Source organism: Lutimonas halocynthiae (genome assembly GCF_030409835.1).
In the GTDB taxonomy this organism is placed as follows: Bacteria; Bacteroidota; Bacteroidia; order Flavobacteriales; family Flavobacteriaceae; genus Lutimonas; species Lutimonas halocynthiae.
The window spans coordinates 833,605-1,045,253 of record NZ_JAUFQO010000016.1; the positions used below are offsets into that span (position 1 = coordinate 833,605).

At 36.0% G+C, this 211,649-nt stretch carries 197 protein-coding genes and 2 tRNA genes (1 of these 199 running past the window's edge); 109 read left to right on the forward strand and 90 right to left on the reverse strand.

The window, feature by feature from the left end:
* The 4 genes from QWY87_RS16810 to QWY87_RS16825 form a co-directional block, all read left to right on the forward strand.
* A protein-coding gene (locus QWY87_RS16810) for a SulP family inorganic anion transporter (RefSeq protein ID WP_290293405.1) crosses the window boundary here: on the forward strand, positions 1 to 1,443 show its 3' portion. Its footprint begins 390 nt before the window's first position; only the last 1,443 of its 1,833 coding nucleotides appear in the window; its start codon lies beyond the left edge, outside the window; its stop codon occupies positions 1,441 to 1,443.
* Positions 1,444 to 1,587: 144 nt separating this feature from the next.
* Positions 1,588 to 2,196, forward strand: a complete 609-nt coding sequence (locus QWY87_RS16815; protein WP_290293408.1) for a WG repeat-containing protein — start codon at positions 1,588 to 1,590, stop codon at positions 2,194 to 2,196.
* 43 nt (positions 2,197 to 2,239) lie between these two features.
* A complete protein-coding gene (locus tag QWY87_RS16820) occupies positions 2,240 to 2,839 on the forward strand; it encodes a CDP-alcohol phosphatidyltransferase family protein (protein ID WP_290293411.1) in 600 nt (199 codons plus the stop codon).
* Between the two features lie 2 nt (positions 2,840 to 2,841).
* Positions 2,842 to 4,056 (forward strand): metallophosphoesterase, encoded by a 1,215-nt coding sequence (locus QWY87_RS16825; RefSeq protein WP_290293414.1) that lies wholly within the window; start codon positions 2,842 to 2,844, stop codon positions 4,054 to 4,056.
* Here the strand turns inward: QWY87_RS16825 and QWY87_RS16830 are convergent.
* The 13 genes from QWY87_RS16830 to QWY87_RS16890 form a co-directional block, all read right to left on the reverse strand.
* Entirely contained in the window at positions 4,046 to 4,846 is an 801-nt protein-coding gene (locus QWY87_RS16830; protein ID WP_290293416.1) for a patatin-like phospholipase family protein, read from the reverse strand. The two genes, QWY87_RS16825 and QWY87_RS16830, sit on opposite strands and share 11 nt — an antisense overlap.
* Positions 4,847 to 4,856: 10 nt before the next feature.
* Positions 4,857 to 5,855 carry an MlaD family protein gene (locus tag QWY87_RS16835; RefSeq protein ID WP_290293418.1) on the reverse strand — a complete coding sequence of 333 codons (999 nt, stop codon included), beginning with the start codon at positions 5,853 to 5,855 and terminating at the stop codon, positions 4,857 to 4,859.
* A gap of 7 nt (positions 5,856 to 5,862) precedes the next feature.
* Positions 5,863 to 6,603, reverse strand: a complete 741-nt coding sequence (locus tag QWY87_RS16840) for an ABC transporter ATP-binding protein (protein ID WP_290293421.1) — start codon at positions 6,601 to 6,603, stop codon at positions 5,863 to 5,865.
* Positions 6,604 to 6,608: 5 nt separating this feature from the next.
* Positions 6,609 to 7,388, reverse strand: a complete 780-nt coding sequence (locus tag QWY87_RS16845; protein ID WP_290293423.1) for an MlaE family ABC transporter permease — start codon at positions 7,386 to 7,388, stop codon at positions 6,609 to 6,611.
* 130 nt (positions 7,389 to 7,518) lie between these two features.
* The gene (locus QWY87_RS16850; protein WP_290293425.1) at positions 7,519 to 7,977 is read right to left on the reverse strand and encodes a hypothetical protein; all 459 of its coding nucleotides are present in this window, start codon (positions 7,975 to 7,977) and stop codon (positions 7,519 to 7,521) included.
* A complete protein-coding gene (locus QWY87_RS16855; RefSeq protein ID WP_290293427.1) occupies positions 7,952 to 8,524 on the reverse strand; it encodes a 4'-phosphopantetheinyl transferase family protein in 573 nt (190 codons plus the stop codon). The genes QWY87_RS16850 and QWY87_RS16855 overlap by 26 nt, the downstream gene beginning before the upstream one ends.
* Positions 8,525 to 8,535: 11 nt before the next feature.
* Complete coding sequence (locus tag QWY87_RS16860; protein WP_290293429.1) at positions 8,536 to 8,784, reverse strand: phosphopantetheine-binding protein; 249 nt, start codon at positions 8,782 to 8,784, stop codon at positions 8,536 to 8,538.
* 3 nt (positions 8,785 to 8,787) lie between these two features.
* Positions 8,788 to 10,062: a beta-ketoacyl-[acyl-carrier-protein] synthase family protein gene (locus QWY87_RS16865; protein WP_290293431.1), complete on the reverse strand. Its 1,275-nt coding sequence runs from the start codon at positions 10,060 to 10,062 to the stop codon at positions 8,788 to 8,790.
* Positions 10,055 to 10,498: a 3-hydroxyacyl-ACP dehydratase FabZ family protein gene (locus tag QWY87_RS16870; RefSeq protein ID WP_290293432.1), complete on the reverse strand. Its 444-nt coding sequence runs from the start codon at positions 10,496 to 10,498 to the stop codon at positions 10,055 to 10,057. The genes QWY87_RS16865 and QWY87_RS16870 overlap by 8 nt, the downstream gene beginning before the upstream one ends.
* 4 nt (positions 10,499 to 10,502) lie before the next feature.
* Positions 10,503 to 11,297 (reverse strand): SDR family oxidoreductase, encoded by a 795-nt coding sequence (locus QWY87_RS16875; RefSeq protein ID WP_290293434.1) that lies wholly within the window; start codon positions 11,295 to 11,297, stop codon positions 10,503 to 10,505.
* A complete protein-coding gene (locus QWY87_RS16880; protein WP_290293436.1) occupies positions 11,291 to 12,343 on the reverse strand; it encodes a type III polyketide synthase in 1,053 nt (350 codons plus the stop codon). The genes QWY87_RS16875 and QWY87_RS16880 overlap by 7 nt, the downstream gene beginning before the upstream one ends.
* Entirely contained in the window at positions 12,340 to 13,047 is a 708-nt protein-coding gene (locus QWY87_RS16885) for a methyltransferase domain-containing protein (protein WP_290293438.1), read from the reverse strand. Before QWY87_RS16885 ends, QWY87_RS16880 begins: the two co-directional genes overlap by 4 nt.
* Complete coding sequence (locus tag QWY87_RS16890; protein ID WP_290293440.1) at positions 13,044 to 14,168, reverse strand: NAD(P)/FAD-dependent oxidoreductase; 1,125 nt, start codon at positions 14,166 to 14,168, stop codon at positions 13,044 to 13,046. The genes QWY87_RS16885 and QWY87_RS16890 overlap by 4 nt, the downstream gene beginning before the upstream one ends.
* A 223-nt stretch (positions 14,169 to 14,391) precedes the next feature.
* On the opposite strand from QWY87_RS16890, the gene QWY87_RS16895 reads away from it, so the two are divergent.
* The 4 genes from QWY87_RS16895 to QWY87_RS16910 all read left to right on the forward strand — a co-directional run bounded on the left by QWY87_RS16895 (position 14,392) and on the right by QWY87_RS16910 (position 20,486).
* Positions 14,392 to 15,651: an NAD(P)/FAD-dependent oxidoreductase gene (locus QWY87_RS16895; RefSeq protein WP_290293442.1), complete on the forward strand. Its 1,260-nt coding sequence runs from the start codon at positions 14,392 to 14,394 to the stop codon at positions 15,649 to 15,651.
* A gap of 396 nt (positions 15,652 to 16,047) precedes the next feature.
* On the forward strand, positions 16,048 to 17,724 hold the full coding sequence (locus QWY87_RS16900; protein ID WP_290293443.1) for a peptidase domain-containing ABC transporter: 1,677 nt from the start codon (positions 16,048 to 16,050) through the stop codon (positions 17,722 to 17,724).
* A complete protein-coding gene (locus tag QWY87_RS16905) occupies positions 17,717 to 19,072 on the forward strand; it encodes an HlyD family secretion protein (protein ID WP_290293444.1) in 1,356 nt (451 codons plus the stop codon). The genes QWY87_RS16900 and QWY87_RS16905 overlap by 8 nt, the downstream gene beginning before the upstream one ends.
* A 4-nt stretch (positions 19,073 to 19,076) precedes the next feature.
* On the forward strand, positions 19,077 to 20,486 hold the full coding sequence (locus QWY87_RS16910) for a TolC family protein (protein WP_290293446.1): 1,410 nt from the start codon (positions 19,077 to 19,079) through the stop codon (positions 20,484 to 20,486).
* Between the two features lie 436 nt (positions 20,487 to 20,922).
* Here the strand turns inward: QWY87_RS16910 and QWY87_RS16915 are convergent.
* Positions 20,923 to 20,997 (reverse strand) — tRNA-Pro (locus QWY87_RS16915).
* Between the two features lie 413 nt (positions 20,998 to 21,410).
* Between QWY87_RS16915 and QWY87_RS16920 the strand changes: the two genes are divergently transcribed.
* From QWY87_RS16920 to QWY87_RS16960, 9 genes are all read left to right on the forward strand, one after another.
* Positions 21,411 to 21,902: an RNA polymerase sigma factor gene (locus tag QWY87_RS16920; protein ID WP_290293447.1), complete on the forward strand. Its 492-nt coding sequence runs from the start codon at positions 21,411 to 21,413 to the stop codon at positions 21,900 to 21,902.
* A complete protein-coding gene (locus QWY87_RS16925) occupies positions 21,886 to 22,542 on the forward strand; it encodes a hypothetical protein (protein ID WP_290293448.1) in 657 nt (218 codons plus the stop codon). Before QWY87_RS16920 ends, QWY87_RS16925 begins: the two co-directional genes overlap by 17 nt.
* A 113-nt stretch (positions 22,543 to 22,655) precedes the next feature.
* On the forward strand, positions 22,656 to 23,108 hold the full coding sequence (locus QWY87_RS16930) for a hypothetical protein (protein WP_290293449.1): 453 nt from the start codon (positions 22,656 to 22,658) through the stop codon (positions 23,106 to 23,108).
* Positions 23,109 to 23,246: 138 nt separating this feature from the next.
* A complete protein-coding gene (locus QWY87_RS16935) occupies positions 23,247 to 23,699 on the forward strand; it encodes a hypothetical protein (RefSeq protein ID WP_290293451.1) in 453 nt (150 codons plus the stop codon).
* A 200-nt stretch (positions 23,700 to 23,899) separates the two neighbouring features.
* Positions 23,900 to 24,502, forward strand: coding sequence for a YkgJ family cysteine cluster protein (locus tag QWY87_RS16940; protein ID WP_290293452.1), 603 nt, complete (start codon positions 23,900 to 23,902; stop codon positions 24,500 to 24,502).
* A gap of 267 nt (positions 24,503 to 24,769) precedes the next feature.
* Entirely contained in the window at positions 24,770 to 26,266 is a 1,497-nt protein-coding gene (locus QWY87_RS16945) for a pyridoxal phosphate-dependent decarboxylase family protein (RefSeq protein ID WP_290293454.1), read from the forward strand.
* Positions 26,267 to 26,454: 188 nt separating this feature from the next.
* Positions 26,455 to 27,447 (forward strand): helix-turn-helix domain-containing protein, encoded by a 993-nt coding sequence (locus QWY87_RS16950; RefSeq protein ID WP_290293456.1) that lies wholly within the window; start codon positions 26,455 to 26,457, stop codon positions 27,445 to 27,447.
* 64 nt (positions 27,448 to 27,511) lie between these two features.
* Positions 27,512 to 28,261: a CPBP family intramembrane glutamic endopeptidase gene (locus QWY87_RS16955; RefSeq protein ID WP_290293457.1), complete on the forward strand. Its 750-nt coding sequence runs from the start codon at positions 27,512 to 27,514 to the stop codon at positions 28,259 to 28,261.
* Positions 28,262 to 28,505: 244 nt separating this feature from the next.
* Positions 28,506 to 30,131, forward strand: a complete 1,626-nt coding sequence (locus QWY87_RS16960; RefSeq protein ID WP_290293459.1) for a DUF748 domain-containing protein — start codon at positions 28,506 to 28,508, stop codon at positions 30,129 to 30,131.
* A gap of 23 nt (positions 30,132 to 30,154) precedes the next feature.
* Here the strand turns inward: QWY87_RS16960 and QWY87_RS16965 are convergent, their stop codons facing one another.
* From QWY87_RS16965 to QWY87_RS16980, 4 genes are read right to left on the reverse strand one after another with little or no spacing between them, the layout of a single operon-like run.
* Complete coding sequence (locus tag QWY87_RS16965; protein ID WP_290293461.1) at positions 30,155 to 31,924, reverse strand: nitric oxide reductase activation protein NorD; 1,770 nt, start codon at positions 31,922 to 31,924, stop codon at positions 30,155 to 30,157.
* Positions 31,925 to 31,957: 33 nt separating this feature from the next.
* The gene (locus QWY87_RS16970) at positions 31,958 to 32,785 is read right to left on the reverse strand and encodes a CbbQ/NirQ/NorQ/GpvN family protein (protein ID WP_290293462.1); all 828 of its coding nucleotides are present in this window, start codon (positions 32,783 to 32,785) and stop codon (positions 31,958 to 31,960) included.
* A gap of 29 nt (positions 32,786 to 32,814) precedes the next feature.
* Complete coding sequence (locus QWY87_RS16975; protein ID WP_290293463.1) at positions 32,815 to 34,155, reverse strand: cbb3-type cytochrome c oxidase subunit I; 1,341 nt, start codon at positions 34,153 to 34,155, stop codon at positions 32,815 to 32,817.
* A gap of 11 nt (positions 34,156 to 34,166) precedes the next feature.
* A complete protein-coding gene (locus tag QWY87_RS16980; RefSeq protein ID WP_290293464.1) occupies positions 34,167 to 34,607 on the reverse strand; it encodes a c-type cytochrome in 441 nt (146 codons plus the stop codon).
* Between the two features lie 251 nt (positions 34,608 to 34,858).
* Between QWY87_RS16980 and QWY87_RS16985 the strand changes: the two genes are divergently transcribed.
* Positions 34,859 to 36,046, forward strand: coding sequence for a hypothetical protein (locus QWY87_RS16985; RefSeq protein ID WP_290293466.1), 1,188 nt, complete (start codon positions 34,859 to 34,861; stop codon positions 36,044 to 36,046).
* A gap of 268 nt (positions 36,047 to 36,314) precedes the next feature.
* Positions 36,315 to 38,387: a hypothetical protein gene (locus QWY87_RS16990; RefSeq protein WP_290293470.1), complete on the forward strand. Its 2,073-nt coding sequence runs from the start codon at positions 36,315 to 36,317 to the stop codon at positions 38,385 to 38,387.
* Between the two features lie 138 nt (positions 38,388 to 38,525).
* Here the strand turns inward: QWY87_RS16990 and QWY87_RS16995 are convergent, their stop codons facing one another.
* The 5 genes from QWY87_RS16995 to QWY87_RS17015 all read right to left on the reverse strand — a co-directional run bounded on the left by QWY87_RS16995 (position 38,526) and on the right by QWY87_RS17015 (position 41,971).
* Positions 38,526 to 39,095 (reverse strand): 2-oxoacid:ferredoxin oxidoreductase subunit gamma family protein, encoded by a 570-nt coding sequence (locus QWY87_RS16995; protein ID WP_290293473.1) that lies wholly within the window; start codon positions 39,093 to 39,095, stop codon positions 38,526 to 38,528.
* A 5-nt stretch (positions 39,096 to 39,100) separates the two neighbouring features.
* Positions 39,101 to 39,817 (reverse strand): thiamine pyrophosphate-dependent enzyme, encoded by a 717-nt coding sequence (locus QWY87_RS17000; protein WP_290293475.1) that lies wholly within the window; start codon positions 39,815 to 39,817, stop codon positions 39,101 to 39,103.
* Between the two features lie 43 nt (positions 39,818 to 39,860).
* The gene (locus QWY87_RS17005; protein ID WP_290293478.1) at positions 39,861 to 40,952 is read right to left on the reverse strand and encodes a 3-methyl-2-oxobutanoate dehydrogenase subunit VorB; all 1,092 of its coding nucleotides are present in this window, start codon (positions 40,950 to 40,952) and stop codon (positions 39,861 to 39,863) included.
* Positions 40,953 to 40,979: 27 nt separating this feature from the next.
* Positions 40,980 to 41,204, reverse strand: coding sequence for a 4Fe-4S dicluster domain-containing protein (locus QWY87_RS17010; RefSeq protein ID WP_290293481.1), 225 nt, complete (start codon positions 41,202 to 41,204; stop codon positions 40,980 to 40,982).
* Positions 41,205 to 41,572: 368 nt separating this feature from the next.
* On the reverse strand, positions 41,573 to 41,971 hold the full coding sequence (locus tag QWY87_RS17015; RefSeq protein ID WP_290293484.1) for a CBS domain-containing protein: 399 nt from the start codon (positions 41,969 to 41,971) through the stop codon (positions 41,573 to 41,575).
* 127 nt (positions 41,972 to 42,098) lie between these two features.
* Between QWY87_RS17015 and QWY87_RS17020 the strand changes: the two genes are divergently transcribed.
* On the forward strand, positions 42,099 to 42,434 hold the full coding sequence (locus QWY87_RS17020; RefSeq protein ID WP_290293486.1) for a hypothetical protein: 336 nt from the start codon (positions 42,099 to 42,101) through the stop codon (positions 42,432 to 42,434).
* Between the two features lie 150 nt (positions 42,435 to 42,584).
* Here QWY87_RS17020 and QWY87_RS17025 read toward each other — a convergent pair.
* Together QWY87_RS17025 and QWY87_RS17030 are read right to left on the reverse strand one after the other, a co-directional pair.
* Positions 42,585 to 42,659 (reverse strand) — tRNA-Pro (locus tag QWY87_RS17025).
* A 64-nt stretch (positions 42,660 to 42,723) separates the two neighbouring features.
* Complete coding sequence (locus tag QWY87_RS17030) at positions 42,724 to 43,050, reverse strand: thioredoxin family protein (RefSeq protein ID WP_290293488.1); 327 nt, start codon at positions 43,048 to 43,050, stop codon at positions 42,724 to 42,726.
* Between the two features lie 179 nt (positions 43,051 to 43,229).
* On the opposite strand from QWY87_RS17030, the gene trxB reads away from it, so the two are divergent.
* Both trxB and QWY87_RS17040 read left to right on the forward strand, forming a co-directional pair.
* The gene (gene trxB / locus QWY87_RS17035; RefSeq protein WP_290293490.1) at positions 43,230 to 44,177 is read left to right on the forward strand and encodes a thioredoxin-disulfide reductase; all 948 of its coding nucleotides are present in this window, start codon (positions 43,230 to 43,232) and stop codon (positions 44,175 to 44,177) included.
* 140 nt (positions 44,178 to 44,317) lie between these two features.
* A complete protein-coding gene (locus QWY87_RS17040) occupies positions 44,318 to 45,760 on the forward strand; it encodes an SLC13 family permease (RefSeq protein WP_290293493.1) in 1,443 nt (480 codons plus the stop codon).
* A 27-nt stretch (positions 45,761 to 45,787) separates the two neighbouring features.
* On the opposite strand, the gene QWY87_RS17045 is transcribed toward QWY87_RS17040, so the two are convergent.
* From QWY87_RS17045 to QWY87_RS17055, 3 genes are all read right to left on the reverse strand, one after another.
* A complete protein-coding gene (locus tag QWY87_RS17045; protein ID WP_290293494.1) occupies positions 45,788 to 46,807 on the reverse strand; it encodes a DUF368 domain-containing protein in 1,020 nt (339 codons plus the stop codon).
* Positions 46,808 to 47,731 carry a polyprenyl-phosphate transporter gene (locus QWY87_RS17050; protein WP_290293497.1) on the reverse strand — a complete coding sequence of 308 codons (924 nt, stop codon included), beginning with the start codon at positions 47,729 to 47,731 and terminating at the stop codon, positions 46,808 to 46,810.
* Between the two features lie 95 nt (positions 47,732 to 47,826).
* Entirely contained in the window at positions 47,827 to 49,224 is a 1,398-nt protein-coding gene (locus QWY87_RS17055) for a tetratricopeptide repeat protein (RefSeq protein WP_290293499.1), read from the reverse strand.
* A 158-nt stretch (positions 49,225 to 49,382) separates the two neighbouring features.
* Here QWY87_RS17055 and pyrR point away from each other — a divergent pair, with 158 nt between their 5' ends.
* The 5 genes from pyrR to QWY87_RS17080 are packed head-to-tail and all read left to right on the forward strand — an operon-like array spanning position 49,383 to position 52,579.
* Positions 49,383 to 49,928 (forward strand): bifunctional pyr operon transcriptional regulator/uracil phosphoribosyltransferase PyrR, encoded by a 546-nt coding sequence (gene pyrR, locus QWY87_RS17060; protein WP_290293501.1) that lies wholly within the window; start codon positions 49,383 to 49,385, stop codon positions 49,926 to 49,928.
* 60 nt (positions 49,929 to 49,988) lie between these two features.
* Positions 49,989 to 50,921: an aspartate carbamoyltransferase catalytic subunit gene (locus QWY87_RS17065; protein ID WP_290293502.1), complete on the forward strand. Its 933-nt coding sequence runs from the start codon at positions 49,989 to 49,991 to the stop codon at positions 50,919 to 50,921.
* Between the two features lie 15 nt (positions 50,922 to 50,936).
* Complete coding sequence (locus QWY87_RS17070) at positions 50,937 to 51,290, forward strand: ribonuclease Z (protein WP_290293503.1); 354 nt, start codon at positions 50,937 to 50,939, stop codon at positions 51,288 to 51,290.
* Between the two features lie 9 nt (positions 51,291 to 51,299).
* Entirely contained in the window at positions 51,300 to 51,662 is a 363-nt protein-coding gene (locus QWY87_RS17075; protein WP_290293505.1) for a T9SS type A sorting domain-containing protein, read from the forward strand.
* Positions 51,659 to 52,579, forward strand: coding sequence for a ribonuclease Z (locus QWY87_RS17080; protein WP_290293506.1), 921 nt, complete (start codon positions 51,659 to 51,661; stop codon positions 52,577 to 52,579). The genes QWY87_RS17075 and QWY87_RS17080 overlap by 4 nt, the downstream gene beginning before the upstream one ends.
* Here the strand turns inward: QWY87_RS17080 and QWY87_RS17085 are convergent.
* Positions 52,576 to 52,935 (reverse strand): CoA-binding protein, encoded by a 360-nt coding sequence (locus QWY87_RS17085; protein ID WP_290293507.1) that lies wholly within the window; start codon positions 52,933 to 52,935, stop codon positions 52,576 to 52,578. The two genes, QWY87_RS17080 and QWY87_RS17085, sit on opposite strands and share 4 nt — an antisense overlap.
* 269 nt (positions 52,936 to 53,204) lie before the next feature.
* Here QWY87_RS17085 and QWY87_RS17090 point away from each other — a divergent pair, with 269 nt between their 5' ends.
* From QWY87_RS17090 to QWY87_RS17100, 3 genes are read left to right on the forward strand one after another with little or no spacing between them, the layout of a single operon-like run.
* The gene (locus tag QWY87_RS17090) at positions 53,205 to 54,791 is read left to right on the forward strand and encodes an alanine/glycine:cation symporter family protein (RefSeq protein ID WP_290293509.1); all 1,587 of its coding nucleotides are present in this window, start codon (positions 53,205 to 53,207) and stop codon (positions 54,789 to 54,791) included.
* Positions 54,792 to 54,803: 12 nt separating this feature from the next.
* A complete protein-coding gene (locus QWY87_RS17095; RefSeq protein WP_290293512.1) occupies positions 54,804 to 55,658 on the forward strand; it encodes a ComEA family DNA-binding protein in 855 nt (284 codons plus the stop codon).
* Positions 55,659 to 55,668: 10 nt separating this feature from the next.
* The gene (locus tag QWY87_RS17100; protein WP_290293515.1) at positions 55,669 to 56,808 is read left to right on the forward strand and encodes an acyl-CoA dehydrogenase family protein; all 1,140 of its coding nucleotides are present in this window, start codon (positions 55,669 to 55,671) and stop codon (positions 56,806 to 56,808) included.
* Positions 56,809 to 56,812: 4 nt separating this feature from the next.
* On the opposite strand, the gene QWY87_RS17105 is transcribed toward QWY87_RS17100, so the two are convergent.
* From QWY87_RS17105 to QWY87_RS17120, 4 genes are all read right to left on the reverse strand, one after another.
* Entirely contained in the window at positions 56,813 to 58,237 is a 1,425-nt protein-coding gene (locus QWY87_RS17105) for a CCA tRNA nucleotidyltransferase (protein ID WP_290293517.1), read from the reverse strand.
* 1 nt (position 58,238) lies between these two features.
* On the reverse strand, positions 58,239 to 58,799 hold the full coding sequence (locus QWY87_RS17110; RefSeq protein WP_290293518.1) for an L-threonylcarbamoyladenylate synthase: 561 nt from the start codon (positions 58,797 to 58,799) through the stop codon (positions 58,239 to 58,241).
* 70 nt (positions 58,800 to 58,869) lie between these two features.
* Complete coding sequence (locus tag QWY87_RS17115) at positions 58,870 to 59,601, reverse strand: glycosyltransferase family 2 protein (RefSeq protein ID WP_290293519.1); 732 nt, start codon at positions 59,599 to 59,601, stop codon at positions 58,870 to 58,872.
* Positions 59,602 to 59,763: 162 nt separating this feature from the next.
* Entirely contained in the window at positions 59,764 to 60,579 is an 816-nt protein-coding gene (locus tag QWY87_RS17120) for a 2,3,4,5-tetrahydropyridine-2,6-dicarboxylate N-succinyltransferase (RefSeq protein WP_290293520.1), read from the reverse strand.
* 104 nt (positions 60,580 to 60,683) lie between these two features.
* Between QWY87_RS17120 and ruvX the strand changes: the two genes are divergently transcribed.
* The 7 genes from ruvX to QWY87_RS17155 all read left to right on the forward strand — a co-directional run bounded on the left by ruvX (position 60,684) and on the right by QWY87_RS17155 (position 65,804).
* Positions 60,684 to 61,094: a Holliday junction resolvase RuvX gene (gene ruvX / locus QWY87_RS17125; RefSeq protein WP_290293521.1), complete on the forward strand. Its 411-nt coding sequence runs from the start codon at positions 60,684 to 60,686 to the stop codon at positions 61,092 to 61,094.
* A 10-nt stretch (positions 61,095 to 61,104) separates the two neighbouring features.
* Positions 61,105 to 61,689, forward strand: coding sequence for a peptide deformylase (def, locus tag QWY87_RS17130; RefSeq protein ID WP_290293523.1), 585 nt, complete (start codon positions 61,105 to 61,107; stop codon positions 61,687 to 61,689).
* 99 nt (positions 61,690 to 61,788) lie between these two features.
* On the forward strand, positions 61,789 to 62,211 hold the full coding sequence (locus tag QWY87_RS17135; RefSeq protein ID WP_290293525.1) for a DUF5606 family protein: 423 nt from the start codon (positions 61,789 to 61,791) through the stop codon (positions 62,209 to 62,211).
* A 21-nt stretch (positions 62,212 to 62,232) separates the two neighbouring features.
* On the forward strand, positions 62,233 to 63,012 hold the full coding sequence (gene mazG, locus QWY87_RS17140; RefSeq protein ID WP_290293528.1) for a nucleoside triphosphate pyrophosphohydrolase: 780 nt from the start codon (positions 62,233 to 62,235) through the stop codon (positions 63,010 to 63,012).
* 97 nt (positions 63,013 to 63,109) lie between these two features.
* Positions 63,110 to 63,862 carry a dienelactone hydrolase family protein gene (locus QWY87_RS17145; protein ID WP_290293530.1) on the forward strand — a complete coding sequence of 251 codons (753 nt, stop codon included), beginning with the start codon at positions 63,110 to 63,112 and terminating at the stop codon, positions 63,860 to 63,862.
* 47 nt (positions 63,863 to 63,909) lie between these two features.
* On the forward strand, positions 63,910 to 65,028 hold the full coding sequence (locus QWY87_RS17150; protein ID WP_290293532.1) for a Nif3-like dinuclear metal center hexameric protein: 1,119 nt from the start codon (positions 63,910 to 63,912) through the stop codon (positions 65,026 to 65,028).
* Positions 65,029 to 65,030: 2 nt separating this feature from the next.
* Entirely contained in the window at positions 65,031 to 65,804 is a 774-nt protein-coding gene (locus QWY87_RS17155) for a zinc ribbon domain-containing protein (RefSeq protein WP_290293533.1), read from the forward strand.
* Positions 65,805 to 66,007: 203 nt separating this feature from the next.
* Here QWY87_RS17155 and QWY87_RS17160 read toward each other — a convergent pair whose 3' ends face one another.
* A complete protein-coding gene (locus tag QWY87_RS17160) occupies positions 66,008 to 66,829 on the reverse strand; it encodes a UbiA prenyltransferase family protein (RefSeq protein WP_290293534.1) in 822 nt (273 codons plus the stop codon).
* 116 nt (positions 66,830 to 66,945) lie between these two features.
* On the opposite strand from QWY87_RS17160, the gene gcvP reads away from it, so the two are divergent.
* The 5 genes from gcvP (at position 66,946) to QWY87_RS17185 (ending at position 75,734) form a co-directional block, all read left to right on the forward strand.
* The gene (gene gcvP, locus QWY87_RS17165; protein ID WP_290293536.1) at positions 66,946 to 69,792 is read left to right on the forward strand and encodes an aminomethyl-transferring glycine dehydrogenase; all 2,847 of its coding nucleotides are present in this window, start codon (positions 66,946 to 66,948) and stop codon (positions 69,790 to 69,792) included.
* A gap of 157 nt (positions 69,793 to 69,949) precedes the next feature.
* Positions 69,950 to 70,948 carry a pyruvate dehydrogenase (acetyl-transferring) E1 component subunit alpha gene (gene pdhA, locus QWY87_RS17170; protein WP_290293538.1) on the forward strand — a complete coding sequence of 333 codons (999 nt, stop codon included), beginning with the start codon at positions 69,950 to 69,952 and terminating at the stop codon, positions 70,946 to 70,948.
* A 44-nt stretch (positions 70,949 to 70,992) separates the two neighbouring features.
* Positions 70,993 to 72,597 carry a pyruvate dehydrogenase complex dihydrolipoamide acetyltransferase gene (locus QWY87_RS17175; RefSeq protein WP_290293542.1) on the forward strand — a complete coding sequence of 535 codons (1,605 nt, stop codon included), beginning with the start codon at positions 70,993 to 70,995 and terminating at the stop codon, positions 72,595 to 72,597.
* A 182-nt stretch (positions 72,598 to 72,779) separates the two neighbouring features.
* The gene (nhaA, locus tag QWY87_RS17180) at positions 72,780 to 74,099 is read left to right on the forward strand and encodes a Na+/H+ antiporter NhaA (protein ID WP_290293543.1); all 1,320 of its coding nucleotides are present in this window, start codon (positions 72,780 to 72,782) and stop codon (positions 74,097 to 74,099) included.
* Positions 74,100 to 74,132: 33 nt separating this feature from the next.
* Positions 74,133 to 75,734 (forward strand): cation:proton antiporter family protein, encoded by a 1,602-nt coding sequence (locus tag QWY87_RS17185; RefSeq protein ID WP_290293544.1) that lies wholly within the window; start codon positions 74,133 to 74,135, stop codon positions 75,732 to 75,734.
* Here the strand turns inward: QWY87_RS17185 and QWY87_RS17190 are convergent.
* Positions 75,707 to 77,632, reverse strand: coding sequence for a LysM peptidoglycan-binding domain-containing protein (locus QWY87_RS17190; RefSeq protein WP_290293546.1), 1,926 nt, complete (start codon positions 77,630 to 77,632; stop codon positions 75,707 to 75,709). The two genes, QWY87_RS17185 and QWY87_RS17190, sit on opposite strands and share 28 nt — an antisense overlap.
* A gap of 146 nt (positions 77,633 to 77,778) precedes the next feature.
* The gene (gene guaA / locus QWY87_RS17195) at positions 77,779 to 79,311 is read right to left on the reverse strand and encodes a glutamine-hydrolyzing GMP synthase (protein WP_290293549.1); all 1,533 of its coding nucleotides are present in this window, start codon (positions 79,309 to 79,311) and stop codon (positions 77,779 to 77,781) included.
* Between the two features lie 104 nt (positions 79,312 to 79,415).
* Here guaA and QWY87_RS17200 point away from each other — a divergent pair, with 104 nt between their 5' ends.
* Positions 79,416 to 80,027, forward strand: a complete 612-nt coding sequence (locus QWY87_RS17200) for a hypothetical protein (protein WP_290293552.1) — start codon at positions 79,416 to 79,418, stop codon at positions 80,025 to 80,027.
* Positions 80,028 to 80,053: 26 nt separating this feature from the next.
* Here the strand turns inward: QWY87_RS17200 and QWY87_RS17205 are convergent, their stop codons facing one another.
* A complete protein-coding gene (locus tag QWY87_RS17205; RefSeq protein ID WP_290293554.1) occupies positions 80,054 to 80,428 on the reverse strand; it encodes a hypothetical protein in 375 nt (124 codons plus the stop codon).
* A 142-nt stretch (positions 80,429 to 80,570) separates the two neighbouring features.
* Positions 80,571 to 80,945, reverse strand: coding sequence for a hypothetical protein (locus QWY87_RS17210; RefSeq protein ID WP_290293556.1), 375 nt, complete (start codon positions 80,943 to 80,945; stop codon positions 80,571 to 80,573).
* Positions 80,946 to 81,134: 189 nt separating this feature from the next.
* Between QWY87_RS17210 and QWY87_RS17215 the strand changes: the two genes are divergently transcribed.
* On the forward strand, positions 81,135 to 81,587 hold the full coding sequence (locus QWY87_RS17215) for a hypothetical protein (RefSeq protein ID WP_290293558.1): 453 nt from the start codon (positions 81,135 to 81,137) through the stop codon (positions 81,585 to 81,587).
* Between the two features lie 79 nt (positions 81,588 to 81,666).
* Here the strand turns inward: QWY87_RS17215 and dnaK are convergent, their stop codons facing one another.
* Positions 81,667 to 83,589, reverse strand: a complete 1,923-nt coding sequence (dnaK, locus tag QWY87_RS17220; RefSeq protein WP_290293559.1) for a molecular chaperone DnaK — start codon at positions 83,587 to 83,589, stop codon at positions 81,667 to 81,669.
* A 243-nt stretch (positions 83,590 to 83,832) separates the two neighbouring features.
* On the opposite strand from dnaK, the gene QWY87_RS17225 reads away from it, so the two are divergent.
* Complete coding sequence (locus QWY87_RS17225) at positions 83,833 to 85,350, forward strand: glycoside hydrolase family 10-like protein (protein ID WP_290293561.1); 1,518 nt, start codon at positions 83,833 to 83,835, stop codon at positions 85,348 to 85,350.
* 2 nt (positions 85,351 to 85,352) lie between these two features.
* Here QWY87_RS17225 and yaaA read toward each other — a convergent pair whose 3' ends face one another.
* From yaaA to QWY87_RS17240, 3 genes are read right to left on the reverse strand one after another with little or no spacing between them, the layout of a single operon-like run.
* Positions 85,353 to 86,111 carry a peroxide stress protein YaaA gene (yaaA, locus tag QWY87_RS17230; RefSeq protein WP_290293564.1) on the reverse strand — a complete coding sequence of 253 codons (759 nt, stop codon included), beginning with the start codon at positions 86,109 to 86,111 and terminating at the stop codon, positions 85,353 to 85,355.
* Positions 86,112 to 86,134: 23 nt separating this feature from the next.
* Complete coding sequence (locus QWY87_RS17235) at positions 86,135 to 87,166, reverse strand: RluA family pseudouridine synthase (RefSeq protein WP_290293566.1); 1,032 nt, start codon at positions 87,164 to 87,166, stop codon at positions 86,135 to 86,137.
* Positions 87,167 to 87,197: 31 nt separating this feature from the next.
* A complete protein-coding gene (locus tag QWY87_RS17240; protein WP_290293569.1) occupies positions 87,198 to 87,767 on the reverse strand; it encodes a PASTA domain-containing protein in 570 nt (189 codons plus the stop codon).
* A 123-nt stretch (positions 87,768 to 87,890) separates the two neighbouring features.
* On the opposite strand from QWY87_RS17240, the gene QWY87_RS17245 reads away from it, so the two are divergent.
* Both QWY87_RS17245 and coaD read left to right on the forward strand, forming a co-directional pair.
* Positions 87,891 to 88,859, forward strand: coding sequence for a D-alanine--D-alanine ligase (locus tag QWY87_RS17245; RefSeq protein WP_290293571.1), 969 nt, complete (start codon positions 87,891 to 87,893; stop codon positions 88,857 to 88,859).
* A gap of 25 nt (positions 88,860 to 88,884) precedes the next feature.
* Entirely contained in the window at positions 88,885 to 89,337 is a 453-nt protein-coding gene (gene coaD, locus QWY87_RS17250; RefSeq protein ID WP_290293743.1) for a pantetheine-phosphate adenylyltransferase, read from the forward strand.
* 19 nt (positions 89,338 to 89,356) lie between these two features.
* Here coaD and QWY87_RS17255 read toward each other — a convergent pair whose 3' ends face one another.
* Together QWY87_RS17255 and QWY87_RS17260 are read right to left on the reverse strand one after the other, a co-directional pair.
* Entirely contained in the window at positions 89,357 to 90,985 is a 1,629-nt protein-coding gene (locus QWY87_RS17255; protein WP_290293572.1) for a SulP family inorganic anion transporter, read from the reverse strand.
* A 62-nt stretch (positions 90,986 to 91,047) separates the two neighbouring features.
* Complete coding sequence (locus tag QWY87_RS17260) at positions 91,048 to 91,653, reverse strand: NUDIX hydrolase (protein ID WP_290293573.1); 606 nt, start codon at positions 91,651 to 91,653, stop codon at positions 91,048 to 91,050.
* 7 nt (positions 91,654 to 91,660) lie between these two features.
* On the opposite strand from QWY87_RS17260, the gene pyrE reads away from it, so the two are divergent.
* Together pyrE and QWY87_RS17270 are read left to right on the forward strand one after the other, a co-directional pair.
* Positions 91,661 to 92,305, forward strand: a complete 645-nt coding sequence (pyrE, locus tag QWY87_RS17265) for an orotate phosphoribosyltransferase (RefSeq protein ID WP_290293574.1) — start codon at positions 91,661 to 91,663, stop codon at positions 92,303 to 92,305.
* Positions 92,306 to 92,308: 3 nt separating this feature from the next.
* Positions 92,309 to 92,698: an SRPBCC family protein gene (locus QWY87_RS17270; RefSeq protein ID WP_290293576.1), complete on the forward strand. Its 390-nt coding sequence runs from the start codon at positions 92,309 to 92,311 to the stop codon at positions 92,696 to 92,698.
* 9 nt (positions 92,699 to 92,707) lie between these two features.
* Here the strand turns inward: QWY87_RS17270 and QWY87_RS17275 are convergent, their stop codons facing one another.
* The gene (locus QWY87_RS17275) at positions 92,708 to 93,439 is read right to left on the reverse strand and encodes a biotin--[acetyl-CoA-carboxylase] ligase (protein WP_290293577.1); all 732 of its coding nucleotides are present in this window, start codon (positions 93,437 to 93,439) and stop codon (positions 92,708 to 92,710) included.
* Positions 93,440 to 93,514: 75 nt separating this feature from the next.
* On the opposite strand from QWY87_RS17275, the gene rsfS reads away from it, so the two are divergent.
* Genes rsfS through QWY87_RS17315 form a run of 8 tightly spaced genes read left to right on the forward strand, consistent with a single transcriptional unit; the run spans position 93,515 to position 99,493 of the window.
* A complete protein-coding gene (rsfS, locus tag QWY87_RS17280) occupies positions 93,515 to 93,886 on the forward strand; it encodes a ribosome silencing factor (RefSeq protein WP_290293578.1) in 372 nt (123 codons plus the stop codon).
* 27 nt (positions 93,887 to 93,913) lie between these two features.
* Entirely contained in the window at positions 93,914 to 96,034 is a 2,121-nt protein-coding gene (gene ftsH, locus QWY87_RS17285) for an ATP-dependent zinc metalloprotease FtsH (RefSeq protein WP_290293579.1), read from the forward strand.
* Between the two features lie 40 nt (positions 96,035 to 96,074).
* On the forward strand, positions 96,075 to 96,674 hold the full coding sequence (locus QWY87_RS17290) for an LUD domain-containing protein (protein ID WP_290293580.1): 600 nt from the start codon (positions 96,075 to 96,077) through the stop codon (positions 96,672 to 96,674).
* A gap of 4 nt (positions 96,675 to 96,678) precedes the next feature.
* Positions 96,679 to 97,503 carry a phosphatidate cytidylyltransferase gene (locus QWY87_RS17295; RefSeq protein ID WP_290293581.1) on the forward strand — a complete coding sequence of 275 codons (825 nt, stop codon included), beginning with the start codon at positions 96,679 to 96,681 and terminating at the stop codon, positions 97,501 to 97,503.
* The gene (locus QWY87_RS17300; RefSeq protein ID WP_290293583.1) at positions 97,503 to 98,153 is read left to right on the forward strand and encodes a phosphatidylserine decarboxylase family protein; all 651 of its coding nucleotides are present in this window, start codon (positions 97,503 to 97,505) and stop codon (positions 98,151 to 98,153) included. Before QWY87_RS17295 ends, QWY87_RS17300 begins: the two co-directional genes overlap by 1 nt.
* Entirely contained in the window at positions 98,153 to 98,422 is a 270-nt protein-coding gene (locus QWY87_RS17305) for an acyl-CoA-binding protein (protein WP_290293584.1), read from the forward strand. Before QWY87_RS17300 ends, QWY87_RS17305 begins: the two co-directional genes overlap by 1 nt.
* A 33-nt stretch (positions 98,423 to 98,455) precedes the next feature.
* On the forward strand, positions 98,456 to 99,073 hold the full coding sequence (locus QWY87_RS17310) for a YceI family protein (RefSeq protein ID WP_290293585.1): 618 nt from the start codon (positions 98,456 to 98,458) through the stop codon (positions 99,071 to 99,073).
* Positions 99,074 to 99,076: 3 nt separating this feature from the next.
* Positions 99,077 to 99,493 (forward strand): VOC family protein, encoded by a 417-nt coding sequence (locus QWY87_RS17315; protein ID WP_290293586.1) that lies wholly within the window; start codon positions 99,077 to 99,079, stop codon positions 99,491 to 99,493.
* 12 nt (positions 99,494 to 99,505) lie between these two features.
* On the opposite strand, the gene QWY87_RS17320 is transcribed toward QWY87_RS17315, so the two are convergent.
* Entirely contained in the window at positions 99,506 to 102,136 is a 2,631-nt protein-coding gene (locus QWY87_RS17320; RefSeq protein WP_290293587.1) for a valine--tRNA ligase, read from the reverse strand.
* Between the two features lie 112 nt (positions 102,137 to 102,248).
* Here QWY87_RS17320 and QWY87_RS17325 point away from each other — a divergent pair, with 112 nt between their 5' ends.
* Positions 102,249 to 102,698: a DUF1573 domain-containing protein gene (locus QWY87_RS17325; protein WP_290293588.1), complete on the forward strand. Its 450-nt coding sequence runs from the start codon at positions 102,249 to 102,251 to the stop codon at positions 102,696 to 102,698.
* A gap of 24 nt (positions 102,699 to 102,722) precedes the next feature.
* Here QWY87_RS17325 and QWY87_RS17330 read toward each other — a convergent pair whose 3' ends face one another.
* The 4 genes from QWY87_RS17330 to QWY87_RS17345 form a co-directional block, all read right to left on the reverse strand.
* Positions 102,723 to 104,048 carry an aspartyl protease family protein gene (locus QWY87_RS17330; RefSeq protein ID WP_290293589.1) on the reverse strand — a complete coding sequence of 442 codons (1,326 nt, stop codon included), beginning with the start codon at positions 104,046 to 104,048 and terminating at the stop codon, positions 102,723 to 102,725.
* Positions 104,049 to 104,145: 97 nt separating this feature from the next.
* Positions 104,146 to 104,484 carry a hypothetical protein gene (locus QWY87_RS17335; protein ID WP_290293590.1) on the reverse strand — a complete coding sequence of 113 codons (339 nt, stop codon included), beginning with the start codon at positions 104,482 to 104,484 and terminating at the stop codon, positions 104,146 to 104,148.
* Positions 104,474 to 104,824: a hypothetical protein gene (locus QWY87_RS17340; protein ID WP_290293591.1), complete on the reverse strand. Its 351-nt coding sequence runs from the start codon at positions 104,822 to 104,824 to the stop codon at positions 104,474 to 104,476. Before QWY87_RS17340 ends, QWY87_RS17335 begins: the two co-directional genes overlap by 11 nt.
* A 20-nt stretch (positions 104,825 to 104,844) precedes the next feature.
* A complete protein-coding gene (locus QWY87_RS17345) occupies positions 104,845 to 105,207 on the reverse strand; it encodes a YtxH domain-containing protein (RefSeq protein ID WP_290293592.1) in 363 nt (120 codons plus the stop codon).
* 127 nt (positions 105,208 to 105,334) lie between these two features.
* Here QWY87_RS17345 and QWY87_RS17350 point away from each other — a divergent pair, with 127 nt between their 5' ends.
* The 10 genes from QWY87_RS17350 to QWY87_RS17395 all read left to right on the forward strand — a co-directional run bounded on the left by QWY87_RS17350 (position 105,335) and on the right by QWY87_RS17395 (position 116,268).
* Positions 105,335 to 106,525, forward strand: a complete 1,191-nt coding sequence (locus QWY87_RS17350) for a pyridoxal phosphate-dependent aminotransferase (RefSeq protein ID WP_290293594.1) — start codon at positions 105,335 to 105,337, stop codon at positions 106,523 to 106,525.
* Positions 106,525 to 107,529, forward strand: coding sequence for a UDP-N-acetylmuramate dehydrogenase (gene murB, locus QWY87_RS17355; RefSeq protein WP_290293596.1), 1,005 nt, complete (start codon positions 106,525 to 106,527; stop codon positions 107,527 to 107,529). The genes QWY87_RS17350 and murB overlap by 1 nt, the downstream gene beginning before the upstream one ends.
* 266 nt (positions 107,530 to 107,795) lie before the next feature.
* Positions 107,796 to 109,901, forward strand: coding sequence for an elongation factor G (locus QWY87_RS17360; RefSeq protein WP_290293597.1), 2,106 nt, complete (start codon positions 107,796 to 107,798; stop codon positions 109,899 to 109,901).
* A gap of 69 nt (positions 109,902 to 109,970) precedes the next feature.
* Positions 109,971 to 110,747: a GNAT family N-acetyltransferase gene (locus tag QWY87_RS17365; RefSeq protein ID WP_290293598.1), complete on the forward strand. Its 777-nt coding sequence runs from the start codon at positions 109,971 to 109,973 to the stop codon at positions 110,745 to 110,747.
* A gap of 83 nt (positions 110,748 to 110,830) precedes the next feature.
* Positions 110,831 to 111,052: a membrane or secreted protein gene (locus QWY87_RS17370; RefSeq protein WP_290293600.1), complete on the forward strand. Its 222-nt coding sequence runs from the start codon at positions 110,831 to 110,833 to the stop codon at positions 111,050 to 111,052.
* A gap of 6 nt (positions 111,053 to 111,058) precedes the next feature.
* A complete protein-coding gene (locus QWY87_RS17375; RefSeq protein ID WP_290293601.1) occupies positions 111,059 to 112,162 on the forward strand; it encodes a glycosyltransferase in 1,104 nt (367 codons plus the stop codon).
* A 7-nt stretch (positions 112,163 to 112,169) separates the two neighbouring features.
* Positions 112,170 to 112,724 (forward strand): RNA polymerase sigma factor, encoded by a 555-nt coding sequence (locus QWY87_RS17380; RefSeq protein WP_290293602.1) that lies wholly within the window; start codon positions 112,170 to 112,172, stop codon positions 112,722 to 112,724.
* Between the two features lie 12 nt (positions 112,725 to 112,736).
* Entirely contained in the window at positions 112,737 to 113,966 is a 1,230-nt protein-coding gene (locus QWY87_RS17385) for an Nramp family divalent metal transporter (RefSeq protein WP_290293603.1), read from the forward strand.
* A 74-nt stretch (positions 113,967 to 114,040) separates the two neighbouring features.
* Complete coding sequence (locus tag QWY87_RS17390) at positions 114,041 to 114,232, forward strand: cold-shock protein (protein ID WP_290293604.1); 192 nt, start codon at positions 114,041 to 114,043, stop codon at positions 114,230 to 114,232.
* Positions 114,233 to 114,450: 218 nt separating this feature from the next.
* Positions 114,451 to 116,268 carry a hypothetical protein gene (locus tag QWY87_RS17395; RefSeq protein ID WP_290293605.1) on the forward strand — a complete coding sequence of 606 codons (1,818 nt, stop codon included), beginning with the start codon at positions 114,451 to 114,453 and terminating at the stop codon, positions 116,266 to 116,268.
* A gap of 14 nt (positions 116,269 to 116,282) precedes the next feature.
* Here QWY87_RS17395 and nudK read toward each other — a convergent pair whose 3' ends face one another.
* Both nudK and ettA read right to left on the reverse strand, forming a co-directional pair.
* Positions 116,283 to 116,867: a GDP-mannose pyrophosphatase NudK gene (gene nudK, locus QWY87_RS17400; RefSeq protein WP_290293606.1), complete on the reverse strand. Its 585-nt coding sequence runs from the start codon at positions 116,865 to 116,867 to the stop codon at positions 116,283 to 116,285.
* A 6-nt stretch (positions 116,868 to 116,873) separates the two neighbouring features.
* On the reverse strand, positions 116,874 to 118,565 hold the full coding sequence (ettA, locus tag QWY87_RS17405; RefSeq protein WP_290293607.1) for an energy-dependent translational throttle protein EttA: 1,692 nt from the start codon (positions 118,563 to 118,565) through the stop codon (positions 116,874 to 116,876).
* 240 nt (positions 118,566 to 118,805) lie between these two features.
* On the opposite strand from ettA, the gene QWY87_RS17410 reads away from it, so the two are divergent.
* Positions 118,806 to 120,242: a serine hydrolase gene (locus QWY87_RS17410; protein WP_290293608.1), complete on the forward strand. Its 1,437-nt coding sequence runs from the start codon at positions 118,806 to 118,808 to the stop codon at positions 120,240 to 120,242.
* A 131-nt stretch (positions 120,243 to 120,373) separates the two neighbouring features.
* On the opposite strand, the gene QWY87_RS17415 is transcribed toward QWY87_RS17410, so the two are convergent.
* Complete coding sequence (locus QWY87_RS17415; RefSeq protein ID WP_290293610.1) at positions 120,374 to 121,069, reverse strand: SDR family NAD(P)-dependent oxidoreductase; 696 nt, start codon at positions 121,067 to 121,069, stop codon at positions 120,374 to 120,376.
* A gap of 246 nt (positions 121,070 to 121,315) precedes the next feature.
* Here QWY87_RS17415 and QWY87_RS17420 point away from each other — a divergent pair, with 246 nt between their 5' ends.
* Positions 121,316 to 122,848: an alpha/beta hydrolase-fold protein gene (locus tag QWY87_RS17420; RefSeq protein WP_290293611.1), complete on the forward strand. Its 1,533-nt coding sequence runs from the start codon at positions 121,316 to 121,318 to the stop codon at positions 122,846 to 122,848.
* A gap of 82 nt (positions 122,849 to 122,930) precedes the next feature.
* On the opposite strand, the gene QWY87_RS17425 is transcribed toward QWY87_RS17420, so the two are convergent.
* From QWY87_RS17425 to QWY87_RS17450, 6 genes are all read right to left on the reverse strand, one after another.
* Complete coding sequence (locus QWY87_RS17425) at positions 122,931 to 125,108, reverse strand: DUF349 domain-containing protein (RefSeq protein WP_290293612.1); 2,178 nt, start codon at positions 125,106 to 125,108, stop codon at positions 122,931 to 122,933.
* Positions 125,109 to 125,238: 130 nt separating this feature from the next.
* On the reverse strand, positions 125,239 to 125,997 hold the full coding sequence (locus QWY87_RS17430; protein WP_290293613.1) for a shikimate dehydrogenase family protein: 759 nt from the start codon (positions 125,995 to 125,997) through the stop codon (positions 125,239 to 125,241).
* A 61-nt stretch (positions 125,998 to 126,058) separates the two neighbouring features.
* A complete protein-coding gene (gene murQ, locus QWY87_RS17435; RefSeq protein WP_290293614.1) occupies positions 126,059 to 126,880 on the reverse strand; it encodes an N-acetylmuramic acid 6-phosphate etherase in 822 nt (273 codons plus the stop codon).
* Positions 126,877 to 128,337, reverse strand: coding sequence for a sodium:solute symporter (locus QWY87_RS17440; protein WP_290293615.1), 1,461 nt, complete (start codon positions 128,335 to 128,337; stop codon positions 126,877 to 126,879). The genes murQ and QWY87_RS17440 overlap by 4 nt, the downstream gene beginning before the upstream one ends.
* Before the next feature lie 189 nt (positions 128,338 to 128,526).
* Entirely contained in the window at positions 128,527 to 129,828 is a 1,302-nt protein-coding gene (locus tag QWY87_RS17445; protein WP_290293616.1) for a sugar MFS transporter, read from the reverse strand.
* Positions 129,829 to 129,994: 166 nt separating this feature from the next.
* Entirely contained in the window at positions 129,995 to 134,407 is a 4,413-nt protein-coding gene (locus QWY87_RS17450) for a translocation/assembly module TamB domain-containing protein (RefSeq protein WP_290293617.1), read from the reverse strand.
* A 120-nt stretch (positions 134,408 to 134,527) separates the two neighbouring features.
* On the opposite strand from QWY87_RS17450, the gene tsaD reads away from it, so the two are divergent.
* Positions 134,528 to 135,562 carry a tRNA (adenosine(37)-N6)-threonylcarbamoyltransferase complex transferase subunit TsaD gene (gene tsaD, locus QWY87_RS17455; RefSeq protein ID WP_290293618.1) on the forward strand — a complete coding sequence of 345 codons (1,035 nt, stop codon included), beginning with the start codon at positions 134,528 to 134,530 and terminating at the stop codon, positions 135,560 to 135,562.
* A 92-nt stretch (positions 135,563 to 135,654) separates the two neighbouring features.
* Here the strand turns inward: tsaD and capB are convergent, their stop codons facing one another.
* The 3 genes from capB to QWY87_RS17470 all read right to left on the reverse strand — a co-directional run bounded on the left by capB (position 135,655) and on the right by QWY87_RS17470 (position 140,296).
* Positions 135,655 to 136,899: a cysteate-C-fatty acyltransferase gene (gene capB, locus QWY87_RS17460; protein ID WP_290293619.1), complete on the reverse strand. Its 1,245-nt coding sequence runs from the start codon at positions 136,897 to 136,899 to the stop codon at positions 135,655 to 135,657.
* Between the two features lie 171 nt (positions 136,900 to 137,070).
* Positions 137,071 to 138,108: a cysteate synthase gene (capA, locus tag QWY87_RS17465; RefSeq protein WP_290293620.1), complete on the reverse strand. Its 1,038-nt coding sequence runs from the start codon at positions 138,106 to 138,108 to the stop codon at positions 137,071 to 137,073.
* A 124-nt stretch (positions 138,109 to 138,232) separates the two neighbouring features.
* A complete protein-coding gene (locus tag QWY87_RS17470; RefSeq protein ID WP_290293621.1) occupies positions 138,233 to 140,296 on the reverse strand; it encodes a S9 family peptidase in 2,064 nt (687 codons plus the stop codon).
* 181 nt (positions 140,297 to 140,477) lie between these two features.
* Here QWY87_RS17470 and QWY87_RS17475 point away from each other — a divergent pair, with 181 nt between their 5' ends.
* A complete protein-coding gene (locus QWY87_RS17475; protein ID WP_290293622.1) occupies positions 140,478 to 140,801 on the forward strand; it encodes a YbaB/EbfC family nucleoid-associated protein in 324 nt (107 codons plus the stop codon).
* A gap of 5 nt (positions 140,802 to 140,806) precedes the next feature.
* On the opposite strand, the gene QWY87_RS17480 is transcribed toward QWY87_RS17475, so the two are convergent.
* Entirely contained in the window at positions 140,807 to 141,493 is a 687-nt protein-coding gene (locus tag QWY87_RS17480; RefSeq protein ID WP_290293624.1) for a lysoplasmalogenase, read from the reverse strand.
* Between the two features lie 3 nt (positions 141,494 to 141,496).
* Complete coding sequence (locus QWY87_RS17485) at positions 141,497 to 143,383, reverse strand: hypothetical protein (RefSeq protein ID WP_290293625.1); 1,887 nt, start codon at positions 143,381 to 143,383, stop codon at positions 141,497 to 141,499.
* Positions 143,384 to 143,581: 198 nt separating this feature from the next.
* Here QWY87_RS17485 and QWY87_RS17490 point away from each other — a divergent pair, with 198 nt between their 5' ends.
* From QWY87_RS17490 to QWY87_RS17540, 11 genes are all read left to right on the forward strand, one after another.
* Positions 143,582 to 145,822: a molybdopterin-containing oxidoreductase family protein gene (locus QWY87_RS17490; RefSeq protein ID WP_290293626.1), complete on the forward strand. Its 2,241-nt coding sequence runs from the start codon at positions 143,582 to 143,584 to the stop codon at positions 145,820 to 145,822.
* Positions 145,819 to 146,352, forward strand: coding sequence for a 4Fe-4S dicluster domain-containing protein (locus QWY87_RS17495; protein WP_290293627.1), 534 nt, complete (start codon positions 145,819 to 145,821; stop codon positions 146,350 to 146,352). Before QWY87_RS17490 ends, QWY87_RS17495 begins: the two co-directional genes overlap by 4 nt.
* Positions 146,353 to 146,363: 11 nt before the next feature.
* Positions 146,364 to 147,305, forward strand: coding sequence for an NrfD/PsrC family molybdoenzyme membrane anchor subunit (gene nrfD, locus QWY87_RS17500; RefSeq protein WP_290293628.1), 942 nt, complete (start codon positions 146,364 to 146,366; stop codon positions 147,303 to 147,305).
* Positions 147,306 to 147,309: 4 nt separating this feature from the next.
* Entirely contained in the window at positions 147,310 to 147,840 is a 531-nt protein-coding gene (locus tag QWY87_RS17505) for a YeeE/YedE thiosulfate transporter family protein (protein WP_290293629.1), read from the forward strand.
* Between the two features lie 18 nt (positions 147,841 to 147,858).
* On the forward strand, positions 147,859 to 148,449 hold the full coding sequence (locus QWY87_RS17510; protein ID WP_290293631.1) for a YeeE/YedE thiosulfate transporter family protein: 591 nt from the start codon (positions 147,859 to 147,861) through the stop codon (positions 148,447 to 148,449).
* A 13-nt stretch (positions 148,450 to 148,462) separates the two neighbouring features.
* Positions 148,463 to 149,128: a rhodanese-like domain-containing protein gene (locus QWY87_RS17515; protein WP_290293632.1), complete on the forward strand. Its 666-nt coding sequence runs from the start codon at positions 148,463 to 148,465 to the stop codon at positions 149,126 to 149,128.
* A gap of 39 nt (positions 149,129 to 149,167) precedes the next feature.
* The gene (locus QWY87_RS17520; protein ID WP_290293633.1) at positions 149,168 to 149,791 is read left to right on the forward strand and encodes a rhodanese-like domain-containing protein; all 624 of its coding nucleotides are present in this window, start codon (positions 149,168 to 149,170) and stop codon (positions 149,789 to 149,791) included.
* Positions 149,792 to 150,245: 454 nt separating this feature from the next.
* Positions 150,246 to 151,247 carry a rhodanese-like domain-containing protein gene (locus QWY87_RS17525; protein WP_290293634.1) on the forward strand — a complete coding sequence of 334 codons (1,002 nt, stop codon included), beginning with the start codon at positions 150,246 to 150,248 and terminating at the stop codon, positions 151,245 to 151,247.
* A 36-nt stretch (positions 151,248 to 151,283) separates the two neighbouring features.
* Positions 151,284 to 152,300: a rhodanese-like domain-containing protein gene (locus QWY87_RS17530; protein WP_290293635.1), complete on the forward strand. Its 1,017-nt coding sequence runs from the start codon at positions 151,284 to 151,286 to the stop codon at positions 152,298 to 152,300.
* Between the two features lie 17 nt (positions 152,301 to 152,317).
* Positions 152,318 to 153,364 carry a porin gene (locus tag QWY87_RS17535; RefSeq protein WP_290293636.1) on the forward strand — a complete coding sequence of 349 codons (1,047 nt, stop codon included), beginning with the start codon at positions 152,318 to 152,320 and terminating at the stop codon, positions 153,362 to 153,364.
* Between the two features lie 171 nt (positions 153,365 to 153,535).
* Positions 153,536 to 154,189, forward strand: a complete 654-nt coding sequence (locus QWY87_RS17540) for a Crp/Fnr family transcriptional regulator (protein WP_290293637.1) — start codon at positions 153,536 to 153,538, stop codon at positions 154,187 to 154,189.
* A 6-nt stretch (positions 154,190 to 154,195) separates the two neighbouring features.
* Here QWY87_RS17540 and ligA read toward each other — a convergent pair whose 3' ends face one another.
* The gene (gene ligA, locus QWY87_RS17545; protein WP_290293638.1) at positions 154,196 to 156,196 is read right to left on the reverse strand and encodes an NAD-dependent DNA ligase LigA; all 2,001 of its coding nucleotides are present in this window, start codon (positions 156,194 to 156,196) and stop codon (positions 154,196 to 154,198) included.
* A gap of 203 nt (positions 156,197 to 156,399) precedes the next feature.
* Between ligA and sqr the strand changes: the two genes are divergently transcribed.
* Genes sqr through QWY87_RS17565 form a run of 4 tightly spaced genes read left to right on the forward strand, consistent with a single transcriptional unit; the run spans position 156,400 to position 159,208 of the window.
* Positions 156,400 to 157,632, forward strand: a complete 1,233-nt coding sequence (sqr, locus tag QWY87_RS17550; protein WP_290293639.1) for a type III sulfide quinone reductase, selenoprotein subtype — start codon at positions 156,400 to 156,402, stop codon at positions 157,630 to 157,632.
* Positions 157,633 to 157,650: 18 nt separating this feature from the next.
* Positions 157,651 to 158,328 carry a helical membrane plugin domain-containing protein gene (locus QWY87_RS17555; protein WP_290293641.1) on the forward strand — a complete coding sequence of 226 codons (678 nt, stop codon included), beginning with the start codon at positions 157,651 to 157,653 and terminating at the stop codon, positions 158,326 to 158,328.
* A gap of 30 nt (positions 158,329 to 158,358) precedes the next feature.
* Entirely contained in the window at positions 158,359 to 158,670 is a 312-nt protein-coding gene (locus QWY87_RS17560; RefSeq protein WP_290293643.1) for a TusE/DsrC/DsvC family sulfur relay protein, read from the forward strand.
* A 34-nt stretch (positions 158,671 to 158,704) separates the two neighbouring features.
* On the forward strand, positions 158,705 to 159,208 hold the full coding sequence (locus QWY87_RS17565) for a DsrE/DsrF/DrsH-like family protein (RefSeq protein WP_290293645.1): 504 nt from the start codon (positions 158,705 to 158,707) through the stop codon (positions 159,206 to 159,208).
* 96 nt (positions 159,209 to 159,304) lie between these two features.
* Here the strand turns inward: QWY87_RS17565 and QWY87_RS17570 are convergent, their stop codons facing one another.
* From QWY87_RS17570 to QWY87_RS17590, 5 genes are all read right to left on the reverse strand, one after another.
* The gene (locus QWY87_RS17570) at positions 159,305 to 160,894 is read right to left on the reverse strand and encodes an efflux transporter outer membrane subunit (RefSeq protein WP_290293646.1); all 1,590 of its coding nucleotides are present in this window, start codon (positions 160,892 to 160,894) and stop codon (positions 159,305 to 159,307) included.
* Positions 160,887 to 164,060 carry an efflux RND transporter permease subunit gene (locus QWY87_RS17575; RefSeq protein ID WP_290293647.1) on the reverse strand — a complete coding sequence of 1,058 codons (3,174 nt, stop codon included), beginning with the start codon at positions 164,058 to 164,060 and terminating at the stop codon, positions 160,887 to 160,889. Before QWY87_RS17575 ends, QWY87_RS17570 begins: the two co-directional genes overlap by 8 nt.
* A 5-nt stretch (positions 164,061 to 164,065) precedes the next feature.
* Positions 164,066 to 165,220, reverse strand: coding sequence for an efflux RND transporter periplasmic adaptor subunit (locus QWY87_RS17580; protein ID WP_290293648.1), 1,155 nt, complete (start codon positions 165,218 to 165,220; stop codon positions 164,066 to 164,068).
* 90 nt (positions 165,221 to 165,310) lie between these two features.
* Positions 165,311 to 166,756: a glyceraldehyde-3-phosphate dehydrogenase gene (locus QWY87_RS17585; RefSeq protein WP_290293649.1), complete on the reverse strand. Its 1,446-nt coding sequence runs from the start codon at positions 166,754 to 166,756 to the stop codon at positions 165,311 to 165,313.
* Between the two features lie 134 nt (positions 166,757 to 166,890).
* Positions 166,891 to 168,336: a S1C family serine protease gene (locus QWY87_RS17590; RefSeq protein ID WP_290293650.1), complete on the reverse strand. Its 1,446-nt coding sequence runs from the start codon at positions 168,334 to 168,336 to the stop codon at positions 166,891 to 166,893.
* Positions 168,337 to 168,452: 116 nt separating this feature from the next.
* Between QWY87_RS17590 and dapF the strand changes: the two genes are divergently transcribed.
* The 5 genes from dapF to QWY87_RS17615 all read left to right on the forward strand — a co-directional run bounded on the left by dapF (position 168,453) and on the right by QWY87_RS17615 (position 172,455).
* On the forward strand, positions 168,453 to 169,238 hold the full coding sequence (gene dapF / locus QWY87_RS17595; protein WP_290293651.1) for a diaminopimelate epimerase: 786 nt from the start codon (positions 168,453 to 168,455) through the stop codon (positions 169,236 to 169,238).
* Positions 169,235 to 169,768 carry a GNAT family N-acetyltransferase gene (locus tag QWY87_RS17600; protein WP_290293652.1) on the forward strand — a complete coding sequence of 178 codons (534 nt, stop codon included), beginning with the start codon at positions 169,235 to 169,237 and terminating at the stop codon, positions 169,766 to 169,768. Before dapF ends, QWY87_RS17600 begins: the two co-directional genes overlap by 4 nt.
* On the forward strand, positions 169,765 to 170,793 hold the full coding sequence (gene mltG / locus QWY87_RS17605; RefSeq protein WP_290293653.1) for an endolytic transglycosylase MltG: 1,029 nt from the start codon (positions 169,765 to 169,767) through the stop codon (positions 170,791 to 170,793). Before QWY87_RS17600 ends, mltG begins: the two co-directional genes overlap by 4 nt.
* Positions 170,763 to 171,719 carry a DUF2279 domain-containing protein gene (locus tag QWY87_RS17610; protein WP_290293655.1) on the forward strand — a complete coding sequence of 319 codons (957 nt, stop codon included), beginning with the start codon at positions 170,763 to 170,765 and terminating at the stop codon, positions 171,717 to 171,719. The genes mltG and QWY87_RS17610 overlap by 31 nt, the downstream gene beginning before the upstream one ends.
* A 106-nt stretch (positions 171,720 to 171,825) precedes the next feature.
* Positions 171,826 to 172,455, forward strand: coding sequence for a peptidoglycan-binding protein LysM (locus QWY87_RS17615; protein WP_290293656.1), 630 nt, complete (start codon positions 171,826 to 171,828; stop codon positions 172,453 to 172,455).
* On the opposite strand, the gene QWY87_RS17620 is transcribed toward QWY87_RS17615, so the two are convergent.
* The 3 genes from QWY87_RS17620 to dnaA are packed head-to-tail and all read right to left on the reverse strand — an operon-like array spanning position 172,452 to position 175,061.
* Positions 172,452 to 173,168 (reverse strand): SAM-dependent methyltransferase, encoded by a 717-nt coding sequence (locus QWY87_RS17620; RefSeq protein ID WP_290293657.1) that lies wholly within the window; start codon positions 173,166 to 173,168, stop codon positions 172,452 to 172,454. The two genes, QWY87_RS17615 and QWY87_RS17620, sit on opposite strands and share 4 nt — an antisense overlap.
* Positions 173,161 to 173,619 carry a low molecular weight protein-tyrosine-phosphatase gene (locus QWY87_RS17625; protein WP_290293658.1) on the reverse strand — a complete coding sequence of 153 codons (459 nt, stop codon included), beginning with the start codon at positions 173,617 to 173,619 and terminating at the stop codon, positions 173,161 to 173,163. The genes QWY87_RS17620 and QWY87_RS17625 overlap by 8 nt, the downstream gene beginning before the upstream one ends.
* A 14-nt stretch (positions 173,620 to 173,633) precedes the next feature.
* Entirely contained in the window at positions 173,634 to 175,061 is a 1,428-nt protein-coding gene (dnaA, locus tag QWY87_RS17630) for a chromosomal replication initiator protein DnaA (RefSeq protein ID WP_290293659.1), read from the reverse strand.
* 165 nt (positions 175,062 to 175,226) lie between these two features.
* Here dnaA and QWY87_RS17635 point away from each other — a divergent pair, with 165 nt between their 5' ends.
* Positions 175,227 to 175,634 carry an acyl-CoA thioesterase gene (locus QWY87_RS17635; protein WP_290293660.1) on the forward strand — a complete coding sequence of 136 codons (408 nt, stop codon included), beginning with the start codon at positions 175,227 to 175,229 and terminating at the stop codon, positions 175,632 to 175,634.
* Here QWY87_RS17635 and QWY87_RS17640 read toward each other — a convergent pair.
* Both QWY87_RS17640 and ribD read right to left on the reverse strand, forming a co-directional pair.
* Entirely contained in the window at positions 175,631 to 176,245 is a 615-nt protein-coding gene (locus QWY87_RS17640; protein ID WP_290293661.1) for an IMPACT family protein, read from the reverse strand. The genes QWY87_RS17635 and QWY87_RS17640 overlap by 4 nt on opposite strands.
* Positions 176,245 to 177,291, reverse strand: coding sequence for a bifunctional diaminohydroxyphosphoribosylaminopyrimidine deaminase/5-amino-6-(5-phosphoribosylamino)uracil reductase RibD (ribD, locus tag QWY87_RS17645; RefSeq protein ID WP_290293662.1), 1,047 nt, complete (start codon positions 177,289 to 177,291; stop codon positions 176,245 to 176,247). The genes QWY87_RS17640 and ribD overlap by 1 nt, the downstream gene beginning before the upstream one ends.
* 153 nt (positions 177,292 to 177,444) lie before the next feature.
* Between ribD and prmC the strand changes: the two genes are divergently transcribed.
* From prmC to QWY87_RS17675, 6 genes are all read left to right on the forward strand, one after another.
* Positions 177,445 to 178,287: a peptide chain release factor N(5)-glutamine methyltransferase gene (prmC, locus tag QWY87_RS17650; RefSeq protein ID WP_290293663.1), complete on the forward strand. Its 843-nt coding sequence runs from the start codon at positions 177,445 to 177,447 to the stop codon at positions 178,285 to 178,287.
* A gap of 13 nt (positions 178,288 to 178,300) precedes the next feature.
* Positions 178,301 to 178,981 carry a tRNA (guanosine(37)-N1)-methyltransferase TrmD gene (gene trmD / locus QWY87_RS17655; protein ID WP_290293664.1) on the forward strand — a complete coding sequence of 227 codons (681 nt, stop codon included), beginning with the start codon at positions 178,301 to 178,303 and terminating at the stop codon, positions 178,979 to 178,981.
* A gap of 249 nt (positions 178,982 to 179,230) precedes the next feature.
* Positions 179,231 to 179,581 (forward strand): 50S ribosomal protein L19, encoded by a 351-nt coding sequence (gene rplS, locus QWY87_RS17660; RefSeq protein ID WP_290293665.1) that lies wholly within the window; start codon positions 179,231 to 179,233, stop codon positions 179,579 to 179,581.
* Positions 179,582 to 180,740: 1,159 nt separating this feature from the next.
* Positions 180,741 to 181,967, forward strand: coding sequence for an NADP-dependent isocitrate dehydrogenase (locus QWY87_RS17665; RefSeq protein WP_290293666.1), 1,227 nt, complete (start codon positions 180,741 to 180,743; stop codon positions 181,965 to 181,967).
* Positions 181,968 to 182,075: 108 nt separating this feature from the next.
* Complete coding sequence (locus QWY87_RS17670; protein WP_290293668.1) at positions 182,076 to 182,342, forward strand: DUF6095 family protein; 267 nt, start codon at positions 182,076 to 182,078, stop codon at positions 182,340 to 182,342.
* Positions 182,339 to 183,406: an ATP-grasp domain-containing protein gene (locus tag QWY87_RS17675; RefSeq protein ID WP_290293669.1), complete on the forward strand. Its 1,068-nt coding sequence runs from the start codon at positions 182,339 to 182,341 to the stop codon at positions 183,404 to 183,406. The genes QWY87_RS17670 and QWY87_RS17675 overlap by 4 nt, the downstream gene beginning before the upstream one ends.
* Here QWY87_RS17675 and QWY87_RS17680 read toward each other — a convergent pair whose 3' ends face one another.
* The 4 genes from QWY87_RS17680 to QWY87_RS17695 all read right to left on the reverse strand — a co-directional run bounded on the left by QWY87_RS17680 (position 183,407) and on the right by QWY87_RS17695 (position 187,433).
* Positions 183,407 to 183,904 carry a DinB family protein gene (locus QWY87_RS17680; RefSeq protein ID WP_290293670.1) on the reverse strand — a complete coding sequence of 166 codons (498 nt, stop codon included), beginning with the start codon at positions 183,902 to 183,904 and terminating at the stop codon, positions 183,407 to 183,409. It lies immediately after the preceding gene.
* A 41-nt stretch (positions 183,905 to 183,945) separates the two neighbouring features.
* The gene (locus QWY87_RS17685; RefSeq protein WP_290293671.1) at positions 183,946 to 184,560 is read right to left on the reverse strand and encodes a LysE family translocator; all 615 of its coding nucleotides are present in this window, start codon (positions 184,558 to 184,560) and stop codon (positions 183,946 to 183,948) included.
* Positions 184,561 to 184,627: 67 nt separating this feature from the next.
* A complete protein-coding gene (locus tag QWY87_RS17690; protein WP_290293673.1) occupies positions 184,628 to 186,085 on the reverse strand; it encodes a lipopolysaccharide biosynthesis protein in 1,458 nt (485 codons plus the stop codon).
* Between the two features lies 1 nt (position 186,086).
* Positions 186,087 to 187,433, reverse strand: a complete 1,347-nt coding sequence (locus QWY87_RS17695) for an MATE family efflux transporter (RefSeq protein WP_290293744.1) — start codon at positions 187,431 to 187,433, stop codon at positions 186,087 to 186,089.
* Positions 187,434 to 187,593: 160 nt separating this feature from the next.
* On the opposite strand from QWY87_RS17695, the gene QWY87_RS17700 reads away from it, so the two are divergent.
* Together QWY87_RS17700 and QWY87_RS17705 are read left to right on the forward strand one after the other, a co-directional pair.
* Positions 187,594 to 188,721: a hypothetical protein gene (locus QWY87_RS17700; protein ID WP_290293675.1), complete on the forward strand. Its 1,128-nt coding sequence runs from the start codon at positions 187,594 to 187,596 to the stop codon at positions 188,719 to 188,721.
* 28 nt (positions 188,722 to 188,749) lie between these two features.
* Complete coding sequence (locus QWY87_RS17705; protein WP_353959187.1) at positions 188,750 to 189,553, forward strand: mechanosensitive ion channel family protein; 804 nt, start codon at positions 188,750 to 188,752, stop codon at positions 189,551 to 189,553.
* Between the two features lie 33 nt (positions 189,554 to 189,586).
* Here the strand turns inward: QWY87_RS17705 and lhgO are convergent, their stop codons facing one another.
* Positions 189,587 to 190,792 (reverse strand): L-2-hydroxyglutarate oxidase, encoded by a 1,206-nt coding sequence (lhgO, locus tag QWY87_RS17710; RefSeq protein WP_290293679.1) that lies wholly within the window; start codon positions 190,790 to 190,792, stop codon positions 189,587 to 189,589.
* A complete protein-coding gene (locus QWY87_RS17715) occupies positions 190,789 to 192,093 on the reverse strand; it encodes an MFS transporter (RefSeq protein ID WP_290293680.1) in 1,305 nt (434 codons plus the stop codon). The genes lhgO and QWY87_RS17715 overlap by 4 nt, the downstream gene beginning before the upstream one ends.
* Positions 192,094 to 192,296: 203 nt before the next feature.
* Between QWY87_RS17715 and QWY87_RS17720 the strand changes: the two genes are divergently transcribed.
* From QWY87_RS17720 to QWY87_RS17735, 4 genes are all read left to right on the forward strand, one after another.
* Positions 192,297 to 193,163, forward strand: coding sequence for an alpha/beta hydrolase (locus QWY87_RS17720; RefSeq protein ID WP_290293682.1), 867 nt, complete (start codon positions 192,297 to 192,299; stop codon positions 193,161 to 193,163).
* Positions 193,160 to 193,630: a peptide-methionine (R)-S-oxide reductase MsrB gene (gene msrB / locus QWY87_RS17725; protein WP_290293683.1), complete on the forward strand. Its 471-nt coding sequence runs from the start codon at positions 193,160 to 193,162 to the stop codon at positions 193,628 to 193,630. Before QWY87_RS17720 ends, msrB begins: the two co-directional genes overlap by 4 nt.
* A gap of 95 nt (positions 193,631 to 193,725) precedes the next feature.
* Positions 193,726 to 195,054 carry a signal recognition particle protein gene (ffh, locus tag QWY87_RS17730; protein WP_290293684.1) on the forward strand — a complete coding sequence of 443 codons (1,329 nt, stop codon included), beginning with the start codon at positions 193,726 to 193,728 and terminating at the stop codon, positions 195,052 to 195,054.
* Positions 195,055 to 195,124: 70 nt separating this feature from the next.
* Complete coding sequence (locus QWY87_RS17735) at positions 195,125 to 196,000, forward strand: bifunctional 5,10-methylenetetrahydrofolate dehydrogenase/5,10-methenyltetrahydrofolate cyclohydrolase (RefSeq protein ID WP_290293686.1); 876 nt, start codon at positions 195,125 to 195,127, stop codon at positions 195,998 to 196,000.
* A gap of 85 nt (positions 196,001 to 196,085) precedes the next feature.
* On the opposite strand, the gene QWY87_RS17740 is transcribed toward QWY87_RS17735, so the two are convergent.
* The 4 genes from QWY87_RS17740 to QWY87_RS17755 all read right to left on the reverse strand — a co-directional run bounded on the left by QWY87_RS17740 (position 196,086) and on the right by QWY87_RS17755 (position 199,240).
* Positions 196,086 to 196,448, reverse strand: a complete 363-nt coding sequence (locus QWY87_RS17740; protein WP_290293687.1) for a cupin domain-containing protein — start codon at positions 196,446 to 196,448, stop codon at positions 196,086 to 196,088.
* Positions 196,435 to 197,082, reverse strand: coding sequence for a pyridoxamine 5'-phosphate oxidase family protein (locus QWY87_RS17745; RefSeq protein WP_290293688.1), 648 nt, complete (start codon positions 197,080 to 197,082; stop codon positions 196,435 to 196,437). The genes QWY87_RS17740 and QWY87_RS17745 overlap by 14 nt, the downstream gene beginning before the upstream one ends.
* Before the next feature lie 32 nt (positions 197,083 to 197,114).
* Positions 197,115 to 197,648, reverse strand: a complete 534-nt coding sequence (locus tag QWY87_RS17750; protein ID WP_290293689.1) for a hypothetical protein — start codon at positions 197,646 to 197,648, stop codon at positions 197,115 to 197,117.
* 89 nt (positions 197,649 to 197,737) lie between these two features.
* A complete protein-coding gene (locus QWY87_RS17755; protein WP_290293690.1) occupies positions 197,738 to 199,240 on the reverse strand; it encodes a helicase HerA-like domain-containing protein in 1,503 nt (500 codons plus the stop codon).
* 161 nt (positions 199,241 to 199,401) lie between these two features.
* Between QWY87_RS17755 and QWY87_RS17760 the strand changes: the two genes are divergently transcribed.
* Positions 199,402 to 200,031, forward strand: a complete 630-nt coding sequence (locus QWY87_RS17760) for a 7-carboxy-7-deazaguanine synthase QueE (RefSeq protein ID WP_290293691.1) — start codon at positions 199,402 to 199,404, stop codon at positions 200,029 to 200,031.
* Between the two features lie 40 nt (positions 200,032 to 200,071).
* Here QWY87_RS17760 and cmk read toward each other — a convergent pair whose 3' ends face one another.
* Entirely contained in the window at positions 200,072 to 200,770 is a 699-nt protein-coding gene (cmk, locus tag QWY87_RS17765) for a (d)CMP kinase (RefSeq protein ID WP_290293692.1), read from the reverse strand.
* 1 nt (position 200,771) lies between these two features.
* Entirely contained in the window at positions 200,772 to 201,797 is a 1,026-nt protein-coding gene (gene porQ, locus QWY87_RS17770) for a type IX secretion system protein PorQ (RefSeq protein WP_290293695.1), read from the reverse strand.
* 242 nt (positions 201,798 to 202,039) lie between these two features.
* On the opposite strand from porQ, the gene QWY87_RS17775 reads away from it, so the two are divergent.
* Positions 202,040 to 202,657 carry a hypothetical protein gene (locus tag QWY87_RS17775; protein ID WP_290293697.1) on the forward strand — a complete coding sequence of 206 codons (618 nt, stop codon included), beginning with the start codon at positions 202,040 to 202,042 and terminating at the stop codon, positions 202,655 to 202,657.
* Positions 202,658 to 202,728: 71 nt separating this feature from the next.
* Here the strand turns inward: QWY87_RS17775 and QWY87_RS17780 are convergent, their stop codons facing one another.
* A complete protein-coding gene (locus QWY87_RS17780; protein ID WP_290293699.1) occupies positions 202,729 to 203,502 on the reverse strand; it encodes an XRE family transcriptional regulator in 774 nt (257 codons plus the stop codon).
* Positions 203,503 to 203,584: 82 nt separating this feature from the next.
* Here QWY87_RS17780 and QWY87_RS17785 point away from each other — a divergent pair, with 82 nt between their 5' ends.
* Both QWY87_RS17785 and dinB read left to right on the forward strand, forming a co-directional pair.
* Entirely contained in the window at positions 203,585 to 206,560 is a 2,976-nt protein-coding gene (locus QWY87_RS17785; protein ID WP_290293702.1) for a DNA polymerase III subunit alpha, read from the forward strand.
* Positions 206,557 to 207,780 (forward strand): DNA polymerase IV, encoded by a 1,224-nt coding sequence (gene dinB, locus QWY87_RS17790; protein WP_290293704.1) that lies wholly within the window; start codon positions 206,557 to 206,559, stop codon positions 207,778 to 207,780. The genes QWY87_RS17785 and dinB overlap by 4 nt, the downstream gene beginning before the upstream one ends.
* A gap of 17 nt (positions 207,781 to 207,797) precedes the next feature.
* On the opposite strand, the gene QWY87_RS17795 is transcribed toward dinB, so the two are convergent.
* Together QWY87_RS17795 and QWY87_RS17800 are read right to left on the reverse strand one after the other, a co-directional pair.
* The gene (locus tag QWY87_RS17795) at positions 207,798 to 208,748 is read right to left on the reverse strand and encodes a sterol desaturase family protein (RefSeq protein WP_290293705.1); all 951 of its coding nucleotides are present in this window, start codon (positions 208,746 to 208,748) and stop codon (positions 207,798 to 207,800) included.
* Between the two features lie 220 nt (positions 208,749 to 208,968).
* Positions 208,969 to 211,365 (reverse strand): Lon protease family protein, encoded by a 2,397-nt coding sequence (locus QWY87_RS17800; protein WP_290293707.1) that lies wholly within the window; start codon positions 211,363 to 211,365, stop codon positions 208,969 to 208,971.
* Positions 211,366 to 211,649 lie beyond the last annotated feature (284 nt).

Genomic DNA, 211,649 nt, shown 5'->3' on the forward strand with positions numbered 1-211,649 from the left:
GCTATTGGTTTGATTATCATCATCACTAATATATTGCCCATTTTAGGCTATTATGTAGAAAATGATCAGGCTAGAATCCAACAATTTAAACCTCAGGCCGAAGAATTGATCATCGAGAACATCTTAAAAGAAGAGGCTGAAGAAGGCCTTCTTGTGCTTGAAGATTTTAGAGAGACCATCATTAGAGCAGAAAGAATAACAGAAGAAGAAATAATGAACGAGGCCAAAATCTTGGCGAATAAAGAGAATTCTGGTGTAGTAGGAGCCATTAAAAGTTTACCCAGAGCCTTGCGTTCAATCAATTATATGGAATTAATTCTGGCCCTTGTCACAATCATTATCATCTATGGGTTCAAGAAAATAACAACAAAAATCCCTTCAACTCTGGTTGCCTTGCTCTTAGTATCCGGTGTGGCTATTGTGGGGGGGCTTGATTACAGGCCCATTGAAAAAATACCCAGTGGTTTTCCGATGATCAATTTCGACATCTTTACCAAATTTGAAGTTGGGTCTTTATCTCCTTATATTTTTACGGCGATAACTTTGGCTTTTCTTGGCGCAATAGATTCTTTATTAACTTCTGTGGTGGCTGATAACATGACCAAAACCAGTCATAAACCCAATCGAGAATTAATTGGACAAGGAATCGGTAATAGTATTGCTGGTTTATTTGGTGGACTTCCTGGCGCAGGTGCTACGATTAGAACAGTAGTCAATATCAATGCCGGTGGGAAAACAAAATTATCTGGTATGATTGCAGGTCTTTTCCTTTTGGTTATTCTCCTTGCAATAGGACCTCTCGCTTCAAAAATACCGGCAGCAGTTTTAGCAGGTATTCTGATGACTGTAGGTATTGGAGTTATGGATTATAAAGGACTTAAAGCAGTACCTTCTATGCCTTCTGCCGAGGTTCTTGTCATGATTGTGGTATTGCTTCTCTCTACTTTCTGGAATCTTGTTTATGCTGTAGGAGTGGGGCTTATTATTGCTTCTTTGGTATTTATGAAGAAAATGGGAGATTCTACTGAAGATAAATCTGATGTTAAAACACTTAAAGCAGAGACATCATGGAAGGACGAATCAAATTTTACAGAAGAGATGAAGGAAAAGGTTTTTATCAAACACATAAAAGGCCCTATTTTCTTTGGATCCACAAGTTTTGTACAAGTTCTTGCCAAACAAATTCCAGCAAGCGCTACCCATGTCATCATTAGGATGGATAGGGTGCCCTATATTGATCAAACTGGCTTATTTGTCCTCGAGGATGTAATGCTTGAACTTGAAAAAAATGACATACATATTTTGTTGGTAGATGTTCAAAAACAACCGCTCTATTTGATGAAATCTATTGACATTATTCCTGATTTGGTTTCGGATGATAGAATTTTTGATTCCTTCGAAGAATGCACCAAATGGATTTCAAAAAACATATTATTGACTTAAATTTAAAAAGCTGTATTCAACCCAAAGGATTCAGCTTTTATTTTACATTATTTTTCTTTTCAAAAATAAATATCATGATTTTTATCATTGTATTTAGACAATTTAGAGGTTACCTTTAATAGGTTTAACCTATACAACTTTATCATGAAAACAGCTATCTCTCTCGCGTTCGCTTTTATTATGTGTATCTCCATGAACGCTCAATTAATACAGGATTTAGATCACATTGAAAATTTTAATGAAGGTCTCGCTGCCATAAAAAAAGGGGATCAATGGGCCTTCATGGATCAGGATGGGGAAATTGTAATTGATTTCCGTAATGATTTAGCTTCTTTCAATGATGAAAGTGATCAAATAACGCCTCCCATTTTTCATAATGACAGAGCGTTAATAATGAAAACAACTGACAACGTTAAACTCTATGGATATATTGACAAGTCAGGTAATGAAATAATTAAGTGTGAATTTGTAAATGCTACCCCTTTTTCGAATGGATTCGCGATTGTAATGATTTATTATAAAGAAGTCGTAGGAAAGAATAAAGTACTTGGAAAAGACGTGGTTAGTTATCTAACAGAGGAATACGTTATAGACATAAATGGAAAGGCATTAACACCAAAATTGAATAAAAGAATTTTTGCACCTCAAAAAATGAATTCTGGAGAACGACCAAATTTAGGTATCAAGTTTATTGGAGATCGAGTTATTGCGGTGGAGAAAGAAAATCATAAATGGGATGTTTATTCATTTTAGCATTATTCTTCAATCATCCTAGATTAAAAATCTCTAATGGTATATGATCAGTTTCAAGAATTTCAATATTGCTGATTGGTTTTCATTTTATCGCATATTCGCGGTTCCATTTTTATTGCTCATTATCTGGTTCGGAAACAGAGAATTTTTCTCTTGGATGTTACTACTAAGTTATAGTACCGACATGGTTGATGGATTCCTTGCCCGTAAATTGAAAATTACAAGTTCCAGAGGGTCGCAACTTGATTCAATCGGCGATCAACTCACCTTACTAGTTGGATTTATTGGCCTGCTTAAGTTTGAGAATGAATTTATTATTGATAATTACCAATGGATTCTGATTCCGTTTACACTGTATTGTTTTCAGATGATAATTGCCTTCAAAAAATATGGTAAAGCTACGGCCTTCCATACATATTTGGCTAAGTTGTCCGCAGTAATACAGGCAGTTTTCATACTATGGCTACTGTTCTTTAGTCCGGTATATTGGCTATTTTACACTATGATAATTATCGGAATCATTGAGACCGTTGAAGAAATTTTATTGATTTTTCTCTATCCAAAATGGGTTGCAGGAGTCAAAGGATATTATTGGGCCAGAAAAGACCAAAGAAGAACTGACATTTATCAAAAAGAAACTTAGGAATGAGATCATTTTCCAATTTTGCGATATTCTTACTTTGCCTTGCCATTCTGGTAATTGATATGCTGGCCTTTTATTGGCTGCAATCAATTACCCAACTTTTAGAAATGCCTAAACTAAGACTTAGCATCCATATTGCTTTCTGGTTCTTTACTATTGGTCTTATTACAGCCATTGCAATACTTAAGGTGCGATTAGACAGAATTCATCCTCAAAGAAAACACTTACTCATTACTTCCTTATACGGTCTTACTGTGTCTTCTTTCATTCCAAAGATCATATTCATTATTATCATCTCTACACTGTATTTTTCAAACTATGTGTTTTCAGAAAAGGAATCCTTATTCGTCATTCCTGTGATTGGTTTACTAGCCGGTTTTTTGCCTTTTTTTGTAATCATTTATGCGATTTTTAAGGCCTTATACAGATTTAAAATGCACCATTTACATATAAAAATGGAAAGCCTTCCTACCAACTTTGACAAACTCAGAATAATTCATATTTCAGATTTGCATTTGGGTAGTTTTAACTTCAGGTATCACATTCTTGACCGGGCTGTAACCTTAATCAATCACCACAAACCAGATTTTATTTTTTTTACGGGTGATTTGGTGAACAATTTTGCCTGGGAGTTAAAAGGATGGGCCGAAGTAATGGGGAAAATGAAGGCTAAGCAAGGGAAGTTTGCAGTGTTGGGAAATCACGACTATGGAGATTATAGCTCCTGGGAAACACCTGATCTGAAAAAAAGCAATTTTGAATCGATCAAATACTTCTATAAAAAAATTGGTTTTATTTTGCTTCTTAACGAGGCCGCTATCATCAGAAAAGATCAAAGTGAATTAGCGATTATAGGTGTTGAGAATTGGGGAAATCCCCCTTTTAAGAAATATGGTGACCTCAAGAAATCAATGGAAAATGTGAATAACATCCCAAGTAAAATATTATTATCACATGATCCGACGCATTGGGCTGAAGAGGTAGTTAATCAAACAGATATTGCATTGACTCTATCCGGACATACTCATGGCATGCAAGCCGGTGTAAATCTAAAAAATAAACAATGGAGCCCAATCAAATATAAATATAAACATTGGGCTGGTTTGCATAAAGAAGGTAGTCAGTATCTCAACGTAAACAGAGGCCTGGGCTGGCTTGGCTTTCCCGGAAGGCTTGGTATGCGCCCCGAAATAACTTGTATAGATGTTAGCTCATAGTATTATGCTGAAACTTTTCCAATTGATCATTCTTCCCTATGACATCAATGGCGCTGTCATAACCTATTTGGAAAATCTCTTCAATTCTTCCGATATCAAATAAGCCAAAATCCACTAATCTGGATGGATTAATTAAAAGACCACAATGCTGAAATTTTTCTCTCGATCTTTTGGAATAATTAATTCTGATGGCTCTTTCTAACACATTTACTGAATGCTTTAATCCATTGGGTGATATTCTGTTCAAAGGACTGGCATAAACTCCTATTAATGTTTCGCAACTATCTAATAAAGGCTCTATGGGGAAATTATCCAGAATCCCTCCATCGGCATAGAGAACCTCATTAATTTTTACGGGAGAAAATAATCCCGGAAACGCAGATGATGCCAATAAAGGCTCAATTAATTTTCCTGCATTAAACACTTTTATAAGTCCATCACACAAATCAACCGTTGTCACAAATAGTTTTTTTTGGAGGCCATTAAAATCATTATGTGGAAAATACTTCTTAAAATCAGCATAAAACTTGTCGGTATCGATAAAACCTGGTTTTGAAAACGCAAACTTATTGATATGAAACAAAGGAATGATTTTAAAAAACTCCAGCATCTGATCAGGAGAATAACCCTGACAATAAAGCGCTCCAACTACCGAACCGGCAGATGACCCTGAAACCACTTGAGGCTCAATACCATTTTCCAATAATGCCTTGATGACACCAATATGAGCCACTCCTCTTATACCGCCTCCTGACAGAACCAATCCTAATTTTTCCTTTCTAAAACTCATTATCAATACACTATTTCTGTTGCTTCTGAAGCCTTTTTTCTTCTTTAAGCCTTGCCTTTTCCTGCTTTTTGAAATACCCTTTAAAAAAGGTATTATGACGCAGTGCTTCGAGGTTTTCATTTAATAGAACACTCCCTTCTTTAATATTTTTTACCGTCTCATCTATATTTTGAACTAAAACCGTATCCGTAACCAAATAATTAAAAGCACCTTCTCCTTCCTTAACAGTCTCAATGACTTCATTAAGGTTGGTTATAGCCAGCAAGATACTTTCACTTGATTTTTCAAGATTCCCCATTACAGATCTAAATTGCTGGGCTGCAATAGAATCCTTTAACAAAACATTCAAAAGATTGTCTTCATTGTTAACTGATTTGACCACTACTTTTAACTCATCTATCACTTGAGAGGCATCTTGACTGGCAATTTTTAGATTCCCAATGGTTTCCTTTAAATCTGAACCCATGGCTTCATCATTGACCAATAACCCTAAAGTGCCTTTCCCTTCATTGATGCTCCGGGTTATCTTTAATAATTCTCTAGACAGTTCCGCTACATTATCATTGGTAGTACCCAGCGTTGACATCATATCTGCAGTAGATCTCTTTTTAACAGACATAATCGTATCACCTTCCTTCAGAATTTCACCCCTGCCATCCCCTGGAAAAACATTTACTACCATGCTCCCAACCAATCCATCTGACCCAATAATTGCAAAGGCATTTTCGCGCATATGTTTCCGAATTTCTTCTTCTATTATCATATCTACGCAAATCGTTGAATCATCCACCATCATAATTTCCTTAACTGTTCCTACATTAATGCCCGCATAACGCACATTATTACCAAGTTTTAGTCCATTAACATTATTGAATACCGCGGTAATTTTAAAAGTATTGCCAAATAAATTCTGCTTGTCTCCAATTAAGTACAATGCAGTAATCAGTAAAATAGTCGTAATTATCACGAAGGTTCCTAATTTTATTTTTTGGGTGTGGGTAACTTTCATATCCTAATCATTTAAAAAATGCCTGTATTTTATCATCTTTGGAATTCGATAATTCACTAAAACTACCTTCCACGTAATTTACCCCATCAATTAGCAATATCATCCTGTCTGCAATAACTCTTGAACAATCCACATCATGCGTGATGATAAGTGCCGAAGAACCATACTTCATTTGAATGTCTCGCATCAATTGAATAATTTCCTTAGCAGTTATTGGGTCCAATCCCGTAGTTGGTTCGTCATAAATAATAATCTTTGGATGAAGAATGATAGCTCGGGCCAGGGCAATTCTTCTTTTCATTCCTCCAGAAAGCTCATTGGGCATTAGGTCTATAGCATCCAGCAGACCCACCGATTCAAGCGCCTCTTGAACCAAAACGTCCTTTTCCTTCTGGGGCATGTTCTGCTTTCTTAATGGAAACTCGAGATTTTCCTGAACGGTCATTGAATCATAAAGGGCACTTCCTTGAAAAAGAAATCCAATCTTCTTTCTTAACTGATCAAATTCAGCATGCTCCAATTCCAGCACATTTTTATCCATTATCTCAATGCTGCCAGAATCGGGTTGCATAAGTCCCATTAAACATTTGATCATCACAGATTTTCCAGAACCAGATTTACCCATAATAACCAGATTTTCACCTTCCTCTAAAAACATATCAAAACCTTTGAGCACAATATTATCTCCAAAGCGTTTTTTAAGCCCTTTTATGCTCAGCATTATTTTTTTTTGTTCAACCCCAGCCATCCTTTTCAATTATAAAATATATCCGTAACAAAAACCGCAATAAAATCTATTACAAAGAGTAACATTGAAGTAAATACAACCGCTGAATTTGATGCTTCACCTACTCCAACTGTACCTCGTTTACAATTATATCCTTTAAAACAACCTACCAATCCAATGGCAAAACCAAAGAAAATTGATTTAACAATTGCCGGATTGATATCAGAATATTCTAAGGCATCAAAAACTGAATTAAAAAACAGTAAAAAAGAAACATCACCTTTTAAATATTCTATCAGAGCCGATCCTAATAATGCAATGGCATCCCCATAAATAATCAATAAAGGAATCATTAATGTTGCTGCCATGATTCTTGTAACTACCAGGTATTTGAAAGGGTTTGTCCCTGACACTTCCATCGCATCTATCTGCTCAGTAACCCGCATCGAACCCAATTCAGCACCTATTCCAGAGCTAATTCTACCCGCGCAAATTAGCGCTATGATTACCGGGCCTATTTCCCTGACAATTGAAATACCTACCATAGATGGCATCCATGATCCCGCACCAAATTCCAATAAGGTTGGGCGTGTTTGTAAAGTCATAACCAACCCTAATATAAAGCCCGTAACGCCAACTAGCATGAGTGATTTATTACCCATTTGGTAACATTGCCTCATTAGTTCCTTTAATTCAAAAGGTCTTGTAAATACCTCTTTAAAAAACCGCCCGGCAAAATAAGAAAGTTCACCGACTTCAATTAAAAAAGATTTGACACTATTCGGTATGTGCAAAATATGATTCATAATTGCAGCTTGGTCATTCTCTCAAAGTTAACAAAGCGTATTGTGAATTAAGATGATTTAAATCATTTTAATTCGAGTATAAAGAACTTTATACTGTCATTGAAATATTCTTAATATGCATTGGAGTCACTTAGTCTTTCGCTGCAAATAATTTCAAATGGATCTTGTTTACCAGCCAATTACCGGTAGGGAAATACAGGGCAAAGAACAAGGCCATTCCAAGACTGAAATTACGAATACCAAAATATTGGTCAAGTAAATTATTTGGGTAGGCATAAGAAGATTCAATGGCATAACCACCAAATTCTAGCAAAGACATAAATACCAATCCATAAGCATATTGCTGATAAAATGGCAAACCCCTCAAAAGCAATGATATGGGAATCATATAAAGAATGTATACGGTAATGATCTGCCACCAATAAGTGAACCTTGCAATTTCAACCATGGTTCCAAAGCGATCCATCATGATTCCCCATGATGCATAAACAACTATATACAGTAATAAAAGACTTTTTTCTACCGCTAATTTTTGCCTGACATAAGTTAAAAATTCTTTCAAATCAATTCGTAAAAATATAGGCTCCATACTTACCATGATGGCTTAAAGAGCATAAGGTTTTTAATTTATTCTTACTGCTATACAGTTCTGGTATGAATTCCTTAGTTTTTCTCAATAGAAGTTTTTTCTTATCATAATTGCCAGATATAGCTACGTGTTGCAGGAGCAAATCATACAATTCACTTGAATTCACCTTTGACTCATTGTTATGAATATTTTGTTGAATAGTTTCTTTATACCTATCCTTTAAGGCGATGCTATGGATGTAAAATTGATTAGTTTCTGTTCTTAACTTATATAGGTTTGTACCGATTTTAACCTCTCCAAATTTGTTATCAATCAGCTTACATTCCAATTGTTTGGGATTAAATTTTCGGATCTTTTCGGTTCGGTAATTCGCCTTATAAGCACTCTCTTTCATAGACCAAAGTCTCCATACCATAAGAGTTGGGTGTTCATCTCTCATGACTACATCAATCTCAGACATAGAAAATAACTTTTCTAAAAAACCGGCACGGCGCCAATTACTTTGGGTGCTTGCCAATGATATATCTACAATGTCATTACCTATCATTTGAAACTAAATTATTGCAGTTTTGTCTGAATGATCTCGATTGCTTTTTTAACATTAAGCATTTGTTCCATTGATTCATTATCAATTTCAATATCAAATTCATCTTCAACGTCTAAGACAATATCAACAAGATTAGCAGAATTAACTTTCAGATCATTGATAAAATCTGTTTCTTCATTCAGATGATCAAAGGCTTCCTGGTCTTGTATATAGGGTTTTACAATTCCTTTTAATTTAAGGATCATAGCTTCTTTTTCCATATTCTAATCATTATATTTTTGAAAAACGATACAGGCATTTACATCTCCAAAACCGAAGCTCGCCTTAATCACTGTATTTATTTCTTGTTTTTTCATTTTATGCGGTATAGCCGAAGCATTGATCAATTTAAGAATTTCAGGATGGATATCCTCGCAATTAATCGACGGAAAGATAAAACCATGAGCAATCTGTAAAACAGCTGCCACGCTTTCAATGCTCCCTGCAGCAGCAAGGCAATGCCCCGTCATACTTTTTAAAGAATTTATCACAGGAAATTCTTCTCTTCCCAGCCCTAGAGCTTCTTTCCAATTATTGATCTCCATCGGATCTTTGATGGTTGCTGTTAAATGGCCGTTGATGCTGTCAATCTCGCTTGCCTCAATGCCTGCATCTTTTACAGCTTCTCGTATACATCTTTGCACTGACTCAGGATTAGGCGCTGTCATAGTTCCCCCATTGCGTTGTCCTCCAGAATTAACATGACCACCTTTAACCTCTGCATAAATTCTGGCCCCACGCTTTTTTGCCGATTCAAGATCTTCCAATAAAAATGCACCTGCTCCTGATCCGGGAACAAATCCTGAGGCTGATACGCTCATGGGTCTCGACCCTGATTCCGGTGTTTCATTATGCTTATAAGTCATCACACGCATGGCGTCAAAACCGCCCCATATATAGGTTCCGTGATCACTGCAGCTTCCCACAAGCATTCTTTTGGCCTTACCCTGTCTTATGCGATCAGCACCCATTAAAATGGCTTCCGTTCCGGTTGTGCATGCAGAAGAATTAGTAGTTACCTGGTTTCCACAGGCTAAAATACCACCCAGATAGGCACTGATACCACTTGCCATGGTTTGTGCTACAGTATTGCTACCTAACCTTCTCACCATTCCCTCATCAAGTTTATAGATTGCTTCTCTAAATTTATCGACACCAGACTGACCAGTTCCAAAAACAATTCCTGTATCGTAATCTACCTCAGCATCTGGCCCTTGTTTTAATCCTGCATCTTTCCATGCGTCCATTCCTGCCATGCATCCATACAGAATTCCTGAGCTATTGAAATTTTTTAATTGCAAACTACTTAAGTATTGTTCCTTCATCTCTTGAGACACATCAGGTATTCCTCCAATACAACAAGAAAACTTGTGCTCTTTGAGTTCTGGATAAAACTCAATACCAGATTTTCCGGCTTTAAGCGATTGCAAAAAATCGGAAACCCCTACTCCATTTGGAGCTACAACTCCCAAACCTGTTATAACAACTCTATTATTCATAAGCAGCTTTTAGCATTCCGGCAATTTCTCCTCTGCAAATGAGCTCATTCTTCTCATTAAAAAGTTGCACGAAACATTTTAATTTTCCAAACCGGAAAACCTTCTTTTCTGATACCACAGTTACCTTTTCTCCTGGGAATACTGGAATATAAAAATCCATTTTATGAGAACTTAAGGCAATCTTAGGTAAACCCTTGTTAAGTTCATCTCTAATGAGATAGATACCTAAACAGACCAGTCCAATCTGTGCCATCGTTTCAGTCAAAATCACCCCTGGCGTTACGGGCTGGTCCTTAAAATGACCCTTGTAAAAATAACTCTCTTCACTAAAAGTATACACTCCTGTAATTGATTCTTCTGAGACCTCTATAATCTCATCTACAAACAAAAACGGTTCCCTGTAGGGCAAATATTTTATGATTTCTTCGGATGTCATTTTTCTAACTCATATTTTCTCCCCCGTCAACGGGTAACACACAACCATTGATCCAGGCCGCTTCTTGTTTACACAAAAGATATACTGCATCTGCCACATCTTCTGGCAAAGTCAGTCTTCCAAAAGGGTTTCTCATAACCGCATGTTCTTTGATTTTGTCACTTCCGGGAATCATTCTTAACGATGCAGTATCTGTCACGCCTGCCTGAATGCAATTGGATCTGACCCCAAAAGCTGCAAATTCTAGGGCAATATTTCTACTTATCGCCTCCAGGCTTGCTTTGGCAGCAGAAACTGCTCCGTAATTTTGCATCGCCTTACTGCTTCCTTCACTTGTGAAACTTATAACCCTGCTGTCTTTTGCAAATAAGTCATGATCAAAAACCAATTTAAACCAATCAAACAAACTTGTTGCCATAGCCCTGATTGTTATGTCAATATCTATCACACTTAAAGCTTTTGAGCCTTCAGCTGCCATTGGTTTTAAATTACCTTTTGCAACACTGTGCAGTAAGCATTTTATTTTTCCGTTTTCGCCTAATATTTCTTTTAAATCATGAATGATTTCCATTTTTCGATCTTGATTTAAAAGATCCTTATTAAAACTAATAAAGGAAACTCCCATTTTTTTGATCTCTTGAAAATGCTGTTGAATTTCATCCTGATCACTCTTGCGATCACGATGAACAATGCAAATATTCATCCCATGACTTGCTAACTTTTTTGCAGAAGCTAAGCCCAAACCCCTTGAACCTCCTAAAATGAGGGCCCATTGATTATCTTTAAACTCTTTTACCATTTTAACAATACTCTTTGTGCTGAAAATCCAGGACCAAAACTTAACATGAGCCCTAAATCTCCTGCTGCCAAATCTCTTTCTAAAAAATTTTCTAAAACATATAAAACTGTTACACTTGACATGTTGCCATACAATCTCAATATCTCTTTTGTATCATCTATGTTCTTTCCCAGACCCCCAAAAAGAGACTCAACGGTCTGCACAATTTTCTTACCGCCAGGATGAAAAATAAGATGATCAATATCTTCAATACTTTTTCCGTTTTTCTCTAAAAACGGATGTACAATATTTGGGAAATGCTCCGCAATCGTTTCAGGTACAGACTTGTCAAGAATCATTTGCAAACCAGAATTTCTCAATTTAAAACCCATCATCTTCTCTGCATCATAAAAATGATACATGGCTTCATCAACCACTTCGGGTCCTTTTTCATTCTCATGAGACGATAATATTACTGCCGCAGCACCATCTCCAAAAATCGCTGCACTGACCACATTTACCATCGAATAATCATCTAATTGAAATGTTGCTGTAGGTGATTCTACTGCCACCACGGCAGCTCTTTTACCAGGGTTTGCCTTTAAAAAATTCTTGGCATAAATAATACCCGACACCCCTGCAGCACATCCCATTTCTGTAACAGGCAACCTTACCACATCTTGTCTCATTTGCAGGCGATTGATCAGATAGGCATCAAGCGACGGAATCATAATTCCTGTGCAACTTACGGTGATTAGAAAGTCAATCTCATCTGCCTTCAAACCAGCCTTATCAAGTGATTTCTTCAAACAGGACTCAGCCAGAATAATAGACTCTTTTTCGTAGATATCATTCTTTTCCTCAAAACTTGTTTTTGAAAAAACCGATTCAGCATCCATAATCGAATACCGCTTATCAACTCCAGCATTTTCAAAAATTTTGATAACCTTTCGTCTAAAGCGATCTTCCTGATCTGCTAACCAAAGGTTCAAATACGGGATAATGTCTTTCGTATTTCTAGTATGTTTTGGCAGGGCCTTGGCCACTGTAATAATTTTTACACTCATATTTTCGTATACATGATCCACTGGAATCTAAAAGCCCAGCGCCAACTTATTTCACTTTTTACCTTTATTTCTTTTGCGTAATTTTCAAGTTCACTTTTCTTGAATGACCTCAATATAGAAACCAGTCCATCATTGCGAACTATCTTATTGTTAAACACCAGACTTATAACATAAAACAAACAATAGGCTAACTTACTTCTATGAAGATCATTGACTACAATTCCAAGCTTTGTCTGCTTTTTCAACCAGTTCAGATGGTAAATCAGTTCTTTATCATCCAAATGATGTAAAAAAAGTGTCAACAGGGCTATATCATACTCAAGTTCCTGAAATGCCTCAGAAAATATATTTAATTGAAGATAAGTGATATTTTTATAAGCCACCGATAATTCTTCTGCATATTTAATAGTGTCCTGATTAGCGTCAACACCAATCAATTTAAAATTATAGCCTAGTTTAACACCTAAACGTGCAATTCTTCTTAGCATGTCTCCATTACCGCAGCCCAAATCAACGATAACAATTTCTCGCTGCTTCGATTGTTCAGCAACAAGTCTCTCAACTCCTTTAAGGGAAATACGATTGCCTCCCAACCATTTATTTATGGTTGCCAGAATATCGAGGTTATCTCTTAAGTAAGCCCCTTCTAAAGTAAAATCATCCATGATCTCCCGCTCCTTGCTTCTTTCTCTTGTACTTATCATACTACTACTATTGGTTTACCATGGGTCATTCTAATTATATACTTAATAAGCTTTGGATATTTCTTCAATAAATTCAAAGAGAATAAGGTCAAACTTTTCATCCGAAACATCCTTGAGAGTAATTTACCTGTTTGAATTCTAAGCTTAAATTCCTTTTCCCATTGGGCAACATATTTTTGTTCAACAGTTGTTCTATCCATTGAGCCATCAAAATACTGAATTAACAGTTCAGAGATCATTTTTGCACTGTTAATCGCCATACTCATTCCATTGCCACATAAAGGGTGTATCATCCCAGCACTGTCGCCACTCATAATGATATGATCTTCAATCAATGGCTTGGAGGCAAATGAAATCTGACTAATGCTCAGTGGCTTATCAAAAAGCAATTTGGAATGCTGAAATATTGATTTTAGCTCTTTATTTTTAAACAGCACTTTTTCTTCAAAATCCTTAATGTTCTTATATTTTTTAAATTGAGCATATTCTGCAATATAACAGACATTTAGATTGTTGTTTTCAACATTTGACACGCCACAATAGCCACCATAAAAATGATGTAAACCCACTAAGTTTTCAGGATAATCTCCTTTATAATGCGCCTTTACCGCAAGGTATGGCGCTTTACTTTTCAAGAATTTTCTCCCCATCTTCTGATCTAAATTCGACCGCTTGCCATAAGCCCCTATCACAAATACAGCCTCAAGAAGCGGGTGATTTTTAAGTCTTACATGAAAACGATTGTCTGTAAAATCAATTTCTGTAACTGAATCTTGAATAACAGTCACACCTTTTTTAACTGCTCTTTTGTACAACAAATGATCTAATTGAAATCTGCTGATACTAAAACCTCCTAATGGCAATTCTGCAAAAACAGATTTTCCCTGTACAGCGCTTAATTCAAAATTATCAATCTTCTTCGCGCCAAATTTAAATGGATCAACGCCCAAATAATCAAGATATGGTAAGACTTCATTTGAAATGTACTCGCCACACACTTTATGCCTGGGATATGGATTCTTTTCAATTAAAGTAACCCTTAACCCTGATTGTGTCAAATGCAAGGCACTGGTTAATCCTGCTAATCCGCCACCGACTATTACGACATTTAAAAGGGACATGAAATCAAATCAATTTTTAAAGCAAAAAGATACAGCTATTTTGACGATATCTTAGCAATCAAATTTTATCAAAAAATAATAAGGAATGAAACGGTCAATTTTTATATCAGGATTTTACACCAATATTAAATTCATAGTGAAGCGTGTTTTACCCTTAATTTTTCAAATCTTATTAGGTATCTTGTTCGACGTTTAATAAGCTCTAATTAATATTTCTTGACAAATGGCTCAAAAACATAAAATTGTCATCATAGGTGCTGGTTTTGGTGGCATAACTATGGCCAAGTATTTTAAAAAAAAGAATGTCGATATACTGCTGATCGATCAAAACAACTATCATAATTTCCAACCTCTTATGTACCAAATTGCAACAGGAGGTCTTGAACCATACAGTATTGCATACCCGGTTAGAAGAATCTTTAGGAATCAGAAAAATATTAGATTCAGAATGGCCAAAGTAAAATCTGTTGATGTTGAGGACAAAAAAATAAAGACTTCTGTTGGCAGCTTTGCATATGATTATTTAATTATCGCCACAGGTAGCAAGAGTAATTTTTATGATTTTGAAGGCATCAAAAACATATTATTTCCTCTTAAATCAATTCCTGATGCATTAAATATGCGAAGTTTTATTTTCCAGAACCTGGAAAAATCTCTGACACGACAAGAGAATGAGTCTCTCGAAGAAATTTTAAATATAGCAATCGTAGGCGGAGGCCCGGCAGGTATTGAACTCGCTGGTGCTTTGGCAGAAATGAAACAGTATGTAATTCCAAAGGATTTTCCGGATTTGGATGTCTCAAAATTAAGTATCAATTTATACCAGTCTGCACCAAGATTATTAAAAACAATGTCTGACGAAGCTTCTCAAAAAAGCTTAAACTATCTGCAAAAACTTGGTATAAACGTCTTTCTAAATTCAAGAGTTACGCATTATGATGGAGATGAGCTGATCTTAGCCGATGGAAGCTCATTTAAAACAGATACGCTTATATGGACCGCCGGGGTAAAAGGCGCTTTAATCAAAGGCCTGCCCAAAAAGTCTATTAGCAGAAGTGGTAGAATTTTAGTTGATGCTTTTAACAAGGTCAGGCATTCAGATTCGGTATTTGCCATCGGAGATGTGGCCTGTCACAATACAGAAGAAAACCCAAGAGGAGAACCAATGCTGGCCCCTGTTGCCAATCAACAAGGAAAATTGTTAGCAAAAAATATAATTCGTATTATTAATAAAAAGCCTATTCATCCTTTCGAATATAAAAATAGAGGTGCTATGGCAACAATTGGGCGAAAAAAAGCAGTTGTCGATCTTCCAAATTGGAAGTTTCAAGGCACGTTTGCCTGGTTTTTATGGATGTTTATACACATCATTTCATTGATAGGTTTTAGAAACAAGTTCGTGGCCTTCTTCGACTGGTTTACTAATTATTTAACCTATGACAAACCATTGGGGCTGATCTTAAGACCACATAAAAGAAAATAGGCCGATATACTTCCAAAAGTGACTGATTCTTGCGCTGTAAATTTTTTTTTCTGCTTAGCGGAGCATCTTGGTGCATACTGTAATCATTTCACCAGCTTCACCATCACTTAAAAGAATGCAACTTTTTTAAACTTATCCAAACAGCTACTGAAATAAGATCAGGAACCACATTAGACTGATTACTAGTTTTTTTACAAAACGAATTGACCCTGCCTTGATACAAGAAATATTGAAGTGCAACTGACTTCTGCAAAACAAATATTGAGAATATCTATGGTACGATTTATAAATATGATAGTATTACTATCTATTTATAATAGTAATACTATTATATTTGTCACAAGTCTTAGATATTTTAATAACATAGGGCTCGATATCATTAACTATTTGATCATCATGATAAAAAAAATATTAACACCTTGGCAACGTTTTATAAGCCTACTTGAATTAGACAAAAGAGATATCAGACAGGTATTTTACTATGCCATATTTGCAGGTTTAGTTGCGCTGTCACTTCCTTTAGGAATACAGGCAATTATCAATTTAATACAAGGGGCTCAAGTATCAACCTCCTGGATTGTATTGGTCATCATCGTTACACTTGGAGTAGCCTTTCAAGGTGCCTTGCAGCTCATGCAAATACGCATTTTGGAAAACATACAGCAAAAAATATTTACCCGCTCATCTTTTGAATTCGTATACCGTTTCCCTAAAATTATTTTAAGTGAATTTGGTCAAGACTATCCTCCTGAATTGGCTAACCGATTTTTCGATACGCTAACTGTTCAAAAAGGCTTGTCTAAAATCTTAATCGACTTCCCTGCTGCCCTTTTGCAAATAATTTTAGGATTACTGCTCTTGTCATTCTACCATCCATTTTTTATTATATATGGAATTTTACTCATCCTATTGGTTTTTTTACTCTTCAAGTCAACAGCAAAAAAGGGATTGGAAAGCAGTTTGTTAGAATCAAAAAAGAAATACAATGTAGCGCATTGGATTCAAGAGGTTGCCAGGTCATTGATTAGTTTTAAGCTTTCTGGCAGAACGACCCTGGCTATGAAAAAAAATGATGAATTGACAACCGCATATCTCGATGCACGGGAAAATCACTTTAAGATTCTGATTATACAGTTCAGCCAAATGATTGGGTTCAAAGTACTTGTTACCTTAGGTTTGTTACTCATCGGAGGGCTTTTGGTTATTAACCAGCAGATGAATATTGGCCAATTTGTAGCGGCTGAAATCATTATTCTACTATTAATCAGCTCGGTTGAAAAGGTTATTACAGGTTTAGAATCATTTTATGATGTGCTTACTTCGCTCGAAAAAATTGGACAGGTTGTAGATAAAAAACTGGAAAAGCAAGAAGGTGAAGATCCTTTTTCATATCAAAAAGACATTCGTGTAGAATTAAATGATATAAAATACAATGCTTCAGACGGACAGGAAATCCTCAAAGGAGTCACTTTTGCATTCTCATCGAAAGAAAGAATTCATTTAACCGGAGATTCAGGTTCTGGTAAAACCACCTTATTAAAAATTATCTCGGGTTTGATCGCTTCTACTTCAGGAGCGCTATATATCAATGACATTTCCGACAAAGCAATATGGACTAATATGTATAGGGCTAATATCGGGCAAGTATTACCTGGTCAAACACCTTTCGAAGGCAGTATCCTGGAAAATATTGTATTTGATAACAAAGATTTCGACAAAGAACGGTTGAATGAGGTGCTACAACTTTTGGGCTTATTAGATTTTATCAAAAGGCAGGCCAACGGAATACATACAGTAATACATCCAGAAGGACAAAAAATTCCCATTACCATATCCAAACGTATCCTTATGGCAAGGGCCATATTGCATGAACCAAAATTATTAATTCTAAAAGATCCTCTTGAATATTTTGAGGATGAAGAAGCCCAGCGCATCATCAAATATTTGGTTTCACCAGAAAGAAACTGGGCTCTGGTTGTGTCGAGCAATAACCCTATGTGGAAGCAAAAATGTACTAAAACCGTGGTTTTGAATAATGGAATTATAATGAAAAACAACTCTCAACATGCTTAATATATCTCATAATCAATTGAACAAGAAAGTGACCATGGAAGGTTACACTTCTTATAAAAAAGCTTTTGAAAGGATTCACTTTAAGCTTTTCAACAAATTTGTAGGCGTGTTTTCACTAATCTGTCTTGTGATGCTGTTTTTGCCATGGACTCAAAATGTTACAGCAGATGGCTATGTTACGACCCTAACACCAGATCAAAGGCCACAAACCATACAATCTCAAATTCCGGGACGTATTGAAAAATGGCATGTGAAGGAAGGAGATTTTGTAAAAAAGGGAGATACCATTCTATTTATTTCCGAAATTAAAACTGAATACCAGGATCCGAAGCTAATTGAAAGAAGCAAATTACAGCGTGATGCAAAAAACAACTCTGTCTTGTCTTATAAACAAAAGGTCATAGCCTTAGAAAATCAATCATCCGCTATTAACAACGAGCTGCGATTAAAACTATCTCAGGCTGAAAATAAACTGTTGCAATCACACCTAAAAGTTAAAAGTGACAGTATGGATTTAGCAGCCGCGGGAGTTAATTACAAAATTGCTCAGGTACAGTACGAAAGAGCCATTACCCTGCAAAAGGAAGGTTTAAAACCAATGACTGATGTAGAGCAAAAAAATATAAAGTTGCAAGGAACCCAAGCCAAGCTCATTTCTCAGGAAAACAAGTTGATGGCAAGTAAAAATGATGTGATCAATGCTGAAATAGAAATCAATCGTATTTCGGCTGAATACGCCGACAAACTATCTAAAGCACAAAGCGATAAGTTCACAGCGCTATCAAGTCAGTTTGAAGCAGAAGTAGAAACTTCAAAGCTTGATAACAGAACTTCCAATTATGAAATCAGGAACAGTTTGTATTATATCACTGCACCTTTTGATGGCTATGTAAATAAGGCCATCAGAGCTGGAATCGGAGAAACATTTAAAGACGGAGAATCTCTAGTGGGAATAATGCCGGTGAACTATGACCTGGCCGTAGAGACGTTTGTTGAACCGCTTGATCTTCCGTTAATACATAAAGGTGAAAAAATACGTATCCAATTTGACGGATGGCCTGCCATTTTCTTTAGTGGATGGCCCAATGCAGCTTTCGGAACCTTTGCCGGAAAAGTAGTTGCAGTAGAAACATTCATTAGCAGCAACGGAAAATTCAGGGTCTTAATTGCTCCTGATGAAACGGAGAATGCATGGCCAAAAAACGTACGCGTAGGCTCAGGAGCCTATACGATTGCTTTGCTAGAAGATGTGCCAATTTGGTATGAATTATGGAGAAAATTAAATGGATTTCCGCCAAATTATTATACCCCAGAATCAAAATCTGTTGAAAATAAATCTAAACAATAACCTGATGAAAAAGCTAATCATTTATCTGTTTTGTTTTACTGTGACAATCAGTGTTCAAGCCAATAACCCTGAGTTTAAAACCTTTAGCTTTCAAGAGTATTTAGGCTATGTAAAAAAACACCATCCCCTGTTAAAACAGGCCAATTTAAACTTGAGTATAGGAGAAGCCAACTTGTTAAGAGCTCGTGGTGGTTTTGATCCAAAAATTGAAGTTGATTTTAATACGAAAGAGTTTAAAAATACGGAGTATTATAATGAGTTAAATGCCGCATTTAAAGTACCTATTTGGTACGGCGTTGAATTTAAAGCCAATTTTGAAAATAATACCGGTGAGTTTTTAAATCCAGACATGACGGTTCCTGAAGAAGGCTTATACAGTGCTGGTGTTTCTATATCATTGGCTCAAGGCTTGATCATTAATGATCGTATGGCTAGTTTAAAAAAGGCGCGCTTCTTTCAAGATCAGACTAAAGCGGAAAGGGATTTGCTCGTAAATCAATTACTATATGATGCCAGCATTGCCTATTTTAGATGGCTGCAGGCTTATAATGAAGAACAAATTTATATTAACTTTTCTAAAAATGCCAGCATCAGGCTAAGCGCGATTAAAAGAAGTTATGACCAGGGTGATAAAGCTGCCATTGACACATTGGAAGCAAAAATCACTGTACAAAATTGGTTGCTCGGGCAAAAAGCAGCCCAATTGAAACGTCGAAAAGCGGGTTTATATGCAAGTAGTTATTTATGGCTTGAAGATGTACCATTGGAATTTGAAGAGAGAGTGATTCCTGAGTTACCAACAGAAGACGTCCTCAACAGCTCATTATCATTGCAAACGATTTCGGCAGATTCTTTAGTTATAAGCGATCACCCCAAACTAAGGTCTCTTAATTTCAAAATGGAGTCGCTTAATGTGGACCGTCGTTTAAAATCTAATAAACTATTGCCGAAGCTTGATTTTCAATACAACTTTCTCGCTTCAGACTACGAGAACCAATATTTATTTAACACTTCAAATTACAAGGCTATGGTAAACTTTAGCATGCCGATTTTTTTACGAAAAGAACGAGGTGATTTGAAATTGTCAAAATTAAAATTACAGGATATCAACTATGAGATAAGTGCCTCGTCTCTATCTTTAAGGAATAAAACCGTAGCGGTAAAAACTGAAATTGTATCGTTAAACGAACAGGAAGAAATTGTTCAAAGTATTGTTGCAGACTATAAAGTGTTGCTAAATGGTGAAGAAAGAAAATTTTTCTTGGGTGAAAGCTCTTTGTTTTTGATCAATTCCAGAGAACAAAGTTTGATCACTTCACAGCTAAAAGAGAATGAAATTACTGTGAAAAGGTTAAGCGCCATGGCCAAATTATTTAACGTCTTGGGCATTGTACCTGATGTAGTTATGAATTAATCTCTTCTGAGGTGATCGGAGGTGAGGTGATCGGAAGTGAGGTGATGGGTTTTTTACAGTCAGTGATCTACCATGGGGAACGATGCCAATAAAAGCTTTAAAAAGACTTCGAAATTCCTTGTTCAAAATTCGATATTCCTTATTCAATGGAGGATTACCTCCCTCCGGTCGGTGATCCTCCATTGGGATCATACTAAAGTAAAATCCTTTTAAATCGCTGCACGATTTGGTCTTTTTTGTTTTCACCCCTTTTTAAAAGTAAACTTTCAATATAGGATTACCTCCCTCCGGTCGGTGATCCTGCATTGGGAACGATGCCAATAAAAGCTTTAAAAGTTTCACTTTTAACCTTTTTTTATTGCCACTTCCTTTGAAAGCAAGCTTTCAAGTTGTGCCAATAAAAAAAGCTCTGCAAAAAATTGCAAAGCTTTTATTGTCGGGGTGAGAGGATTTGAACCTCCGACCTCCACGCCCCCAGCGTGGCGCGCTAACCGGGCTACGCTACACCCCGAAAAAAAATAATCAATGAATAGATTATTTTTGTTGGACGACAAATATAATCGTGTAGATTAATTCCTACAATAAAAACCCATAAATATTTTTTGAATAATCATTATTGGAATTCTTACTTTTGGTATGAGGCAATGAAGCAATGTAAATTCTTATTCAAATAAGCTACCTCATGGTATTTCAAATTCTAAAACCACATAAGATGCTACGTAACATTTTTATGTTTCAGCATAATAGTCATGCCCTATAACTTCAAAGCTCAGCATAATGATCATCAAATAAATATAAGTGAGAACGAATGCTAATAAGACAATCATAATGAGAGTTATAAAACTCAATATTATTTTTTTTAAATAAATTTTTCATGCGCATGTAATAAATTCTAATTTACACCACTAACCAAAAAAAACAATATTGAGTAACGATTTTTATAAAACATCCATTTTACCATACGCTGGCATTATTATAAAATTATGCCGGGCCTATACCAATTCGCAAGAAGACTTTGAGGATTATTACCAAGAAGTATGTTTGCAAATCTGGAGGAGTAAAAAAAGCTTTCGTGAGGAATCGAAATGGAGTACCTGGGTTTATCGTATTTCTTTAAATGTTTGTTTGACGCTACTTAAGAAAAAGAAAAATAAGGGCCAACATTTTGCATCTGACCCGTTACCAGTTGAAGAGACGGAAGATAACTATGCGTTTTCGGATGAATCTCTAAATCTGCTATATGATGCGATTAGAAAACTATCAGAAATCGACAGAGCGATCATTATGCTTTATCTGGAAGAAAAACCATATAAAGAAATCGCTGATATTATAGGAACAAACCCAAATAATATAGGCGTCCGTGTAAAAAGAATTAAAATAAGATTAAAAAAAATATTAGATGGAAAAATCAATTGAAAATATATGGAAAGAAGGTTTTCTCAAAAGTGATGCACTAGTAGCACCAAAATTAAATAACCTGTACAACCAAAAATCAATTCATATCATTGATAAATTTAAACGCATGTTTAGAATAAATTTGATTGCAATTGTAGCATTCTCTTTTTTCTTTTTAATCATATCCTATTTTGTGGGTATTCCCTTAATGGGCGCTATCTTTTTTGTAGCACTTGCCGTACTAGTAATTATTAATAAGAGATTATTCAATGATTTAGAAAAAATACATAAGGGCGTAAGTAGTTATCAGTACTTAAAGGCATTTAACCAATGGATACAAAAGATGCTAGTTATCAATAAGAGATTGGCTAAATTTTTGTATCCAGCGTTTTTTATGTCCATGGTTATAGGTTTTTGGTTTAAGGATGCAGAAGGTATTCCTTTGGGTGAAAGACTTGTGAATGAAGTTTTAATTGGTTTCCCAGATGTTTATTTGGTATATGGAATTCCTCTTATAGCAATTATTGTTATAGTTTTAATTATGGGCTTACTGGCATTTTTTGGGGGTAGAATTTATCAATGGGATTTAAATATTGTTTATGGAAGAGTGTTTAAAAAACTGAAAGAGTTGATGGATGATATAGAAAGTTTAAGAAGTTAAACACCCATTAATGCGCGTATCTAAAAGCTTTTTTTTTAAATGTTTCAAAAAAAACAGGCTTTACCTGTAATAATTTTTGCTTTCAGCCACTAACCAAGAAAACACTAATTATTATGACATTACAAGAAGGCATTAATATTTTAGAAAGTTTGAAGAACCAAACAACTAAAAAATCTGAAATTAAGGTTTACGAGAAATTTCTTCATATTCTTACCGCATTGAAAAGTAGAACGTTCTCAAAGGATGAAATTCAATCTATAGAAACCGAACTTGATAGATTATATTCTACATCAAATCCTGAGAACAGAAAAAAACACTTTAAGAAAGCACTAACTAAATTTGAAAAATATTTAAAGGATACATTTTCCTTAACTTCCAAAGGGTATTACGCCGAATTGGGTATAACTCTAGGAATGACTTTTGGAGTTGTTTTAGGAGTGCTTATTGGTCAACGTTTTGAAAGATCTTTAGGAATCTCCTTAGGAATTAGCCTTGGAATGCTAATTGGAATAATTGTTGGGCGTCATATGGATTCTCAGGCTAAAGCTTCTGGAAATATGCTGTAATTAGAGCTAAGGCAAACCACTAACCTTTGCAAATTATTCCTTTCAACTAAAAAATAAGATTGATTAACTCCTGAAAATTTAATGGCTTAATGTAATATTTTCTGCTTTCAGCCACTAACCAAGAAAACACTAATTATTATGACATTACAAGAAGGCAATAATTTTTTCGAAAGTTTGAAAAACCAAACAACTAAAAAATCTGAAATTAAGATTTACGAGAAATTCATTCATATACTAACTGAATTACAAAATAGAGAATTCTCAAAAGATGAAATTCAATCCATTGAAACGGAACTAGAAAGTTTTGATTTTGAATCAAATCGTGATAACAGGATTAAATTTTTCAAAAAAGCATTTAATAAAATTGAAACTTTTTTAAAGGATACTTTTTCTTTGACTGTTAAAGATTATTACACCAGGCAGGGAATAATTCTGGGATCAAGTTATGGAATTCTTTTCGGCGTTGTATTTTTGTCAAGTTTTGAGAGATCTTTGGGCCTACTTTTGGGTATCTGTATCGGATTATTAATCGGTTTAACTATGGGTAAATCTCTAGACAGCAAAGCTAAAAATGAATCCAGAGTATTATAATCAACGGCGAGAATGTAATCCTTAAAAAGGCATCAAACTAATAACTAAAAAGCGTATCAAAATCATAAAAAATACCCGGTTTTAAAGCGCTCTGACCTTATCAAGATTCTGTTTTCTGCGAGTCAATAAACGATCTTTATTTCTTAAGTGAATGAAATCGACACTTATCGTATTAATAGGTCTACCTTCGGTAAAAAATAATGTCGATAGAGCGAAGAGTACAATTAGTAGAAACCCTTTTTTACCAATTGGAGCAGGAAAGCGCAGAATTTACAAAATCATCTGGGATCAGTTGTAATGCTGGATGTGGGAAATGTTGTACTTACGCTGATGTGGAAGCTTCTCCTTTAGAATTTTTACCCTGGGCATTTCACTTGTATTTAAATGGAGAAGTAGAAAAAACGCTCCAGATACTTAATGAAACCAAAAGCCCAACCTGCATAATTTACAAACCTCTATCAATCATTGATCATGGCAGATGCAGTAATTATAAATATAGGGGCTTAATCTGCCGTTTGTTTGGATTTGCAGCCAACACTGATAAATATGGAAAATTGAGATTGGCTACTTGCAAAATTATAAAAGAAGGTCAGGCTGATCAATATAATACTACTGCGGAAGCCATTACAAATGGCTTATATGTGCCCGTTTTTACCGAATACTATATGCAATTGAATCAAATAGATTTTCGCTTGGGCAACATCATATTACCCATTAACAAAGCGCTTAAAATGGCTTTGGAAGAAGTTTTACAATACTATGCATACAGACCTTTTCCTGTTGTTGAAAAAAAGGTGATTTGAACAAATACTTTCATTTTATAAAATTTCCTTCTTGAAAATAAAAGGAAATAATGTAAACTCAAATCTGCAACCCAAACCTCTTAAATTAATTCCGTCTACTCCTCCACTGACTCCATTTACTTTTTTTTACTTCTTATTTCTTGATTCACATATTTTCTAATTGCATACCACTGGAAGGTTTAATTTTTATTTGGTAAATTGATAGTTTAAACCAGAAAACTAACCTTATACCAAATAACTTGATAAGCAACAAGTAAATCTATCATAATGACGAAAAAACGAGAAAATTCAATTGAAATTAATAAAACAGAATTTCAAAAAATTGGCTACCAGCTCATTGATACGATCTCTGATTTTTTTGATGAAATATCTGAAAAACCAGTCACAACAACTAAGTCTCCAAAAGAATTACAAAAAATATTGGGCAATTTATCATTGCCAGAAAATGGATTGCCTGCCGAAGAATTAATTTCTTCTACTTCAAAATTATTGTTTGACCATTCTTTGTTTAATGGCCATCCAAAGTTTTTTGGATTTATCACTTCATCAGGAGCGCCAATTGGTGTTTTAGCCGATTTATTAGCCTCGTCTGTTAACGCAAACGTAGGTGGGCAAATACTAAGCCCGATGGCTACAGAAATAGAAAAGCAAACTACCCGGTGGTTGGCTGAATTTATTGGTGTCTCTCCAAACTATGGAGGCATTTTAGTTAGCGGCGGTAATATGGCGAATTTTACCGCTTTTTTAGCTGCAAGAACTGCTAAGGCTCCTAAAAGCATTAAAGAAGAGGGGCTTTCAAACGCCTCAAACCAGCTCATCGCATATTGTTCAAAATCAACGCACACCTGGATTGATAAAGCGGCCATCTTATTTGGACATGGCGCCAATTCCATACGTTGGATACCAACTGATGCTTCTAACAAAATGGACAATCACATATTAGAGCAAACCATCAAAGATGATCTAGAACTAGGTCATCAACCCTTTATGGTAGTAGGTACTGCTGGAGATGTAAGTACAGGTGTTATTGATGATCTTGAAACCATTGCTAACATTTGTAAGACCTATGACTTATGGTTTCATATTGACGGTGCCTATGGTATTCCAGCTGCTGTAATCCCAGAGTTAAAAGACTTGTTCATAGGGATAAAAGAAGCTGACTCAATCGCTTTGGACCCTCATAAATGGCTTTATAGTCCGCTAGAGGCGGGTTGTACTTTGGTGAAAAACCCAAAGCATTTAATTGACACATATAGTTCACATCCTGAGTATTATAATTTCAGTTTAACTGAAGAAGGGGGATCTCTCAATTATTTTGAATATGGCCTTCAGAATTCACGTGGATTTAGAGCTTTAAAAGTATGGCTTGCCTTACAACAAATCGGAAGCAATGGCTATGCGAAACTTTTAAGAGAAGATATAGATTTATCAAAATATTTTTTTGAACTAGCTGAAAAGCACGAAGAGCTTGAGCCAATAACTCAAAATTTAAGTATCACGACACTTCGATATATCCCAACAAGTGTTGAAGAAAAGGGTGAAAAAAAAGAAGCTTATTTAAACACTTTAAATGAAGCATTAGTGGATGTGCTACAAAAAGGAGGAGAAATGTTTTTATCAAATGCTATCGTTCAGAAAAAATATTGCTTGAGAACCTGTATTGTCAACTTTAGAACAACAAAAAAAGATATTTTATCGTGCATCGAAATAATCGTTAAAGAAGGTAGAAAAATGCATATAGAACTCCTCGACAAACAGCAATAAAAAAGAATAAAATCTTATTATTAATTATGGATGTTGGTTATTTAAAAATATTAACTTCAATATTGTGTTTTCAATTCTTATTTGTTTCTCTCTTTCTGTTTCAGAATAAAAAGGGGAAATCCATAAGTAATAAACTTTTAGGAATCGTATTTCTGATGCTTTCAATAGCGGTCATTAGTATTTATATAATGGCATTTGGAGTAAAAATAAAAGTGCCTCAATTATTATTTCTTGACGACACATTTCTGCTGGCCTATGGCCCGTTGTTATTTATTTTTACACAATCCGTTATTTTCAAAAATTATACTTTTAAACGAAAAGACCTCCTCCACTTTATTCCTTTTTTTGTTTTGATACTAGTATTTATCCTGATGCTATTCTTCATGGATACTGCCTCTTTTGATCAAACAACACTGTTAATGAAGAATCAAAACATTCCAATAATTTTTAGGATAGGCGAGCTCTCAATTTTGCTTCACATACTCTATTATTTATACAAATCAAAAACTGAAATTAAGAAGGTTCTGGGAAAAGCGATGGATTATTATTCCTCTTTTAATCAGGATAATTTTAAACTGCTTCAATTTATTCTAAATTGCTTTATTGGTCTTTTTTCTCTTGCGCTTGTTCATTCTTTTCTCCCTTTTGTGGGTATAAAAAGTGTGTTACTGATTACAATGCTTCTCATTGTTTTATTCATGTTATACTTCATTAATTCAGTACTGCTTAAAATGCTGAATCAATCGTCAAATGAAACCGGGGCCATGACACAGGCAAAATTCTCAGAAAAAGTTAAATATGCAGGGTCTAAACTTGAAGCACAAGATCTTACCCTATACAAAAACAAATTAGCAAAATACATGATGGATACTGAGAAGTATTTAGACAGTGAATTAAATATTGTCGATTTATCCAAAGAATTAAACATTTCTTCAAAACTACTCTCTCAAGTAATTAACGAAGGTTATAATTGTAATTTTTTTGATTTTGTAAATAATTACAGAATCGATATGGCTACATCCCTATTTCGGAATCAAACGGATACAAAGTTGACGATTTCAGAAGTGATGTATGATTCGGGTTTCAATTCTAAATCTTCGTTCAATACAGCCTTTAAGAAATTCACCCAGAAAACCCCGACTCAATTCAAAAACGACCTAAAAAAGGGTTCGACTTCCTGAATTCAAACCATTACAAGTATCGATTGTTCTACTATTGTATTGTTAATTTTAAAACCCTAATGATATGTCAATAGATCAAAAAGTACTTCCCTCCTATGCTGAAAGACTTGGCCAGGCACTTAATTCAAATAAGTTCATCAAACTAGCTGAAATAATATTTATTTTTCTTGTTGCTGCAGGAATCATTATAATTTTCCTCTCTGATCAGCCCGAAGATTTGTTATATAATCAAGTGGTTATATCGTGTGCCAATATCATCATGCTCATACTGGTCTTTACAGGTGTAAAACTAAGAGGTGAAAGTCTGAGCCAATTTGGATTAAGCTTCAAAAGATTCAATTTGAAATTCGCTTTAAAAACTTTTTTGCAATCTCTTATCGTATTTGTTCTGGCAACGGGAGCTTTTATATTAGCCTCAATTATTATGGCCAATATTACTGGAATCCCTGAGACTAGTGACATGAGTGCTTATAACTATATAAAAGGCAACTTTGGCATGCTTACACTGAGCTTGATAAGCGTCTATATCGTTTCTTCTTTCGGAGAAGAAATCGTTTATCGTGCCTTCTTGATAAATCGAATCTCAGAATTGACATCTAAGTCTAGATCGAATCTCATTATAGCCGTTCTTATCAGTTCGATAATCTTTGGACTGGCTCATTATAGCTGGGGCCTTATGGGCATCATTCAAACTACTTTTATGGGATTGGCTTTGGGTTTCTCCTACCTATACCTCAAAAGAAAGATATGGGTGTTAATCATTGCCCATGCTTATATGGATACGATATTGATGGTGCAGTTGTATTTGGCCTAAATAAATGTGATTTCTAAGGTGTAACTCAATCTATCAAGTGCCTTTTTCAGATATAATATTCCTGCCATCCTTTAATTAAAATCCCTTAAATCATCGTACATTTATATTTGCAGAAGAAATGTAGGTCTAATTTAGAACCTATTATTTTAGTTTATCCTAAGAGATGAAACACACGATACGAAAAGTAAGAAAGTAATAATTTCTCTTTAAAGTAAACTTGCATTAACTAGAATTTAAACCTTCTATGAAGAAATATTTTATTCGAATAGTAATAGTGCTTGGCCTTTTATTTTTGATTTTAAAGGGAATAGAAATGGTGTTAGAAGCCACCTTCCAGGCCAAAATAAATGCTAACCCTGATCGAGCCTATAATATTACTTATGAAGATTTTGATTTTCATACCTTTTTTAAAGGAGTTACGCTGGATGAAGTTAGAATTCAACCCCTAAATGAGACCGGAGGAACAGTTATAACCGGAAATGTTGACTATGCTACTTTAAAAGGTTTGGTTTGGATAGAATTATTGTTTGGTAAACGATTGAGCATCAGAGAAATTTCATTTGAACAGCCGGTATTTGAGGTCACTTTAAGTAATGACACCGTTAAAAAAACTAGTGGAAAAGGAATACAAGCGATGTTTGGTGATATTCTTTCGCGTGCTAAACTTAGTAGTTTTAGTATTCGAAATGGCTCCGTAATACTGAAAGAACCCGAAAGCGGCACTATAAAAGGTCAGATCAAGAAAGTGAATATACAGGCTGATGAAATAGAAACTGACTCTATCCGTTTGAAAAATATCATACCTTTTTTAATGGGCAACCTCATTGTTGACATTGAGGATGTCAATTATGATCTTAACGAATACACCCATCTTAGTTTGGGTAGCATTGAATATAATCTACAACGTAAAGAGATGTTACTTGAAGATATTTCTCTGGGCTATAGTATTGACTGGGTTGAGGTAAGTAATCGTTTAGGTATTCAGAATGACGTTATTGAATTTGATATTAAATCCTTAGCCATTCATCAACTTGAACCTTCTAAAAAGTTTTATACTGATTTGGATATTAAGGCACTTAGTATTGGTCTTGATAGTTTGCATATCAAACTTCAAAGGAATAAGAATCTTACAAGACCCCCTGATGTGGCTAAACCCATGTTTAAAGAAATGGTTGACGCTATACCAATAGCACTTGATATAGATTCTGTTCACATAACAAATTCTTCAGTGACTTACAGTGAACTCGGGGTCAAAAAGGAAAATTCGGGAACGATTGAAATCAATCAAATCAATGGAAATATTGCAGGAGTTACCAATATCCCTGAACTACAACAAGAATTGGGTGATCTAAAAGCAAAACTTACAGCAAGTTTTGGAGGTCATGCCGCGATATATTTTGACTTGCTTGTACCCTATCATGGAGAATCTTTCAACTTGGATATTGAAATGGGAGGCATGGAACTTACAAAACTTAATCCCATCTTAACTCCTTTGGCAGGTGTTGAAATCAAGTCCGGACAATTGACCAGCCTAAAATATCATATGAGTGCCTCGAGAGTCAACTCACAAAATAAATTGATTTTTGATTATAACGACCTTCATATGAACATGCTCAAAGAAACAAAGGACCATACCGAGAGAAAACGACTCTTTTTATCAGCAGTAGCCAATGCAGCGATACGAAATAATAATATGCCTGATCAGGAAAAATACCTGACAGCTGAATACCAATCGGAACGAAATATCTACCGATCACCCGTAAATTATATTATTCAAGGTTTAGTTCAGGGTATCATTCGAATCGTACCTGGGAAAAACGTGCAGAAAGCTTTAACCAAAGAGAAGAAAAAGAAAAAGAAAAAAAATTAAGTTTTCCGAATTCGGAATCTAGACTAACTTTGATGCTTTATTTTTTCATATAACTTTACAAGCGCATGCAATAATTCAACAGGTTTCGTTAAAATTTGATAATGATTTGAACCAAACATCTGAGGTAAATAATACTTGGCCTGGGCCTCTATGGCTAAGGCGTATGAGTTAATCTGTTTCTCGTTGAGTTCTCTTATGGCCTGTTTTACATCATTAATTCCATATTTACCTTCATATCTATCATAGTCATTTGGTTTCCCATCTGAGATGAGAATCACCCATTTATTCTTTGTACTTCTTTGATCTAATAGGTGGCCTGAATGCCTGAGTGCTGCTCCTATTCTTGTATATCCGCTAGGCTGAATTCCACCGATTTTATACTTGGCCTTATTCCACGGATCATCAAAACCTTTCAAACTGATATAAGAAGAGTGATTTCTTGTTTTTGAATAAAAAGCATCAATCGAAAAATCTATATTAAACTCATTTAAAATTTCACCAAAAAGTATGGAAACCTGTTTTTCAACATCGATCACCCTGCTTCCTGCTGCATAGGCATCACTTGACAAACTCACATCAAGGAGCAATAAAATAGATAAATCCTTTTCCTTTTTACGTCTTGATAAATAAATCTTATCTGACGGAGTATGCCTTGAATTGACATCAACAAACAAATCTGTAATCGCATCCAAATCAAACTCATCTCCTTCTGATTGTCTTCTTTGCTGTTGAAATTTATTATTTACTGAAGTCAGCATTTTTCGAAGCCCATTCAAAGTCGCAGCGTTCTGCCCTATCGTTTTTTTGTAGAAATCAAGATTAGAATTATCTAACGTTTTCGGGTATACTTTACAAAAATTCTCTTTGTAAGCTCTTTTGGCATAATCCCACTCATCGTATAAAATATGATAATCATGTTGCTTGGCATCAGCGCTTTCGGCTATGGTAGTATTTTCCACAAAATCAGCCTGATATACTGAATGAACCGGGTCATCAACTCTCACCGTGTATTTCATGTTCAATTCTTCAAGTGCATTCTCGTGATCCTGAAGATCATCATCCCCATCCATATCTCGAAAATTGCCTCCAAATTCATCTGCAGTTTCTACTTTTTCAAACTGATGCTGCAGTACCGCATCATCTAATTGCTGTTGATCAAGTTGAACAGAAATTATTTCCTCTACTGCTTTTGCTTTCAGCACTGTTTTAGGTTCATTCCCATCAGCCGTTTTGGTTTTCGTATTGAAATTTTCCAGTGAATCTTGAGATGGTTCATCCTTACTATTTTGCATCCATTTGCCAAAGACCATACTATAGTCAGATTTAGCAACTGACTGTTCTTTATTCTGATATAATAAAATAATTTTCTGATAATAATCTTTAGCGACAGGAAATTGTTCAAATAATTCCTTTAAAACCACTTCGGAGCTTTCTTCTGCTTTTAATCGTGATTCAGACAGAGAGTGGTCAATTGAATCAGACCAATTCAAATTCATGTTTTTCTGAACCGAAAGATATAAGATCCGGAATAAATAAAAAGAGATGTTTTCTTTGTTCGTAGGAAATGAAGAAAAAACAGATGGTAAAAAAAAGTTATTGTTTTTATATCCGCCTTCCTTTTCTGCTTCAAAAAGCTCAATGGGTTCTCCTGTAATGGCTCTTGCGAATAGTACCAATCGGGGCTTAACATCATTTAATCTCGCCGCATGGGAAATATTAGCTTCCTTCTTTTTACTTCTTCGCTTAAAAAAATGAGCAAATTTAGTAAAGATATATTCATCCGGCTCGAACATTCAATCAAAGAATTTTTGCAAGGTTAATATTCCTTATATCATTAAATCACAGAGATCCTTCAAGGCATTAACGGTCTCAATATCATCAGTTAAAGGCTCTACAATAGCAGCATGCACCGCAATGCGCTTTGGCAAACCAGTATGGATCAGTTTAGCGGCATCTACCAACAACCTGGTAGACACAGTTTCTGTCAAGCCTAATTCAGTAAGGTTTCTAATTTTTACCGCTATATTCACTAGTTTTTTAGCCAATCCAAGTTCAATCTCTGTTTCATTAACCAAAATTTCAGCTTCAAACTTAGGATCAGGATAATCAAACGAAATGCCAACAAATCGCTGTCTTGTAGAAGGTTTTAACTCTTTGAATCCTCTTTGATATCCTGGATTAAATGAAGCAACGAGCATAAAGTCTTCATGAGCTTTTACTGTTTCTCCTAATTTGTCAATATAGAGCTCTTTTCTATGGTCAGTCAATGAATGTACTGCCACAACAACATCAGGCCTTGCCTCGGCAATTTCATCGAGATAAATAATGGCTCCTTCCTTTGCTGCCCTTGTTAAAGGGCCATCAATCCATATGGTTTCAGCCCCTTTTATAATATACCTGCCAATCAGATCTGTTGATGACGTTTCTTCGTGACAGGATATTGTGATGAGAGGCTTATTCAATTCGTGTGACATAAACTCAATAAAACGAGTTTTACCGGTTCCGGTAGGTCCTTTTAACAGCACCGGCAATCGATTTTTAAAAGCGTGTTCAAAAACAATAATCTCTTTGGCAGTAGCCTTATAATATGGCTTCTTAACTACCTCTATACTTTTTGAAGGATTAACTTCAACGCTTTTTACATTGCTATCCATTTCATTTTGTTTTAATGTCAATGTCATGCTTATAAATCCCCTTCTTCTAAGGCCTCATCAGTGGGCAATCCATGTTTATAGAAATCTACTATATAAAAGGCAATTCCCAGCGTAAATAAAGTAGCACATAAGATCAATACCACAAAATGAATACTGATTTCATTTTGAACAGCCATAAAATCCATTTTGAACTTTCTTTCAAGATATACTTGTGCTACTCCGGCAACTCCAAAGGCAACGGTCATACCTACCATTCCTATATTAGCGCACCAAAATGCAGCCCTACCTATAGAACTTTCATATAATTTTCTACCAGTCATATTAGGCAGACTATAACTTATAATCGCAATGACGATCATACCATATGCTCCCCAGAACGCAAGGTGTCCGTGCATTGCCGTAACTAAAGTTCCGTGAGTATATAAGTTAGTTTGCGGTAAAGTATGCGCAAATCCTAAAAGTCCTGCCCCAACAAAAGACACTATGGCAGCACCTAAAGTCCAGTATAATGCTAATTTATTGGGATGCTTTTTTTCGCCCTTACGATACATGTTCACAGCAAACAATGCCATCGCTAAAAATGCCAAAGGTTCTAAGGCTGAAAATATTCCTCCAACAATAATCCATATTTTATTGACACCTATATAATAGTAATGATGCCCTGTTCCTAAAACTCCCGATAAAAATGTAAGACCAACAATTACGTACAACCATTTTTCAATAACCTCTCTGTCTACACCTGTTAATTTGATCAATAAGAACGACAAGATTCCTCCCATAATCAATTCCCATACTCCTTCAACCCACAAGTGAACTACCCACCAGCGGAAAAAAGAATCCATTACCTGGCTGTCAAATGGCAGCATTCCTGGCAAATATAAAAGGGCTGCAAAAAGTAAACCCATAGAAAGTACCAAGGCAGTGGTAGTTTGTCTTTTCCCTTTAAATAGTGTGGTTAGAATCAACCCGAGAAAAAGCAATACATTAACCACAACAAGATAATCCAAAGGTCTTGGAATTTCTAAAAACTTTCGCCCCTCCCAGATATTAAAATGAAAACCTATAATCGCAGCAACTCCAACAAGTGCTAATGAGATTAATTGTACATAGGCCAGTTTCACGTTCACTAATTCGCGTTGTGCTTCTTCTGGTATGATATAATATGCGGCTCCCATAAAACCTGAAAGCAGCCAAACAACTAATAAATTCGTATGGACAGCTCTGGCTGTATTAAAAGGTATAAACTCGTGTAGATTATCAAAACCTATACGGGCAAATCCCATAATAAATCCATAAGTAATCTGTAATGTAAGAAGCAACATTGATAAGGCAAAAAACCAATATGCCACTTTTTGTGATTTGTATTTCATGATATTTTAATTTAGTTGTTGACTTTATCTTTTGCTAAGGGTGAGACTACAGTATCGAAACCGTTTAAGTCAATATCATCGATCCAGTCAAAGAACGCGATAACATCTTCTGCTTCCTGATCTGACATACCATAGGCTACCATTTTTCTTCCGTTTGGTCCCCAAGGTACCGGTGACATTAATACTGCTTTGATGTATCCTTCTCCCCTTCTGTCTATGACTTTGGTTAATTCGGGTGCATAATAAGCTCCTTCGCCTAAAATGGTATGACAACCCATACAGTTGTTTTTTTCCCAAATATTTTTTCCGCGCACTACCTGTTCAGTGATTTCTCCGTAATTTGATTGATCTTGATCCTTACTGAAAGAATAAATAGTAAGCCCTATAAATACAAGGAACGTCACTAAAGTACCCCCCAAAAAGAATGCTCTGGCTTGTTTTTTTGATAACATAGTTGATGATTTAAGATTTAAAGACCTTTTTATCTTTTATTCAAAGTAAAAGATTCTGTACAAATCAAAACATGATAATTATCATGGTTTTCAAGAAAATCGAAAAAAAATGAACAGATGCCGTCAGTCTAGCCCTATGGGTTAATGGATTCTACAATTAATTGTTTCTATTAGAAATTTCATGATACCTCTCATAGTATTTCCCGAATTATTATTCTAAAATCATTACTTTCATCCCGTAAAAGCCAAATATGCAAAGAAAACTAGTTCTCATATGTCTAATTAATTTTTTCATTGCTGCGCTTTTAGGTTTGCTATTACGCTATTATTTTATTGATTCGGTTGCCCTTAATTATCGGTTTTTAACGCATGCACATTCTCATATCGCCATGCTTGGTTGGGTTTATTTAATGCTATTCACACTGATTGTTCATTACTTTATTCCAGACAAAAAGCCTATTTATAATCGCTTGTTCTGGCTAACTGAATTTGCAGTAATTGGTATGCTTCTTAGTTTTCCTTTTCAGGGATATGCAGCTGTTTCAATTTCCTTTTCAACCTTGCATATTATTTGTAGCTATTATTTTGTATTTCTTATATGGAAACATCATGAAATCAGCAATTTACCAACTCGATATTTGGTAAAAGCATCGCTGTTATTTATGTTGATTTCAACTATAGGCATTTGGTTTCTAGGGCCTGCTGTTTCAATGCTTGGCAAAGCCTCTGCATTTTATCAAATAGCAATCCAGTTCTTTTTACACTTTCAATTTAATGGATGGTTCTTAATTGCAGTGCTCGCCGTTTTTATTCATATTATTCAGCTTAAAGACTCTAAACAGTTCAGGTTATTTTTTAAGCTTTTAATAGCTTCGACCATTTTAACTTTGGCATTACCAGTAAATTGGTATGCACCTCATATCTTCTTGTATTGGATAAACGGCTTAGGAGTAGTGATTCAGTTTTTTACCCTGGTTCTATTTTTAAAACTTATTAAGCCGCATCAAAATTTAATAATCAAACAGAGTTCAACACTTGGTCTTTACCTGTTAAGTTTTGCCGTATTTTGCTTCGCTTTAAAATCTGCATTGCAATTGGTATCGCTGGCCCCTGAATTTTCACAAGTAGTCTATCAGCACAAGAATTTTGTTATTGGTTTTATACATTTATTGATGTTAGGCGTAATTTCTGGATTTTTGATTTTCTTTATATTACAAAGTAAGTTGGCCATTTATAATAATTTTCTTCGCCTAGGAATTTTCACCTTTGTATTAGGCTTTATATTAACTGAAATACTGTTGATGCTGCAAGGAGGCATGTTTTATCTGGGAAACGGTTTCATGCCTAATTATTACCAACTTTTATTCATATGTAGCATACTTATACCTCTTGGGATTCTTCTTCTAATAATCAACATATTACAACTTAAAAGGTCTTGAAGCTGTCATGATGGTTCTGACAGATTATAAAATTGAATCTTGGGTTTGGTAATCACCTCAATTTAGAGATTTTCTGTTTCATTGCAAAAATGTTTATGCTGTCATGACAATTCTCGTTATATTTCTTATTTTCACAGTGACAATGGCGTCTAAAAAAAATGCACTGGCCTTTGTGGAAATTTATATGGGCAAATTAATAAGTTTAAATGCTTTGGAGCAATTCCCGCTAGCCTAATTCGTTCAGATTCCAGCCTAAATAAAAATACTTATGGCAAATAATAAACTCATTGAAGATCAATATAAACGAAACAGTTTATTTGAAAAAGAAAATGTGAATTATCTGGTTAGAGTTTTAAAAAGATTCAATACGGTTCCCAAGATCAACAGCATAAATATTATTACTTCGATAAGAGAGCCTAATCTATTTAAAATTGTCCCCAATAAATCAATTAAAATAGGTTCATCATTTTTAGATAAACCTGTATTAGCCTTAATTTATTTGAGATATGGTATTGAATGGCAACTCTGGTATAAGGCTTTGGGCGAAGATAAATCTGACATTGTTTTATGTGATTTAGCCGCACTTGAAGTGACTCAAATATTTTACAATTTATTACCAAAAGAAGATAAAGAAAAATTAAAAACGCTTGATCATTTTTTAATTGATATGATCAAGAATAATACAGCTATAAACACTGAATCTTTATCAAAATATGAAGAACTGCAGGGTTTTCATGGATTGAATTATTCGAACGTCACATTTAAAGAATCCTGGAAACCAATTCTCAAAAATCTGGCAAAACCAACTGAATATTTATTGATGTCAGGAGGTGACCTGAGACTGAATATTGACGAACATGAATTATTAAACAAATATGGATGTCGGCCATTTCCAAGACCCGAAGCCTTTACTTTTGCCTCTTCAACAGCAACGAGTGTCTCAAATTATGCTTTTGATAAAACAGACAAGGTTAGAACCATATTGATTCAAAACAGTTTAAAAAACGGATTAAACAATGCAACGCTTGACTTTTCAGAATTGCTAAAAAACAATCTGAGAAAATCTCTAAGGATAAAAGATGATTGTCAAATAATATTTTCGCCTTCGGGTACTGATTCTTCTCTTCAAATAGGAGCCATTACTCAAATTATAACTACTAAAGAAATTACCCATGTTTTAGTGGCTTCTGATGAAACCGGCAGTGGTATCGCTACTGCCTTAAAAGGACGGCATTTTGAAAATACAACTGCTTTGAATTATCCGGTTAAACAAGGAGATAAAATTGAAGGGTTTAGAGATGTTAATTTGATCAAAGTTCCTTTTAGAGATGAAAATGGTCAATTAAAATCACCGGCGCAATTAGATACAGAAATTTTTGATGCGATTGTAAAAACCAATGATTTAGGAAGACATGTTGTACTACATACAATGGATCAATCAAAATTAGGCTATCAATCTCCTAGTAAAGAGATGATTGATAATTTGAATACACTTGATGATCTATCTATACAAATTATTGTAGATGGCTCACAACTTAGGTTAGATCCAATCGACATACGGCAATATTTAAACAAAGGATATATTGTTACCATAACCGGAAGTAAATACTTTACAGGACCTCCGTATGCCGGTGCTTTAATTGTACCTAAAAGTGTTAGTGAATCAATTAATGCTGTAAAAAACACTTTGCCTAATGGGCTGACCCAATATTATAATCATTCTGACTGGCCTGTATCATGGCTCTGTTCAAAAAGTTTACCCGATGGGTTTAATTACGGCTCTTATATGCGATGGAATGCTGCCATAGTTGAAATGGAGAGGTATTTTAAAACACCCATTTTATATAGAAATTTAGGCATTGAGATGTTTTGTAATTTTGTTGAAGACTCTATTAAAGATGCTTCTTTTTTAGAACCTCTTTTTGGAGATGAAACAAAAATAAACACTTATAATACTGAAGATTTCGGACTTCGAAATATTCGAACAATATTTCCTTTCTTTATCCTAATGAATAATCAGGCCTTAACTGTAGACAAGGTAAAAAAGCTCTATCTCTTGTTAAATTCTGATATATCCGATCAGTTTTCAGCATCTTCTTTAGAAATCATTAGACTCGCGGCTCAAAAATGTCATATTGGGCAAGCTGTTGATGTAAAATATGGAAATGATTTGCAAAGTGCTGTATTACGGATTAGCCTGGGAGCAAGGGTTATTTCTGAAAGTTGGGTTAATAGAGATATTAGCATCTATTTTAGAAATATAGAAGCACAAATGAATCAGATTACGGTAATTATAAAAAAGATAGAATTGATACTCAGTAATCCTGAAATGTTGAATTAACTAAATTCATTTTAAACTGTCCTATTTTTCGGAAAGGCTGTAGAATGTTTTTTTAGTTCTTTATTATAAAGTGTAATTTGTTTTGTTAGTTTAATTTGTGCTTTTTTTGCCAAATTCCATCCACTTTAATAACAATCATTAATGATTAGTTAACTGATTTTCTGCCTTACATAAAAATATGTTTTGCATGCCCTTGGTGATGGCTTCTTTATTCAAAGGAATTAAATTGTGATAGCGTTCAGGTAACGATTTCTTTAAGCCTTCAATAACATTTTCTAATTTCACTATGGGTTTAATCTTAAGAAATCCACCCAAAACTATCATATTGAACACTTTTTTATTACCCATTTCTGTTGCCAATCGATTCCCTTCGATCTGGTAAATATCAATATCCGTTCTAGTTGGGTGAATTATGATACCATTAGGGTCATATATCAATACACCACCTGGTTTCACTGATTTTTCGAACTTATCCATAGATTGCTGGTTTAATATAATAGCCGTATCATAAACCTTTAAATATGGTGAACTTATTCTTTCATCACTTAATATAACGGTAACATTTGCAGTTCCTCCTCTCATTTCTGGACCATATGATGGCATCCAACTTACCTCTTCGTCTTGCATAATACCTGAATAAGCCAATATTTTTCCCATAGATAGTACACCTTGACCACCAAATCCTGCAATGATAATTTCTTCTGTCATAACATTTATTTTAATTTACCTTTCACTTTAATATCGCCCAAAGGAAAGTATGGAAACATATTTTCTTCCATCCAAATATTTGATTCATTTGGCTCCATTTTCCATCCCGAATTACAGTTAGATACGATTTCCACAAAAGACAGACCTTTCTTCAACCGTGTGTTTTTAAATGCTGTTTTAATTGCTTTCTTTGCTTTCCTGACGTGCTTATGAGTATGCACAGCTTGTCTAGTTACATAATATGTTCCAGGTAAGTTGGCGATTAACTCTGTTATTTTGAGAGGCGACCCCATGGTATCAATTTCCCTCCCATATGGAGAAGTTGAAGTACGCATATTGGCCAATGTTGTAGGCGCCATTTGCCCTCCTGTCATACCATAGATGCCATTATTAACAAATATAATTACGATGTTTTCACCTCTATTACAGGCATGAATAGTTTCAGCAGTACCTATTGCGGCCAAATCACCATCACCTTGATAGGTGAATACATATTTATTAGGCCAAGTTCTTGAAATAGCAGTCGCCAGAGCTGGAGCCCGACCATGAGCAGCTTGGGTTATATCAATATTCATAAAATCATAAGCCAGTACCGAACACCCTACAGGAGCAACTCCAATAGTGTCTTCAACAATACCCATTTCGTCAATGACTTCCATTGCCAAATTATGAGCTGTTCCATGACCACAACCTGGACAGTAAGACAGGTTTGTGTCAGTCATTAAACAAGTTTTACTAAATACTTTATTCTCGGGTTTAATGATATCAGTTACGTCCATTTTTTATGATTTTTTGTTCTAAGGCTTCCAAGATTTCTTCAGGGGTATGAATGATTCCTCCAGTTCTTCCAAAATGAGCTACAGGAACTTTACAGTCTACAGCTAATTTTACATCTTCGACCATTTGCCCAGTACTCATTTCAACACTTAAAATTCCTTTTACCTGATTGGCCAATTCAAAAAGTGGTTGTTTTGGAAAAGGAAACAAGGTAATTGGTCTTAACAAACCTACTTTTATTCCTTTTTCACGCGCCAATTCAACTGCCTTTTGTGAGATTCTGGCACTTGATCCATAAGCCACAATGAGATATTGGGCATCATCACATTGTATTTTTTCATAACGTAAATCCTCCTTCTCCATTTGTTCATATTTTTTTAATAATCTATGAACTCTTGCTTCCATTTTTTCAGGTTGCAAATCGAGTGACGTCACTATGTTTCTTTCTCTTCCTTTTTTTCCTGTCGTGGCCCAATCACCATATCTTTCAATAATCTCTTCATCTGGCATCCGGTCTTTTTGGTCTTTGAGTATAACTTTCTCCATCATTTGACCTATCAATCCATCAGAAAGAATTAAAACAGGAGCGCGGTATTTAAAAGCAATTTCGAATGCATCATCAACAAAATCTGCCATTTCTTGAACTGAGGCTGGTGCTAATACATAAAGTCGATAATCACCATGGCCACCGCCTTTCACAGATTGAAAATAATCGGCTTGAGATGGTTGGATGGTTCCAAGACCTGGTCCACCCCGCACTACATTAACGATAACAGCTGGAAGTTCTGCTCCAGCCAGATAAGATATTCCTTCAAGCTTAAGAGAGATCCCCGGGCTGGAGGATGAAGTCATTGCACGTTTTCCAGTACTGGCTGCGCCGTACACCATATTGATTGCAGCAATTTCGCTTTCGGCCTGTAAAACCACCATACCTGTTCTCTTCTCAGGGCGTTGTGTCATCAAATATTCAATGACCTCAGATTGTGGTGTTATGGGATATCCAAAATATGCATCTGCACCTGCTCTTATAGTGGCTTCGGCTAAAGCTTCATTACCCTTCATTAATCTTAATTCAGACATACCATACTTATTTTGATGAAATTACAATTAAACTCTAATGCGATATACTGCAATTGCCCGATCTGGGCAAACTATGGCACAATTGGTGCAACCGGTACATGCTTCGGGATTACTCATATAGGCATAATGGTATCCTTTTCGGTTAACCTCTGTAGACATGCTTATTACTTTTTCTTCGCAAACCGGTATACATACTTCACAACCTTTACAGGTCTCTGTGTCAACTACTATTGCTCCTCTAACTTTTGCCATATTCTTAATTTTATACCCAACTTTGGTGCGTCAATTAAATAATTCATAAAATTAAGCTTAGTTTGTTGATTTAAATATGATTATTGTCATAACACCTTAAATCTTGGGTTATTAAATTGAAGGTCATAAACAGCTATTGACTATTATACTTGATGTACTTTTTACCTTAAAACCAAACGTTAACATTTACGAAGCACACCACTCAATTGATAATAGTTTGAGTGTTGAACAATACCATTTGGGAAAAATAATTTTCAACAGTCGAAGGTCTAATATATGATCATCTACATATTCGTGATAATTACGTTATGCTCCATTTAAAGCAAGAAAATTTGAACCTCTTTTGGTTTTATAGTTGGAAAATTGTTTTAATCCAGCGAATGTTCAGCAACCAATTTTGTAAAATCTAAAGAACTAATCATACCTTTTATTTCTCCTTCATACATCACAATTATATGATGTACATTATGTCTTAGCATCATTTTGGCAGCCGCCTTTGCGCTTGAATCCGGGTGAACAAGGTGAATATTTGAAGAAGTCATTATTTCTCCCACAGTTGTATCTTCGCTCACTTCCTTATTTATATCTGTAGCGGTGATAATGCCCTGAATAGTCATTTCAACCTTAAGTGTATCATTGGAATACGAAATAATTGGAATAGCATGAATTCCTTTTTCCTTCATAAGCATTCTTATTTCTAGAACGTTATGATCTTCCATCGCAGTTGTGACTGGAGCCGACATAAAATCTTTTACTTGTATTCGCATAAGTGACGTTTTGGGTAAATAATAGTGTTATGATAGTTTAAATAAACAGTAGCTGGCAGTCCTATTCATTTGCCTTAGTATAAAAGTACGAATACATGTCCATATCGCGTATGATAAAAATCATACCATGAGAGTCAGAATTTTTGAAATTTGGTTTATCTCTTGCGAGGTGATCGGAGGTGAGGTGATCGGAAGTGAGGTGATGAGTTTTCTTCTTTCAGTGATGCAGAGTATTGATTCAAATCAACAATCTCCAATCTTCAATCTTAAATCGGATTACCTCCCTTCAGTCGCTGATCCTGATTTGGGGAACGATGCTAAAGCAAAATCTGACGACAAATCAAAATTCAACATTCCGTGTTTGATATTCGAAATTCCAATCTTCAATCTTCAATCTCAAATCTCAAATCTCCAATCTTCAATCTCAAATCTTAAATTAGGATTACCTCCCTGCGGTCGGTGATCCTGAAGGGGTGTCGATGCCAAAACAAAATCCTTTACAATTGTTTCACAATTGAGTATTTTTTGTTTTCACCCCTTTATGAAAGCAAGCTTTCAATGGGGTGAAAACAAAAAATCCCTTCAAACTAAAGTTTGAAAGGATTTTGCTTTGTCGGGGTGGCAGGATTCGAACCTGCGGCCTCCACGTCCCAAACGTGGCGCGATAACCGGGCTACGCTACACCCCGAATGATTACCAATTTTAAGGCTGCAAAGATAATACTTAATATTAGATATTCAAGTAAAATATTATTAATCTTCAAAGGCAAGTGGATATAAGCGCTCAATTGCCATTTCTAATTCCCCTACTCCAATGTGCCTGCTCTTTCTTAGAAACTCTTTACCATCTATGAATAATAATATGGTTGGTTCAACAAATACCTGGTGATTGGCAGAAAATTCAGGCGATGCATTCATATCGATAAAAATAAAAACCAATTTTGGGAATTTCTCATTTAACAAAGCCTTTACTTTAGGTTCCAGGGCTTCACCAACAGAGCAGCTGTTGGTTGCAAAATATAACACTACTCCCCTGTTCTCAACAATAAGTTGTTCCAAATCATTTTCTAATGGTACCATTTAATAGCCTCTTTAATCAATAATGTAAGTTTCAATAGACATACTCGTCAATTACTGAAGTCAAATTTAACCATTAAAAACTGTTATAACAGTATTGAAAAAAAAGATATTGAATCGTATTTTAAACGTAGAGATTTGCATATTTTTGTTAACTGAAAAATTTAAAAAAAGAGATCATAATGGATGGCACTATAGAAAGAATTAAATGTTTGATAATTGGATCAGGACCTGCTGGCTATGCCGCCGCTATTTATGCTGCTAGAGCAGATTTAAAACCTGTTGTTTATACGGGTATGCAAATGGGCGGTCAATTGACTACAACAACTGAAGTTGATAACTATCCGGGATACCCTAACGGGACCGATGGAACTGCAATGATGGATGATTTTAAAAATCAGGCTGAAAGATTTGGAACTGACGTGAGGTTCGGAATGGCTACCAAAGTTGAGTTTAGCAATGAAGTAGGTGGAATTCATAAAGTAACTATTGACGAGTCAAAAATAGTAGAAGCAGATACTGTGATTATATCGACAGGGGCTACTGCAAAATACCTAGGTATTGAGAGTGAACAACGTCTTATTGGAGGTGGTGTTTCTGCCTGCGCTACTTGTGATGGCTTCTTCTATAAAGGACAGGATGTTGTGGTGATTGGAGCAGGAGATACTGCGGCCGAAGAGGCAACGTATTTGTCTAATATCTGTAAGAAAGTAACCATATTAGTTAGAAAAGATTATATGAGAGCTTCTAAAGCGATGCAACATCGGGTAACTAAAACAGAGAATATCGAGGTGATGTATAATACTGAACTAGATGAAGTTTTAGGCGATCAGGTAGTTGAAGGCGTTCGCGTTTTCAATAATATTAGTAATGAAAAAACCCAACTTGATGTAACGGGTGTTTTTGTAGCCATCGGACATAAACCAAATACAGATATTTTTAAAGGAATTCTGGATATGGATGAAGTGGGTTATCTTGCCACAAAAGGCAAAACTACCAAGACAAATCTTCCTGGCGTTTTTGCGGCAGGTGATGTACAAGATAAAGAATATAGACAGGCGATCACTGCAGCAGGAACTGGCTGTATGGCAGCACTAGACGCTGAAAGATATTTAGGTTCCTTAGTATAAGTACCTAAAAACACGATATTAGCCCGGTTCATCTGGGCTTTTTTTATGTCTAATAAAACGGTTTCGTAAATATTTTTACTTAATCCATCTTAAAATTGCAGATAACGTAACTTTGTAATCTATTAACTAAGTAATAACACATGGCTGATTCTAGGACCGCCTCCATGCGGTATTTAAAAAAATTTCAACACGTTGTCGACATACAACAAAAGATTATTTATTTTTTACTAAGCGCTATTTTTGCTTTTGTAATGACCTACTGGATCAATAGTCCAGAATTAGATCAAGCACAGGTTTATGTTTTATTCTTATTGTTTTTTTCAATTGGTCTATGGGTAACTGAAGCCGTTCCTCCCTTTGCCGTTGGACTATTAATATTCGGTTTTCTGGTATTTGCCCTTGGCGGATATTATGCAGAAATTGATCCTGAGAATGCGTCAAAATATGTGGCAAAATATGTTCAAACCTGGTCTAACAGTGTTATTTGGCTGATGCTTGGTGGATTTGTAATGGCAGAGGCCATGCAAAAAGTAGGATTAGACAAGACGCTTTTTAAAATGACTATTTCTAAATTTGGGACAAAACCACGAAATGTATTGTTGGGTATTATGCTTGTAACGGCTATTTTTTCAATGATCATGTCAAATACGGCTACCACCGCAATGATGATAGCCGCGGTTATACCTTTTATCAATACGCTTGACAAAAATTCGCCTTTTGCAAAAGCGCTACTGATCGGAATTCCTGCTGCTGCATCCTTAGGCGGAATGGGTACCATTATCGGTTCTCCTCCAAATGCTATAGCAGTTGACGCCATGAGTAACCATGGAGTTCAATTTGGTTTTCTTGAATGGATGATGATTGGTTTTCCTGTAGCAGTAATCATGGTGCTCCTTTTTTGGGTATTTCTAATCAGTAGATTTGTTCCTAAAGTATCAACTATAGATCTGGATTTTTTAGAAGACCTGGATACAAATAACAATTCAAGAATATTTATTATCAAAAGAAAAATAGTATTAGGAGTACTTCTCTTAACACTGGTATTATGGTTAACCGGTAATGTTCATGGCATTCCTGCCTCAGCTGTTTCTTTGCTGCCCATAATGCTTTTAACGCTTTTGGGTATTGTTTCTGGTAATGATGTTAGAAAATTACCCTGGGATACCTTAATGCTGGTTGCAGGTGGTCTGTCTCTTGGTTTAGCCATTCAGGAAACTGGTTTAGCAGAACATTATGTAAAACTGTTGAATAATTATGATCTGAATCTATATGCCTTAATGGCTGTATTCTCGCTGCTCACGGTAATACTTTCAAACTTTATGAGTAATACGGCAACGACCACAATACTGATTCCTATAGCGATTATATTGGTTTCATCAAATCAAGTGATTCTTCCTTTGGTTATTGGTTTAAGTGCTTCAGCCGCCTTGTTTTTACCTATTTCGACACCGCCAAATGCTATTGCCTTTAGTACCGGTAAACTGGATCAAAAAGATTTTAGAGCTGGTGGACTTTTCGCAGGTATTCTAGGGCCTGTTGTGATCATAATTATGGTTTTGATCATGAACGCCCTTTATGCTTAATAAAGAGAAGTACCTTGATAATTTGAGTTAGGAGGACGGTATTTTATCACGGCCAATCCAATCAAGAACCAGTAATATTGCCAATCCAAATAGGATGTAGAACAAGGCATACCAGGTAGTCGGATCTGATATACTTGGTAAATATCTTTGGTAATTCTCAACGATTCTATTATCCAGACTATCAAAGAGGTAAACACCTTCTTCCATTTTGTAAATGGTCTTCTTCCACGGCCAGACAATACCTAAAGACCCTCCGATAAAGCCAATGATTAAAGCAGTTATAAGTTGATGGTATCTTTTTAACAGAAAGCCTAATATGTGTGAGGTAATGACCAATCCAAAAATAGATCCTAATCCAAAACTGGCAATGATCTTCATATAACGCATTCTTACCTGATCATGAATAAAATCAAAATTCCAGGAAAACACATCTTGAATTGCTTTATATAATTCATTCACGGAATCTACCAGAAGTAGTACGTAATTCCCCATCAGAATCAAAATAAAAGAGCCAGACAGCCCTGGTAAGGTCATGCCCGACACCCCGATAATTCCACAGAAAAATACAAACCATAAATTGTCATTTTCCTTTGCAGGACTCATAAAACTAATGGAAATACCAATCGCAACACCAAGAAACATCGTGAACAGGTTGCTTCGAGAAAAATCGTTAAAATCTTTTGCTACATAATATATTGAACCCAATATCATCCCAAAAAAAGTAGCCCAAACATACAATTCAAAATTTTGAATTAAAAAATCGAGCACTCTGGAAACCGAAAAATAACTAAATGTACTTCCTGCAAAAACGAGTAAAAGAAAGCGGCCATTTACGTATTGATAGAAACTCTTGAATCGACCGTCCAATAAAAGCTTGAATGCCTTTCTATTGATCTTTTGAAGTGAATAAATTAACTCTTCATAAAATCCTGTTACAAAAGCGACAAGACCACCTGAAACACCAGGAACCTTATTTGCAGCTCCCATGCCCACCCCTTTAATAAAGAGTAATAGTTTATCCAAGAAAGATCTCGTGTTTTCAGGCATTTAATTATTTTTTTTTAACGCTAGCTTCTCAAGAACAATAATAGATAAGAATCCAATGGCAGCTAAAAGCAAGGCATAAACCAACTGAGGGTCTCCTTCATAAGAAGATGGCAACACACTGATTTCATCCAGTACTTTTAATTTCCCATTGATCATTTCAGTCTTAAGAACTTCTTTCCATGGCCATATTTTATTGAGAGAACCAACAATGAACCCGGTTAAAACAGCTAAAGTCAAATTTTCGTAGTGGTCAAAAAGCCATTTTAATAAACGTGAGAATGAAAGCAGTCCTACAACCATACCCAACATCATTACCCCCAAAAATCCAATATTTCTATCGTGGATAGCATCCAGAACGGGTTTATACATCCCTAATAAAAGAAGAATAAAACTTCCTGAAATTCCCGGAAGTATCATGGCACATATCGCCAATGCACCGGATAAAAAGATATATGGATATGACGCATTTGTAACCTGTGGCGTAAGTGTTGTGATAAAATAGGCAAGCAAAGCACCAGTTATCAACAATACAATGGCGCCAATGTTCCATCTTGTAATTTGTTTGGCCACATAAATTATACTGGCTAAAACCAAACCAAAAAAGAAAGACCATATCAAAATTGGCTGTGTTTCAAGAAGGTGCTTAATAAGCTTTGCCAATGTGATAATACTCAAGCCAATTCCAATCACTAAGGACAGTAAAAAATTTCCATTTACAGCTTTCCACATTGCCGCAAACCCCTCTTTTTTCCATAATTTAATTGTTGCTAAATTGACCTTACTAATCGAATCAATTAACTCTTCATAAATTCCTGAAATAAAGGCAATTGTACCACCGGAAACACCAGGCACAACATCAGCAGCACCCATTGCTACGCCCTTCAGTGAAATCACAAAATAATCTTTAAGGTTTCTCTTTCCCAAAATATCGAACTAAAAAATTAAGAGCCAAAGATAGCTAAATTTGCTCATTGAAAATCGATATAATTTGGGCAATTCAAATAGATAAACAGCTCGGATTAGTCTAAATCCTTGAACTTGGCAATTAAGTTTTGTACTTCTGTTAAATCCATAACTGTAGGATATAACTCTTTGGCAACGCTCAAGTATTCATAATCTAATTTTAAGGCTGTCTCGAAGAAAAATAAGCCTTCTTTTTCCTTTTGCACCAAAAAGTGAAGTCCGCCTAAACGGTAAGTGATCTCTACAGCATCTTTGTATGTCTCACGAGCATCAAGCAAAACCCTGATGGCTTCATGAAATTCTCCTAGAAAATGTAATACATCGGCTAAAGCAAGGTATACTTCTAACCTGTCATCTTCTAGTCCAATGCACTTATAATAGGCCTTAGCGGCTTCTTCAAAGAGGTTTAATTTTAAATTAATCTCTGCAAACTTATGCCAGTAAAGATTGTTTTCTTCATCAATTCCAAGTGCCTTATTGATAAAATATAATGCCTTGTGGTAATTTTTACTGCTGATATAAGTGTCGGCAAGAGCAAGCCATCCTTTATCAAGTAAAGGATCTTCATTTACTGTTTTATTATAAAAATCTATAGCATCTCTGGTTGAATCGAGCTTTTCATAACACTTCCCAATTCTTAAATATGCAAAAGAAGTTGGCGTATCTAATTCCATCGTTTTATGATAAAATACGATAGCTTCCTCATAATGACCAAGTTCCTCTAAAGTCTTCGCTTTTTCCAAGTGAGCACCTATAAATTCCTCATCAATTAATATGGAATATTCGAATGCCTGCAATGCTTTTTGGTAATCATAAACAATATAATACTGTCTACCCAATTGATGCCAGGCAATTTCACTGTAAGGATCTTTTTCAATATAATCTTGCAGGTATGTAATTGCTTCAGCATGCTTTTTCATCATATCAAAGCAATAGATCACATTGTATAAAGAGGAATAGTTTTCATACTCCACATCAAGGCTCTTTGCAAAATTAAATCTTGCCGTATCAAAATCTTCAAGAAACAAATACTCCATCCCAATCATCGATAAAATCTCAGCATCTTCATCTGCATATAACAATGCTATTTTAAGATTGTCGACAGCTTCCTGGTGTTTTCCTTTTTTTGAATAAATAGTTGCCTTTTGAATATATACATCTTCATTAGAAGGCTCAATTTCCTTTAATTGATCCAGTAACTTTTCAGCTTTTTCAAGTTTTTCATCCAAAATTAGTAATTCAACATGTATCAGTTTTAAGACTACAGAAGATGGATGTTGTGAAAGCCCCAGATGTAATGCTTTTTTAGCCAAGGAGAATTTACCGCTGTCTACATAAAACAGAATTATTTCTTCGAATTCATTTGAATCAAAAAAATATACGCTATTGGTCTTTAACATCAATTCAAATTTTGATAAGGGTTGATTATCGTTATTATTTGAAAAATGCTGCATATATTGGCTTTTTTATAGTTACTAAAGTAACATCAATTGTTGGCCGCTAAGAGCATGAGTTTAATTTTTCTTAACAATTTAATTAACAGCCTAAATATTATTTATCATCACAAAAAAAACTGTAACTTTGTTTCATATTTAATGCCTTTAATGCTACTATGGCCAAAAAGACCTTACTTAACGAAAAAGAAATATATATCATTCTTAATCGTCTGGCTTGTCAACTCATCGAAAATCATCAGGACTTCAGTAATACCATTCTCATTGGAATACAACCCAGAGGCATATATCTAGCTGATCGACTGGTTCAGATCTTAACCGACGAGTATCAAGTTAAAAATATCAAGCTCGGAAAGCTTGACATCACTTTTTACAGGGATGATTTTAGGAGACGTGAAGATCCTTTAAGTGCTAGTTCAACCGATATCAATTTTATTGTTGACAATAAAAATGTTGTTTTTATTGATGATGTTCTATTTTCTGGAAGGAGTATTAGAGCCGCATTAACTGCGATACAAGCATTTGGCAGACCTAAAAACATCGAATTGTTAGTACTGATTGACAGAAGGTTTAGCAGACACCTTCCTATACAACCTGATTATAAAGGACGTCAAGTTGACGTAATAAAGGATGAACAAGTGAAGGTCGAATGGAAAGAAAACGAACCTAAGGATAAAGTTTGTATTGTTAGTCCGGATGTTTAACGGATTAAGTTTTATAAGGCATAGTTAACTGGATTATTAAATTCAATTGGAATAAAAGAAATGGCTAAATTAAGCGTGTCCCATTTACTCGGGATAAAACATCTGAATCTTGAAGACATCAATTTGATTTTCAATACAGCAGATCATTTTAAAGAGGTAATTAACAGACCTATTAAGAAAGTTCCTTCCCTAAGAGACATTACAATTGCTAATTTATTCTTCGAAAACAGCACACGGACCAAGCTCTCATTTGAACTGGCCGAAAAGAGATTGTCTGCAGATATTATAAATTTTTCAGCCGCACAATCTTCGGTAAAAAAAGGAGAATCACTTATTGATACTGCCAACAACATTCTTTCAATGAAGGTTGACATCATTGTAATGAGGCATCCAAATGAAGGCGCTGGTGACTTCCTCGCAAAACATGTTGATGCAAAAATTGTCAATGCTGGTGATGGCGCTCATGAGCATCCTACACAGGCCTTATTAGATTCTTATTCAATCAGAGAAAAATTAGGAGATGTTAAGGGTAAAAAAGTAGTTATTATAGGTGATATACTCCATTCAAGGGTGGCACTTTCTAATATCTATGCACTTAAATTACAAGGAGCTGAAGTCAAACTTTGTGGCCCCACTACCCTTATCCCCAAATACATTACTAAATTAGGAGTGACTTACGAGAAAAATCTCAGAAAAGCCCTCGAATGGTGTGATGTAGCCAACGTATTAAGAGTACAACACGAAAGGATGGAGGTGAAATATTTCCCTTCTATTAGAGAATACACCCAATTATTTGGGATTAACAAAGAATTATTAGACAGCATAGATAAAGATATTGTGATTATGCACCCTGGCCCTATAAACAGAGGTGTTGAATTAACAAGTGATGTTGCCGATTCCAAGCAGTCTATTATTTTGAATCAGGTTGAAAACGGTGTCGCTATCAGGATGGCAGTTATTTATTTGCTTGCCCAACAAATTAAGCGAGATTAGAAAAATCAGCAATTTATGAAGATCAATAAAACAGATAAATTTTACGACCTAAGTCTTTCAGAAAACCAACTTTCAGAGGGCGAAGAAGGTTTTAAACTATTTTTTAATGAATTTTTAAAAAATAATACTAACTTTAAGAACGTAAATCTGATTTTAGATTTTTCCAGTATAATTAACATTGATTTAAATAAAATCTTGTTATTTTCGCAGCTAAGCGAAACGCATAGAAATAATAACAAATCTTTTGTCATTGTTTGTGAGGGAATAGAGTTTGATAAGATACCAGATGAAATTGTAGCCGTTCCAACTTTCAAAGAAGCAGAAGACATTATTGAAATTGAAGATATTGAACGTGATTTAGGATTTTAAATACACTATATGGTAAAAAAACTACTCTCTATTATTTTTTTATTAACCTTTTCTACAGCACTTCTTGCACAACAAGATGATGCTAAGGATCTCGAAATTCTTGAAGGCGCTCTGATAGGAATCCATGAAGTCATGGCTTCTCCTAATCCATTTAGCGTATCCACAAGAATCAGATTCGAAGCTGACGAAGCTTTTGACATCGATTTTATTGTCAAAGATTTGCTTGGAAATACCGTCTTTGCTGAAAAACGCAAAGCAGATAAGGGACATAATTCAATCCCCTTCTTTCGAGATGAACTCGAGTCAGGTATTTATATCTATTCATTAAAGACCAAGACTAAAGTAATCTCAAAGAGGATTGTAATTAAATGAGTTTCAGGCTGACCATATTAGGCTGTCATTCTGCCACTCCTAGAACTTTGGCGCATACTTCATCTCAATTTCTGGAGATGAACAATGACTGTTTTTTAATCGACTGTGGCGAAGGTACACAAAGACAATTACGAAAATATAAGATTAAATTTTCGAAGATTAAACACGTCTTTATTTCACACCTGCATGGTGACCATTTCTTTGGTCTAATTGGCATGATATCAACGTTTAACCTATTAAATAGAAACACAGCGCTTCATGTTTACGGGCCAAAAGGGATTAAAGAAATTATATTACTTCAATTAAAATTGTCGAAATCATGGGTTGAATACCCTTTGCATTTTCATGAATTAGATTCGAAAGAAAGTGAATTGATACTTGAAAATGACAAGGTCAAGGTTTTTACTATTCCATTGACTCATAGGATTTACACAAATGGTTTTTTGTTTCAAGAAAAACTTCAGCCACGTAAATTAAATATGACAGCCATTCAAAATCATTCAGAAATTGATATCTGTGATTATCAAAATTTAAAGGATGGCAAAAATTTTAAAAATGAAGATGGCAGCATTATTGAAAATAGTGAACTGACAACCGACCCTCCAAAACCTTTATGCTATGCGTATTGCAGTGACACTGCATATAATGAAGATATCATTCCCTTAATTAGTCAAATCGATCTGCTCTATCACGAATCTACTTTTCTCGAAGAGCATGCTGAATTGGCCACCAAAACAAAGCATAGTACCGCTGCTCAAGCTGCAACTATTGCTGAAAAAGCTCATGTAAAGAAATTATTACTGGGTCACTATTCAAGCAGGTATGCTTCATTAGAGCTTTTTGAAAAGGAGGCAAAAAAAATATTTTCTGAGGTAGCACTTTGCGAAGCCGGCAAGCAATTTTATGTTGGTAATTAAAATTGATTGAGGCTTAACATCACTAAAGTACAAACTTTTTCAAACAAGATCTGCTCCTCATTCAAAATCAATTCAAACTCTTTATTCTCGGAGCCTGGATTAAAAATTACTCTTTTAGGTTTTAATTCAAGTATATAGTCATAATACGATCTTTGATTCATTGGGTTCAAATAGATCGTAACCGTATGAATGTCGTTTATCAATATTGGCTCGGTTAAAATGGCTATACCCTCAACTTCACCTATTCTTGATCCAATTGCGATCACATCATGTTCTTTCAACTTTAATTTTTTCATTGCCATATTAGAATAACGACTGCTGTCTAATGAGGCTCCTAAAACAATTACTTTCTTCATATCATGATTTTTACTGGTCATTTACATACAAGATCAATCTTAAGACTTGTAAAATGCCGGCTAAAAATAGTTATTTTACTTCAGCTGTGAATTAATCTTTTAAAAAGCATAATAGATACCTGAATTCAATTCAGGATTGCAAACCAAGGAATTCATTCATGGTTTTAACTCCCAATTGGTAAGGGATTCTAACATTTTAATGCTTTTTTTTTGATATAAGGTATAATTTTTTAGATATTGCAATCCAATCCAAAATACCATAACGACTTATGTTAAAGAAACTACTTAGCTTACTTTTTACAGCGCTGCCATTTATGACCTTTGCTCAGGAAAAAGGCCTTGATCAGCAAATCGATGAAGTTTTTGGTCAGGCGACAGGTTGGTTCGTAAATTTTATATTTTATCAAATACCCTTCTCAGATGAAGTTCGAATATATTGGGTGTTATTTCCATTAATATTAGGAGCGACTTACTTTACATTTTATTTTAGATTTATCAATTTTAGGGGCTTTATGACCTCGATTCACATCATAAGAGGTAAATACGATGACATTGATCATCATGAAGCTTTGCCTGGTGTTACAGAAGTAACTCCATCAGGAGACATTCCGGATACCATCGCCGTTGAAGGGCATGAAGGAGAAGTTTCTCATTTTCAAGCTTTAACAGCTGCATTGTCAGCGACAGTTGGCCTAGGTAATATTGCAGGTGTTGCTATTGCTGTTTCAATTGGAGGAGCTGGTGCAACATTTTGGATGATTGTAGCAGGTTTCCTAGGAATGGCTTCGAAATTTGTGGAATGTACATTAGGTGTAAAATACCGAGATATCGGACCGGACGGAACTGTTTATGGAGGCCCTATGTATTATTTAACGAAGGGTTTAAAATCTAAAGGATTCGAAAAGTTAGGAAAAGTGTTAGCCGTTTTGTTTGCGATTTTTGTCATTGGCGGTTCATTCGGAGGCGGTAATATGTTTCAGGTGAATCAGGCATTTCAATTAATTGAAAATATAACTGGTGGAACAGAATCTGTTTTGCACGGAAAAGGATGGTTGTTTGGACTAATTATGGCGGTTTTTGTAGGTATCGTAATTATTGGTGGTATCAAAAAAATTGCTAGTGTAACTGATAAGATTGTACCTTTTATGGTAGTCATCTATGTGTCCGCTTCAGTTTTTGTTCTTATAGCAAAATACGATATGATTGGTGATGCTTTTCTACAAATCTATAATGGTGCATTTAGCCCTGAAGGAGTTGTTGGAGGTGCTATAGGTGTTTTAGTTCAAGGATTTAGAAGAGCCGCTTTCTCAAACGAAGCTGGTGTTGGATCCGCCTCAATTGCTCACTCTGCTGTGAAAACCAAATATGCTGCCTCCGAAGGAATGGTTGCCTTATTAGAACCTTTTATCGATACAGTGGTAGTTTGTACCATGACAGCTCTTGTATTGGTTATTACGGGCAATGTCAATCCTGAAAATGCAAGCCTTAATGATGCGCAGGCTATTTTACTCACATCGGGTGCTTTTGCATCTGTCATATCATGGTTTCCTTATGTCTTGACAGTAGCTGTGGTATTATTTGCCTTTAGCACTATGATTTCATGGTCCTATTATGGTTTTCAAGGTTGGGCTTATTTATTCGGACGATCAAAAAAAATGGAGTACACCTATAAAATTTTATTCTTGATTTTTGTGGTCATCGGTGCTGCCGCCAGTTTAGGTTCGGTAATAGGATTCTCAGACGCAATGATTTTTGCGATGATGGTTCCAAATATGGTAGGCCTTGTTATTTTGGCTCCCACAGTTAAGAAAGAACTGGTCAAATATTTATCTGCCATTAAAGCAAAAAAGAGTTAGACTGGTCAACATATGAAATTTATTCAATCCCATTTCTGGTACAACAAGCGCCAAAGAAATGGGATTTTATTTTTATTTCTAATCCTCTTTTTCCTTCAATTTGTGCTGTATTTCTCCAACTTTTCAGATGATGAGTTCATTGATGAAGAAGAATTTGCCATGTTAGAGGCTAAAATAGATTCCTTGCAAAAAGAAAAACCAGTTAGAGCAAAATCTAAAACTTATCCATTTAACCCTAATTATCTATCTGATTTTAAAGCCTATCAAATTGGTCTTAGCGTTGAAGAAGCCGATCGACTCTTTGCATTCAGAGCTAAAGGTAAATTCATCAATTCTACAGATGATTTTCAAAAAGTAACAGCGGTTAGTGATAGCCTTCTGGCTTTGATATCTCCCCTATTTAAATTTCCTTCATGGCTAAACAGAAAAAAACCAAAACCCGTTACTCATGATAAGGCACCTACAATAGTCAGAGACCTAAACAAGGCCAGCATTGAGCAACTCGATAGTATTGAGGGAGTGAATACAAAATTAGCGAATCGCATTATCTCTTATAAAAATCTATTAAAGGCCTACTCTCTAAATGAACAGCTCTATGAAGTTTACTATCTCAACAGAGAAACTGCAAATAGAATATTACGACATTATCAAGTAATTGATACACCTGAAATTGACAGGTTAGATTTAAATACTGCTACATTTAAGCAGTTTCTTCAAGTTCCTTATATAGATTATGAACTCACCAAAAAACTCATTGCATACAGAGATGAAAACGTTTTGTTTCAAGACCTTGAAGAATTGAAAAAAATAGACTCTTTCCCATTGGAAAAATTTGACAGAATAGCATTATATTTGACGGCTGAATAAAAAGCTTACTATGAATTTTGAAACTTCTGAAACCAGAAACACGATTGCCCATTCTATAAGAGATTTTGCTAAGAAAAATATCAAACCTTTTATGATGGATTGGGATGAAAATCAAACCTTCCCGGAGGAATTATTTCATCAACTCGGTGCCATGGGTTTTATGGGCGTTCTAGTTCCTGAAGTTTATGGTGGCAGTGGTATGGATTATCACGAATACATTACGGTGATTGAGGAAATTTCAAAAGTTGATTCTTCTATAGGTCTTTCATTAGCCGCCCATAATTCATTGTGTACAAACCATATTTTAGAATTTGGAAATGAGGTTCAAAAGGAAAAATGGCTACCTAAATTGGCGCATGGCGAATGGATAGGTGCCTGGGGTCTTACTGAACACAATACAGGAAGTGATGCAGGAGGCATGAGTACTACTGCCGTTGCAGATGGAGATCACTATATTTTAAATGGTGCTAAAAATTTCATTACACATGGTATTAGCGGTCATATCGCCGTTGTAATTGTAAGAACCGGTGAAAAAGGTGATTCTAAAGGCATGACAGCCTTTGTAATTGAAAAAGGTACACCAGGATTTTCTTCTGGTAAGAAAGAAAATAAAATGGGGATGAGAGCCTCTGAAACAGCTGAATTGATTTTTGACAACTGTCGTATTCATAAAGACAGCATTCTTGGTGAAGTTGGTGACGGGTTTATACAATCAATGAAAGTACTAGATGGTGGAAGGATTTCTATTGGAGCCTTGTCTTTAGGCATCGCCAAAGGAGCTTATGAAGCCGCATTAAAATATGCTCAGGAAAGAGAACAATTTGGAAAGTCAATCAGTAAATTTCAGGCCATCGGTTTCAAATTAGCAGATATGGCAACTGAAATAGAAGCTTCCGAATTATTACTTCACAAGGCGGCTCACGATAAAATTAAGGGAATAAAAATGACCAAAATTGGTGCCATGGCTAAAATGTATGCCTCTGAGGTTTGTGTAAAAGTGGCCAATGAAGCCCTACAGATTCACGGAGGATATGGTTATACTAAAGATTTTCCAGTGGAGAAATTTTACAGAGATGCGAAACTATGTACCATAGGTGAAGGCACTACTGAGATTCAGAAATTAGTGATTTCAAGGAATATTCTTAAGTAGACAATTATTTTTTAAGACCCATAGCTGAGGCCTTTTTCAACATAAATTCGTAGGCCTCCTCATAGTCATTAGATATTTCGCCTTCAAGAATTGCTTCTTTGATAGCATCTTTGATCATTCCGATTTGCCTGCAAGGTTTTAAACTAAAGGTATCCATAATCAACTCTCCTGAAATAGGTGGTTGAAAATTACGTACATGGTCTCTTTCTTCAACTTCCTTTACCTTTTGACGTACGAGTTTAAAATTGTTTAAATACTGTTTTTCTTTGACTTTATTCTTAGTAGTGATATCTGCTTCACAGTGCGTCATAAGGTCATCCAAGTCATCTCCTGCATCAAAAATAAGTCTTCTTACTGCAGAATCTGTTACATTTTCCGCAAGAATTACGGGCCTTGAACTCATCATGACAATCTTTTCAACATACTTCATTTTCTCGTTCAAGGGCATTTTTAAACGCTTAAATATTTTCTTGACCATCTTCGAACCAACAAATTCATGCCCATGAAATGTCCAGCCAATTTTTTTATCAAACTTCTTAGTAGGTGCCTTACCAATGTCATGCAGTAAAGCCGCCCATCTCAGCCAAAGATTGCCTGTTCTCAATGAAATATTATCGACAACTTGTAGCGTGTGGAAAAAGTTATCTTTATGTTTTTGGCCTTTTATCTGCTCAACGCCTTGCAAATCAGATAATTCAGGCAAAATATATACTAACAACCCTGTTTCATGCAAAAGCCTGAGACCAATAGAAGGCTTATCACTTAATAAGATCTTATTTAGCTCATCCACTACCCTTTCCTGGCTAATAATTTGCAGTCTTTTCGCATTCCTTGAAATAGATGAAAGTGACTCAGCTTCTATCTGGAAATTTAATTGACTTGAAAAACGGATAGCCCTCATCATTCTCAATGGATCATCACTAAAGGTAATATCCGGATCAAGAGGCGTTCTGATTACTTTATTTTGAAGATCAGCGATTCCCTCAAATGGATCTAATAATGAACCATAATCAGAATTATTCAAACTAATCGCCATGGCATTAATTGTAAAATCCCTTCGATTTTGGTCATCTTTCAGCGTGCCTTTGTCAACCAATGGGTTACGACTATGGGCAACATAGGATTCCTTTCTGGCACCAACAAACTCTATCTCAAGATCCTTGAATTTGAGCATCGCAGTACCATAGGTTTTGAATATTTGCACCTTAGTATTATTAGGAAGTAATTCAGCTACTTTATTGGCCAAATCAATTCCACTCCCAACTGCAACAACGTCGATGTCTTTCGGCTTATCCCTTTCAAGCAAAAAATCCCGAACATATCCTCCAATAACATAGGTTTCTAAATCCAAAGATTTTGCCGCCTGGGCTATATAATCAAATACAGGAAGTGATACTGCTTTTTTCAGATTCGTGTTTGGATTCAGCATATTACTTTCTTAGGTACTCGATCTCACCGAGATCATTAAGTTTAATGATTTGAGAAGCAGTTTTTTTCGTTTCAACTGCCGGCAAATTTACTATATAATCTGCTTTCTCCAAAAGTAAAGGGTCAATTTCATTAAAATTTGAAGGTGAAGGCTGGTTACTAATATTAGCAGAAGTCGAAACAATAGGTTTGCCGAATGACTTAATCAAAGCCTTACAAAAATCATTCTTAACGATTCTGATGGCTACTGTATCATCTTTTGCCACCACATTTGAAGCCAATCCCTGAGGCTGTGCATAAATTACGGTAGTAGGTTTTGTAGCTGTTTCAATATATACTCTAATTAATTCTGGAACTGTCTCAATATATGTCTCAAGCATTTCGATGCTATCAACCAATATGATCAGGCTTTTACTTTCAGACCTGTTTTTTATCTCATATACCTTTTCAACAGCACTTTGATTGGTCGCATCGCAACCCAAACCCCATATAGTATCTGTTGGGTAAACAATTATATTCCCGTCCTTTATATGTTGTAGTGTTCTATCAATTTCGTTTTTCATAACCTAAAAACAACGAACTCCTTTTAATTAATCCGTATTTAATAATTCACGCTAAAATAATATCTAGTTACTAATTCCGCCTTACTAAAAGATATCTATTTAAGACTGCGTGCGCATGAAGTTTTGCCAAAACATACCCCCTTTTTCCATCTAAAAATCCAAATCTTACCAAATATAATACGACAAACCTAAATGCAGGTTTAACCAATTGATGAATAAGGTAAACTTTTTTTCCTGATTTCTTTATTTCCTTGGCTTGCAGCGCTGCATAAAACTCTAGTTTCTGCTCATATTGCTCTTGACTTCTGAACGAATAATGATCCATCCGGTTTTTGAGCAATCCAACCTTTCCGCTGCATAACACTTCTTCATGAACCAGTTTTCCATCGTACCTGCATTTGTCTTTTCTAAACAATCGGATCACTTTATCTGTTTGCCATCCTCCAAACCTTACTTTTATATTTTTAAAATAAAAATTCCTGTAAATGCCAAACGCCACAAAATCCTGCGGATCATTAGCAACTTTCTTTATCTCTAAAGCTAAGGGCGCTGAAATTCTTTCGTCAGCATCTAAAATAAAAATCCAATTATAAGCAGCTTGATCAATTGCGAAATTTTTTTGACTAGAAAAGTCATCAAATTCTCGCTGGATTAATTTGACTTTTGCCTTCTTGCAAATCGATGCGGTTTGATCTTGGCTAAAAGAATCTATTACGATAATTTCAGTTGCAAAAGATACTGACCTGATCGCCTCTTCAATAAAGTTTTCTTCGTTTAAGGTAGGAATTATAGCTGTGATCATTCTTCGGGCAATTTCTGACGAATATTATTATGCTATGAATTTAGCTTCTAAATTTAAACAACGGTTCGAATCAACTAATTCGTTGCAAGTAAATTTAATTTAACTTTAATAGGTTTATCCGACTCCGTAACTTTATGGATAGATAAAAAAAGTGTCCGGAAACTAAACTGCAACATCATTATCTCTCAGCGCATCATTCAATGACGTTTTTTTATTAGTGCTTTCTTTACGTTTTCCAATGATCAATGCACATGGCACATTAAATTTCCCTGCCTTAAACTCCTTAGTATAACTTCCTGGTATAACAACCGAACGTGCTGGAATTACACCTTTAGTGATAATTGGCTCATCGCCTGTGACATCTATAATTTTCGTACTCATTGTCAATACAACATTCGCACCCAATACGGCTTCTGTTTCAACTTTAACGCCTTCAACTACAATACACCTTGAGCCTACAAATACATTATCCTCAATAATTACCGGAGCGGCTTGTAATGGCTCTAAAACGCCACCTATTCCAACACCACCACTCAAATGAACGTTTTTACCTATCTGGGCACAACTACCAACTGTGGCCCAAGTATCCACCATTGTACCTTCATCCACATAAGCTCCAATATTGACATAACTCGGCATGAGTATTGTTCCTTTTGATATATAAGCTCCGTGACGCGCAACCGCGTGTGGTACAACTCTTATTCCTTTTTCCTTATAACCTTTTTTCAATGGAATTTTATCGTGATACTCGAAAATACCCACTTCTAAAGTTTCCATTTTCTGAATAGGAAAATACAAGACAACTGCTTTTTTCACCCACTCATTCACCTGCCAACCGTTTTCTATTGGCTCTGCAACTCTTAAAGTACCAGCATCTAATAGGTCTACGACCTTTCTAATGGCATCTTGAACTGAAGATTCAGTTAACTGTTCTCTATTATCCCAGGCATTCTCTATTATTTGGCGTAAATCATTCATAAGGTTAAATTAAGTCGCAAATATAAAAAAGCACTAAATAAAAAATCCGTTTTTTTTATATTCTTTTAAATCAAAAAAGAGGTAAATTTGCAAAAATTTAAAATATGTCTAGAATTCTTGCCATGGATTATGGTGAAAAAAGAATTGGAATAGCAGTGACCGATGAAATGCAGATAATCGCATCTGGATTGACAACCGTTCCTACCAAAGAAATTTTTGAATTTTTAGAAAATTATTTGAAAGAAGAAAAAGTGGAACTCTTTTTGATAGGTGAACCGAAGCAGATGAACAATACGGCTTCTGAAAGCGAGAAATTTATAACTCCTTTTATCACCAAACTAAAGGCTAAATTTAGCCAAACGCCTATAAAAAGAGTTGATGAAAGATTTACATCAAAAATGGCATTTCAAACCATGATTGATAGTGGTCTTAAGAAAAAACAAAGACAGAACAAGGCATTGGTCGATGAGATTAGTGCTACAATTATTTTACAGAGTTATCTGTATAACAAATAAATAAAAATTCATGATTTTACCGATTATAGCGTATGGGGATCCTGTACTGAGAAAAGTAGGTAAGGAAATCACTAAAGATTATCCTAAGCTTGATGAACTCATCGCTAACATGACAGAAACGATGAAAAATGCTCAGGGCGTAGGCCTTGCGGCTCCTCAAATAGGAAAAGCTATTAGGTTGTTTTTAATCGATGCTTCCCCTTTTGCAGAAAGCGATGAATTAGAAGAGGAAGAAAAACTGTTTTTACAAGGATTCAATAGGATTTTCATCAATGCCAAAATTATTGAAGAAGAAGGTGATGAATGGGTATTTAATGAAGGATGTCTGAGCATTCCGAATATCAATGAAGATGTGTATAGAAATGAAACAATTCACATTGAATATCAGGATGAAAACTTTGAAAACAAAAAAGACACCCTATCTGGACTAGCAGCAAGGATCTTTCAACATGAATACGACCATATTGAAGGGATTTTGTTTACCGATAAGTTATCCAGTCTTAAAAAAAGATTGTTAAAAAAGAAACTCGAAAATATTTCAAAAGGAAAAGTAGACATTGGCTACAGAATGAAATTTCCTAAATTAAAAAAATAGAATATACATTATGAAACGAGTATAAGATAATTGTATTAATTACACATTGATCGTCTATACGAGTTCCATATGACAAAAACATTAAATAAAAAATACCATATGAAATTAGAAAAAGTAATTGCCATTGCAGGAAAACCAGGATTATACGAGATTATTTCTCAATCTAAATCTGGTGTTATTGTTGAATCATTAGCAGACAAAAAAAGATTCCCGGTAAACAGTTTACACAATATCAGCACCCTTAACGATATTGCGATTTATACTTATGAAGAAGAAGTTCCTTTAAAACAAGTTTTTTTAAGCATATTTGAAAAACAAGCAAGTGAAAAATCAATAGATCCTAAATCTTCTAAAAATGACCTTATCAACTACTTTGGCGAAGTATTGCCTGGTTTTGATGAGGAACGCGTTTACCCTTCAAATATCAAAAAAATATTGTCTTGGTATAATGCACTTGTAGATGCCAAGTTTGACTTTGCAAGCATCAAACAAGAGCTTGAAGAAGAAAACGCAGAAGAATAACAAATCATTCAAGCAAGAATTATGAGCCAAAGAGAAGCGCAACTTAAAGCCTTTGGAGCCCTTTTAGACATCATGGATGAACTAAGAGAGAAATGCCCTTGGGATAAAAAGCAAACAATGCGTTCTCTCAGACACCTAACCATTGAAGAGACTTACGAGTTAGGAGATGCCATACTTGATAATGATCAAGATGAAATTCGAAAGGAATTAGGCGACTTGCTTTTACACATTGTTTTTTATGCAAAAATTGGATCTGAATCTAAAGACTTCGACATTAAAGATGTTATTGAAGGCATCAATGAAAAATTAATCAGCCGACATCCTCATGTTTTCGGGGATGTTGTTGCTGAAACTGAAGAAGAAGTTGCCAAAAACTGGGAACAGCTAAAACTAAAGGAAGGTAAAAAGTCAATTTTGGAAGGCGTGCCAAAATCATTACCCGCTTTAGTCAAAGCAAGTAGAATTCAGGACAAAGCTGCCAGTGCCGGTTTTGACTGGGATCGTTCTGAGCAGGTATTTGAAAAAGTTCAGGAAGAAATAGAAGAACTCCACGAAGAAGTGAATTCTGGTAAGCAAACAAGAATTGAATCAGAATTTGGAGATGTTTTATTTTCGTTGATCAACTATGCCAGACACATAAAGGTGGACCCTGAAAGCGCCCTCGAAACCACCAACAAAAAATTTATCAAACGATTTCAGTACCTGGAAACTGAAGCAAAAAAAAAGGGTGAATCACTCAAAGACATGACCCTTACGCAAATGGATGTGTATTGGAATGAATCCAAAAAACATTTTAAGTAAAGAACTTCTTTTTCCAAAATTGTCTTTACAGTTTTAGATTTGTAAAGGATATGAAAATATGTTTAACTTTAGTGCTTCTTAACTATTGTAAACATCTATGAAAAAATATTCGATACTCTTTTTATTCTTATTCAATCTAGGCTTTGGGTTTGCCCAATCAGGTACCGGTTTTACTGGTGAAACCATTAATTTTAAGGCCGATGATGGCGTCATCATCACTGCAGATCTTTATATGGCCCATGAGAGTAGTGCTCCTTTTATCATTCTTTACCATCAGGCAGGTTATAGCCGGGGAGAATACAGGAGTATTGCCCCGCGTTTAAATGCCTTGGGTTTTAATTGCATGGCAGTTGACCAAAGATCCGGAGACAAAGTGAACGATATCATCAATGAAACGCACAAAGAAGCTGCTGCTGCGAAACTACCCACTGAATACCTGGATGCGATACCAGATTTAGAAGCGGCCTATTTATATGTAAAATACAGTATAAAACCAGGTAAAATCATCTTGTGGGGTAGCTCCTATTCAGCTGCGCTTATGTTTTATATGGGCAATGTGCATCATGATAATATTGCTGGTATTCTAAGTTTTGCTCCAGGAGAATACTTCAAAGTCAATGGCAAAGAACTTAAAACCTATGCAGCGCATATTACCTGCCCGGTTTTTGTTACTTCTGCCAAAAGCGAATATAGAAATTGGAAAGCCATTTATGATAATATCAAATCTGATAAATCATCTTTTCTACCCGAAACAGAAGGAAGACATGGGTCTAAAGCCCTATGGCCTGATAATCCAAGTCATATGGTTTACTGGGAAGCTGTGGAGAAGTTTCTATTAACAATAAAATAGGGTCTAAACCTCCTATCATATAATTATTCCTGAAAACAAGATACATTATGACGCTAGTTAGACAAATCACCGAACAAATTGAGCAATTAAGCCCTTTACACTATGCTGAAGATTTTGATAATGTGGGTCTTTTAGTTGGCGATTATGAACAAAAAGTTACTGGTGTTTTAGTAACCTTAGATTGTCTGGAAACAACCATAGACGAAGCCATTAAGAATAATTGTAATCTGGTTGTGGCTTTTCATCCCATTATATTTAAAGGTTTAAAAAAAATAAACGGCATAAATTATGTTGAAAGAGTTGTCATTAAAGCCCTTAAAAATGACATTGCCATTTACGCTATGCATACGGCCCTTGATAATTCAATCAAAGGAGTCTCGGCTAAAATGGCTGATGTTATAGGTCTTACCAACACCAAAGTCTTGATCCCACAGAAAGGTCATCTCAAGAAGCTAACAACTTATGTGCCTGAAAACACTGCAAATGAAATACGAAATGCGCTTTTTAAAGCTGGGGCAGGTCATATTGGCGATTATAGTCATTGCAGCTTCAATATGAGTGGTGAAGGTACTTATCTTGGCGGTGAAAATACAAATCCATCCGTAGGGAAGCCTGGGAATTTAGAGAAAGTCAAAGAAACCTTTATCAGTGTTATTTTTGAATCACATTTACAATCAAAAATTTTAAAAACACTTTTTACTGATCACCCCTATGAAGAAGTGGCTTATGATATTGTTAATTTAGAAAATATCCATGAAAGAATTGGCATGGGAATCATTGGGGAATTGGCAAAACCTTTAAGTCCAAAGAATTTTTTTGAACATCTCAAAAGAACGTTTGATTTAAGCATCATTCGTCATTCTGACATTACAAAAAAAGAAATTAAAAAAGTGGCCGTTTTAGGCGGGTCTGGTAGCTTTGCTATTGAGCAAGCTCTTGCTGCCGGAGCTGATATTTTTATAACAGCTGATCTCAAATACCATGATTTTTATAAGGCTGAAGGAAAATTGATTCTTGCCGACATCGGACATTATGAAAGTGAACAGTTTACAAAACACCTTTTAGTCGAGTATCTTACAAAAAAAATCACTAATTTTGCACCTGCCTTACCGGAAGGGAGGATTATTTTATCGAAAAACAATACAAATCCGATCAACTATTTTTAGAGATGACAAAAAAGAAAGAGGTTACCGTTGAAGAAAAATTAAGAGCGCTGTACGATTTGCAGCTTATCGATTCTAGAATTGACGAGATTAAAAATACCAGAGGAGAATTGCCATTGGAAGTGAATGACCTGGAAGACGAAATTGCAGGTTTACAAACCAGACTAAATAACTTTAGTACTGATATTGAAAACCTAGAGACTGGAATCGCTAACAAGAAAAATAACATTGAGGAGTCGAAAACGTTATCTAAAAAATATTTAGAACAACAAAAGAATGTAAGAAATAACAGGGAATTTGATTCTATCTCTAAAGAGATTGAATACCAAGACCTTGAAATGCAATTAGCTGAAAAACACATACGTGAATTTGAAGCTAAAATTTCTGCAAAAAATGAGATCATTTCTGCTGCAAAGGAGAAAATGGAAGAAAAACAAACTCATTTAAAACACAAACAAGACGAACTTAATTCTATTCTTGAGGAAACTGTTAAAGAAGAAGAATTATTACATAAAAAATCTGAAGAATATGGCAAAATGATAGACGAAAGACTATTAAAAGCCTATCATAAAATTCGATCTAATGTAAGAAATGGTCTTGCAGTTGTTACGATTGAAAGAGGAGCTTCAGGTGGGTCTTTCTTTACAATTCCGCCTCAACGACAGGTTGAAATTGCTACAAGAAAAAAAATCATTACTGATGAGCACAGTGGAAGAATTCTAATCGATTCGGAACTTGCAGAACAGGAAAAAGAAAAAATGTCAAAATATTTTTCTTAGACTAATTAATAGAGGCTTTCATCAACAGCCGATCAATATATAATAAAACGATTACGCTCTTTAATTTTGAGTGTAATCGTTTTTTTTTGCAATACCTGCAATACAGCTTCCAAAAGCCATATAACTCAATACAAATTTACCTGAATCGGCTAACAATATGGAATAGTTCTGTATAGCCCTCCTGATTTTGAACAATTTGATGTTTACAAAAGGATTAAGTATAATCCATACCAAAGTATTGGCAAGGCTTCAATCCAGAAGGTTGTATAGAACCGGTTCCTATTTTGATTACAATATAAAATCAGGCCAATGCTTAGAAGCATCAAAATAAGATCGGCATAAAAAAGATTTGATTGCATACCTTTTAGAGCGACACTTAGCAATATAAATACCACCATACAAATCACCGCCACAATCTTTGCCCTATTCACTCCTAATACCTGCGGTAAGGTGGCTAATTCAGGAAGATCAAATTGTGCATCCCTTATATCAAAGGGAATGGTAATCGCTATGATAAAAAGGAAGCGCTGTGCAAAATACAACCATTGGTGAGAAACATCCAGATGACCCGCTTCCTGAAGCGGAAAATATAATGTAATGCCTACCCAGGAAAAAGCGATCAGAATCAGCTTCAGAGCAGGAATATGCCTTAAACCAATTGCTTTATTCTTTATCGGAAGCACATAAAATACGGTTGCTATAAAAAATGGCAATAGGGCTAACATGCCTCTAATTGACAGTTTAAAAGCGTAAAAACCAACTCCTGATAAAGCCAGCATATTCAATACCAGCAATCCTTTTTTATTCGCTCTTATCCAAATTGCAGTCATGCTATTGATCTTGTCTAACTGAAAAAACCTGATAAGGTTATAGGACAAAATAGTTGAAAAAAACACAAACAACGCTAAATACTCATTCTTAAATCCAAACTCTAAAAAAGTGATTTTAGTTAAGCAGTATGCAGCAATAGCTACATGAACATTGCTGAAAACATAAAATCCAAACCACTGTTTTATAAGGCGCATATTTTAAATTTGAATCTATAAAAATAATTAAATAATTCAGGATTATATCGTTTTCAAAAATCAATCCTTTTCATCAAAATTGAGTACTTTTGTGTTCCTTAATTTAAACATTTATTATGCGAACGGATTCTTTTGTTTTACGTCATCTTGGACCAGGCCAGAATGAAGTATCTGAGATGTTAGACACCATTGGTGTAAGCTCACTTGACGAACTGATTTACAATACAATACCTAATGACATTAGGTTAAAAAGATCATTAAACCTACCTGAAGCGATGAGCGAGAATGAGTTTGCTTCACATATTCAGAAACTAGGCAATAAAAATAAACAATTCAAGTCATACATAGGGCTGGGTTATCATCCCACTACCCTACCTGCGGTGATCCAGAGAAATATTTTTGAAAATCCAAGTTGGTATACCTCTTATACACCGTATCAGGCTGAAATTTCTCAAGGCCGTTTAGAGGCACTTCTAAATTATCAAACCGTAATTACTGATCTCACCGGGTTACCATTAGCCAACTCTTCACTTTTAGATGAAGGGACTGCTGCAGCTGAAGCGATGCTGATGCTATGGAATGGAAGAAGCAGAAGTCAGAAAAAAAATGGGGCGAGCAAATTTTTTGTTTCAGAAGAACTGTTGCCACAAACCAGGGATATACTGGTTACAAGAGCTGAACCTCTTGGAATTGAACTAGTACATGGTGACCACAGAGAGATTGAATTGAACGAAGACTTTTATGGATGCATACTTCAATACCCTGCAAAAGATGGGATGATCTATGATTATACTGAGTTTATTGCAGCAGCACATACTTTGGAAATTAAAGCCGTGGTAGCCGCTGACATACTCAGTTTAGCTATTTTAAAATCTCCAGCTGAAATGGGAGCCGATGTAGCCGTTGGAACTACCCAGCGTTTTGGGATTCCACTTGGTTTTGGTGGACCTCACGCTGCTTTCTTTGCTACTCACGAGGCATACAAAAGGTTAATACCTGGAAGAATCATCGGTGTTACTGTTGATATTGATGACAACAGAGCATTGCGAATGGCCCTTCAAACAAGAGAGCAACACATCAAAAGAGAAAAAGCTACCTCAAACATATGTACAGCACAAGTACTCCTTGCTGTAATGGCCGGTATGTACGCTGTTTATCATGGAGGAGAAGGCATTAAATATATAGCCAGACAAATTCATTCTTTGGCAAATATTTTAGATCAGGCCCTTTTGAAACTTGGATTGGAACAAGAAAACAAAGCTTTCTTTGATACCTTAAGAATTAAAGTATCTAATGCGGATAAATTAAAGGTGCTGGCTGAGACGCATGAGGTCAATTTTAACTACATCGATCATACAACTATAAGTATTGCAATCAACGAAACGACAACTGATGCAGATATCGAAGAAATTATAGATATCCTGGCACAGGCTGAAAATCTATATTCTTTTAAAATAACAGATTGTCCTGTGAGCTTGTCTATTCCTGATGAATTACAACGGACTTCTTTATTTCTGACCCATGAAGTCTTTAAAAAGTATCATTCAGAAACTGAAATGATGCGTTATATCAAGCGCTTGGAGAGAAAAGATATTTCTTTAGCAGATTCAATGATTTCGCTTGGTTCGTGTACCATGAAGTTAAATGCCGCTACAGAAATGCTGCCATTGAGCACGAGCAACTGGAATTCAATTCATCCTTTTGTTCCGGTTAATCAAGCACAAGGCTATCACGAAATGTTAAAAGAACTGGAGGCACAGCTAAATGAGATAACAGGTTTTGCAGCCACTTCTTTACAACCCAATTCTGGGGCTCAAGGTGAATATGCGGGCTTGATGGTCATCCGGGCATTTCACAAGTCGAACGATCAGGACCATAGAAATATTTGCCTGATACCAGCTTCAGCACATGGTACAAACCCAGCATCTGCTGTTATGGCAGGAATGAAAGTGGTTGTGACCAAAACCTCTGAATCTGGTAATATTGATCTTGAAGATCTTAAAGAGAAAGCTATTTTACATAAAGACAATTTAGCAGCTTTAATGGTTACCTACCCTTCAACCCATGGTGTTTTTGAGTCTGAAATTAGAGAAATTACGAGGATTATCCATGAATATGGTGGTCAGGTTTATATGGACGGTGCTAATATGAATGCACAAGTTGGCCTTACAAATCCTGCGAAAATTGGTGCCGATGTATGTCACCTAAACTTACATAAGACTTTTGCTATTCCTCATGGAGGTGGTGGACCAGGTGTTGGACCAATATGCGTAGCGTCGCATTTAGCAGAATTCCTTCCATCTAATCCGGTAATCAAAACTGGCGGAAGAAATGCTATTAATGCCATTTCAGCAGCTCCTTTTGGATCTGCAATGGTTGATCTGATTTCTTACAGTTATATTAAAATGTTAGGAAGTAGCGGTTTAACGGAATCAACGGTAACAGCCATTTTAAATGCCAATTACCTTAAAGCAAGGTTAGAGAAGCATTATAAGATTCTCTATGCTGGTGAAAATGGTTTTGCAGCACATGAAATGATTGTTGATTTTAGAGAATTTAAGGCCAAAGGAATTGAAGTGACTGATATCGCTAAAAGACTAATGGATTTTGGTTTTCACGCACCAACTGTTTCATTCCCGGTAGCAGGAACTTTAATGATAGAACCTACTGAGAGTGAAAACAAACAGGAGATTGATAAATTTGCCGACGCTTTAATACAAATCAAAGCTGAAATTGATGCCTATGATGGAGGAGATAGTGTTTTAAAAAATGCGCCTCATACGCAAAGTATGCTTACTGCCGATGAATGGAATTATTCATACAGTAGAAAAGAAGCAGCTTTTGCATTAGATTTTGTTTCTGAAAACAAGTTTTGGCCAACTGTTAGGCGTGTTAATGAAGCTTATGGAGACAGGCATTTAGTCTGTTCTTGTAATCCAATTGAAGATTATATTGAACAATAATATTATGAATAGAAATCTCAGAAGGGATTGATACAATCAACAATATTGGGATTTGTTGACATTAAGCTCAATGAATCATGAATTTTGTTGATTTTTTTAGAATTTATTTATCTAAAAAAATTGTATTTTTGCCTTTCTGAAAAAAATTTAATTACAAATGAAGAAAATAACGAAAAAAACCTACATCGATTGGTACAAAGACATGCTGTTTTGGAGAAAGTTCGAAGACAAGCTTGCAGCTGTATACATCCAACAAAAAGTAAGAGGTTTTCTACATTTATATAACGGTCAAGAAGCTGTATTAGCAGGTGCGTTACACGCCATAGATCTATCAAAAGATAAAATGATCACTGCTTATAGAAATCACGTGCAGCCTATCGGTATGGGAGTTGATCCTAAAAGGGTGATGGCTGAATTATACGGAAAAGTGACCGGTACATCACAGGGTATGGGTGGTTCTATGCATATTTTTTCAAAAGAGAAAGGTTTCTATGGAGGTCATGGTATCGTTGGAGGTCAAATTCCTTTAGGAGCTGGTATCGCTTTTGCTGATAAATATTTTGGTCGTGACGGTGTTACCATTACTTATTTTGGTGATGGAGCTGCAAGACAAGGTTCTCTTCATGAAACTTTTAACATGGCCATGGCTTGGAAACTACCTGTTGTATTTGTGGTTGAGAATAATGGATATGCTATGGGAACTTCTGTGGCAAGAACTGCAAATCATGAAGAAATTTGGAAATTAGGTTTGGCCTATGAAATGCCTTCTGAACCAGTTGATGGTATGAACCCGGTAGAAGTAGCTAAGGCTATGGACAAAGCTGTAACGCATGCGAGAAGTGGTAAAGGCCCATATTTCTTAGAAATGAAAACCTATCGTTATAGAGGTCATTCAATGAGTGATGCTCAAAAATATAGAACAAAAGCTGAAGTAGCTGATTACAAAAAAATTGACCCTATCTCTCAGGTTCTTGAGGTGATTAAGGAGAAAAAATATTTGACCGATGAAGAAATTCAGGCGATCAATGACGATGTAAAAGAACGCGTAATTGCCTGTGAAAAATTTGCAGATGAATCTCCGTATCCAGAAAAACAACAATTGTACGACATGGTTTATGAAGAAAAGGGATATCCTTTCATAAAACACAGATTATAAAAGTTAAAAGAACATTAGTTTAATACCCTATTAAAGAAAAAAATATGGCCGAAATTATAACCATGCCGAGATTAAGTGATACCATGACAGAAGGAGTTGTGGCAAAATGGCTTAAGCAAGTTGGCGATAAGATTGAAGAAGGAGATATTCTTGCCGAAATTGAAACTGACAAAGCCACCATGGAATTTGAATCTTTCCATGAAGGTACCTTGCTTCATATAGGCGTTCATGAAGGAGAAACTGCAAGCGTAGATTCCTTATTGGCCATTATCGGAAATGAAGGTGACGATTTTAAGAGTCTTTTGAGTCAATCTAATGGTGCTGCTGAGGCAGAGGCTCCAGCTGAATCAACTCCTGAGGCAGCTGCAGAAGAAAAAAGCTCTGAAGCATTGGCAACTCCAGCAGGAGCTGAAGTGATTACCATGCCTCGATTGAGCGATACAATGACTGAAGGAACAGTGGCTAAATGGTTGAAAAAAGTTGGTGACCCAATTGAAGAAGGAGATATTCTTGCCGAAATTGAAACGGACAAAGCTACAATGGAATTCGAATCATTTCACAATGGTACTTTATTATATATTGGTGTTGATGAAGGAAGTTCAGCTGACGTTGATGCTGTTTTAGCAATTATTGGAGAAAAAGGAACAGATATTACTGCTTTTGCAGCAAGTCTTAAGAGCCAGGCGTCTGCTCCAGCTCCAGCGCAGACTAAAAAAGAAACTGCGCCTGTTGCAGTTAGTGAATCAAAGCCTGCACCATCCAGTGTTCCGGCTGTGCAGCCTGTTGTCAATTCTAATGGTAGAATTGTTGCCTCTCCATTGGCTAAAAAATTAGCTGCTGAAAGAAACATCAACCTTTCTCATATCCAGGGAACTGGTGAAGGTGGCAGAATTATAAAAAGAGATATTGAAAATTATACACCTGGTTCAGGTAGAGGCAGTCAAGCACCTTTTGTGCCCGCAGGTCAGGAAAATTTTGAGGAAGTTCCTAATTCTCAAATGAGAAAAGTGATCGCCCGAAGGTTAGGTGAATCAAAATTCACTGCTCCCCACTATTATTTGAATGTGGAGTTTGATATGGATAATGCAATTGCCTTTAGAAACCAATACAATTCCATTCCTGATACGAAAATATCTTTTAATGATATCGTGGTAAAAGCGACCTCTTTGGCTTTAAAAGAACACCCACAGGTAAATTCACAATGGTTTGATGACAAAATCAGAAAGAACCATCACGTGCATATCGGTGTTGCCGTAGCGGTTGAAGATGGTTTGTTAGTGCCCGTGCTTAAATTTGCAGATGAGCAAAGCTTAACACAAATCGGTTCTCAGGTAAAAGATTATGCAGGCAGAGCAAGAAATAAAAAACTTACACCTGAAGAAATGGATGGTAGTACATTTACCATTTCCAATTTAGGAATGTTTGGAATAACTGATTTTACAAGTATTATTAATCAGCCAAATTCAGCAATTCTTTCTGTTGGTGCTATTGTACAAAAACCAGTTGTCAGAGAAGGTAATATCGTTGTTGGAAATACAATGAAACTGACCCTTGCCTGTGACCACCGTACTGTTGACGGCGCTACTGGAGCGATATTCTTACAAACTTTAAAAGGTTATATCGAGAATCCGGTTACAATGCTTGTTTAATAGGTATAGCTATAATTTAAAAAGCCTGTGTTAAACTCAGGCTTTTTTTTATTCCTACATTCAAGTGATTCCTTTATTTGTATATTTGAAAATAAGTCAACACGTCAATTTTTTTCATGTATAAAAATTAGAAGCTATCGACTGCTTAATCAGTTGTTTCTCTATTCCTTATCTTAATAATTATGAAGAACAAACCTTTAAATTCCTTTAGAATATCACGATTTATTAATGAGGAAGCTTATGGTGGAATTTTCCTTATAATAGCCACCATCATCGCTTTATTTTGGGCCAATTCTACTTTTTATGATTCGTATCATTATATCTGGCATGAGTATAAAGTTGGCTTTGTATGGGGTGACATAGATATGGTTGCCTCACTCCATCATTGGATCAATGACGGTTTGATGGCCTTATTCTTTTTTGTTGTGGGCCTCGAAATTAAAAGGGAAATTATGGGAGGTGAATTGTCATCTATGAAAAAAGCCTCATTACCCATCGCTGCTGCCGTTGGAGGAATGTTATTACCCGCTATCTTTTATGCCATTGCGGTTATTAATTATCCAGAATACATCAATGGTTGGGGAATACCCATGGCAACAGATATCGCTTTTGCTCTAGGGCTACTGGCCATGTTGGGAAGCAGGGTTCCTCTAAATCTTAAAATTTTTCTTACAGCTCTAGCTATAGCGGATGATCTTGGTGCCGTAATGGTAATAGCTGTTTTCTATACTGAATCCATCGATTATAATGAACTACTATACGCAGGCTTATGTCTAACAATTATGATTATTGCCAACTTCGCCGGCGTTAGAAGAACTCTTTTTTATGCTATATTCGGTTTTGCGGGGGTGTGGATTGCATTTATTTATTCTGGTGTTCACGCTACCATAGCTGGTGTACTCATAGCTTTAACTATTCCCGCAAGAACCAAAATAGGGGAAACTGATTATATAGATAAACTGACTACCTATCTCAATAAATTCAAATTAGAAAAGCCAGATGACAAAAGCACGCTGCTGACCAAGGAACAGGTGCATCTCATTTCTGACATTGAAGATCTTAATAAAAAAGCCCATACCCCATTGCAAAAATTAGAACATACGTTACACCCGGTTACAGCTTACTTTATTTTACCTGTATTTGCCCTTAGTAACGCAGGTGTTCATATAGATGGAAAAGTTATTGACCTCTTGATTCACCCAATCTCCTTAGGTATAATAGCCGGACTCGTTTTAGGAAAGTGGTTAGGCATTACTTTGTTTTCTATGTTAATAGTGAAACTTAAGTTCGCTTCTTTACCTGAGGGCGTCAACTGGCATCAAATACGTGGCGTTGCCTTTTTAGCAGGTATCGGATTTACCATGTCTATGTTCATCTCGGATCTCGCCTTCAAAGATGATGAATTCAAGCAAATAGCCAAAGTAGGAATTATGGCGGCATCATTAATATCAGCCGCTATTGGAATGTTGTGGTTGAGTCTAGCGCCAAAAAAAAATAATTAATTTCATTTAAATAACAATCAAATTACCTAATCAATGGACCCACTTTGGATCATATTTGCCTTCGGCTTTGGCTTTACCGTGAAGCAAATTGGCCTCCCCCCTTTAGTTGGTTTTTTAATCGCCGGCTTTGCCTTAAACCTATTTGGAGTTCAAAGCACTGAAACCTTAGTACATATTGCAGATTTTGGTGTTTTATTACTCTTATTTACGATAGGTTTAAAATTAAAAATCAAAAATTTACTCCATCGGGAAATATGGGCAGGCTCTTCAATACACATGTTGATTTCAACCCTGGCCTTGGGGCTTTTAATATTATTTTCGAGTTATGTTGGTTTGTCTAAATTTGCCGAACTCGATCTGCAAACATCATTTTTAATTGCATTTGCATTTAGTTTTTCAAGTACCATTTTCGCAGTTAAAATTCTTGAAGAAACTGGCAGTATGAAAACTGCTCATGGAAAAGTTGCAATCGGTATATTAGTCATGCAAGACATCTTTGCCGTGATCTTTCTCACCATAAGTTCTGGCAAAACCCCATCTCCATGGGCCTTTGCGCTTTTACTCTTGCTGCTGATTCCTAAGTTGATTCAGAATAAAAAGTTTTCATTTATACTCAATAAAACCGGGCACGGGGAATTGCTAATTCTTCTGGGAGTGTTACTGCCAATGGCTGGAGCTGGACTATTTGAATCTGTTGGTCTAAAAGCTGATTTAGGAGCACTGGTAATGGGTATCTTATTTGCTGAGCATCATAGGGCTGAAGAACTTGCTAAAACGATGATGGGATTCAAGGATTTATTTTTAGTGGGTTTTTTCCTGACAATCGGACTCTCCGGTACGCCTAGTTTCGAGGCCTTTTATATAGCGCTTTTACTCGCTTTATTCATTCCGTTTAAACTTGGACTGTTTTTCATATTACTTACCCGTTTCAAACTAAGGGCAAGAACTTCAGCATTGACTTCTTTCAGTTTGGCAAATTACAGTGAATTCGGACTTATTGTGGGAGCAGCAGGTGTTGCCAATGGATGGCTCTCTCCTGAATGGCTTGTAATCTTTGCCGTATCATTATCAGTCACAATGATCATGGCTTCACCACTTAATATGAAGGCGCAGCCTATCTACGCTAAATTCCAAAAGTATTTTCTGAAATTTGAAACACAGACCAGATTGTCTCAAGATGAACCGATTGTCTTTGCTGAGGAAGAAGTGATTGTTTTCGGTATGGGAAGAACTGGCTCAGAAGTATATAGGGTAATGGCTGAAAAGTATAACAAAAATGTGCTGGGAATCGATATTAGTCTGGATGTGATAGAAAAGAATCAGGAATTAGGAAACAATGTACTGCAAGGTGATGTAACAGATCTGAGTTTCTGGCAAAGAGTCAATATGTCTGTGAATCTGCCATTGGTCATACTTGTTACGCCAAGTCATGCAACCCATATGAGTGTTATTGAAGAACTGAATCTAATCCATTGTAATATTAAAGTTGCAGCCATTTCAAGATATGATGACGAAATGAATGAACTTATTGAAGCTGGTGTAGACGTTGTTTTTAACTTATACGAAGAAGCCGGATTTGGTTTTGCCGACCATACATATAAACAAATCTATTCCAATAATTTGGTGGACTCCTGATTAACTGACCGAATAACTTTCTCTTCTAAACCGTCATATTTAATAATATAAATACCTTTATTAATAATACTGCCAGATGTATTCTCAATAAAATCATATTTAGTTGAAATTCGCTCTGAGACACCCTGATTGATAATATCCGAATCGGTTGCCAGACGCATCAAAAGATCATAGGTGACATCGAAGCCTTCTACAGCATAAGATGATGGAAAGGTATAATACTTTCTTTTATATGCTGCCTCAAACTTTTGATAAGCTATTCCATTTTGATCGATAAAAGAATTACTTGGGTAATGGAAATTAACTCTTGCCAGAAAATTATTATCAATTTTATTGTAGTTTCTGTCTTTTTCAAAGCCAAAAACCATTAAACTATCCGCCTCAGGAAAAACACCTAAATTATTAAAAACATCACCTAAATAAGCCGGCTCGTCATCTGTCACAAAAAACCAATTCACAATATTTCTTTCTAAAGTATCTCTAAAAACCTTGAAATCATCAGGTTTGATATAACCATCTTTCGGCTCAAGAATCATGACTTCTTTTTCAGGATTCAATGCCTGAATATCTTGAATGATACGGTTATATTGCTGTTTAGATTTTTCACTGTCATTCTTAATGACAATAAGGTCTTGATTATCGTAGTTCTTCTTGACAAAATCCATCATTTTTTCAGTATGATTTTCTAAGGAAGCTCTTTCTTGAATCAATTTATTATTATCAATATTAGAATGGTCTTTAGTGGATATTGGAGAAACAATCAAAGGTTTTCCGTATCTCAAATTGTTTGAAACAACTTTTACATTCGATAAGAACATGGGTCCAACAACAACATCAAATTCTTGCAATTCAACCTGGTCACTTATCTTTCTTGACACATCCTTATTATTCTCTGTATCAAATACCTTCATATGAACCGATAATCCCTGGGCTTTTAATGAATCTATTGCCATCAAAGCTCCAAAATAAAAATCAGTCGTAATATTCAATAACCTGTCTCCTTTAAAATTCAGACTATCTCTTTTACTCTTAAAAGGAAGCATCATCGCTATTTTTAACTCCTTCCCTTCAGGAAGTACATCTACAAAGACTGGCTTCTCATCTAGATCTTTATTAGGAATCTTCAGTAACATCCCTTCTTTTATACCTGCAGAAATCTCTGGATTAAGTGCCAGTAATTCATCTTCTGTAAGTTTGAATTTTTTAGTAATACTATACAAAGTCTCTAATTTCTGCACTTCATAAATGATAAATTCATCATCTGCTGATGCAGGTACTTCTAGGGGTACAATAATCACATCACCAATTTGCAGTCCATTTTGAGCAATCTTGGGGTTTAATTCTTCTAAATACTCAATAGAAATACCAAACTTTTTTGTGATGCTGTACTTCGTTTCCTTTGCTTTTACCAAATAAGGCTGTGTTTTGGAATCCTGTGCTTCTACTTGCAACGCATCCACCTTTAAGGGAATTCTGATCACCTGACCAATTTTTAATCCATCCGTAGCAAGAAAAGGATTGCTTTCATTCAATTCTTCTGAACTTATGTTAAAGCTTTTGATAATGCTATAGATTGTCTCTTTCGGCACAACCTCGTGATAAATATATTTATCAACAATAATATCTTTGTCACTTATTCCACTGAGGTCAGCATTCTTAATATCCTCCAAAGGATCATACTCATTGTTTGGTATAATAATAATGTCATTAACTTTAACATTATCCTTTACATCAGGATTGAGCTTTAGTAAATCATAGGGTGTGATTGACAAGGCTTTCGATATACTCTGAATAGATTCTCCTTGCTGGACTTTATAAGTAATAAATTTCTTATCCTGCGCAAAGATGCTTAAACACCCGAACAGGAACAAAGCAATTACAAATTTCAAATTTTTCATGTAGTAATAAGTTCTAATAATTCTAAACTTAAAATGAGTCTTGATATTTCATCAAAGATATGATTTTTTATATCTTTTATTAACAATATAATAATTATCAAAACCAGTCTTATGCCTTTATATTCAAAGCAATGACTCTTTCAAGTTTACTCCCATTCAATGGTTGCTGGTGGTTTGGAACTAATATCATAGACAACTCTATTTACGCCCTTTACACCATTAATGATTTTATTTGAAGTTTCCTGAAGAAACTTATACGGTAAATCTACCCAATCAGCTGTCATGCCATCGGTTGAAGAAACCGCTCTTAATACCACGGCTTTTTCATAAGTTCTTTCATCTCCCATCACGCCAACAGATTGCACCGGTAATAGCATAGCTCCTGCCTGCCATACCGAATCATATAGTTTCCAACGCTTAAGTCCTTCAAGAAATATATGATCCACTTCTTGAAGCATTGTAACTTTTTCTGCCGTAATATCTCCTAAAATCCGAATACCCAATCCCGGTCCAGGAAAAGGATGTCTTCCTAAAAGTTCATCGTCAATACCTAAAGTCCTGCCTACCCTTCTAACCTCATCCTTAAATATGGTTCTCAAAGGTTCTACCACCTTCAATTTCATAAAATCTGGTAAACCCCCAACATTGTGGTGAGACTTAATTGTAGCTGAAGGCCCCCCTGTTGCTGATACAGATTCTATCACATCAGGGTAAATAGTACCTTGGGCAAGCCAGTTAACATCTTCTATTAAATGAGCCTCATCATCAAACACTTCTATAAATGCATTACCAATAGCCTTCCTCTTTAATTCAGGATCTTCTATCCCTTTTAATTTATTAAGAAATCGTTCAGATGAATCAACTCCTTTCACATTGAGTCCCATGTGTTTATATTGATCTAAAACACTTTCAAACTCATTTTTCCTGAGTAATCCATTGTTTACAAAAATACAGTAGAGATTCTTCCCTATAGCTTTGTCTAGCAATACTGCTGCAACAGTCGAGTCAACTCCCCCCGATAAACCAAGGACAACTTTTTCATTACCAATTTTTTCCTTAAGTCCTGCAACCGTGGTTTCAACAAAAGAATCAGGTGTCCAGTCTTGAACCAAACCGGCAATATGAACTAAAAAGTTTTCCAGAAGCTGTTTACCATCAGTAGAATGATACACTTCAGGGTGAAATTGAATTGCATAGGTCTGCTCTCCTTCTATAGTAAAAGCAGCATTATCAATGTCATGTGTACTAGCAATTACTTTATAATCTTCAGGTAATTCAATGATGGTGTCACTATGGCTCATCCAAACCTGAGAACCTTCTTCAATATTATTAAATAGCTCATTACTATGATCTACAAATGACAAATTTGCTCTTCCATATTCACGAGAACTTGACTGACCAACTTTTCCGTCAAAGAAGTGAACCAAATATTGTGCGCCATAACAAATTCCCAGTAAAGGTTTTTTCCCTTTAATCTCTGATAGATCCGGATGAGGAGCATCTTCATTTCTAACCGAATGCGGGCTACCAGAAAGTATTACTGCCTGAAATTCGTTTACATCAAATTTATTACTATTATACGGGTGAATTTCACAGTAAATATTGAGCTCTCTTACTCTTCTTGCAATAAGTTGCGTGACCTGTGACCCAAAATCTAAAATTAGAACCTTGTTTTGCATCCGCAAAAATAAAATTTAATTCAGAAAAAAGACATGCTATTTTAGTTTTTTATTAATGATTTATAATTCATACTTTTAAACTTTAAGCAAATCTTATAAAAAACATGAAAAAGCGTAATTTTTTAATAATTATAATGTTGAATATTGCGTTTATCATGCAGTCTTATAGTCAAGAACATGAAGAAAATCAGAGCGAATCACATAAACCTGCCGCACATCATAAAGCGCATAAAAAGCATGTAATTAGTGGCTCCCTGAACCATACTGTTATTTTCTCAGCTATAAAGGATGGGGAATCAGCATCGAATATTACCTTACCTTCTTTTGGTCTTAATTACACATATGCCTTTAATCATAAATGGGGCCTTGGACTTCACAACGATATTATCTTGGAAGATTTTGTAGTCAAAGGAAGCGAAACAGATCAAAACAAATCAAGCTCAACGTCAAATGAAGACACTGCCATTATTGAAAGGGGAACACCTATTGCCGCATGTATAATGGTTATTTACAAACCTGTTCCGTATTTAGGCTTAATGGCTGGAGTGGGCCGAGAATTTTCAAGCCATGAAGATTTTACTGTGATCAGATTCGGAATAGAAGCTCCATATCACTTACCTAAAAATTGGGAACTTTTTGGCGTGCTCACCTATGACATCAATATTGATGCATACCAAAGCCTTACATATGGCATTGGTATAGGTAAAATGTTTTAAAAACTATCTTGGAATATACCTTAGTTCTATATCCTGCTTCCCGATATTCGTAAATATCCTTTTGGATGCGATACAGTTCCCTTAAACGAGTCTGATTCAAACTTCAAAAAAATATCAATTTGCTCACCTTCAATAACAATATGGCTGCGCACGATATTATTTTCACGAACTAAATTCTCCATAGGAATAATACGGTCATCAAAGATCACATTTCCTATTAAAACTTCTTGTTCATAGCTAAATTCAATAGCACCTTTTTGAAAGGTCATTCCGATGTTTGGAGCTAAATACTCCCAGGAACCTAATAACTTTGTTGAATCCTCGTCATGCTCGACATCAGTAAAACTCAATGTTAAGAAAAGCAATAAGGCGGGGTAACTTTTGCGTAAAAATTTTCTCATATTAAATACTATTCATTTTTCAGTTTGCAAAAGTACGAAAAAATCATACTTAAACTGTATTTTTCAAGCAGTTAACTGAGAAGTTTTCAAAAAAAAACCATCAAATTATATTTGATGGTTTTTAAGGGCTTAAAAGTAGCGTTTACTTTTTAGTTCCTGTTATATCTAAAGTGCCTTGAGAATAAGACACAATCCCTTCAAAACTCTTTTTTGTAAAATTTAAATTGTATCTCACAGTTTCTCCTTGAACATCCATTTTTCCTTTTAACACATCCTTTTCGTACACAACATCTTCTAAAGGCATTCCCTGTCCTCCCATAACCATTTCAGCAGCCAAGACACCATCTACTCTGCTTAACACAAGAACTCCTTTCTGATATTCCATTGGTGCATCTGGGATACTACACTCCCATTCTCCTAATATTTTTTTCACTTTAACAAAACTGTCTTTTACAGCAAAACTACTTAACACAATAATTGATAAGAATAAAATACTTTTAAATGTAATGTTTTTCATAATCTGATTTAGTTTAAAATTTAGTATTCCAAATCTAGTGAAAATACAAATAGTTTTAAAATTTGAAGACTATATTTATTTAGAACTGTTTTTAATTTCGGATTAATATAATCTGGCTCTTTATACTATTTATTATTATTTTAAGTTTGTTGTAACTCACTAAAGTGAATAACCAAAATTTTAACAAAAATGAAAAAAATTATTTTTATCGCATTATTATTTATTTCCATGATGGAGATTAATGCGCAAGCCTATGAGTACAAAATCGTTACGAGTATTGAATCTGTAGTTCCTATGGGGATGGGTAGATCCAGAATAATTTCTGCCGAAGAAGACAAGAACTATAAAGAATATACTACTTCAAGATCAGAAGAAAATACGAAACAAAATAAATCGAAGAGAGGTGACTCTAAAGTAGAAAATTTTGATGAAACCAAAATTTTAAACTTTTACAGTGCTACCGGTATTAATTTTCAAAACATTGCTTCTAACGATGCCATGTTATCGTCAAAAGTGAATACAATGATCGATGAGGGCTGGGATCTTGCTTTTGTAACAAGTGGCGTTGAGAGTGATGCTGGAAAGGGAGACGGAACAGGTATTTTTATTACACGTTTTATATTTAAAAGATTGAAATCTTAAACATATAAAAGGTTTATGAATAACAAAAAAACCGTCATGCAAAGCATGACGGTTTTTTATTTATAGTCTATCTAAAGAATTAATCTTCTTTAACCTCTTCAAAATCTACATCCTGAACATCATCCTGAGCTGCTTCTCCAGCTTCAGGTGCTCCGGCGCCAGCATCAGCTCCAGGTTGTGCACCTCCAGCTTGAGACTCTTGTTGCGCCTTATAAATCTCTTCAGAAGCTGCTTTCCATGCTTCATTTATCTTCTCCATCGCTGCATCAATTAAAGCCAAGTCTTTTGACTCATGTGCTTTCTTCAACTCTTCTAATGAAGATTCAATAGGTGCTTTTTTATCAGCAGAAAGTTTTTCACCAAATTCTTTCAATTGGCTTTCTGTTTGAAAAATCATGGCATCAGCACCATTAATTTTTTCAGCAGTTTCTTTTGCCATTTTATCCGCGTCAGCATTTGCTTCAGCATCAGCTTTCATTTTTTGAATATCTTCGTCTGACAATCCAGATGAAGCTTCAATACGAATATTATGTTCTTTACCAGTTCCTTTATCTTTTGCAGAAACGTTAATGATACCATTAGCATCTATATCAAAAGTAACTTCAATCTGAGGAACTCCTCTTGGCGCTGGTGGAATACCATCTAAATGGAATCTACCAATTGTCTTGTTATCAGCTGCCATCGCTCTTTCTCCTTGAAGTACGTGGATCTCAACTGAAGGCTGGTTATCTGCAGCAGTTGAAAAAACCTGAGATTTCTTTGTAGGAATCGTTGTATTAGACTCAATAAGTTTCGTAGCAACATTACCCATTGTCTCAATACCTAAAGAAAGTGGCGTTACATCAAGTAACAATACATCTTTCACGTCTCCAGTAAGAACACCACCTTGAATTGCTGCTCCAATTGCAACAACCTCATCAGGATTAACACCTTTTGAAGGTTTCTTTCCAAAGAACTTTTCAACTTCTTCTTGAATTTTTGGCATTCTTGTAGAACCACCAACCAAAATAACATCGTCAATATCAGAAGTACTAAGGTCTGCATCTTTCAAAGCAGCACTTACAGGGCTCATTGATCTTTTTACAAGAGAGTCTGAAAGTTTTTCAAAACTGGCTCTTGTCAATGTTTTAACAAGGTGCTTAGGTCCTGAAGCTGTAGCAGTCACATAAGGTAAGTTTATTTCAGTCTGCGTACTAGATGACAATTCAATTTTTGCTTTTTCAGCAGCTTCTTTTAATCTTTGAAGGGCCATTGGATCTTTTCTAAGGTCCATGTTCTCTTCTTTCATAAATGCTTCAGCCAACCAGTCAATAATTACTTGGTCAAAATCATCCCCACCTAAATGTGTATCTCCGTTTGTAGATAATACTTCAAAAACACCATCTCCAATTTCTAAGATTGAAATATCAAATGTACCACCTCCAAGGTCATACACTGCTATTTTTCTGTCTGCACCAGATTTATCTAATCCGTATGCAAGCGCAGCAGCCGTTGGCTCATTAATAATTCTACTAACTTTCAAACCAGCAATTTCACCAGCTTCTTTAGTAGCTTGTCTTTGTGCATCGTTAAAATAGGCAGGAACCGTAACAACAGCTTCTTTCACTTCGTGACCTAAATAATCTTCTGCGGTTTTCTTCATTTTCTGCAATACCATAGCAGAAATTTCCTGAGGCGTATAAAGTCTTCCATCTATATCAACTCTCGGTGTATCATTATCTCCTTTCACAACTTTATAAGGAACTCTTTCAGCTTCCATTTTAGACTCTGAATATTTGTTTCCCATAAATCTTTTGATAGAATATACAGTTTTAACAGGATTGGTTACTGCTTGACGTTTTGCAGGATCTCCAACCTTTCTTTCACCATCTTCAACAAAAGCAACGATAGAAGGCGTTGTGCGTTTTCCTTCAGCATTAGGAATTACAACCGGCTCATTCCCTTCCATTACAGAAACGCATGAGTTTGTTGTTCCTAAATCTATTCCAATTATCTTACTCATAATATTATATTTTAATTTTTATCTAATCTTTCATTTTAATAACTGCTGCTGTATAAACAATGATTATGCCATTGCTGATTTTTATTAAATATGTCACCTTTTGACATTAATTAATGACATACTGACAGAATTTATGTGCTTATGAAATCCCTATTTTATAGTTATCAGGATAATAGTGTCATGATTTTTACGTTTTGAAATGGAAGTATACGCCATTTACCAATAATCCTAAATCTTAAACACTTGAGATACTTAATCATCTTATTCATCCTATTTCTGCAATTAGATCAAATTCGATCTCAGGAAACACTTCACAGAGAGTTCAGAGGAGTTTGGATAGCAACTGTGGGGAATATTGACTGGCCTAGTTCCAAAGATCTTAGTTCAGAGGAACAGAAAAAAGAAATCATTAACTTGTTGAATACTTTTAAAGGCATGAATTTTAACGCCGTGGTTTTTCAAATCAGACCCGCAGGCGACGCATTTTATCATTCAAAATACGAGCCCTGGTCGTACTACCTGTCAGGAGAAAATGACAGAGCACCCAGTCCGTATTATGATCCTTTGGCTTTTATCATCTCAGAAACTCATAAACGAGGCATGGAGTTTCATGCCTGGCTCAATCCGTATAGAGCGGTTGTGAATTATAAGGAATACCGTTCAAACCCCTATCCATTAACCTATGAAAAACCAGAATGGTTTATCAACTACGGCCAAAACAAGTATTTTGATCCAGGTTCACCTGCTGTCAGGAATTATACCATTAATGTCGTATCTGACATTGTACTCAATTATGACATTGACGCAATTCATTTTGATGATTATTTTTATCCATATAAAATAAATGGTCAAGCGTTTAACGATCAAAGAAGTTTCAAGAAACACGGAGGAGATCTTTACCCTGATCAATTAGATGAATGGCGACGGAATAACGTAAATACGATAATCAAGGAGTTGCATCATACCATTAAATCTGTAAAACCATGGGTTCAATTTGGAATTAGCCCATTTGGTGTTTGGAGAAATAAAACAGATGACCAAAGAGGTTCAAACACGAATGCTGGTCAAACGAATTATGACAATTTATACGCTGATGTACTATTATGGATGAAAAATGGCTGGCTTGATTATGTGCTTCCGCAAGCGTATTGGCGCATTGGCCATGATAAAGTTGACTATAAGACCATCGTTCAGTGGTGGGCTGATAATTCATTTGGCACCAACCTGTATATTGGTCATGGATTGTACAGACTCGGATCAAAAAGTGAAGACCCTGCCTGGAACATAAAGAATCCAACACAAATTCAAGGCCAATTAGATTATAATAAAAGTATCTCTAATGTTAAAGGAAGTGTTTTTTTTAGCGCAAAATCATTCCTGAAAGATCCTCTTAAAATAAATCAAATTCTTGAAGAAAAGTATTATCACAATCCAGTGCTTCAACCTATCGCCAATAAAAAAGAGAAATTCACTCCGCAACCGGTTAGGAATATTAAATTGACAAAATTAAAAAACAAACAATTTCTGTTGAATTGGGAAGCAATGCCAGATCATATAGAGCACCAGGCTGTTAAATTTTTAGTCTATCTTTTTGACGAAAATGAGATCCATAATATTAATAAAAGCTCAAATCTTATAAGCCTCACAGGAGAAACAAGTCTTATGATTCCTAAGAAAACTATTCGATCCGGGCAAAGCATACTAGTCATCGCGGTAAGTAAAAACAACAACCTGAGTCATCCTGTAAGTATCAAAATATAGGTTTATCTGGTGAAGACCAACTCAGTATTAGTTGACAAATTCTCATCAAAGCCATATCCGTTCACATTAAACCCCTTGATTCCATCGATGCTGTCAATTTTATGATCAACAATATAACGAACCATGAGACCTCTTGCCAATTTAGCGAAAGTCATGACGATCTTATATTCCCCATTCTTAAACTCTTTAAAAACTGGTGTGATAACTGTAGATTTTAATAATTTCGGCTGCAATACCTTGAAGTATTCATTACTTGCAAGGTTTATAAACAACTCTCCTTCTTCTAATTCAGCATTAAGGGCATCGGTAATTTTTGTATCCCAGAATTTATATAAATTCGGCTTTACTCCTACTTTAAGTCTCGTACTCATCTCAAGTCTGTAGGCCTGCATCAGATCCAGTGGCTTTAATATACCATATTGTCCTGAAAGTATTCTCAGATTGTCCTGTAAAAAAGAAAGGTCTTCAGGTGGAAGGCTATTCACATCTATCCCTCTGTAGACTTCACCTGTAAAAGCATAAATAGCCTGCTTGGCGTTATCTTGATTAAATGGCAATTCCCAATTTTGATTTCTTTCAAAGTTCAGTTGGCCCAAGGCAGGTGAAATGGACATCAATTTAGAGAGACTTCTGGCAGATTTCTTTTTTAAGATCTTATTCAGTCTTTCTGATTCTTTGAGAAAAATGGGCTGCGTTATTTCAGTAGCGGGTGCTTCTGTTTCAAAATTAAGTGACTTGGCAGGGGATATGACAATTTTCATTTGATATAAGTTTTATAATAAGATCATTCATCGTGCTGATGCGCGGTATAATTCCTCCATTTCTCGATACAGAGTCTCATGTCATCCGGCACTTCTGAATTAAAAAATAATTTCTCTTTTGAATCGGGATGTTCAAAGCCAAGTGTTTTGGCATGTAAGGCTTGTCTCGGAAGAATCTTAAAACAATTATCCACGAATTGCTTGTACTTAGTGTAGGTCGTTCCTTTTCTTATTCTATCTCCACCATAACGTTCATCATTAAACAAAGGATGTCCTAAATATTTAAAGTGTGCTCTAATCTGATGGGTTCTTCCTGTTTCTAATTTACACTCAACAAGGGTCACATAGCTAAACCGCTCTAAAACCTTATAATGTGTAACCGCATGTTTACCAAATTCACCATTTGGAAAAACATCCATTTGCAGCCTGTTTTTTAAACTTCTCCCTATATTACCAGTGATTGTACCCTCATCCTCCTCAACACTGCCCCAAACAAGCGCTAAATACAATCTTTCTGTAGTTCTGTTGAAAAACTGGCTGGCCAGATTCGCCATGGCAAATTCAGTTTTTGCAACCACAAGTAATCCGCTGGTATCTTTATCTATTCTGTGCACTAAACCAGGCCTGTCACTTGTGTTTTTAGGCAGATTCTCAAAGTGATGTATCAATCCGTTAACCAAAGTACCGCTGTAATTACCATGTCCTGGATGCACAACCATTCCTGCAGCTTTGTTCACTACGATAACTGATTCATCCTCATGAATGATGTCTAAGGGAATATCCTCAGCAACCAATAAATTCTCATGTGGTGGATGTGCCAGGACTACCCTCACAACATCATTAGACTTTACCTTATAATTTGACTTTACAACTGCATCATTAACCAGAACATTTCCCGCCTTAACCGCTTGTTGAATTTTATTTCTGGTGGCGTTCTCAATGAAATTCATCAGAAACTTATCTACTCTCAAAGGCTCTTGACCTTCACTGGCAACAAACTTATGATGTTCGTACAGTTCGTCGTCAACGCTGATATGCTCATCTTGCTCTTTCATTGATGTCTTTTTTTTAGAAGATTGTTGCTACTTAGTTAAGTGAATCTCGTTTTACAAGACCATCTCCTAATACCAGATCAATCACTGTGTTTTTTGGTAGTTTTTCACCGGGCTTCACTTCCTTGCTTTTTATTTCAAGTTTCCGAACCACATCCCTACCTAAGTCTTTGATATATCTTTCTTTACCAATTCTAAATCCAAGTGATTTTAACTGAATCACAACCTGTCTCTTGGTTTGATCCAATACATTAGGTATCGTAACCTTTCTATAATTAGAAGGATTTAAAGTCAGGTATATTTTCCTGTTTTCTTTTACAAAATCTCCAGGTACTGGATTCTGTTCAATGACAGATTTTGCAGGAAATTTTGGATTAAAACTAGCTGAATCTATTACAACATAGTTCAGGTTGTTTTCTTCAAGAATTTTCTCAGTTTCTGCCAGGCTCAACATTTCGAGATTTGGCACTTCAATTTTCTGATCATGCTTTGTATGTTGGTGCAACCATTTGAACAATCCGAACAACAATATCAACGAAATAGCTATTACCAAAATAATAGTCCTCAAAAATTCTTTACTTTTCAGGTACTGTAATAAATTCATTTGTCAAATAAAATTTGTCAAATATACTTTAAATATTGATAACAAATAATCACATAAAGAGTCATTTAAAGTCTTTTTTGTAAGTTTGTTCGAACAATTACCAAGGCCCTGTAAATAGCATTAATGAAAAAAAATATCGCCATCATAATGGGAGGATATTCCTCCGAAGCTGACATCTCTGTTCAGAGTGGAAATGTAGTTTATAATAATCTGGATAGTGAAAAATTTGATCTATATCGAATCCTCATATCGAGAGACAAATGGGTGTATCAGGATGAGAATGAACAAGAGCACCCAATGAATATGGCCGATTTCACAACAACTGTGAATGGTTATAAAATTAAATTCGATTTTATCTTTAACGCCATACACGGGCATCCGGGAGAAGACGGAACCTTGCTGGCTTACTTTGACCTACTGGGGCTTCAGTATTCTTCAGCACCTTTCTATCAAATGGCTGTTGCGTTTAACAAAAGAGACTGTCTAAGCTTATTAAAACCTTATGGCATTAAAAGTGCCACTTCAATTTATTTGAACAAAGGTGATCACATCTCAATTGAAGAAATTGAACAAAAACTTGGCCTACCCTGCTTTGTTAAGCCCAATCGTGCTGGATCGAGTTTTGGAATAAGCAAGGTTTATAAAGAGGAAGAACTACTTCCTGCGCTGGAAAAAGCTTTTAGCGAAGACCATGAAATTCTCATTGAACAATTCTTGGATGGCACAGAAGTCTCTGTTGGAGTCATTACATGGAAAGGAAGCATAAAGGTTTTACCCATAACTGAAATCGATACTGAAAATGACTTTTTTGATTATGAGGCAAAATATATGGGCCAATCAAATGAAATCACACCTGCCAGAATAACAGAAACCCAAAGAAAGAATGTATCTGAGATGGCAGCTAAAATTTATAAAACAATGGGCCTTAGAGGCTTGTCAAGAGCAGATTTTATTTTTATCGGTGACCAACCTCACTTTATAGAATTAAATATGGTTCCAGGGCTTTCGGCAGAGAGTATTATTCCAAAACAAGCCAAGGAAGCGGGTATTTCATTAGCAGCACTTTTTGAAAGTACCATTCAAATAAACTAACCTAGATCAAAACTTAAATGATATGATAAAAAGAGCTGTTTTTCCTGGATCCTTTGATCCTCTCACCCTTGGGCATACCGATATTATCGACAGAGCGATTCCTCTATTTGATGAGATTATTATTGCTATAGGGACAAACTCTTCAAAGAAATATATGTTTAGTCTGAAAGAACGCAGTGCATTCATTGAAAAGACTTATGCAAACGAACCTAAGGTTATTGTAGACACTTATCAGGGATTAACGATTGATTACTGTACAAAAGTAAAAAGTCAATTTATCTTAAGAGGGCTGCGTAATCCTGCCGATTTCGAATTTGAAAAAGCAATTGCACAAACAAACAGGAAAATGTCAGAGATAGAAACCATCTTTTTATTGACCAGTGCAGACACATCTTATATCAGTTCAAGCATTGTAAGAGACATTATCGTGAATCACGGCGATGTATCAATGTTTGTACCTAAAGCTGTGACGGTCTAAACTTAGTGGTTCAAAAAATCTATAAGTGATATTCAGATAAACTCTTTGGAAATTCTTCCGGATTTGCCGCAAGGTGATATCTTGGATCATCAATATCATTTATGATTATTTGATGAAATCTTGGATCCGATTTGTACAGTAAGGCTTTACACTCTTCACTCAAATGTTTTAAATGAACCGTTTTATTTTCAGTTTCATATTTCTTAACCAGGTTAAGTATCGCTTCAAGCGCTGAATGATCACTAATTCTTGATTCAACAAAATCAATTTCTACGTGATCCGGGTCATTTTTAGGGTCAAACTTTTCATTGAAAGCTGAAATAGACCCAAAGAACAATGGGCCCCATATTTCATATACTTTGGTTCCGTCTTCCCTCATTCTTTTTCTTGCTCTAATCCTTTTGGCATTTTCCCATGAGAACACCAAAGCACTAACAATCACACCGGCGAATACCGCTATAGCAAGGTCAAAAATAACCGTTAAAGCAGAAACCAGGATGACGACAAACACATCAGATCTCGGTACTTTATTCAAAATCCTAAAACTACTCCAGGCAAAAGTTCCGATAACTACCATAAACATCACTCCAACGAGTGCTGCAATTGGCACTTGTTCTATATAAGTGGAAGCAAACAGAATAAATGCAAGTAAGGTTAAAGCGGCAACAATTCCAGATAATCTGCCCCTACCTCCTGATTTGATATTAATAATCGATTGACCGATCATGGCGCATCCGCCCATACCGCCAAACAATCCGGTCACAACATTAGCCCCTCCTTGAGCCATACATTCTCTATTTCCGTTACCACGGGTATCGGTCAATTCATCAATCAGATTCAAAGTCATTAACGATTCGATAAGTCCTATGGCGGCAAGAATAAGCGCATATGGGAAAATGAATTTTATAGTTTCCCAGTTAAATGGTATTTTCGTAAAAAGCTCCAATTGAAGCATAGGAAGTCCTCCTTTAAGTCCTTCACCTCCACCGTCTCTAATAAAAGAACCTACCGTGGCTACGTCAAAATTGAAATATATAGCAATGGCAGAAACAGTCAAAATTGCCAATAAAGCTTCCGGTAATTTCGCTGTGATTTTAAACTTAGGCAATACCCACATCATGAGCATCGTTAAACCTACCAAACCAACCATAAGGTATAATTCCATTCCTCCTAACCATACTTTTTCTCCTCCAACATTTTTTTTGAACATCCCCAGCTGAGATAAAAAAATCACAATGGCCAAACCATTGACAAAACCCATCATTACAGAATGTGGTATGAGTCTAACGAATTTTCCGAGTTTTAAAACACCTGCCATAATCTGGATAAACCCCATCAAAATAACTGTTGCAAATAAATAGTATAAACCCATGTTCTCACCAGGGGCACCCATATCATTGCCACGAGCCACTAAACTAACCATAACAACGGCTAAAGCTCCGGTTGCTCCAGAAATCATACCCGGTCTTCCTCCAAAAATAGAAGTGATTAAACCAACCATGAACGCGGCATACAAACCTACTAAAGGATCTACTCCAGCCACAAAAGCAAAAGCTACTGCCTCAGGAACCAAAGCAAGTGCTACGGTAATCCCAGACAATACATCATTCTTTACATTCGGCAATCTTTTACTAATAAACTCAGTCATCTCTTTGGTTTAAAAAAGCGGCAAATATACTTTTTCTATTTTTAATATGTTCACATTATCATTTATTGTTCATTATCAGGCCAATACATCGTAAGAAGCAAAGCTATATTGGGATAGGTATTTTGAAGTAATTTTGGCACACCGACCCTTGACACCCATGATAAATCCGTTATCCCCTCTTCAACCTGAGGAATAAGCGTCTTGTCATTTGAATACATTTTATACCAATATGATATTTTCAAAACTTCCCCATCCTTTTCAGGATATATATGGTATGTGGTTCCAATAAAATCTAAAAGTCTAATCTCTTTAAAACCACATTCTTCTTTAACCTCTCTAATGCCTGCAACTTCTCTGGTTTCATTTAATTCAATTTTCCCTTTCGGTAAATCCCATTTATCATTCCTGAAAATAAACAATATGTCATCTTCTTCATTCTGCACTATTCCACCAGAAGCCTCGATCACTTTATACAATCCTTTAAAAGAGTTCCACATACCCGTTAAGTCGGCATCATAAAAGCACAACTTCGACTGGCCTTCCGAAATAAGTTTATCAAGGGCTTCTTTCCGATTGAAATCAATCCACAAATAACAATCTTGATTCCCCGCAATATTTCTGTCATCTGTTAAAATAATTGAAGTATCATTCTTAAAAATTGTATACATTTGTACTATGATTTTTGACAAAAATACAGCAAAAAAGACAGCCGAATTGCTTTTACAGATAAAAGCAATAAAATTGCAACCTGACGAACCTTTTACATGGGCTTCTGGATGGAATTCTCCCATTTATTGTGACAATCGCGTTACGCTGTCTTATGTAATGATTCGTAATTATGTTAGAGAAAATTTAGCAAAAATCATTTCTGAAAAACACGGACAACCAGATGTTATTGCTGGTGTGGCCACTGGTGCAATTGCCATTGGTGTTCTTGTTGCTCAAGAATTGGGAGTTCCTTTCATATATGTGAGACCTGAGCCTAAAAAACACGGTAGACAAAACCAAATTGAAGGCTTTTTAGACAGCGGTCAGAATGTTGTAGTTGTTGAAGATTTGATCAGCACTGGCAAAAGTAGTCTAAACGCAGTAAAGGCGTTAAAAGACGCAGGAGCAAGAGTGATTGGTATGGTTGCTATTTTCAATTATGGATTTCCCGTAGCAGAAAAGAATTTTAAAGATTGTCATTTAGATCTTACAACCTTAAGTGATTATGAGAATTTGATTGAACAAGCTCTCGAAACTAATTTTATAAGTACAAAGCAAGTTACAACCCTAAAAGCCTGGAGGGAAGATCCGGGTGAATGGAACGCCAAATAGAAAATGAATTTAGAAAGCCCAAAAGTTACCGTACAAAAATCAAGCAAAGAAATTTTTGAATACCTGTCGAATGTTGAAAACTTTGAGCACATCATGCCAAAGAACATTGATAAATTTGAAGCTGGTAAAGACTCTTTCCTTTTTGCATTAAAAGGGATGCCCGAGATAGAATTGAAACTGGAAGAAGTTGAGGCGCCAAAAAAGATTGTTTTAGGTTCAGCGAGTGAGAAATTCCCTTTCAATCTGACTGCAGATATTGAAGAGGCTTCGGATTCTTCAAGTAATGTTCAGTTATTGTTCGACGGTCAATTTAATCCGATGGTTGCCATGATGGTAAAAAAACCGCTTCAAAAATTCATCGACACCTTGATTACGAACATCGGAGAAAAATAGTCAAAAACCTTAGAGATAAACAATTTCCTTAAAGTTATACTTCTCAATAGATGCGTCTTCTTTTTCTATACGTAGCATTCCTTGTTTTGATACACCTCGAATAATACCCATAAATGCTTTTCCGCCTGGCTCCTTAAACATACGGGCTTTATCTTTTCGATAAAGCGCAGATTCATAATCAGCCCATAAGTCATCGTATTTTTTGTCAAAAATTAAATCAAACTTGATTTGTATAGAATTAAGTAGGTCCTGAAGGAATACGTCTCGATCTATAAATTCACCTTTTAATTGCTTGATAGAAACAGCCATTGGAAGATCTTCCGGGAAATTTTCCTGATTCACGTTAATCCCAACACCAATTATACATTTTGTAATCTTGTCAGCTGACAAGGTGTTTTCTATCAATATACCCCCTAGTTTTTTTGAAACTGACATTATGTCGTTTGGCCATTTGATAGCTAATTTTGGTAAATCATAGCGCTGTAAATAGCGATAAATACCTAGGGAAACCGCGCAATTAACCATAAACTGATCCTCGGCCTTTACACCATCCAAGTGCACCAATATGCTGCATATCAAATTTTTACCATTTTCAGAATGCCACGACGCTCCCTTCTGCCCTCTTCCTTCGTTTTGAAATTCAGCACTGACGGCGGTCCATTTTCCTAAACCCTCATTTTTTGACAATTGTCTTAAATAAGAATTTGTTGAATCTGTGGCATTAAGTTTGAATAGATACATGTATATAATTGCAATTATCAATCATCTAAAGTGATAAAAATGTAATACATTTGCAAGAAATTTTGAAACAAATTAATGACAAAAAAAATAGTTAATCAGGATCTTTTGATCACTGAAATCATAAAGGGAATTGAAGAGGTAAAGGGTGATAATATTTCTATAATTGATTTAAGAGAAATTGAAAATACTGTTTGTGATTACTTCATTCTGTGTGATGGAAATTCCAATACTCAAGTAAGTGCAATTGCTGCATCCATCCAAAAAACTGTTAGCAAAAGTTTAAAAGACAAACCTTGGCATGTAGAAGGTGAATCAAATGCTGAGTGGATACTTTTAGATTATGTAAATGTGGCTGTTCATGTTTTTCAAAAACATGTAAGAACGTTTTATAATCTGGAAGAACTATGGGGAGATGGTAAAATCACAAACATTGAAAGTGCTTATTAATTGAGCAGCAATCGTTAAATTTGACACATGAAAAAAGAAAATTCAAATAAGGAGAATAATAATCCTTTTAAACAATTCAATTTTAAGTTCAATTTCTATTGGGTTTATGGAATTATATTTGCACTCCTGATTGGTTACCAGCTACTTAACAGCTCTGATCTCGCAAGTAATAAATTAACTCAAAATGAATTCAAAGAAATTCTGAACGAGAACGATATTGATAAAATTCTAATTGTTAACGGTGATATTGCGCAACTAACTATCAAAAGTGAGGCGCTTAATACCAAAGACAAGTATAAAAAATATAAAAACCCTTCTGTTTTTGGACAGACTACTCCGGTTTACATTTATGATTTTGGAGATCTTCAAAATTTTGAAAAAAATCTTGAAACTGCAAAAGGTGAATTTGGCTTAGATTTTGACAAAGACAACACGACCAGAACGAGTTTCTTCGATTCTTTTCTGGTATGGCTTCCATTTATCTTCATTATAGGCCTTTGGATCTTTTTTATGAAAAGAATGTCTGGTGGCGGTGGTGGCGGTGCCGGTGGTCAAATCTTTAACATTGGAAAATCTAAGGCTAAAGTTTTTGATGAAAATACTAAGGTAAGAACGTCTTTTAAAGATGTAGCCGGTCTTGAAGGCGCAAAAGAAGAAGTTCAAGAAATTGTAGATTTCCTTAAACATCCCGATAAGTACACCAATTTAGGTGGAAAAATTCCAAAAGGAGCCCTACTTGTAGGACCTCCTGGTACTGGTAAAACTTTATTGGCCAAAGCTGTTGCCGGAGAAGCAGGCGTACCTTTCTTTTCTTTATCAGGATCAGATTTTGTAGAAATGTTTGTTGGTGTTGGTGCTTCAAGGGTTAGAGACCTTTTTAAACAAGCTGCATCAAAATCTCCATCCATCATATTTATTGATGAAATAGATGCCATAGGACGTGCCAGAGGCAAGAATAGCATCACTGGAGGTAACGATGAAAGAGAGAACACGCTGAATCAGTTGTTAACTGAAATGGATGGTTTTGGTACCGATGTGAATGTGATTGTTGTCGCGGCAACAAACAGAGCTGACGTTTTAGACAAAGCCTTGATGAGGGCTGGTAGATTTGATCGCCAGATCTATGTTGACCTTCCTGACAAAAACGAAAGAAAACAGATTTTTGATGTTCATGTAAAACCACTAAAATTAGCAAAGGATGTTGATTTAGAGTTTTTATCAAAACAAACACCTGGGTTCTCAGGAGCTGACATTGCTAACGTTTGTAATGAATCTGCATTGGTTGCTGCCAGAAAAAGTAAAAAAAGTGTACACCATCAAGATTTTCTTGATGCTGTGGATAGAATTGTCGGTGGACTTGAAAAAAAGAACAAGATCATTACAATTAAAGAGAAAAAAACAATTGCTTATCATGAAGCCGGACATGCAACGGTTAGCTGGATGTTAGAACATGCTGCACCATTAGTCAAGGTGACTATTGTACCTAGAGGAAAATCTCTGGGAGCTGCCTGGTACTTACCAGAAGAAAGGCAAATTGTTGAAACTGATCAAATGTTGGATGAAATGTGTGCTACCTTAGGAGGAAGAGCTGCTGAAAAAGTAATGTTTGATAAAATTTCTACCGGAGCTTTAAATGATCTTGAAAAAGTTACGAGACAGGCCAGAGCAATAGTAAGTATCTACGGTCTGAACGACAAGATTGGGAACATTACCTATTACGATTCAAGCGGACAGAATGAATATGGGTTTACAAAACCTTATAGTGAATTGACCGCTCAAACTATTGATGAAGAAATTTCAAAAATAATTGAAAAACAATATGTTAGAGCTATCGAAATTCTTGAGCTCCATAAGGATAAGCTAATTCAACTTGCAGAAATTCTTACTGAAAAAGAGGTGATTTTTGAAGGTGATCTTAAAAAGATTTTTGGAGAGAGACCATTTGCCAAAGAAATTGCTGAGGCTAAAACACAATCTAAGCCTAAAGAAAAAGAAAGTTCTAAGGAGGAAGTTGAAGAAGCTGAAACGGAATCTAAATCTGAAGAAACAGAAAGTTCTAAGGAGGAAATTGCAGCGGCTAAAACAGAACCTAAATCTAAAGAAACAGATAGCTCTAAGGAGGAAATTAAAGAGGAAAACTCAAAATAATCAAAGTGTTTTTGTACATTTGAACCATTACTATTTGATTATGAGTTTTTTTAATAAATTTTTTAAAAATATAGTTAAAACTTCTCAAAAAGAGGAAGGCAAACAGGCAATTGACCAAGATGGAGACCTTTCCATTGATGAGTTATTTGTTAAGAAATTTATCCATAAAGGAGGTAAATTTCTATATTGTTCTGATGCAGAAGAAGTAAAGAAGAATTTGGTGCAGGTACTGCAGGAAAACCAGTGGAATAATGTCATCACTTTTAGTGATAAAATAAATGATTTACTCACGCTTATTAAAAGTGCCAAAACGACTAAAATTATTCCTTCCCTTCCCTTTATGACAGAATGTGAATGCCTTATCGCTCATGATGGGAGTCTAATGTTTTCGTCCAAGCAATTAAAAGACAAAAAACTAAAGGACCTTCCTAGCAACTTTATTGTTTATGCAAAAACAAGCCAGATTGTAAAAGATTCACGAGATGGGATTTCAGGGATTAGGAACCGGTCTGAAAAGAACTCCCCTACTATTATCAGTTCTATTAAAGATTTTATAATAAACAAAACAGAAACTGATTTTATGAGCTATGGAAACACTAATTCCAAAACGCTATATTTGCTCCTGTTAGAAGATCTCTAGATTCATGAACAACTTTACCAAACGTATTGTTTTTGGCCTATTATATGCAGGCGTTGTCATTTCTTCCTCTGTACTGGGAGCATTATTTTTTTATAGTCTGTTTTTGATTTTTATGATGTTATGCATCTATGAATTTATTAAAATCATAGAACTTAAGAGTATATTTCCATATGTACTTGGAGCCACATGTTTTTTTACTGCAGTTATTTCAAATAACAACCTGATTGTTTTTGAAGATGATTTTTCAGAAAAAATTACTTTATCCATTTTTCTAGCAGCGATCTATTTTTCTTTTATTCTGGCGCTTGTCTCCTCTAGAAAAATAGGTAGGCAATATTTGGGTAAAAACTTTTTGACCTTAATGTATATCGTCATACCCTTCTCTTTATTAATTAAAATTCCTTATTTGAATTTTGTCGGAACGTTTGATACTTCAATCATTTTAGGAATTTTCGTATTAGTCTGGAGCAACGATGTATTTGCTTTTCTGATTGGAAAGAATTTTGGTAAGCATAAATTAATTGAAAGAGTCTCTCCTAACAAAACAATTGAAGGCTTTTTAGGTGGCTTTATATTTACTTTTATCGCTGGATATTTTGTTGCAAAATACTGCAGCAGTATTCAACCATTGCAATGGTTCACTATAGCCATAATTGTTAGTGTTTTTGGGGTTTTAGGTGACCTTATTGAATCGATGTTCAAACGTCAGGCACAGGTAAAAGACAGTAGTAACCTTCTTCCTGGTCATGGCGGTTTTTTAGATAGACTCGATAGTGTTATCTTTGCCACACCTTTTGTATTTATTTATTTATTCCTTACCACTTACTAATGTTTCACAAAGAAGGATTTAGAATCATATTAATAGCTGCTCTCATTTTGGTAAGTAGCTTATTGCTGATTGATAATTTTATAAGCAATTATTGGTTACAGAAATCAATGATGATCATTTTATTGGTCTTTTTCATTTTGATCTTACAGTTTTTTAGAGATCCTAAAAGAAACACAGTATTAGACGACCATCATATAATAGCTCCTGCTGACGGAAAAGTAGTTGTTATTGAAGAGGTTGAAGAGAATGAATACTTCAAAGGAAAAAGAAGACAGATTTCAATTTTTATGTCACCGCTCAACGTGCATGTGACACGCTACCCTATTTCAGGAAAAGTAGCCTATAGTAAATACCATCCTGGTAAATATCTGGTTGCCTGGCATCCAAAATCATCTGAAGAAAACGAACGTACAACAATTGTTATTCACAACAAGTCGCTGGGAGATATACTTTATCGACAAATAGCAGGAGCTGTGGCAAGAAGAATTGTTAATTATGCAAAAACAGACAGACAAGTAATTCAGGGAGAAGATGCAGGTTTTATTAAATTCGGTTCCAGAATAGATATTTTTGTACCTTTGGATATGAAAATTAAAGTTTCACTTGACCAAAAAACTAGAGGTGGTGAGACCATCATAGCTTCTAAATAATGGATGATCTAGAAAGAAGATTTCACAAAGCATTTGAAATAGCTTCAGCTATGACTGAAAAACTACCCCCAGATGTGATGCTTCAATTTTATTCCTATTACAAACATGCTACCAATAAAGATACTGTCGTCAGGCCTTCAGGGAATGATAATGTAAGAAATGCTTTCAAATTAAATGCGTATTTCCAGATGGCGAATATTTCACGAGATGAGGCAAGAAAAGAATACATCGGACTTGTAGAAAAATACACCGGTGAAAAAATCCTTTAACAAAACTACTACTAACAAATAATATCAATTTACATGAAAAAGATCATTAACTATTCTCTTATTATCGTTCTATCTATTACACTTTTCTCTTGTGGGAAAGAAAAAAAACAAGAAGAAACACCAGCAACAGAAACATCTTACAGTATTGATGCTGAGAATTCCAGTGTTCAATGGACCGGTTATAAAACAACAGACAAGGTTGCTGTGAATGGTACATTTGAAGAAATCAGCATTCTTAATATGAATAGTGGAAGCACTGCTGCTGCTTCACTAGAAGGGCTTGAATTTGAAATTCCGGTTTCTAGTATTTATTCAAAAGACACTATAAGAGATGGAAAGTTAAAGAGACTCTTTTTTGGGGTTATGGAGAATACCCTTAGCCTAAAAGGAAAGTTTTCTGTTAAAGATGCAAGCAACGGACAAATTGCCATTTCTATGAATGGATTGACAAAAGAACTTCCATTTACTTATGGCATGAGCAAAGATACGATCTTGATTAATGCCACAATGGATCTCAATATCTGGGAAACTCAAAATGCCCTTGCTTCAATTCACGAGGCCTGCTTAGAATTGCATACCGGTGCCGACGGGGTTAGCAAAACCTGGGATGAAGTTGGTATCACTGCAAAAATACTGACAGTTAAAAACTAGGATATGAAAAAGGTAACCGGAATCGGTGGCATCTTTTTCAAAACCTCAGATCCCGCCAAAATTAAAAATTGGTATCATAAAAACCTGGGATTAGTTGTTGACGCCTATGGTTCCCCTTTTGAGTTTAGAAATGCTAATGATCCTGATCAAATCAATTATTTGCAATGGAGTCCTTTCAAAGATGACACCAAATACTTTGAACCATCCAAAAAAGAATTTATGATCAATTACCGCGTGGCAGACCTAGAAGCTTTGGTTGTTGAACTCAAGAAAGAAGGCGTTACCATATGTGATAAAATTGAATCATTTGATTATGGCAAATTCATTCATATTATGGATCCTGATGGAAACAAAATAGAACTTTGGGAACCAGTTGATCAGGTATTTACCGATAGTTTAAATGGCAATACAACAAAATAAAGATAGCATCATTTAAAGGGATGCTAAACTTTCCTCAACCATAGCGATCTTTGCCATTGCATCCGCTTCCTTCTTTTTTTCATTGCTTATCACCTGTTCGGGTGCATTGTTGACAAACCTTTCATTACTCAATTTTTTCTGCACGGATGCCAGAAACCCCTTATGATAGGCTAATTCCTCTTGCAACTTGGCAGTTTCTGCTACAATATCGATTTGTTCAGCAAATGGAATAAAAAACTCATTTGAACCAACTCTAAACGTTAGTGCATTTTCGATTTTTGATGGTATCTCCTTTACTTCAGAAACATTACACATCTTTTTAATAAGTGCATAATAATCAGGGTTTATTGACTCTTTTTTGATAAGAGAAAGCTCCAGGGATTCCTTAAAAGAAATATTTTTTTGTTTTCTAAGGTTTCTAATGGCCGAAATAACTTCCTTAATAACTTCAAACTCTTCTAAAACACCTTCATTAAAAGGCTGTTGCTCTGGATACTTTGAAATGATAAGAGCTTCTTTTTCATTTCTCTCTTTGAAATATTGCCAAATTTCCTCCGTAATAAAAGGCATAAATGGGTGTAATATTTTGATATTATCCTCGAAAAATCCAATTGTTGCTGCCAAGGTTACTTTATCGATAGGCTGGCCAAAATCGGGTTTAACCAATTCTAAATACCATGATGAGAAATCATCCCAAACCATTTTATAAATGGCAGTTAAAGCATCCGATAGTCTGTATTGCTCAAATTGCGCTTCTATAAACTTTAGTGTTTTTTGAAACTTTGCCTGATACCATTCAATAGCTATTTTAGCAGATTCAGGTTGCTCCTGCCCTTCGGCTGCTTCCCATCCTTTAACAAGTCTGAACCCGTTCCAAATTTTATTTGCAAAATTTCTTCCTTGTAGCATTAAACTTTCATCGAACAAGAGGTCATTTCCTGCAGCCGAACTCATCAATATTCCTGCTCTAACTCCATCAGCTCCGTAAGACTCCATTAATCCAATTGGATCTGGTGAATTACCTAATGACTTAGACATTTTCCTTCTTTGCTGATCCCTAACCAGGCCAGTCAAATAAACGTGTTGAAACGGTTTTTCACCTGCAAACTCATATCCTGCAATAATCATTCTTGCTACCCAGAAAAACAAAATATCGGGCCCTGTTACCAGGTCATTGGTTGGATAATAATATTTAAAATCTTCATTGTCAGGATTGTTAATCCCATCAAACACACTTATTGGCCATAACCATGAAGAAAACCAAGTATCCAATGTATCGTTGTCTTGTCTGAGATCAGTGATTGTCATCTCAGTATTCCCAGTTTTTTCTTTCGCCAAATCAAGGGCCTCTTCAATACTTTCTGCAACAACAAAATCATTCGTTCCTGCCCCATAATAATAAGCTGGGATTCTATGTCCCCAATACAATTGTCTTGAAATATTCCAATCACGGATATTTTCCATCCAATGACGATATGTGTTTACAAATTTATGAGGAACCAATTTTACATCTTCTGTGACCAATACAGCCTCGATGGCTGGTTTTACCAAATCCTCCATTTTCAAAAACCATTGCTCTGAAATTTTGGGTTCAATAACAGCTTTGGTTCTCTCAGATGTACCCACCTTATGCATATAATCTTCTGTTTTAAGCAGAAAACCTTTATCCTCAAGTTCTTTAACGATCTGCTTTCTAACTACAAACCTGTCTTTGCCTTCATAATGCAATCCATTTTTATTTAGAGTAGCATCATCATTAAATATATCAATTACTTCAAGCTGGTGTTTTTCACCTATAAGTTTATCATTAGGATCATGCGCAGGCGTAATCTTAAGGCTACCTGTACCAAATTCAATATCTACATAGCTATCTTCAATAATAGGAATTGAGCGTCCTACTATAGGTACAATTGCCTTCTTCCCTCTTAAATGTGAAAATCGTTCATCTTCTGGATGGATACATATGGCTGTATCACCCAATATGGTTTCTGGTCTTGTTGTAGCGATCTGAATTACTTCTTCACTTCCTTGAATGGCATAATTAATATAGTACAGCTTCCCTGGCTTTTCCACATAGATTACCTCTTCATCACTAAGCGTGGTTTTAGCCTCAGGATCCCAGTTAACCATGCGATATCCTTTGTATATCAGTCCTTTTTTATGAAGGTCTTTAAAAATCTTGTTTACCGAACGATTCAAATCCTCATCCATTGTGAATTTGGTTCTATTCCAATCACAAGAAGCGCCTAACTTTTTGAGTTGCTCTAAAATCAATCCACCATGTGTGTGAGTCCAATCCCAGGCATGATTTATAAATTCCTCTCTTGAAAGATCTGATTTTTTAATGCCCTGTTCTTTTAACTTGGCAACAACCTTTGCCTCCGTAGCAATAGAAGCATGATCTGTACCTGGCACCCAACATGCATTATAACCCTGCATTCTTTTTCGGCGTACCAATACATCTTGTATCGTATTATTCAACATATGCCCCATATGCAATACTCCCGTCACGTTTGGAGGTGGAATTACTATTGTATATGCCTCACGCTCATCTGGTTCTGAATGAAAATATTTATTGTCCATCCAATATTTATACCATTTTTCCTCTACCGTGGCTGCATCGTATTTCGCTGGAATATTCATATGTTAAAATTTTGTCAAATAGTGTGCAAAATTACAATTTTAAGCAATAAATTAGGTCAATTAAAGTTAGATTTATTCTAAAATGTCTTAATTTTGGCGTAAATTATTTATCATGAAAAAAATACTAGCATTATTATTTATCGGAGTCATGTCTATATCAATGAACGGACAGACCGAGCAGGATATTAAAAAAGATTATACAGGACCAGTTTTTGAATTCGAAAATGCCGTTATTGATTATGGAGAAATTGCAGCGAATTCTGATGGGAACAGGGTTTTTAAATTTAAAAATGTAGGGAAGTCTCCTTTAATTATTTCGAATGTAAAAGGAAGTTGTGGCTGTACAGTCCCAACAAAACCAGAAGAACCAATCATGCCTGGGGAAACTGGTGAAATAAAGGTTAAATATGCTACCAATAGAATAGGACCATTCTCCAAAACAGTTACCATTACTTCAAATGCTTATGAACCAACAGTAGTTCTTAAAATTAAAGGCCGCGTGCTGGAGCAACAAGCAGATGATCTTCAAAAAAAGAAAAGTATCGTTTCTGAAACCAACTAAAAAAAAGCCCTTCGGGGCTTTTTTTTATAAAAGACTTTTCAGGTGGAACTCATATCGAAGGTGTTCACCATTTCTATCCACCAACATCTTAATTTTCTTGTCTTCTTTCTGAGACAGCATAAAAACGACTTCTTCCATGTCCATATTATAAGCCTCTTTCCCGTTTATCTCTAACACGATATCACCTTTTAATAATCCGGCAAAATGCGCAGGCGACCCTACTCTAATAAATGAGATCTTATAACTTGGTTTATACGTTAATCCATAGCTATAAAAAACTTCTGTAAGTGTTTGATATTGCCCCTGAGCTTCTTGTTTGAATCTTGATCGATTCGCTTTAACAAGCATTTCACCTCCGAACATCAATTCAATTCCACTTTTATTGTATAAAAACGGTGCATTATAATGTCTGCGACTTTTTTTAAGGGTGATCTGGTTGTTCGGATAATTCATCGTTACCACGAATCTCTTCAATATTCCTGCACCTAAGGTTCCGTTTCTTTCCTTGTTAGCATGGACACGTAAAATCGATGTTGAATCCGGATACGAAACTGTCGCATCCTCAAATTCAAAACTTCCTATTTTAATTTTCTTAATCCTACTTCTTTTACCTAATATATCCCCACTGAGCCCTTTACCTAAAAAATCATCAAAATATTTATCGCCAACGATAATGTCGGGGTTGGAATGTGGAAATAACCATATTGAATCACCTCCTCCGGAATCAATCAATAGTTTTACCGTAACTTCCTTACCAAATTTATTTTCAACGATAACGTCAATGAAAGGTTTGTTGTTATAAAAATCCAGAGGAAAGGTTTCACAAGACTTGCATTCAGTAGCATTGTATGTGTCTGGATTATAAAATGTGATCTTTTGAGATCCATAATTAATTTTTATGACAAAATCTCTAAACAGATCTCCGCCTATAATACCATGAATATCTACTCCCATTTTTGCAGAGAGGTCAAAAAGGTCATCAGTAATTACGAATAAAGCCATATCCGAATTTACTATTCCCTTTAATTTAAAAAAATTACCTCTTGACTTTAAGGCATTAACAGTACTCCCCTCTCCTAATCCTTTCAATTGTAACTTGGCAACGTTTCTGAGTTGTATAGAATCCTGAATTTTCAAATTGAAAAGCATGGTTTTCCTTACTCCGGTATCTAATAAAAATGAAAGCTTCTTCCCGTTGATTTCAGCCGAAAGCACGACCATATTATTAACCAACCTGAAATTCGTCGTGATACTCTCTTTACTCTTATCAACTATCCTAAATCTCCCCTGTGCCTCAATAGACAAGGACAAACCTAAAAACAGAGTGAATAGAAAAAGTTTGTTCAACATGATGAAATGTGAAATAGCTTATGGAAAGTACTATAAAAAAGAGATACGACAATGATTTTAAGAAATATTTAGCTTTTAAAAACCACCCATTGTCGTCTTATTTTTTCACATATTCATTCACTTTATCAAGTATAAATGGAACCATCTCCTTGGCAATGATAAATCCAACAAAAAACTTGCGCGTTCTTTTGTTTGCCATGAGCACCGTACTCAATAAATTCATTGCAGCTTTTTTATAATGATCAAGAGATATGGAATCCATTGAATTTTTTAAAGACCCTTTAATGGAGCCTCCTTGAAATAGCGCTGCAGGAATCGTAAACACAGGGCTATTTAGAATTTCTTCTTCCTGGGCCTTGATCTTATTTGACAAATCTTTTTTAGCCAAATTCAAATCATCAAAAGTAGTGATCTTAAATCCTGTTTTACTCTTCATAGTCTATGGATTCATTAAAATCATCATCATCTTTTAAAGCGGCTTCAACAATCTTATCTTTGATTTTCAGCTCAATACCATCCTTAGCAAACATGGCATAAACAACCAATATCACAAGATAAATAAGCCCCATTAAAGCAAAGCCTATAATTTCACTTTCAAAAAAGGTGGAAAGCCAAAAGGCCACAGAAATACTGAACATGAGTAAAATTAAAATACCCATGATCAATAACAAGAATGAACTGGCCAGTCCTGCTGCAACGTTGGCTATGGCACCAATAAAATTGAATTTAACTAGTTGAATTCTATTTTCAACATACTTTTTAACCAAATCTATCATTTGCCTGAATCAGCGTTAATTTAAATTGAATTCGAATTGGCTTCAACCTCTGTAGTCTCTTTTCTTATAGACTCGATTTTCTCTGAAAGTTCTTTCTCCAATTCTTTTACCTTGGCAGAAACGGTGTCAAACTTCTCCTTCATGGTAGCCTTAACATCATTAAACTTTTCTTTAAAATCAGTCAAAGACTCACTATCCAAATCTTTTAATTTTTTAGACAATTCATTGACTTTCTTATCTAGATCACTCTTTAATTCACCCGCCTTTTCAGACAGATTATCTCGAGTTTCTTTCCCTGAAGCTGGAGCCAGAAGCAAACCTGCCACTGCACCAGTTGCTGCACCTAAAATGAGCCCTAACAACAATTTAGAATCACTTGACATAATAGCGTAATTTAAGTTTATATTAATACTTATAAAGATACTAAATATCCTTCAAAAAAGCCAATAGAATGAAGAAAAAGTAAATAATATTTCGCAATTTTGTATATCTATTCAACACCCATGTAATATGCCAAAAATATCCTTAAAAGGGCAGAAAATGCCAGAATCACCAATCCGAAAACTTGTTCCTTATGCTGAAGATGCTAAAAAAAGAGGTGTCAATGTATATCATTTGAATATTGGACAACCTGACATTGAGACGCCAGAAGCAGCTCTAAAGGCAGTAAGAGAAAACGATATCAAAGTTTTATCTTATGCCAGAAGTGAAGGCTCTGAAGCTTACAGAAAAAAACTTAGTACTTACTATAAACGAAATGACATTGATGTTACCGAAAAAGACATCATTGTAACAACAGGAGGCTCTGAAGCATTACTCTTCACCCTTGGTAGTATTACAGATTTTGGAGATGAAATTATTATTCCCGAACCATTTTACGCTAACTACAATGGGTTTTCAGTTGCAAGTGGCATAAAAGTTGTCCCTATTGTTTCTTCAATTGATAATGATTTTGCGTTGCCTGCAATCGAAGACTTCGAGAAATTGATCACCGACAAAACCAAAGCAATTTTAATATGCAACCCTGGTAATCCAACGGGTTATCTTTATTCTAAGGAAGAACTTATGAAGTTAAGAGATCTGGCTGTCAAGTATGATCTCTTTTTAATTGCTGACGAAGTGTATCGGGAATTTGTTTACGAAGGAATCAAGCACCATTCAATTATGAGTTTGAAAGGCCTTGATCAACATGCTATTATTATTGATTCCGTGTCAAAACGCTATAGCATGTGTGGTGCCAGGATTGGTTGCATCGTCTCAAAAAATAAGGCATTAATTCAGACAGCACTTAAATATGCGCAAGCGAGACTTAGCAGCCCTACCTATGCCCTATTAGCAAGTGAGGCTGCTCTTGAAACACCACCTGAATATTTTAGCAAAGTCATTGAAGAGTACGATGAAAGACGTATGGTTTTGATCAATGCCTTAAGTCAGATTAAAGGACTTAAAGTATCAAGACCAAAAGGAGCATTTTATTGCATTGCTGAATTACCTATTCGAGATGCGGATGATTTTGCACAATGGATGTTGGAGCATTTCAATGACAATAATGAAACTGTAATGGTAGCGCCGGCAAGCGGGTTCTATTCAACAGCTGGTTCAGGAAAAAATCAGATCAGAATTGCATATGTACTTAACAAGGAAAGTTTGATTCGTTCAGTTGAATTACTTAAACTTGCATTAGAGCAATACCCAAATTAATGTTTCAAAAAAACGTCTCTCTAAAGTCATTAAATACTTTTGGCATAGAAGCCACTGCTGCGCTCTTCGCTGAAGTGAATTCTGTGGATATCTTGTCAAAAATTGTTGCAACTCACAAAGATCTCTTTATCCTCAGTGGCGGAAGTAACATCTTACTCACCAAGAATATTAGCAGACCCGTTGTATACCTCAACACAAAAGGAATCGAAATAGTTGAAAGAAAACCTGACACTGTTCGGGTCAAAGCCCAAGCTGGTGAAAACTGGCATGATTTTGTGTTATGGTGCTTGTCAAATGATTTTGGGGGCTTGGAGAATCTATCGTTGATTCCGGGGAACGTAGGAACCTCCCCTATGCAAAACATTGGAGCCTACGGCGTTGAAATAAAAGATCATTTTGATTGTCTCGAAGCCATGGAGATCAGCACAGGAAGTATCAAAACTTTTACTTCAAAAGACTGCCTGTTTGGCTACAGGGAATCTGTTTTTAAAAATGACCTAAAAGGGAAGTTCATTATTTTGAATGTGACTTTTAAACTGACTGTAACCAAACATCAGATTAATGATAATTATGGGGCTATTCGCGAACAACTCGCCATTGAAAAGGAGAATTCCCCTACTATACAAGACATTTCGAATGCGGTTATCGCCATACGAAAAACGAAATTACCCGATCCTAAGGAAATTGGAAATAGTGGTAGCTTTTTTAAAAATCCTGTCATCTCAATCGAGCATTTTATAAAACTACAGGAAGCGAACGATAACATCCCACATTATAAAATATCTGAGGCGCTGATTAAAGTTCCCGCAGGCTGGCTCGTAGAACAATGCGGATTTAAAGGCAAGCGGTTTGGAGATGCCGGTGTCCATAAAAATCAGGCACTGGTCTTGGTGAATTATGAGAATGCTAATGGCTCAGATATCCTAAATCTTGCCAAAAAAATTCAATCTGAAGTGACAAAAAGATTTTCGATTGATTTAGAAATGGAAGTGAATATCATCTAGTTAGATGTATTTATTTTAAACTTTCCTTTGTTCCAGTGATTATTTAGTAGGTTTTCAATGATTTGCATGTCATTTTAGCAAGCTTTTTTGAATTTACCATATCGATTAATCGTATCAAAATCAGCATATTATGTTTATTTTTAGTAAATACCAATAAAGCTTTTAAGCAAATGTCAAAATTTTCAAATAAGACCTAACATATGTCATAAAATACTTATCATATATTTTCTTAACTTTATACAAGAGAACCTTTAAAGACAATTCCCATGAAAGTATATGACGAAAAACACATCAAAAATGTCGCATTTGTTGGAGCCCATAACAGCGGCAAGACCACCCTTGCCGAAACTATGTTATTTGAGGCTGGAATGATTAATCGAAGAGGCACTGTGGAAGACAAAAACACAATAGCTGATTATCACGAAATAGAACAAGAAAGAGAAACTTCTGTATTCGCTACGCCCCTTCACACTGAATGGAGGAATTATAAAATCAATATTATCGACACTCCTGGTTTGGATGATTTTATAGGCGAAATTGCATCAACAATGCGGGTAGCAGACTCTTTAGTAACCGTTATCAATGCGCAGCATGGAGTTGAAGTAGGAACTGAAATAATCTGGCAGTACATTAATAAGTTTAGCAGACCTACCTTGTTTGTTATCAATCAGATAGAGCATCCGCAGGCAAATTTTGATAGCAGCTTTCAAAGTATCGTTGATTTAGTTGGGAATAATGCCGTTAAAATTCAATACCCTATTTTATTAGATGGAGCTCAATGCATAGTAGATGTTCTCAAAATGAAAGTGTACAAGTTCGGGCCTGAAGGAGGGAAACCTGAAAAACTTGAAATCCCGGAAAGTGAAAAAGAAATGGCTGATTTCTTACATAATGAATTAGTAGAAAAAGCAGCCGAAAATGATGAAGAGTTGATGGAATTGTATTTTGACAAAGGAAGTTTGAACGAAGATGAAATGCGTAAAGGAATTCAAAAAGGTATGCTTCATCATGAATTATTCCCAGTATTCTGCGTATCCGCATTAAAAGATATGGGAACCGGAAGATTGATGGGATTCATTGATAATGTTGCTCCGGCAGCAGCTGATCTAAAACCAGAGCAAAGTTTAGAAGGTAATGAAGTAAACTGTAAATCAGATGAGCCAACTGCTCTCTTTATATTTAAAACCTTCCACGAACCCAACCTGGGTCAAATTACCTTTTTCAAAGTGAAATCAGGTGAGGTAAAGCAAAATGACCGACTTAAAAATTCACGGAATGACGAAATGGAGAGTTTAAACCAGCTCTATATTATGGATGGTAAAAAAAGACATGCCGTTGACAAGCTTACTGCTGGTGATATTGGTGCTACGCTTAAACTTAAGTATACCGAGACCAATGACACATTAAGGTCAGCTGATCATGAAATTACGATCAAACCAATTATATTTCCACAACCTCGAATTAGAAAAGCTGTAGAAGCAGAGAATAAAAAGGATGAAGAAAAACTATTTGAAGTATTAAAAAAAATTCACTCTCAGGATCCAACGATATCCATTAACTATAGCAATGAATTAAAACAACAGATTTTATCCTGTCAAGGAGAACTGCATTTAGCTACGCTTGACTGGACCTTACAAAACATTTACGGTATAAAGGCTTTGTTCAATCAACCTCGTGTTGCTTACAGAGAAACGATTCAAAGATCAGCTTCACAGAGTTATAAACATAAGAAACAATCTGGAGGTGCAGGGCAGTTTGGAGAAGTCCATTTAAAAATTGAACCTTGGCATGAAGGAATGGATGAACCTGAAGGTTTTAACTTAAGAGGTAAAGAAGAAATAGACCTTAAATGGGGTGGTAAACTTATTTATTATAATTGTATTACCGGTGGTGTTATAGATACACGTTATCTACCGGCTATTATGAAGGGAATTCTGGAAGTGATGGAAGAAGGACCGCTTACCGGATCTTATGCAAGAGACATAAGGGTAATGGTTTATGATGGTAAAATGCACTCGGTTGATTCTAATGATATTTCATTTAAAATTGCCGGAGCCCATGCTTTTAAAGCCGCTTTCTTAGACGCCAAACCTAAATTACTTGAACCAATTCTAGATCTTGAAGTTAGGGTTCCAGAAGATTTGATGGGAAATGTAATGACTGATTTACAATCAAGACGTTCTATAATAATGGGAATGGATAGCGAAGGGAAACACCAGATCATAAAGGCTAAGGTACCAGAAGCTGAGATGTATAAATACTCAACGAGTCTAAGATCTCAAACACAAGGGAGGGCTACTTTTAGTACTAATTTCGCTTCTTTTGAACCTGTGCCTTCAAATGTTCAAAGTGAATTAGTTAAAGAATCTTAGATAAAAAATGCTATTTTTACCCATCAAAAAACTATTTTTGATGGGTTTTTTTATTGACCTGAGCAACCTATGAAGATATTTAGATCAGAAAGTTTTGTCGATTATAAGACCTATACTTTCAACTACGCTACATACTGTATTAAGGAGCATCAACAGGAGCTTCCTGATATTTATGCCAAAGGATTCTTACCCTATTCAAACAATATAGATCTAAAAGAAGAAACCTATTATTTGGCAAGAAGTTTAAGGGTTGATCTTAGTGTATTTACACCGTCTTCAGAAAACCGAAGAGTGGCCAGAAAAATTGAACCTTTGTCCCCTTCTTTTGAAGTAATTCCTATTGAAGAATTCAATGTTAATGATCATGACTTCAAATCCTATTGCATAAACTTTGCTAATAAAAGATTTAGTGAACCTATTAGTAATGAAAGACTTGATTATATACTCCAGTCAAAAAGCATCAGTCATGTCTTTGAGTTCAAAATAGCCGAAAAAGCGGTTGGTTATGTGATTGCCATCATTGAAAAAGGAAGCCTGCATTACTGGTTTGCCTTCTTCGATCTTGATCAACAGGAATTTTCGCTGGGCAAATGGATGATGTTTAGTGTGATCAATTGGGCCTTTGAACAAGAATTAGATCATGTGTATTTAGGAACCTGTTACGGTGAAAAATCGCTTTATAAGGTTAGAGATTTTAAAGGTTTATCTTATTTTGATGGAAACCAATGGGTAAGTGATATAAAAAAACTTAAGCTTAAATGCAAAACGGATGCTGAGTTCAACAAGGATGAATTCAAACAAGATACTGACCTGTTTCTAGAACGTCTTTCATCTAAACCTATCTAAGGCAAAAGCCCGGATTACAAATTTCATTTTTTGTTTTATTTTCAAGTGATAAATGATTAATTTTGCACCATAATTGATACATTATGAAATTACTGTTATTGAGTATTATTTTACTGGGTTTAGGATTTGCAGGAATTGCCATTAAAATATGGGCAAAGAAAGATGGGGAGTTTGATGGCACTTGTGCAGGAAGTAACGTAAGACTGAAGGCTGAAGGTATAACCTGTGGCTGTGGCAATGAAGGAGGCTGTAAAACAAATATTGAAAATGAGGATGCCGAATTGACAACCAAAAGTGTCTCTTAAGAACCAATGCATTTACTGACCACGTTTTGTGTCGTAATTATAATTCAATTATACTTCTACTTTTTCCTTTTTAGGAAATACACCTCTTTTAAACAAAAAAAGAACAAATCTTTTCAGAAAGCAGTGAGCGTCATCATTTCCGCAAAAAATGAAGCTGCTAATCTCGGCTGTTTATTGCCAAAATTATCGGAGCAGGAATTTCCGTCATTTGAAGTGATATTAATCGATGATGCTTCAAATGACAATACGTTGTCTATCATGAATTCCTTTCAAAAACTTCACAAAAATGCTGCGTTTGATGTCAAGGTTATCGCAATTAATCCAGGAGATTCAAAGGGCAAAAAAGTAGCTTTAACTAAGGGAATAGCAGCAGCCAGATATGAACATCTTTTACTAACCGATGCCGACTGCCAACCTCGCAGCAAACTATGGATAAGTCATATGACGCATTCTTTTTCAAAAGACATATCACTTGTTTTGGGCTATGGAGCTTATGAAAAAAGAAAAAACTCTTTTTTAAATAAACTGATCAGGTTTGAAACCATGTTAACGGCACTTCAATATTTTTCATATGCCATAGCGGGCAAAGCATATATGGGTGTCGGCCGGAATCTGGCTTATAAAAAATCAATCTTCCTGTCTGCTGGTGGCTTCGAAAATCACAGCCATGTTAGATCAGGTGATGACGACCTATTTATTTCTCAAGTTGCAAATTCAAAAAACGTCGCCGTTTGTGACCATCAAGATTCATTTACAATTTCAAAAGTACATCTCAAATTTTCTGACTGGATACGTCAGAAACGACGGCATATAACAACCTCCTCTCATTATAAATCATCTATCAAATTAATGCTGGGCCTGTTTTATTTATCTCAGTTTTCATTCTATGCCTTAATCTTCTTAGCTTTTATTACAAAAACACATTTAACCTATTTTATTCCACTTATTATTTTAAGGTTTCTTGTTTGGTATGCCACCATAAATCGAACCGCTAACAGACTTAAGGAAAAAGATTTAACAGCTTTTGGACCATTGTATGAAATTTCAATTATATTTATACAGTTGTATATTTTTTTCAAGAATATTATTTCTCCCCCGAAATACTGGTAATTGCTATATGAGCGACACAAAGGACATCCGTTTATTGATTAATCAAGCGAAAAAAGGAGATCAAAAAGCCTTTAATGATCTCTTGAATTTATATTGGAAAGACGTCTACCGCTTTCAGTATAATAAATGTCAGGATGAAGATGAGGCCGAAGACATTACGATCAAGGCTTTTGCCAAGGCATTTGACAAGATTGACAGTTTTGATGACAACTTTCAATTCAACACCTGGCTTTTCACTATTTCGAGCAACTTGTATATCGATCACTTAAGGAAGAAAAAAGCCGAAACTGTTTCAATCAATAAAAATCATCGGGAAATACACAGGATTGTTGATGAAGACCCTACTCCTTCTGACAAATTAATTCAAGAGCAAAACCTGGCTCAATTAAAGGCTTACATTTTACAATTAAAACCGCATTATCAAGAGGTAATAAATTTAAGGTATTTTCAAGAATTGAGCTATAAAGAGATGGCTGAACAGCTTGACGAACCCATGACCAATATTAAGGTTAAACTACTGAGGGCCAAAAAATTACTAGCAGAAATCATCATCAAGAAATAATCAAAATATTTTATGAATAAAAAGGTGTTTAAGGCGTTTAAAAACCTTGGCCCTGGACTTTTATTTGCCGGAGCCGCAATAGGTGTGTCACATCTTGTGCAATCGACTCGTGCCGGAGCTGATTTTGGATTTGGCTTACTTTGGGCCTTACTATTAGTGAACCTTTTCAAATACCCTTTTTTTCAATACGGACCAAGGTATGCAGCCGCAACCGGTGAAAGTTTGATCGACGGCTATAAAAAACTAGGAAATTGGGTGCTGATATCTTATTTCATTCTCACTTTTCTAACCATGTTTACTATTCAAGCCGCCGTGACAATAGTGACGGCTGGTTTGGCTGAAAACCTTTTTGGACTGACCTCGAACTTAAGTATTTGGAGCATTTTAATCACAATGATTTGTCTTGGCATCCTCCTTATTGGCAAATATAAGGCGCTAGACAAAACGATGAAGGTGATCATCTCTGTTCTTGCTTTCAGTTCTATCATAGCCGTTTGTGTTGCTATTTTTAAAACAGATCATACGTATTCTTTTTCGCCACAAATTCCTGAAGGCGCCGTTGAATTAACTTTTCTAATTGCATTTCTCGGATGGATGCCGGCTCCTTTAGATGTTTCCACATGGCATTCTCTCTGGACACTTGAAAAAAGTAAAGGGTCTAAAACCCCATTAGATTCTAAAAAATCCTTACTCGATTTTAATGTAGGTTATGTAATGACGGTTTTTCTGGGTATCTGTTTTATGTCATTGGGCGCCCTGGTAATGTACCATTCAGAGGAAGAAATCAGCTCAAGCGCCAGTGTTTTTGCCAAACAGCTCATTAGCCTATACACAGACAATCTAGGTAAAGGAGCTGCGATTTTCATAGGAATAGCTGCCTTTACAACCATGTTCAGCACTACCCTAACTACTTTAGATGCTTCACCCAGAGCCATGGCAAAAAGCAGTGAGTTGCTCAGTGGCAAAAGTAACAAAAGCTTTTATCTGGGTTGGATTTTTATTTTGGCTTTAGGAACCTTAATCATTTTAAGTTATTTTAAAACCAACATGATCACCTTTGTTAAAATTGCAACCGTTCTTTCTTTTTTAACCGCACCATTTTATGCTATTGCCAATTTTATACTTGTAAAAGGCAAGCATATGCCTGAAGAAAAACGACCTTCAAAATATCTAAGCGCCCTCAGTTATTTAGGGATTATTTTTCTCGTCTTTTTCAGTGTTTGGTTCTTAACGAGTGTATGAATCAATTAATTAAAAACATTAAATAAAATTTCTAAAAAAATATTATCTTTATGTTTTAATTATAATTTATTACAATGTTACAAGGAACAGTAAAATTTTTCAACGAGTCTAAAGGTTTTGGATTCATCACGGAAGAGGGTTCAAACACAGAACATTTCGTTCACATTTCTGGTTTAATTGACAAAATTAGCGAAGGAGATACAGTTGAATTCGACTTAAAGGAAGGCAAAAAAGGATTAAACGCAGTAAATGTCAAGACCGTTTAGATGTGGCTTTAATTTTTTTATCTACCAAAAACCTGTCTCTGTGATAGGTTTTTTTTTGCTTTAAACTCAATGTTTGATAAGTAAATCCCCAAACATGACAAATGTCAACTTATAAGAATTCTTGATCTCTACCTTTGTAGATTACTGCTAGCCTGATCAATTGAAAAATATGACCAGGATTCATCAGTGATTTGAATTAGTACTAAAAAAATCAAAACATGTCTACAAAACACACCTTCCATATTCCCGTTATGGGAACTGGATTCACTCTTGATACGCCTTTAAAGGTCGCACCCTATGGTATGGATTCGGTTGTATCCATAGTGGATGACGTTCTCATTGAAAACCTCAGAAAAGCCTATTGTGAAAAATTTGAAATCCCTTATCAGGCGATAACAGATAAGATCGAAGACTTTAGAGCAAAAAGGATTACATCTTATTTAAATTTACTTCAAGAACTAGCTGAGGAAAAATTTAAACAAATTAAAGATTCAACACTTGAGACAAGTAAGGAGATCAAAGCATACTTCAATATGCTTCCTGAGAGTTCAAGTTTGAAGCAACAATTTCTTGAACTGACTTCAAATAACACAACCTGGAAAGAAATTAAAAACTGGGCAAACCAGCACTTAAGTATGGGTAGTATTGATGTAAACATCATGACAAAACTCGACAAGGTGAATTATAAGGAGGGTGAAAAATTACCAAATGAATACAATGATGCTCATGCGGCATTAAGAGGCTTCGCCGAAAGCAATCTGGAATCTTCTCTTGTGTTATCTGCCGGAATGAACCCTAGACTCTATAGCTATATGGAGCAGTTTGACGACTTCTATCCGGATGTAAATGGCTATATCAAGAAAAAGATTGTTATCAAGGTAAGTGATTATCGCTCGGCCTTGATACAGGGTAAATTTTTAGCTAAAAAAGGGCTTTGGGTATCTGAATACAGGATTGAATCCGGGCTTAATTGCGGAGGCCATGCTTTTGCAACTGAAGGGTATCTGATGGGACCTATTTTAGAAGAGTTTAAAAGCAATAGGGAAGAGTTGATCAAAACGATTCATGAAATACTTCTTCCTGCCTTAAAGCATAGAGAAAAAGTAGCACCAACCAAAACATTAGATTTAAAAATAACAGCTCAAGGAGGTGTAGGAACTGAAGAAGAACATAATTTCTTACTTGAACACTACGAAATTGACTCTGTAGGTTGGGGAAGTCCATTTCTATTGGTTCCTGAGGCCACTACTGTAGATGATGCCACATTAGATAAATTGGCAGCAGCTACTGAAAAGGATTTATACCTTAGTAATATATCACCCCTGGGAGTTCCTTTTAATAACCTAAGAGGTAATTCAAAGGATCTTGAGAAAGGTGTTAAAATAGAATCAGGAAGACCCGGAAGTCCATGTCCAAAAGAGTTTTTAGCATTAAACAGTGAGTTTACGGATAAGTCAATTTGTACTGCTTCAAGACAATACCAGCGAAATAAGATCAAAGAACTTGACAAGGAGGCTATTTCAAAAGAATCTTATAAGAATAAGTTTCAAAAAATCGTTGAAAAATCCTGCCTCTGTATGGGCCTTGGTGCTGCAACTGAACAAATTCACGAGATAAATACAAAAACACCCGCAAAAGGCGTCTCTATCTGTCCTGGACCCAATATGGCCTATTTCTCTAAAATTATGAGTCTGAGAGAAATCACAGACCATATTTATGGAAGGATCAATGTGATTCCTTCAAATAAAAGACCTAATATGTTCATCAAAGAATTAAAGCTTTATTCAGATCATCTTAAGGCTAAAATTGATGACATTCAAGGAGATCTAAATAAAAGACAAGAGAAGTCTTTACTATCCTTTACCCAAAACCTAAAGGATGGAATTAGTTATTACAAAAACCTTTTTGCTCAGAGCAATGACAAGTTTGAAGCCTCAAAGCTTCAAATACTAGCTGAATTGCAATTATATATGGGTAATCTTGAGGATATGCAGAAACAGATATCAAAATTATCTCTTGCGACACAGAGCGTTTAATATCAATTGATTAATCAAGGCTCCATCAAGCCATGAATTTTCAAATACTGCAATAACATAATGGTCTTGGCATCTTTGATTTCTCCAGTGGAGATCATTGCCAAGGCCTTTTCAAAATCTACTTCCAGAACAGTTATATCTTCTTGCTCTTCTGCCAATCCGCCACCTAAACCAACTTTATTGCCATCATCATAGGCTGCAATATAAAAATGGAGCACCTCAGTTACTGCACCGGGCGACATATACGATTCAAATACTTTCTGAACCTTACTGACTCTAAAACCAGATTCCTCTTCAGCTTCTTTTATCACACAGGTTTCAGGATCATCTCCATCCAACAGGCCCGCACAGGCCTCAATCAACATGCCTGATTCATTACCGTTCAGATAAGTAGGCATCCTGAACTGAGAAACAAGAACAACCGTTTGTTTTTCTTTGTTATAGAGCATAATAGCAGCCCCATTCCCACGGTCATAAGCTTCTCGTTGCTGATTTACCCAATCACCATTGGGCATTTGGTAATCAAAAACAATTTTATTTAAAGTGTACCAATTGTCAGAAAGAAGTACCTTTTTAATATTCTTTACTTTTGAATTCATTCTGATTTAGCGAATTAGCTTTTTGTATTTAATTCTTTTAGGAATCATATCTCCACCCAATCTTTTCTTCTTATTCTCTTCGTAATCAGAGAAACTTCCTTCGAAAAAGTAGACTTGAGAATCTCCTTCAAAAGCTAATATATGCGTACATACCCTGTCTAAGAACCATCTATCATGCGATATGATCACTGCACAACCAGCAAAGTTTTCAAGTCCTTCTTCAAGAGCTCTTAAGGTATTCACATCCAAATCATTAGTTGGCTCATCTAAAAGTAATACATTACCTTCTTCTCTCAGCGTCATGGCAAGGTGCAATCTGTTTCGCTCACCTCCTGATAAGGCTGAAACCTTTTTGTTTTGCTCAGAACCACTATAATTAAAACGACCTAGATAGGCTCTGGAATTCACCATCTTTCCTCCCATCATAATCATCTCTTGTTCATCAGAAAAATTCTGCCAAATAGACTTTTCCGGATCTATATTAGAATGGCTCTGATCAACATAAGCAACCTTCGCCGTATCACCAACCTTAAATTCTCCTTTATCTGCCTTCTCTTCTCCCATGATCATTCTGAAAATGGTGGTTTTACCAGCACCGTTAGGGCCAATAATCCCAACTATTCCGTTTGGAGGCAGTTTAAAATTAAGATCATCATAAAGTAATTTATCTCCAAAAGCCTTCGATACACCCACCGCATCGATAACATTATTACCTAAGCGAGGGCCATGTGGAATATAGATTTCAAGCTTTTCTTCCTGCTTTTGCTGATCCTGACTCATCAATTTATCATAACTCGATAACCTGGCCTTAGATTTAGCGTGACGCCCTTTAGGAGCCATCCTCACCCATTCCAATTCTCTTTGAAGGGTTTTTTGACGCTTAGACGCTGTTTTTTCCTCCTTTGCCAATCGATCCGATTTTTGTTCAAGCCAAGATGAGTAATTCCCCTTCCAAGGAATTCCCTCTCCTCTGTCAAGTTCTAAGATCCAACCCGCCACATTATCAAGAAAATACCTGTCATGCGTAACCGCAATAACTGTTCCTTGGTATTGCGCCAAATGATGCTCTAACCAGTGTACAGACTCTGCATCTAAATGGTTGGTAGGTTCATCTAAAAGCAACACATCCGGCTGTTGTAATAACAACCTGCAAAGCGCTACACGACGTCTCTCTCCTCCAGACAGATTCTTAATAGGCACATCACCGTCAGGAGTTCGCAATGCATCCATGGCGATTTCTAATTTGGTATCCAACTCCCAGGCGTTCTGCGCGTCAATTTTATCCTGAAGATCAGCTTGCTGAGCCATTAACTTCTCCATTTTATCGGCATCAGAATACACCTCTTCAAGACCAAACATATCATTAATCTTATTGTATTCATCTAAAATGGCAACCGTTTCTGCTACCCCTTCCCTTACAATGTCAATAACGGTTTTACTGTCATCCAATATCGGTTCCTGAGCTAAATACCCCACTGAATAATTTGGAGCAAAAACGACATCACCTTGATAATTCTTTTCTAAACCTGCAATAATCTTTAATAGAGTAGATTTTCCAGATCCGTTAAGACCGAGTATCCCAATCTTGGCACCATAGAAAAAACTTAAATATATATTCTTAAGAACCTGTTTATTGGTACCTTGATAAGATTTACTAACTCCAGACATGGAGAAAATCACCTTTTTATCATCTGACATAATGTGCTTGTTTAATTATTATTCTATTCGGGTAAACCCTGATTTATATTTTTTGGCCTACAAATATAGTAATCGCTTTTGTTAAATTCATATTTCGAATGTGTTTGTAATGAATCAAAAACAGATAGCCTTAAGGCCAGGCAATACTCCTGCACGCATATATTTAATTAATAATCAAGATCTAAGCAGAATATTTTATATTTTTATAACACATTGACCTAAATAACCAAATCCATTCTTATGAAAAACTACTACCTCTTACTGATCCTTTCTTTATTATTAAACGGCGTTTATGCCCAGGATTCGAAAAAAGATTATACCGAAGCTTTCCAAGTAGTCGAGGTTTGGCTAGAAGCCCAGAAAGACTATGATCAACTTCCCGGCCTTACAGCGATTGTGGTTGAAGATCAGGAAGTTTTATGGTCAGGAGCAGTGGGAATGTCTAATATAGAGAACAAAACTTCAGCCAGCGAGAATACAATTTGTAGTATTTGCTCCATTTCAAAGTTGTTTACTTCTGTAGCGATAATGAAGCTATACGATGAAGGTAAAATTCGTTTAGACGACAAGGTTAGTGACCACCTGCCCGCTTATGCCCTTGAACAAAAATATCCTGAAAGTGGCCCCATTACCATACGATCTTTATTAACCCATTCTTCTGGCATACCGCGAGAAGCTGGCTATCCTTATTGGACTGGTCCTGACTTCCCGTTTCCAACAAAAGAAGAAATAGATTCAAAATTAAAGGATCAGGAAACACTTTATCCGGCCTCTACTTATTTTCAGTATAGTAATTTAGGATTGACGCTACTTGGCGAAATTGTTGAAGAGATTTCGGGAATGCCTTATGATGATTATGTCGAACAAAATATACTTACCCCTCTTGGCTTATCCAATACGCGAACTGAGCTGCCAGAAAACCTGTATGGTGAAGAACTAGCCATTGGATATACGGCTAGAAACAGAGACGGAAGTCGCAATAAAGTAAAGTTATTTCAGGCAAATGGGATCACTCCTGCTGCTGGTTTCTCTTCTACTGTAGGAGATCTAGGTAAATTTGCATCATGGCAATTCAGGTTAAGAGATAGTACCCTAGTAGAAATATTAAAACCAGCTACGCTTAAAAATATGCAAAATGTACATTGGACCAATCCTGACTGGAGCACTACTTGGGGTCTGGGATTCTCGGTGTATAAAGGAAGTGATGGCAATACCTGGGTGGGCCATGGAGGTTCTTGCCCAGGCTACCGTTCAACCCTTCAAATTAACCTTAAAACAAAGAGGGCCTTCTCAGTCATGATCAATGCTAATGGCACAAACCCTAATAAATATGGAAAAGGTATTAATGCCATTATGAATAAAATGGAGACTTCAAAAAAAGACATGGATACCGAAGCCTCTCAAAAACTAAAAAACTATGTTGGCTACTATGATAGTTCTCCATGGTGGGGTGAGGTCTATATCGGTACTTTTAACGGCAAATTGGTTAGCCTTTCGCTTCCTTCAGAAGAACCTGCTGAAGCCATGCATTTTTATAAACATATTGAAGGCGATGTTTTTAGACGTATTCGAAAAGACAAAACACTGGGAGAAACCCTAACTTTCATAAGAGACAAAGATGGAAAGATAGTAAAACTAGAACGACATGGAAATTTCTCACCGAGGATAAATCGCTAAGTCTTTTATTGAAACGGATTCCTATTTATATTGCTTTTAAGACTGCTTTGGTTTAAATTTTAAATTAAACTAATTATAGAGGATAGTGTCTTTAAGTATTTAATAAACAATATTTTATAGAAAAATTTAAATTATAATTCATGATCAATAGCCGAGAAGAATTTACCATTCGGCCCGTCATCATCTATCAAGGCCGGAGCCAAAGCTCCGGGCAAGACTGCCTCAACTGGGTGCTCTGCATTTGCACCACCTAAATCAGTTCTTAACCAGCCCGGGTCAAGCATATTGATGCGCACTCCTGAGTCTATAAGTTTTATCGCAAAATCATCGGTTATTTTATTAACTGCCCATTTCGATGCCCCATAAGGCGCTAGCTCAGGCTGGTCCTTAATTCCGGATGTTAAATTCACCACACGGCCGAAACCTCTTTCTACCATGCCAGGCAAGAATGCTGAACAAAGTGTATACAAAGCAAAAACATTGACTTTAAAAGTCAAGGCCCATTCATCCCAATTATGCTCCCAATAATTTTCATGAAAAGCAGTCATCAAGCCTGCATTATTATATAAGATATCTACATCCAGGTCAAGTGCCTCTACTTGCGAAATGAGGTCTTTCACATTTGTCTCATCAGACAATTCGCCATATACAGCAAAGGTCTTAATAGGAAATTCTTCTAGCATACCAATCGTTTGTTCACAACTCCCCCTTGCTCTTCCATGAACAATAACATTACAACCGTGTGCTGCCAATCCTTTGGCAATTTGTTGCCCTATACCTCTGCTAGAACCCGTAATAAAAGCAGTTTTACCTTTTAAATAAATCATTAATTAAGCCGTTATAAATGAAGCATTAAAAGTAATAAAGAATTGCAAACCCTAGGGTTTAAAACTCGATTAAGTTTGACGAAATCAGCTTATCATTTAGCCCGACCGCCTATACTGAGCTGTCGTTTCAACTACAATCCTATTCACAAATATTATGTTTATATTTATCTGGCTACTAATACGAACTCAGATTGAAAAAAATACTGAATGTATTGCACATTAACACCTAACTAAACAAATCAAACTATGAACATTAAAAGTACATGCCTTTTTGCCTTATTTCTTTGTCTGGGACTACAGGTTTTTGCCCAAGAAGAACAACATGACCTTACTATCCAAGTCTCAATTGACGAGACGCTGCATGAATCGTTTAAAAGTAATGGGCGTCTTTTTGTCTTCTTGACCCAAAATGCAAAGCTCGAGCCACGAAAACAAATCTGGCCCAATCCCTACAACAAGACATACGTTTTTGCGCGAAATATCGATAATTTTCCTGCAAAGAAAACGATTGAATTATCCGGAAAAGACCAATGGACCAAGACACCTGACTGGGACCTAAACGCAATTCCAGAAGGAACTTATTATGTTCAGGTGGTTTGGGATCAAGACACCCAGGAATCAAGAATAGATGCCCCGGGAAACCTATTTGCCAGCAAACAGGAAATATTGATTGACGGCAAAAAAACACTCGAATTCAATTTAGATCAAAAAAATGAAGCCAGAGAGATCAAAGCCCACCATCTGTCTAAATTGATAGATTTAAAAAGTGATACTTTGTCTGCATGGTGGGGTAAAGAAATGACCTTAAAAGCCAGTGTGTTGCTTCCACATAATTATGATAATACGAAGGCCTATCCTATCCGATACAATGTGGCTGGTTATGGCGGCAGATACACACGAATTGACAGATTGATTACTTATGATAAATTCATGAAATGGTGGGATTCCAATGAATCTCCTCAGATCATTACCGTGTTTCTTGATGGAGAAGGGCCTTTTGGAGATTCTTATCAAATGGACTCTGAGAACAGCGGCCCATATGGCTATTCTCTTATCAACGAATTTATCCCGCACATTGAAAGCAAGTTTCGAGGAACTGATACCCCTATGACCAGATTTGTTGATGGTTGTTCAACTGGAGGTTGGGTGTCATTAGGATTGCAATTATACTATCCTGACGTTTTCAATGGCGTATATTCTTACAGCCCGGATGCGATCGATTTTGAAAATTATCAATTGATCAACATATACAAAGAAAAACAAGCCTTTAAAAATGAAGTGGGCTACCTCAGGCCTATTATGAGGGATACGAATGGTGAACCACTTCTTTCAATGAAGGAATTTATAGCCTATGAAAATGTATTCGGTTCATCTGATTCTTATTTAGATTCAGGAGGTCAATTTAGTGCCCATACAGCACTTTACAGCCCTAAGGGGGATAATGGTCTTCCTATGCCAATGTTCGACCCTTATACAGGCGTTATCAATCCTGAAGTGGCTAAATCATGGGAGAAGTATGACTTCAAAAAGTATGCTGAAACAAATTGGTCAGTGTTGGGTCCTAAAATTCAAGGGAAAATATATATCTGGATGGGTGACATGGACCATTTTTATCTCAACACCGGAACCAGAGGCTTTGGTGATTTCCTGGAATCAACTTCAAATCCAAAATCTGACGCAATTATTGAGTTTACACCTATGGAAGGGCACTGCTCATTGTACTCACATAAGAAGGTTCTTTTACAAATGCAGGAAAGAATTGATTTTTTAAACAAATAATCGCTGAAGAAAATATAGGGCTTCTATTAGAAGCAGTTTATTAAAACAAAAAAAAACCGCTCAAGAGCGGTTTTTTTTTGTTTTAATATTCCATTTTCTTCATGTAATCGATCTTTCTTTTCCAAATCGCTAATGACTTTTTGTATTCCTCGATATTATTATAGACATTCTTCACCAAAGGGTTATCTGCACTCGCATTCGAGATAAAACTAATATTATTCTCTAATTGCTTAATCTCCTTAGTAATTTCGTCAATCTTTCTTCTAATGAACAGTTGCTCACTATCTAGTTTTCTTGCATTTTTCTGATCGAGCAAACCATCTACTGTGCTTCTAAATCTTAAAAAACTGGCCTCATCTTTATCAATGTTCAATTTCTTATACGCACTATCAAGTAATTTATTGAATTTAATATCAATATGCTTTACCTTTTGCGGCAACACACCTAGAGCTCTCCATTGATCAAGACCTTTTTGAACAAATTCAAGGCTTAAATCTTTTCCTTCCTCAATTTCCTTTTTAAGAGTCTCCATAAACTCTTTCTTCTTGTCTATAACAGCAGATTGGTCTTTATCAACATCATTCTGCTTCTCATGCAATCTATCAAAATAATGGTTACATGCATCTTTAAAACGTTTCCAGATCTTATCCGAATCTCTTCGAGGAACATGTCCGATTTTTTTCCATTCAGCCTGAACCTTCTTGAATACTTCAGTCGCCATAACCCAATCATCACTTTCTTTCAATGATTCTGCTTGTTCAACTAAAGTCAGTTTCTTTTTCAAGTTATCTGTCTGCTCACTTTTAATTCCTTTATAAAAACTATTTTTCTCAGAATTAAACTTACGGGTTGCTTCCCTGAAAAGTTGCCAGACTTCCTCATTTTTAGATTTAGGAACCCTCCCAATGGCAAAAAACTCATCTCTAAGTGCCTCTAATTTCTTAATACTTTGCTGCCAGTCTTTGTGACTTGCATTTCCGCTGCCATCAATTGATTTTATTTTTTCAATTACAGCTAGCTTTAAACCAACATTAGCTTTAAATTTCTCATCAAGTTGGTCCTGATAATCATGTCTTTTCTTATGTATCTTTTTAGTGGCTTCACTAAATTTATGCCAAACTTCTTCTCTTAATTCACGTGCAACAGGTCCGATATCCTCTTTCCACATTCTATGAAGAATCTGTAGTTCCTTAAACGAATGATTTACGTCTTCCTCTTCTGATAGGGCCTCTGCTTTTTTAATTAATTTGGTTTTTTCTTCCAGATTGTGTCTGAAGTCCAGATCTCTGAAATCATTATTCAAATGAAGTAAATCGTAAAACCGCTCTACATGATGATGATAAGTTCTCCAAACGTCATTATACTTTGCATGTGGAATTTGACCTACTTCTCTCCATCTATCTTGTAAGGCTCTAAAATTCTTATACATTGTAGAAGATTCGGCATTATCAATCAACGCTTTTAACTCGTCAATTAAACTCAACCTAAGCTCCAGATTCTCCTTCTGCGTTCGCTCTATTTCCTTATAAAAATGCTGACGCTTCTTCTTATACTCTCCAACTAATTCGTCAAATTTATGTTTAACAGGGGCCGACAGGAAAAACTCTGCTTCTTCACCACCTGCTTTGATAAAAGCTTCCTTTTGCTCCATAATGAAGCTGCTGAATTTTTTCTGGAAATCTATTTTTAAACTTTCAATCTGATTTTTGACATCCTTGATTTCAAAGTCACTCAACAGTTGTCGGATCATTTTAACAATATCATCCAATGACATTATGGCCAGATCAAACACAGGAATTTCGCTGATTTTTTTATTCTCAGTGACTTCAGGAGTTTCTTTAGGCTCTTCAACTACCTCTTTTTCAGGTTCTACAACAGGCTCTTTCTTTTCGACTTCAACCTCTTCAGCCTTACTTTCTTCTTTCACCTCAGTCACTTCTGCAACCACTTCTTCTTTTACTTCTGCAACCACTTCCTCGTTAACCTCTGCGACCACTTCTTCTTTTACTTCAGCAGCCACTTCTTCTTTTACTTCTTCCGTGGCATCTTCAATTATTTCTTTATCTAAAGGTTTTGCCTCTTCAACAGATTCAATTTTTTCTTCCTCACTGACTTTTATATCTGCATCAGCCTCTTCATTATTTTTATCATCGCTCTCTTGTTCAACCTCCTTGGATTTCAAGGGAGTAGCTTCATTTTCTTTGTTAATTTCGCCTCCGGCGGAATCTGATGATAATTGATCATTCTTTTCGTCTAACATTGTTTCATGTTTAAGGTTCCTATATTTTACTTTAAAAAAGTTCTGAAAGATACTAATAGCCCAGCAAAGCGCAAAACTATGTTAAAAATAAGATGGACAAATTTCAATAGGTTGCGTAGCTATTTTTATTCTATGAATTCCAGATTTCCCAAGCTCGATCAGCTTGATGCTTTAACATTGAACTCCCGTTCTTTACAATAGCTCCAGCCTCTAATCCCATTTTTAGAAATGCAGTCATCTCTGGATTATAAATCAAATCGAATAACAAATGTCTTTCAGTTAAAAACTCATAAGGCAAGTTTGGTTTTACATTGACATCAGGATAAGTACCTAATGGGCTGCAATTTATGATCAATTCATGCTCAAGGATCTGTTTTTTATCCAAATCCTGATAGGATATGGTTTGGTCATTGCTTTTAGCTCTGGACACGAAAAGAAACGGAATTCCTAATTTCTGCAACACATGGGCTATGGCCTTAGAAGCTCCTCCTGTTCCTAATATTAAGGCTCCTTGTTCATTCCCCTTCCAGCAAGACTTAAGAGAGGTCTCAAAACCATAAGCATCAGTATTATATCCTTTTAATCTTCCATCACTTAATATTTTAATGGTATTTACTGCGCCAATACTTCTGGCTTCAGCATCCACTTCATCCATGAATGGCATGATCAATTCTTTATATGGAATCGTCACATTAAGACCTCCTAAAATAGGTTTATCTATAAGTACATCTTTTGAAAAATATTCAATCTTCTCCAAATCATAATTAACGTATTCAAAATGCTTTAAATCAAGTGACTTAAATTTTTCTGTAAAATAATTTTTAGAAAAAGAGTAGGATATGTTTTTACCTATTAAACCAAAACGTTTCTCCATTGTATGTTTTTTCATTTATCAATTCAATCTTTGTCAGACAGAAGTAGCGTAAATTATCAAATCGATCTTTTGGTTTTTATTTATGTAGCTTTCTGTATTGATCAACAGCAGCTCTTACACTTTTATATTTCAGTAATAGTTCTTCAGCAAGTTGCTTCTCAACCCCAAGTTCTGACGCGACCATATTTGTGCCTCTTTCAACCAATTTTTCATTTGAAAGCTGCATATCCACCATTTTATTACCTTTCACTCGTCCGAGCTTGACCATGACTGATGTAGAAATCATATTCAAAGCAAGCTTTTGCGCGGTTCCAGATTTCATCCGAGTACTGCCCGTTACAAACTCGGGCCCTACAACAACTTCAACTGGGAATTTAGCCTCCTTCGCTACCTCTGAGCCAGCATTACAGGTAATACAACCAGTGATTATTTTATGTTTATTGGCCTCCCTTAGACCCCCTATTACATAAGGAGTTCTTCCTGAAGCCGCAATACCGATCAACACATCTTTTGAATTGATATCATAGGTCTTTAAATCTAACCAAGCCTGCTCAAGGTCATCCTCGGCATTTTCAACTGCCTTTCTCAGTGCACCATCACCTCCAGCAATAAGGCCAATAACCCAATTATCCGGTACGCCATACGTTGGAGGGCATTCTGAAGCATCCAAGACACCTAATCTGCCACTGGTTCCTGCCCCAATATAAAACAAACGACCACCCTGCTTGAATTTTTTCACAATTTCATTCACCAATGGTTCGATCTGAACAATAGATTTTTCAACAGCCAAGGCCACCTTTTTATCTTCACTGTTCATGTTCAGAAGTAGTTCATGAACACTCATCTCCTCCAAATTATCATAAGAAGAACTTTGTTCTGTTGTTGATCCAATTATCATATTTTCTTTTTTTGTCTAATTATTATTAGTCCTAAAATGGTAAACATACCATTGACAGCAATACTAATAAATCCAAAATCAAAATTAATGCTTTTTTTCAGGTAAAGACTTAAGGCATAAGTCAAAATCGGAGCTGCAATACACACCAAAGGAACCCATTTGTCTTTTACTGAAATCGATGTGAACATTCCAAACAGATACAATCCTAATAGCGGTCCGTAAGTATATCCTGCAACATTAAATATTAGCGATATAACATCACCCCTACTTCCTGAAAAGAGCATGATGATCAAAAACACGACTACGCTAAACCCGAAAAGAACATAGTTTTTCAACTTTTTCTTTTCCTTGCCTGATTTAGTTGACATGTCAAGAAAATCATAAGTAAAGGACGTAGTCAGGGCTGTTAGCGCGGAATCAACACTCGAAAACGAAGCAGCGATAATTCCCAATAAAAAACTGATTCCCGTTATAAGGCCAAGGTGGTTAATAGCTAAATTAGGAAACAATGTATCAGTATCCAGAAATTGTCCTTGCTCAGCTAAAGGCAGGGTAATATTAATGCTGTCTGCATAGATATAAAGTAATATTCCAAGCCCAAGAAACAAGAATTGGGTTAAAGCCAATATTAAACTAAACGTCAAGGTATTCTTTTGAGCATCCCATTGATTTTTACAGGTAAGGGTTTTTTGCATCATGTTTTGATCGAGCCCCATCATCGCAATGGCAATCAAAATTCCGGCAATGAATTGTTTATAAAAATTATTTCCTGATATGCTATCCCAGTTAAAGACTTTAAAATAATCATGCGCTACCACCTTACTCACTGACTCTCCAAATGTAAGCCCCATGATAGAAGTGATGGAATAAATTGTAACTATTGCAGCCAGGATCAAAAAGAAGGTCTGCATGGCATCCGTCCAAACGATGGTTTTAATCCCTGACTTATTGGTATACAACCAAACCAACATTAAGATGATGATTACTGTTAAGAAAAAAGGAATACCCAATTTATCAAAAAACGCAAATTGTAAGATTTTGGCGGCCAGCAGCAATCTCAATGAGGCGCCAAATGACTGTGAAACCAGAAAAAATAAAGAGCCTGTTTTATATGTTTTGTTACCAAACCTGTCTTGCAGGTATCCATAAATTGAAACAAGTTTTAATCTGTAATAAAGAGGAATCAACACGAAGGTTATAAAAAGATAACCCACAACATTTCCCATAATAAACTGAAAAAAGTAGAAACTGTTGTTCCCTACCATTCCGGGCACCGAAACAAAAGTAACGCCAGATAAGGCTGCGCCAACCATACCAAAGGCCACTAAGAACCAGGGAGATTCACGATCGCCTGTAAAAAAGGAGTCATCACTTCTATTTCTGGAAGTAAAATAAGAAATGGCCATGATCAGGCCAAAGTACATAACGATAATACTAAAAATCAGAAAAGTGCTCAATACGAATGGTTGGTGTTAAACACCAAAAATAGCTTCCTCATTTCGTAAATAAAAATAATAAGCCTACTAATTTTATAATGTATAGCAAGGAGTAGTTTCTCAGGCTACTCCATTTTGCTATACTTGCTCAAATATAAGATTGAAATTTGTGTAGATTTCAACAGGGAATGCAAAGCACATTCCTTTTTTTTAATTCCAGGATTTAATTTTATGCCCTTTAAAAGCATATAGGAATATAATAATATAGGCTGGCAAGAGAATCCAATAACCTTGGTTCGCCGAATGAGAAGTGGCCAAAACCTCTTCCATACCTTCTGCTAGATAAACTTCTTTTAAATAATCTACAAGCTTTCCATAAAGCGGAGTTAAAATCGCACCACCCGAAATAGCCATGATTAAAAATGCCGCTCCTGTTTTTGTGAATTTACCTAAACCATCTATTGCTAAAGGCCAAATCGCTGGCCAAACCAAAGCGTTTGCAACACCTAATGAAGCTACTAATAATACTGAAGTAAAACCAGAAGTATTAACGATGATCAAACTAATAATGATTCCTAAAATACCGCTAATTTTCAGAGCTGCCGTTTGACTAAGGTATTTTGGTATAAGAATAACGCCTAAGGCATAAGTTCCTACCATAGCGAACAAGGTGAAGGTCGTAAACCATTTCGCTTGTGAAACAGGTAAGCCTAGTGATAGGCCGTATGCGATGATAGAATCACCGGCAATTACCTCAACCCCTACATACATAAATAGGGCAATTACTCCCAATATAAGTTGTGGAAACTGAAAGATGCTTGTCTTTGCTGTTTTTCCTTCTTCTTCTTCTTTGGTCGGAGCTGCTTCAACATGAGGAAGCGGTGCCTTTCTAATCAATACACCAAGGACAGCCAGCACAATTGCCATGACCAAATATGGCATAAATACACTGTCTGCCATGGTATCTAACAATTGATTCTTTTCCTCTCCGCTAACTGTTTTTAACTTTTCATTTACCTCATCAATTCCCGAAAGCAATAAGGCTCCAAAAATGAGTGATCCAAGAGCTCCTGCAACTTTATTGGCAATTCCCATAACCGAAATACGTTTTGCCGCACTTTCGATGGGTCCAAGAATAGTTACATATGGATTTGATGCGGTTTGCAAAAGTGTCATACCCGCACCTTGAATAAAAATTCCCACTAAAAACAACCAATATACTCTTGCATTTGCTGCTGGTATAAAGACCAATGCACCTAAAGCCATAATAAAAAGACCAATAGACATTCCTTTTCTATAACCTATTTTTGATAAAATTGCTGAGGATGGTAAAGCCATCACCACAAAGGATATATAAGAAGCTGAAGCCACTAAATATGATTGAGCCGCAGTCAATTCGTTAATGGTTTTCATAAATGGTATCAGTGCGCCATTGATCCATGTTACAAAACCAAATATAAAAAATAAGGCAGCAATGATCATTAATGGAACAAAAGAGGACGATTTTGACATATTTTGAGTTTTAGCGTGTACTAATTAATATTTGATCAGTTTGTGGGGAATCGAAAATAAAAGTAAGATTAATTCCTAATGTAAGGTTCATTTTTCTACAAAAGACAAAATTCCTTAGATAGATAACAATAAATAAGGTGAAAAACTTGAAATACCAAGATCTCAACTATTCCTCTTCTAGCTTAGCTGATGCTTTCTCTTCTTTTAATTCTTGTTTCCCAAGCTTCTTTTCAGCACGAAGGCTATCCCGCTGTCCCTTTGTCATTTCCTTTTCCTCTGCAGTTTTCTTCAGACCTAGCTTTTCCATGAATTCACTGCCATTATTGAAGTCAAATCGGTATGAAATACCAACACCTTGAGTATACCCCTCTCCATCAGTTACATCGAATTCAATTTCATTTTGCCGGTTATACACCTTGGCCTGGAACGTTTCTGCATCATTCAAGGGAACTTTGACTTCTACTTCTCCAATTACGTTTGAATTGGTATTTGAACCAACCGGAACACCAACTTTTCCGCTCACAATCACTTTATCAGCGATTCTTCCGGAAACCTCTAAGCCTAGCTGATCATCGGTAGTTACATCCTGTACACTGCTTTCTGTTCCAATATCATACGTAACACCTACTTCAAAATTATCGTTGTCGCTTTCTAACATGTTTGACAGAAGTTGTGAGGCCTTCTGAGCCAAAGTACCAGCTATCGCGGCATTGCCATCAAAATTAGTTTTATTATTATCTGTTCTTGCAAAGGCACCTGTGGCCAACACAGAAAAGAACTGGGTTAATTTGTCATCCTCATTTCTTAATTTAAAATCAAGCTCTGCAGCAACATTAGAACTTGCATTTGGAATTTTAACGTCGAAATCAAGGTTAGGCGCTGACAGATTACCTGTGATCATGGTATATAATTCTACATCAATTTTACGCGAACTCGCTATGTCATCCAGTAAAACTGATGGATTGGCTTTTGTATAGTTTATAGCTGTGATATCAACCTGGGCGTCATAAGGGTTTCCACCCCAAATAATTGAACCTCCCTTTTGAACTACAAAATCTTTATTAATTATATTCTTAAACTGGTATTCTCCGTTGTCAATAATAAGGTTCCCGAACATTTCGAATTTTCCGTTCGTGTCAATGTTCAATCTTAGATTTCCGTCTCCAGATCCCCTTAAAATACTCCCTGTTGACTTATCCAAAACAATTTGGGCTACTGCCTGCTTTGTAACATTTAACCTAAAGTTAAGTGTGAGCCCTTTCAACTTCTCAAATACAATTTCCTGTCTTTTCTCCTCTCCTTCTTCAATTTCAATATTTTCAAAATGTATCAACTGAGAGCTGTTCACAGTACTCACATTCCCTAAGGGTACAATAAACTCAGTACCCGCATTTGTTGTGCCGTTTACGTTGATCACGAGGTCATCGGTAAATCCTTTAAGCGTTGTACTACCGCCAATTAATCCGGTTCCGTAATACAAAGCCCCTTCTTTATCCTCGGTATTCAATACGAGTAAATTATCTGTACTTAGTGCAAGATCTAGGTACCATTTTTTAAAGGCTTCATGGGTAATAGTGCCACTGATTACACCTCTTGTTTTTTTATCCCTGTCAACAACTTTGAAAGACTGAAAATCAAAAGTATGTTCATACAGCTTCACCTTTGATGCGCCATCAAAATCATAATTGACCCCCAGGTACGGCAATTCCAAACCAGATTCTACTAATGTAATTTCACCTCCAATATCCGGGTTCGCCAGACTCCCTGTAATCATTGCCTCTCCGCTAGCATAACCCCTGATTTTAGACAAAACATTCTTCCCAAGCGGACTAAAGGCATTTATTCTAAATCGGTCTAACTTAGCAGATGCTAAAATAGTGGGCTCAATACCACTTAAATCTATAGCACCTAGCGCCTTAAAAGTTCTCAGGTCAGCGTTTTCCAATTGCAGATCAAATGTATAATTTCGAATATTCTGATCAGACTCCGCTTTGAAAATCAAGTCACCATAATAGTCATTATTTATGCTAAAATAATTTATAGCCAAATCAGCAATAGGTAAGATTTTATTGTTGATGCTTCTTAAATTGATCGAGCCATTGACCTTACCGTCTAAAGCCACACTATCTATTGATGGTGTTATGTCGTCAAGGTTCACATTATTAAGTCGCAAATCAATATTTTTTTCTTGATCTGAAGTAATCAATCCTGCCAAATTAACCTCCTGATTACCTGTAATCATATTGAAATTATCTATAGCATAGGTCTTTATGTCTTTATCATAGACCACTTTATTCTGATCATTATTTTCAGGATTGATATACCAGGTGTTTTGTTTAAATGTCAATTCTGAGGTTTTCATTCCTAAAACAGATTGGTTCTGCTCATTGAAGGTATGGTAAAAACTAAAGCTATATTTTTCTTGATGTTCTCTTCCACCGATCATATCGGCTCTCATGAATAAGGTGTCATTCAACATGACATTTACCAGGTTAATTTGAGATAAATTATAGTACTTAGCATCTATTTCGTCTATGCTTAAAAGTGTATTATACAATGGGTTTTGATTGTCTACCTGAAGGTCGATCATATCAACTGTATAATTGTAAGCTTCAATTTTAGGAGATTTAACAGTAAGTTTAAAAAGGTCATTATCAGAATCAACTGATCCATAGATAATAGAATTAGGGCCTAATTGAAGGTCAGGAAAAAAGACATCGATAATCTTACTATGAATATTAAATCGGAAATCTAAAAATTGACCAGCTGTCACCGCATCTTTTTCATAGTTGACAAATAAACTCCCCAAAGAATTCATTCCCAATTTTTTTAGCTGACGAAATTTAAAATTACCTCGTACAAAGCCGTTGACGATATCGGTTGAATTCACGCTTACTTCTCTCACAGAATCCATATTCTTGGAAGTAATCTCAAAGTCTTTAAAATAGTAATCATCATTCTGATTAGAATATGATGCATCCTTAAAGCTCAATTCACCTTCAATATTATCAAGACTGCTTCCGCTAAGGTCCATATTGATAACGCCCTTGAGAATTGATTTTTCATCTCTTGTAAATAGATTCAGTTTTAAAAAATCAGCATGAGCCACATTGGCCTCAAAATTAAATTTCTTTATATCTGACAATTCTGCAAGCCCTTTAAATTCAAGTTTTATATTTGGATCGTCAACACTTAGATATCCATCAAATTGCTTATCGCGTAACACCCCGTTAATATCTATATTCGAATATGTATATCCCTTATACTGATGCTTAGAAATATGGCCTTTAATCCCTATACTGATTTTATCAATTGAAAAACCCTGGCCTTCCACTTCTCCTATCATCGAGAATTCACCTATCAAACTATCCCTGACAAATTCGCCTAATTTAAAATCTACCAGTTCTATTTTCCCTTTATAGGATGCCATATCACCTTTGTCAATATCAGTAAGATTTAAGTCAACATCTGACATTCCCATCTGTGCTATAGTCCTTAACTGAATATCAACAGAAGACCTGGTGATATTCACTTTTCCACTACTCGAAAAATAGCCTATTTTCTCTAACTCTTTTGGTATCTTATCTCCTAAAAGACCAGGGAGAAGGTTGGTCAAATGGTCGTAATTTGAGCTTAGCTCTTTAATGTCTCCAGTTAGTTTGAATTTTTCAGGATAGAGTACATTTTTCAAATGCACATCCCCCCGAAGCGATGAATTTCGATCTGACTCCAAATCGATATCCTCAATAACAAAGTCATTTATAGTCCCTTTGGCTTTCGCCGTAAAATGAATCTTATCATGCCGCCCGAATTGTCCGTATAACTTTTTCAGATCTGAAAGAACAATATCTGCCTTCTTGAAATCTGCATCAATCTGAACCTTATTCGTGAAATCGGATAGATCTCCCTGATTATAGGTGAAAACAACATCTGCCAACAGTTCTGAGCCCTGAGTTGCCAGGCGCGTATTCACGAATTCCATCCTCGTATCTGAATAACTAAAATCACTTGTGAAACTCGTAACGGCAACGTCATGATTTTCAATAACCCGAATGTCTCGAGCCTTCGCCCTTACATTCGACCCTTCTATGTTGAAATCATCAAAATCTCCATGAATTTCATTATAATATACGATTGGGCCCTCTTTTTTATTCTCATTAAACAAGGAAAAATTGATTTTCTCAACATTTATTGAAGAGGAAGACATCCTAAAGGTTTTACTTTCCTTCAGGCTATCCGTTTTGAACTTATTAACAAATACCGAAAGACTATTTATCGATTCATCTTTATAAGTCTTAAGAACAAGCTTGCCGTTTTTCAAATAAATATCACCGAATTTTAATTCACTGCTGAACAACTGCCGATAATTCAAAACAGAAGTCTCTAGTATTTCTGCAGAAATTAAGGTATCCCCATGATGGTCTCTTATCAACACATTCTTCAATGCCACATTCCTTATTGAAGAAAGGTCTAGTTTCTGGATGGCAATAGATGTGCCATAAGCGCTGTTGAGTCGATTGGTCGCAAATCTAGCAAGACTAGTTTGAACGCTTGAAAAGGAGAGTATTACACTCAACATTACAAGCAGTAAACTGCCTATCAAAAAAATACGAATTACTATCTTTTTAAAACGCTTGATAATTTTTTATTTCTAAATTTGCATTTTTAAAAGTACAATATTTGTGCCTAAATTTTTCTAATGCAAAAAAAAACTATTCACATACTTTCTATAGAGTCTTCATGCGATGATACAGGAGCCGCAGTCCTTAGAAATAATGAGGTTTTATCTAATGTTATTGCAGGCCAGAAGATTCATGCAGCCTATGGAGGCGTTGTTCCTGAACTGGCCTCAAGAGCGCATCAACAAAATATAGTTCCAGTAGTGGATCAGGCTTTAAAACTGGCTGGCATTACTAAAAATCAATTGGATGCCATCGCATTTACCCAAGGGCCTGGCTTGATGGGATCATTACTGGTTGGAACATCTTTTGCCAAATCATTATCTATCGCATTAAACATACCTTTAATTCCTGTGAATCATATGCAGGCTCATGTTTTGGCTCATTTTATAAAAGAAGAAGGTCATCAAGCACCTCCATACCCATTCCTTTGCATGACCATAAGTGGTGGACATACTCAAATATTAAAGGTTATTGACTATAATAATTTTGAAATTCTAGGAGAAACCATTGACGATGCAGTCGGAGAAGCTTTTGATAAAACTGCTAAAATATTAGGGCTACCCTACCCTGGAGGGCCATTAATTGATAAATATGCCAGAGAAGGAAACCCAACGGCTTTTAATTTTTCCGAACCTAAAACAGCGAATCCTTTGGATTTTAGTTTTAGTGGACTTAAAACAGCCATTCTTTATTTTTTGCAAAGAGAGCAAAAGAAAGATGCCAACTTCATAAAACAGAATTTAAATGACATCTGCGCTTCGGTTCAACGCACTATTGTAACTATTTTAATGAAGCGATTGATGAAAGCGGCAAAAGAAACAAAGATTGAGCATGTAGCGATCGCAGGAGGTGTTTCGGCTAATTCTGAAATTAGATCCTCCTTAAAAAGCATGGAAAAAACATTGGGATGGACCACTTATATTCCAAAATTTGAATACACAACTGATAATGCGGCAATGATTGGAATAGTTGGTTACTTCAAATATTTGAATGCCGATTTTGGGAAAGAAGATATCACTGCATCTTCCAGACTTGGCATTAATGAATCGTAGACTTTATTAAATTAAGAGCACCAGCATAAGACATAAAAAAAACCGTCTAGATTTAAAATTTAGACGGTTTTTTATTTTTAACTGAATAGCTGCTAAATTAATGTTGCTGCTATTTTTTTATAAAATCCTTTAACTAGTTTTTCTCTCATTGATGAAAAAGCCTCTATCGTTTCGTTTACATCGTCAAGATTATGAGCCGAAGTAGGAATTAAACGCAGTAGAATCATTCCTTTAGGGATCACCGGATACACAACTATTGAACAGAATATGCGATAATTCTCTCTTAAATCATTAACCATTGCCATTGCCTCAGGAATATCTCCTTCTAAAAATACAGGGGTAACACAGGTATTTGTTTTACCAATGTTAAAACCTTTTTCAACCAAACCATTTTGAAGCGCATCTACGTTCTCCCACAATTTAGTTCTTAATTCAGGCATTGTTCTAATCATGTCAAGCCTTTTCAAAGCTCCTTTCACCATGGTCATCGGTAATGATTTGGCAAACATTTGCGAACGCATATTATACTGTAAATACTTTATTACATCTTTATTACCGGCAAAAAAAGCACCGATTCCTGCCATTGATTTTGCAAAAGTAGCAAAATACACATCAATGTCATCCTGAACTCCTTGCTCTTCACCTGCTCCTGCTCCTGTTGCGCCAAGAGTTCCAAAACCATGCGCATCATCAACAAGCAACCTGAAGTTATACTGTTTTTTCAAAGCAACGATCTCTTTTAATTTTCCCTGCTCGCCTCTCATTCCAAACACACCTTCACTAATCACAAGGATTCCTCCATTTGATTCTTCAGCCTTCTTTGAAGCTCTGATAAGGTTTTTCTCAAAACTTTCCATGTCATTATGACGGTAAGTAAATCTTTTCCCTTGATGTAATCTCGCTCCATCAATAATACAGGCATGCGAATCCATATCATACACCACCACATCATTCTTTGTAACAAGTGCATCTATAGCTGAAACCATTCCCTGGTAACCAAAATTCACTAAATAGGCAGCCTCTTTCCCTACAAAATCAGCGCATTCACGCTCCAATTGCTCATGGAAATCAGTATGACCACTCATCATTCTGGCTCCCATAGGGTATGCCATACCATGTTCTTTGGCAGCATCTGCATCTGCTTTAATAACATCCGGATGATTGGCTAAACCCAAATAATCATTTATACTCCAAGTAATGACTTCTTTGCCATTAAATCTCATACGGTTTGAAATACTTCCTTCTAGTTTTGGAAAAACATAATAGCCTTCAGCCTGCTCTGCCCATTTACCTAGAGGACCCTTATCCTTTATTATTCTTTCAAATAAATCTTTCATGTATCTATCTCATTTAAACTAAGGATTAATAAAACCCCTCTGTTTTAATTATTTGCAAAAATAGAAAAAATTGCAATGTAAAACTTTCTATGTTTATAGTTTTTAACAAAAAAGAAAAAGACTGTTTGTTATTCAAACAGTCTTTTTCTTTTATTTATTGGCTTTATCCACCTATCTAATGATTTCTAAGGATGCGTTTTCTTGTTTTCTTGAATCAAAAAAACCTTGCTCTCTCATCCATTCATCACTGTAAATTTTTTCCATATACCTTGACCCGTGATCAGGAAGAATCATTACAACCATACTGTCTTTATCAAAATATCCTTTTTCAGCATATTGTAAAGTAGCTTGAACTACCGCCCCACTCGTATATCCTGTAAACAAACCTTCTTTCAACGAAAGTTCTCTTGCTTTATGAGCAGCTGCCTCATCCGTAACTTTTTCAAAAACATCAATGATCTCAAAATTAGTCGCTGAAGGAATCAGGTTTTTTCCAAGACCCTCAATTCTGTACGGATAAATTTCTTTTGTGTCGAAATCAGAAGTTTCATGAAACTTCTTCAAAATAGATCCATAAGCATCCACACCTAATATTTTAATATCAGGATTTTGCTCTTTCAAGTATTTTCCTACACCCGATATCGTACCACCTGTTCCGCTCGCCACGACAACATGTGTTACTTTACCGTCTGTTTGTTCCCAAATTTCAGGACCAGTTGACAGATAATGCGCTTCTGAATTCAATTCGTTAAAATACTGATTGATATATACGGAATCTGCTGTTTCTTTGTGTAATCTTTTTGCTACCTCGTAGTAAGATCGAGGATCATCTGCGCTCACATTAGCCGGACAGACATATACTTTTGCACCCATGGCCCTAAGCATATTAATCTTTCCTTTTGAAGCTTTTGAGTTAACAGCTAAAATACATTCATATCCTTTAATGATACAAACAAGCGCAATACTAAAACCAGTATTTCCTGAAGTCGTTTCAATGACTTTACTTCCTTTTGTAAGGATGCCTCTCTTTTCAGCTTGCTCCACTATGTGCGTCGCAATTCTGTCTTTCATAGAGTGCCCTGGATTAAAGGCTTCATATTTCGCTAAGAACTGACCGTCTAACTCTTTTGTTATTTTATTTAATCGAACTAATGGTGTATCTCCAATTAAATCTAATATGTTATTAGTTATACCGTTATGTTTTTTCATAAAAATACAATGCTTTGATTATAAAAACCGGGCAAATTTAAGTATTTTTTTTTTAACTATAACTGATCATCTAAATAAGAATGTAATCAGCGTATTAGGCATCACAATAAAATAAAATATATTATTATTCGCTAATCCCCTCTAAATCAAACAAAAAGCAATAATCTCGAGTTACTTCTTTTAAAGCATCAAACCTCCCGGATGCTCCTCCATGACCTGATTCCATATTTGTGTACATTAATAACTGTTTATTGCCGGTCTTATTCAACCTCAATTTGGCAACCCATTTAGCTGGCTCAAAATATTGAACCTGTGAATCATGCAATCCTGTTGTGACCAACATATGAGGGTAATCGTGCTTTTGCACATTATCATAAGGAGAATAAGACAACATATATTCATATGATTCTTTATTCTTTGGATTTCCCCATTCATCAAACTCACCAGTAGTTAAAGGAATACTTTCATCTAACATGGTTGTTACCACATCCACAAATGGAACCGCTGCGATAATTCCATTAAAAAGTTCCGGATTTAGATTTATTACTGCTCCTACCAATAAACCACCGGCTGAACCTCCTTCAGCATATAAATGATCAGCAGAAGAATACTTATGATTAATCAGGTGTTTGGCGGCATCAATAAAATCATAGAAAGTGTTCATTTTATGAAACATTTTTCCGTCATCATACCATTTTCGACCAAGGTATTCACCTCCACGAACATGAGCTATAGCATAAACAAACCCCCTGTCAAGTAAACTAAGTCTGACTGAACTGAATCTGTCACTTACTATGCTCCCATAAGAACCATATGCATAAAGAAGCAAAGGTGTTTTCTCATTGATCTTTGTTTTTTTGTGATATACCAAAGATATTGCAACGCGTTTTCCATCTCGTGTAGTCGCCCAAATTCGTTCACTTTGATAGTCTTCTTTATCGAATGTTCCTCCTAGTACTTCCTGCTCTTTTTTTACCTCTTTAGAACGATCATCAACATTAAAGTCGATCACCGAATTAGGGGTTGTCAAAGAGTTATAACTATATCTAATTACATTTGTATCAAATTCTGGATTATTATAGACCGAGGCTGAATAGGTTTCTTCATCAAAAGGAAGGTAATAATCATCCGATCCATCCCATTTTTTTATCCTAATCTTATTTAGACCATTATTTCTTTCTTCCAGTATCAGAAATTCTTTGAAAATTGAAATATCTTCTAATAAAGTATCTTCTCTATGAGGGATAACCTCTACCCAATTCTCTTTTAACGTCTCGCCTATTGGCGTTTTCATCAGTTTAAAATTGAGGGCATTATCCATATTAGTTAAGATATAAAAATCTTCACCGTAATGAGCCATACTGTACTCAAGGTCTTTTTCTCTAGGTTGAACAATTTTGAACTTTCCATTAGGGTCGTTTGCATCCAAATACATATACTCTGTAGACAAGGTGCTATATGATCCTATAATGATAAAACGTTTCGATTTTGACTTATAGGCAAAAGTCCAAAAAGCCTCATCATTCTCTTCAAAAATTAACTCATCCTCAGATACATCAGTCCCTAAAACATGCTTAAATATTTTATCACTGCGCAAGGTTACAGGGTCTTTACGGGAATAAAAAACCGTTTTATTATCGTTGGCCCAAGCTGTGCTTCCTGTAGTGTTTTTAATGATCTCAGGATAGATCTCATTCGTTTCAAGATTTTTAAACTGAATATCGTATTGTCTTCGACTCACAGTATCGACTCCAAAGGCAGCAACCGTATTTAACTGGTTAACATTTAAGCCCGTTAAAGCATAATAATCATGCCCTTTCGCGAGTTCATTGACATCAATCATGATGCTTTCCTCTGCATCCAGGCTAGCCTTTTTTCTTGTATATACCGGATATTGTTTACCCGTTTCATACTTGGTAATATAATAATAGCCATTTTTCTTATAAGGTACAGATTCATCATCCTCCTTTATTCTGGCTTTCATTTCTTCAAAAAGATCTTCTTGAAATTGTTTGGTATGAGCCGTCTTATGCTCATAATAGTCGTTTTCGGCATTTAGATAGTCAATGACCTTGGGATTCTCTCTCTCATTCAACCAATAATAATCATCAACTCGAATATCACCATGAATCTCCATTTCTTTGGGGATCCTTTCAGCTATGGGAGGGACTATCTCCTTTTTAGACATATTTGTATCTTTTGTGTTTTCTAACATTTCTTTTTCATCGGCAAGTGCAAAAGTAATAGATAATATTATGTTAATAACATTTTATTTATCTCATTATCAATAATGGGTATTGCTTAAATTCTTAAATTAGCTATCCTCGTGAAGAACGAAAACAATTAATTAATCGAAAAAATATAAGATCATGTTTGGAGATATGCAAGGAATGATGGCCAAGTTACAAGAAGCTCAAGCCAAGATAGAAGAAACTAAGAATCGTTTAAATACCGTAATGGTAGATGGCGACGCCGGGAATGGAATGGTCGTCGTAACAGTAACTGCGAATAGAGAAGTGAAGAATATCGCTATAGACGATCAGTTGCTTGAAGACAAAGAAGCTTTAGAAGATTATATGATCCTTGCACTCAATAATGCAATTGATAAAGCCAATAAAATTAATGAAACTGAAATGGCCGCTGCTGCCAAAGGAGGTATGCCAGACATTCCAGGAATGGATTTATTCAAATAGTCTGGTTAAGTTACTCCGTCTTTATCCAGAACTTTTGATTCAGAACCCAGCATATAACTTGCTATAAGATACTGGGCAGCAATATAGGTCAACATGATTGTAACAGGATAAAATGATTGCTCTTCGTGAAATTTATTCAATGCGATCATACTATCTGACAGGATAAACAATAAAGCACCCTGTAAAAGGGTCATGCTTAATTTGTTTTTAACTGCCAAATAATTCAATAAGGCAATCGTCCCAAAAATCGAAATAGCCATTCCATAAACCATCACCGGAATGAGTAAGTCATTCAGATTAGGTGACAAAATCGAAATTAAAACGCTATAAAATAAAAGAAAAGGCAGTATTGATGCCAATTTTTTCTGTCGAGATACTTTAGCTAAGCCCTTTGAAAAAATAAAAATATAGATTACTTGTGTGATCAGAAAAGCGGCTATTCCGAAAATAAATAAGTTGATCTTATCAAGTAACAGCACATCTCCTATAAAAGAAAAAAACAACGCTATAACATACCATTTGTTAATAGCATCTGTCTTGATCAGATACCAAGCTATCAAACTCGGAATAATCATGGGCTTACAGACTGTTTGCAAGAATGGGTTTTCCATAAAAATACCCACAACATCTAACAATGAAACCAATATGAAAAATAAAAATACAGGTTTGGAAAATCTCTTATAACGCATCATATACTAATAATCTGGTAGCAGACATTTGTCTGACAATTTCAAAAGTAACGGATTTAATCCAGTTTTTAGAGATTCAGTCATGATTTTAGAATCTTTCGAATGACATTGTAAACAAGCTCCCACAGTCAAGACTTTTTGCTGTTCAGCTACACTCAATGGTCTAAAGTCACTGCGTGTAGATAGTTTTTTGGAACTCGGTTCAGTCAAAAATGGAATCCAGGCATCTTCAGGCAAACCATCTATTGGATTTACTGAATAGATTGGTTCAAAGTTCCAGGTTGCAGACTTGCCATTTACTTCATAGCGTAGCTTGCCTTTACCATAACCCAGAGATGCAGGATCAAGGTGACAAGATTCGCATGACCTGGCTTCTTTTGCCGTAGTATGTGGTGCATTAGCTGCGTATAATCTTTCAAAAACAGGCTCATTTGATGATGAAGCCTCATGAGCAGATTTATCGATAGATAAAATCATTCCTGGTATAGCTGGTTCTACTATTCTTCCTTCCTCAGTTATCCGCACTCCCATAGCCGGAAGACCCGTTTCAAATTCAAAAACATGTTCTATCCAGGTTCCTTCAATCAATTTCTTTTCTAATAGATCATATCCTTGTTTATCATTATCGTAGGTATTGTGACAGCCAATGCATCTGGGAGCCCATTGTGAATGGCAGGAGGAGCAACTTAAAGATTGATGCGCTTCATCTCTGGCACAGATATCACTTTGTTTCTTTATCAAATGTTCTTTCCCATCCTTTTTACCTATCAGATACGCCTCACCTCTGTCATTAATAAAAGTATTTACAAGCGGATGACCATCTTCGGCTACTTTCAACATTTCCTTTTCCTGATGCTGGTAATTTCGGTGCATAAAAACCAAGGAAGATTCGATATCTAAATCATCGTAAGCTACTGTCAGTGGCTCCTCCTTATAGTGACAATCAGAACAACTTAGTTTTACGGCATCCTCTTCATGTAAATAATCCTTCCCATCCCCCATCACTTCATGAGAACTGTGACAATCTATACATAACAGGCCTTTTGAATGGTGTACATCAGCTCCTTTGAACTCATATATTCTTTCATCTTCAAATTGCTTATAGTTTTCTGATGCTGGTAGTTCATCCAATAATGTTTCATGCCACCCCATATAATTGGTAGATATCCTGCTTGACCGGCTATGACAACCAAAACAATGTGTGTCACTCATAAAAACATCCGTTGAAGGATGCATTTGAGCCAATTTTGTTTTTCCTGAAACAAGGTAGTCATCGAGCTGATTTGACGCCTCCTCGGAATAGTTCAAATGACAAGCATTACAACCTCCTCCTCTACTCAACTGAGAAATGGCACCCAGCTCAGTTTTTTCGGCACCTAAATGACAATTTGCACATAGATCACGAAGGTGATCATCCGCAGGGCTATGACCCAAATCACGAATATCAAAATGATGATCTGGCGAATCACTCTCGCCAAAAATATATTTATCAACGGCCACCAAACCGCTATTGGTTGTCATCAATGAGTGTTGAATTTTCTCTAATTCTTGTTTGTGACAGGTGCCGCAGGTAAATTCTGCGTCACTTAAATTTCCTGGGATAACAACCATATCTTGATGTGACAAATCTTTGTCTGAACTAGCCGGATTGCCTAAATGACAAACCACACAACCAAGAAGCTTAGGGTCGTGAAAAGATGAAAATCCAGTCATCTCCACATGGCATTCAGTACATGATTCTTTTGAAACCTCAATAGTTGCATATGCTTCTGAATCCATTAAACCCTGTTGATCATTTTGAAAAAACTTCAACCCAAACCAAACACCAGCAATCAGCACCAATGCCAAAAAGAGCCAGATACTTCTCAATTGATTTTTTTTGATTGAGGTCATTCTTGTGTTTTGAACAAAATTACCAAGATGTAAGAATGAAAAGTATGAGTAATGACATGTTTTATTCTTCTATATGTGACCGAGGTCACAATTCAATATGATTTTTATCATCTAAACAACAGTGATGTCACTCTAATTTTACCCGAAATATATCTGTAATAAAGTGTAAAGCAGGTATTCAATAAAAACTATTACAGCATGGTTAATTCAAGAAGGTCATTTATCAAGATATCCGCAATGGGTGCCAGTGGAATTGCTATTAGTACTTCTGCTCTAGGCGCCATACCTTCAGATCTGACTTCTAACAAGAAAGGTGTTGCAACAGCGGCAACGCTAAAACGATCTGCAACCTATTGCGAGGTTTGTTTCTGGAAATGTGCAGCTTGGGCCTATTCAGATGAAAACAATAACATTCAAAAAATTATAGGGAATGATAATGATCCTCACTGTTATGGACGTCTTTGCCCCAGAGGAACCGGAGGTATTGGAATGTACAGCGATACGGATCGCTTAAAAAAACCTTTAATCAGAACTCAAATTAACGGCGAAGATACTTTTAGAGAAGCATCTTGGGAAGAAGCACTTGATCTTGTCGCTAAAAACATGCGACAAATTAAAGATACTTACGGGTCGGAGTCAATGGCCTTAATAAAACATGGTTCTCCGGGTAGTCATCTGGAACATCTTTTTAAAGCCTTTGGATCTGATACCATTGCTGAACCAGCCTATGCACAATGCCGTGGCCCCAGAGAAACCGGCTTCGGTTTAACATTTGGATCGTGGGTCGGATCACCTGAACCCACTGATATTAGAGACACCAAATGTCTGGTTTTGATCGGTTCGCATATCGGTGAAAACATGCATAATAGTCAGGTACAAGAAATGTCTGATGCGATTGACAATGGGGCAAATATTATAACTGTTGACCCAAGATGTTCAACAGCAGCGAGTAAATCACAACATTGGCTCGCCATAAAGCCTGCTACTGATATTGCATTATTACTATCATGGATGCATGTTTTGATTTATGAAGATATTTATAATAAAGAATATGTTGAGCAACATGGTCATGGTTTCGAGGCCTTGAAGAAACATGTAAAACCTTTTACGCCTGAATGGGCTTATGGTATTACAACCATTAAACCAGAAGAAATCAGAAAAACAGCCAGAGTAATGGCTGCTGCAGCTCCAGCTGCAATTATACATCCCGGAAGACATGTAACATGGTATGGTGATGATGCGCAAAGAGAGCGCGCAATTGCCATGCTCAATGGGCTTTTAGGTTCTTGGGGAAATCGTGGAGGCTTTTATTTTAAAGAAAAAATTAAAGTGCCTAAATATCCACATCCTGCTTATCCACATCCAAAATGGGGATGGAAGGAACTGGGCAAAAAATATCCTTTTGCAGAAATGGGGAATACAATGGAAGTAATCAAAGCCTCAATTCCTGAAAACAACCCAAAATATCCTATCAAGGGCTGGTTTGTAGCAGGTACTAACTTAGTTACTTCAGTACCACAGCGTGCCATGATTGAAAAAGCAATAGAATCCCTTGATTTCATGGTCGTTATGGATACCATGCCAATGGAAATAACCGGCTACGCAGATGTCATTTTACCAGAATGCACCTATTTAGAAAGATATGACGGAATCAGATCTGCAACTAACAGAGAACCTTCTATTGCGCTGAGATGCCCGGCTGTTCCTCCAAAATACGATTCCAAACCTGCCTGGTGGATGGCTAAAGAAATCGGAACGCGACTTGACCTCCAAGCCTACTTTGATTATAATGATTTTGAAGAAGTTATTGCATGGCAATTAAATGAAATGGGCAGTTCATTGGAAGAAATGAAAAAAATTGGTGTAAAGAACTTTAAAAGAAAATCAGGGTCTCTCTACATGGAAAAAGGCAAAGCACATGAATTCGCTACCACAAGCGGGAAAATTGAATTTTATTCAGAAGATCTGGCAGAACTTGGGCTCGATCCCATGCCTGTTTATACATCACATGAAAGTCCGGATCAAGGCTTCTACAGACTCAACTATGGAAGATCTCCAATGCACACTTTCAGCAGGACGATCAACAATCCTAACCTGAGTGACCTGACTGATGAAAATACGCTTTGGGTAAATCCAAAAGTCGCCAGAATTGAAGACTTAAAAAATGGCCAATACGTTTGGCTCGAAAATCAAGATGGAATTATTTCAAGTTTTTCAATTAAAGTAAGGGTTACAGAAAGAATCAGATGGGATTCTGTTTACATGTATCACGGATTTGGACATAATAATAAAAAACTGAGCCGAGCTCATGGAAAAGGAGCTAGTGACACTGAGTTGATCAGTAGAATAAAAGTTGATCCTCTAATGGGTGGTACCGGAATGAGGGGAAACTTTGTGAAAATATTAATCGAGAACCCAACTAAAGAGGTATTGTTATGAAATATGCGATGGTCATTGACACATTAAAATGTGTAGGATGTAGTGACTGTGTGGTTGCCTGTCAAACTGAGAATAGTGTACCCATTGGTTATTGTAGAGACTGGGTTACAGAATCAGTAAATGGTGCCTACCCACATGTCGAGATTGAATTGAAGTCTGAACGGTGTAACCAATGTGATAATGCTCCTTGTGTGCGTTGTTGCCCAACTGGAGCCAGTCATAAGGCTGAAGGTGGAATTGTATTGGTCACTGCTGACGAATGTATCGGTTGTGGAGCATGCATTGCCTCATGCCCTTATGATGCAAGATATCAACACCCTGATGGATATGTTGACAAATGTACTTTTTGTGCGCATCGATTGAAAAAGGGTCAATTGCCAGCTTGTGTTTCTGTATGCCCTACCAAATGCATGTATTTTGGAGACATTGATGACCCAACAAGTAAGGTATCCCATTTACTTGCTTCCAGAAAGTTTAAGGTCTTGGCACCCGAAGCCGGAACCAAGCCTAATGTTTACTATCTAATTTAATCTGAATCATCATGCAAGAAGAAATATTTATCAGCGGAAGAAATATCCCAAAAATCGATCCAAATCTCGAAGTATGGCATTTCCCGATATCACTTTATCTTTTTTTAGGAGGAATGGCGGCAGGAATCATATTCTTTGCCACTTTGTTCACTATACTAAAACGTGAAAAACAAGTGCAAACTGCCATCAAACCAGCGATGATTATCGTGCTTTTTGCTTTGAGTATTGGCTTATTAGCCTTGTTCTATGATCTTACTCATAAGCTTTATGTATGGCGTTTGTACACAACTATCAGACTAGAATCTCCCATGTCATGGGGAGCCTGGGTTTTGCTCTTAGTCACGATTGGGTCATTCTTATGGGTTTTTAGTTATTTTTCAGAAATCTTCCCTAAGTGGGACCTTAAAATAAAAGCGTTAAAAAATCTGGAAGGCTTTCTTATTAAGAATCGAAGAAATCTAGCGATCATATTATTGCCACTATCTCTAATCCTTGGTATCTATACCGGAATCCTTTTATCTGCATTCAATGCAAGGCCCCTTTGGAATAATGCCATTTTAGGTCCGTTATTTTTAATATCAGGGCTGTCTACAGGAGCCGCCTGCATCATACTATTTTCAAAGGATCACCTAGAGCGCAAGCTCTTCAGTCAGATTGACCTTGCATTGATTTTTATAGAATTAGCATTGATTGTTCACATGATTATGGGAATGTACGCAGGATCTGCTGTCCAACTTGAGGCACTTGACATATTGATCGGAGGAGACTATACCGTTATGTTCTTTGTTTTTGTGATCATACTCGGCTTGATATTTCCTGCAATCCTGGAAGGGATAGAGCTCCTTGGTTATAAGGTCCCTGTAATTATTCCGGCGGTTCTAATCTTGATAGGTGGACTCGTTTTTAGAATGGTCATGGTTGAAGCCGGGCAATTAACCAGATACTTATATTGATACTATGGAAAAGACAAATCAAAAAAATCGACACGTATATTGGAATCCATATTTTGGTGGATTTCTTCTCGGATTATTAATCATTTTCACCTTTTATATCACAGGAAGGGGTCTTGGAGCAAGTGGCGCTGTTAAAAGTGGTGTGGTCACAGTAGTGAATAAGGTTTCACCTGAACACACCGAAAACAATGCCTATTATAAAAAATTCATCGATGGTGAAAGTTCACCTATGAATAACTGGCTGGTTTTTGAAGCTCTTGGAGTTATCATGGGTGCCTTCCTATCAGGAGCTATGACCGGACGTGTCAAACTGAAAATTCAGCATTCTCCTAAAATCACAGGAAAAAGAAGGTTGGTCTTTGCCCTTATTGGGGGGCTCCTTTTTGGCTTTGGTGCACAAATAGCAAGAGGCTGTACAAGTGGCGCTGCCTTAAGTGGTATCTCGGTATTGGCTACCGCCGGATTTATTAGCATGATGGCCATATTTGGGACAGGTTATTTAGTAGCCTACTTTTTTAGAAAAAACTGGATTTAATCAATAAAATATACAATTATGGGACCTATTATTCCAAATGAATTAATACCTGCAGAATGGAATTTTGTTTTTGCCATTCTGATCGGAATTGCTTTCGGATTTATAATGGAAGCATCTGGATTTTCTTCTTCCAGAAAACTTGTCGGCGTTTTTTACGGTTATGATTTTGCTGTATTGAAAGTTTTCTTAACAGCTACAATCGTTGCTGTAATTGGTCTTCATTATTTGGATTATCTAAACTGGATCAATATGGATCAACTCTTTGTACAACCTACTTATTTATGGGCGGCATTAGTTGGTGGATTTATTATGGGTGTTGGCTTTCTTGCCGGTGGATTTTGCCCGGGCACAAGTCTATGCGCCGTTGGTATTGGGAAAATCGACGGCATCGTTTTTACAGTGGGATTATTTATAGGTATCCTTATTTTTTCGGAGTCCTTTTTATGGCTACAGCCTCTTTATGAAAATTCCTTTCTGGGTCATATAACACTAGACGAAACCTTAAACATTTCTCCCTACCTCATCATTTTCATATTCACACTCATTGCCCTATTGGCTTTTTTTATATCCGATATGGTCAGAAAACGAGTAAAGAAAGTCTTTTACTAAAAACATATCACTTATGTCTGCTACATATACCACAAAGAAAATACTCGTAAAAAGAAGTTATCAAATACTTGCTTTGATTCTTATCGCTTTAGCCGCTGGCTTACTTTTGATTCCAAAGCATCCAAAGCATGAAGGTATTTCACCTGAGCTTTTTGCGAAAAACATCCTCAGTACCGAAAGATATATTACTTCTGACCAACTGGCTGACAGAATTATCAATCAAGATCCAACGCTGTTATTAATCGATACGAGATTATTAGAAGCGTATCAAAGTTTTAGTTTACCTAATGCTATTCATATTCCATTATCTGAAATATTCAGTGAAGAGTTGAACCCTTATCTCGACCAAAACATCTATGACATTATATTGTTTTCAAATGATAATTTCAACGCCGAACAGGCCTGGATGCTATGTAATCGAATGGATTACCAAAGGCTTTATATACTAGATGGAGGTCTTAACACCTGGTTTAGCACTATAATCGAACCTATACCACCCAAAGAAACGATGTCACAAGAGGCATTTGAACTATACTCTTTTAGAAGGGCTGCTGGTAAATATTTTGGTGTTGCAAATGACACTGTAGAAGTTGAAGTAAAACCTGTGAGAAAGGCGGCTCCCAAAAAGGTGGTTACCAAACCTAAGAAAAAGAAAAGAGTACCTGAAGGTGGATGTTAACCTCAGACTGATTCAATACAAAACAATTAATTTAAAATTATGAAAGAGTTAGAAAAAACAAAAAGAATCTCCATATCAGCTGTACTTTTTCTATTAGTTGTGGTCATAAGTCTATTGACATTTCGAAAACCACAATATAGCTTCACAAATAACACGGCCAAAACCCTTGAATTTATTAGTAATAAGTCATACATCTTATCAATATCTGAATTCGAACAAATCAAAGATCAAGCATCTGTTATTATTGATGTTCGTAGTAATTTTGACTTTTCCAAAGGACATATTGAGAAGGCCATAAATATTCCTTTAAGTCAGCTACTTGATAAAAGCTCAATTGACTTACTCACAGGGTCCAGCTCGCAAAATCCAGCCATTTTATATGGTAAAACTCCTGAAGAGGCCAATGCTGCCTTTATGCTATTATACCAATTGGGTAATGAAGATATTAAGGTATTGAGTGTAGCTACTTACTATGATGACAAACAATTTCATGTCAAGAATATAGAAATTGGAAAGGCCAAAGTAAATTATGCTACTACTATGGAAAAAGCAATGATTCAACCTGTAAAAAAAGTTGTCGTTAAACCAGCTCCAAAACCGGTAAAGAAAAAGGTAGTAGTTCAACCAAAAAAGAAAAAGAAAATGCCCGAAGGAGGTTGTTAAATTTTGTCATGAATTTAGTAACGCTTCGAGTTAGTTAGTTAATTGTTTTGTTAAAAGTCCTTCGCCTTAACGAAGGACTTTTTCTTTAATTAATTTGATCTGGACAACTGCAATTGACGTCTTTTGATTAGAAAATGAGTTCTTATTATTCGTCTAAACTACTCAGTTTTCAGAATTTCATTTTTAATAATCTACACAAGCAACATTTTCAACATCCGCCTCACTTTCAACTCAAATTAAATACTTTTAATGTATTGATTTTATGATAGTTATAGTGAATTTATTTCATTAATTCATTTGTAATGTTTGTTGCTTTTTTTGGTAACAATTGATACACAGTAAACTCATTATATATTGTAAAACCATGAGAAATATCATGGAAATATGTCTGCTCTAAAATTATTTTTAAACCAAGTAAAAACAGATAAACAATTGAATTTTAAAAATTTACATCATGAGAAAACTATCATTAATTCTCGTATTATTATTACTGCCTGCCACACTATTGGTAAGTAGTTTTAAAGCACCAAGTGCAAATCTAAATAACAATATTGATCCTCCAAATGAATTTGAAACCCTCTTGAGTTTCCTTGAAACCAACAGAGATTTCATCAACACCGATGCAGCTCCTGCCTTGATTCCTGCAGATGAGGTTAAAAAGAACCTCAAGAATCCGAAATATCATATAATTGATATTCGAAGCGCAACCTGGTTTGAATATGGTCACATCAAAAATGCTGTGAACGTTCAACCCTCGGATCTTTTAAATCATTTTGAAAATAGTATTTCACCCTCCGAGTATGACAAGATCATTTTGATCTGTTATTCAGGGCAGTCTGCTGCATATTTCACCGGTCTTTTGCGCATTGCTGGTTATGATAATACGCATAGCATGAATTGGGGAATGAGTTCATGGAGAGTTGATTTTGCCGAGAATTCTTGGCTTAAGAATACTTCCGATGATTTCGCTGCAAAATTAGAAACTACAACGCATGAAAAAGGAGCTAAAGGTTCTGCTCCTGAAGTTGCTACTGGTAAATCTGATGGCGAAGCCATTTTAAGAGCAAGATTAGAAAAGGCATTTGCTACACCTTATAAAGAATCTATCGTAAAATCTGCTTTGGCATTTGAGAATCCAAATGACTATTACATCATAGACTATAATGGTTCTGATCGTTATGCCAAAGGACATATTCCTCAAGCTGTTCAATATGACCCAAATGGATCCTTAAGTTCTACTGCTGATCTATTTACACTTCCTACAGATAAAACAATTCTTGTTTATGGCCCAACAGGTCAAGAAACCGCCTACGTAGTAGCTTACTTAAATGTTCTTGGTTACAAAACCGGCAATTTAGCCTATGGAGGTAACAGTTTTATGCACAAAAATCTAAAAGAAAATAACTGGGAGGCCTTTTCTAAAAAAGAGGTTAACATGTTTCCGGTTATCGAATAACAAAAACTCAAAATTTTATTCAATAAACAAATAATTATGAAAAAAATAAATCTATTCGTACTAGCATTATTATGCGTTCCAGTGTTGCTACTTAGTTCATGTGACAGAGGAGATGAAATCAGTCCAGAAAATCCAATTCTTAAACCTGCGTTTGAAGTAATGAAGGATCATATGATGGATAATGATCTTGATTTAAACAACATTCTAAGCGGACCGGGAGGAGAAGTTAAATTTGTGGCCGGAGCTCCTGCAGCAGCAGATCTGGATGCATTTTTGAATAAATACAGTATTCTTGATATCAGAACTCTCGAAGCATTCAATACAAGTCATATTCAGGGAGCTAAAAACATAGCCTTTGCCGATATACTTAAAGAAGCAGATGCTGCAAGCAAACAAGTCTTAGTAGTTTGCTATACAGGTCAAACAGCTTGTTATGGCGCATCTCTTTTACGCCTTGCCGGACACAGTAATGCCCAAGCACTTAAATGGGGTATGTCTGGGTGGAATTCTGAAACAGCTGGTTCATGGAATAACAATACAGGAGATGAAGCAAAAGGTCATGGTAATTGGGCCGCAAATAAAGCGCCAGACGACCTGACTTTTGATGACCCTGTATTTGACCTTTATTCTACAGATGGTGCAGAAATTTTAAGACAAAGAGTTGAAGCTGTAATAGAAGCAGGTTTTAAAACTGCCAAAGGAACAGATGTTTTAAACAGCCCTGAAAATTACTTCATCAACAACTACTTTGGAGATACAGACTACGGAAATTTTGGTCATTTAAAAGATGCTTTTCGCGTCAAGGAAGTTTTATTACTTGAGGGCAATGGTTACAAAGGTCTGGATTCAGATTCGAATGCCAAAGTGATTACTTACTGTTATACTGGTCAAACCTCAGCTGTTATAACAGCCTGGTTACAAGTTCTTGGGTATGATGCTTATAGTATGACATTTGGGATGAATGGAATCTACCATTCTAACCCAGCTTGGAGCTCAAATCAATGGGGTGTTGGCTCATCCGTTCCTAAAGAATTACCGTTGATCAAAAATTAATCTTCAAATAAGATAACATGAAAAATATTATTTCGATATCTATCGTACTGATGATTAGTATGTTCATTAGTCAAATACAGGCGCAAGGTTGCGACGCCGAGGACCCTACTGACAGCATTGCTCCTGCTAAAATCAAACTATTTGGTTTTATCCAACCTGAATATAATTATACTTTTTCTGACCCTGCTGAAAGCACTTTTAAATTTAGAAGAGCGAGAATTGGAGTTAGAGGCCGTCTCTTTGAAGATTGGAGCTATTATTTTATGCTAGAAACCAGTCCTTTTATAGGTGGTGTTGGAAGTGCTTACCTCATGGATGCCTTTGTAACCTGGGATAAATATAACTGGGCTAGACTTTCTGTTGGATCGTATAAACAGCCTTTCGGACGTGAAGTTCAGACCGCGTGTAATGCATTAATCACTATTGATCGGGCTATCGTTTCAGATCAGTTAGTAGTCCCTCAAAGAGATTATGGTATTTCAATTTGGGGTGGAAATGTAAACACCAGACTGAATTATGCGTTTGCGATCATGAATGGTAGTGGCTTAAATAAAGTCGATAACAACAATAAAAAAGATGTTGTTGGACGCGTCACCTATAAAGTGTTTGATTTCATGACCATTGGAGGTAGTTTTAGATATGGTTATCCGAAGTTAAATAATGATGAAGACAGCCGAACTACCTATGGTGGTGAGATTTTATTTGACATCAATAACCTTCATATCCAAGGAGAATATATTCATGACGAAGGAGCATATGATCCAGGTGCAGATACCGGTTGTGGATCTGAACCACTTGCCCTTGGAGAGGAAAGAGATGGAGCCTATGGTATGATCTGGTATGACACTAAATGGAATCTTCAACCTGTATTCAAATATGAATTTTTTGATCAAGACCTTGATCTAAAAGATGTACCATATAGATACAGCGAAAGAATGACAATTGGTCTTAATTATTATTTCAATAAAGCGATACGCTTACAAGTGAACTATCAAGCCAACATTGAAACCGTAATCAATGAGGATAACGATAAATTCCTGGCACAAATTCAAGTAGTTTTCTAATTATTTATTTGTTTTGCTTGAATGCAGTCAGAATCGATTTTGGTGGAAAACTCCTTAACACATGTTAAGGAGTTTTTTTAGTAATAAATGTTACCGTATGACAAATATCCTGTTTACTCATTCTATTTTAGATTAATTTTGTGTCAATATTGATTTTTAATAGATAAAAAAATGAATACACAGGAAGTTATTCTTAGAGAAAAACTAAGCGAATATTACAGTTCCATTTTCGAAAAAGATCTTATAGAAGAAATCGTTAAGGTTGGTTTTTTAGATAAGTATAAACACGGTGAGGTATTAGTGGATATTGGAGAGAATATGACGCATATACCTCTCATACTCGGCGGAGCGGTTAAAATAATTCGCAGAGAAAAAGAAGGTGATGAGCTGGTACTTTATTTTCTAGAGAAAGGAGACACTTGTGCCATTTCATTTATCAATTGTATTAACCGTAAAGAAAGTATCTTCAAGGCCGTTGTAGAGAACGATACAGAGGCCATCTTTTTACCTGTGGACCATATAGACGAATGGCTGGCAAAATATAAGACATGGAGGCATTTCATCATTGATAGTTACCACTTCAGGCTAATCGAAATGGTAGAATCAATAGATGGCCTGGCCTTTATGAACATGAATCAGCGCTTGCTAAAATATCTCGGAGATAAGGCTAAGATCAATCAAAATGTGAACCTTGAAATTACGCATCAGGAAATTGCTGATGACTTGAATACCTCAAGAGTTGTGGTGACCAGGCTTCTTAAGCAACTGCACAATGATGGAAAGGTTTATTCAACCCGTAACAAAGTAAAAGTTCTGGAAATCTAAGCCTGATTAATCGATCATGTTTAAATAGTCTTGTTCGGTAACGATGGAGACGCCTAAAGTTTCGGCCTTTTCCTTTTTACTGGGCCCCATATTATCACCTGCAATGATAAAGCTGGTCTTTTTAGAAATTGAACCGGTCACTTTACCGCCGTTATCCTCTATAGATTTTTTTAATTCATTCCTTGACAGGATATGAAAAACACCTGAAACCACAATTACTTTACCCTTTAGCTTTTCGGTCTGAACGGCCAGAAGGGATTCGTCCAAAGCCAGGTTCAACCCATATTTTTTTACCCTATTAATTAGAATGCAATTGCCTTCATTGCTAAAGAATGAAATAATACTTTCAGCAATTCTTTCACCTATTTCATCTACACTAATCAACGCTTCATAATTGGCCTCCATCAAAGCATCTATATTTTTATAATGACGGGCCAACTTCTTGGCAACAGTCTCTCCTACAAAACGAATGCCCAATGCAAATAAAACTTTTTCAAAAGGAATACTTTTGGAGGCTTCTATACCGATGATCATATTTGAAGCAGATTTTTCAGCCATTCTTTCTAAAGGCATCAGTTGTTCCTTAGTAAGCTCGTATAAATCGGCAAAATTATGAATCAATCCGTTTTTAAAGAGCAATTCTACAGATTCCGCTCCTAGCCCATCAATATTCATAGCTTTACGGCTAATAAAATGTTGTATCCTGCCCGTTATCTGGGTTGGGCATCCAAATTCATTTGGACAATAGTGTTTGGCGTCTCCCTCCTTCCTGAGGAGTTCGGTTCCACAATCAGGGCAATGCGTAATATATTGTATTGGTTCAGAATCTACCGCACGCTCCGCTGTGTCAACGCCTACAATTTTTGGGATGATCTCCCCTCCTTTTTCAACGAAAACCTTATCATGCAGCCTTAAATCAAGTTTTTCAATTTGATCCGCATTATGCAAAGAAGCTCTTTTTACGATAGTGCCTGCCAATTCTACCGGTTCCAGATTAGCAACAGGTGTAATGGCACCAGTTCGTCCTACCTGGTAGGTGACTTCGTTAAGCGTCGTGGTGGCTTGTTCTGATTTAAATTTATAAGCAAGTGCCCAACGTGGTGATTTTGCAGTATAACCAAGTTCATCTTGGTGATTAAGACTATTTACCTTAATAACTACTCCATCTGTCTCATATGGCAGCTCATGCCTTTTTAGGTCCCATGCTTCTAAAAAACCAATGATTTCATCGACATTCTTACAAAGTTTAATGGTGTCGGGAACTTTAAAACCAATTTCCGTTGCATGCATCAATGTTTCGAAGTGTGTCTTAAATGGATTCTTCTCTGAAACTACCTGATACAATAAACAATCCAGCGGTCTGTTGGCCACCTCAGCACTATCTTGAAGTTTTAGACTTCCACTTGCTGTATTTCTTGGATTCCTGTAGGGATCTTCTCCTGCTTCCATTCTATCCAAATTCATTTTTTTAAATCCTTCAAGAGGTAAAACAATCTCACCTCTGATGTCGAAAGAGGATAACTCATTTTCTCTTAAAACAAGCGGAATTGACCTAATCGTTTTAATATTAGCGGTTACCTCATCACCCATAAAACCATCACCTCGGGTTACCGCTTTCACAAAAGCACCATTTTCGTAAGTCAAGTTTATCGAGGCTCCATCATATTTCAATTCACAGGTAAATTCTAAATCTACGTCTCCCAGTATTCTTTGAATTCTTGCTTCCCATTCTAAAATATCTTCCTTTGAATAAGAATTATCCAAAGAATACATTCTGTTTTTATGCGTTACTGTCTTAAAATTTTTTGTGATTTCCCCACCAACTCTTTGGCTTGGAGAATTTTCATCAAAATATTCAGGATGTTTTAATTCGAGTTCCTGAAGCTCCTTTAATTTACTATCAAATTCAAAATCAGTTATACTTGGCTCATCAAGAACATAGTAGCTATAATTATGTTGTCTGAGTTCTTCTCTCAGGGTAATAATTGTCTTTTCAACTTCAGTCATCAATGCTATGGTTTTGGAGTTTTAAAAATAAACCTTTTTTTATTATCAGCGTATTTTTCTTCCTTTCTATATACTTTTTTTTGGATCCTTGTGTTACATAAGTTACTGAAAATAGTGACTTTACGCACGTAAATATGACTTAAGTCACATATTAAAAAAAAACCTCACTCTATATTTGTACTATAATTAATAAGACAAAAAACATGAAGAAGTTAGTGATTTTAGGTGCCGGAACAGCTGGAACAATGATGTTAAACAAATTGCATCACGAACTTGAAAAAGACGAATGGGAAATCACAATCGTTGATCAATATAAAACACATTATTACCAACCTGGATTCTTGTTTATTCCTTTTGGAATTTACGGTAAAAAAGATGTAATCAAACCAAAATATGATTTCTTCCCTCCAGGAGCAAATGTGATTTTTAGCCCTATTGATAAGATCGTGGGTGAAGAGAACAAAGTACTTCTTGAAGGTGGCAGGGTATTGAATTATGACTTTTTGATCATTGCCACAGGAACAGAAACAAGACCGTCAGAAACCGAAGGCTTAACAGGAGAATTATGGTATAAGGATATCTTTGATTTTTATACGGTAGAAGGCGCTGTAGCACTTCATAAGCGTTTTAAAGACTGGGAAGGTGGTAAATTGGTTATGTGTATTCCGGAATTGCCATATAAATGCCCGGTAGCTCCAATAGAGTTTGTATGTCTTGCTGAAGCATATTTTGCTGAAAGAGGGATGCGAGATAAAGTTGATATCTCTTATGTTACGTTGATGTCAGGTGCTTTCACAAAGCCAGTGGCCTCTAAGGTACTTGGTGATCTTTTAGAAGAAAAAAATATCGATGTTGTTGCTGATTTCTATTTGAGTCATGTTGATAATGAAAATAAAAAACTGATTTCTTATGATGATCGTGAAGTGGAATTCGACATCTTAACTATCGTTCCTGTCAATATGGGATCAGATATGATCGAGCGAAGTGGTCTGGGTGATGACATGAATTATGTACCCACTGACAAGCATACGTTGCAGTCTAAACAATTCGAGAACATTTTTGTGATTGGTGATGCAGCAAACCTTCCAACATCAAAAGCTGGATCTGTGGCGCATTTTGCCGCTGAAATCCTAATGGAAAATATTCTTGCAGCAATGGAAGGAAGAGCTCTTCCTGCAAAATTTGACGGTCACGCCAATTGTTATATTGAAACGGGTTACGGTAAAGGTGCCTTAATCGATTTTAATTATGAAACAGAACCATTACCAGGAACTTTTCCATTACCAGGTATCGGGCCATTTGGTCTATTAAAAAATACGAAAATGAATCATTATGGTAAAATTCTTTTCAGATGGATCTATTGGCATATCCTACTTAAAGGAAGAGAATTACCTATCGAGGCTGATATGACCATGGCAGGAAAAAAGAGAATTTAACCTCAATAAAGACTAGTGATGGAAGATAAGAATATACAAATACAAATTGATGCACTGGACAAAAAGCTGGATCTGATCCTGGGGTATGTACATCAACAAAAACTACAGGCCAACATGGTTGAAGACCTTGTAGGGGATCTTAGTATCATTGGGAAGGATGCCTATGATTCTACAGTACTAGAGCTCGACAAAAGACAGGTTGAACTTGATCCATCCGAATTAACCGGATTAGCCGTTTCATTTTTGAGAAATATCGGAAATATCAAAACCGTAATGGATACACTTGAAATGGCCGTTGATCTTGGTAAAGAAGTTGGACCAATCGCTAATGAAGTGATCTTGGACTTTACAAAACAAATGCATTCATTAGAACAAAAAGGCTATTTCGACTTTATTAGAGAAATAGGACCGGTTATTGACAATGTTGTTAAAGGCTTTAGCCCTCAGGATATTAAGGAATTATCAAATAGTATTGTTTCTATCCTGTCAATTGTTAAAGAAATGACACAGCCAGAGGTACTCAGTACCATGCAAAATGCAATTAAGGCGTTTAATAGTATGGAAACAGAAAGTGTACCTTCTTACTCTGTATGGAAATTAATGAGAGAAATGAATAGCCCGGAAATGAAAAAAGCATTGGGTTATGGTATTACCTTTATGAAAAATGTCTCTAAAGATGTTCATATCGAAAAATAAATAAACAATTAATAACTAAAAAATAATATTATGGCTTTACAAACAATCGCAGGAGCACAAGTAAATGTATCTGAAGATGGATACCTTGAAAACATGAATGAATGGAACGAAGGCATCGCTAATGAAATAGCGGGTGAAATTGGAATTGAATTAACTGAAAAACATTTTGAAGTTCTAAACTACCTAAGAGAAAAAACTGAAGCTGGTGAAGCACTTAGCATAAGAAAAGTAGGTAAATCAGGCATTACTGACATCAAGGGTTTATATAAATTATTTCCTAAGGGACCTTTAAAATACTCAGCAAGGATTGCAGGAATTCCAAAACCAGCTAGTTGTGTTTAATATTTCATTTCAAGGATAACAAAAATTTAGAATTATGAGTTCAGACGAAAAAAAACCTTTAGAAAAAGTGTGTATCATTTGCGCCAAAGGATCTTTGGAAGATGTATATGCCACGTTAGTGATGGCCAATGGAGCTGTAATGGAAGGTATTGAAACCAATGTGTTTTTCACATTCTTCGGCCTTGATGGTATCACTAAAGATAGAATGCTCGGTCTTCATACGGCAACAACTGGTAATCCAGCGATGCGTATGCCAGGTGGCCTGCCTTTCCCAACAATGTTAGGAGGATTGCCAGGTGTAGAAGCCGGAGTATCAAAAATGATGAGAACCCAAATGGAGGAACTTGACATGCCTCCTGTTGACGAATTTCTGGAAATGATTACTGCCGGTGGCGGTATGATCTATGCCTGTAAATTAGCTGTAGACATGTTTAAATTGGAAAAAGAAGATTTACACGAAGAAGTTGATTCTATCATTACCATTGGAGATTTCTATGGTCTTTGTGATGGTGACAGAACACAAATTATATTTACTTAAATAATAATTCCTGATTACCTTTTACGGGTAAGTAATTTAATCTAAAAGCGGTTGTAATTAAATTTACAACCGCTTTATTATTTATTCTTTTAGAGATTAATTAGCCTGTCTGGCTGCTTTACGCATCTCTCTTTCTCTTTGATTCAATTCTTTTCGTTGCTGCTTTCGTTGTTGCTCCTGTTCAGGTGTTAAATAATAATCAACTAACTGCCCAGCATAATAGAGACTATCCCGATCGATCTCAGATTCGTTCACATTTAATTCATCTGCTAATTGAAGGGCATATTTTTCCAGTTCATCCTCTGTAACCCAACCGCCTCCTAGCGATTTATAAAGACCTATATAAGAACTGAGTAAACGTTGATAATTTTCAGAGTAGCTGAGGCGGGCCTCAAATTCTTGTCGTTGATTCTCAATCACCTCCAGATAACTGGTTACACCTTGAAAGTATCTTTGCCTCGATAAGTAACTTGCATTTTCTGCGGCCCCTAACTTGTATTCATTAGCCGCCAGCTCGTCTCTCAGCGTTTGTAAAGAGATTAGTGAATTATCTACCTCGAGCAGCGCTGTTAATACCGTGTTCTCATAAGAGAAAAGTGACTGGCGCGCTATTTCGCGCTCGATATCCACTCGACGAACGTTCTTGCCCCATTCAAATAATGGTCCTAAAAGACTGACTCCTGCACTCCAACCTAATCCATTGTCTAACAAGGTTGAAAGATCATTCGATCCTACGCCTAACAAACCTGTCAGACTAATAGCAGGAAATCTCATCGCCTGTGCTACACCAATTCTCGCATTTTGTGCTCGGTATAGTTGCGCAGCTTCCATGACATCCGGCCTTCTTGCCAATAACTCAGATGGAATTCCTTGAGGTACAGTATCAGGCACTTGATACTCGATAAGGGTCTTTGGTGTGATAATGCTGCTTGGGTTTCGCCCCAATAGAATACTTAAATTGTTCTCTGCAAAACCGATCTCCCTTTGAAATGTAGGTACAGAAACCTGAGCAATTGCCTTCTGGATCTCTGCTTGATTTACATCGATAATATGCGTATAGCCTTTGTCAAAACGAGCCTGGATGATTTGTAATGAGGTATCTCGAGAAGCCAGTGTTTTCTCCGAAATATCGAGTCTGGTCTGAAAATCCAACAATTGAAAATAATTGATGGCCACCTCACTGATCAGGGCAACCTCAATGGCTCGCTTCCCATAAAAAGATGCCAAAAGCTCTGCCTGGGCAGCCTCGTTACCTCTTCGAAATTTTCCCCAAAAATCCAATTCCCAATTTAAAGTGGCACTGGCTCCATAGGTTTCCAGGTTTTGATCCAGGTTTTGACCAAATAACTGATTTTGAACTCCTGCATTTGCCTGAACGCCAAACTTTGGGCCCATATCCGCTTTGTTGAATTTGAAATTTGCCCTAGCCTGCTCAATTCTACTTGCAGCTATCAAAAGGTTTTTATTCTCTCTCAGGGCTGTATGGATCAGGGTATCAAGCGTAGGATCATTAAAAATCTCCCACCACTTGAAATTAATGATACTATCTGTCTTTTCAGCGGTGAATCGAAATTCAACCGGGGTTGTATCTTCAGGCTCCACATAGTTAGGACCAACCTTGCAGGAAACTATAAACAACATAGTCATAAATCCCAGCGTACCGTATGTAATAAGTTTCTTAGTCATTGCTTTCTGTTGATTTTTGCTCCAAGGCCATAGCCTTTTCACGTTGTTTTTCATAGCCAAATATTTTACCAATAAAGATAAATAACATGGGATATAAGAAAACTCCCAAGAAAGTTGCCAAACTCATTCCTCCCAATAGGGCCATTCCCATAACTTTTCTTGCTTCTGCTCCAGATCCTGAAGCAATAACCAACGGAAATACACCTAAAATAAATGAAAAGGCTGTCATCAATATCGGTCTGAATCGAGATTTAGATGCAGCCATTGCTGCATCAAATAAACTTAATCCTTTTTTAAACTCGTCATTTGCAAATTCAACAATCAAGATGGCATTCTTTGCTGCCATTCCAATCAACATTACAAAAGAAACCTGAGCGAAAATATTGTTTTCAAAAGTCGGACTAAAGAATCTCGCCGCCCATAAGGCAAATAAAGCTCCAAAAATAGCAAATGGAGTTCCAAGTAAAATGCTAAAGGGTAAAGACCAACTCTCATATTGTGCTGACAAAATCAGAAAAACGAACACCAATGAAAAAGTTAAAATCATCATCAATGATCCGGAAGCCTTTTCTTCTTGAAAAGACATGGCATTCCAGGCGTAATTCATATCTGCCGGTAAAACTTCTTCAGCCACTTCTTTTAAAGCTTGTCTGGCTTGATCAGAAGTATATCCCTCAGCCGGCCCACCGGTGACTTCAACCGATCTAAACAAATTAAATCGATTCGTATAGTCAGGACCAGAGGTAGGTGTAACAGTTGCCACAGTACCTAATGGAACCATTTCTCCCTTATTATTCTTTATGAAAAAATTACTTATCTGTGACTCATCAACTCTGTATTCAGGTTCTGCCTGAATATAAGTTTTATACAATCTTCCAAATCTGGTAAAATCGTTTACATAGGTCCCCCCCATGAACGCTCCAACAGTAGTGTATAAGTCATTTAATTTAATTCCCAGTTTTAAGGCCTTTTCCTTATCAATATCCATAAATCGCTGAGGTACGCCTGCCTGGAATGTTGTGAATGCACTCCCTATTTCAGGCCGGGCATTTGCCGCCTGTAAGAATTTCATAGTCGATTGAGCGATATAATTCGGATCATTACCTCCTCTGTCCTGCAACATTATACTAAATCCGGAACCATTTCCTAAGCCTGGAATTGCAGGTGGGCCAAAAGCAAATACTTGTGCCCCTTTTATTTCACTTCCAAGCCGGGCATTCACTTTTTGAACCATTTCCTTTACGGTAATGTCTCTTTCTGACCAATTACGAAGTGTGACAAACATAAAACCATTGTTGGGAATATTCGAACCAGAAAGCATACTGTAACCCGTCGCATTTAAGACAAATTGAACGTCAGGATAATCCATCAATATTCCCTCTATTTCTTCTGAAATGGCACCGGTCCTTTGTAGAGAAGCTGCATTTGGTAATTGAATATTTACGTAAAAATACCCCATATCTTCTTCAGGAATAAATCCACCAGGAACCAGACCTCCAAAGACACCTGCACCAACAGTCATCAAAAGAATAAAAACGACACCTCTCTTCATTTTTCGACCAATAATGTTGGTCATGCTCATATAAGCATCGGTACTTTTATCCATTCCCCTATTGAATTTATCAAAGAACCATCCCAATGGACCTCCATAAGGAACGGGCTTTTTCAATAATAAGGAGCAAAGTGCAGGGCTCAAAGTCAAAGCATTAACAGAGGATACAATTACCGAAACCACAATGGTAATCGCAAACTGTTGATAAAGCAGTCCGGTTATACCGGCCATTCCTGCCACCGGAATAAATACGGCAATAAGTACCAAAGTAGTGGCAATAACCGGTGCCGTAACTTTGGCCATAGCATCTAAAGTAGCCTCTTTTGTATTCATCCCCTTGGCAATATTTACCTGAACGGCTTCAACCACTACAATGGCATCATCCACTACTATCCCAATCGCCAATACCAGTCCTAAAAGTGAGAGCACGTTAATCGTGAACCCTAATAATGGGAAAAATATAAACGCACCAATTAAGGAAACCGGAATTGCCAAAGTGGGTATTAAGGTAGCCCTCCAATCCTGAATAAAAATAAATACCACCAATACTACCAAAATAAGGGCAATAATTAAGGTTACAACGATATCTTTAATCCCTGCAGTAATTGGAAGAGTTGTATCCAAACCAACCTCGTATTTTACACTTTCAGGGAATCCTTTGGACAATTCATCCATTTCTATAATAATCTGTTCAGCCAATTCTACAGCATTGGCACCGGGAGATTGATAAAGCGCAATAATGGCACAAGTTTCTCCATTACTTCTCGGAATCATACTATAGGTTTCTACTCCTAAATTCACTGTAGCTATATCTCCTATTTTCACTTGAGACCCATCTGAATGGGTCCTGATAACGATATTCTCGAATTCCTCAGGCGAATTAAATCTTTCAGGCAATCTAACAGTGTATGTAAATTCGGTACCAGGGGGTGCGGGTTCTGCTCCAAATTTCCCACCGGGTACGATAATATTTTGCTCGTTAATGGCATCCATGATCTCAGGAACTGTAATTCCCATTTGAGCCAAACGATCAGGTTTTACCCATATTCGCATGGAATAATTGGCGGCCCCCATGACGTCAACTCTACCTATTCCCTTAACCCTTGCCAGTTGATCCTTAATATTGATCAAGGCGTAATTCCCAAGAAAATCCTGATCATAACGACCATCAGAAGTAAGGGTTAAAGCCAGCATAATATTGGGTAAACTCTTTTTTGTGGTAACCCCGTATTTAGTTACCGAAGCAGGTAATTTTGCTGATGCAGCTGAAACCCTGTTTTGAGCCAATACCGTATTCATATCAGGATCGGTCCCAACATCAAATGAAACCTGAATAACCATTGTACCATCGTTGGCATTGGTAGATTTCATATAGATCATATTATCAACACCATTCACCTCCTGCTCTATAGGCGTCGCAACAGATTCTTCCACACTGATGGCATTTGCACCTGTATATGTTCCTCGAACCTCAACTATCGGAGGTGTTAAATTTGGATATTGTTCAACAGCGAGACCAACTAATGAAACTGATCCCACAATAACAATAATAATCGCAATTACCATAGCCACAATAGGGCGATGCACAAAGAAATTTCCTTTATTATCTGCCATAATTCTTAAGATTGAGGCGTTTGTTGACTCACAAATTCTGTAACCTGTGGAATAATTTCCATTCCGGATCTGGCTTTTTGAATTCCTTCCAAAATTATCTTATCGCCATTATTCAATCCTTCTTTGATGATATAGAATTCACCGACCTTATCTGTAACTTCAACTGTTTTGCTTTCTAAAACATTCTCATTATTGACAAACATTACAGAAAATTGACCTTGAAGTTCCTTGGCACATTTTTGGGGAATAACAATCGAATTTTCATCCTCACGAACACGTATCCTTACACGGGCAAACTGCCCCGGCCTGATCAAGCGCTGCGGGTTCGGGAAACTGGCTTGAACCAAAATCGACCCCGTCGAGGAATCGATATTTCGATCAATAAAATCGACTTCACCCTTTTGATCATACAAGGTACCATCAGCAAGAATTAGTTCGAGTTCGGCCCTGTCATCTCCTTCAACCCGACGCATTTCCATCTCTTCATCCGTTAAGTAAGCCCTTGCTATTTTTAAATAATCCGGTTCGGTCAAAAAGAACTGTACTCTTATCGCCCTTAATTGTGAAACTGTATTCAATATCACGGGATTTGGGTCCTTTCCTACAAATTCACCCTCCCGAGCGTTGGTTTTTCCAATGATTCCTTCGATTGGGGCATACATTTTGCAATAGCCCTTATTTATCTTGGCTATGTTCAGATTGGCCTTTGCTGCCTCAAGACTCGATATCGCAGCATCCCTTTTACTGACAGCCATATCCAGTTCCTGTTGGCTTACGGCATCCATGGCCGCTAGGGGCTCAATCCGGCGTAAATCACTTTCTGCCTGCACTAGAACCGTCTGGGCTTCTGAAACCTTAGACTCTTCTGCCACTACCTTCTCCTGAAACGGATCAGGATCGATCGAATACAGCAACTGTCCCTTTTCCACCCTTTCTCCTTCATCAAAATGTATTCCTTCTAAAAAGCCCTCTACCCGGGCTCTAATTGGTATATCTTTTTCACCATATATCTGACCCACAAATTCTTCATAGATAGGAACTGATTTGGTCTGAATTTCATAAACCTCAAAAGGCTGAGGTGGCATGGCTTGCTGTTTATCTCCTTTCTTGCATGAGAATATAATAGCTGACAATAAAAGAAGGAAGTATACTTTTTTCATAGGGTTTAGTTTTAATCGAGTAACAGTGGTTAAAAATAAAAAATCTTTTAACAACAATCACCATTATCCCCTTAAAACTATAGAATACCTTTAATAATAGGCAAATCTTCTCACCTTTGAGATATATTTGGCCAAGCCCATTACTTGATGACTATAACCATATTCATTGTCATACCATACATATAGTATCGCATGATCACCTTCTTTCGAAACAATTGTGGCATGGCTGTCAAAAATGGCTGGTTCAAGCGTACCAACGATATCTGATGACACGAGTTCGTTACTCATAGAATAGCGAATCTGTTCAACCAAGTTTCCCTCTAAGGCAAACTTCTTTACCAAAGCGTTAAGATCTTCTCTGGTTGTTTTACTTTGAAGATTTAAATTTAAAATCGCCAAGGATCCGTTTGGAACCGGAACCCGTATGGCATTTGAGGTCAGTTTCCCTGCTAATTCTGGTACCGCTTTTGACACTGCTTTACCAGCGCCAGTCTCAGTAATAACCATATTTAAAGCTGCAGCGCGGCCTCGTCTATATTTATCATGCATATTATCAACCAAATTCTGATCATTGGTATAGGCATGTATTGTCTCTATATGTCCATGTTTAACTCCTAGCGTGTCATTAATCACCTTTAGAACTGGCGTAATGGCATTAGTAGTGCAAGAGGCTGCAGAAAATATCCGGTGTTCATCTGGGTTAAAATTATTTTGATTGACGCCATAAACGATATTTGGAACATTTCCAATTCCAGGAGCCGTCAACAAAACTTTATCCACTCCCTTTGCCTCTAAATGTCTTGATAAATCCTCCTCTGATCTGAAGGCTCCCGTATTATCAATTATTAAGGCATCATTAATCCCATAGTTCAAATAATTAGGATCTTCAGGGCGGTTTGCTGAAATAACAAAAACAGTGGTCCCGTTTATGATAAGTGCCTGTTCTTCAAAATCTACTTTAACAGATCCTTTAAAATAACCATGCACTGAATCTTTCCTTAGCATAGAAGCTCTCTTTTCAAGAACCTCCTTTGTAATCTCTCCTCTTGTTACAATAGCGCGTAACCGCATTTGAACCCCTTTACCGGTCCTAGACATCAATTCTCGAGCCAGCAGGCGTCCTATTCTACCAAAACCATAAAGAACAACATCCTTTGGTTTAAAGCCATTTCCGTTTTTTGCGCCCGACAATTTACCTTCCACAAAACTATCTACATCTGTTTCGGCGGTTAAATGTAGGACGTAAGCAAGTTTACCTATATCGATTTTGGACGGTGGCAAGTCCATTTTCATAATCTTTTGAGCGATTTCCAACATGTAGGTCATGGAAATCGGTTTTTGAACAAATTCTTTCGAATAATCCAACAGATTCAAAATTTCGCTAACGTTTCTATCAATTAACTGGTTTCTGAATAAAAACAGTTCTATGTTGTTTTCATACCACAAATCACTGATCACCTTGATCAATTCAACTGTCATCCTTCTCTGATCTACTGCCTTGGATAACTGCTCTTCGTAACTCTTTATCAATTTCATATCATAATAAATATATTATTAAGAACGTAAAAATATGTCTTTATTATATGTAATTCATAAAAAAAACCACTCAAGATAAGTGGTTTTTATTAAATTATTAAATTAGACCTTATAATAAGTACTAGATTAGTTTGTTAATTGGAGCGAACTCTAATATAACCCTGTTTTCCGCTTTTTGTCAGTATTTGCAATTCAAAATAATCTTTGTTCTGGTATTTTTTCAATAATTGATCAACCTCTTGCGCACTTGAAACCTTTTGGTCTTCAACAGCTAATATAATATCTCCATTACCTACTCCATAAGTTCTTTCGATGGCTTCATTGTTTAAACTCACAATTTTCACCCCGTAATCTATATCATATCTGTTGCCTTCACTTTTGGATATTGGCTCTAATTGCCCAATAAAGTATTCTGAGAAATCAGAATTTTCAAATTTATATTTTCCAAACTGATTCTTTAATTTTAAGGTTAATGTTTTAATTTCTTCACTTCTAAGGATCGTCACCTCAACCTGATCTCCGGGCCTCTTAGAACCAAGATAACCCTGCAAATCAGAAAAATTCGCGATCTTGACATTATCCATTTTTACGATAATATCATTTGTCATCAATCCGGCTTCTTTAGCGGCCCCTTGATCCAAAACCCTTGTAATTAAAACTCCTTCAGTACTTTCAACTCCAAATTCACTGGCCTTGGCACTGTTCAACTCTTCATAATTGATTCCCAAATAGGCTCTTTGCACATTCCCAAATTCAAGTATGTCTTCTATTACCTTTTTTGCAATATTTGAAGGCACAGCGAAAGAATAGCCTATATAGGAGCCTGTTTGCGAGGATATTGCTGTGTTAATTCCGATTAGGTTACCTCTAGTGTTGACCAAAGCACCTCCACTATTCCCCGGATTAACAGCCGCATCTGTTTGAATAAAGGATTCAATCCTTTTATTATTATTCATTATATTGATATCTCTAGCCTTGGCACTGACAATTCCTGCTGTTACCGTTGAAGTAAGGTTAAACGGGTTACCAACCGCTAAGACCCATTCTCCTACACTAAGGTGATCAGAATCTCCAAATGGCATATAAGGTAAATCGTCTTTTTGAATTTTCAACAAAGCGATATCAGTACTTTCATCCACACCAACTACTTCAGCCTCGTATGACTCCTTATTATTTAAGGTCACCTCTAATTTTCGAGCTCCTTTTATAACGTGATTATTTGTGATGATATAACCATCAGAAGAAATAATTACTCCCGAACCCGAACCTACTACCTGTCTTTCTGCGCCACCCGTGTCACCATAAAAGAATTCCATCAAAGAATTTGATCTGGAACTCGTACTGCTTATATTTTTTACGTGCACCACGGCATGTATAGACTTCTCAGCAATTGCTGTAAAATCAGTCTTCTCGGCTGCAGCCACCCTATCAGATTCATAGCTTGCCGGAATGATTGTTGGCATATTGACGCCCCCAATATCACCTGGCACAACCTGTTGTTCAAAAAATGTAACATACATTCCTAAAGTCAGCACACCTCCAAGGGCAGACACAACAAGCATTTTAAAAAAATTCTTCATAATTCGCTATTTTTTTATCAATAAACTCAAATTTAAATATAAAAAACCCAAGTCAAGACTACTTTAACTATACTTTAACAGCCATGATTTCTTTCAATAATTCCTACATTTGCAAGATGAAAATAGACTTTTTTAAATACCAGGGCGCTGGAAATGACTTTGTGATCATCGATAACCGGAACAACTTTTTTCCAAAAGATGATTACAAACTTATTCAAGCATGCTGTGACCGAAAGTTTGGAATTGGTGCAGATGGCCTGATGCTACTTGAAAATGATGCCCAGACAGATTTTAAAATGGTATATTATAATGCAGATGGCAAACCAGGATCAATGTGCGGTAATGGAGGGAGATGTATCGTTGCCTTTGCCAAATCGCTTGGGATTTTTAAGGCAACAACAAAATTTATGGCCTTGGGAGAAATATACCAGGCCACAATGCAAGGTGATCAAGTGAGTCTAAAAATGATTGACATTGACGCAATTGAAGTTTATGATAAGCATGTATTTCTGGATACTGGTTCTCCGCATCATGTCAGCTTCGTTGAAAATCTTTCTGAATTCAATGTGGTTGATCATGGACGTAAAATTCGATATGGCGCTCCATACAATGAGACAGGAACCAATGTGAATTTTGTTGAGAAATTAAATGACAATACTTTTAGTGTCAGAACCTATGAACGGGGTGTTGAAAATGAAACCCTGAGTTGTGGTACCGGCGTAACCGCTGTGGCCTTAGCCAGTTATCATTTGAATAAAACCAGCGAAAAAACTATACATATTGAAACGCTTGGTGGTAAATTAAAAATTGAATTTGAAAAGGAGCAAAATGTATATAAGAATATTATCCTTAGCGGCCCGGCTACTCTAGTGTTCCAGGGCACAATAGACATGAAACTATGAACCTACTTGAAAACGAACTTGTAAAACTCAGGTCTTTGGAACCCATGGATCTTGATCTCTTGTTTTCAATTGAGAATGATAGTCAAAATTGGGAAGTCAGCAATACCCTGACTCCGTTTTCAAGAGATGTTTTATCCAAATATCTTAAGAACGCCCATCAGGATATTTATGAAGCCAAACAGCTTAGACTGGTCATAACTCGAAAATCCGATAGCCTAGTTCTTGGGCTTATCGATCTTTTTGACTTTAATCCTCAGCATGAAAGAGCTGGAATTGGTATATTGATACTAAACAAATTCCAACGACAGGGATACGCACAGAGTACTTTGGAGCTTTTTCTAAACTATGCCTTTGAACACCTTGATTTACATCAGATTTATGCCAATATCCCGGTAGACAATAAAAGTAGCTTGGCATTGTTTAGCAAAATGAATTTCAAAGAAATAGGTGTTAAAAAAAGTTGGATCAAAGTGAAAGGCAAGTTCAAGGATATTGCTATTTTGCAAATATTAAACCCAAAACATACATGAAAAAGAAGCTTGCAATTGGAATTGCGATAATCGTTCTGATAGTGGCCATCATAGGCTACTCCTTTTACAGTAAAATATATAGTCCTAATGTGCCGGAAACAACATCTATTCTGATTCCGACAGGCACTGATTTTGAATCACTTGTGCGGATCATTGAGCCGCATGTGAAAAATGTAAACAATTTTATCTGGGTTGCCAAAAAGAAAAACTATCCCAATAAAATAAGAGCCGGGAAATTCAAGATTACTGAAGGAATGAACAATGAATCTTTGGTGGATCATCTAAGAGGGGGCAAACAAGAAACCATTACCCTGACTTTTAACAATCAGGATAGTTTCGAAAAACTGGCAGGAAGAATTGCTGTTCAGATAGAGGCCGATTCTTTGTCTCTTTTAAATGCTTTTAATGACCGAGAATTTTTGACACAGAACGGCTTTGATGCCACGACAGCATTGGCCATGTATATTCCTAATTCATATGATTTTTACTGGAGTACAAATGCGCAACAATTCAAAGAAAAGATGCTCTCAGAATACAATAAATTCTGGAATGATGATAGGATATCGAAAGCAAAGAAACAAGGAATCACACCCTTGCAAGTAACTACACTGGCCTCCATTGTGCAAAAAGAGACCGCTGTTGTTAATGAAAGAAAAACTGTAGCCGGACTGTATTTAAATCGTCTGCATGATTTCTGGCCTTTACAGGCCGATCCAACGATTATTTTTGCCCTCAAAGAAAAATATGGTCAGGATAAAGAATTCAAAAGAGTTCTTAACAAAGATCTGAAAATAGATTCTCCTTATAATACGTATGCAAATTTCGGTTTACCACCTGGACCAATTGGCATGCCCGATATTTCATCGATTGATGCGGTTTTAAACCCTGAAGACCATCAATATTATTATATGTGCGCCAGTGTTGAAAATATTGGTTATCACAAATTTGCCAAGACGCTCAAAGAGCATAACATTAATGCTGCAGCCTATCAGAAATGGGTAAGTCAACAGGGCATAAACAGGTGATCGATCGAGTAGGCCAACATACATGGATGCTACTTTTACTCATTATCATTTTTTGTGGTGAAGATTATCTTGTTGCTCAAAATAAAACACCTTTTTTTCAAAGATCCGATACCTTAAACAAAAAGCGAAGAACAGCCGTTTATGTGACCGAAGCAGCTTTGGCTTCTGTTACGCTTATCGCTTTAAATGAAGCCTGGTATGCTGACTATGATAAGTCTGGTTTCCATTCATTTAATGACAATTCACAATGGATGCAAATGGATAAGGTCGGGCATACTTTCAGCTCTTATTATATTGGGAAAATGGGTATGGATGCCCTGGCCTGGGCCGGTGAAACAAAAAAGAACCAGTTGATATATGGTGCAACCCTCGGATTTGTTTTTCTGACTACTATAGAGGTTTTAGATGGATTTTCAGAAGAATGGGGTTTTTCAAACGGTGACATAATGGCTAATGCACTGGGTACAGGATTATTGATCGGCCAGGAGCTTTTATGGGATGAGCAGAGAATACAAATGAAATTTTCTTTTCAAACAACCGAATATGCTGCAAATAATCCAGATAAGTTGGGGAGCACAACCATGCAACAGATTCTAAAAGATTACAATGGCCAAACCTATTGGTTTTCGGGTAATTTAAAATCGTTTTTTAAGGAGAGTAAGATTCCGAGATGGTTCAATGTGGCGGTTGGATATGGTGCTAACGGGCTTCCAGAAGGCAGTTATGACTTTTCCACCTTACCTCCTGTTCCTATTGAATCATATCGCCAATTCTTCGCCAGCGTTGACGTAGACCTAACTAAAATTAGAACAAACTCTGATTTTTTAAAAACTGTATTCAATATTTTCAATTTCATTAAGATACCCGCACCGACAATTGAATACCGCAGTAACGGAGAGTTTAAATTCCATTTTCTCTACTTTTAAGAAACCCTTATTTTAAGCCATTCTTCGCTCATTTTTAACCATTTGCGAAAAATACATTATCTTTGACCCAAGTAATTTTAGGTACTCCCTAACTAAAAATACGATTATGAAAAAGAAAATACTATTTATCGCGTTATGCGCGATAGTAATGACTGCATTTACCCAGGACAAATCTTTGTTCTTTAAGGGCCCCCAAAAGGTTCGGTACAATTTACCTCAAGCCAATGTCATCGCGACTGTAAGCAAAAGTTTTAAACCATTCGAAATTCATTATACCCCAAGAGTTGATAAGCTTTATGTTGGGTTTAAGGAAGCTTTAGCGTTTAAAGAATCCAGAGGTAATTATCGCAAAGTAAACAGCCTAGGTTATCTTGGTAAATACCAATTCGGTGAGACAACTTTGAATCGTATACGAGTTTATGATACCCATTCATTTTTAAATGACCCTAAACTTCAGGAAGATGCCTTCTATGCTCTTTGTTCACTGAACAAGTGGATTCTGATCAGAGATATCAAAAGAAGCGTTGGTAAAAAAATTAATGGTATTGAAATTACGGAATCAGGTATTTTAGCAGCTGCTCATTTGGCTGGAGCTGGAAATGTAAAGAAATACTTAAGAAGTAATGGCGAGCTAAATGCTTATGATGCTTACGGATCTGATGTACAGCATTATATGAAAAAATTTGCCGGATATGACACTTCATTTATCAAACCAGTAAAAAACGCAAGGCTTTAAAATTTGTGAAAAATAAAAATGCAAGGTCTTTTATGAAGGTCTACATTTTCTGTTTTCCACTCTTTAACGGTGAGTGTTTTGATGTATTCTGTACTTAAGGTAAGATCAACCGCCACACTTAAATACGTGGATGGAGTCAAAGAAGCTTTTAATTCAGCTAACAATTTTTGATTGCGATATGGCGTCTCAATGAATATTTGCGTCTGGTCATTTTGCTTGGAGTGTTTCTCTAGTTCTTTGATCTTCTTTTTGCGCTCGAGCTTATCAATGGGCAAATAGCCATTAAAGGCAAAGCTCTGTCCGTTAAGACCAGAACCCATCATGGCCAGAATTATTGAAGAAGGCCCTACCAAAGGAACCACCTGTACTTTTTTGAGATGGGCGAGCATTACGATGTTAGCTCCAGGATCTGCAATTGCCGGAACTCCTGCTTCAGAAAGCAAACCCACATTAAAACCTTGAAAACAAGGATCAATATATGATTTAGATTCAAACTCACTGGTGTATTTATCGAGCACAAAAAGTCTTAATGCCGGCTGTGATTTCCTGGGAGCAATTTTCTTAATAAATCGCCTCGCAGATTTTTCATTTTCAACTATAAAAAAATCAATGTCCTCCACAGCCTTTTTCACCGATATAGGAAGTACCTCTAAAGGTTCGTTTTGACCTAAAGTAGTTGGAATGAGAAATAATTTGCCAAATTTACTATTCACGACTCAAGTGTTTTGCAATTTGTTCACAGGCCTTATCAAGCAAGTCATAAACATGTTGAAAACCATTCCCACTACCATAATACGGGTCAGGAACCTCCTCATTAAGATCTGCTGCCATTTCATTCAAAATCATACGCACTTTCGAAACATCCGTATCCGTTTTGGCCAAAGCAATGACATCATCATAATTAGATTTATCCATTACATATATCACGTCAAAATCCTCAAAATCCTGTGCTGTAAATTTTCTGCATCGCTGGTCATTGATACTGAGTCCATTTAATCGTGCAACTTCGATTGATCTTGTATCTGGCAATTCACCCACATGCCATCCTCCAGTTCCGGCCGAATCTACATATACTGATTTGCTGTCAACTTTCGATTTTAATATACCCTCAGCTAATGGCGACCTGCAAATATTTCCAAGACAAACCATTAAAACCTTAACCATAAAAATATTGCTAATTAAAAAGTGAGTTTTTTAGTCAATTCATCAACATACTTGCGAAATTGCTTATCAGTTTCTGTAAGATTATCAACAGTCTTGCAAGCGTGAAGTACCGTTGCATGATCTCTACTTCCTATCTGAGAACCAATACTGGCTAAAGAAGCCTTGGTCATTCTTTTAGCAAAATACATAGCCAATTGTCTGGCTTGAACAATATGTCTTTTTCTAGTCTTTGATTGCAAAGTAGTTACATCCATTTCAAAGTACTTCGAAACAACTTTCTGAATATAATCGATGGATACTTCTTTCTTAGTGTTTTTTACAAACTTATCTACGATTTGCTTGGTCAAAGACAAGGTAAACTCTTTTCTATTAAAAGAAGCCTGAGCAATTAAAGAAATAAGTACTCCTTCAAGTTCTCTTACATTGGTCTTGATATTCTTTGCGATATATTCTACAATCTCTTCCGGAATTTCGACACCGTCTCTGAACATTTTACTTTTCAAAATGCTGATTCTGGTTTCATAATCAGGAGCAACTAGCTCAGCTGAAAGCCCCCACTTAAATCTGGACAACAAACGTTGTTCTATATCCTGCATATCAACCGGAGCCTTATCAGAAGTTAGAATTACCTGTTTCCCATTTTGATGTAAGTGATTAAATATATGGAAGAATACATCCTGCGTACCCGATTTACCTGAAAGGAATTGAACATCATCAACGATCAAAACATCAATCATCTGATAAAAATGAATAAAATCATTTCTGGTATTTGCCTTTACAGAATCTATAAATTGTTGTGTGAATTTTTCAGCAGAGATATAAAGAACTGTTTTTTCAGGATACCTTTCTTTGATTCTCACACCAATGGCCTGAGCCAAATGCGTTTTCCCTAAACCTACTCCTCCGTAGATCAGTAATGGGTTGAATGAAGTTCCACCAGGCTTGTTTGAAACAGCCATACTCGCAGATCTTGCCAGTCGGTTTGAATCTCCTTCAATAAAGTTTTCGAAATTATAATTTGGATTTAATTGTGATTCGATTTTTACCTTTTGTATTCCTGGAATTACAAATGGATTCTTTAATTCTCTTTTGTCAATTTCAAGTGGAATTGTTACCCCTTGAGAATTAAATGGTTTTTTATTGGAACTTGGAAACTTAACAGTATGTGGCTTCTTGTTGCTATAGGTATTTTCCATCCTAACGTCATAGACCAATTTTGCATGATCTCCCAACTCTCTTATCAGCGCAACTCTTAATAATTTTATATAATGTTCCTCCAACCATTCAAAAAAGAACTTACTAGGCACCTGAATAGTCAAAACGTCTCCGGTTAACTTCATCGGCTTTATAGGCTCAAACCATGTTTTATAGGCTTGAGGTTTGATATTATCCTTTATAAAAAGCAGACAATTATTCCATACAGAGGAGGCTGTTCTCGTCATTTAATTAAAATATTTTGAATTAAGTATCGTTCCCTTTTTCTAGACAATTTAGGTCTCCCTTTTGCCTTTACAAATTTGTGAATAAACTTTATTATAAAAAAATAAAATTGCTATTGATTCTTATTTATTTTTTCACTAAACTGTCCGAGTCCAAAATACAACAAAATGATCACAAACCAAACAAAAATAAGGGTAAGATATGGAGAAACTGACCAAATGGGTTATGTCTATTACGGAAACTATGCCCAGTTTTTTGAAGTTGGACGGGTTGAATGGCTTCGCGCCCTGGGAGCAAGTTATAAAAGTTTAGAAGAATCTGGAATCATGCTTCCCGTTATTGAGCTGAACATCAAATACATGAAGCCAGCGAGATATGATGACCTCCTTACCATCACAACCAAACTTTCAAAAAAGCCTTTGGTAAAAATCGAATTTGATTTTGAAGTGCGTAATGAAAAAGAGGAATTGTTAACAACCGGGTATACGAGTTTGGTTTTTATGGATATGAAAAAAAACAAACCAATTAAAGCGCCTGCATATTTGCTTGAGCAAATCTATTCACAATTTAATTAGACCATTTTCGCATCCAGGCATCTTAAGTCTTCAAATATTTTCAAAATTTCCTCCGCTTTATTTTTTCGAACAGCTATTTCGAACAAACAATTCAATTCCATTTTTTGATTTAAAATCTGAAGTTGATGTTCTTTAATGATCCGCATCACTTTGTTCATATGAACATAGTCAAATTCAAGCCTTATTGATTCCTTTAACATTTTGGTGACCACATTAGCCTCCTCTAAGCTAAGTTTGGCTGCCGTCTTATAAGCAGTAACCAATCCCCCTACTCCAAGTTTAGTCCCTCCAAAATATCGAACCACCACGACTAAGACATTTGTCAATTGAAAAGATTGAATTTGACCATAAATAGGCTTTCCCGCACTATTATTAGGCTCCCCGTCATCATTATATCTGAAATTTGGTTTTTCAACACCAATTTGCCAGGCGTAACACCAATGTCTGGCTTTGGTGTGCGCCTTCTTTAGTTGATCAATTGTAGTTTCAACCTGATCTATATGTTCTAAAGGAAAAGCATATCCTAAAAACTTACTGCCTTTTTCTTTATAAATCTGTTCAGTAGATGGTTTCTCAAGTGTTTGATAAAGATCAGAATCAATATTCTCCATTAACTATTATTCTTATAAAGATACATGTCATCATTCAAGACCTTCTGGTGTACAAATGGTTTAACACCTATATCCGGGCCTTTGATTCCTTCCTTAAAAATTTGATCGCCTTCAAATACCAAGGCTTCATCCCAGAAACCCGACTCAATAAAGTGCGCTAAGGTATAGGCTCCACCCTCCACAATTACACTCTGAATCTCTAAATGATATAAATGATTCATTATCTGAGCTATCACCTCTTTCTCAAAATCAAGCTTTACATAATGCAGATTATGCATCACCTCATCTTTCTTTTCATTATAAATAATAGTATGAACAGATTGATCAAATAAATTCTTATCGTCTGGCAGTTCAAGGTTCCTGTCTATAACAAGTCGCATAAGACCGTTTCCCTCAAAATGCCTGAGGTTTAACTTTGGATCATCTTGTAAAACAGTGTTCTTTCCTACTAAAATTGAAGCCTCCTGTGACCTCAATTGATGAACCCGCTGCAATGAATACTTGTTTGAGATCCAAAAAGGTGTTCCTGATGCAGCTTTTGCCTTATCAGGAAAAATATACCCATCCTTACTTCGGGCCCATTTTAAAATCACAAAAGGTCTGTTCTTTTCATGAAAAGTGAAAAAGCGCTTGTTTAATTCCCTACACTCCTTCTCCATCACAGAATGAATCACCTCTATGCTATTCTCTTTTAGTCTTTTAATACCTTTCCCACCAACCTTATCATTTGTATCAATCGATCCAATGACCACTTTTTTGATATTATTTTTGATAATAAGGTCTGCACAAGGTGGTGTCTTCCCATAATGAGAACATGGCTCAAGGTTAACGTATAGTGTAGCCTTTGAAAGTAATTCTTTTTCCTTTACGGCATTAATAGCGTTTACCTCAGCATGCGCTTCTCCTGCTTTTTGATGCCATCCTTCTCCAATGATAAGCCCTTTATAAACAATGACGCTCCCAACCATAGGATTTGGATACACCAATCCAAGACCATTCGCAGCCAATTCAAGACAGCGCCTCATATACAAATTATGTTCTGCCATATTTTGTTGCATAATGCGAAATTAAAAAGATTATACCTCTTTTGGGCCAATTAATCATTTTAATCGCACAATTCACTGGAATAAGGAGGCTTTATAATTCCTAATTAAACATTATATTTCGGCCATAAATAAATCGATCTAAGTATCTCATACATGACCATTAAAGCTTTACAAGAAGCATTTCAAAAAAGATTGAACCCGCTGTATGACAAGGGTGAAATCAACAGTTTCTTTTACCTTCTTTCTGAAGCATATCTTCATAAAACAAGACTCGATATTGCTCTTGAACCCAATGAAGTATTAAATGATGACGACACGCATTTGTTTCTGAAAGCCCTTGAACAATTGTCTAAGGAGTATCCAATACAATATATTATTGGAAAAACAGAATTTATGGACCTAGCGTTTGAAGTAAATGAACAAGTGTTAATTCCGAGACCTGAAACAGAAGAATTAATCAGATGGATCCTAAGTGCCGATCCCAAAGCCAAATCCATACTAGACATTGGAACAGGAAGTGGCTGTATTCCGATAGTTCTGGCCAATTCTTTGCCAAATACAAAAGTGACCTCTATTGATATTTCAGAAAAAGCAATTCAGGTAGCCAAAAGAAATGCCACAAAAAATAATGTTGCTATAAACTTTCTTCAACATGATATCCTGCAAATAGAAGTTTTGGAAGAATCTTATGACATTATTGTTTCGAACCCACCCTATGTCAGGGAAAGTGAAAAGTCAGCAATGAATAACAATGTCTTAAAATACGAGCCTGAAATGGCCTTATTTGTATCAGATGAAGACCCACTTATTTTTTACCGGCATATTGCTTCCTTAGCAATCAAGTCATTGCACACTGATGGCGTTTTATACTTTGAGATAAATCAATACCTGGGTTCAGCCTTATATAAGCTTTTGGAAGCTGTTGGATTTAAAAAAATTGAACTAAGAAAAGACATGTATGGTGCTGATCGAATGATCAGAGCTGTAAAAAATTAAATATATTTGCCGCATGCGAATAGATATAGTCACAGTATCACCAGAATTGATTAGAAGCCCTTTTGAACATTCTATCTTGAAAAGAGCTCAAGACAAAGGGAAGGTAGAAGTTCATTTTCATGGCCTCAGAGATTATGCCCTTAATAGATATGGTAAAATCGACGACTATCAATTTGGAGGAGGCGCCGGAATGGTTCTCATGATAGAACCAATTGACAAATGCCTTAGTGGCCTCATGCAAGAAAGAGATTATGATGAAATCATCTATATGACTCCTGATGCTCCTACTCTAGACCAGCGAACTGCGAATATCCTTTCTGACAAGTCCAACCTTCTTATTTTAACGGGTCATTACAAAGGTGTTGACCAACGGATCAGGGATAAGTTCATCACAAAAGAAATTTCAATTGGCGATTATGTGCTCTCTGGAGGTGAACTTGCTGCAGCTGTGCTTTGTGACGCAGTAATCCGATTAATTCCCGGAGTTCTTGGAGATGAAACTTCTGCTTTAACAGATTCTTTTCAAGATAATCTCCTTGCTCCACCAGTTTTCACTAGGCCTGCAGAGTATGATGGAATGAAAGTACCAGACATTCTACTTTCAGGAAATTTTCCTAAAATTGAAGAATGGCGTCATGATGCGGCTATCGAAAGAACAAAATTGATCAGGCCAGATCTGTTAAATGATGAATAAACTTAGAGCAAATCTTTTTTCTATTGTCGGTGTTTTCTTAATTCATTTGAATACTTATAGCTAAACAGACATCTTAGCCTCTACGCTAACATGTATCTATAAAGGGTTTTAGATAATTTTAATCACTCTTAAAATATTTTCAAATCAACTTATAATAATCAAAACTTTTTTATAAATTTGCAAACTCAAAATCAACCTCTGACGAAAATCGTGCATGTTGGTGATTGATCAACCATTTAAAATTTGATAATGGAAAATTTAGTAAACTTTGTACAGAATGAATTCGTAGCTAAAAACGATATTCCAGCATTTGCCGCAGGAGATACGATTACTGTATACTACGAAATTAGAGAAGGTAAAAAAACAAGAACTCAGTTCTTCAAAGGAGTTGTTATCCAAAGAAGAGGTAGCGGAAGTTCTGAAACGTTTACAATTAGAAAAATGTCTGGAACTATTGGTGTGGAAAGAATCTTCCCAATCAACCTTCCAGCTATTCAAAAAATTGAAGTGAACAAAAAAGGTAAAGTAAGAAGAGCTAGAATCTATTACTTCAGAGGCCTAACAGGTAAAAAAGCACAGATTAAGGAGAAAAGATCTTAAGAATCGCTTTTAATAATTCTAGAGTCCCTTTTATCAGTTGATAAAAGGGACTTTTTTATTAACAAATGTTGATAATCACATTTGATAATGTGTTGAAAACAAACGGCTTAAATTTTTGATTAAATAACATTTAGTAGTTAGATTTGATATTAGAAATCAGATAAATTTCGAGTTCAGCTGGAAGCGAAGATGCAGATTTTCAAAGAAAGTTGGAAACAGAAAATGAACTGGTTTTGCTAAGGTGAATACTTTAGCGCAATTCACTGATACCATAGCAAGATCAATGTATTTAGCATAAATATTTAGATTCTAAGGTGAAGTGGTTGCAAATTAAATGTTTTGAAGCTTCTTTTGGCAAAAGCTGAAGCTCAGGTGGAAGCAGATGTGAATTAAGGCTCAGAATATTTAAAGAAATTAAAGTTTGAAATTATATTATTGGAACATGAAAGTGTGACGATAAGTGATTAATTTTAAGCAAAATGTTTCGGCAGATACCCATGATTAAGATTCATCTTAATCATGGGTATTGTTTTTTCAATACGTTTATCCTGCAAACGCTATTTCCAATGCGCAATACTTGAAATTTATAAGCCCAAGTAGATCCCGTTTTTAACAAATGAAAACCATTTGAAATACTTTTCTCATTTTGATCTTATTAACAAATGTTCATAACGCTTGTTAATAAACTGTTTATTGTTTTATTATTGATTTGTAACCTCTTGTGCCTCTGTTCATTTAAATTTGTTTTGGTCTTTGAAACGAATGTAGCGATCCCCAATATCAAGTTATGAAAATCGCTTCGGGAGGAGTAATTGACTTTAGATTAATTTCTAAAACTGTTAATTGATACAAAATACTAAAGTGTTTAGCGCAATTCATCTTTAGTTAAGCAAGAAACAGTCATTTTTATAGGGTTATTAATGATATACTAACATTAAGTCCCCCCTATTTTAAACCAATTCAATGTTTAAATACTATTAGACATTGTTGACCAAACCAGAAAGCCATAATGAAGTTTTACTTTATTATGGCTTTTAATTTTGTAAAACCTCACTTTTAGGGCTTTTGAATACGAATTTATTAAAAGTAATTTTTTTGTTTTTCAGGAGCTTAAACTTTCCAATGGTTTACTATATTTGCAGCAATTAAATAAAACACAATGACTAAAATAAAAGTAACTAATCCTATCGTTGAACTGGATGGGGATGAGATGACAAGAATCATTTGGAAATTTATTAAGGACCAACTTATCTTGCCATACCTTGACCTGGATATCAAGTATTACGATTTAGGAGTTGAGTACAGAGATGAAACTGATGATCAAATAACTATTGACGCTGCTGAAGCGATCAAGAAGTATAATGTAGGAATCAAATGTGCAACAATTACTCCAGATGAAGATCGAGTTGAGGAGTTTGATCTGAAAAAAATGTGGCGTTCACCGAACGGCACAATCAGAAATATTGTTGGTGGCACGATATTTAGAGAACCAATCATTATGAAAAACGTTCCTAGATATGTTCAAGGCTGGACTAAACCAATTTGTATTGGTCGTCATGCTTTTGGAGATCAATACAAAGCAACTGATTTGGTAACAAAAGGAAAAGGTAAACTAACCATGACTTTCACTCCTGAAGATGGAAGCGACGCGCAATCTTTTGAAATTTACAATTTTCAAGAAGATGGTGTGGCCATGGCCATGTATAACATTGATTCATCAATTTTTGGCTTTGCACGTTCAAGCTTCAATCAGGCCTTAAAAAAGGGCTGGAACCTTTATTTTAGTTCAAAAAATACGATTCTAAAAGCTTACGATGGTAGGTTCAAGGATATTTTCGAAGAAGTATACCAAACTGAGTTTAAAGAAAAATTTGCTGAAGCTGGCATTACGTATGAGCACCGATTGATTGATGATATGGTAGCCGCTGCTATGAAATGGAATGGTGGTTTTGTTTGGGCATGTAAAAATTATGACGGTGATGTTCAATCTGATACTGTTGCTCAAGGCTTCGGTTCATTAGGGTTGATGACTTCTGTTTTAGTTACTCCTGACGGAAAAACTGTTGAGGCTGAAGCAGCTCACGGAACTGTTACAAGACATTACAGACAACACCAACAAGGAAAAGAAACTTCTACAAACCCTTTGGCTTCAATTTTTGCATGGACCAGAGGATTGGAACATAGAGGTAAGCTTGATAGCAACCAAGAATTGATCGATTTCTGTCATACCCTTGAAAAAGTATGTATCGATACTGTTGAAGGTGGTGATATGACAAAAGACTTGGCTTTACTTATCCATAAAGAGAACATGACTTCTGATAATTATTTGAATACGCAGTCGTTCTTAAATACAATTAAAGAAAACTTAGATAAAGCATTGGCTTAATTGTTTTCAATACCTAGAAAAAGGCTTCAATAATTATTATTGAAGCCTTTTTTTTGTGCATAATTATATCAAATCTATATATCTTTAGGCAGGAATTCGAATCTTAGAATGAAAGGACAAAGAGAAATAAAACACGGAGAACAGGTTTTCGACAATGAGGATACAAAAAAAATATTCCGAAAAGGAATGAAATTTTTGGCTATTGCGCTTCCCCTGCTATTTACATCTCCAATTGTTGTAACGATTGGATTCAAAATAATTAATAAAGGAGGAAATTATATTGTTTTAGTATTGGGCTGTCTGCTGACAGTATTTACTATAGCCTTGGTCACACAGGCTTTTAGGCTTATTCTAAAATCACTTTTTAATAAATGAGACGAAATCCTGTCTTTATCAAGCTAACCCAATGGGAGCACTGGCCAACATTGGCCTATTATGTTCCGCTCCTTCCATTCTTTTTTTGGCGCTCACTACGCGCCGGTCACCCCATCTTTTTTACCGTAACAAATCCTTCTATTTTATTTTCAGGAGTAGGGACCGAATCTAAATACAAAACACTTGAGTTATTGCCTGATGATTTAAAACCACACAGTCTGCTCGTTAAAAAAAATACAAAGCCAGAATCGATTTCAGGACTCATCAGTGCTCATCAATTCTCCTATCCTATTATTGCAAAACCCGATATTGGATTCAGAGGTTATTTGGTAAAAAAAATAGATTCACAGGCATCTCTACTTCGGTATTTAAATCATGTAAAGGAAGATGTAATATTACAGGAATTCATTCCGTATGAAAATGAGTTAGGTGTTTTTTATCACAGGATACCTGGTGATACAGAAGGTAAGATTACTTCTGTAACCATTAAGAAATTCATTAAAATAAAAGGTGATGGTGTACTTACTTTATCAGAATTAATTAAAAAAGATGAGCGCGCCTTTCTTTATACAGATCTGTTTTTTAATATTCATCAGGACAACCTTGACAAGGTATTACAGCAAGGCGAAGAATTAACCTTATCAGTAATAGGAAATCATTCTAAAGGAACTCAGTTTCTGAACGGAAACCACCTTATTGACAATGCTTTAGGGAAATTAATAAATGATTTCTGTAAAAATATCGATGGCTGGTATTATGGACGACTCGACATCAAATACGAAAGCTATGAGCAATTGTTAAAAGGAGAAGCATTTAAAATTCTTGAAATAAACGGTATCATTTCAGAACCTACACATATTTATGATGCCTCTTATAAAGGTGCCTCTTATTTTAAGGCTCTTGAATCAATTAATGAGCATTGGAGCATAATGGGTAAAATAGCGCGGAAACTGCATCGTGAGAACAAAATAGCCTACCCTTCAGTAATGCCCTATATCAAAAACATGATCTGGCTCAGATCACACACTAAGAAACTTAAAGAATTAAATGCACAAGATTTTTAATCAATTATTGATCATGTCTCCTCGAGGTGTTGTTGGATTATATCCAAAATCCCCATCGGGTAAATTAATTCCCATTTGAGAAATAATATAACCTATACTGGCAAAATGATGAATAGCATGACTATGCGCCTGAATTAGTGCAGCTGCAATCGTATAATTAGCTGTTATCATTCCTAATCCCAAATCATCCTTCACTTCAACAAGCCTATCCAAATCTTCTTCACGAACTTCATTTAACAAAGCTATAATACGGTCAAAATAGTCTAGTCCTACAGCGACTTTGGTCTCTGCCAATTCATTCCTTTGACGTGCTGTTAAATCAATTTGCCCATTTTCGATTCCTTCGAAGATACAGTTAAACACATCCAAAATATGACGCATATGAATCCCTATACTTGAATAATATGGTGCGGTAGAATTATTAGCATATTGATCATCACTAATTGAGTTTAACAAATTAGTTCCTCTATTGAGGTTCTGTACTATTGCTGGAATCATTCACAAATATTTAGTAATACGTCGCTAATTTAATAAATAAATTACTTTAAAAATTTAATTAAAGTCAAAATTCCAAGCACTAAAAACAGAAGGCTCAGAATATAATTGATATTTCGTGCTATGAATTGTGCCCTCTTCTGAATGATCTGTGCAAAACTAGCATACAAAAAAAACAAACTGAAGGCTCCTAGAAATACCCCGCTTACAAATAAAATAATATAGGGCTGTTCGGTTTGAAGTAAACCTCGGTTTTCTAAAACTGAAGATAAAACAAGATAAAACGGAATTGCAAGCATATTCATTCCTGACATCAACATTCCGAGTAAAAAACTTTTCCCTTCTCGCTTCCCTCCTTTACCTTCAAATTTTTTCCTCGCCTGTATAAAAAATACAATTGACAAAACAAACAATACAACGATACCCGCAATTTCCAAACGCGCTACTACTTGTGGGTTTTCTGCAAAATATCTCGCAAATACCAAGGCTATAAAAGCCTGGGGTATTACAACCATGGCTGCTCCTAATGCAAACCAAATTCCTTCTTTTTTGCCTTTTTGCAGTGACGTTTTAACAGCTGTCATATTTAACATCCCTGGAGGTATCAAACTAAGAAAGGCCATTACAAATCCTAAAACAATATGTGAGAGATACGCCATGTTGGTAAATTCAAGATTAATATAAGGCTACCCAAATTTCGCAATTGTTTTGGCAATTAGAAAGCTTTTACCTAAAATATTTACGCAGCATTTGGTTCATTTCTGATGATAATTTTATCCTAATGACCAAAAATCCAAATATAAGCGTCAGCAAACTACTTTTTATCAGGATATTCACGAAGGGGTTAAATGGTAAAGCCATAAAACCAAATACCGCATACAAGAGTCCGATAATGCCTAGTAAAATAACAGTTTTAGAGGTGAAAGGCTGTATTTTCATTTTGATATTCACATAGAGCAGTTTAAGCATTGAGAAGATGGCAACAACTATAAACGTGGCCAATGCGGCCCCTTGAATACCCATTATATCTATGAGGATTTTATTTAAAACAACCACACTCACTGCCATTCCTATGGCATAATAAAAAAGCATTCTATAGTATTTTGAATTGGTCAATATCGCACCATTGGTCCCTAATGAAAGCTTGATCAATTCAGAGATTGAAATTACAAGTACAACATATATACCAGCCGTGTACTCAGGTTTATTGATAATTTCATACAATTCAGTTATGTTGACATTGATTAATAAGAACAGAAGACCTCCAACTATCAGCAAATTCAAAGAACTTTTTCGATATAAACTATCTACTTCTGCTAAATTATTTTCGTTAAGTGCCTTTGCCGTAATTGGATTGATAATTTGTTGCATCGCTCTGGAAGGTATACCGATTACAGAAGCGATATAAACACCTACCGCATAATAAGCTACTTCTGCAATTTGCTTCATCTGCGGAATCATAAACTTATCAATCTCCAATAAAATGGTACCTGCTGAACCAGCCATAATGATATACAAGCTAAATGTCAATATTTCCTTAATGTTCTCTGGTAATTTTACGCGTTTGAATTTAGGGAAGTATAGATAAAAGGCATAGATTTTCATGATGACTACCCGAATGAAGTATACGATAACCACAGCATATATGAATTCTTCTGCATTGATGATATCTAAATAAACAGCAAATAATAAAAACGAAACGCAGAGCCTTGCAAATACTTCTTTTATAAAATTCCCAAAAACCGATTGCATTTGCACCCTGCTCCAGGCATAAAACACTTCAAAATAGCCCATACATAATGACACTAAAAAAATAGTAAAAGTGTACTGCTCAATAATTATATTTTCTCTTGACAGGTATGCGGCAATATTTTGGTAAAAAATGACTCCTAAAATGGCGAGTGGAATAATTACAAGCAGCGGGAGTAATATCGCAGTCCATAAAAAATTATCCTGCTCTTCTTTACTTTTATAAGAGGAAAAGAATTTAATAATCGTGTGCTGCATCCCAAAAACCATTAATGGCATGATCATATTGGCAGTAGACAATAAAAAAGTGATCAACCCAAAATATTCTGCCTCCAAAAAATGGGTGTATAAAAAAAGTACATTTAGTCCTCCAATTCCGAAACCTAAAAAAAGAATCAAAGTATTATTAAAGGACTGTCTGATTACGATACCCATATTACTCCTTTTCAATTAGTTTATTCGACAAATAATTAAATCTCATATAAAGTAAAATTGCTGACACTGTCAAGCCTGCTAGCAAGCCAATCCAAATTCCTTGAGAGCCATATCCCATTACCTTTCCTAAAACAAATGAAATAGGGAAGCCTACAACCCAATAGGCAATAAATGTAATCAAGGTTGGTATCTTCACGTCCTGCAAGCCCCTCAAAGCTCCTAAGACGACAACCTGGAATCCATCAGATAATTGAAAAAGACCTGCGATAAGTAACAAGGAGGCCGCTGTGTTAACAACAGTTTCATGGTCGATATAAATCATAGGAAGAACGTCCTTTAATAAAATAAATGCCAAAGCAAAAAAGCATTCAATAATAAAGACTTGGAGAAATATGGATATACTAACTCTTCTTAGCTCTGAAAAGTTCTTTAAACCTTTTTGATTTCCCACTCTTATCGTTGCCGTTACACCTAATCCTACAGCTATCATAAAAGTCATGGAAGACAGGTTAAGTGCAATTTGATTCGCAGCCTGATCTACCGTTCCCATGGTTCCTGCTAACCAGATAGCTGCTGTAAAGACACCAACTTCAAAAAGCATCTGCATTGCTGTTGGAAACCCAAGATTAATTATTTTAAAAAACAGTTTTTTGCTGATCTCGTTAATCTTTAACCAAACAAAATATGGCTTGAATTTATTCCTTGTATTTAGAATCCAAATAATAAAGATTGTCATTACTACCCTTGAAATCAAGGTTCCATAAGCCGCACCCACTAATTCAAGACGCGGAAATATCCAAAATCCATAGATCAACATGAAATTTAAAAACACATTCACAACGTTAGCCAAGATCGTTGCATTCATCCCATACTTAGTACTAGACATTCCGTCAGTAAACTGTTTATAGGCTTGAAAAACCATTAATGGAATCATCGAAAAAGCAACAATACTTAAGTAAGGCATAGCCAGCGCTACTACCTCTTCAGGCTGATCCATATACCTCATAACCGGGCTCGCAATCAACAGTAACAGAAACATACTTACACCTAAAATAGAACAAAGAATGAGTCCGTGTTGAAACAATCTCCTCCCCTTGTCGATATCATTTTCTCCATCTGCTTCTGCTATAAGAGGCGTTATGGCCAATGAAAACCCTATCCCTAAAGAAAATGCTATAAAAACAAAACTATTCCCCAAAGAAACCGCTGCCAAAGGCGCAGCTCCCAACCTTCCCACCATTATATTATCAGCTAATCCTACCAAAACATGACCGAGATGACCAATCATAACAGGTATGGCTATGCGGAAATTATAGCGAAATTCTGATGTGTATTTCTGAAGGTTCAACAGAGCGGGTATTTGAGGTTTAAGCCGCAAATTAATGCTAATCTTTAAGAGTACAGAAATCATTACTATTTTTTTTCTCTGTTCAGTATTTTTAATGGACTTCTAAATTGTTATATTTGTGCTTTAATAATTAGTAACCCCCACTAGTCATTTATTTGTTTTGAAAAAAAATCTTCGAATTAACTTACTATTCTTATTCCTTTTTGTTGCCACGCCTCTTTTTGCACAGGATGTCACAACGATTACTGCCAATAGTGACGATATCAGTGATAATTTAGACTTGGAGGCGGTTGCCTCAATTTTTGGTGATTCTAAAGATCTAGAAGATTTTGAAAAACGCTTAAATGATCCCAAGACGCAAATATCAAATCTCGATCTCAACAACGATGGAGAAGTTGATTATTTACGCGTAATGGAAACGTCAGAAAATAATGTGCATAGCATTTCTATTCAAGCGGTTATTGGAAAGGATCAATATCAGGAGGTTGCCGTGATTGATGTTCAAAAAGATTCTAAAGGGAGCACTCAGGTTCAGGTTGTGGGTAATGTCGACATGTATGGCCCTAATTATTATATTACGCCATACTATCCTGTGGTGCCTGTTTTCTTTACACTTTTTTGGGTTGCTGCCTACAGACCCTGGTATTCGCCTTGGTATTGGGGCTATCACCCACCTTATTTCAGACCTTGGCCTCCTATTTCGCCATATCGCTACCGTACAAATGTGCATGTACATGTCAACATCAACAACACCTATAACAGAAATAATGTTAGAATAAACAACAGGACAAATATCAACACAAGAGATAATTCCTATTTTAAAAATAACCCGGATAAATCATTTAATAAACGAAATCCTGGTGTGAGCAACAGAAGTGAATTATCTAAGGATAGAAAATCCAGACCTGCAAATAGAGGCGTCAATAATGACAAAGGATACAAATCAAGTGGAAGACCTGTACAAAAGCCAAATAATAAACCAAGCACAAGGCCCAGTTCTAAGCCAAGTAACAAACCTAGCACAAGGCCCAGTTCTAAGCCAAGTAACAAACCTAGCACAAGACCTGGGTCTAAACCAAGCACAAGACCTTCTTATACCAGGCCAAATACCAAACCTTCTGCTAAACCAAGCACAAGGCCAAGTAGCAGACCCTCAAATACAAGACCAAGCAGCAGGCCTTCAAATTCCAGACCTAGCAGTAGGCCTTCAAATTCCAGACCAAGCGCAAGACCATCGTCAAGTAGAAAACCTGCTTCACGATCGAGCCATACGCGAACAAGACATTAATAAATATTTCAAATAATAAACTATGGACATGAACAATTTACTCGATGAATTTAACAATATAATATACACCTATGGTCCTAAACTTTTAGGGGCCATTGCCGTACTGATTATTGGTAATTATATAATCAAAATAATGCTAAATTCTTTTTCTAAAATGCTTGATAAGAAAAAGACTGACTCCTCATTGAAACCTTTCTTATTAAGTCTGGTAAGAATCCTTTTAAAAACGATGCTGGTCATTAGCGTATTGGGTATGCTTGGTGTACAAATGACTTCGTTTATAGCTGTTTTAGGAGCCGCGGGTCTTGCCGTTGGGATGGCTTTATCAGGTACCCTTCAGAATTTTGCTGGAGGTGTAATCATCTTGTTGTTTAAGCCTTTTAAAGTAGGTGATTATATAAATGCTCAGGGACATTCAGGGATAGTTAAAGAGATTCAGATTTTCAATACTATTTTACTTGAACTTGATAACAAGACGGTCATTATACCTAACGGTCCACTTTCAACTGGGTCAATGGTCAATTACTCAACTGAACCTACACGTCGAGTTGATTTTACATTTGGAATAGCTTATGGAGACAGTGTTGATAAAGCAAGAAAGATCCTATTTCAACTATTCAAAGAGGATAAAAGAATTCTAACTGATCCAGCTTCTTTTGTTGGTTTATCAGAAATGGCTGATAGCTCTGTTAACCTAACAGCACGTGCATGGGTAAAAGGCGAAGATTACTGGGATGTTTTCTTTGATATCAACGAAAAGACTTATAATGCATTTAATGCTGAAGGAATCAGTATTCCTTTTCCACAGATGGATGTTCATTTACAAAAATAGACAGAAAAGCAAATAGCCTTTCTAATTACATTATTATAAATCCTTTATAATTTCATCCGCAATGGCCATACATGCCGTTGCGGCTGGTGAAGGAGCGTTGATGACATGAGTAACTCCATTGTTTTTAACGATTTTAAAGTCATCTATCATTTGACCTTGAATTCCCACAGCCTGAGCCCGAACACCTGAACGAGTAGCGATTACATCTTTCTCAGTAATAGAAGGCATCATGCGTTGTAATTCTTTTACAAAAAGTTTCTTTGAAAAAGCCCTCCTGTATTCTTCAATTCCCTTTGACCAATTTTTTGCAAATAACCTTAAAGTTCCCTTGTAAGAAAGCGCCTCAATACTATCTTTTAAACTAAAGCTTGTTTTACGATAGCCTTCTCTTTTAAAAGTAAAAACAGCATTTGGACCACACTCTACCTTGCCGCCAACCATTGGTGTATAATGGACACCTAAAAACGGGTACTTAGGATCAGGAACCGGATATATTAAATTTTTAACCTTATGCTTTGCGTGTTCGAGTAATTCATAGTAATCTCCTCTGAACCCAACTATTCTCATATCCAGCTTGATCCCATCTAATTTGGCCAACCTATCCGAAAACAGACCTCCACATATAATAAGTTTATCAGTTGAAATTACTTGATTGTCAGTTTTAATGATAATTTTCTGGCTCATTCTTTGGATACTATTTACCTTTTCTCCCAGAAAAAGTCGATTTTTTGGATGCTTTTTTAATACCAGGTCAATGAATTTTTTGACTACCGCAACATAATCTATGATACCCGCACTTGGCACCCAAATACCTTTTAAACCTTTTATGAATGGTTCTCTAACTTCAATTTCAGCAGCATCTATCAATTGAATCCCAGGCGTTTTATTTTGTAGTCCTTTTTCAAATATTGCTTCCAAAATAGCTATTTCTGACTTGTTCGTGGCTACAATAACTTTTCCACAAATCTGATGTTCGATATTATGTGATTTGGAAAATGTAACAAGTTGTTCTCTTCCAATTCTGCAATTTTCAGCTTTTCGCGAGCCTGGTGTATAATAAATACCTGAATGAATAACGCCAGAATTTCTTCCTGTTTGATGCTTACCTAATTCCATCTCCTTTTCAATAATCCCTATCCTTTTATCAGGAAACTTTAGAGACAGTTTATAGGCTGTAGCCGAACCCACTATTCCACCTCCGATCACAACATAATCAAAAGTTTGAGCTGGATTCATCATCTGACATATTTTGTTTTTTTCATAAAACTAAGAACAATAAAACTGGCAACAAAAAAGACGCATAAGAGTAAAATTGATAACCTCATTGAATCAGTAATCGCAACAGCTAAACCAAAAATAAAGGTTCCCCAAACAATGGCGATTTTTTCGGTCACATCAAAAAAACTGAAATAGGTAGTAGGATCTTCAGTATTTTCTGGAAGTAATTTTGAATAGGTTGATCGCGAAAGGGTTTGAATGGCTCCTAATACCAAACCAATAAAACCACTAATTATATAAAATTTTAATTGGACATTAGGGTCGTCCTTATCCAAATAATAGGCACTTAAACTTGCGAGAGTCCAAATGACAATTGTTATTTTTAGGGTAGTGATATTCCCTATTTTTTTAGACAAATTTGAAAACAAATAGGCACCGGCTATCCCTACAAGCTGTATGACTATTATTGTTAAAATCAAACTACTGGTTGAAAGCCCAATTTCTGATTTACCATATATGGTAGCCAGAAGAATAATAGACTGGACACCCACGCTATAAAGAAAAAAGGAAGTCAAAAAGTTTAATAGCACTGGCTGATCTTTTAACTCATTCACAACTTTTTTTAATTCCTGAAAACCTTTAAAAATATAATTTTTTTTCTCCTTTTTAACACGAATTGAATCTGGTAATCTATTAAATGTAATCTGAGAAAAACCCATCCACCAAACACCTACAGTAAGAAAGGATATTCTAGGTGCCATACTTGCATCTGTAATACCATACCATTCTGGCTTCATCACCATGGTCAAATTAAAAATCAAAAGAATTACGGAGCCTATATAACCATAAATAAAACCTAGGGCACTCACTTGATCCTGTTGATCACTATAAGCCACTTCAGGTAAATAAGCGTTGTAGAAAACAAGGCTCCCCCAAAACCCAACACTGGCAAATATTGAAAACAAAATACCAATCCAAAGCGTTTCTATTCCATCGAAAAAATACAAACTCATAACACTTATAGATCCAAAATAGCAGAAAAACTGCATATAGGATTTCTTATTTCCAACATAATCTGCTATTCCAGAAAGAAGCGGTGAAATAAAAGCAACAATCAAAAATGAAAAAGACAATGCATAAGTATACAAAGTTGTATTATTGATTTGCATTCCTAAAAACTGAACCATTCCAGTTTCAGATTGGGTAACCGTTTCATAATAAATTGGGAAAACAGCGGTACTGATTACAAGGGAGTACACTGAATTGGCCCAATCATAAAACGCCCAACCATGGGTTAGTTTTTTATCTCCTTTTTGGAGCATAGTTAAGGTGGTTATAATTAACGAACGACAATGTACAATTTTTTATCTTTTTTTTACTTACCAAATATTAAAATGCCAATTTTATTTCACCTTTAAATTCGTTAGATTTGTGTTCCTTGAAAAGTATATAGCAGAATTATTTACTTTGCGTTTCTCGAATTACAAATAAGATTTAAAATATTATAAATCAATAAACTACAACCTTGTCAAAGAAGAAAAAACCATTAAAGAATCATAATTCCCTTGTAATTCCCAGACCGTTCATTGCATTAGGCAAGGCAATTCAATTTTTCTCTACAGATTTAGCTACTCAATATGTGGCAAAACTATTCTCAACTCCGGTAAAAGTGACTATTCCAGATAGAGAATTAACAATGAGAAATAGTGCCAAGAATGAGACATTGAGATTGCCACATTGTGAAAAAGACATCAATGTATATGTTTATGGCTATTCAAAAGTGAAGGTATTGATGGTGCATGGCTGGGCCGGGCGTGGAACACAACTTTACCAAATTGCCGATAAAGTTCTGGAGAACAGGATGATGGTCATAAGCTTTGATGCGCCTGCCCATGGCCTATCTAAAGGCAAAAGGACGCATATGCTTGAATTCTTAGAGTCCATTAAAGAAATAGATAAAAAATATGGGCCTTTTGATGCTGCGATTGGGCACTCATTTGGAGCGATGTCATTGATCAATGCTGTTGCAGATGGATTGAAGGTGAATAAGTTAGTGGCTATTGGAGCAGACAATTCGATTCCTCGTATATTTCAGTATTTTGTTGAAAAAATGGAGCTTAAGCCAATTATCTCAAAAAAGCTCCAAGCGATAACTGAACAAAAATTTCACGGAAATTTAGATAGTTTAACTTCTGAACATAAGGCGCTTAAAATAAATATCCCCACTTTGGTAATTCATGATAGCGATGACAAATATGTAAATGTAAGTAGTGCCGTTTCTATTCGTCAAAATCTTAAAAAAGGTGAATTACTCATTACAAACGGATTGGGTCATCACAAAATTTTTAAAAACAGATTCGTGATACAAAGAATAATAGATTTTATCAAATGAAAACATTAACACTACTATGCCTGATTTTACTAAGCCCGGTGATCTCAGCACAAGAAAACACAACTATGAAGAAAAAAGTTAACAAAACAGAAGAGGAATGGAAACAAGTATTGACTCCTGAACAGTATTATGTATTGAGAGAAAAAGGAACTGATCGCCCTGGAGATGGCGGTTATACGAAACACTTTGAAAAGGGAACTTATCATTGTGCGGCTTGCGATGCACAGTTATTTGTTTCAGGAAGCAAATACGAATCTCATTGTGGCTGGCCTTCTTTTGATGATGCCATTGAAGGGTCTGTTGAATATGTTGTGGATAAAACACATGGTATGATAAGAACCGAAATAATATGTACCAACTGCGACGGACATCTTGGACACATTTTTGATGACGGACCTGCTGACACTACTGGAAAACGATACTGCGTTAATACGACCTCAATCAGATTTGAAAAATCAAAAATGTAAATAATTATACAAGCTTTTCTTTATAAAATCTTGCTTGTAATTTCTTATCTTTGCCTGCTGTAAATAGCAGGATATTATATAATCTGATAAGAAATATGTTCAATAATTTAAGTGATAAATTAGATAAGGCGTTTCATGTACTAAAAGGTCATGGAAGTATAACCGAGATCAATGTAGCAGAGACTTTAAAAGAAGTCAGGCGGGCGCTGTTAGACGCCGATGTTAACTTTAAAATTGCCAAAACTTTTACAAGTACTGTGAAAGAGAAGGCTTTAGGCCAGGATGTTTTAACTACACTTAACCCAGGTCAATTGATGGTCAAGATCGTAAAAGACGAATTGACCGAATTAATGGGTGGAGATACGGTAGGCTTAAACCTTAAAGGATCCCCTACTGTCATATTAATGTCTGGATTGCAAGGTTCGGGTAAAACCACTTTTTCAGGAAAATTAGCCAACTATTTAAAGACTAAAAAGACTAAAAATGTCTTATTAGTAGGTTGTGATGTATACCGACCTGCTGCGATCAATCAATTAAAAGTTGTTGGAGATCAGGTTGGCGTTGAAGTATATGCCGAAGAAGGTAATATGAACCCGGTTCAAATTGCCGAGAATGCTGTTAAGCACGCTAAAGCAAATGGTAAAAATGTAGTCATCATTGATACTGCAGGTCGATTGGCCGTAGATGAAGAGATGATGACTGAAATTTCAAACATTCATAAAGCTGTTTCACCTGAAGAAACACTTTTCGTTGTCGATTCGATGACAGGTCAAGATGCTGTGAATACCGCCAAATCATTTAATGATGTCTTAAACTTTGATGGAGTTATATTGACAAAACTAGATGGTGACACAAGAGGTGGGGCAGCTCTTTCTATTAAATCTGTTGTTAATAAACCAATAAAATTTATCGGTACAGGTGAAAAAATGGAGGCTATAGATGTCTTTCACCCTGACCGTATGGCGGAGCGTATTTTAGGTATGGGAGATGTTGTTTCCCTTGTTGAACGCGCCCAAGAACAGTATGATGAGGAAGAAGCCAGAAGAATTCAAAAGAAGATCGCCAAAAATCAATTTGGCTTTGATGACTTCTTAAAGCAAATTCAGCAAATCAAGAAGATGGGTAACATGAAGGATCTTGTTGGTATGATTCCGGGAGCTGGAAAAATGATGAAAGACGTTGATATTGACGATGATGCCTTTAAAGGGATTGAAGCAATTATTCATTCTATGACGCCCGACGAAAGAAGTACTCCTGCCATGATCAATGCAAGTAGAAAAAAGAGAATAGCCAAAGGGTCCGGAACTAATGTTCAGGAAGTGAATCAACTGATGAAACAGTTCAATCAGATGAGCAAAATGATGAAAATGATGCAAGGTGGTGGTGGCAAAAAAATGATGCAAATGATGAAGGGAATGCAATAATGCAACTTCTTCACTGCACTCGTTTGATATTTTATTAAAAAAATTATACGTAATCTTAATTCTTTAGCACATGACTATTCTAGACGGCAAAAAAACCTCTGACAATATAAAAGATGAAATTGCTATAGCTGTTCAAAAGCGCAAAGAAGCCGGATTAAAAATTCCTCATTTAGCGGCAATCATCGTTGGAAGCGATGGTGCCAGCATGACTTATGTAAGTAGTAAAGTGAAATCATGTCAGAAAGTTGGTTTCAATTCAACACTAATCGACCTTCCAGAAGATACAACCGAAGAGCAATTGCTTCATGAAATTCAAGATCTTAATAAAGATCCTGACATCGATGGTTTTATAGTGCAATTACCTTTGCCCAAACAGATAGATGAACAAAAGGTATTGATGGCAGTAAATCCTGGAAAAGATGTTGACGGTTTTCATCCTGTAAATGTTGGTAAAATGGCATTAGATCTTCCTTCCTTTTTACCTGCCACGCCTTATGGTATTCTTGAATTATTAGACAGGTATAATGTTGAAACTTCCGGGAAAAACGTGGTTGTGATAGGAAGAAGTCATATCGTAGGAAGACCGATGAGTATTCTGCTAAGTCAAAAAAGAAAAGTCGGGAATGCTACGGTTACGATTGCGCATAGTCGAACTAAAGATTTAGCTTCTATCACTAAAAAAGCAGATATTGTTGTGGCTGCCCTTGGTATTGCCGAGTTCTTAACCGGAGACATGGTAAAAGAAGGCGCCACCATTATTGATGTTGGTATTACGCGGGTTAAGGATGATTCGAAAAAAAGAGGGTATCGATTGGCTGGGGATGTTGACTTTGAATCTGTCAGTAAAAAAGCTGCCTTTATTACACCTGTACCGGGTGGTGTAGGACCAATGACTATTGCGATGTTGTTGAAAAACACCTTATTGGCTTGTGAAAACAGAGACTAAAACTTTGCTTTCATTTCAACAAGACATTCATTTTAATGCTTCTTACTAATTCCTGAATTTCAGGTATTTTCTATAATTTATCAATTTATTGGTCTTCCCTATTGGCTCGATCTAGTTCAAAAGGCGGGTCGCAAATGGCAATATATTCGCAAGCTGCATCAAAAGGATTTGAATATTGCACTCTTGTTCCTTTTAAGATTTTAATGGATTCTCCTGCTGCTAAAATAATTTCCTCATCATCGATGATAAATTTCTTTTTCCCTTTAATGATATAAGTGTATTCATCAAAATCAGGAGTTTGAAAGGGCTCAGACCATCCTGGTGGCGCAATCATATGCGCCAAACTGATTGTAGCGTTGATACTTGCTTGCCCAAAATGTTCTTCTATGAGTTTACCATCACTTGTTGGCACTACAAACGGATTTCGCTGAACCTTATATTTTTTCATTTTGAATATTTAAAACGCTGTCTGGCAAATTAATTCCTTCCTTTAATAAAGGGTCTGGAATCGCCAACCCGTAGTTTCTTTCAATAGGAACTAAACCTGCCCATATATCAAGCTCATAGTCTTTTTTATCATCTCCAACTCCCTCATTTCTGATCTTTGCCGATCCTTCAATAATTTTGAGTTTTAAAACTTTAGTCACATTGAGTTCCTTTTTATTTGGTTCGCGAACTTCTTCCCAACGCTTACTGATGATTTGATCTGAAATAATGTGAAGCGCCTTGATCTTTTCTGCCTCATCCGAAACAAGTTGGGCAGTACCAAAAAGTGTCACAGACTCATAATTTAAGGAATGATGAAAAGCTGATCTGGCCAAGACCAAAGCATTGGTTCTCGTTACGTTTAAAGATACTGAAATACCTTTTTCTAAGGATTGCAACATTCTACTGACACTAGCGCCATGAAAATAAAGCACATCTCCACTTCTTCCGTAAATCGTTGGTATAACAATTGGATGATCATTGTGAACAAACCCTAATTGACAGATAAAATCATTATCGAGAATTCGATAAATGGTTGCGCTGTCATAAGATCCCCTTTTCGGAATTCGTTTTACTTTAGAACGTTCGGTTTTCACAATAAATTAGCTATTGATCATCATTTATACTATTATTCAAACCAAAGCGAAATATAATTGATGTTCGCCTCATCAGGAATCTGGTCAGCGCGAATCGCGCGCATATCAAACTCATCAAGGTTCAAATCGCTCTTGTTTAACAAAACTGTTGCGTTCAATTCATCAACAAATAATATGGCAGCACTAAAAGAGGTCTCTATTTTCTCAATTGAATAGTTATCCGCTACATCTTTATAAGTAGATTTTGTTGAAACTCCTTTTTCTGTTACGTACAAATCGCTATAGATTTTGACAAGTTCCAAACCCTTAATTGAATCATTTTCGAAATGGGTCAAAAACACCAAAGACGTTTTCCCATCTTGCCCGTAAACTCGATATTCTCTGATAAGATCTGTGTCCTTAGGGAACTTTTCTATCGAATCGTTTTTAAATATCTTATCCAATTCTTCAAGACTTGTACTTTTTGTAATCTTTCCCAATTGATTCTTAAGAATCATAGTGTCTTTATCCTGACCACATTGCACAAAGATTATTGATAGTAATAATAGTCCAATAAATTTATTCATCTTTTAATATTTAATTTTTTGACAGCCCACAATATATAGACAGATTTCAAACTTTGCAAGTTTTAATTTCACTCAAACATTCATAAATCTTACTTCTTAAAAACCTTGTTCAAAATTCCAAAAACTCCTCTGATAAAAGTAGCGCTGGTCAACACTTTAATCATCGGGTTTATAGTGCTTCGACTTGAACTTTTCGATTTTGTTGTGGTCTTCTTTTTCTCCTCAACTTCCTTTTGAACAGTTTGTATCTTTTTATTCAATATCTCATAAGCACTTTCACTATCTATGACTTCATTATATCGCTCTGCAATATCTGACTTGTCTATAACTTGCTCTAACTCACTATCAGTTAAGACGTCCATCCTACTCATTGGAGCCCTAAGCATTGTTTTAACCAATGGAGTCGGTATACCTTTTTCATTCAATGCCGAAACAAGCGCCTCTCCTATTCCTAATTCAGTCAAAACTTTTGAGGTCTCATAATAATCTGAGTCTGGATAATTTTCAGCAGCGAGTTTGATGGCTTTGCGATCCTTGGCTGTAAATGCCCTTAAAGCATGTTGAATCTTAAGGCCTAATTGAGAGAGTACATCAGAGGGAATGTCTTTAGGATTCTGTGTTACAAAATAAATTCCAATCCCTTTTGATCGAATTAATTTCACAATACTTTCCAATTGATCAAGCAATGATTTAGACGCATTGTCAAAAACAACATGGGCCTCGTCAATAAACAAAACCAGTTCGGGTCGATCACTATCTCCAAGTTCAGGAAAAGAACTATAAATTTCAGCTAAAAGTTGCAACATAAATGTGCTGAACATTTGCGGTTTATCCTGAATATCCGTTAACCTCAGTACCGAAATGACTCCTCTTCCATCGTCAGAAAGTCTGCATAAATCTTTCACATCAAAGGAACGTTCGCCAAAAAACATATCTGCTCCCTGCTGCTCTAAGGTTACAATTTTTCTCAAAATGGCACCTGTTGAAGCTGTTGAAATCCTACCATAGGTAGATTCGATTTCAGCTTTTCCTTCTTGCGTTGCATACTGAAGTACTTTCTTAAAATCTTTTAAGTCTAATAATCCCAATTTATTATCATCACAATACTGAAACAAGATGGCTAGAATTCCTTCCTGAACTTCAGATAATCCCAAAATTCTCGATAATAAAACTGGGCCAAATTCTGATACTGTAGCTCTTAACCTCGTTCCATTCTGTTCAGAAATCGTCAAAATTTCTACAGGAAACTTACTGGCATTAAATGGAATTCCAATTTTTTCGTGTCGTTCATCAATTTTTGGATGTCCAGGGCTGGGCTTTGCCAATCCACTCAAGTCACCCTTGAGATCCATTAGTAAGACAGGAATTCCGTTTTCAGAAAGATTCTCAGCAAAAACTTGCAATGTCTTGGTCTTACCTGTACCTGTAGCTCCGGAAATAAGCCCGTGTCTATTAATTGTTTTCAAAGGGATATTCACCAATGACCCGGTCAATGTCTCATCACCCAGCATCGCTGCTCCAAGTGTGATCGAATCCCCTTTAGACTTATAGCCTTGGGCTATTAGATCAACAAACTTTTCCTTATTAGCCATAGATTTGTTTTTTTATAAAATTAACCAATATAAACAAATATTAAAAATCAAATCCATTGTCTTTTCAACTTAAAAATTTATCAAAATAGTGGCTTATAAAAGATAGAATTAGGATCAAAAAATATGGCTGAAATTCAGAATATCCTGATTATCTTTGCGCCATGTTAAAACAAACCGAAATATTAATCGGAAAAGGAGAAATGCTTCCCTTGATGGAAGAGTTCTATACGATTCAGGGAGAAGGATATCACACAGGTAAAGCCGCTTATTTTATTAGAGTTGGGGGCTGTGACGTTGGTTGTCATTGGTGTGATGTGAAAGAGAGTTGGAATGCTGAATTGCACCCTCCTACTTTAACAGATCAAATTGTTCAAAAAGCAAAGCAATACGCGAATACCGTAGTCATTACTGGCGGAGAACCTTTGATGTGGAACATGGATTACATCACTAAAAAATTGAGCGAAGCCGATTTAAAAGTACATATTGAAACATCAGGAGCCTATAAACTTTCGGGTCAATATGACTGGATCTGTCTGTCTCCTAAGAAAAATAAATTACCACTTCAGGAAGTATATCAATCAGCACAGGAGTTAAAAGTAATTGTCTTTAACAAGCATGACTTTAAATTTGCCGAAGAACAGGCTGCCAAAGTAGGAAAAGATTGTGAATTATACCTGCAACCTGAATGGAGTAATAGAGATAAAATGACGCCGATGATTGTTGATTATGTAATGGAGCATCCCAAATGGAAAATCTCTCTTCAAACACATAAATATTTAAACATCCCTTAGAAACACCCGTTGCTTGAAGAATGGCAATTAACTATTTTCTCTATGAATTCAGCCTTTCTTTGACATAACGCATGGCCACTTCAAAGGTTTGATCTACATTCATATCACTATTATCAATTTCAATAGCGTCGTCTGCCTTGACTAGTGGGGAATCATCTCTTGTCGTATCGAGGTGATCTCTTGAGGTTACATTTTCCAAAACGGTTTCATACTGAATCTGAACGCCATTATCTGTCATCTCCTTAAACCTGCGTTGCGCCCGATTCTCTGCACTGGCGGTCATAAACAATTTAAGTTCTGCCTCAGGAAACACGACTGTACCAATATCACGACCATCCATAACAATGCCCTTATCCAAAGACATTTTTTGCTGTTGCTCGACCAGTTTTTCTCTTATTTCAGAAATACTGGCCACTTTACTCACCATATTAGAAACTTCAATCGACCTGATAAACGATTCTACATTTTCACCGTTAAGAAATATTTCGGCATAACCAAGTTTCGCATTAAACTGAAGGTTCAGATCAATTTTATTCAAATCAGAAATTAATCCTTCCTTATCAAAATGATTTTCATCTATCAATCCTTGCTTCATCGCATAGTATGCCACAGCTCGATACATAGCCCCGGTATCAACATAAACATAGCCCAATTCTTTTGCCAAGTGCTTGGCTAAAGTGCTCTTTCCTGTTGATGAATAACCATCTATAGCAATGATAATCTTATTGGAATTATTCATTTTAAAACCCTTTTCGCGTTAAGTCAATATATAAGGTAAAGGTACTAGAATTATCTACCGGATGGTATTTAGTAAAGGCATAATCTAACTGTAACCTACCCATTGTTAATCCAAATCCTGCTGAAACACCTGCAAAGGTTCTTGTTTCCGTCAAGCTCAATTCAGCCGCTCTTCTAAAATTATAACCTAGTCTTAGGTTAAATTTCCTTTCGGGAAAAAATTCGGCGCCAATTACAAAATGCCTGATTGCATTCTGAAAGACGTTGATGTCTTCAGAAGTAGTATTCCCGTCAAGATCCGTTTCATCCTTTGAAGGATTTGCAACTGAAATATTCCATTGTTGAAGACTATTGATTGTAAAATGCCATTTTAATGGAACATCTGACAATTGATAAGACGCTCCTACCGCAATATCATAAGCAATCTCTTCTCGCTTTTCATCATAAGGAGAAAATTGATATCCTATATTTCTGATGACAGCTGTAAAAGAATAAGGCCTTAAATCAGAATAATATAGTAATCCAAAGTCCATAGCTGCTCCTGAAGAGGTGTAATTCTCAATTTTAGAACTCAGGTACTTTAAATTCGCTCCCGCATAAAAATCTGACCTCGGAAAATTATAGGCGTACCCTACAGATAGTGCAAGATCCCTCGCTCCAAAATCGCCTGTTTCAACCCCATCTTCATCAGCACCAATAAATTCTCCGTAGTTAATATACTGTACCCCGGCATGTATGGTCCCAACACGCCTATTGATCAAGTGAGCAAAAGTCGCTGAGCCCATATTTACATCCGTCAGATAGTTTACATAATTAACTGAGACCTGATTGTCCATAAACTTACTAATCGTGGATGGATTCCACAAAGGTTGGTTCACATCATCATTTAATGTAAGTGTTTCTCCACCTAGTGCTGCTTGAGGTGCTGAAGTAGGAATATTCAAAAAATTATAGATCCGCTCTCCTCCCACTTGTGCGGAGGCTGCTTGAAAAATAATGAAGAATATTATCGAGAATCTAAATTTCATAGGTTTTACAAAGAAATGAAATAATGAGGGAATGGTGTAATGAATTAATAATATTCTGAAGGTATTAATCCTCGGTGTGTTTGTTGTTGATGTTGGGTGTTGCGAGGTGATCGGAAGTGAGACCCTCAGCTCCGAGGTGATCGGAGGTGAGGTGATTGGAGGTGAGGTGATGAGAAATTGACCTTCACAAACTTAAGTTGACTTCTATTAGCCTCAAATCATAAATCTTAAATAATATTTTTATGAATTTTGAGAAAGACAGAATTTACCATGTTTACAACCAAGGTAACAATCGGAAAAAAATATTCTTAACTAGAAGTAATTATCAATTATTTCATAAAAAGGTGGATATATTCATCTGCCCTTATGCAGATATTCTGGCCTGGTGCTTAATGCCAAATCACTTTCATTTGATGTTCTTGGTAAAAGAAGTTGAACTTTTCTATGAGGAAAATTCAAAAAAGCTTTTAAGCAGAAGTGATATTACAAATAAAAACATGTATAAAAAACGAGCTCTAAACGAATCCATCGGCATTTTACTTCGTTCCTATACGAGAATCATTAATGCTGAAAATGAGTTTACCGGATCTTTGTTTAGAAAAAGATCTAAGGCGAATGTCATAAATTCATTTAAAGGATTGCAACCCAATTTTTGGAAATCAAAAATTGCTATATTTAACATGTTGCCTGAAAATCAATATCCGCAAATTTGTTTCAATTATATCCATTATAATCCTGTAAAAGCAGGATTGGTAAGTAAAGATATTGACTGGGAATTTTCATCTGCACGGGATTATGCAAATTTAAGAAATAATGGTATTGTCAAAAAAGAGCTTGCTAGAACATATGTCGATTTTTAAGATTTTATTGAGGTGATCGGACGTGAGGTGCTCACCTCCGATCACCTCACCTCCGATCACCTCGCAACTCATTAACTCACTTTCTTTCTGATTGATTCCAGCTGTACGCCAATATTGGTGAGCATCTGGGCAACGCTTTCTGTATTGATCTCACTTTCATCGTATTCACTCAGGTTGATATGACAGGTAAATTCCCATAATTCAAGAATTTCGTTAGCCGGAACATAATAAGGATCGTATTTTCTATTATCTGACACCATCAATAAACACTGATGCTCTTCAATTTTATTATAAACCCTCTTATACACCAAACCGTCATTATGTGTTAGCACTATATAGGTACTCCCGCTATTTAAATGGCGGATATCATCGAGATACCTGGCAATGATAAAAGAACCACTCTTTATAGGAAGCATAGAATCCCCCTTAATTGGAAAAGCCCTGTGTTTCCCGGTCGGTAAAAAAGGTAATTTCAGGCTATTGAGATTGTCGATATATTCAGGATCTGAGTACCCTCTCAAATAACCTGCTGAAGCATCATCGGCAACAATTTCTACCATATCTTCATTATTTTCATTGACCTTGATCGGGAATAAAATGCGCTGGTTTCCAATATGGATAAATGAAGCATCTTCTGCCTTAGAAAGATCATTCTTAATCAAGACGTCAATAGGAAGGTTAAAATAATTTGAAAGTTCAATCAAAATCTCAACTGGAGGTGAAGACCTGCCTTGCTCATACGATGCTATACGTTCTCGGCTAATACTCAACTCATTGGCAAAAAACTCTTGGGTATGGTTCTTTAGCTCTCTCAGGTGTTTGATGTTATTTGCAATAAAATTCATAATGGTACATATATTATCAAGGTGCGGTACAAATATAACCTAAATTTGTAACATATTCCAAAATTATCTTTTTAACGCCTCGATGTACCTGAATACACATACCTATTACAGCTTGAGATACGGCACTATAAAGCCCGAAGAACTATTAGAAATAGCTAAAAACAAAGGCTTAAAAACCTTTGCCTTAACTGATATTAATAGCACTACTGCTTGTATAGATTTTGTGCGCTTATCAGCCAAATATGCTATCTCCCCTGTTTTAGGTGTTGATTTTAGAAATGGTGTACAACAAGAATTTATATTACTGGCTCGTAACAATCAAGGCTTTCAATATATCAATGAATACCTCAGTGCTTTATTACATCAAAAAAAGTTTTATGTAACTACAGAACCTCCTTTGATGCCAGAAGTGTTTGTGATCTATCCTTTTTCAAAAGAGCTAAAACGACCTTTAAAAGAAAATGAATTTCTGGGTGTCAATCCTAACGAGCTTCCCAAATTAAAATTTTCCAAAACAAAATTGCCCATTGAAAAACTGGTGATTTTACAAACAGTTTCTTTTCAAAATAAAAAAGGGTTTAATACACATCGTTTGTTAAGGGCAATCGCTAATAACACTTTACTGAGCAAACTGCCGATTTCTGAACAAGGACAGGAAAAAGACATCATGTTCTCTACTGAAGCATTACATGAATTGTACAAAGACTATCCCCAGATCATAAAAAATACCAAACAGATTTTAAAACGATGTCATATTGAATTCGATTTTGAGAACAATATTCCTAAAAATCAAAAAACCTATACCAATAATGAAGAATTAGATTTTAGGCTCATGCGAAAACTTGCCTATGAAGGTCTGAAGTATCGCTATAAAAAACTAGGAGCCCGTATTTTTAACCGACTGGAGAAGGAATTAGAAATCATTCAACAAAAAGAATTTGTCTCTTATTTTCTCATTAACTGGAAGATTCTAAAATATGCCCGAAGCAAAGGATACTATTATGTTGGCAGGGGTAGCGGAGCTAACAGTATCATCGCTTATCTCTTACGCATTACGGATGTAGATCCTATTGAGCTTGACCTATACTTTGAAAGATTCATCAATCTATACAGAAAAAATCCGCCTGATTTTGATATCGATTTTTCATGGCGTGACAGGGATGATATTACAAAATTCATCTTTAGCACTTTTAAAAACACCGCCCTGATCAGCGTATACAATACTTTTAAATTTAAGGCTTCAGTGCGCGAACTCGGTAAGGTTTTTGGCTTACCTAAAGAGGAAATCGACAAACTTAGTAAAAGGCAATTCCATATTGAGCAATTGGATTTTTTATCAAAACTGGTCATTGCCTACAGCCAGTTTATAGAAGGATTTCCTAATTACCTGGGGATTCATGCAGGTGGTATTTTAATTTCTGAAAAACCTATTAGTCATTATACAGCCACTTTTTTCCCTCCGAAAGGATTTTCAACTACGATGTTTGACATGGTTGTAGCCGAAGATATAGGCCTTTATAAATTTGACATTCTAAGTCAAAGGGGGCTAGGGAAAATCAAAGAAACCGTCGAAATTGTTAGTTACAACAGGCCTGAGCTCCCTCCCATTGACATTCATGACATCAAGCGTTTCAAAGAAGATAAGAAAATCAAATATTTATTGAAGAATGCCAAGGCAATTGGCTGCTTTTATGTAGAATCTCCTGCTATGAGGATGCTGTTAAAAAAACTACAGGTAGATAATTACCTCGGTCTGGTCGCAGCCAGCTCAGTGATTAGACCTGGAGTAGCCAAATCAGGAATGATGCGAGAATATATTTTGAGATACCGTCATCCTGAAAAGAGAAAAGATGCACATCCTATTCTTTTAAAAATCATGCCCGAAACCTATGGTGTAATGGTCTATCAGGAAGACGTGATCAAGGTAGCTCATTATTTTGGCGGACTTACCTTGGGAGAATCCGATATGCTTCGAAGAGGTATGTCTGGAAAATTCAGGTCTCGAGAAGAATTTTTGAAAGTAAAGAATCAGTTTTTTGAAAACTGTAAGCAAAAAGGGCATTCTCATGAATTAACAGGCGAAATCTGGAGGCAGATCGAAAGCTTTGCTGGCTATGCTTTTGCCAAAGGACATTCTGCTTCTTATGCCGTAGAGAGTTATCAGAGTTTATTTTTAAAAGCCTACTTCCCTCTTGAATATATGGTGGCTACCATTAATAACTTTGGAGGTTTTTACAGAGTGGATCTTTATTTACATGAAGCAAAAATGCACGGAGCCCTGATTCTCCCTCCGGATATTAACAAAAGTAATTATGAAACTCGTATTGAAGGAAACAGCATATACCTGGGTTTTATCCTGCTCCATTCTTTTGAAGTAGCTAATGCCAAGCGAATTATAATTGAACGAAATAAGAATGGGGTCTATACTGATCTTGATGATTTTATTGATAGAGTGCCTATTTCAATTGAACAAATTTCTATACTTATCAAGATCAATGCTTTTAAATTCACAGGAAGAAATAAACGTGAATTACTATGGGAAGCCTATATGAAAATCAATAAAGTAAGTCTGGAAGAGCAGGTAGTCACCCTGTTTAAAACTGAAAAGATTACTTATCAAACCCCTAATCTCCCCAGCACTAAGTATGAAGATGCGTTTGATGAAATAGAATACCTAGGGTTTCCCTTATGTGATCCTTTCGAATTGACAACTGATAAAACAGGCCCCTCTCTTTTTGCTAAAAATTTACCTGATTACATCCATAAAACCGTGGTGACCTATGGTTATTATGTAACGGCTAAAAATACAGCTACGCATAAAGGTGACCGTATGTATTTTGGTACTTTTTTAGATAGAAATGGAGACTATATAGACACCGTTCATTTTCCTCCTGCCGCTAAAAAATATCCCTTCAGAGGCAGGGGTGTTTATAAATTAACCGGTAAGGTGATGGAAGAATTTGACAGTATCAGTATTGAGATCTTTAGTATGAAAAAATTAGATATGATGCAGGATGCCCGCTACGCTGAAGAACAAATTAAACAAGTTAACCTATGAGATATTTAAATGAAAGAAATATCCTTCACATGGATCTAGATACTTTTTTTGTTTCCTGTGAACGTCTGATTGACAGTAGGTTAAATAACAAGCCCGTTTTAATAGGCGGCACTTCTGATCGAGGTGTAGTAGCTTCTTGCAGCTATGAAGCACGGAGGTTTGGCATACATTCTGCTATGCCCATGCGGATGGCGAAACAACTTTGTCCTGAAGCTGTTATATTAAGAGGTAATTCAGGAATATACTCCAAATACTCTACTATGGTCACAGATATTATCAAAGAGAATGTGCCTATATATGAGAAATCTTCCATTGATGAATTTTATATTGACCTTTCTGGGATGGACAAATTTTTTGGTTCTTACAAACTAGCTTCTGAATTGAGAAATAAAGTAATTAAAGAAACCGGGCTGCCCATTTCTTTTGGTTTATCCATTAACAAAACCGTTGCAAAGATTGCTACCGGAGAGGCCAAGCCTAATAATAAGATCAGGATCGATAAAGGAAATGAGAAACCTTTTTTAGCGCCATTATCTGTAAGAAAAATTCCAATGGTCGGTAAAGTGACCTATAAGTCTCTTTGTGACCTAGGTATTAAGAAAATCCACACGGTACAGGAAATGCCTTATGAGATGATGTCAAAAGTTTTAGGGAAAAACGGAGGTTCTATCTGGAAAAAAGCCAATGGTATAGACAATGCGCCTGTGATACAATACCAAGAAAGAAAATCTATTTCAACAGAAAGAACCTTTGATCGTGACACAACAGACGTTTCAAAGTTAAAAACAATTTTAACCGCTATGGCCCAAGAACTTACCTATCAATTACGAAGTGGCAATAAGTTGACAGCTTGTGTATCTGTTAAAATCAGGTATTCTGATTTCCAAACTTATACCATGCAAAAGAGAATTCCTTATAGTGCTTCTGACCATAGTATTTTTCCTATTGTTATGGATCTCTTTAAACGATTGTATCATCGTCGTTTATTAGTAAGATTAATTGGCGTTAACTTCAGTCACCTGGTTGAAGGCGGGCATCAGATCAATTTATTTGAAGACTGTGACAAAGTTATCAGTCTATACCAAGCCATGGATCATATCCGAAAACGCTATGGCAGCCGGGCGGTAATCAATGCCTCGGGAATGGGAGTTAAAAGTATTGGCAGAAGCAATCCCTTTAATGGAGAAGCCCCTCCTTTACTGGCAAACAGAAGGCAATAAAAAAACAATCGAGCCTTTCAAACTTCTGGCTCCAACTTTAAATTTGGGATTTCAGAATTCCTAAGTTCCTTTTGAATTTGTTTAATCGTCAGTGTACTTCCATCATGACTCCAACCTGGAGCGCCAAAAACATACATAAACTTATGGCTCCATTTTTTTGATTTTTTCATATCAGCCCAGATATCCGAATACTCATGAGTTAAAATCTTGAATAAGTTATAAGACTCTGGTGGCGTTGTCACACCGTATTCAATATCAATATCTTCTTCCAATTCTTTCCAGGTACCAAAGACTTTATCAAAAATGTTTAAAAACCCACCATGATTCTTATCCATATACTCAATATTCTTTGCATGATGTACCTGATGCATCGTATGGGTATTAAAAATCTTTTCTATTAAACCCAATTTCGGAACATAAACCGTGTGCAATTGAAATTGCCATAAAGCCTCTATACCAAGACAAACTACAACCATCTCTGGCGGGAAACCAATCGCTGGAATCCACATATAGAAAAAAGGTTTATAAAGTATTGTAAACCAACCATTTCTAACAGCTGTTCCTAGGTTGAAATTATCTGAGGAATGATGCACGATATGTGCCGCCCATAAAAATCTGACATTATGATTCTGGCGATGAAACCAATAATATGAAAAATCATCTAACAATTGACAAAGTATCCATATATACCAGGCGTAACCAAAAGACTCCCAGCCCATAATATTCGTTCTAACCCCATCAACTAGCGGGTTAAACAATTCATATACCACATTAAAAATTACAATTGCTGAAATTGTCTTTATCAACGGCGCTATAATGGCAGAGCCAATACCCATGCCTAAACTGGCCATTAAATCTTTTGATTCGTATAAATCCTTTCTCTTATGTGACTTACTATATGCAAATTCAAGGGCTATAAGTCCTAGAAAAACAGGCACACCATATACCAAAGGGTTGGTAAAATCCATAAACAATTATTTTATAATATTGCTATTGACCCTTGTTTGATCAGTAGTCTAAAATAAGTGCTGAAAATACCTGGATAAATGACAAAGTTTTGTCTTTCGCGAATATATGTAATTAATTTAAGAGAAAACCATCACAGCTACAAAATAGATTCCCGAGCCGCTCGGAAGTGAAGGCTTCGCAGGTGAAGGGTTCACAAATGAAGGATTCAGCTGTGATAACCTAAAACGTCTTTTTATTTTTTTTATTAGTCTTTTTCAACAGGGTTTTATTCAAAGCTTCAATGCGCTGATCTACTAAATAATGAACAGAATTTTTGCTGAAAGACCCTCTTTTTAACTTTTTCCCGGCAGGAACCCCTGTAAGCAACTCGATTCCTTCATCAATTGAACTAATAGCCCACACATGAAATTTACCTTCTTCAACGGCTTTAACAACCTCATTTTTCAGCATCAGGTGATCTAAATTTCCCTTTGGAATCATCACCCCTTGTTCACCGTTGAATCCACGATGTCGGCAGACTTCAAAAAACCCTTCAATTTTTTCATTGATTGCACCTACGGGCTGTATCTCTCCTTTCTGATTCACCGATCCGCTCACTGCAATCGATTGTTTAATGGGCAATTGTGATAAACTGGATAAAATCGCATACAATTCCGTACTTGAAGCACTGTCGCCTTCAATCTCAGAATAACTTTGTTCAAACACCAGGCTGGCAAAAAGGCTTATCATTTTATTCTGTCCGTATTTTTCACCTAAATAACCTGATAAAATAAGTACTCCTTTTGTATGCAAACGACCGCCTAGTTTCGACTCTCTTTCAATATCTATAAGCCCACTCCTTCCTGAGGCCACATTCACAGTAATTTTATTTGGATGACCAAACATAAAATCACCCAGGTCTAGGACTGAAATTCCGTTGATTTGGCCTATTTTCGATCCTTCTAAGTCAATCATCAAAGTATTGTGTTCAATCATTTCAATAATTTTTTCTTGGATAAGATTTGAACGATAGTACTTAGCTTCTATAGCCTTGGCTATTTCATCAGAAGTAATCTGATCATGTGACTTCAATTGTGCATAGTAATTGGCTTCATGTAAAATATCACTTAACTCTCCAAACCTAATCGAAATTTTATTTTGGTCCTTAGCTATACGGCAGGATTGTTCAATAAGATGAGAAATGGCTTTATGATCCAATGGTAAAAGATTGTTTTCATTTTGAATTTTAAAAATCACAGAGGCAAAATCCTTGGCATTTGAGGCTGAATAATCCATAGAAACATCAAATTCAGCTTTAACCTTAAACAGTTCCTTAAAATCTTCATCCCAATTGTATAACAAATAATACAGCCTAGGAGACCCTAGCAGGATGATTTTTGCATTCAATGGAATCGGGTCTGGTTTTAAACTTTTAGTACTCAAGAAACCAAATCTTTCACTTGCATCTTCAATGACTATTTCGTTGTTTTGCAAAGCCCTTTTCAATCCGTCCCAGGCAAAATAATTCATCAGGAGTTCTCTTAATGGAATAATCAAATAACCCCCATTAGCTCTGTGCAGGGCTCCTCCCCTGATAAGTGTGAAGTTAGTTAACAATGTACCCATGTCAGATTCTTGCTCTACTTTACCAAATAAATTGTTATAAGTCGGGTTAAGTTCCATCATGATGGGTGCTCCATTGGTATCAGAGTTATCGGTAATGATATTGATCTCATATTCCAAAAACTGATGCATAGGGGATGAAGTTATTCTATTCTTATGGTTAGAAACTTTTATAAATTCTCCCAGGTTTTCAATAATATCGTTTTTAACATCCTCTAAGTACTCTATCACGTCATGATTCTTCTTGTATTTCCCTTTTAATTCCTCTAATAAGGATTCGATTGCATAAAGGGCTACATCATTTTCTAATTGGATCACAGCCTCTTTTCTTTCCTTATCCAGTTCCCTGTTTTGTCTTAACAATGCGTTGAATTCCATCAACAGCATGTCACGCTTTTCTATGATTTTATCTTGTTTCTTTTTACTCAGTTTCAAGAATGATTTATCACTTATCGGATCACCGGCATCATCGATAGGAACCACGTTTATTTCAATTGGCGTCCGACTTATAGCAAAATTATTGGCACTCGCCTTTTCGTAGATATCTTGAAACAAACCAACTTCCTTCTCTTGGAATTCATCGAAAATATCTTGCCTCTTATTGGCATATTCCTTACTGTCAAAAGCCTTTAATAAAGCTATTTGCGCCTCTTCAATTAGCTTTGCTATTTCATTTTTAAAAACCAAAGCCCCTCCCTTTTCCAAACCAAGTTTTTTAGGACAATATGCTTCTTTAAAATTATTGACATAGCACCAATCTCCAGGACAAATTTCACTTTTTGCCTTTTCCGCAAGAAAATGATTAATCGCTGCACGCTTGCCACTACCCGGATAACCCGAAACATAAATATTAAAGCCCCTGCTTTTGTTTCCGATACCAAATTCCAAAGCCTGTAAAGCCCTATCTTGACCAATAAGTGTTTTTAAAGGGTGTTTCTCTTTGATGATATTCCAACCCTTGGATGAAATATTGACTTTGCGTCTTAATTTTTTATAATCTAATGCTCGTAACATAGGCTTTGGATCTAACAATACATATGAAAATATAGAAAGTTACAACATCTTAACAATCCTTCAAATGATCCAGGTCAATGCCTCTTGATTTTTCCGAGCCGCTCGGAGGTGAAGGGTTCACTTGCGAGGCGTTCGCAGGTGAGGTGATCGGAACTCATCACCTCACCTGCGATCACCTCGGGGTTCTTGGCTTCAGGGCATAAAAAAACCTCTAACATATATATGTTAGAGGTTTAGAAGAAAGGCAACGACTTACTCTCCCACCCAGGGGCAGTACCATCAGC

Bases quoted from the DNA above. Each gene is read 5' to 3' on its own strand.
- QWY87_RS17315 (WP_290293586.1), top strand. From the start codon at position 99,077: ATGAAAAAGGTAACCGGAATCGGTGGCATCTTTTTCAAAACCTCAGAT.
- QWY87_RS17340 (WP_290293591.1), bottom strand. From the start codon at position 104,824: ATGATAGATTTGGTTAAAAAGTATGTTGAAAATAGAATTCAACTAGTT.
- QWY87_RS17350 (WP_290293594.1), top strand. From the start codon at position 105,335: ATGCCAAAAATATCCTTAAAAGGGCAGAAAATGCCAGAATCACCAATC.
- QWY87_RS17715 (WP_290293680.1), bottom strand. From the start codon at position 192,093: ATGCTCCAAAAAGGAGATAAAAAACTAACCCATGGTTGGGCGTTTTAT.
- QWY87_RS17735 (WP_290293686.1), top strand. From the start codon at position 195,125: ATGACTATTCTAGACGGCAAAAAAACCTCTGACAATATAAAAGATGAA.
- QWY87_RS16890 (WP_290293440.1), bottom strand. From the start codon at position 14,168: ATGTCCCTTTTAAATGTCGTAATAGTCGGTGGCGGATTAGCAGGATTA.
- QWY87_RS16985 (WP_290293466.1), top strand. From the start codon at position 34,859: ATGCAAAGAAAACTAGTTCTCATATGTCTAATTAATTTTTTCATTGCT.
- pyrR (WP_290293501.1), top strand. From the start codon at position 49,383: ATGGCCAAAAAGACCTTACTTAACGAAAAAGAAATATATATCATTCTT.
- QWY87_RS16870 (WP_290293432.1), bottom strand. From the start codon at position 10,498: ATGACATCCGAAGAAATCATAAAATATTTGCCCTACAGGGAACCGTTT.
- murQ (WP_290293614.1), bottom strand. From the start codon at position 126,880: ATGATAATTGGATCAACAACAGAACAAAGTTCTTCTTATGATAATTTG.
- QWY87_RS17470 (WP_290293621.1), bottom strand. From the start codon at position 140,296: ATGTCTAAAAAGGAGATAGTCCCTCCCATAGCTGAAAGGATCCCCAAA.
- ftsH (WP_290293579.1), top strand. From the start codon at position 93,914: ATGAAAAAAGAAAATTCAAATAAGGAGAATAATAATCCTTTTAAACAA.
- QWY87_RS17310 (WP_290293585.1), top strand. From the start codon at position 98,456: ATGAAAAAGATCATTAACTATTCTCTTATTATCGTTCTATCTATTACA.
- QWY87_RS16940 (WP_290293452.1), top strand. From the start codon at position 23,900: ATGTCGATAGAGCGAAGAGTACAATTAGTAGAAACCCTTTTTTACCAA.
- QWY87_RS17000 (WP_290293475.1), bottom strand. From the start codon at position 39,817: ATGACTGACACAAACCTGTCTTACTGTCCAGGTTGTGGTCATGGAACA.
- QWY87_RS17325 (WP_290293588.1), top strand. From the start codon at position 102,249: ATGAAAAAAATACTAGCATTATTATTTATCGGAGTCATGTCTATATCA.
- dapF (WP_290293651.1), top strand. From the start codon at position 168,453: ATGAAAATAGACTTTTTTAAATACCAGGGCGCTGGAAATGACTTTGTG.
- QWY87_RS16930 (WP_290293449.1), top strand. From the start codon at position 22,656: ATGACATTACAAGAAGGCATTAATATTTTAGAAAGTTTGAAGAACCAA.
- dnaA (WP_290293659.1), bottom strand. From the start codon at position 175,061: ATGACGAGAACAGCCTCCTCTGTATGGAATAATTGTCTGCTTTTTATA.
- QWY87_RS16835 (WP_290293418.1), bottom strand. From the start codon at position 5,855: ATGAAAGTTACCCACACCCAAAAAATAAAATTAGGAACCTTCGTGATA.
- QWY87_RS17295 (WP_290293581.1), top strand. From the start codon at position 96,679: ATGAACAACTTTACCAAACGTATTGTTTTTGGCCTATTATATGCAGGC.
- QWY87_RS17270 (WP_290293576.1), top strand. From the start codon at position 92,309: ATGAATTTAGAAAGCCCAAAAGTTACCGTACAAAAATCAAGCAAAGAA.
- QWY87_RS17090 (WP_290293509.1), top strand. From the start codon at position 53,205: ATGTTAAAGAAACTACTTAGCTTACTTTTTACAGCGCTGCCATTTATG.
- msrB (WP_290293683.1), top strand. From the start codon at position 193,160: ATGAAAACATTAACACTACTATGCCTGATTTTACTAAGCCCGGTGATC.
- QWY87_RS17360 (WP_290293597.1), top strand. From the start codon at position 107,796: ATGAAAGTATATGACGAAAAACACATCAAAAATGTCGCATTTGTTGGA.
- QWY87_RS16970 (WP_290293462.1), bottom strand. From the start codon at position 32,785: ATGGATAGCAATGTAAAAAGCGTTGAAGTTAATCCTTCAAAAAGTATA.
- QWY87_RS16990 (WP_290293470.1), top strand. From the start codon at position 36,315: ATGGCAAATAATAAACTCATTGAAGATCAATATAAACGAAACAGTTTA.
- QWY87_RS17475 (WP_290293622.1), top strand. From the start codon at position 140,478: ATGTTTGGAGATATGCAAGGAATGATGGCCAAGTTACAAGAAGCTCAA.
- sqr (WP_290293639.1), top strand. From the start codon at position 156,400: ATGAAGAAGTTAGTGATTTTAGGTGCCGGAACAGCTGGAACAATGATG.
- QWY87_RS17760 (WP_290293691.1), top strand. From the start codon at position 199,402: ATGTTAAAACAAACCGAAATATTAATCGGAAAAGGAGAAATGCTTCCC.
- QWY87_RS17030 (WP_290293488.1), bottom strand. From the start codon at position 43,050: ATGGTACCATTAGAAAATGATTTGGAACAACTTATTGTTGAGAACAGG.
- QWY87_RS16825 (WP_290293414.1), top strand. From the start codon at position 2,842: ATGAGATCATTTTCCAATTTTGCGATATTCTTACTTTGCCTTGCCATT.
- QWY87_RS17155 (WP_290293533.1), top strand. From the start codon at position 65,031: ATGACAAAAAAGAAAGAGGTTACCGTTGAAGAAAAATTAAGAGCGCTG.
- QWY87_RS17380 (WP_290293602.1), top strand. From the start codon at position 112,170: ATGAGCGACACAAAGGACATCCGTTTATTGATTAATCAAGCGAAAAAA.
- QWY87_RS17775 (WP_290293697.1), top strand. From the start codon at position 202,040: ATGAATTTTGAGAAAGACAGAATTTACCATGTTTACAACCAAGGTAAC.
- QWY87_RS17575 (WP_290293647.1), bottom strand. From the start codon at position 164,060: ATGGCAGATAATAAAGGAAATTTCTTTGTGCATCGCCCTATTGTGGCT.
- QWY87_RS17210 (WP_290293556.1), bottom strand. From the start codon at position 80,945: ATGAAAAACATTACATTTAAAAGTATTTTATTCTTATCAATTATTGTG.
- QWY87_RS17110 (WP_290293518.1), bottom strand. From the start codon at position 58,799: ATGAAAAACGAAATTGATAGAACACTACAACATATAAAGGACGGGAAT.
- QWY87_RS17610 (WP_290293655.1), top strand. From the start codon at position 170,763: ATGGGTAAGTCAACAGGGCATAAACAGGTGATCGATCGAGTAGGCCAA.
- QWY87_RS17075 (WP_290293505.1), top strand. From the start codon at position 51,300: ATGGTAAAAAAACTACTCTCTATTATTTTTTTATTAACCTTTTCTACA.
- QWY87_RS16900 (WP_290293443.1), top strand. From the start codon at position 16,048: ATGATAAAAAAAATATTAACACCTTGGCAACGTTTTATAAGCCTACTT.
- QWY87_RS16945 (WP_290293454.1), top strand. From the start codon at position 24,770: ATGACGAAAAAACGAGAAAATTCAATTGAAATTAATAAAACAGAATTT.
- QWY87_RS17600 (WP_290293652.1), top strand. From the start codon at position 169,235: ATGAACCTACTTGAAAACGAACTTGTAAAACTCAGGTCTTTGGAACCC.
- QWY87_RS17415 (WP_290293610.1), bottom strand. From the start codon at position 121,069: ATGATTTATTTAAAAGGTAAAACTGCTTTTATTACGGGTTCTAGCAGA.
- QWY87_RS17785 (WP_290293702.1), top strand. From the start codon at position 203,585: ATGTACCTGAATACACATACCTATTACAGCTTGAGATACGGCACTATA.
- QWY87_RS17345 (WP_290293592.1), bottom strand. From the start codon at position 105,207: ATGTCAAGTGATTCTAAATTGTTGTTAGGGCTCATTTTAGGTGCAGCA.
- QWY87_RS17215 (WP_290293558.1), top strand. From the start codon at position 81,135: ATGAAAAAAATTATTTTTATCGCATTATTATTTATTTCCATGATGGAG.
- QWY87_RS17330 (WP_290293589.1), bottom strand. From the start codon at position 104,048: ATGTTGAACAAACTTTTTCTATTCACTCTGTTTTTAGGTTTGTCCTTG.
- QWY87_RS17780 (WP_290293699.1), bottom strand. From the start codon at position 203,502: ATGAATTTTATTGCAAATAACATCAAACACCTGAGAGAGCTAAAGAAC.
- ribD (WP_290293662.1), bottom strand. From the start codon at position 177,291: ATGGCAGAACATAATTTGTATATGAGGCGCTGTCTTGAATTGGCTGCG.
- QWY87_RS17240 (WP_290293569.1), bottom strand. From the start codon at position 87,767: ATGAATTTATTACAGTACCTGAAAAGTAAAGAATTTTTGAGGACTATT.
- QWY87_RS17560 (WP_290293643.1), top strand. From the start codon at position 158,359: ATGGCTTTACAAACAATCGCAGGAGCACAAGTAAATGTATCTGAAGAT.
- QWY87_RS17515 (WP_290293632.1), top strand. From the start codon at position 148,463: ATGTCTGCTACATATACCACAAAGAAAATACTCGTAAAAAGAAGTTAT.
- QWY87_RS16975 (WP_290293463.1), bottom strand. From the start codon at position 34,155: ATGAAATACAAATCACAAAAAGTGGCATATTGGTTTTTTGCCTTATCA.
- ruvX (WP_290293521.1), top strand. From the start codon at position 60,684: ATGTCTAGAATTCTTGCCATGGATTATGGTGAAAAAAGAATTGGAATA.
- nudK (WP_290293606.1), bottom strand. From the start codon at position 116,867: ATGAATTCAAAAGTAAAGAATATTAAAAAGGTACTTCTTTCTGACAAT.
- QWY87_RS17505 (WP_290293629.1), top strand. From the start codon at position 147,310: ATGGAAAAGACAAATCAAAAAAATCGACACGTATATTGGAATCCATAT.
- QWY87_RS16995 (WP_290293473.1), bottom strand. From the start codon at position 39,095: ATGACAGAAGAAATTATCATTGCAGGATTTGGTGGTCAAGGTGTACTA.
- capB (WP_290293619.1), bottom strand. From the start codon at position 136,899: ATGAAAGATTTATTTGAAAGAATAATAAAGGATAAGGGTCCTCTAGGT.
- QWY87_RS17040 (WP_290293493.1), top strand. From the start codon at position 44,318: ATGGCTGATTCTAGGACCGCCTCCATGCGGTATTTAAAAAAATTTCAA.
- QWY87_RS17375 (WP_290293601.1), top strand. From the start codon at position 111,059: ATGCATTTACTGACCACGTTTTGTGTCGTAATTATAATTCAATTATAC.
- QWY87_RS16880 (WP_290293436.1), bottom strand. From the start codon at position 12,343: ATGAGTGTAAAAATTATTACAGTGGCCAAGGCCCTGCCAAAACATACT.
- ligA (WP_290293638.1), bottom strand. From the start codon at position 156,196: ATGACTGAAGTTGAAAAGACAATTATTACCCTGAGAGAAGAACTCAGA.
- QWY87_RS17080 (WP_290293506.1), top strand. From the start codon at position 51,659: ATGAGTTTCAGGCTGACCATATTAGGCTGTCATTCTGCCACTCCTAGA.
- QWY87_RS16935 (WP_290293451.1), top strand. From the start codon at position 23,247: ATGACATTACAAGAAGGCAATAATTTTTTCGAAAGTTTGAAAAACCAA.
- QWY87_RS17300 (WP_290293583.1), top strand. From the start codon at position 97,503: ATGTTTCACAAAGAAGGATTTAGAATCATATTAATAGCTGCTCTCATT.
- QWY87_RS16960 (WP_290293459.1), top strand. From the start codon at position 28,506: ATGAAGAAATATTTTATTCGAATAGTAATAGTGCTTGGCCTTTTATTT.
- QWY87_RS17485 (WP_290293625.1), bottom strand. From the start codon at position 143,383: ATGACCTCAATCAAAAAAAATCAATTGAGAAGTATCTGGCTCTTTTTG.
- QWY87_RS16965 (WP_290293461.1), bottom strand. From the start codon at position 31,924: ATGTTCGAGCCGGATGAATATATCTTTACTAAATTTGCTCATTTTTTT.
- rsfS (WP_290293578.1), top strand. From the start codon at position 93,515: ATGACAAAAAAAATAGTTAATCAGGATCTTTTGATCACTGAAATCATA.
- ffh (WP_290293684.1), top strand. From the start codon at position 193,726: ATGTTCAATAATTTAAGTGATAAATTAGATAAGGCGTTTCATGTACTA.
- QWY87_RS17690 (WP_290293673.1), bottom strand. From the start codon at position 186,085: ATGGGTATCGTAATCAGACAGTCCTTTAATAATACTTTGATTCTTTTT.
- QWY87_RS16855 (WP_290293427.1), bottom strand. From the start codon at position 8,524: ATGATAGGTAATGACATTGTAGATATATCATTGGCAAGCACCCAAAGT.
- QWY87_RS16845 (WP_290293423.1), bottom strand. From the start codon at position 7,388: ATGAATCATATTTTGCACATACCGAATAGTGTCAAATCTTTTTTAATT.
- QWY87_RS16950 (WP_290293456.1), top strand. From the start codon at position 26,455: ATGGCATTTGGAGTAAAAATAAAAGTGCCTCAATTATTATTTCTTGAC.
- dinB (WP_290293704.1), top strand. From the start codon at position 206,557: ATGAGATATTTAAATGAAAGAAATATCCTTCACATGGATCTAGATACT.
- QWY87_RS17670 (WP_290293668.1), top strand. From the start codon at position 182,076: ATGAAAGGACAAAGAGAAATAAAACACGGAGAACAGGTTTTCGACAAT.
- QWY87_RS17585 (WP_290293649.1), bottom strand. From the start codon at position 166,756: ATGAAATTGATAAAGAGTTACGAAGAGCAGTTATCCAAGGCAGTAGAT.
- QWY87_RS16875 (WP_290293434.1), bottom strand. From the start codon at position 11,297: ATGGTAAAAGAGTTTAAAGATAATCAATGGGCCCTCATTTTAGGAGGT.
- QWY87_RS17120 (WP_290293520.1), bottom strand. From the start codon at position 60,579: ATGAATGATTTACGCCAAATAATAGAGAATGCCTGGGATAATAGAGAA.
- mltG (WP_290293653.1), top strand. From the start codon at position 169,765: ATGAAAAAGAAGCTTGCAATTGGAATTGCGATAATCGTTCTGATAGTG.
- QWY87_RS17260 (WP_290293573.1), bottom strand. From the start codon at position 91,653: ATGTATACAATTTTTAAGAATGATACTTCAATTATTTTAACAGATGAC.
- pdhA (WP_290293538.1), top strand. From the start codon at position 69,950: ATGAAGAAAATAACGAAAAAAACCTACATCGATTGGTACAAAGACATG.
- QWY87_RS17320 (WP_290293587.1), bottom strand. From the start codon at position 102,136: ATGAATATTCCAGCGAAATACGATGCAGCCACGGTAGAGGAAAAATGG.
- QWY87_RS17370 (WP_290293600.1), top strand. From the start codon at position 110,831: ATGAAATTACTGTTATTGAGTATTATTTTACTGGGTTTAGGATTTGCA.
- QWY87_RS17055 (WP_290293499.1), bottom strand. From the start codon at position 49,224: ATGCAGCATTTTTCAAATAATAACGATAATCAACCCTTATCAAAATTT.
- QWY87_RS17395 (WP_290293605.1), top strand. From the start codon at position 114,451: ATGTCTACAAAACACACCTTCCATATTCCCGTTATGGGAACTGGATTC.
- QWY87_RS17015 (WP_290293484.1), bottom strand. From the start codon at position 41,971: ATGCGAATACAAGTAAAAGATTTTATGTCGGCTCCAGTCACAACTGCG.
- gcvP (WP_290293536.1), top strand. From the start codon at position 66,946: ATGCGAACGGATTCTTTTGTTTTACGTCATCTTGGACCAGGCCAGAAT.
- QWY87_RS17495 (WP_290293627.1), top strand. From the start codon at position 145,819: ATGAAATATGCGATGGTCATTGACACATTAAAATGTGTAGGATGTAGT.
- QWY87_RS17520 (WP_290293633.1), top strand. From the start codon at position 149,168: ATGAAAGAGTTAGAAAAAACAAAAAGAATCTCCATATCAGCTGTACTT.
- QWY87_RS16910 (WP_290293446.1), top strand. From the start codon at position 19,077: ATGAAAAAGCTAATCATTTATCTGTTTTGTTTTACTGTGACAATCAGT.
- QWY87_RS17190 (WP_290293546.1), bottom strand. From the start codon at position 77,632: ATGAAAAATTTGAAATTTGTAATTGCTTTGTTCCTGTTCGGGTGTTTA.
- trmD (WP_290293664.1), top strand. From the start codon at position 178,301: ATGCGAATAGATATAGTCACAGTATCACCAGAATTGATTAGAAGCCCT.
- QWY87_RS16850 (WP_290293425.1), bottom strand. From the start codon at position 7,977: ATGGAGCCTATATTTTTACGAATTGATTTGAAAGAATTTTTAACTTAT.
- cmk (WP_290293692.1), bottom strand. From the start codon at position 200,770: ATGAATAATTCCAATAAGATTATCATTGCTATAGATGGTTATTCATCA.
- QWY87_RS17530 (WP_290293635.1), top strand. From the start codon at position 151,284: ATGAAAAAAATAAATCTATTCGTACTAGCATTATTATGCGTTCCAGTG.
- QWY87_RS16980 (WP_290293464.1), bottom strand. From the start codon at position 34,607: ATGTTATCAAAAAAACAAGCCAGAGCATTCTTTTTGGGGGGTACTTTA.
- QWY87_RS16955 (WP_290293457.1), top strand. From the start codon at position 27,512: ATGTCAATAGATCAAAAAGTACTTCCCTCCTATGCTGAAAGACTTGGC.
- QWY87_RS17365 (WP_290293598.1), top strand. From the start codon at position 109,971: ATGAAGATATTTAGATCAGAAAGTTTTGTCGATTATAAGACCTATACT.
- QWY87_RS17425 (WP_290293612.1), bottom strand. From the start codon at position 125,108: ATGTTAGACGAAAAGAATGATCAATTATCATCAGATTCCGCCGGAGGC.
- QWY87_RS17160 (WP_290293534.1), bottom strand. From the start codon at position 66,829: ATGCGCCTTATAAAACAGTGGTTTGGATTTTATGTTTTCAGCAATGTT.
- def (WP_290293523.1), top strand. From the start codon at position 61,105: ATGATTTTACCGATTATAGCGTATGGGGATCCTGTACTGAGAAAAGTA.
- QWY87_RS16895 (WP_290293442.1), top strand. From the start codon at position 14,392: ATGGCTCAAAAACATAAAATTGTCATCATAGGTGCTGGTTTTGGTGGC.
- QWY87_RS17535 (WP_290293636.1), top strand. From the start codon at position 152,318: ATGAAAAATATTATTTCGATATCTATCGTACTGATGATTAGTATGTTC.
- porQ (WP_290293695.1), bottom strand. From the start codon at position 201,797: ATGAAATTTAGATTCTCGATAATATTCTTCATTATTTTTCAAGCAGCC.
- QWY87_RS17705 (WP_353959187.1), top strand. From the start codon at position 188,750: ATGAACAATTTACTCGATGAATTTAACAATATAATATACACCTATGGT.
- rplS (WP_290293665.1), top strand. From the start codon at position 179,231: ATGGAAAATTTAGTAAACTTTGTACAGAATGAATTCGTAGCTAAAAAC.
- QWY87_RS17665 (WP_290293666.1), top strand. From the start codon at position 180,741: ATGACTAAAATAAAAGTAACTAATCCTATCGTTGAACTGGATGGGGAT.
- QWY87_RS17635 (WP_290293660.1), top strand. From the start codon at position 175,227: ATGATCACAAACCAAACAAAAATAAGGGTAAGATATGGAGAAACTGAC.
- capA (WP_290293620.1), bottom strand. From the start codon at position 138,108: ATGAAAAAACATAACGGTATAACTAATAACATATTAGATTTAATTGGA.
- QWY87_RS16860 (WP_290293429.1), bottom strand. From the start codon at position 8,784: ATGGAAAAAGAAGCTATGATCCTTAAATTAAAAGGAATTGTAAAACCC.
- prmC (WP_290293663.1), top strand. From the start codon at position 177,445: ATGACCATTAAAGCTTTACAAGAAGCATTTCAAAAAAGATTGAACCCG.
- QWY87_RS17615 (WP_290293656.1), top strand. From the start codon at position 171,826: ATGAAAAAGAAAATACTATTTATCGCGTTATGCGCGATAGTAATGACT.
- QWY87_RS17045 (WP_290293494.1), bottom strand. From the start codon at position 46,807: ATGCCTGAAAACACGAGATCTTTCTTGGATAAACTATTACTCTTTATT.
- QWY87_RS17095 (WP_290293512.1), top strand. From the start codon at position 54,804: ATGAAATTTATTCAATCCCATTTCTGGTACAACAAGCGCCAAAGAAAT.
- QWY87_RS17255 (WP_290293572.1), bottom strand. From the start codon at position 90,985: ATGACTGAGTTTATTAGTAAAAGATTGCCGAATGTAAAGAATGATGTA.
- QWY87_RS17335 (WP_290293590.1), bottom strand. From the start codon at position 104,484: ATGAAGAGTAAAACAGGATTTAAGATCACTACTTTTGATGATTTGAAT.
- QWY87_RS17675 (WP_290293669.1), top strand. From the start codon at position 182,339: ATGAGACGAAATCCTGTCTTTATCAAGCTAACCCAATGGGAGCACTGG.
- QWY87_RS16885 (WP_290293438.1), bottom strand. From the start codon at position 13,047: ATGATAAGTACAAGAGAAAGAAGCAAGGAGCGGGAGATCATGGATGAT.
- QWY87_RS17010 (WP_290293481.1), bottom strand. From the start codon at position 41,204: ATGGCAAAAGTTAGAGGAGCAATAGTAGTTGACACAGAGACCTGTAAA.
- trxB (WP_290293490.1), top strand. From the start codon at position 43,230: ATGGATGGCACTATAGAAAGAATTAAATGTTTGATAATTGGATCAGGA.
- QWY87_RS17100 (WP_290293515.1), top strand. From the start codon at position 55,669: ATGAATTTTGAAACTTCTGAAACCAGAAACACGATTGCCCATTCTATA.
- guaA (WP_290293549.1), bottom strand. From the start codon at position 79,311: ATGCAAAACAAGGTTCTAATTTTAGATTTTGGGTCACAGGTCACGCAA.
- QWY87_RS16830 (WP_290293416.1), bottom strand. From the start codon at position 4,846: ATGAGTTTTAGAAAGGAAAAATTAGGATTGGTTCTGTCAGGAGGCGGT.
- QWY87_RS17145 (WP_290293530.1), top strand. From the start codon at position 63,110: ATGAAAAAATATTCGATACTCTTTTTATTCTTATTCAATCTAGGCTTT.
- QWY87_RS16925 (WP_290293448.1), top strand. From the start codon at position 21,886: ATGGAAAAATCAATTGAAAATATATGGAAAGAAGGTTTTCTCAAAAGT.
- QWY87_RS17685 (WP_290293671.1), bottom strand. From the start codon at position 184,560: ATGGCGTATCTCTCACATATTGTTTTAGGATTTGTAATGGCCTTTCTT.
- QWY87_RS17065 (WP_290293502.1), top strand. From the start codon at position 49,989: ATGGCTAAATTAAGCGTGTCCCATTTACTCGGGATAAAACATCTGAAT.
- QWY87_RS17005 (WP_290293478.1), bottom strand. From the start codon at position 40,952: ATGTCTGAATTAAGATTAATGAAGGGTAATGAAGCTTTAGCCGAAGCC.
- QWY87_RS17245 (WP_290293571.1), top strand. From the start codon at position 87,891: ATGAAAAAAAATATCGCCATCATAATGGGAGGATATTCCTCCGAAGCT.
- QWY87_RS17020 (WP_290293486.1), top strand. From the start codon at position 42,099: ATGAGAGTCAGAATTTTTGAAATTTGGTTTATCTCTTGCGAGGTGATC.
- QWY87_RS17445 (WP_290293616.1), bottom strand. From the start codon at position 129,828: ATGTCAAAATCGTCCTCTTTTGTTCCATTAATGATCATTGCTGCCTTA.
- QWY87_RS17590 (WP_290293650.1), bottom strand. From the start codon at position 168,336: ATGAAGAATTTTTTTAAAATGCTTGTTGTGTCTGCCCTTGGAGGTGTG.
- QWY87_RS17740 (WP_290293687.1), bottom strand. From the start codon at position 196,448: ATGAAAAAATATAAGGTTCAGCGAAATCCGTTTGTAGTGCCAACAAGT.
- nrfD (WP_290293628.1), top strand. From the start codon at position 146,364: ATGCAAGAAGAAATATTTATCAGCGGAAGAAATATCCCAAAAATCGAT.
- yaaA (WP_290293564.1), bottom strand. From the start codon at position 86,111: ATGAAAATTGTCATATCCCCTGCCAAGTCACTTAATTTTGAAACAGAA.
- QWY87_RS17070 (WP_290293503.1), top strand. From the start codon at position 50,937: ATGAAGATCAATAAAACAGATAAATTTTACGACCTAAGTCTTTCAGAA.
- QWY87_RS17430 (WP_290293613.1), bottom strand. From the start codon at position 125,997: ATGAAAAAACATACAATGGAGAAACGTTTTGGTTTAATAGGTAAAAAC.
- QWY87_RS17525 (WP_290293634.1), top strand. From the start codon at position 150,246: ATGAGAAAACTATCATTAATTCTCGTATTATTATTACTGCCTGCCACA.
- QWY87_RS17480 (WP_290293624.1), bottom strand. From the start codon at position 141,493: ATGATGCGTTATAAGAGATTTTCCAAACCTGTATTTTTATTTTTCATA.
- QWY87_RS17510 (WP_290293631.1), top strand. From the start codon at position 147,859: ATGGGACCTATTATTCCAAATGAATTAATACCTGCAGAATGGAATTTT.
- QWY87_RS17385 (WP_290293603.1), top strand. From the start codon at position 112,737: ATGAATAAAAAGGTGTTTAAGGCGTTTAAAAACCTTGGCCCTGGACTT.
- QWY87_RS17175 (WP_290293542.1), top strand. From the start codon at position 70,993: ATGGCCGAAATTATAACCATGCCGAGATTAAGTGATACCATGACAGAA.
- QWY87_RS16865 (WP_290293431.1), bottom strand. From the start codon at position 10,062: ATGAATAATAGAGTTGTTATAACAGGTTTGGGAGTTGTAGCTCCAAAT.
- QWY87_RS17085 (WP_290293507.1), bottom strand. From the start codon at position 52,935: ATGAAGAAAGTAATTGTTTTAGGAGCCTCATTAGACAGCAGTCGTTAT.
- QWY87_RS17200 (WP_290293552.1), top strand. From the start codon at position 79,416: ATGAAAAAGCGTAATTTTTTAATAATTATAATGTTGAATATTGCGTTT.
- QWY87_RS17755 (WP_290293690.1), bottom strand. From the start codon at position 199,240: ATGGCTAATAAGGAAAAGTTTGTTGATCTAATAGCCCAAGGCTATAAG.
- QWY87_RS17410 (WP_290293608.1), top strand. From the start codon at position 118,806: ATGAAAAACTACTACCTCTTACTGATCCTTTCTTTATTATTAAACGGC.
- QWY87_RS17490 (WP_290293626.1), top strand. From the start codon at position 143,582: ATGGTTAATTCAAGAAGGTCATTTATCAAGATATCCGCAATGGGTGCC.
- QWY87_RS17150 (WP_290293532.1), top strand. From the start codon at position 63,910: ATGACGCTAGTTAGACAAATCACCGAACAAATTGAGCAATTAAGCCCT.
- QWY87_RS17680 (WP_290293670.1), bottom strand. From the start codon at position 183,904: ATGATTCCAGCAATAGTACAGAACCTCAATAGAGGAACTAATTTGTTA.
- QWY87_RS17800 (WP_290293707.1), bottom strand. From the start codon at position 211,365: ATGTTACGAGCATTAGATTATAAAAAATTAAGACGCAAAGTCAATATT.
- QWY87_RS17565 (WP_290293645.1), top strand. From the start codon at position 158,705: ATGAGTTCAGACGAAAAAAAACCTTTAGAAAAAGTGTGTATCATTTGC.
- QWY87_RS17305 (WP_290293584.1), top strand. From the start codon at position 98,153: ATGGATGATCTAGAAAGAAGATTTCACAAAGCATTTGAAATAGCTTCA.
- QWY87_RS17390 (WP_290293604.1), top strand. From the start codon at position 114,041: ATGTTACAAGGAACAGTAAAATTTTTCAACGAGTCTAAAGGTTTTGGA.
- QWY87_RS17555 (WP_290293641.1), top strand. From the start codon at position 157,651: ATGGAAGATAAGAATATACAAATACAAATTGATGCACTGGACAAAAAG.
- QWY87_RS17135 (WP_290293525.1), top strand. From the start codon at position 61,789: ATGAAATTAGAAAAAGTAATTGCCATTGCAGGAAAACCAGGATTATAC.
- QWY87_RS17105 (WP_290293517.1), bottom strand. From the start codon at position 58,237: ATGCTGAATCCAAACACGAATCTGAAAAAAGCAGTATCACTTCCTGTA.
- pyrE (WP_290293574.1), top strand. From the start codon at position 91,661: ATGATTTTTGACAAAAATACAGCAAAAAAGACAGCCGAATTGCTTTTA.
- mazG (WP_290293528.1), top strand. From the start codon at position 62,233: ATGAGCCAAAGAGAAGCGCAACTTAAAGCCTTTGGAGCCCTTTTAGAC.
- tsaD (WP_290293618.1), top strand. From the start codon at position 134,528: ATGCAAAAAAAAACTATTCACATACTTTCTATAGAGTCTTCATGCGAT.
- QWY87_RS17640 (WP_290293661.1), bottom strand. From the start codon at position 176,245: ATGGAGAATATTGATTCTGATCTTTATCAAACACTTGAGAAACCATCT.
- QWY87_RS16815 (WP_290293408.1), top strand. From the start codon at position 1,588: ATGAAAACAGCTATCTCTCTCGCGTTCGCTTTTATTATGTGTATCTCC.
- QWY87_RS17185 (WP_290293544.1), top strand. From the start codon at position 74,133: ATGGACCCACTTTGGATCATATTTGCCTTCGGCTTTGGCTTTACCGTG.
- QWY87_RS17450 (WP_290293617.1), bottom strand. From the start codon at position 134,407: ATGTTGAGTGTAATACTCTCCTTTTCAAGCGTTCAAACTAGTCTTGCT.
- QWY87_RS16840 (WP_290293421.1), bottom strand. From the start codon at position 6,603: ATGGCTGGGGTTGAACAAAAAAAAATAATGCTGAGCATAAAAGGGCTT.
- QWY87_RS17795 (WP_290293705.1), bottom strand. From the start codon at position 208,748: ATGGATTTTACCAACCCTTTGGTATATGGTGTGCCTGTTTTTCTAGGA.
- dnaK (WP_290293559.1), bottom strand. From the start codon at position 83,589: ATGAGTAAGATAATTGGAATAGATTTAGGAACAACAAACTCATGCGTT.
- QWY87_RS16820 (WP_290293411.1), top strand. From the start codon at position 2,240: ATGATCAGTTTCAAGAATTTCAATATTGCTGATTGGTTTTCATTTTAT.
- lhgO (WP_290293679.1), bottom strand. From the start codon at position 190,792: ATGATGAATCCAGCTCAAACTTTTGATTATGTTGTGATCGGAGGTGGA.
- QWY87_RS17205 (WP_290293554.1), bottom strand. From the start codon at position 80,428: ATGAGAAAATTTTTACGCAAAAGTTACCCCGCCTTATTGCTTTTCTTA.
- ettA (WP_290293607.1), bottom strand. From the start codon at position 118,565: ATGTCAGATGATAAAAAGGTGATTTTCTCCATGTCTGGAGTTAGTAAA.
- QWY87_RS17570 (WP_290293646.1), bottom strand. From the start codon at position 160,894: ATGACTAAGAAACTTATTACATACGGTACGCTGGGATTTATGACTATG.
- QWY87_RS17625 (WP_290293658.1), bottom strand. From the start codon at position 173,619: ATGGTTAAGGTTTTAATGGTTTGTCTTGGAAATATTTGCAGGTCGCCA.
- QWY87_RS17540 (WP_290293637.1), top strand. From the start codon at position 153,536: ATGAATACACAGGAAGTTATTCTTAGAGAAAAACTAAGCGAATATTAC.
- QWY87_RS17275 (WP_290293577.1), bottom strand. From the start codon at position 93,439: ATGTATCTATTCAAACTTAATGCCACAGATTCAACAAATTCTTATTTA.
- murB (WP_290293596.1), top strand. From the start codon at position 106,525: ATGTTTCAAAAAAACGTCTCTCTAAAGTCATTAAATACTTTTGGCATA.
- QWY87_RS17235 (WP_290293566.1), bottom strand. From the start codon at position 87,166: ATGAAAGAGCAAGATGAGCATATCAGCGTTGACGACGAACTGTACGAA.
- nhaA (WP_290293543.1), top strand. From the start codon at position 72,780: ATGAAGAACAAACCTTTAAATTCCTTTAGAATATCACGATTTATTAAT.
- QWY87_RS17580 (WP_290293648.1), bottom strand. From the start codon at position 165,220: ATGAAAAAAGTATACTTCCTTCTTTTATTGTCAGCTATTATATTCTCA.
- QWY87_RS17115 (WP_290293519.1), bottom strand. From the start codon at position 59,601: ATGATCACAGCTATAATTCCTACCTTAAACGAAGAAAACTTTATTGAA.
- QWY87_RS16905 (WP_290293444.1), top strand. From the start codon at position 17,717: ATGCTTAATATATCTCATAATCAATTGAACAAGAAAGTGACCATGGAA.
- QWY87_RS17290 (WP_290293580.1), top strand. From the start codon at position 96,075: ATGAGTTTTTTTAATAAATTTTTTAAAAATATAGTTAAAACTTCTCAA.
- QWY87_RS17420 (WP_290293611.1), top strand. From the start codon at position 121,316: ATGAACATTAAAAGTACATGCCTTTTTGCCTTATTTCTTTGTCTGGGA.
- QWY87_RS17750 (WP_290293689.1), bottom strand. From the start codon at position 197,648: ATGAATAAATTTATTGGACTATTATTACTATCAATAATCTTTGTGCAA.